Below are 230686 nucleotides of genomic sequence, written 5' to 3'. Positions count from 1 at the left end.
CTTGCACAAGATCGGCGCCAAGTATGGCCAGGAATACGCGACGCGCTTCGGCTTTGACGCAGACAAGAACCCGCCGTACCTGACCCTGGCCCTGGGCGCCGGCAACGTGACGCCGCTGCAGATGGCAGGCGCCTACGCCGTGTTCGCCAATGGCGGCTACAAGATCAACCCGTACCTGATCGCCAAGGTGACCGATAGCGACGGCAATATCCTGTCGCAAGCCAAGCCGGACCTGGCGGGCGAGGAAGCCAACCGCGTCATCGACGAGCGCAATGCCTTCATGATGAACAGCATGCTCAACGACGTCGTGCGCTTCGGCACGGCAAATAAAGCCATGGCCTTGAAGCGCCCCGACCTGGCCGGCAAGACGGGGACCACCAACGATTCCATCGACGCATGGTTCGCCGGCTACCAGGCCAAGCTGGTGGGCATCGCCTGGATCGGCTACGACCAGCCGCGCAACCTGGGCAACCGGGAAACAGGCGGCGGCCTGGCCCTGCCGATCTGGATCAGCTACATGGCGAAAGCCCTGAAAAGCATCCCCGTCGAGGAACGCGCCGTGCCGGAAGGCCTGATCCACGTGGGCGACGAGTATTACTATGCGGAAAATCCGCCGGGCACAGGGGTCGGCAGCCTGGAAGGCGCGGCACGCGGCACGCCGGAGGAAGAAAAGGCGAAAGAGGCTGTGAAGAACGAGCTATTTTAAACACGTAGGCCGGGTAGGTCGGATTAGCGCGCAAGCGCATAATCCGACAACATCGTTGGCGCCGGTGGTGGTGTCGGGTTACGGCCTGCGGCCTAACCCGACCTACCCGACATTGGACCAAAAAAATGGGCAGCCCGCAAAGGCTGCCCATTTTTCATGCATCACTTCAAACACTTACTTCAATACGACTGGCGCGCCCGCCTGCTCGCTGGCCATGGCCGACAGGGCCGCAAACAGCTCGGAGTCGTCGCGCGTGTTGCGCCACTCGTCACCCACGCGCTTGTAATGAAAACCGCCCGAGCGGGCCGCCACCCACATCTCGCGCATGGGAGCCTGGCTGTTGACGATGATTTTCGTGCCGTTATCGATGAACTCGATCTCCAGCACATTGCCGCTGCGGCTGCATTCGACGTCGAGCACGTCTTCATCGTTCAGCCGGTCCAGCGCCGCCTCGATCTGGGTCAGGGTGGCTTCGGCCAAGGCCAGGAATTCCGATTCGCTCATGCTACACTCCAAAGATCTTAATCAAACCGTGATTCTAATCGTGAAGTCATCCTCAGCGTTTTATATCGGCATCGCCATTGTGGTTTCTAGCGTCCTGGCCGGCTGCGGCCAGCCCGGTCCCCTGTACCTGCCCAAGCCGCCCGCGGCCAAAGGCGCACCGGCCAAAGGCCCCGTCGAACCGGCCCCCGTGCCGCCACCGCCCGTCATCGTGCCCGCCACCTAAACGGAACGCGCAGGGGTGGCGGCATTCGCCGCCCTGGCGCTTTTTACGCGCTTGCTCCAGGCGAAATACACGCGCGTTGCCAGCAGTAGCGCGACGATGGAGCCGAACAGGATAGGTTGCGCGAAATTGTGCTTGCCCGCCTTCATCCACCAGAAATGCAGGATACCCAGCGGCGCGATGATGTAGATCAGCCGGTGCAGCCACTGCCAGCGCTTGCCCCCCAGGCGCTTGACCATGCCGTTCGTGCTTGTCACGGCCAGCGGGATCAGCAGTACGAAAGCGATGAAACCCACCGTGATGAACGGCCGCTTGAGCACATCCTTCCACATTTCCTGCACATCAAAAAAGTGATCGAACCATAAAAAGGTGGTGAAGTGCAGTGCCGCGTAGAAAAACGCGAACAGGCCCAGCATGCGCCGCAGCTTGATCAGCCAATTCCATTGCGTGATGCGCCGCAAGGGCGTGACGGCCAGGCTGATACAGAGAAAATACAGGGTCCAGTCGCCCGTGCCCCGCGTGATGAATTCCAGCGGTTCCACCAGTTGCCCCGTGTACGTCAGCCAGACCATGCGCACGAATGGTATCAGCGCCAGCAGAAAGATCAGGCTTTTCAGCAGCGACAGCTGTTTGCCCGTGGGGTTGATGGCCATGGTATTTCCTTAAAAGAATTTCTTCAGATCCATGCCCGCGTACAGCGAGGCCACATCGTTATAGCCGTTGAACATCAGGGTCTTGCGCTTGCGCGTGAGGAAACCGTCTTCGCCGATGCGACGCTCGGAAGCCTGCGACCAGCGCGGATGATCGACGTTCGGGTTCACGTTCGAGTAAAAACCGTATTCGGACGGCGCCGACAGGTTCCAGGACGTGCGCGGCTGTTCTTTGACGAAACGGATCTTGACGATGGATTTGGCTGACTTGAAACCATATTTCCACGGCAACACCATGCGTACGGGCGCGCCATTCTGGTTCGGCAAGGTTTCCCCATACATGCCCAGGGTCAGCAGTGCCAGCGGATGGTTCGCTTCGTCGATGCGCAAGCCTTCCGTATACGGCCACTGCAGCACGCGGCTGCCCACGCCCGGCATCTGTTTCTTGTCCGCCAGGGTGATGAATTCCACATACTTGGCATTGCCCGTCGGCTCGACCTTCTTGATAATTTCCGAGAAGGAATAACCGACCCACGGGATCACCATCGACCAGCCTTCCACGCAGCGCAGCCGGTACACGCGCTCTTCCAGCGGCGCCAGCTTCAGCAGCGCATCGAGGTCCAGGGTCATGGGTTTCTTGACTTCGCCTTCGATGCTGACCGTCCACGGGCGCGTGCGCAGGGTGCCCGCGTTTTGCGCAGGCTCGCTCTTGTCCGTGCCGAACTCGTAGAAATTATTGTAGGTGGTGGCGTCTTTATAGGCCGTTTGCTTTTCCAGCGCCGAATAGGCGGGATTGAGCTTGGCAGCCAGCTTGGGATTGGTGCCCTGCGCGAACGCTTCGCGGCTGGCCATTTCCAGCAAGGCCGCGCTGGACATCGAACCCAGCGCCACTTGCTTGATGAAACTGCGACGCGACTCGAACACGGCGCGCGGCGTAATTTCGGAAGAATACGGCAACTCAATGCCGTTGGGACTGCGCTTGATCAACATGGCGGCTCCGGGAAAAGGTGATTGTTTGTACCTTACACCAGTTTTCCCGGGCCGTTCATGACGCTTCTGTCATGCAAAAAAACGTTACTAAAGTGCCCGAAAAAAGTTCAGGGCAAGGCGCCTTGCCGCAGGCAGTACGCATAGTACGACAAGGCAAGGCAACGCCGCCATGGGCTTTTTCTCGGGTACTTTTACAGTTTTCCGTAAGAATGGAGGCCGGAGAGGAACATATTCACGCCCAAAAACGCGAACGTCGTCACCAGCAAGCCCACCAGCGCCCACCACGAGGCGACGCGGCCGCGCAAGCCCGTCATCAGGCGCATGTGCAGCCAGGCTGCATAATTGAGCCAAACGATCAGCGCCCACGTTTCTTTCGGGTCCCACGACCAGTAGCCGCCCCATGCTTCGGCCGCCCACAGGGCGCCCAGGATGGTCGCTACCGTGAAGAAAGCAAAGCCCACGGAAATGGCCTTGTACATGACGTCGTCGAGCACTTCCAGCGACGGCAGGCGGTCGACCAGGTAACCGCTGGATTTGAGCAAATATGCCGCCGCCACCATGGCCGACAGGGCGAAGGTACCGTAGCCGATGAAGTTGGCCGGTACGTGGATCTTCATCCACCAGCTTTGCAGGGCCGGCACCAGCGGCTGGATTTCGGCCGCGTCGCGCGTGACCGTGTACCACATCAGGAACACGACGGCCGCCGAAATGACCAGCATGACGAAGGCGCCCAGCTGGCGCGTCGCATAATGCTGCTCGTAATACAGGTAGAACATGGCCGTGATCAACGAGAACAGGATGAACACTTCATACAGGTTCGACACGGGGATGTGGCCCACGTCGGCGCCGATCAGGTAAGACTCGTACCAGCGCACCAGCATGCCCGTCAGGCCCAGCACCACGCCAGCCCAGCACAGCAGGGAGCCGACGGACGAGCCGAATTCCGAGCGCGCCACCAGGCCGATCCAGTAGAACAGGGTCGACAGCACGAACAACGTGCCCATCCACAGGATGGCGGATTGGCTGGACAAGATATATTTCAGGAAGAATTTCTGGTTCGCCATCTCCAGATGGCCCGCATACAGCTCGATGGCAAACAGCGACAGCACGGCGGCCACGGGGATCAGCCAGCGCACGGGCTTCCAGTACCAGCCCAGCCACGCGAACGTGGGCGCCGCGGCCAGCAGGATGGCTTTTTCATAGATATCCATGAAGGCGCCAAAGCGCACCAGGCCGAACAGGGAGGCCGCCAGCAAGCCGGCGCCGTACAGCCAATCGATCAGGCTCAGGCGCTTGAAAAATCCTGGTTCCTGCGTATATATTTGCTTGTTTGCCAATTCCATCATTTTCTCCATTCCCGGCGACGCGCAAGCGTCCCAGACACAGCGCAGCTTACGCCGATTGCGGCAGCTTTGCCTTCAAAGTCTCAAATTCTTTTTCAAAATCCAGCGTCTTGCGCTGCGTGCTCATGGCCATCAGGGCTTCGCTGCCGCCCTCGCCATCCTTGATCCACACCCACAGGCGGCGCTCGCGGATATAAAACATGGAAAATACGCCGATCACGAGGAACAGGCAACCGAGGTACACGACGCTCTTGCCCGGCGAACGCGTCACTTGCAGCACGGACGCCTTGATTTCCGTGAAGTCATCGAGTTGCAGATACACGGGCGCGCCATAGAAGAAGCTGTCGGACAGCGCATTCGTGGCCAGTTGCAGGAAGCGGCCGTGCTTGTCATCGGCCTCGATGGCTTTCAAGCCATCCTGGGCGCGCGCCGCCTGCCACAAGTCCCACAGGCTGCCATTGAGAATCTTCATGAAAATATCGGCCGCTTTTTCTTGCTCGGCAGCAGGGATTTTCTCCAGGAAACGCGAAATGGCCAGGAAACCGCCCTCTTGCCCATTGCCGGCAAAGATGCCCAGGCTTTTCGCCGCCGATTCCTGCAGCTGGCCCCGCAAGGCTTCCGCCCCCGCCTGCGGCATGGCGCGCGCCGCATAGCGCGCGGCAGCCTGCTGGCGCAGCGCAGGATCTTGCAGCGCGGCACGCAGACGCATCCACTCGTTCACGCTGTAATTATCGTCGGCGGGAATGCGCAGATAGCTGAACGGGTCGCTGGGGTTGACGCGCATGCCGGCCAGGAACACCGTCGTGCCATCCACGGTCACGGGCTGCATGTAGTTCTGGTACTCGCGCGCCTGGCCCGTCTTGTCGCGCAATTTGTATTGCACCGAGGGGCCCACGTTCTTAAGATCCTTGTTATGCGCGTTCTTCGCGGCCGAACCGAGGCGCTTGTCCAGGCCCACGGCAAATTTATCGTTGAAGCTTTCCGCCTTGTTGACGGCACGCACATCCTGGCCGGCGCTGAGGTTTTCCACGTTGAAGGGACGGAAACCCGACCATTCCACCGTGTAGGAATTGCCATCGCTGCGTTCGAGCGGCGTGCTACCGCCCACTTCGCCGCCGATATCGAAGCGTTTCGTCGTCTTGCCCGTCATGGGATAACCCGTCAACTTGAGCTTGCTGCCGCCATCTTCAAAGCTGGACTGGTACAGGGCCAGTCCCTTGTACAGCAGCGGCTGGTTGACTTTGATGGTCGCTGGGAAACTTTCCCCCGTCGCATGGTCGGTGACGACCACGTCGCTGGCAAACAGCTTGGGCATGCCCGTGCTGTAGAAATCGATATGGAATTTCTTCAACAAGATCGTGATGGGCAGATCCTGGATCAGCACGCCATCGGCCTGGGGAATGATGGCCGTGTTGCTCGACGAGCCTTCCGGGATCATGGTGTTACCGCGGAACGTAGGATTCGACAGGCTCAGGCGGTGCTGGGCGGGAATGTCGGCGATCACGCCGCTGCCGGCAAACGGCGTCTTGCCAAAGAACCATTGCTGCACGCGAATCGGCATTTCCGAATCGAGCAAGCCGCCCACGCAGATGATGACGATGGCGCCGTGGGCAAAGATATAGCCCCATTTATTGGCGGCGCCCCGCTTGGCCGCCACCAGGGTGGCGTTGTCCTTCTCGACCACCTTGGCCCCGTAGCCGGCGTCTTTCAGGCGCATCACCATCTGCTGCGCCAGCACGGCGCGCGGCAGCGGCGCCGCCCATTCCAGCTTGTGGTGGAAGTTGCGCAAGGATTGCTCGCGCACATTGTCGCGCCAGCTGCGCATGTCCTTGAGCATCTTCGGCGCATTGCGCACGATGCACAGCGAGGTCGAAGCGACGAGGAAACCCATGATCACCAGGAACCACCAGGCCGAATACACGGAATACAGGCTCAGCTTGTCAAAGACGGCAAACCAGAACGGCCCGAACTGGTTCACATAATTGGGCATGGGCTCGTTCTGCTTGAGCACGGTGCCGATGATGGAGGCGACGGCGATCAGGGTCAGCAGGCTGATGGCAAAGCGCATCGACGAGACCAGCTCGACGAATTCAGCCAGGCTGCGGCGTTGGGTCTTTAACTCGATTCCGGTCGTGCCTGTGCTCATACGTTGATACTCATACGGGATATGCAATCTTCAAGAAAATGTGGCATGGAGCAAAGATAGTCTCTCCGCGCAAGGCGGCAGCATACTCCTGTTTGGCCCCTGCTATAAAAAAGGGCAGCCCGTCGAAACGGCCGCCCTTGTTCATGTGCGTTGAAACGCGTGGCAATCTCTTGCCACTATGAAAACTTACTTCAGGCCGGCGATGTAATCGGCAACGGCGGCGATTTCGTCATCCGACATGCGGGCGGCGATGGTGTGCATTTGCGCGCTGTTCTTGCGGGCGTCGGCCTTGGTGCTGCGGAACATGGCCAGCTGGGCCACCGTGTAATCCTGGTGCTGGCCGGCAATGCGCGGGTACTGGACGGGAATGCCATTGCCCGTCGCGCCATGACAGCTGGCGCAGGCGGCTACTTGCTTGGAAGCAATGCCACCACGGTAGATCTTCTTGCCCAGGTCGATGGTGTCCTTGTTTTTCGCGGCGCCCGGCTTGGACAGCTGCGCGCCCAGGTAGGCGGCGATATTCTTCTTGTCGGCGTCGCTGAGCATCTTGGCATAGGTCGTCATGACGGGCTGGTTGCGCTCCGGCGTCGTGAAATCGACCAGTTGCTTGTAGATATAGCTTTCATGCTGGCCGGCCAGCTTCGGGTTGACCGTGATGGTCGAATTGCCGGCCGCGCCATGGCAGGAGACGCAGGCAGGCAAGCCGCGTGCCGCATCGCCATCGGCGTACAGGGTAGCGCCCTTGGCAGCGTCGGCCTTGACGGCGACGGCTGGCGCATGGGCCGGTTTCGGTTCTTCGACCGCGGAAGCAGTTGCCGATACAGCCAGCAAAGCGAGCAGCATGGATTGGACAAACGGTGAAAACGCACGATTCATTCAGGCACCCTGAGACAGTGAGAAATTAGTGGTGGACATTGCCGCGCCCTGGGGATTTTTGCTTTATTTTCAGGGCCGCAAGCCGCATCGCTGCTACGCCGGCAACAATAAACAACCCCTTATTGTACAATAGCTTCTTGGCGTTATCGCTCCCTTATCGCTCCCTTTTGTTGCTTTACTATTCCCATGTCAAAACTCTGGCAAGCCCGTTTCTTTACGACCGTCAACCAATTGCGTGACCTGCCCGATACCACGGTGCCGGAAATCGCTTTTGCCGGCCGCTCCAATGCCGGTAAATCGACCGCCATCAACATCTTGTGTAATCAGAAAGGCTTGGCGTTCGCCTCCAAGACACCTGGCCGTACCCAGCACATCAATTACTTCTCCATCGGCGGCGCCCACGTGGCGCAGCACCGCAAGGATGCCACCATCGTCGAAGAGATCGAATGCCTGCTGGTCGACTTGCCGGGCTACGGCTATGCGGAAGTCTCGGGTTCGGCGAAATTGCACTGGCAGCGCCTGCTGGGCGACTATGTGCAGCGCCGCGAGCAATTGGCCGGTTTGATCCTGATCATGGATTCGCGCCGCCCGTTCACCGACCTGGACATTCAAATGCTGGAATGGTTCGCCCCGACGGGCAAGCCGATCCACTGCATCCTGACGAAAGTCGATAAGCTCAACCGCAATGAATCGGTCAACGCGCTGCGCCAGGCAAAAGCCAAGCTCGACAGCTATGTGGATGAAGACGGCATCGGCTTCCCGTTCACCGTGCAACTGTTCTCCGCACTCAAGCGCGTCGGCATCGAAGAAGCCAACGACAAGATCATGGAACTGGCCGGCATCAGCGAAGACGGCGCCGCCCAGATGGTCGAGCTGATCGAGATGGAAGACGACGTCGAGCCGGAAGCAGGAACCGACAAGCCCGCCTGATCCGCCTCAGCGCGCTGACAAAAAAGGCTGCCCGTTCACACGGTGCAGCCTTTTTTATTGCACGGGGGCCGGTTGCCTAGCGCCTTCCCGGTCCCGGACGCTTCTCGGAAAAGAATTCCTGGCGCAGGAAGGCCATCAGTTCGGCCGTGTCTTCCACGCGGGCGCTGAGGTTGACGTTGCGGCCCAAGCGCCGCGATTCCCACACGAAGTCGCCTGGCTTCTCGGCACGGATCAGCTGGATCATCTTCTTCAGGATGGCCGTTTCGATGTCGGGCTCGTTGCCCAGTTCCACTTTTTCCTGCTTCAGCCAATTGCGCTTGAAGTTGCCATTCCAGCCCTTGAACTTGACTTCGGCACTGAACGAGGTCTGATTGACGATGGAAAACACGCCGCCCGAATCTTCGCGGTCGCTGCCGGAATTGCGACCTTGCGCACCGGCGATATTCGCCTTGGCCACGCGCATGGCGCGGTCGTTTTCGCTTTCCTCGGCCGGCGGCGCGGGATTCTGCGCCTCGCGCTGCTTGCGGCGCTGTTCGATCATCGAACTCATGTCTTCGGCCGGCGGCGGCGGCAACGGCACTTTCGACACCAGCGGCGGCGTGAACGTTTCCAGCTTCGGCTTGTCGCGCGGCACATCCTTCGTCACCACGCGCTTGCTGGGCGCCGGCGGCGGTTTCACCTTGGCAACTTTCGTGTCTTTCGGTTTCGGCGTGGGTTTTGGCTGCGGCTTCGGTTGCGGCTTGTCCTTCAGCGGCGCGATATACACCATCGCGCTTTCCTTCTTCGGCGGCGGAATCTTTTCGATCTTGTCACTGCGAAACAGGGCATACGCGGCCAGCAGCACGTGCAACAAGACGGACACGCCCAGCGCAACCTTGCGCGTGGTGCTGGTCTTGGACCCGTAGGCCGGTGGTGGCTGGATCAATTGACCGCACGTGGGGCAATAATCGGAGTCTGCAGCCATCAAATGGGTCGTGTCATGCAAAATGAATCGTGCTTTCTGTGTAGCGACAAAAGTAATCTTACAGGGCAGCCATAGTGCCAGAGTCCCTTGCTTTTGGGAACACTTCCTGTACATTTCCAACCCGAAGCGTACAGGATAGCGGCATTCCTTGCAGCCCAAGCTAGGGTACCCGAGCCGCCTCTTGACGGTTGTTACCGTATGTATCACTCCCCATACAAAACCGGCGCCGCATTCACGCAGGAATGGGGCGCCGGTCACGGGTCAGCCAGGTGTTCAAGCCTTGCCGTCGAGTGCAACCAGTTGTTCGTCCGTCAATGGCCCCGTACCGCTGTACTTGTCCAGGAATAAATAGATGACGGGCGTGATAAACAGGGTAATCACTTGCGAAAACAACAGTCCGCCCACCACGGCCAGGCCCAGCGGCTGGCGCAGCTCGGCGCCGGCGCCCAGGCCCAGGGCGATCGGCAAGGCGCCCATCAGGGCCGCCGCCGACGTCATCATGATGGGACGGAAACGCAGGATACACGCCTGGCGGATGGCCTCGGGCGGGCTCATGCCTTCATTGCGCTGCGCATGCAGGGCAAAGTCGATCATCATGATGGCGTTTTTCTTGACGATACCGATCAACATCAAAATACCGATGATGGCAATCATCGTCAGGTCCATGCCGAACAGGCGCAAGGTCAATAGCGCCCCCACGGCCGCCGACGGCAAGCCGGCCAGGATGGTCAGCGGGTGGATATAGCTTTCATACAGGACACCGAGCAGCACATAGATCACGGCCAGCGCGGCGATGATGAGGATGATCTGGCTCGACTGCGAATCCTGGAACACGGCCGCATCGCCGCCGTAGCGCGTGATGATGGAAGCCGGCAAGCTCATTTCCTTGCCCATCACGTCGATCTTGCCCGTGGCGATGCCCAGCGGCACGTCCGGCGCCAGGTTGAAGGCGATCGTGACGGCCTGCAGCTGCCCCTGGTGGTTGACGGCCGTGGGACCGATCGTGCGTTCCACGTAGGCAATGCTCGACAGTTTCACCAGTTCGCCCGACTTGCTGCGCACGGACACGCGCGTGAGCGCATCGTCATACTGGCGGTCCGGCGTGGCCGCTTCCAGGATCACGTAATAACTGGCTGCCGAGGAATAGATGGTCGATACTTGCCGCTCGCCAAAGGCGCTGTACAGGGCCGTGCGGATATCGGACATCTGCACGCCCAGCAAATTGGCCTTGTCGCGGTCGATCCGGAGCGATGCCTGCAAGCCCTTGATCTGCGAATCGCTGGTGACGTCGCGGAAGGCGGGGTCGGCACGCATACCGGCAATAAACTTTTCTGCCCAGTCATTCAAGGCATCGGGACTGACGCTTTGCAAGGTGTACTGGTAACGGCTCTTGCTCTGGCGCCCGCCCAGCTGCAAGTTTTGCACGGGACGGAAATACACGGCCATGCCGGGCACGGCGCTCGTTGCACGGCGCAGGTTTTCCAGCACCACGGGCATTTTCGGCCGTTCGCTGCGCGGTTTCAGCACCATGAACATGCGGCCCGTGTTGCCGCCGCCGACGAACGAGGTCACATCCTGCACGCTGGGGTCCGCCTTGAGCACGGCCGCCACGCGGGCTTGCAAATCCTGCAATGCCGCCGAGGAGATATCTTCCGACGCTTCCGTATTCACCTGGATCTGGCCCAGGTCTTCCTCGGGGAAGAAGCCTTTCGGTATCGTCGCGTACAGCAACACCGTCAGCGCGAAAGTACACACGGCGATGAACAGCACCACGTTGCGGTGCGCCAGGGCCTTATCGAGCAAATGCACGTAGCCGTTGCGCAATTTCGTGAAACCCGCCTCGAAGTGGCGGCCGATGAAGGACTTTTCGCCATGCGTGGGGTCGTTGTCATTGTGCTCGCGCGAATCGGCCGGCAGGAAGCGGCTGGCCAGCATCGGCACCAGGGTCAGCGACACGATGGCCGACACCAGGATAGAGAGCGAGACGACGACGGCAAATTCGTGGAACAGCAAGCCGATCACGCCCGGCATGAAGAAGATGGGGATGAACACGGCCACCAGCGAGACGGAAATCGAGATGATGGTAAAGCCCATTTCCTTGGCCCCCACCAGGGCCGCCTGGATCGGCTTCTTGCCCATTTCGATATGCCGCACGATGTTTTCCAGCACCACGATGGCATCGTCGACCACCAGGCCCACGGCCAGGGTGATGCCCAGCAGGGAAACGTTGTCGAGGCTATAGCCGAGCCAGTACAGCAGGGCCAGCGCGCCGAGCAGGGAAATGGGCATGGTGACGGCCGGAATGAAGGTGGCCGCCGCGCGGTGCAGGAACAGGAAGATCACCAGCACCACGAGAATCACGGTCAGGGCCAGGGTCAGGTTGACGTCGTGAATGGCTTCGCGGATCGAGACGGAACGGTCGTTGACCAGGCTGATCTGGATGGAAGCAGGCAATTGCGCCTTGAAACCGGGCAAGAGTTTGCGCACGGCGTCGACCACTTGCACCGTGTTCGCATCCGGTTGGCGCTGCACCAGCAAGGTGATCGAGCGCTCGCCATTGAAACTGCCGGCCGTCTTGGTCGACTGGAAACTGTCTTCCACCTGGGCCACTTCCTTCAGGCGCACGGGCTGGCCATTGCGCGTGGCGACGATGAGCTCGGCAAAATCGGCCGCCTTCATCATTTGCGGGTTGCCCTGGATGGTCAGAGTCTGGCTGGGGCCGTCGAGGATGCCCAGCGGCGAATTCGTGTTCGACGCGCGCAGCGCGGTGGCCAGTTCGTCCATGGTCAGGTTGCGCGCGTTCATCAGGTCGGCACGGGCACGCACGCGCACGGCGAAGCGTTTCTGGCCATTCACGCTGACCTGGGCCACGCCAGGCAAGGTCGACAGGCTGGGCGCAATCAGGTTTTCCGCATAATCATTCAGATCCGACAAGTTCAGCGATGGCGAAGTCATCTGGATGAACAGCACGGGCGCATCGGCCGGATTGACTTTGCGGTAGGACGGCAAGTCCGTCATTTCCGTGGGCAACTGGCGCTGCGCACGCAGCAGCGCCGCCTGCACGTCGACGGCTGCCTCGTTGACATTGATGCTGGCGTCAAACTCCAGGGTCAGCGAAGTATTGCCCAGCGTACTCGTGGAGGTGATCAGGCTCAGGCCAGCGATGGTGGAAAACTGCTTTTCCAGCGGCAAGGCAACGGAGGACGCCATGGTATCGGGGCTGGCGCCGGCCAGGTCGGCGCTGACGTTGATGACGGGCGTGTTATAGCTCGGCAAGGCTGCCACGGGAATGTGGCCATACGCCAGCACGCCGGCCAGGATGATGCTCAAGGACAACAGCACCACCATGACGGGGCGGCGAATGCTCAGTTCGGACAGGTTCATGCTGGCTTGCCTTGCGGTGCGACGGCGCCATCGGCAGCCTTGTGTTTGTCCGCCAGGCGCACCTTGCCGCCCGGACGCAGGTTCTGCTTGCCATCGACGATGACTTTTTCATCGCCGTTCAAACCCGTGACGACGGCATTCGGACCGAACGCATACACGCGGGCAATCTTGCGCACCTTGGCCGTGTTGTCGGATTCCATCGAATACACGAAGATGCCCGTGGTATTGGTGATAATGGCGTTTTGCGGGATGACCAGCGCATCCTTGAGCGTGCGCACGGTCAGCTGCGTATTCACATACTGGCCGGGCCACAGGTCGGTGCTGCCGTTATTGAAACGGGCTTTGACCTTGATCACGCCCGTGGCGGGATCGACGGCATTGTCGATGAAGTTCAGTTTGCCATCGAGCTGCTTGCCGCCCGCATCGGACAGCAAGGCCGTGACGGGCACGTCGCCCGCCTTTTGCGCCGCCAGCAAGCCTGACAGACTGCTTTCAGGCAAGGTGAACGACACGTCGATGGGATCGAGCTGGGTAATGCTGGTCAGGGACGTGGTCGGCTGCACCAGGCTGCCCGCGTAGACATTGATGGCGCCCACGCGGCCGCCCTGGGGGGCGCGCAGGACCGTGTAGCTGGAGTCGACCTGGGCGGCGCGCAAGGCGGCCTGATCGGCGGCCAGCAAGGCGCGTGCCGCGTCGAGCTGGCTTTGCAGGGTATCGACGGCGCCCTGGGCGATGAAATTCTTGCTCAGCAAATCTTGGCTGCGCTTGAGCTGGCGCTCGAAGTCCTGCACCGAGGCACGGTCGCGCAAGACCTGCGCCTGCGCCTTGTCCACATTCGCGTGCTCGCTGCGCGCATCGAGCGTAAACATCAGCTCGCCCTGCTTGACGAACTGGCCTTCGCGGATATGCACCTTGGTAATCGTGCTGGTCGTCTGCGGATGCAGGTCGACGCTGCTGATCGGCATCACGCTGCCGTTGGCTTGCAGCACCATCGGCACATCCTGGCGTAGCGGCGCAACCACGCTCACCGTGGTCGGCGCCTGTCCGCCCTTGCCCCCTTTGCCGTCCTGGCCGCCGGCAGCTGCGCCGGACTGATGGTTGAAATACCAGATGCCGCCACCGATACACAGGGCCGCACCCACGAGGATTGCCAGACTAGTCTTTTTCATTGTTCTGTCACGCTGTTGCAGCGCAGGGCTGCAGGTTGAATGTAGTTGCCAGGGGGCATAAAAGCACAATATTGTCGCACGGAAATGCTCACTTTCCAGCGTAATACTCTGGCACGATGAGGGTGACTTCCAGTCCGCCGTCGGCATGATTGGCCAGCAAGACCGTGGCGCCATGCTGCTCGGCAATATTGCGCGCGATGGTCAGGCCCAGGCCCGTGCCGCCCGATTCGCGCGAACGCGATGTCTCGATGCGGTAAAACGGTTCAAACACTTTCGCCAGTTGATCCGGCGCAATACCCGGCCCGCCATCGCGGATGCGGATGCGTGCCGCGCCCGCGATGCGCTCGACCGTCACCTGCGCATACAGGCCATATTTGACGGCATTGTCGATCAGGTTCACGAGGCAACGCCGCATGGCGATGGGACGGGCCATCAAGGCCATGCTCGCCTGCCCGCCCAGGGTAACTTTCTGGCCGGCATCGGCCGCGTCGGAGCAGACGCTGTCGAGCAGGGAATCGAGATCGAGCGCCTGCATCGCCTCCGTGCTATCCATCGAACGGGCCAGATCCAGTCCTTCCTTGACCATGCTCTGCATGGCCGACAAATCGCCCACCAGGCGGTCATACAATTCCGTGTCAGCCACTTTTTCCAGGCGCAAGCGCAAACGCGTCAGCGGCGTTTGCAGGTCGTGCGTGATGGCGGCCAGCATTTGCGTGCGCTGGGAAATATGCTGGCGGATGCGCGCCTGCATGGCATTGAAGGCGGCGCTGGCCTGGCGGATCTCGCTGGCCCCGGACAGGGTCAGCGGCGGATGGTTGATGTCATTGCCCAGGTCTTTCGCCGCCTGCGCCAGCTGCTTGAGCGGGCGCATGGTCATGCGCGTGACCAGGTAGGCGAGGATGGCAATGCTGATCAGGAAAGGCAGCAGGGTCATCCAGTCGTTGTGTTCGTTGAACGGGGGCTGCTGGCGTGGCGGCAAGACCATCAGGCGCAGCACGTGGCCGTCCTGCATGCGCACGTCGAGGTTTTCGCACGTACCGCCCCATGGCTTGGCGGCAAACATGCCCGGCGACTGGCGCGGCTTGACGCAGGCGGCGGGACGCTCGGCCACCGCGCTGACCTTGAAACCTTCGCCCAGCTTGGCTTGCAGGGCCGTGGAAAACTCCGTCGGTGCGCCGGGCGTATGTTCCGTCTCGGGACGCAGCTCCAGGCGCACGCTGCCCTTGTTGGCCACTTTCAAGTAGGCGGCGCGCGAGGCCAGCGGCACCACGTCGGCCGCCATCACCAGCTGCTCGGCCCGCTCTACGGCATGGTAGTCGCGGTATTGCTCGATGGCGCGCTGGCGTTCGCCCACGGCCAGCCACTGCGTCAGCGCTGCCGAAGCAACGATGCCAATCAGCAAAAACATGAACACGCGGCCCGTCATCGACCCCAGGAAGGCCTTCACGCGTGGGGCTCCACATTGACCTGGCCGGCCAGCACGTAGCCGCCGTTGCGCACGGTCTTGATGATTTGCGGCAAGCGCGCATCTTCACCGAGCTTTTGCCGCAGGCGGCTGATCTGGATATCGATCGAGCGGTCGAACGGGTCGGCGTCGCGCCCCTGCGTCAGGTTCAGCAGCTGGTCGCGGTTGAGCACGCGGTTCGGGTGTTCCAGGAACACGCGCAGCAAGCGGAATTCCGCCCCCGACAGCATGATCACCAGGCCGCTGGGATTGAGCAGATGGCGCGCCGTCAAGTCCAGGGTCCAGCCGGAAAAGCGGATTTGCTGCGCCTTGTCCGACGGCACGTTCGATGGCATGGCATGGCTGCGGCGCAAGACACTGCGTATGCGCGCCAGCAATTCGCGGGGCTCGAACGGTTTCGGCAAATAATCGTCGGCGCCCATTTCCAGGCCCAGGATGCGGTCCAGCGGCTCATTGCGCGCCGTCAGCATGATCACGGGCACCGTCGATTGGGCGCGCAGCTTGCGGCACAAGGTCAGGCCGTCGTCGCCAGGCAGGTTCAAATCGAGCACGATCAGGTCGGGCCGCGTTTCATCGAGGATTTTCCACATGGCCGTGCCATCTGCCGCGCCCAGGGTGCGGTAGGCGTTCGTTTCCAGGTAATCCGCCAGCAAGCTGCGGATATCGCGGTCATCGTCGACGATGAGAATTGTAGAAGTGGGTTCCATGGTACGAATTATCCCCACTTCCCCCGCCCTTGCACAACGCATTTGTATCGTCTTGTATATAGGAGACCCGAAGAAACATATAGATACAAACTGTCTGGCAGCGGACACTTCGGGGAAACATGGCGCGTCCAACATGGATTCATGTGCAGCAACATGTACATCCCTCATCTTTTACAAAGGAATCCAGATGAACGCCTCAATGACAACCTTGCGCAAGAATTTGATCATCGCCATGAGCGTACTCGGCATGGGTGCGGCATCGCTGACCGTCCACGCCCAGGAAGCGGCCGCCAGCGCGCCTGCCGCCAGTACCAAGATGCAACACGATGGCCAGCACCGCGGCGGCACCCCTGCCGAACGCATGGCCAAGTACCAGGCCCGCCTGCACGACAAGCTGAAGCTGACCGCCGCACAGGAACCGGCCTGGGCCACGTTCACGGCCGCCAACGCGCCGAAAAAGCCCATGGGCGACTGGAAAGCCAAGCGCGAAGCGTTTGCCAAGCTGTCGGCGCCGGAACGCATGGAACAATGGATCGCCATGTCGAAGGAACGTATTGCCAGCCAGGAAAGCCGTCTGGCCTCGCTGAAAACGTTCTATGCCGTGCTGACGCCGGAGCAAAAGAAAGTGTTTGACGACAGCGTTCCTGGCGGCAAACACGGCGGTATGCGCGGCCACCACGGCGGCCACCACGGCATGCAGCAGCAGCCGAAAGCCGGCTAAGTTGTCGCTGGCGTAGAAACAGAAAAAGCCTGCAATGCAGGCTTTTTCTTATTGACGAGACAAGTGACCGCTTACTGCCCGTCGAGCTTGTGCAAGGAGGCCAGGAACGTCGCGGCATTCTGGAAGCCGATCACGCGCGACTGGGGGATTTCCTGCCCTTGCTGGTTGAACATGATGATGCCCGGCGGGCCGAACAGCTGAAAACGTTTCAGCATGGCCTTGTCGTCCGCGTCATTGGCCGTCACGTCCACTTGCAGCAGCACGGCTTGCCCCATCTTCTCGCGCACGGCAGGGTCGACAAAGGTCAGCTTTTCCATTTCGATGCAGGACACGCACCAGTCCGCGTAAAAGTCCAGCAAGGCGGGCTTGCCATTGAGCTGCGCCAGCGCCACATCAAGCTGCGCCACGGTCTTGATGCGCGTAAACGCTTGCGCATGCACCTGGCCACCGCCCAGGTGCGCCAGCGGCGCCAGCGGGTCGCGACCACCGCTGGCCACGCCGACCAGCTGCAGCACGCCCAGCACGGCAAACACGAGGCCGAAGGCCTTGGCGACCCAGGCGCTCTTCGCGCCGCTCTTGCCCACCAGCAGATACATGCCGTAGCCGACGAACAGGACCGTCCAGCCCAGCATCTGCACGGCGCCCGGCAGCACGGGCGAGACCAGCCACCAGGCCACGCCCAGCAGCAGCACGCCGAAGAAGCGCTTGACGGCATCCATCCAGGCGCCCGCGCGCGGCAGCAAGGTGCCGGCCGACACGCCCACCAGGATCAGGGGCACGCTCATGCCCACGGCCATGGCGAACAGGGCGCTGCCGCCGATGACGACGTCGCGCGTCTGGCTGATGTACAGCAAGGCGCCGGCCAGTGGCGCGGCCACGCACGGTCCCACGATCAGGGCGGAAATGGCGCCCATGACGAACACGCCCGCCAGGCGGCCCGACGATTGCTGGTTCGACACGGACGTCAGCTTGCCTTGCAGGAAGGCCGGCACTTGCAGCTCATAAAAGCCGAACATCGACAGCGACAGGCCCGCCATCAGCAGGGCAAAGAAACCCAGCACCCACGGATTTTGCAGCTTGGCCGCCAGGCCTTCGCCCGCCAGGCCGGCCGCCACGCCCAGCGCCGTGTAGACGATGGCCATGCCCAGCGCATACGTCAGCGACAGCAGCAAGCCGCGCGAGCGGCTGACCTTGGCGCCATCGCCGACGATGATCGACGACAGGATAGGCACCATCGGCAGCACGCACGGCGTGAATGCCAGCCCCAGGCCCAGCAGCATGAACAGGGGCACGATGACGAGCAGCTTGCCGCCTTTCAGCGCCGATTCGATCTTGCCCATCTCGTTTTGCGCCGGCGCCGGCTTGGCCGCCACGGGGGCCGCGGCGACAGGATCGGGCGTACTGGTGATATCGGCACTGGCAATGCTCATCACGGACACGCCAGGCGATGCCTGCGCCTGCGGGCCGTTGACGGCCGCCGTGTCGACTGCCGGCGCAGCCGGCAAGGCGAACTTCGATGGCAGGCCGGCACCGGGCGCCACGCTCTGGCCGCCGCCACCGCCCACCAGCTGGGCCGTGGCATCCTGCGGCGCATAGCACAGGCCCTTGTCGGAACAGCCCTGGCCCGTCGCCTTCAGGGTAAAGGCGCCGGCCGCCTCCACGGGAATCGTGATGGTCAGGGTCTTGCGGAACGTTTCCACATTCTTCTGGAAGGTGTCGTCGAACTTGACCTTGCCAGCCGGATATACGGGGGTGCCCAGCCTGGCGCCCACGGCCTCGAACTTGAAGCGCTCGTGGTACATATAGTAGCCATCGGCGATCACATAGGTGACGGCGATGGTGGACGGGTCCTGCATGCGGGCGGAAAATTTAAAAGCCAGCTCGGGATCGAGGAATTCATCGTCGGCGCGGGCATGGCCGGCGCCAAAAATGGCAATCAACAGGAAGCAGCAGGCAGCAAACCAGGTGAGCAAGGGATGGCGTGGCGCGGCGCGCGCGGTGGCGCTGGAGGGGAAACGGGACATGAACTACCTTTTCGACCATTCGACAGAGGACGCGCGGAGCAGGCAGCGCTTGTGCCGGGCCGGCGCGAAAGGAGAATAGTACACTGCAGTAAGAATAGCTGCAGCAGAAAACAAAAAAGCCAGGCTAGGCCTGGCTTTCCTTGATACGGATGCCGCTACTGGGATTACTCGCCAGCAACTTCAACTGCTTCGGTCGTATCTGGACGATCCATCAGTTCAACGAACGCCATAGGAGCGTTATCGCCGACGCGGAAACCCATTTTCAGGATACGCACATAACCACCGTTACGGTTGGCGAAACGTGGGCCCAGTTCAGCGAACAGTTTGACGACCATTTCACGGTCGCGCAGGCGGTTGAAGGCCAGACGCTTGTTTGCCAGGGAGTCGGTTTTGCCCAGGGTCAGAATTGGCTCGACAACGCGGCGCAGTTCTTTTGCTTTTGGCAGGGTGGTTTTGATCGCTTCGTGACGCAGCAGCGATACTGTCATGTTGCGCAGCATTGCCAGACGGTGGGACGAGGTACGATTCAGTTTACGGAGGCCGTGACCGTGACGCATGATAAATCCTTTCGGTGAGTGTTTAAATTCCAGTTCTTCGATCAGCTGATCGGGAAACCCCTGACAGCCGCGGACCGGTTTGGTACGACAAAATAAAAGCCTGGGACACCTGTCCCAGGCAGTTTGCTACAACTACGAATTACTTTTCCAGGCCGGCAGGCGGCCAGTTTTCCAGCTTCATGCCCAAGGTCAAGCCGCGCGATGCCAGCACTTCCTTGATTTCGTTCAGGGACTTGCGGCCCAGGTTTGGCGTTTTCAGCAGTTCGTTTTCCGAACGTTGGATCAGGTCGCCGATGTAGTAGATGTTTTCCGCTTTCAGGCAGTTCGCCGAACGCACGGTCAACTCCAGGTCGTCGACTGGACGCAACAGGATAGGATCGACCAGCGGAGCGCGCGATGGCGCTTCGGCGGCAGCTTCCGTGCCTTCCAGAGCAGCGAACACATTCAACTGGTCCACCAGGACGCGGGCCGACTGGCGGATCGCTTCTTCCGGCGAGATCACGCCGTTGGTTTCGATGTTGATGATCAGCTTGTCCAGGTCGGTACGTTGTTCGACGCGGGCCGATTCAACGAAGTACGATACACGGCGCACTGGCGAGAACGACGCATCCAGGATGATGCGGCCGATGGTCTTGTTCGTGTCTTCCGACAGGCGACGCACGTTACCAGGAACGTAGCCGCGGCCTTTTTCAACCTTGATCTGCATGTCCAGCTTGCCACCAGCGGTCAGGTGGGCGATCACGTGGTCAGGGTTGATCAGTTCGACGTCATGCGGCAGGTCGATGTCGGAGGCCAGGATCGCGCCTTCGCCTTCTTTTTTCAGGGTCAGGGTTACCGAATCGCGGTTGTGGACTTTGAAAACCACACCCTTCAAGTTCAGCAACAGATCGACGACGTCTTCTTGCACGCCATCGAGGGAGGAATATTCGTGGACGACGCCAGCGATCGTCACTTCGGTCGGCGCGTAGCCCACCATCGACGACAGCAGAACGCGGCGCAACGCGTTACCCAATGTGTGGCCATAGCCGCGCTCGAACGGTTCCATCACGACCTTGGCGTGACCTGCACCGAGAGCTTCAACATCGATAATACGTGGCTTCAACAAACTGTTTTGCATGAAATGTCCTTTTCAATACCCTCGGCTCATTACACCGATAAGGCTGATGGCATTAGTAAAACGCCCACCCGAAAGAAAACGAGTGGGCGGTGATGGTGCTAACTGCTATTAACGCGAGTACAGCTCGACGATCAGCGATTCGTTGACGTCGTTAGCGATTTCGTTACGCTCTGGCAGGGACTTGAAGGTACCTTCCATTTTCTTGGCATCAACCGAAACCCAGCTAGGCATACCAACTTGTTCAGCCAGCGACAGTGCTTCAACGATACGCACTTGCTTTTTCGATTTTTCACGAACAGCGATGATGTCACCAACTTTAACTGCGTACGAAGCGATGTTCACAACGATACCGTTCACGGTGAACGCTTTGTGGCTGACCAGTTGACGCGCTTCAGCGCGGGTCGAGCCAAAGCCCATGCGGTAGCAAACGTTGTCCAGACGCGTTTCCAGCAACTTCAACAGCGTTTCGCCGGTGTTGCCTTTACGACGGTCTGCTTCAGCGAAGTAGCGGCGGAATTGACGTTCCAGCACGCCGTACATGCGCTTGACTTTTTGCTTTTCGCGCAGTTGGTTACCGTAGTCCGAGGTGCGGGCGCCGGATTTGACACCGTGCTGGCCTGGTTTGACGTCCAGTTTGCACTTGCTGTCCAGCGAGCGACGTGCGCTCTTCAGGAACAGGTCTGTACCTTCACGGCGGGAAAGTTTTGCTTTAGGTCCGATATAACGTGCCACGATACTTCCTTTTTTTAAATGATAACGCCCCAGCCACATGCATGATCAAACACACAGATGCGGTTAGGCGCTAGTCTGATTTGGTTTCAATCAGACGGTGGCTGAAAACGAAAAACCCGTCAAACAGGATTTGACAGGCAAGAACAGCCGGGCAGTATAACCGTTTCCGGCTCCCTGCTCCAGCGTTTTCACACAACTGTACTGAGTTACAACAGACAGCAAAGCAGCTGGCGCCGAAGCGCCCTCTGCAACACTATCTTAGATACGACGACGTTTCGGTGGACGGCAACCGTTGTGCGGTACCGGCGTCACGTCCTGGATCTCGGTGATCTTGATGCCCAGGTTGTTCAGCGCGCGAACGGCGGATTCACGACCAGGACCTGGGCCCTTGATACGTACTTCCAGGTTCTTTACGCCACACTCAACAGCCACTTTACCAGCGGCTTCCGCGGCGACCTGCGCTGCGAATGGGGTCGATTTACGCGAACCCTTGAAGCCTGCACCGCCGGAGGTAGCCCACGACAAGGCATTGCCTTGACGATCGGTGATGGTAATGATGGTGTTATTGAACGAAGCGTGGACATGTGCGATGCCTTCAGCGACGTTCTTTTTAACTTTTTTACGCACGCGTGCTGATGCGGCGTTATTTTGCGACTTAGCCATAATTATTCCCTAGCGGATTATTTTTTCAGCGATTGAGCGGCTTTACGCGGTCCCTTGCGGGTACGTGCGTTCGTACGCGTACGCTGGCCACGGCAAGGCAGACCCTTACGATGACGCATGCCGCGGTAGCAACCCAGATCCATCAAACGCTTGATGTTCATGGACAGTTCACGACGCAGATCGCCTTCGACGATGAATTTACCTACTTCATCGCGCAGCTTTTCCAGTTCGCTGTCATCCAGATCTTTGATCTTTTTGTTGGTTGCTACACCGGTCGATGCACAGATTTTCTCTGCGCGTGGACGGCCCACACCGTAGATGGCTGTCAGGCCGATAACGGTATGCTGATGATTTGGGATATTAACCCCTGCAATACGTGCCATTTGTTATTCCTCGATTAACCTTGACGCTGCTTGTGACGTGGTTCCACGCAGATTACGCGGACTACGCCTTTGCGCTTGATGATCTTGCAGTTGCGGCAGATCCGCTTGACTGATGCGAGAACTTTCATTTTGGGGCTCTTTCTTTCGCTTCTTTGGTTTGATTCACTGTGTTACTTGGTACGGAACACAATGCGGGCTCGGCTCAGGTCGTACGGCGTTAACTCCACCGTCACCTTGTCTCCAGGGAGAATGCGAATATAGTTCATCCGCATTTTACCTGAAATATGCCCGAGCACCACGTGTCCGTTCTCCAGCTTCACTCGAAATGTTGCATTTGGGAGATTCTCAAGAATCTCGCCCTGCATCTGTATGACGTCGTCTTTTGCCATTCGGTATGTTTACCGCGCTTAACGCGTCGGAATTCCGCCCTTGAAATTTGCTTTGCGCAGCAGCGAATCATATTGCTGCGACATCACGTAGTTCTGTACTTGCGCCATGAAATCCATGGTGACAACTACAATAATCAATAAAGAAGTACCGCCGAAATAGAATGGTACTTTCCACTGGGCTTGCATAAATTCCGGCAATAAACACACCAGGGTGATGTAGACTGCGCCGGCAAGTGTCAAGCGTGTCAGGATCTTGTCGATGTAACGGGCTGTCTGTTCGCCTGGACGGATCCCGGGAATGAACGCACCGCTTTTCTTCAAGTTATCCGCTGTTTCCTTGCTGTTAAATACCAGCGCTGTATAGAAGAAACAGAAAAACACGATCGCCACTGCGTACAACAGCGCATGGATAGGCTCACCAGGCCCCATCGATGCTGCCAAATCTTTCAAGAACCGCACCGCAGGGTTAGCGTTGTCGGCGCCCTTTGAAAACCAGTCCACGATAGTGGCCGGGAACAAGATGATCGAAGAAGCAAAGATCGGCGGGATCACGCCGGCCATGTTCAGCTTCAACGGCAAATGGCTGGTTTGACCGCCATAAATCTTGTTGCCTACCTGGCGCTTCGCGTAGTTGACCAATATTTTGCGCTGACCACGTTCGACGAATACGACGAAGTACGTTACCAGTGCTACCAGGATCACGATGAAAATCGCGCTGAAGCTGCCGATCGAACCATTCGACACCTGAGTGAACAAACCACCCAACGCCGACGGCAGACCTGCTGCAATCCCGGCAAAAATGATGATCGAGATGCCATTACCCAAACCACGCTCGGTAATTTGCTCACCCAACCACATCAAAAACATTGTTCCGGTCAACAAAGTGACGACCGTCACGAAGCGGAATGCAAGACCAGGTTCCAACACCAGACCAGCTTGCGACTCCAGTGCGACTGCAATGCCTAACGCTTGGAACAGTGCCAGGGCAACCGTGAAATACCGGGTGTACTGGGTGATCTTGCGACGACCTGCTTCGCCTTCTTTTTTCAACGCTTCCATCTGCGGTGACACGATCGACAGCAATTGCATGATGATCGAGGCCGAGATATAAGGCATGATACCCAGCGCAAACACTGTAAAACGAGACAAGGCACCGCCCGAGAACATGTTGAACATGCCCAGGACGCCGCCTTCGTGCTCCTTGAACAGCGAGGCTAATTGTGTCGGGTCAATCCCGGGAACCGGGACGTGAGCACCGATACGATAAACCACCAATGCGCCAAGCAAAAACCAGAGCCGTCCCCAAGGGAAACCGGCCGCTGCACTTTTAGCAAGTTGTGGATTAGTCGCCAATTTTCGCTCCGATCAAGCTGTTAGCGGTCAACTCAGGCTACCGAGCCGCCGGCTGCTTCGATGGCTGCTTTCGCGCCAGCGGACACTTTCAAGCCCTTCAAATTCACCGCTTTGGTGATTTCGCCGGACAAGATCACGCGCACGTCACGGGCCAACACGCCCAGAACGCCAGCTTGCTTCAAGACCAGAATGTCGACATCGCCAACAGCCAGGTTGTTCAGATCGGACAGGCGCACTTCAGCTTTGAAGGTTGCGTGCATCGATTTGAAACCGCGCTTAGGCAGACGGCGTTGCAGAGGCATCTGACCGCCTTCGAAACCGACTTTATGAAAGCCGCCCGAACGCGATTTCTGACCTTTGTGACCACGACCCGAGGTTTTACCCAGGCCGGAGCCGATACCGCGACCGACGCGACGCTTGTAGTGCTTAGCGCCTTCGGCTGGTGCAATAGTATTCAATTCCATGATTTGCTCCGTTCGTGTAAGCCCGAAGGCTTACCCGACAACTTTAACGAGATACGATACTTTATTGATCATGCCGCGTACGGATGGGGTGTCTTGCAATTCGGAAACCGAATTTACACGACGCAGACCCAGACCGCGCACGGTAGCGCGATGCGATTCGCGCGTACCGATCAAGCCCTTGACCAATTGCACTTTGACTGTGTTTGTCATTTTGTCCACCTTAAGCCAGAATGTCTTCGACCGACTTGCCGCGCTTGGCAGCGATATCGGAAGCAGTGCTCATTTTCGACAGGCCGTCCAGCGTAGCGCGTACCAGGTTGTATGGGTTGTTCGAACCGGTGGATTTCGCCACCACGTCCGTCACGCCCATCACTTCGAAGATAGCGCGCATTGCGCCACCAGCGATAACGCCAGTACCAGGCTTAGCTGGGTTCATCAGGACCTTGGAGGCGCCGTGACGACCAACAACCGTGTGATGCAAGGTACCGTTTTTGAGCGGTACTTTGATCAGGTTGCGACGGGCTTCTTCCATTGCCTTCTGCACGCCAACTGGCACTTCTTTCGATTTGCCCTTGCCCATGCCGACGCGGCCATCGCCATCACCAACTACGGTCAGCGCGGCGAAACCCATGATACGACCACCCTTGACCACTTTGGTCACGCGGTTGATCGCGATCATTTTTTCGCGCATGCCATCATCCGGCTTGTCGCTTTGCATTTTTGCTTGCATTTTTGCCATGATTGATCCTTAGAACTTCAGACCGGCTTCGCGTGCGGCTTCTGCCAACGCTTTCACACGGCCGTGGTAACGGAAACCGGAGCGGTCGAACGCAACTTCGGTAATCCCTGCTTTCAACGCTTTTTCAGCGACGCGCTTGCCGATCAAGGCTGCAGCAGCGGCATTGCCGCCTTTGCCGGATTGGCCTGCCAGTTCAGCGCGAACTTCCGCTTCAGCCGTCGAGGCCGAAACCAGGACTTTAGCGTCCGGGCTGATCAGGTTGGCGTAAATGTGCAGGTTGGTGCGATGCACCGACAAGCGATTTACTTTCAATTCCGCAATCTTGATGCGGGTTTGGCGTCCGCGGCGAAGCCGTGATTCTTTCTTATCCATCGTCAGCCCCTAATTACTTCTTCTTGGTTTCTTTAAGCTTAACCACTTCGTCCGCATAGCGAACGCCCTTGCCTTTATAAGGCTCAGGAGCGCGGTAAGCACGAACTTCAGCGGCTACCTGGCCAACCTGTTGACGGTCGATACCTTTAATCAGGATCTCGGTCGGGGTTGGTGTTGCGCAGGTAACGCCGGCTGGCATGTCATGCACTACAGGGTGCGAGAAACCCAGGGACAGATTCAGCTTGTCGCCTTGAGCTTGCGCCTTGTAACCCACGCCTACCAGGTTCAGCTTTTTCTCGAAACCCTTGGTGACGCCAACAACCATGTTGTTGACCAGTGCGCGCAGCGTGCCGGACATGGCATTGGCTTCGCGGCTGTCGTTCGCCACGTCGAAACTCAGGGTTCCTGCATTGTTTTCTACTTTGACCAGGCCGGTGAGGGCTTGGGAAAGCACGCCCAGCGGGCCTTTTACGGTGATCGCTTGTGCGGAGATGGCGACTTCGGCGCCAGCTGGCACTACGATAGGCATTTTAGCTACTCGAGACATGTGTAACTCCTTAAGCCACGTAGCAAATAACTTCGCCGCCGACACCGGTAGCGCGTGCTTTGCGGTCAGTCATGACGCCTTGCGGAGTCGACACGATCGCCACACCCAAGCCATTCATCACAACAGGGATCTCGTCTTTACCCTTGTAGACGCGCAGACCCGGACGGGACACGCGCTCCAAGCGCTCAATAACGGGACGGCCAACATAATACTTCAAACCGATCTTCAGTTCCGCCTTGCCACCAGCTTCGGCAACAGCGAAATCTTCAATGTAACCCTCGTCCTTCAGGACGCTGGCAATCGCAATTTTGACTTTCGACGATGGCATGGCCACGGTCGTCTTTTGCACGCCTTGTGCATTGCGAATGCGGGTCAGCATATCGGCGATAGGATCGCTCATACTCATTGCATATTCTCCTATTACCAGCTTGCTTTTGTCATACCCGGAATTTCACCACGCATGGCGAATTCACGGAGCTTGATACGACCCAGACCGAATTTACGGAATGTGCCGCGCGGACGACCGGTGATTGCGCAACGGTTACGTTGACGCGTCGGATTCGAGTTACGTGGCAGCGCTTGCAGTTTCAAGCGCGCTTCGTAACGCTCTTCTTCCGATTTCGACTGGTCATCAACGATGGCCTTCAGCGCAGCGCGTTTGACGGCGAATTTCGCAGCCAGGTCTACACGCTTTTGCTCACGGTTAATCAGTGCCAATTTTGCCATGATCTCAGTTTCTGAACGGGAATTTAAAGGCGGCGAGGAGCGCTTTGGCTTCATCGTCGGTCTTAGCGGTTGTCGTGATGCTGATATTCATACCGCGCAACGCGTCAATCTTGTCGTACTCGATCTCAGGGAAGATGATCTGTTCCTTGACACCGATGTTGTAGTTACCACGACCATCAAATGCACGGCCGTTCACACCACGGAAATCGCGTACGCGCGGCAGAGCCACGGTAATGAAGCGATCCAGGAACTCGTACATGCGAGCGCCGCGCAGGGTGACCATCGTACCGATCGGATAACCTTCACGGATTTTGAAGCCTGCGATAGCTTTGCGGGACTTGGTGGTCACTGGCTTCTGGCCGGCGATCTTGGTCAAGTCAGCAACAGCGTGCTCGAGAACTTTTTTATCCGCGATAGCCTCACCAACACCCATGTTCAGGGTGATCTTGGTCAGGCGTGGAACTTCCATTACCGACTTGTAACCAAACTTGCTGGTCAGGTCGGCAACGACTTTTTCTTTATAGAATTCTTGGAGACGTGCCATGATTTCTTAAGCCTTCACTACTTCGCCGGAGGATTTAAAGATGCGGACTTTTTTGCCGTCCACTTCTTTGAAACCCACGCGATCTGCCTTGCCAGTCGCTGCATTAAACAATGCAACGTTGGACACGTGAATTGGCATGGTCTTATCGACGATACCACCAGTTACGCCAGTCATCGGGTTTGGCTTAGTCGCTTTTTTAGCGATGTTAATGCCGTCAACCACGATATGTTCAGCATCGATACGCTGCTGTACCACACCACGTTTGCCCTTGTCTTTCCCGGTCAGAACGATGACTTCGTCGTTTTTACGAATCTTATCCATTACGACTCCTTACAGGACTTCCGGTGCCAGGGACACGATTTTCATGAACTTCTCAGTGCGCAGTTCGCGCGTGACAGGTCCAAAAATACGGGTACCGATCGGTTCCAGCTTGGCGTTCAACAGAACGGCGGCGTTGCCGTCGAACTTCACCAGGGAACCGTCTTGGCGGCGAACACCTTTAGCGGTGCGCACAACCACGGCGTTATAAATTTCACCTTTTTTGACACGGCCACGTGGCGCAGCAACCTTAACGGTTACCTTGATCACATCGCCAATGCCAGCATAACGGCGCTTGGAGCCGCCCAATACCTTGATGCACATTACTTCTTTGGCACCGGTATTGTCAGCCACTTCGAGCCGGCTTTCAGTTTGAATCATAGTATTCTCTTTCCCAACTTAAGCCGAAGAATCCACACAATGTAGACCCACGGTCAGTCTTGGTCCCGCCAGAGCCGCCCTGCTGGGCTTCACTGTTTGGGTGCATGACCTTCATACATCAACTGACCGCGAATGCTACTGTCTGTGGCCAGACACTTTGCGGCGTTACATGAACGAAGCCCGCAAGTATTACATACAATTTGCGGGCCTGCAAGTACTAATTAAAACCCACCGCCGAAACGGTGGTTTTTATTTAAACGGTTGGTGCGGCTTGAACCACACGTGTCACCGTCCATGCCTTCGTTTTGGAGATCGGGCGACCTTCCTGGATCTCGACCGTGTCACCGGCCTTGACTTGGTTGGTCTCGTCATGCGCGTGATACTTGTTCGAACGCATGATGATCTTGCCATACAAAGGATGTTTTACGTGGCGCTCGATCAGAACGGTAACGGTCTTGTCCATCTTGTCCGAAACCACTTTACCGATCAGCGTGCGCTTGAGCGACTGTTTCACTGGTTCGTTCATTTGGCTTCCTTCAGATTCATTACCGTCTTCACACGCGCGATATCGCGGCGTACCTTCTTGAGCTGCGAAGTGTTGCTCAGCTGCTGCGTAGCGATTTGCATGCGCAGGCCGAACTGTGCCTTCAACAGGTCATTCAGCTCTTTTTGCAGAGCTGGCTGGTCCTTGCCGCGGAGTTCAGATGCTTTCATATACAACTCCAATTATTGGCCGACTTGACGTACGACAAACGTCGTAGCCAGTGGCAGTTTAGCGGCGGCAAGACGGAATGCTTCCCGTGCCAGCGCTTCATCAACGCCATCCATTTCGTACAGTACTTTGCCTGGCTGAATTTCAGCGACGTAGTACTCAGGATTACCTTTACCGTTACCCATACGGACTTCAGCCGGTTTGTTCGAAATCGGTTTGTCCGGGAAAATACGGATCCAGATACGGCCACCGCGCTTGATGTGACGCGTCATTGCACGACGCGCCGCTTCAATTTGACGCGCAGTGATACGACCGCGCGCAACTGCCTTCAGACCGAATTCGCCAAACGACACGGCGGTGCCGCGGCTGTGCGAAATACCGGTATTACGGCCTTTCTGCTCTTTACGATACTTTCTGCGTGCTGGTTGCAGCATGATTATTCTCCTGCTTTCTCAGCTGGTGCTGCTGCGGCGGCCGGTTTAGCGGCGGTACGCACACGTGCACCTGGTGCTGTGGATGGTTTCGCACCGGCACCGGCTGGACGTGGACGGCCAGCTGGCTTGCCATCGTCACGGCGTGGGCCGCGGCTTTTCTTCTCGTCAGCTGGGGTATCGATGACTGGTGCATCGCCGTTAGGCGCGCGGTCACCTTTGTATACCCACACCTTGACACCGATGATGCCGTAGGTGGTCGACGCTTCGCTGGTACCGTAGTCGATATCGGCGCGCAGGGTATGCAGAGGCACGCGGCCTTCGCGGTACCACTCTTTACGTGCGATTTCGATACCGTTCAGACGGCCGGACGACATGATCTTGATACCGAGAGCACCCAGGCGCATTGCATTTTGCATTGCGCGCTTCATGGCGCGGCGGAACATGATCCGTTTTTCCAGCTGCTGAGCGATCGAATCGGCGATCAGTTGCGAGTCGATTTCTGGCTTGCGAATTTCTTCGATGTTCACGTGAACAGGTACGCCCATGATCTTGGTCAGCGCCGACTTCAGTACTTCGATGTCTTCGCCTTTTTTACCAATGACCACGCCTGGACGCGAGCTGTAGATCGTGAAGCGCGCGTTCTTGGCTGGGCGCTCGATAACGATGCGGCCAACGGAAGCGTTCTTCAGTTTCTTTTTCAGGTAAGCACGTGCTTTCAAGTCTTCGTTCAGCATGGCAGCGAAATTACCGTTGCCTGCATACCAGCGCGAAGCCCAGTTACGGGTGACCGCCAGACGGAAACCGGTTGGATGAATTTTCTGACCCATCGTGGCTCCTTAGTTACCGACAGTCACGTAAACGTGACAGGATTGTTTCGAAATACGGTCGCCACGGCCTTTTGCACGCGCGGTGAAGCGCTTCAGGACGGGGCCCTTTTCGACGTAGATCGTTTTCACGAACAATTCGTCGATGTCCGCGCCATCATTGTGCTCGGCATTCGCAATAGCGGATTCCAGAACGCGTTTGATGATCGCAGCACCTTTTTTCGGGCTGAATTGCAAGATGTTGAGTGCAGCGTCAACTTTCTTGCCACGGATCAGGTCAGCAACCAGGCGGCCCTTTTGGTCCGACAGGCGCACACCTTTGAGGATAGCTTTAGTTTCCATTATTTCTTAGCCTTTTTGTCAGCTGCATGGCCCTTGAACGTACGGGTCAGTGCGAATTCGCCGAGCTTGTGACCAACCATGTTTTCGGAAACATAAACCGGCACGTGCAGCTTGCCGTTATGCACCGCGATCGTCAGGCCGATGAAGTCAGGCATGATTGTCGAACGACGCGACCAGGTTTTGATTGGCTTTTTGTCTTTGGCAGCTTGCGCGGCTTCAACTTTTTTCACCAGGTGGGCGTCACAGAACGGCCCTTTTTTCAATGAACGTGTCATGTGCTACCCCTTATTTCTTGCCGCGGCGCGAGACGATCATGGAAGTAGTACGCTTGTTGCTGCGTGTCTTCTTACCCTTAGTCTGTTGGCCCCAAGGCGAAACTGGATGACGACCAGCTGCTGTTTTACCTTCACCACCACCGTGCGGGTGATCGACCGGGTTCATGACCACACCGCGAACGGTAGGACGAACACCGCGCCAGCGCATCGCGCCAGCTTTACCGATTTTACGCAGGCTGTGCTCGGCATTGCCGACTTCACCAACCGTTGCACGGCACTCGATGTGCACGCGACGTACTTCACCCGAGCGCAGACGCACTTGAGCGTAGGTACCTTCACGTGCCATCAGCACGACGCCAGCGCCGGCGGTACGTGCCATTTGGGCACCTTTACCTGGCAGCATTTCGACGCAATGCATCACGGTACCGACTGGGATGTTACGGATTGGCAAGCAGTTACCCGATTTGATCGGTGCTTCCGAACCGTTCATCACGCTGTCGCCAACGGCCATGCCTTTGGTTGCGATGATGTAGTGACGTTCGCCGTCGGCGTAGCACAACAGAGCGATATTCGCGGTGCGGTTTGGATCGTATTCGATACGTTCCACTTTCGCTGGAATACCATCTTTGGTGCGCTTGAAGTCGATCAAGCGATAGTGTTGCTTATGACCACCACCGATATGACGGGTGGTGATGTGACCGTTGTTGTTACGACCAGCGGTCTTGGATTTCTTTTCAACCAGGGCAGCGAACGGACGACCTTTGTACAGGTCGGCATTCACCACCTTCACCATGCCGCGACGGCCTGGCGAGGTTGGTTTCATCTTAACGAGTGCCATTATGCAGCCTCCTCGGAGAAGTTGATTTCCTGGCCAGGCTTCAGGCACACGAAAGCACGCTTGGTATGGTTACGACGACCGTTGAACTTGCCGGTGCGTTTTTGCTTACCTTCGCGGTTTGCAGTTTGCACGGACAGAACTTCAACCTTGAACAGCAGTTCGACCGCTGCCTTGATTTCAGGCTTGGTTGCATCCGGCAGTACGCGGAATACAATTTGCTCGTTCTTTTCCGCGACCATGGTGGCCTTTTCGGAAATCACGGGCGCCAACAGCACCTTCATCAAGCGTTCTTCGCTATGTTTCAAAATCGCGCTCATGCCAGCATCTCCTCAATCTTGGCCAATGCAGCTTTGGTGACCAGGATCTTCTTGTAGAACACCAGGGACATCGGGTCTGCGTGACGTGGCTCAACGACGAGTACGTTAGGCAGGTTGCGCGATGCCAGTTCCAGGTTTTCGTTCAGAACGTCGGTGATGATCAGAACCGAATCAAAGCCCAGGCCGTTCAATTTTTGCGACAGCAGCTTGGTTTTTGGCGCGTCGATCGTCAGATCGTCGATGACGATCAGGCGCTCTTCGCGAGCCAGCTGCGACAGGATCGAGCAGATACCTGCGCGATACATTTTTTTGTTCACTTTGTGGGTGAAGTTTTCGTCAGGCGAGTTCGGGAAAATCCGACCACCGCCGCGCCACAGTGGCGACGACGACATACCAGCACGAGCGCGGCCGGTACCTTTTTGGCGCCATGGCTTTTTCGTCGTGTGGTGAACTTCTTCACGGTCTTTTTGCTTGCGGTTACCACTACGTGCATTCGCTTGATAAGCGATGACGACTTGGTGGATCAGCGCTTCATTGTAGTCACGGCCGAAAATCGTATCGGCTGCAGCAACGTTCGAGGCGGCTTGACCTTGCGCATTCAGAAGCTTGAGTTCCATCGTTTAAGCTCCCTTCTTGGCTTTGGTTTTGATGGCTGGCGAGACAACTACCTGGCCATTTTTCGCACCTGGAATCGCGCCTTTGACCAGCAACAGCTGACGGTCGGCATCGATACGGGCGATCACGAGGTTCTGGATCGTACGGTTAACGTCACCCAGATGACCGGTCATGCGCTTACCAGGGAAAACGCGACCTGGATCTTGCGCCATACCGATGGAGCCTGGAACGTTATGCGAACGCGAGTTACCGTGCGTTTGACGGCCGGAAGCGAAGTGGTAACGTTTGATAACGCCTGCATAGCCTTTACCGATGGTAACGCCTTGCACGTCGATCTTTTGACCGACTTCGAACAGGGAAGCAGCGACAACATCGCCAGCTTTCAGTTCAGCGGCTTTAGCAGCGTCAACGCGGAACTCTTTCAACAGAGTACCGGCTTCAACACCAGCTTTAGCGTGATGACCAGCAACAGCTTTGGTCACGCGGGATGCGCGACGTTGACCGAATGCGACCTGAACAGCGGAGTAGCCATCTGTTTCAGGGGTTTTGATTTGCGCAACACGGTTGTTCGATACGTCCAACACGGTGACCGGGATCGAATCCCCTTCATCCGTGAAAATGCGCATCATACCAACCTTGCGACCGAGAAGGCCTAGGCTCATTTTTTCTCCATTCCCACCTGCGATTGGGCGGGGCTTGTTTAACTACAAAGTAACGTAGGACTCAAAAAAGACGAATCCATACCGAAGCCGGCTAGTATATAGCACAAAAACCCTTGACGCAACAAGTTAACACGAGGTATGTCAAAGTGTTGCGCGACGCCCCTGCGGGAGTTGTCGGACACCCCGAAAAATACCCCCTTCTCCAGCGCAAAGCGGCCATCCATGCGCCCTGGCGCCCCAAAAAAAGAAAGGCGCGGACCGGACTTGTCGCCCGGCTCGCGCCCAATGCTTTCACGCCGTCATGCCCCGCCCGCGTACCGGACGGGCATGCCGCCTTAACCGCCGTGCGTGCGGTCGCAGTTGGCGGTGCAGGTGTCGAGGATCATTTGGCAGATGGGGCTGCTGCCAGCCAGGCCGCCACCGCCCGTGCAGCTGGCGACCTTTTGCCAGCAACCGGAATAGCATTGCTGCAATTCAATGCTCGTGGCATAGGCATAGCTGCCGCTCAGGCTGCAGGCGAAAAGGAAAAAAGCCAGTTTCTTGATCATGGTGCTGTCTCCAGGTTGTTATGAGTGAGGATGAAAGGCACTGCCTGGCGGCACCAGGCCATCCTGCCTGACGCCGCCCTACTGCTCCGGTACGCTGCGCACGTCGTTGCGCGCGCTGCAAAGATCAATACCAAAGAGTACCGTAAACAATACCAACTTAACACCACTTATTTACCAAATCAGCAATGCTTATATCGCATCGCCGGACAGCTCCTGGCGCTATTGCCCGCCCTTGCCTACCTGGTACCAGTCCACCTTGCGCGTGGCCACCATGATGGCTGCCAGCACGGCAAACAACAGGATGCTGCCCATTACCAGCGCATTGTTTTCCGAGCTCAGCAAACCGTACAGCGCGCCGTACAGCACCGTCAGCGCCACGCCGAAGCCGATGGCGCGCCACGCGTTATGCAGTACGTGCACCAGATAAAAGCTGGTCAGCACGATGCAGGCGGCGCTGGCGATCAGGTAGGCGGCCAGGAAGGCGATGTGCTCGGCCAGGCCCACCAGCAGCAGGAAGAAGATCACCAGCGACAAGCCCACCAGCAAATACTGCACCGGATGGATGGGCAGGCTTTTCAGGATCTCGAAGATGAAGAAGGCGGCAAAGGTCAGCGCCACGAACAGCAAGCCGTACTTGGTAGCGCGGTCCGATTGCGAATACACGTTGATCGGCTCGATGAAGCCCACGTTGAAGCGGTCCACCTGGCCCAGCGGGGCGCTGTCGGGCACCTTGAACTCGCCCTCGATCGTGCTCAGCTGGGTTTGCGCATTGGTGGCCAGCGAAGAGATGTTCCACTCGACCTGGAAGCCATCGGCGTTGATCTGGCGGTGTTTCGGCGACGGCAGGAAGCGCCCGCCAAATTGCGGATGGGGCCAGTTCGACTTGATGGTGACCTGGTTGTTTTTCGCCACCGGCACGACATGCAGGCGTTCGATGCCGTCCAGGCCCAGGTCGAACGCAAAGGGCACCTGCTGCGGCGCGGCCAGGGGCATGGCGCCGAGGGGCGCATGCAGGCCGCTGCGGAAGGCAAACAGGTCCGTTCCCTGCTCGAATTCGATCCCCCGTCCGCCCCAGTTGATTTTCGGAATATTGCGGATGCCGCGCACGTCCTCGATCGACAGGGCCACGAAAGGCTCGCCCAGGGTCACGCGCGAGTCGGGCGACTTGCGCGGCAGCTGCGTGCTGGCCGGTACCGTAAAGTCGCCCTTGAACGCATGCTGGCCACTATAGACGAGCACCTGGTGGATGCCGCGGTAGCGGCGGTCCGCCTCGATGTTGCCACTGATTAACAGACTGTTCGGATAGACGAGCAGACGGCGCTGCACCGTGCGGCGCAACAACTCCGTGCGCACAGGCAACTTCACTTCCTGTGACTTGTCATCGCCCTTGGCCACTTCCACGCGCTCTTCATACTGCTCCGTGTAGGGGACCACCAGGATGGGGCCGATGATGGTTTGTTCGCGCACGGAATCGGCGGCGATGCTGTTGACGGCTTCCTGGCGGAATTCCATCCGCTCCTTGATCGTTTCCTGGATCATCAGCAGAGGCAGGCCGATCAGCAGCATCAGGCCGAACACGATCAGCGCTTTGACGAGTAAAGTTTTTTGCATGGCGCATCCTTGAAGTAAGGCGGCCAGTGTAAAAAAGCTGTATGCGCTGACGATGCAGTCCGTGTGAAGCCGGCAAATAAAGGGCGCTCACGCCAGCGGCAGGCACAGGCGCGCGCAGGCGCCGCCCTCCGCATGATTGATGACCTCGACCGTGCCGCCATGCAGGGACGCCACTTCACGCACGAAGGGCAGGCCCAGCCCGGTGCTCTTGCCGGCGCTGGGGCGCGGCAAGGAATAAAAGCGCTCGAAGACGCGCTCGAGCGCATACGCGGGTATGCCCGCACCCCGGTCGCGCACGGTAATTTCCACCTGCATGCCCTCGCGCCGCGCCGTCAGGTCGATGCAACTGCCGGGCGGCGCAAAGCCGGCCGCGTTGTCGAGCAGATTGCCCAGCGCCTGGCGCAGCAGCAGGGGGTCGCCCGCCACGCTGCCCTCCTCCGCCTGCACCTGCAGGCGCACGCCGCGCGCCGCCAGGGCGGCGGCGCCATCCTGCGCCACTTGCGCCAGCAGCGGCCCCAGCGCGATGCGCTCGGGATGCTCCAGGCGCTGCTGCTTTTCCACGCGCACCAGGGCCAGCAGCTTGTCGATCAATTGGCGCTGGCGCGCATTCTGTTCCAGGATGCTAGCGAGGAACTGGCGCCGCTCGGCCGGCGGCATGTCTTCCTGCAGCAGTTCGGCCGACGCCTGGATGGCGGCGATCGGGCTTTTCAATTCATGCGCCAGCGTGTGCATCAGCTGCTCCACATATTCCTTGCCTTCCAGGCGCGTGCGCATCGCCTCCAGCGCCCGCCCCAAGGTGCCGATCTCGTTCCGACCCAGCGCCGGCAGCGCCACCTTGCGCCCCGCTTCCACGTCGCCGATGTAATGCATCAGCTTGCCCAAGGCATGGTGCAGCCACCAGGCAAATGCCAGGCCGATCAGCAGCGACAGCAGCAACAGCACGGCGCCGCGCTGCAGGATCTTGCGCTGGCTGCGCTCGACAAACGCCTGCACGCTGGCATTCGGCTTGGCCACTGTCAGCACGCCGATCACCTCGTTGCCATCGCGGATCGGGGCAGCCACGTGCATGACGGTCGACATCTCGTCATCGGGCCGGCTGCGCGTGCTGCGCGCGCCATACTTGCCCTGCAAGGTGAGATACACATCATTCCAGCGCGAATAGTCGCGGCCCACGTCGCGCCCGCTGGAATCGAACAGCACGATGCCGCGCCGGTCCGTGATGGTGATGCGGTAATCGAGCGTACGCTTGCGCACGCCATTGATATTGATGTCCACGCCATGGCGCGCGTAATCCTGCATGCGTTCGGTCAAGGCCGACTGCGCCAGCTTGCCCTCCTTCAGGTCCGGCGCCACCAGGCTGGCCAGCAGCTGCGAGGTATCGACCAGCGTGTCCTCGAGGGTGGAACGCACGCCCGGCTTGACCTGTTCCATGAAGACATTCAGCAGGAACCACGCAGCCAGGCCCACGATCAGGAAGTAGCCGAGCAGAATGCGTAGGCCGATCTTCATGCGCCGGCCAGGCTGTAGCCGAGGCCACGGTGGGTGTGGATGGGGTCGGCTTGCGCATCGACGGCACGCAGCTTGGCGCGCAGCGATTTGACGTGCGCATCGACGGTACGGTCGAGCGTGTCGGGCGCGCCGCTCCACACGCGCTCCATCAGCTGCGCGCGCGACAGGACGTGGCCCGGATGCTCGAGCAAGGCCTTCAGCAGCAGATATTCGTAGCGGGTCAGCTCCAGCGGCTGGCCCTGGAACAGCACGCGCGCCTCGAGCGCGCGCAGCTCGAAGCGCGCCGGCGCCGGCACCGCTGGCGCGACACCAGCAGCTATCGTCATGCCAGTCTCGCGCGGGGCTGGCGCGGCGCCGGCGCGGCGCAAAATGACGCGGATGCGGGCCACCAGTTCGCGCGGCGAAAACGGTTTCGTGACGTAGTCGTCGGCGCCGATTTCCAGGCCGACGATGCGGTCGATCTCATCGCTGCGGGCCGTCAGGAAGATCACCGGCACGTCGGAAAACTGGCGCAGCCGGCGGCACACTTCCAGCCCGTTCATGTCGGGCAGCCCCACGTCGAGCACCACGAGCACGGGCATGCATGCGGCTTCCGCGGGCACCGGACGCAGCGCGGCCAGCGCTTGCTCGCCCAACATCACATGGCGCGGCGTAAAGCCATCCGTGCGCAAGGCATAGGCGATGCTGTCGGCAATCGCCTGTTCATCTTCCACGATCAGGACAGTCTTGGACATGGCGGCGGCACGCAGTAATGGACAAGCCCGGAGTATCCCTGAAGCGGGCAAGCGGCGTCAATCGCGCGCCTTGCCGTGCGCCGGCGAAAAGCCGCCCATGCCAAAAAAACTTATAGTATATTTATCACAGCATGACTCCACCGATACACCGTGTCCAACACCCGTCCGAGGAGACTATGAAGACCCATACCATCAGCCTGCTATGCGCTGTCAGCCTGCTGGCCGCCTGCGCGGCGCCCGCGACACTCGCCACCTCCAACGCACAACACGACGCCTGCAACGCGGCCGAGCTCAAAGGCCAGCTGGGCGAAGCAGAACTGGCCTGCGTACAGGCGCTGCGCAGCGCCGAGCAGGCCGGGGCCAGCGCGGACATCCTCTCGCAGCGCCAGTACAACCTGGGCCGCATCAAGCGCTTGCAGGGCAAGAATACGGAAGCGGAGCAGCTGTTCCGGCAGGCGCTGGCCACGGAAGAAGCGGCGCAGCCGCGCAGCGATGCGCGCGTCGGCCGCCGCATGGTGGAGCTGGCGTCGGCGCTGGCGGCGCAAGGCAAGTGGCAGGAAGGCACGGGCTACCTGGAACGCGTGCTGCCGCTGCTGCCGAAACTGTCGCCAGCCTCGCGCACCTATTCGGCAGAGGTGCTGCGCCAGTACGCCAGGCAGCTGCAGGGCGGCCCGCAAGCGGGACTGGGCGCGCGCTTCGACGCCGTGGCGGCCAGCCTGCAATAAGGCGTGCCGGCGCCCGGCCTATGGCTGGGCGACGTGGATGCTGGCCTTGATGTGCTTGAGGTGGGCCACGATGGTGAACGTCATCACCACCAGCAGCGACCACGAGCTCCATTTGCTGACATGCACGGCCGACCAGGCGCCAAGCTGGTTCGGATAGCGCCACACGCCCCAGAAGGTGCTGATGTTTTCGGCCAGCCAGATAAAGAAGCCGACCAGCACGAAACCGAGCAGCAAGGGCATGCTGCGGTCGCGGTCGAGCGGACGGAACACCACGGTGGTGCGCGCGTACAGGCCCAGCGCGCAGGCGGCCAGGTACCAGCGATAGTCGCCGATGTAGTGGTGGGTGAAGAAGTTGGCGTAGATCAGCACTGCGATCAGCACCGCCATCCAGTACGGCGGATGGTGGCGTATCCGCATATCGAGCAGGCGCCAGGTCTGGATGATGTAGCTGCCGACGGCCGCGTACATGAAGCCGGAAAACAGGGGGACGCCAAGCACCTTGCTGTAGGCGAAGTCGGGATAGCTCCACGACTGGATCGTCCCCGATACCTTGAACACTTCCAGCGCGAAACCCACCGCATGAAACAGGCAGATGGCCTTCAGCTCATCCCACGTTTCCAGTCCGCTCCAGACCATCGCGGCCTGGATCGCCAGCGCCACCAGCAGCAGCACGTCATAGCGCGGCAAGCCGAACAGGCCGGCGCGGGGCACCAGGAACACGGCGGCAAAAAACAGCCCCACGAACAGGCACGACCTCGCCTCCTTGATGCCGAAATACAGGAATTCGGTCAGGAAGCGGGGCCAGCCGCGCAAGCGCTGGCGTGGAGTCGCATTTAACAGGTGGGTATCGAGGGCATTGAGCATGCAGCAACTTTATCGGCGGGCTGCCGCACTGTAAAGCGGTTTTGCACGCGCACGCCCGTGTCGGCCATGCGCCAATGGCAATGGGGCCGGGCGCACTCACGATCGTGAGCAGGCCCGGCCCCATCATCAGGCAGCGGGACACCCCGCCAGCCTGGAACAGCTGTCAACGCCCGGTACTACGGCGCGGACAACTGCCCTGGAAACTCTTATTGCAGTTTGATTTCGACATCAACACCAGCTGGCAGGTCCAGCTTCATCAGCGCGTCAACGGTTTTGTCCGTTGGGTCAACGATGTCCATCAGGCGTTGGTGCGTACGGATCTCGAACTGATCGCGCGAAGTTTTGTTGACGTGCGGGGAACGCAGCACATCGAAACGTTGAATACGGGTAGGCAGTGGTACTGGGCCTTTGACGACAGCGCCGGTGCGCTTCGCGGTTTCAACGATTTCCAGAGCGGACTGGTCGATCAGTTTGTAATCGAAAGCCTTCAGGCGGATACGGATTTTTTGGTTTGGTGCCGACATGATATTTCCTTAAAAGAACGAACCGCGCGGTGTGCACGGCAATGAGGTCATACGGGGAATTTCTGACGCAACAACCGTCAGGGTCGACATGATAGCACCAAAATGCTTGCCAACCCCGGCAGTTGAATAAAAAGAAGGGCGCCGGGCGACGACGCGTCTTCTTTTCAAGTCGCTTGGTAATTAAGCGATGATTTTTGCAACAACACCAGCGCCGACGGTACGGCCGCCTTCGCGGATAGCGAAGCGCAGACCTTCTTCCATCGCGATCGGGTTGATCAGCTTGACGGTGATCGACACGTTATCGCCTGGCATAACCATTTCTTTGTCTGCTGGCAACTCGATCGAACCGGTTACGTCCGTCGTACGGAAGTAGAACTGTGGACGATAGTTGTTGAAGAATGGCGTATGACGGCCGCCTTCGTCTTTCGACAGAACATAGATCTCGCCGGTGAAGTGGGCGTGTGGCTTGATCGAGCCTGGTTTTGCCAGAACTTGACCACGTTGCACGTCTTCACGCTTGGTGCCGCGCAGCAGCAGACCAACGTTGTCGCCTGCTTGACCCTGGTCCAGCAATTTGCGGAACATTTCCACGCCGGTGCAAGTCGTTTTGACGGTATCGGTGATACCAACGATTTCGATCTCTTCGCCGACTTTAACAATGCCGCGCTCGATACGACCGGTCACAACGGTACCGCGACCCGAGATCGAGAACACGTCTTCTACTGGCATCAGGAATGCACCGTCAACAGCGCGCTCTGGCGTTGGGATGTAGGCATCCAGCGCATCGGCCAGACGCAGCACTGCGTCAACGCCCATTTCGCCTTCTTTGCCTTCCAGCGCCATACGTGCCGAACCTTTGATGATTGGCAGGTCGTCGCCTGGGAATTCGTACTTCGACAACAGCTCGCGCACTTCCATTTCAACCAGTTCCAGCAGCTCTGCGTCGTCGACCAGGTCGCACTTGTTCAGGAACACGATGATGTATGGAACGCCAACTTGGCGGGCCAGCAGGATGTGTTCGCGGGTCTGTGGCATTGGGCCGTCAGCTGCGGAGCACACCAGAATCGCGCCGTCCATCTGGGCAGCACCGGTAATCATGTTTTTGATGTAATCGGCGTGGCCTGGGCAGTCAACGTGCGCGTAGTGACGCGTTTCCGTTTCGTACTCGACGTGGGCGGTGTTAATCGTGATACCGCGCGCTTTTTCTTCTGGAGCCGCATCGATCTGGTCGTATGCTTTAGCTTCGCCGCCGAATTTCTTCGACAGAACCGTTGCGATTGCAGCGGTCAGCGTGGTTTTACCGTGGTCGACGTGGCCGATGGTGCCGACGTTGACGTGCGGCTTGGTCCGTTCGAATTTACCTTTTGCCATTTTATTCTTCCTTAGAACAATGATTTAAATGTAGGGACCGGCATTCTCGTGAAAGCCGGCCCGGAACTTCTATTACTTAGCTTTCGAGCTTACGATTGCTTCAGTCACATGCTTAGGTGCTTCAGCATAGTGCTTGAATTCCATCGTGTAAGTCGCACGACCTTGGGTCGACGAACGCAACGACGTGGCGTAACCGAACATTTCCGACAGAGGTACTTCGGCCTTGATGATCTTGCCGCCACCGCCAGCAATTTCATCCATACCTTGCACCATGCCGCGACGCGACGACAGATCGCCCATCACGGTACCGGCGTAATCTTCCGGCGTTTCCACTTCCACGGCCATCATCGGCTCCAGGATGACTGGCGATGCTTTGCGGCAGCCATCTTTGAATGCCATCGAAGCGGCCATGCGGAATGCATTTTCGTTCGAGTCAACATCATGGTACGAACCGAAGAACAGCGTGACTTTAACGTCAACGACTGGGTAGCCAGCCATCACGCCCGAAGTCAGCGTGTCGCGCACACCTTTTTCAACTGCAGGGATGTATTCGCGAGGAACGGTACCGCCCTTGATCGCGTCAACGAATTCGAAGCCCTTGCCCGGTTCTTGCGGTTCGATCTTCAGAACCACGTGACCGTATTGACCACGACCACCCGATTGCTTGACGAATTTGCCTTCCGACTCTTCGCACACTTTACGGATCGTTTCGCGGTAAGCCACTTGTGGCTTGCCGACGGTCGCTTCAACGTTGAATTCGCGCTTCATGCGGTCAACGATGATGTCCAGATGCAACTCGCCCATACCGGCGATGATGGTCTGGCCCGATTCTTCATCGGTACGCACGCGGAACGATGGATCTTCTGCTGCCAGACGGTTCAGCGCCAAGCCCATTTTTTCCTGGTCGGCCTTGGTTTTTGGCTCAACTGCCTGGGAAATCACTGGCTCAGGGAAGACCATGCGCTCCAGAACAACGCTTGCCTTTTCGTCGCAAAGCGTATCGCCGGTGGTGGTGTCTTTCAGACCCACAACGGCGGCGATGTCGCCAGCGCGCATTTCCTTGATTTCTTCGCGTTCGTTCGCTTGCATCTGCACGATACGGCCGATACGCTCTTTCTTCTGCTTCACGGAGTTCAACACCGAGTCGCCCGAATTCAGGGTACCCGAGTAGCAACGGATGAAGCACAGCTGACCCACGAACGGATCGGTTGCGATCTTGAACGCCAATGCCGAGAACTTCTCATTGTCGTCGGCTGCGCGCTCGACTGGCTGCTCGTCGTCATCCAGACCTGGAACAGGTGGAATGTCGATAGGCGATGGCAGGTACTCGATGACCGCGTCCAACATCGCTTGTACGCCCTTGTTTTTAAAGGCGGTACCGCACAACATTGGAACGATTTCGCTGGCGATCGTACGCTGACGCAAGGCAGCCTTGATCTCGGCTTCCGACAGGTCGCCTTCTTCCAGGTACTTGTTCATCAGCTCTTCCGATGCTTCAGCAGCGGCTTCGACCATGTTCTCGCGCCACTTGGCAGCATCAGCGGCCAGGTGGGCAGGAATGTCGCCGTATTCAAACTTCATGCCTTGCGAAGCGTCGTCCCAAATGACGGCCTTCATCTTGACCAGATCGATAACACCGGTGAAGACATCTTCAGCGCCGATAGGCATCTGAATTGGCACTGGGTTTGCTTTCAGACGCGAACGCATCTGATCGTAGACCTTGAAGAAGTTGGCGCCGGTACGGTCCATCTTGTTCACGAAGGCCAGACGTGGCACTTTGTACTTGTTAGCCTGACGCCATACCGTTTCCGATTGTGGCTGCACGCCGCCGACTGCACAGTAAACCATGCAGGCGCCATCCAGCACGCGCATCGAACGTTCCACTTCAATGGTGAAGTCAACGTGGCCTGGGGTGTCGATGATGTTGATGTGGTGAGCTGGGAAGTTGTTAGCCATGCCTTTCCAGAAGCACGTAACAGCAGCCGAGGTAATCGTGATACCGCGCTCTTGCTCTTGTGCCATCCAGTCGGTGGTGGCAGCGCCATCATGGACTTCGCCCAGCTTGTGGTTCACGCCTGTGTAGAACAGGACGCGCTCGGTCGTGGTCGTCTTACCTGCATCGATGTGAGCGGAGATACCGATATTACGATAGCGCTCAATGGGGGTCTTGCGGGCCATAATTAATCCTAAATGAATGGACAAAACCGAGCAGCATTTTTTTGCAAAAATGAGCCCGGCCTCGAACAACAGATGCTTGACAGCCGCCTTGCGGTAGCTGGCTTTATATTAGAAGCGGAAATGCGAGAACGCTTTGTTCGCTTCAGCCATACGATGGACTTCGTCGCGTTTTTTCATCGCGCCGCCGCGGCTTTCAGCCGCTTCCATCAGCTCACCGCCGAGGCGTTGTGGCATCGATTTTTCGCTGCGCTTGTTAGCAGCTTCACGCAACCAACGCATGGAAAGAGCCATACGACGGACTGGGCGAACTTCGACCGGCACCTGGTAGTTTGCACCACCGACGCGACGGGATTTCACCTCAACCAACGGCTTGGCGTTGTTGATTGCGGTAGCAAAAACTTCGAGCGGATCTTTGCCCGATTTTGCTGCGATGTGCTCGAAAGCACCGTAGATGATGTTTTCTGCAACCGATTTCTTACCGGACAGCATCAGCACGTTTACAAATTTAGCGACATCAGTGTTGCCGAATTTTGGATCTGGCAAAATTTCGCGCTTGGGTACTTCACGACGACGTGGCATATCAATTCCTTTCAATCTTCAGTTGAGCGCGCGTTCTTCGCACACTCGCGGACGACCATCATAGTCTTCCACTTACTCGACCAGATGCGGTCGACTACATTCACTTAGCTAGTTGCCACTGAGCGAAACTTGGGTTTGCTGCGTACAACTTATTACTTCTTGCCTGCTTTAGCGCGCTTGGTACCGTACTTCGAACGCGATTGCTTACGGTCTTTAACGCCTTGGGTATCCAGGGCACCGCGAACCATGTGGTAACGCACACCCGGCAAATCCTTAACGCGACCGCCGCGCAGCAGCACAACACTATGCTCTTGCAGGTTATGGCCTTCACCGCCAATGTACGAAATCACTTCGAAACCATTGGTCAGACGAACTTTAGCGACTTTACGCAGAGCCGAGTTAGGCTTCTTTGGAGTCGTGGTGTAAACACGTGTGCAGACGCCACGTTTTTGCGGGCTGTTTTCCAGCGCCGGCGATTTGCTCTTCACGGTCAAAGCGACGCGTGGATTGCGAATCAATTGATTGATGGTTGGCATCGTTATAAATCCAACAAAAAACTACGATTAATAACCCGGGCAAGATGCCCGGCGACTAAAACCTCGTCCCGCTTTCATCTACTGCGCACCGGAGGCGCCCGCAGCCACTCGATAAGGAGCGGCCATGAAATGCCAAGCAATACGTAAACGATGAGCAGAATAAAATCGAGAACTCGCTAGTTTAGACCTTGTGTTACAGGGGGTCAATCAGTTTACCGCTTTTTGCTATAAAAAAAGGCAAAAAAGCCGCTTGTTTGTGGCATTTTGACTAATCTTTGGCGCCCGGGCGCGCACGCCGGCACCGCGCGGCAATTGATGATTTGACATTCTTTCTCTGCAGCAAAGCCTCGCACGGACGCATTCTTGTATGACCGCAACACAACAAAAGGATTGATAATAGCGGACATTTTTCGCTGCGTTCCCGCCCCCTTTATGCACCCCTTGCTTCGCCCCGCCAATCTGTTCCTGCTCCTGACCTATGCCTTGCTGACGGCCGTGCCCTTCATCCCCGCGCTGCTGGGACGTCCGCTCGAGCATCCCTGGCAGATGCTCACGTTCGAGCTGCTGGCCTGGCTGGCCGTCTGGAGCATCTTCAAGCGTCCCGCGTACTTCCACTGGCTGCTGGTGCCCGCCTTCCTCGCCCTGCCGACGGAAATCTACCTGTTCATCTTCTATGGCCAGGGCATTTCCACGCACCACCTGGGCATCATCTTTGAAACCAGCCCCAAGGAAGCGATGGAATTCCTGGGACAAAAAGTGTGGCTGATGGGCGCCGTCATGCTGGGCGTGATCGCCTGGTGCGCTGCCAGCTGGCTGGCGGCCGCGCGCACGCGCGCGCTCGACTGGCGCGGCAAGACGCGCCCGGCCGCCTTCGTGCTGCTGGTCCTGCTGGGCGGCTTCTGGTGGTATGGCTACGAATTCGGTTTTGAGGCCAAGGTCCTGCATAGCGCTGCCGCGTCCGCCAAAGCCGGCAAGCCGTCGGCGAGCGGCAAGGCGGGCGCCTCCGGTTTCGGCGACGCCAGCTCGGCCGACGACGAGGCGGCCGAGGAAGACGAGGAAAGCAGCAAGCCGGAGAACGCCAGCGTCGCCGGCGCCGATGAAACGGGACTGGGCTGGCCCAGCCTGCCCCACTGGGCGCGCCTGCCCTACGCCTTCGACACCGTCAGCAATTCCTGGCCCTTCGGCCTGGCCGCACGCGGCTTCGATTTCTACAAGGAGCGCAAATACCTGGCCGAACTGGGTCAGAAAAGCAGCAGCTTCCGTTTCGGCGCGCACCAGCAAAATCCCGATCCCCATCCGGAAGTGGTGGTCATGGTGATCGGCGAATCGTCGCGCTACGACCGCTGGAGCCTGAATGGCTACGAACGCGACACCAATCCCCTGCTGAAACAGGAAAGCAACCTGGTGCCGCTGGCCGACGTCATCACGGCCGTCTCCGCCACGCGCCTGTCCGTGCCCGTCATCATCTCGCGCAAGCCGGCCACGCAAAGCCTGAAGGATGGCTTCTCGGAAAAATCCTTCCTCACCGCCTACAAGGAAGCCGGCTTCAAGACCTACTGGCTGTCGAACCAGATCTCGTTCGGCCAGTTCGATACGCCCGTCTCCGTGTTTGCCAAGGAAGCGGACGTGGTGCAATTCCTGAACCTGGGCGGCTTCACCAACAATTCGAACTTCGACCAGATCCTGTTCGATCCGTTCAAGAATGCGCTGGCCGATCCGGCGCCGAAAAAACTCATCGTGCTGCATACCCTGGGCAGCCACTGGAACTACAGCCAGCGCTATCCGAAGTCCTTCGACAAGTGGCAGCCGTCGCTGTTCGGCGTCGACAAGCCCGTCTACACGGACACGGCCATCAAGCCCCAGCTGAACAACAGCTACGACAGCTCCATCCTGTACACGGACTGGTTCCTGTCGAACGTGATCGGCATGCTGAAGGACGATGGCCAGCGCACTGCCCTGCGCAGCTCGCTCGTCTACGTGGCCGACCATGGCCAGACCCTGTACGACGGCACGTGCCGCCTGGCCTTCCACGGGCATAACACGCAGTTCGAATTCCACGTGCCCGCCTTCGTCTGGTATTCGCCGCAGTTCCAGCAGCACTATCCGGACAAGGTGACGCAGCTGCAGCGCCACCAGAAGGCGCGCCTGTCGACGGAAAACATGTTCCACACCCTGCTCGACCTGGGCGATATCCGCTTTGCCGGCGAACAGCCCGAGTGGAGCATCGCCAGCCCCCGCTTCAAGCAGCACAAGCGCTACGTCGACAGCTACGGCTGGACCAACTACGACAACGCCATCATCCGCGGGGATTGCCGCGAAGTGATCGACAAGAGCACGCCGGAGCAGCAGGACAAGTAAGGACGGCCATCAGGCCCGTTCGAGCACGCCGCCGCAATCGGCCGGTTGCGCCATGTGCGTGCTGAGCCAGTCGAAGACGCGGCCCGCCTTGTCCGCGATGCGGGCGTCGAAGCCGCGCTGCGCCAGCAGGGCAATGCCATTCGTGGCTTGCAGCACGCCGGGCGCCAGCTGCAGCGCGCCCTTGTCATCGCGGCGCACGCACCACGGCGCCAGGCAGTCTTCCAGCAGCGGCCCCAGCACCAGGTTGTGCGACGAGACGATCACCAGGTGCTGCGCCGCCAGGCTGTGCAGCACGGCGGCGGCGGCCGCCACCGATTCGAGGTGGTTCGTGCCGCGGAAAATCTCGTCGATCAGGAACAGCGCCGGCGCGCCTTCCTCGGCCAGCGCCAGCAGTTCGCGCGCGCGCCGCAATTCGGCGATATAGAGACTTTCGCCGCCGTCGAGCGAGTCCTCGTTCTGCATGCTCGAATACAGGGGCAGCAGCGGCACCCGGGCCGCCTGCGCATAGCAAAAGCCGAAGGCGCGCGCGCTGACCAGATTGAGCCCCACACCGCGCAGCAAGGTACTTTTTCCCACCGCATTCTGGCCCGAAATAAAGGCGCCGCGGCCATCGAGGCGCAGCGACAACGGCTTGGCGCCATCGAGCAGCGGATGCACCATGGCGTCGAGCGACAGCTGCCGCGCATCGCTTTCCTGCGCCCAGCAGAACTGCGCGCGGCCGCGCAGGTGGCGCGCCAGGGCCAGGTCCGCCTCCAGGTCGGCCAGCAGCAGGAAACTCTGGCGCAGGAAGGCGCGTTCTCGCCGCACCACGCGCAGGCTGTGAAAGTAGCGCCGGATATTGCCCAGCATGAGCCAGTCGTCGTATTCGCTCAGCAGGGGAATCATCTTGATCCAGCGCACCGGCGTGATCTGCCGGTTGATCACGCCGGCAGCCCGCCCGCCTTCCCGCAGGTCCGCCGTGAACGCCGTGTCGAGCGCCCCCAGTCGGCCATGCACCAGCAGTATCTGCTGTAACGTCAAGACGCTGCGCTCCCACGGTTTGCAACGGTCGTGAAAACGCATCTGCAACGCCATCAGCAAGAACCAGACGGGTACCGCGACGGCCCATGCCAGCGGCGCAAACAGCCACGCGGCCAGCAGCAACGCCAGCAGCGCCAGTGTCGGCAGCAGCAACCAGCGGCTCCACCACGGCGGTGCCGGCGGCGGGGCGCCGCACAGCAAGGCGGCCACTTCCATGTCGGCCGTACGCAGCGGCAGCATGGCTTGCTCGAGCGCCGCCTGCTGGGCCGGCGCCGCCAGCAGGGCAGCGATGCGCGCGCGCGAGGCGGCGTCCGCCGTACCGCTCGCCAGGCGCTGATGCAATCGCTGCTGGCCGAGAATGCTGGCCTGCGTGGCAAGCTGCGCATGGTAGGCGTCCAGCAGCATTTCATCCCACGTCTGGTCGTCGAGCTGGGGCAAACCACCCTCGATCCTTTGCAACATGGCGATGTCGCTGGCGACAAATGGATAATCGAGTTCCGCCGGTTCGGGCAGGCTGGCAAACTGACGCAGCCAGGGGCGCAGGCGGGCAAAAAGGGAGGGCGAAGGCGACATCATGCTCCAAAGAAAGGGGCCAGCATGGCGCCGCGCGCCATCACTGCCTGGGCAGCAGTTCAGGTCGATTGCCAGAATATCAAGATCCATGCGCAAACGCCGCGGCGGTGCGCCGCACGCGGACACCGCCTGGACGGCGCGGACACGGCGGACAGCCGGACGCCGGAATTTTTTCCATCCAAATCAACGACTTAACAACTGGCACGGATCGTGCAGTGGAAAAGGCATCCTTCACGAGACCCGACCATGATCCGCGATACCTCTTCCCAAGACGCCGTACTGTCCACCCCGCCGGGCCAGCGCCACAAGAAACGCGCCCTGCTGCTGGCCGGCGCCGCCGTCATCATCGGCGCCGCCATCGCTGCCGTTGCCGGCTGGCGCAACAGCGAGCATTCCGTCAATGCCGACCGCCTGCGCATCGCCGACGTCACGCGCGGCACCCTGATCCGCGACGCCGCCGTGAACGGACGCGTGGTGGCCGCCATCAGCCCCACGCTGTATTCGACCACGGTGGCCACCGTCACGCTGAAGGCGAAGGCCGGCGACACCGTCAGGAAGGGCGACATCCTGGCCGTGCTGGAATCGCCCGACCTGTCGGACGCGCTCAAGCGCGAACAGTCGAGCGTGCAGCAGCTGGAAGCGGAAGTGGCGCGCCAGCAGATCCTGGCCAAGAAACAGAAACTGCTGGCCCGGCGCGAAGCCGATACGGCGGAAATCGAGCGCCTGTCCGCCCAGCGCACGCTGGAGCGCTATGAAAGCGTGGCGCAGGTGGGCATCATTGCCAAGATCGATTACCAGAAGGCCAAGGATGCCTTGAATTCCGCCGAGATCCGCAGCAAGCACGCTTCGCAGGCGGCGGGCCTGGAAGGCGAGGACGTGACCCTGGCGCTGAAGACCCGGGTCAACGAACTGGAACGCCAGCGCCTGAGCCGCGACAACGCCCAGCGCAGGGTCGACGAGCTGACCGTGCGCGCGCCCGTCAATGGCTTCATCGGCACGCTGTCGGTGGCCAACCGCAGCGTGGTGCAAGCCAACACGGCCCTGATGACCCTGGTCGACCTGTCGCAGCTGGAGGTGGAGCTGGAAGTGCCGGAAACGTATGTGGCCGACATCGGCCTGGGCATGAGCGCCGAGATCGAGACGGGCGCCATCCGCGCCTCCGGCAAGCTGTCGGCGCTGTCGCCCGAAGTGGTCAAGAACCAGGTGCTGGCGCGCGTGCGCTTCAACGGCGAACAGCCGGCCGGCCTGCGCCAGAACCAGCGCGTCTCGGCACGCCTGCTGATCGATGAGCGGCCCAATGTGCTGATGCTGGCGCGCGGGTCCTTCGTCGAAGCCGAAGGCGGACGCTTTGCCTACGTGGTGCGCGATGGCGTGGCGATCCGCACGCCCATCAAACTGGGCGCCACCAGCATCTCTGCCGTCGAGATTCTCGGCGGCCTGAAACTGGGCGACAAGGTGGTGGTCGCCGGCACGGAAAATTTCGCGAACGCTGCCCGCGTCGCACTCAATTAATTTCAGTCAACGAGGAGGCTTCCCATGCTGCGCATGCAAAACCTGAGCAAGATCTACCGCACCCACATGATCGAAACGCACGCGCTGCGCGGCTTCGAGATCCACGTCCGCCAGGGCGAATTCGTCACCGTCACGGGACCGTCCGGCTCCGGCAAGACGAGCTTCCTGAACATCGCCGGCCTGCTCGAGGAGTTCACCGATGGCGAATACATCCTCGACGGCGTCAACGTCAAGGGCATGGACGACAATGCCCGCTCGCGCCTGCGCAATGAAAAACTGGGCTTCATCTTCCAGGGTTTCAACCTGATTCCCGACCTGTCGCTGTTCGACAACGTCGACGTGCCGCTGCGCTACCGGGGCTTCAACAGCGCCGAGCGCCGCGAACGCATCGAGGATGCGCTGGCCAAAGTGGGACTGGCCTCGCGCATGAAGCATTATCCGGCCGAACTGTCGGGCGGGCAGCAACAGCGCGTGGCGATCGCGCGCGCGCTGGCCGGCTCGCCGAAACTGCTGCTGGCCGATGAACCGACGGGCAACCTGGACACGCAGATGGCGCGCGGCGTGATGGAACTGCTGGAGGACATCAACGCGCAAGGCACGACCATCCTGATGGTGACGCACGATCCCGAACTGGCGCTGCGTTCGCAACGCAACGTGCACATCATCGACGGCCAGGTGTCGGACCTGGTGCAGCATGGCGCCACGCTGTCGGCCAGGCCACAGCACGCGACCGCCTAGGAGCCGCCATGTTCCACTACTATTTCAAGCTGGGCCTGCGCAACCTGCGCCGCAATCCCGCCCTGACGGCATTGATGGTGCTGACCCTGGCTGTCGGCGTGGCCGCCAGCGTGGCCACCGTGACCATCCTGCACGCCATGTCGGGCGACCCCTTGCCGCACAAGAGCGACCGCCTGTTCGTGCCGATGATCGATGTGGTTCCCTTGAAAGGCTATACGCCGGGCACCAAGCCCAGCTTCGGCCAGGCGCAGCTTGCCTATACCGATGCGAAGAACTTCATGGCCAGCAAGATGGGCATCCGCCGCAGCGTCATGTACGGCGTGGCCGGCCCCGTGGAACCGGCGCGCAGGGACCTCGGCGCCTTCCGGGCCCAGGGCCTGGCGCCCACGCGCGATTTCTTCGCCATGTTTGAAGTGCCCTTCCTGTACGGCCAGCCATGGAGCGAGGCCGACGACGCCAGCGGCGCCGACGTCATCGTCCTGAGCCGCGCCCTGGCGGAAAAGCTGCTGGGCACAGTCAATCCCGTGGGCCAGCGCGTGACGGTGCTGGGACGTCCCTATCTGGTCAGCGGCGTGCTCGATCGCTGGGATCCCGTGCCGCGCGTGCACCGCATCATCGGCAGCAAGGGCGCCTTCGGCACGGAAGATGAATTCTTCATTCCGTTTGCCAGCGCCATCCGCCACGAAACGGGGCATGACGGCGGCATGGCCTGCAGCGGCGTCGAGCGCGGCCCCGGTTTCCAGGGCACCCTGGCATCGGACTGCACCTGGCTGCAATTCTGGTTCGAAATGGCCAGCGCCGGCGAACGCAGCGAGCTGCAGGCTTATCTCGACAGCTATGCGGCCGAACAGCGCAAGCTGGGCCGCATGCCGCGCCATGCGCCCAACATGCTGTACGACGTCAGGCAGTGGCTCGATTTCCTGAACGTGGTCGACAACGACAACAAGCTGGCCGCCTGGCTGGCCTTCGGCTTCCTGCTGCTCTGCCTGGTCAACACCATCGGCCTGCTGCTGGCCAAGTTCTCCGTGCGGGCGGCGGAAGTCGGCATCCGCCGCGCACTGGGCGCCACGCAGCGCGACATCTTCCGCCAGTTCCTGATCGAGACCGGCGTCATCGGCCTGGCCGGCGGCGTGCTGGGCCTGTTGCTGGCCTATGCCGCCCTGGCCGTGGTGAGTTCGCAGTCGAAAGAGCTGGGCACCGTGGCGCACCTCGATGTCCCGATGCTGCTGCTGACGTTTGCCGTTTCCGTACTGGCGGCCTTGCTCGCAGGGCTGCTGCCCACCTGGCGCGCCTGCCAGGTCACGCCGGCCATGCAGCTCAAATCCCAATGACACCCACCTTTTCACAATGAGGCCCCACATGGAAATCCGCCCCATCCTGTCGGCGCTGATGCGCAACAAGACCGGCGCCGTGCTCGTCGCCGTGCAAGTGGCCATCAGCCTGGCCATCCTGGCCAACGCCTTGTACATCGTCAACCTGCGCCAGGCCATCGCCGCCCGTCCCACCGGCGTGGCGGCCGAAAACGACATCTTCTATGTCAAAGTCCAGAGCATGGAGAAAGGCAGCCCGCAGCGCCAGATAGCCGAGCAGAAGCGTCAGGCCGCGATACTGCGCGCCGTGCCGGGCGTGCTCTCCGTGGCGCAAACCACGCAGGCGGTGCTGTCGCGTTCCGGCAGCAGCACCAACGTCGCGGCCAAACGGGGACAGGCCGCAGCCAGCGCCGGCACCTCGATGTACGTCACGCCCGATTCGCTGGTCACAACGTATGGCCTGAAGCTGGTGGAAGGCCGCGATTTCCATCCCGACGAAGTCCTGGAAATCAATGAAGACGTCGATCAAAGCTTCCCCAAGGTGGTGATCGTGACGCGCGCTGCGGCGCAAAAGATCTGGCCCGGCGAAACCAGCTTTGTCGGCAAGCCCCTGTTCAATGGCACCGGCGACAACGATGACGAGATGCGCGTGATCGGCGTGGTGGAACGGCTGCAGACGCAAACCGGCCAGGTCAGCGCCCAGGGCGAGTATTCGATCATCCTGCCGGCGCGCCTGACGGGCGGACGCGATTCGCTGCTGTTTGCCGTGCGGGCGGAGCCAGGCCAGCGCGACCGCCTGATGAAGGAGGCGGAACAGGCGATCCGCACGTCCAGCAGCGAGCGCCTGCTGGTGCGCACGGATACCCTGGAGCAGCACCGCAAGACACGCTATCTGGCCGACCAGGGCTTGTCCTGGATGCTCATCGCCGTCAGCACCCTGCTGCTGCTGGTGACGGCCAGCGGCATCGTCGGCATCGCCAGCCTGTGGGTCTCGCAGCGGCGCAAGCAGATCGGCGTGCGGCGCGCGCTCGGTGCCCGCCGCATCGACATCCTGCGCTACTTCCTGACGGAGAATTTCATGATCACCAGCGTCGGCGTGGCGGCTGGCGTGCTGCTGGCCCTGGGCCTGAATCAGCTGCTGGTAAGCCAGCTGGAAATGGCGCGCCTGCCGCCCGGCTACCTGCTGGCCGGCGCGCTGGTGTTCTGGCTGCTGGGCGTGGGCGCCGTGTACGGCCCGGCGTGGCGCGCGGCCAGTATTTCGCCGGCCACGGCCACCCGCAGTACCTGAGCCGGCACCTGAGTGATATGCTGCACGCATGCCTACCGTACTGATTATTGACGACAATGCCGCCGTGGCCATCGCGCTCGACGTGCTGTTTTCGCTGCACGAGATCGATGCGCTGCGCGCCGCCTCGCCCGAGGAGGGCCTGCAGCTGCTCGAGCGCCACGCCATCGACCTGGTGGTGCAGGACATGAACTTCACGGCCGACACCACCTCGGGCGAGGAAGGCAGCGCGCTGTTCCACGCCATCCGCGCGCGCTACCCGGACCTGCCCGTGGTCCTGCTGACGGCCTGGACGCAGCTCGACGCGGCCGTCGACCTGATCAAGTCCGGCGCGGCCGACTACCTGGCCAAGCCATGGGACGACCGGCGCCTGATCGCCAGCGTGCAGAACCTGCTGGAGCTGGGGCAGGCCAGCCGCGCGCTGCGCCAGCGCGTGGTGGCCGAGCAGCGCCAGCGCCATGCTCTGGAACACGACTTCGACCTGCGCGGCATGGTGTGGCAAGACCCGGCCACCGAACGCGTGGTGCACCTGGCGTGCCAGGTGGCGCGCGCCGACGTGCCCGTGCTCATTTCGGGGCCGAACGGCAGCGGCAAGGAACGCATCGCCGCCATCGTGCAAGCCAATTCCCAGGTCGCCAGCGGTCCTTTCGTGGTGCTCAATTGCGGCGCCGTGCCGGTGGACCTGATCGAGGCGGAACTGTTCGGCGCCGAGGCCGGCGCGTACACGGGCATCACCCGCGCGCGCGACGGCAAGTTCGATGCGGCCGACGGCGGCACCCTGTTTCTCGACGAGATAGGCAACCTGCCGCTGGCCGGGCAAATGAAGCTGCTGCGCGTGCTGGAAACGGGACGCTTCGAGCGCCTCGGCTCGAACCGCGAGCGGCAGGTGAAAGTGCGCGTCATCAGCGCCAGCAACGCCGACCTGCCGGCGATGATCAAGGCCGGCACGTTTCGCGAAGACCTGTTTTACCGCCTGAACGTGATCGAACTGCGCCTGCCGCCGCTGGCCCAGCGCCCGCTCGACATCCTGGTACTGGCGCGGCATTTCCTGGGCAGCGAGAAAACGCTCGATGCGCAGGCGCAAACGACCCTGCTGGCGCATGGCTGGCCGGGCAATGTGCGCGAACTGAAAAACGTCATGCAGCGCGCCAGCCTGCTGACGGCAGGTCCCGTGATCCGCGCGCAGGAAACGGGCTTGCCGCTGGCAGGCGTGCCTGCGCCGCGCACGCCGCAGGATGGCGCCGCGACGGAACCGGACCGCGACAGCGTCACCGCCGCCCTGGCGCGCGCGCAGGGCGTGGTGGCGCAGGCGGCGCAGGAACTGGGACTGTCGCGCCAGGCGCTGTACCGGCGCATGGAACGCCTGGGCATCGCGCGCGGCTGATGGCAAACCGCCCCATACGCCTCTCCCTGCTCACGCGCTGGACGGCGCTGATCGTCACCTTGCTGGTGCTGGGCATCGTCATCGCCCTGCTGCTCGCGCATTTTCTACCAGGCCAGCCGCTGCTGGTGCTGGCGGGCACCCTGCTGTGCGTGCTGCCGGTGGCCATCATTACCATCCGCGCGCAGCTGCAGGCGATGCTGTCGCTGTTCCGCGCCCTGAGCGGCACGGTCGCCAGCTACCAGGACGGCGACTTCGGCTTCAGCTTGCGCTGGCAGCAGAACGATGAACTGGCCGACCTGGTGGCGGCCCACAATGCGCTGGGCGACGTGCTGCGCAAGCAGCGGCTGGACCTGGTGCAGCGCGAACTGCTGCTCGACACCATGGTGCAAAACACGCCGGTGGCCATGCTGCTGGTAGCCGAGGGCAGCGCCATCGTCTACGCCAACCTGGCCGCGCGCCAGCTGCTGCATCACGGCCGCCGGCTCGAAGGGCGCCACCTGGCGGACATCGTGCGCGAAGCGGCGCCGGCCCTGGCCGAGGCGCTGGCGCGCCGCAACGACGGCCTGTTCACCAGCGGCGAAGGGGAACAGGAAGAGGTGTACCACCTGGCGCGGCGCAGCTTCAGCTTGAACGGGCGCAAGCATGAACTGCTGCTGCTGCGCCAGCTGACCCTGGAACTGCGGCGCCAGGAAGTGCAGACGTGGAAAAAAGTCATCCGCGTCATCAGCCATGAGCTCAACAACTCGCTGGCGCCGCTGGCCTCGCTGGCCCATTCGGGCGCCGAGCTGGTGCGCCGCGGCCAGACCGAACGCCTGCCGCAAATCCTCGCCACGATCGAGGAGCGCACGCGTCACCTGGAAACCTTCATCCTCGGCTATGCGCGCTTTGCCAAGCTGCCCGCGCCGCGCCTGGCGCCATGCGAGTGGCAACCGTTTCTCGACAGCCTGGCCTCGCAAGCGGCCTTCACGCTCGACGGCACGCCGCCCGCCCAGGCCGCCGTGTTCGACGCGGCGCAGATGCAGCAGGCGCTGCTCAACCTGCTCAAGAATGCGCTGGAATCGGGCTCGCGGGAAGAGCATATCGGCCTGCAGGTCAGCGAGGCGCAAGGGCAGCTGCGCATCGAAGTGCGCGACCGCGGGCCGGGCATGAACGGCGCCGTGCTGGAAAACGCGCTGGTGCCGTTTTATTCCACCAAGCGCAGCGGCACGGGCCTCGGCCTGGCCCTGGCGCGCGAAATCGCCGAAGCCCATGGCGGGCGCATCACGCTGGCCAACCGCGAGGGCGGCGGCCTGGCGGTGACATTGATTCTTCCTTTGCCGGACAGAAACTAGTTACCACCGTAACGATTTTTCCAATCACCGTCTGTGCGATTATTTTTCAATATTATATTGACAATTAGAGTTTTAAATATTGCAACAGTTCGAGCGCCATGCCCGTATGTTAGAAATAAGCTATTTAAGTTTGCATAATGATATAAAAATAGCTCATTGACAATGAAATGTCTTGGCGATAATTTATCTGAGCGGCACGGTTTTTTTGAAACATCAATCGTTTTTTCGCGGGGATAAATATGAAACTGAAATCACTCATCGCAGTAGCGCTCCTGAGCGCAGCTTCCATCGGTGCAGCGCAGGCGACAGCGTACAACGTGGACCTGAGCAACACTACGGGCAACCTGTGGACAGGCGGCTTCAACGCCACGCCCAGCCCGCTCGGCGCCTTTACCGATACCTTCACCTTCACTCCCGACGCAACTTTCGGTTCGACCGCGCAAGCCTTCCTGGCCAACCTGTCGGTCACAGGCAGCGACGCTTCGTCCATCAACTTCAGCGGTGCCAACCTGAACGGCATCGCCCTGACTGGCTTTGGCGGTCCCACCGTCTTCGGCTATGCCCAGGGCGAGGTGCTGGCGCAAACCAGCCTGCTATTCAACGGCCCCATGGTCCTCACCGTCATGGGCAACAGCAATGGCGGCAGCTATGGCGGCACCTTCAACCTGAACCTGGCCCCGGTCCCCGAACCGGAAACGTATGGCATGCTGCTGGCCGGCCTCGGCGTACTGGGCTTCCTGGCGCGACGCCGCAAGCAATCTTGAGCTCCCCACCCAAAAGACGCTGCGGCGTCTTTTTTGCGTCCGGCTGCTAAACTGCCGCCATGACGACCGACTTTACCTCCACCAGCCATACCGCTTTCAGCCACCCGGGCCATCCGCCTGCCACCACCACCGAACACCGCGGCATCCGCTACCTGCACCTGGGGACCAAGTGGGTGCAGGGCGCCATGCGCCTGGACAAACCCGACGCCATCGAGCTCGAATACGTGCAGATGATGATGATGTGGATGCTGTTCAAGACGCAGCCCAAACGCATCGTGCAGCTGGGCCTGGGCAGCGCCGCGCTGACCAAATTCAGCTACCGCCGCTTTCCCGACGCCGCGGTCACGGCCATCGAACTCAATCCGAACGTGATCGCCATCTGCGGCGCCCAGTTCGCGCTGCCGCCGAACGACGCGCGCCTCGACGTGCGCGAAATGAATGCGCTCGACTTCGTGCTCGACCCTGCCAACCATGGCACCGTCGACGCGCTGCAAGTGGACCTGTACGACGAAGAGGCGCGCGGTCCCGTGCTCGACACGCCCGAGTTCTACCAGGCCTGCTTCGACTGCCTGACGGACGACGGCATCATGTGCACGAATGTCTTCGGCGACTTCCCCAACTACGACAAGAATTTGCAGGCGATGGAACTGGTCTTCGACGCCGTCGTCTGGGTGCCGGAAATGGAAGATGAAAACATCGTCGTGCTGGCCTTCAAAAAATCGCCATCGCTCGACTTCAGCGACTTGTACGAGCGCGCCGCCGCCATCAAGAAGCAGTTCAACCTGCCTGCCAAGAACTGGGTCAACGGCTTGAAGCAGTGGATGCTGGACCAGCAGTAAGGCGCCAGCCTCACGCCGGCAGCAGCGCACCCAAACGGCGCGCCAGGCCATCCATGTTCTCGGCCGGCACCTGCGCATACCCGAGCAGGAAACCGTTCCAGCCTGCGCCCTCGTCCATCCTGTTGCCCGTGCCATGCGCGGACAGCGCCAGCGCCACGATGCCATCCTGCGCAGCGCGGCGGCTCAGGGCCAGGTCATCCCACGCCGCATCGTGAAAACGCAGCGCCAGGTGCATGCCGGCCGTGCCGCCATGGATGGCCGCGCCCGCGCACGCATGGCGCTGTAGCGCCTCGCTCAAGGCATCGCGACGCTGGCGGTACAGGCGGCGCATGCGCCGCACATGGCGCGCAAACAGGCCGCTGCGCAGGAACTCGGCCAGCGCCAGCTGTTCCGCCACCCGCCCCCGGGCGGCGCCCTGCGCCTGCATCTGCGCAAAGGCTCCGGCCAGCGGGGCCGGCACGACGATAAAGGCCAGGCGCAAGGCGGGAAACATGGTCTTGCTGAACGTGCCCAGATACACGACGGGCGCATCGGCCACCAGTCCCTGCATGGCCGCCAGGGGCGGGCCGCCATGGCGAAACTCGCTGTCGTAATCGTCCTCGATGATCAGGGCGCCAGCGGCACGGGCGCGCTCCAGCAGCGCCATGCGGCGCGCGGGACTGAGCACGCTACCCGTCGGGTACTGGTGCGACGGCGTCGTGTAGATCAGGCGCGGCGGCGCCGCGTGCCAGTCCTCGTCCGTGGGCGCGATGCCATCCATGTCGACGGCAATGCCCGTCACCTGCAGGCCGGCGCCGCGGCCTGCCGCCAGCGCGCCGCCATAAGCGGGATGCTCGATCCACAGGGTGTCGCCCTGGTCGGCAAAGGCGCGCAGGCACACATCGAGGCTGCTCTGCGTGCCGTCCGTGATGAACACCTGGCCCGCATCGCACACGACGCCGCGCGCGGCGCGCAAATGGTCGGCAATGGCCATGCGCAACTGCGGCTCGCCGGCAGGATCGCCGTAATTGAGCTGGCGCGGCGTCAGCGCGCGCCACGCGCGGTCCAGCATGCGCCGCCATTGCGCCAGCGGGAATTCATCAAGCGCCGGCACGCCGGGGGCAAACGCGCCCATCGCGTCGGCGGGAAACACCACCGACGCATTCACATCCTGTCCCGCCACGCCGCGCAAATGCTGCACGCGGCGCGACAAGCCACCGTTGCCACCGGCCGCAGGCGCAGCCGCCGGCACGCCAGCGCTGCCGGCGACCACGGTGCCGCGCCGGTCCGGCAAGACAAAGCCCTCGCTGGCCAGTTGCTCGTAGGCGTACAGCACGGTATTGCGCGCCAGTCCCAGTTCGGCCGCCAGCACGCGCGTGGCGGCCAGACGCGTGCCCGGCGCCAGCTGGCCGCCGCGGATCGCCGCGCGCAGGCATTCATGCAGCAGGCGCTGGCGCGACCAGCCCCGCCCGCGGTGCGTGCGCTCGAACGCGTTCAGCAGCAAAGCGAAGTCCATGCGCCCCCTTCATTGTGGCTCTAAATTATTTGTCGGTTCTGGATCTTTTTTCAGGGCCAGATGCCGATTATAGTGCGGCCTGCTTCTTCAACCAACGGGACTTCCACCATGACCGCTACCGCCCTGCCCCCCAGCCTCCGTACCCGCGTGCGCCGCGTCGCCGAACTGGCCAGCTATGAACAGGCCGCCCTGCACGCCATCCTCGATGCCGCCTACCTGTGCCATATCGCCTTCCGCGACGACAAGGGCAGCCATTGCATCCCGACCGCCTGCTGGCGCATCGGTGACCACCTGTACATCCATGGTTCGAACGGCAGCCGCATGCTCAAGCAGCTCCTGCTCGACGGCGACGCGTGCGTGACGGTCAGCCATCTCGACGGCCTGGTGCTGGCGCGCTCCGCCTTCAATCACACCATGAACTACCGCTCGGCGATGGTATACGGGCAGTTTGAAAAAGTCAGCGACATCGGCCAGCAGCATGCGGCCATGGACGCGCTGATGGAGAAGCTGGCGCCGGGCCGCCTGGCACAGGTGCGCGGCGGCAGCGCCAAGGAATACGCGGCCACCACCGTGCTGCGCATCGCGCTCGACGAATGCGCCGTCAAGCAGCGCACGGGCGGGCCGCTCGACGATGCGGGCGACATGGCGCATGCCGTCTGGACGGGCGAACTGCCCTTTACGCACGGCCGTGGCGCGGCCATCGCCGATGCGCTCAACACCTGCGAATTGCCCCCGTATGCCGCCGCCTGGGGGACGGAATCCGCTTGACCGGCCAGCGTGCTTGCCCGATGATCGGCATTGATGGCGATCGCCACCAATTTACCAACCGATCCAATCACGCATGGAGCATATGATGATGAAGCGAGTATCCCTGGCTGCGGCCTTGACGGTCATGCTGGCCTGTGGCGGCAGCGGCGCGGCACTGGCCGCCGATGCGGGTGACACGGCCCTGAAGGCGGCCATCGCCGGCAGTGCGCGCACGCCGGCCAACGCGCTGCGCGACAGCGCCCGCCACCCGTATGAAACGCTGACGTTCTTCGGCATCAAGCCGAACATGACGGTGGTGGAACTGGCGCCCGGGGGCGGCTGGTACACGGAGATCCTGGCGCCCTACCTGCGCGACAACGGCAAGCTGATCGCCGCCGGCAACGACCCGCAGTCCGCCAGCGAAGGCGCACGCCGCGGCGCGGCGCGCTTCCAGCAAAAACTCGACGCCAACCCGGCCGCTTTCGGCAAGGTAGCCATCGGCGCCTTCGCGCCGCCCACCACCTACCGCATCGCCCCCAAGGGCACGGCCGACATGGTGCTCACCTTCCGCAATATCCACAACTGGATACCGATCGGCGACGAGGGCATGAAAACCCTGTTCAAGGAGGTGTATGACAGCCTCAAACCGGGCGGCGTGTTCGGCGTCGTCGAACACCGCCTGCCGGCGAACAAGGCGCAGGACGCCACGGCCAGCAGCGGCTACATGCACGAGGCGTATGTGATCAAGCTGGCCGAGAACGCCGGTTTCAAACTGGCGGCCAAGTCGGAAATCAACGCCAATCCCAAGGATACGGCGGACCATGAAGGCGGCGTCTGGGCACTGCCGCCCACCTACGCCAACAAGGACGTGGAACGGGCCAAATACATGGCCATCGGCGAGAGCGACCGCATGACCCTGAAGTTCGTCAAGCCGTAAAAAAATGGCGGCGCGCCGTCCTGGCGCGCCGCCTGTGCTGCTTCAAACGCTACCCTAGATATACATGCCATATACCGCGCAATAGCGCGATACGAATGTGCACTGGTTTGCATTCGCGTCCACGGTGCACTCAATCAACGCTTTCGAGCACTCACGGAATGTCGGTTGCGCGTACGCAGTGTTCAAGACACCAGCGAGGCCACAGGCGGCACCGAAGAGAAAGACGGCTTTTTTTACATTGATCATGTTTATCTCGTTCCCAAAGAATTGAGCCAAAAACAACTGGTGGCGCACGCATGTTCTGGCGCGTGCCACCGCATGCTTACAGGTAGATGCCGTACACGCCGCACAGGCGCTTGACCAGCGTGCAGGCGCTGGCATCGCCGTCCGTCACGCACGCGGTATAGGCTTCCTCGCAGGTTTCGCGCGTTGGCAGCGCATACGCGGAAGAGCTGATGGCGCCGGCAAAACCGACGGCGGCGCAAAAGACAAAGACGGCTTTTTTCACATTGATCATTTTTATCCCATTCCCAAGAGTTGAGTCGTTATAAAAACCACTGAAGACACAGGCTTCAGCCGCCGGAAACCGCCTGTCGGCAGACGAATTTCGTGGCGCATGGAAATAATAGCACCCTAAAAAGTTAATAAATACGCAAACAAGAAAACAAGATAACGTTTCTTTTTCTGCCTGTTTCATGAAATAAAAACCGGCCTGCTACCATTCTGCCGCGCACTTGCATGGAAACAGGCGAAAAAAAACCGCAGGCGACGCTGCGGTTTTTGTATCGACACCTTATTTCTTCGCTTCCTTCGGTTTCACCGGCACCAGGCTCAGGTCCTGGAAGTCATAGCTGAAATCCGTCTCGGCCGACACGGGCGCCATCTTCACCCTGTCGATGCTGCCATCGGGATTGAGCGAGAACGTCACGTAGGCGTCGGCGTTGAAGTTGCGCTCTTTCCAGCGCACGATGAAGGTATCGTGCTGCCAGTGTTCCAGCTCGCCCGTCAGGTCCGGCGTGCGCGTAAAACTGAGGATGTGCTTCTTGCCCTCGGGCTTGATCACGACCTTGCCATACCAGGCATCCTCGTACTCGCCATCATACGCCGCCAGCGGCAGCGACGGCTGCGATTTGGCCGCGCGCGCGCTCGACGCCTTGCCCTGCTTCTTGACTTCCTCCGCATGCTGGTCCTGCTCCACCTTGGCCACCAGCGCGAGCCAGTCCGACGGCGCCGCCTGCAGGTAATGGTCGAGAATGCGCCATTGCAGCGCCGTCATGGAACCGCCGTTTTCCGCATTGGTCAGAATGGCCACGCCCAGTTTTGCTTCCGGCACCATCACCACGCGCGAATAAAATCCCTGCAGCGCGCCGCCGTGCATGGCCACCTTCATGCCCTTGTAGTCGCGCAGCTGGAAGCCCAGGCCATACGCGCTGAAATTCGGCTTGGTCGCCGCCAGCGCCGGTTTCGGTTCGGGAATCTTGATCGGCGTTTGCGCCGTCCACATTTCGCGGCCCTGCTTTTCGCTGAACAGGCGCGCTTCCTTGCCGTCCTTGTCCTTCACGCCGGCGATCTTGCCGCCGTCGAGCAGCACCATCATCCACTTGGCGATATCTTCCGCATTCGTGTTGATGCCGACGGCGCCCACGGCGTTCGGCACGGGCATCGACTTGACGGCGGCGATCTTGCCGTCGATCTTGCTGTGCGCATTGGCGACATCGGGATTGCCCGCGTTTTCAAGCAGGCTCGTAGTCGTGCCCGTCATGCCCAGCGGCGCCAGGATGCGCTCATGCATGGCCTCGCCCCAGCTCTTGCCCGCCTTGTCGGCGATGATCTTGCCGGCCACGATGTACAGCAGGTTATCGTAGGCATAGCTGTTGCGAAAACTCGTGGCGGGACGGATGTAGCGCAGCTTCTCGATGATCTCGTCCGTGCTGAACGTGGTGGTGGGCCACCACAGCAAGTCGCCCGCGCCCAGGCCCAGGCCACTGCGGTGCGTCAGCAAATCGCGGATGGTCATGGCGCCCGTCACGTAGGAATCGTGCATCTGGAAGCCGGGCAAGTGCTTGGTGACGGGATCGTCCCAGGCCAGCTTGCCTTCGTCGACCAGCATGGCCAGCGCGGCGGCCGTGAAGCCCTTCGAGTTCGATGCCACTTCGAACAGCGTCTTCGCATCGACGGCCGCCGGCTCGCCCAGCTTGCGCACGCCAAAGCCCCTGGCGGTGACGACCTTGCCATCCTTGACGATGGCGATCGCCATGCCGGGCACGTCGAACACTTTCAGGGCGGTGGCGACGTCGCGGTCAAGATCGAAGGCCGGCGCAGGCGCGGATGCGGCGGCTGCGACGGGTGCGGCGTCAAGAGCCAACGCCGGCACGGCGATGCTGGAAAACGCCAGCACGATGGCGGCGGCAAGACGGTTCATGGAATGCATGGTCAGGATGTCCAAAAAAGGTTTAATGCGCTTGCGCGGCCATCAATTTGTCGACGCTTTCCTGCGTCACCGGGTGGTAGCGTTCGCGCGCCTGCGCATACACGTCCTTGGCCCAGGCATGGCCTTGCGGCGTCTTCATCAAGGCGCCGTACAGGGGCACGACGAACTTCTGGCGGCCCACGCTCATCAGGAACGCTTGCAGCGGCTGGCGCACATCGTAGCCGGCGTTCACGGAGGCCAGGTAGAAGCGGTACGCCACTTCATTGTTGCCGCTCTTGCCCACGCCGTAGACCTGGTCCAGCTCACGCAATTGCGCCGCGCTGGTCTTGTTGTTGATATCGTTCAGGAAGTGCATCGATTCGATGGCGATCCACTTGTCCATGCCCAGGTCCTTCGTCGCCAGCTCGCCTTTCAGCCAGGCGTCGCGGTGCTGGTCCAGCAGCGCCAGGCGCGGCGACACGACGCGCTGCGCGCTGGCCGGCACGCCCGTGCCATACAGCCACTCCTGGAGTTCCGCTTCCGGCATCACGTCCGGATGCTGCGCCAGCAGGTTCTTGCGCAGGTAGGCAACGAACTGGTCCGTCGTCACGCTCTGGAACGCATGCTGGTCGAACCAGCCGCGCAGGAAAGGATCGAACACGGCACGGCCCGCGCGGCGTTCCATGGTGGCCAGGAACCAGGCGCCCTTCGGATAGATGATGCCGTCGTCCGTGTACGTTTCCGCGGGATTGGCGTCCGCATCGCGCGTGACCAGCGCCGTTTTCGCCGCCGGCAGTTCCTTGATCGAGGCGGCCAGTTCTTCCTGGTCGACCTGCACGCCCATCTGCGCCACTTCGCTGCCATACAGCTGCTCGACGATGCGCGTGGTGACGTAGGTGGTAAAGCCTTCGTTGAGCCACATGTGCTTCCACGACGCGTTGGTGACCAGGTTGCCCGACCACGAGTGGGCCAGTTCATGCGCGATCAGGTCGACCAGGCTGCGGTCGCCCGCGATCATGGTCGGCGTGAGGAAGGTCAGGCGCGGGTTTTCCATGCCGCCGTAGGGGAACGATGGCGGCAGCACGATCATGTCGTAGCGGCCCCAGCCATACGGGCCATACAGGGCCTCGGCGGCCTGGATCATCTTTTCCGTGTCGGCCAGCTCGTATTCGGCGGCCTTGATGCGCGGCGGTTCCGCATACACGGCGGAGCGGGGGCCGAGTTTACGCACTTCCAGTTCGCCGATGGCGATGGCCAGCAGGTAGGAAGGAATCGGCTGCGGCATCCTGAATTTCCAGCCGCCCTTGCCCGTCGCCTTTTCGTCGTTCTCGGCACTCATCACGACGCGCATGCCGCTCGGCGCCTCGATGCGCGCGCCATAGGTAAAGCGCACGGCCGGCGTATCCTGCGACGGCACCCACGAGCGGGCGTTGATGCTTTGCGACTGGCTGAACATGAAAGGCAGCTTGCCCGACATGGTCTGCTGCGGCGTGAGCCACTGCAGCGCGATGGCGTTGGGCGCCGTGTGATAGTAGACGCGCACCTTGCCCGGCTGGCCCGTGGTCGTGATGCGCAGCGCCTGGCCCTTTTCCGGGTCGGCCTTGTCCAGCTGGTACGGCGCCATCTGCCATGCGCCGCGCTTGTCCTGTACCTGCACTTTCGCAATCGACAGGTCGCGCGTATCGAGCACCAGGGTGCGCGCCGCCGGGTCGATCCAGTTCAACGACAGCTCGGCATAGCCGCTCAAGGTCTTTTGCTTGAAGTCGGCTTTCAGGTCCAGCTGCAGGTCGCGCGTGCGCACCTGGTCGTAACGCGCGTAGCTGAGGGGATCGGCGTGCGCGGCCAGGGTTACCTGGCAGAGTAGCGCACAGCCCAGCGCGCGCAGGAAGGTCAAAGTTTGCATGGTCGTCTTTTGAATGATTTGCGAAAGCCCCGGTCCGTGTGCGCCGGGGCGTCGCGCAGAATAGCACTTCCGGCGCAGGCCGGCAGAAAAAAAGCGCCGGAGCGGCCGGCGCCCCCGGCCTATTTCGCCTCGGGCCTGGCCTCGGCCTTGAGCTCCGGCGCCTTGAGCGGCGTATTCAAATCCTTCATCAGGTTATTCTTGTCGCGATCCAGCTTGAACAGCTCCAGGCGCGATGGCGTGATTTTTCTCGGCCAGGCGTTATTGCTGGTATCGATATCGGCCGTCTCCCAATACGGGTCCTGCACCAGCCCCACCATCGGCTCGTCCGTGATGATGACCTTGCTGATCTTGTGCGGAGAGTAACGCCACACTTCGGCCGGCACGCGCTCGACGATCTTCTTTCCGCTTTTCAGTTCGATTTCCAGGATCAGCGGCATCACCAGGCCGCCGAGATTCGAAAAATCGACCAGGTACAGATGCTTGCCCATGTTGTGCTGTTCCAGCAGCTTTCTCTCCCATGGCTCCAGCGTTTCCTGCTCCTCCGCATAGCTGTTGCGGTCCTTGTTGGTGACCGTGAATTCATCGTGCTGGTTATAGAAATCCTTGAGCGCGGGATCGAGGTCGACCTTCTTCGGCAGCGCCTTGTTGCGCTGGTCCGAGATCGAGATCGGTTGCGCGGCCTTCTGCGCCTTCTTCCACGCTTTCTCGACTTCGGGATTCTTCGTGCTCACGCCATATTCGCTGATGCCGTCGATGCTGATGTCGACCGCGTCGGTGGTATAGAACCAGCCGCGCCAGAACCAGTCCAGGTCGGTGCCGGACGCATCTTCCATGGTGCGGAAAAAGTCGGCGGGCGTCGGGCGTTTGAATTTCCAGCGCAAGGCGTACTGCTTGAAGGCGAAGTCGAACAGCTCGCGCCCTAAAATGGTTTCGCGCAGGATGTTGAGGGCGGTGGCCGGCTTGTCGTAGGCATTCGCCGTGAACTGCAGCAGGGACTCGGAATTGGTCATGATGGGCACCTGGTTCTGGCTGCGCATGTAGTCGACGATCTTGCGCGGCTCGCCATTCCAGGAGGGGAAATGCTCTTCCCACGCCTGTTCGGCCAGGTACTGCAGGAAGGAATTGAGGCCCTCGTCCATCCACGTCCACTGGCGCTCGTCCGAGTTGACGATCATGGGAAAATAATTGTGTCCCACTTCATGGATGATCACGCCAATCAGGTCATATTTCGCCGTCTTCGAATAGGTCAGCGCGCCCGTCTTCTTGTCCTTCACGGGGCGTCCGCCATTGAACGAGATCATCGGATACTCCATGCCGCCCACGGCGCCATTGACGGACAGCGCATTCGGATACGGATAGTCGAAACTGTACTTGTTGTACTGCTCGATTGCATGCACGATGGCGCGCGTGCTGTACTGCTGCCACAGCGGATTGCCCTCGTTCGGATAGTAGGACATGGCCATCACCCGCTTGCCGCCGCTATTCAAGCCCTGTGCGTCCCAGATGAACTTGCGGCTCGATGCCCACGCCACGTCGCGCACATTGGCCGCCTTGAAGTGCCAGGTTTTCATGCCTGTGGCTTTCCCCTTTTCCGCCGCCAGCGCTTCGGCGGGCGTGATCACCAGCAGCGGCGTATCGCTGTTCTTCGCCCGCGCCAGGCGCTCGCGCTGCACCGCGCTCAGGACGGCGGCAGGATTCTGCAGTTCGCCCGTGGCGGCCACCACATGGTCGCCCGGCACCGTCAGGTACAGCTCGTAGTCGCCAAATTCCAGCGTGAATTCGCCCGAGCCGAGGAACTGCTTGTGCTGCCAGCCGACGGCGTCGTAATACGCGGCCATGCGCGGAAACCACTGCGCGACCTGGAAGATCGCGTTCTTGTCGTCTTCAAAATATTCATAGCCGGAGCGCTCGACCAGCACCTTCTGGTCATTGATACTGTAGGACCAGTCGATGCCGAAGCTGATGCTCTGGCCGGGCGCCAGCGGCACCGGCAAATCGATGCGCAGCATGGTCTGGTTGACGACATACGGCAGCGGCTTGCCGTTGGCCGCTTTCACGGCGGTGAGCTTGAAGCCGCCGTCGAATTCGCGGCCCGCATGGATGGCGCGCAAGTCCTCGAATTTCAGCGCTTCCTCTTCGCTGCCACCGAGCCAGGCCTGGCGCGACGGCGCGCTCAGGACGCGGCGCTGGTCGGCATCCTTGCGCAAGCCATTCTGGTCCAGCTGCAGCCACAGATACGCGAGGCTGTCGGGCGAGCGGTTATGGTAGGTGATCTGTTCGCTGGCCGTGATTTCGCGGCGCGCTTCGTCCAGGGTGGCGCGGATCACGTAGTCGGCGCGCTGCTGCCAGTAGGCGTGGCCCGGCGCGCCGGACGCGGTGCGGTAGGCATTCGGCGTGGGCAGCAATTCTTCGAGCTGGCGGAACTTGTCGTCGAAGGCCGCCGCGGCGCACAGGCCGGGCAAGGGAGACAACAACGTCAAACACAGGGCAAGCAAGCGGACAAGGACCGGCATGGCGCATTCCATCTGGGAGTCGTGGACAGACTGCATTCTAAGTCGAGTCTGTTTGCAAAACGGTCATTGTTGTCGAAGTCCCACACACCAGGCCGCAGCATCCCCCGGCGGCACTGGCGCGGACGCGGGCATTGGCGTATGATGCGCCTCGAACATTGGGGAGTAGTCGTCCTGCGGTCCTGCCGCGGGAACCTGTATCAACATAATTGGCCCGCAGGCCATGGTGCAGGTGGTTGCAGAACTTGACGAGACCATTGATCCAGGGCGGCCGCATGGGCCGGAGTCGCCCGTGGATCATTGGTTAATTCGTCCGGCCCGCGTACCTCTTGCAATCTCATGGAAGCATTCCTCATCTCCACCGGCATCGTCGGTCTCGCTGAAATCGGCGACAAAACCCAACTCCTGGCCTTTTTGCTGGCCGCCAAATTCCGCAAGCCCTTGCCCATCGTGCTGGCCATTTTCGTCGCCACCATCGCCAACCACGCGTTTGCCGCTGCCGTCGGCGCCTGGATCACCAGCATGCTGGGGCCGGACGTGCTGCGCTGGGTACTGGGCGTGTCCTTCCTGGCGATGGCTGCCTGGACCCTGATCCCCGACAAGCTCGATGAAGACGAAACCAGATTGGCCAAGTATGGCGTCTTCCTGACCACCCTGATCGCCTTCTTCATGGCGGAAATGGGAGACAAGACGCAGGTGGCCACGGTGGCGCTGGCGGCGCGCTACCACGACATCTACTCCGTCGTGCTGGGCACCACTTTCGGCATGATGCTGGCCAACGTGCCGGCCGTATACCTGGGCGACAGGATCGCCAACCGCGTCTCGCTGCGCCTCGTGCACGGCATCGCGGCGCTGGTCTTTGCCATATTGGGCGTGGCGACCCTGCTGGGCGCGGGCGCGGCGCTGGGCTTCTGACGCGCAGCTTTAAATAATTTCTCATTTACAATGTTCATGTTCATAATTACAATGTCGGCGACATGAACACCGGCGCGCTGGCCCCGAACGGCCAGCGCGCTTTCTTGAGGAATATATGCATTGGAATGGAAAAATGGCGGCGCTGTGCCTGGCCGCCTGCGCCTGCCAGCTCCCCGCCGCCACGGCGGCGCCGGCGAACCGCCAGACGGCAGCGCCGTCCGTGCCCGAAGTGCGCACGCGCGACCTGCTGTTGCTGGGCGCGGGCCTGATCCTGCTGCTGGGACTGCGCCGGCCCGAGCACGATACGTGGCAAGACTAAAGCAGCAGTAGCACCGCATACTCGCGGCTCTCGTCGCGCAGGGCGATGCTGTTGCCCTCCTGCGCCACGCCGTCGAGCGACAATCCTGCAGGCCGTCCCTGCGCCTGTTCCACCGTGATCGCGTAGCTGCTGGCGCCAAAGCGGTAATGCAGCTTGAAGGTGCGCCAATCGGCCGGCATGTTCGGCGCCAGGCGCAGCACGTTCGCTTCGCGCGTCAAGCCGAGCAGCGATTCGACGATCAGCCGGTACAGCCAGCCCGACGACCCCGTGTACCAGCTCCAGCCGCCGCGTCCCACGTGCGGCGCCACGGCATACACGTCGGCCGTCACCACGTAAGGCTCCACCTTGTAGCGCGCCACCGCCTGCGCATCGACACCGTGGCGCACGGGGTTGATCATGCGCAGCAGTTCCCACGCCTTTTCACCATCGCCCAGGCGGGCAAACGCCATCGCCGTCCAGATGGCCGCATGCGTGTACTGGCCGCCGTTCTCGCGCACGCCCGGCACATAGCCGCGGATATAACCGGGGTTGAGGCTGGATTTGTCGAACGGCGGATCGAGCAGCTGGATCACGCCGAGGTCTGTGCCCGGCCAGCGCCGCACCAAGCGCGCATCGACCTGGCGCATGGCGCCGGCGACCCGCTCCTTGTTGGCCGCGCCCGACAGCACGCCCCAGCTTTGCGAAATCGAATCGATCTGGCATTCCTCGTTCGTATGCGATCCCAATGGCGTGCCGTCGTCGAAATATGCGCGCCGGTACCACTCGCCATCCCACGCATGTTCCTCGACATTGGCCGCCAGCTTGACGGCTTCGTCGCGGCAGAACTGGGCAAACGCCGCGTCGCCGCGCAGCACGGCCACTTCCGCGAAGCGCTGCAGCACCTCGTACAGGAAGAAGGCCAGCCACACGCTCTCGCCCTTGCCATGCTCGCCCACCTTGTCCATGCCGTCGTTCCAGTCGCAGGAACCCATCAGGGGCAAGCCGTGCACGCCCAGGCGCAGGCCGTGGCGGATGGCGCGCACGCAGTGCTCGTACAGGTCGGCCGATTCGCCCGAACGCACGGGCAGGTCGTAATACGAATCCTCTTCCGGCTTGACGGCGCGCCCCTCGATGAACGGCGCCACTTCCGACAGCACGTTGACGTCGCCCGTGGCGATCACGTAGCGGCAGGCGGCCAGCGGCAGCCACAGGTAGTCGTCGGAGCAGTGCGTGCGCACGCCCCGGTCCGACGGCGGATGCCACCAGTGCTGCACGTCGCCTTCGACAAACTGGTGCGCCGCGCACAGCAGCAAATGGCCGCGCAGCAGCTGCGGCGCCGTGTGGATCATGGCCATCGCATCCTGCAGCTGGTCGCGGAAACCGTAGGCGCCGCCCGACTGGTAATAGCCGCTGCGCGCCCACAGGCGGCAGGCGATGGTCTGGTACATCAGCCAGCCATTGGCGATCACGTCCAGCGACGGATCGGGCGTCTCGATGCGCACGGCGCCCAGGGTGCTGTCCCAGTGCGCGCGCACCGCGTCGAGCGCACTGCGGGCCGCCTCCTTGCCCGCATGGCGCTGCACCATGGTGCTGGCATCCGCATTGCGGCGCCCGCCCACGCCGAGCAGGAAGACGATTTCGCGTTCCTGCCCCGGCTGCAGCTCGAACGGCACCTGGATGGCCGCGCACGGGTCCAGCCCCGTGCCCGCCTTGCCCGACAAACGCACGCGGCGCAGCGCCGCCGGCTGCGCCAGGCTGCCGTTGCGGCCGATGAATTCATTGCGGTCGCAAGTGATGGAGCGGATGCTGGCGTCCGTATTGAAAAAGCCCACGCGGCCTGAAAACTCCGTGTTGTAGTTATTGCGCGCAAACAGGGCGCCGCTGATGGTGTCCACTTCGGTGGCCACGTGCATGCCGGACTTGGCGCGCAGGTCGGCCATCACCCATTCCACATAGCCCGTGACGGACAGGCGGCGCGGCACGCCGCTGTCGTTGCGCACCTTGATGACGGAGTATTTGACGGCCGCGTCCAGCGCCACATAGGTGCACAATTCGGTGGCGATGCCCCCTTCGCTGTGCTCGAACACGCTGTAGCCGAAACCGTGGCGCGTGACGTAGTCGCCGCTGCCGCGCGCGGGCAACGATGACGGCGACCAGAACTGGCCGCTCTGCTCGTCGCGCACATAGAACGCTTCGCCGGACAGGTCGGACACGGGGTCGTTCTGCCATGGGGTGAGGCGGAATTCATGCGCATTCTCGCTCCAGGTATACGCCTGGCCGCCTTCGGACACCACGGTGCCAAATTGCGCATTGGCCAGCACGTTCGACCAGGGCGCCGGCGTCTGTTTATCCTCGCCCGTGGTGATCACGTATTCGCGGCCATCGGGCGTGAAGCCGCCCAGGCCATTTTCCAGTATCAGCTCGCGCTGTGGCGCCCGGTGCGGCACGCCGCCATGCTCGCGCGCGGGCTCTTGCAGCAGCGGCGGCATGCGCAGCACGGGACTGGCCGGGCGCTTGACCTGCTCGGCCAGGGTGCCGCGCAGGTCGCTGATGATGGCGCGCGCCACCGACTGCAGCAGGATGCGGTCTTCATTGGCGATCTGCTCGGCCAGGCGCACGAAGATGCCGCCCGGGCGGTCGATCGCCTGCGCATCGATGCCCGAGGCGATCAGGCCCATGATCTGGTCGTGCAGCAGCTGGCGGTAGCCCGACTGTTCCTCGTACCAGATCACCAGGTCCACCACCAGCCCTTTCAGGCGCCAATAGGCATGCGCCTGCACCATCTGGCGCGCCAGTTCGATATTGGCCGAATCGCGTATCTGCAGCAGCACGATGGGCAGGTCGCCCGAGATGGCATATGCCCACAGGCCGGACTGGCCGCGCTGGTTCTTGATCAGGATGCTGGCCTCGGCACGCAAGGCCGCATTCGGATAGATCACGGCATTGGCCAGGCGCGCATACAGCTGCGCATCGGCTTCGCTGGCATTCAGCTGGCGCAGCACCACTTGGCTGTGCGTCCAGGCCAGTTCGAACACGCGGTCGGCCAGATGGCGGTCCTGGTATTTGTCGATCAGGTGCAGCGCCGCCTCGCGCTGCTCCACCATGCCGGTCACGCTGTCGACCGTCACGGCCTGGTCGGGGGCCAGCGTGATGACGTAGCGGATCGCCACGATGGGGTCAAGCACGGAGCCGTGGCCGCCGCTCAAGGGGCCGCTTTCCTGCAGCGCCAGCGGTAATTGCGCCGTGTTGCCGCGGCCGATGAAGCGCGCGCGGTCCGTCTCGAACGAGACCTCGTAGCGCTCCGCGTCATGCACCGTCATCACGTGCAGCAGCCACGGCATCTGCTCGTCTTTCGAGCGGGGACGGCGCGTGCACAAAATCGCATTTTCCTGCGCCAGGATTTCCGTCTGCACGAACAGCTTGCTGAACGCGGGATGGGCCGCGTCGGCCGCCGCCGGCGCCATCACCACTTCGGCAAAGCTGGTGATCTCGATGCGCCGCTGGCGGTTCGAATTGTTGCTGATGCGGGTGCGGCGGATTTCGATGTCGTCCTCGGGCGAGACGACGATTTCCGTGTACAGATCCAGGCCGTGGTCGGCGCGGCGGAACTCCGCGCGTCCCTCGGAAAAGATCACCTCGTATTTCTTCGGCTCGGCCAGGGTGGGCTGGTACATGGTGGACCAGACGGTACCGTCGTCGAGGTCGCGCAGGTAGCAGAAATTGCCCCAGTTGTCGCGCGTGCTGTCCTCGCGCCAGCGCGTCACGGACAAGTCTTTCCAGCGGCTGTAGCTGCCGCCCGCATTGCTCACCATGACGTGGTAGCGGCCATTCGACAGCAGCTGCGTTTCGGGCACGGCGCTGTTGGCCTGCGTGAGGATACGCATCGGCATGGCCTGCTCGGGCGCGCCGCTGCGCAGCACCGCCAGTTCAGCCGTGTTCGAGTAAAAGGCGCCCGCCTGCGGCGTGCGCTCCTGCAGCACCAGCAAGGCCGATTGCAGCAGCGGATCGGATTCGAAACGGCGCTGCATGGGGCGGTCGTGCAGCAGGTAGCTGAGGGCCAGGAAACCCATGCCCTGGTGGTGCACCATGAAGGAACGGATGACGGCGCTGCCCTGCCCGCGCGGCAGGCGCGCCGTGGTAAAGTCGATCGCCTCGAAGAAGCCGTAGCGGCCCATGTAGCCGGCCGCCTGCATGCGCTGCAGGTTCTGGCACGCCGCTTCCGGCTGCACCATCAGACCCATCATGCTGGCGTACGGCGCCACCACCAGGTCGTCGGCCAGGCCCCGCTTCAAGCCCAGTCCCGGCACGCCGAAGGCGCGGTACTGGTAGTTCAGGCTGGCGTCGACCGTGTTGTAGCCGGACTCGGAAACGCCCCACGGCACATCGCGCTGGCGGCCATAGTCGATCTGCGCCTCGATGACGGAGTGATACGTCTGGTCGAGCAGGGTGTTCGGATAATTCGGCATCACCAGCAGTGGCATCAGGTATTCGAACATCGAGCCGCTCCACGACAGCAGCACGGGCTGGCCAGCCACCATGCACAGCTGGCGCCCCAGCGCGAACCAGTGCTCCTGCGGCAGCTGTCCCTGGGCGATGGCGATGAAGCTGGCCAGGCGCACTTCGGAAGCGAGCAAATCGTAGTAGCTGGGGTCGAGGCGCCGCTCGCTCACGTTGTAGCCGATGGCCAGCAGTTTTGTCGACGGGTTGTACAGGAATGCGTATTCGACCTGCGCAAAGTCGCGCGCCTGGCCCGCCGCATGGGCGATGTCGCGCATGTGGCGGCCCGCCTGTTCGCTGCCCTGGACCAGCAGCGCCGCCAGCTCGGGCGGCGTGCCTTCCATGAGCGTCAGGTTGGCCAGTTCGCGCAGGGTCGGCACCCGCTGCCACGCCGCATCGAGGTCCGCTTGCGCCGCCCACGGCGCCAGTTGCAGCAGCTCGGCCAGCGCCGCGCGGCACTGGCGCGCCAGCGCGCCGCTCCACATGGACAGCTCGCCATCCTCGCTTTGCAGGGTCAGCGACAGCAGCGCGTCGGCCGCGCCATTCGCCGCATGCAGGTAGGCATGCCATTCGGGCAGGCTGGCCGGCGCGGCCGGCGCCTGCAGCAGCGCCAGCGACGCGCGCATTTCCTTGCCTTCGCCTTCGGCGGCGATGAACTCCTGCAGCACCTGCGCCGTCGTGCGGATGCCCTGTACCACCTGCGCGCCGATGATGGGCGCGTCGTACAGTTCCACCAGTCCCGGCTGCAAGGTCAGCAGATGGCCGGCCAGGTTGCCGCTGTCGACCGTCGAGATATACATGGGCTGCAAGGCCTTCAGCGTTTGCGTATCGTACCAGTTGTAGAAATGGCCCTGGAAGCGCTCCAGCTCACCCATGCTGCGCAAGGTGGCGCGGCTGCGCTCGATCAGCTGGCCCATGGTGAGGTAGCCGAAATCATAGGCCGTCAGGTTGGCCAGCAGCGCCAGGCCGATATTCGTCGGCGAAGTGCGGTGCGCCACCACCAGGTTCGGATGCTCCTGCATGTTATCGGGCGGCAGCCAGTGATCATCGGGGCCGACAAACGTATCGAAATATGCCCAGGTCTTGCGCGCCACGCCATGCAGGAAGCGTCCCTGCTCGGCCGACAGGCGCGCCACGGCCCGTTCGATGGGACGGCTGATCCACCAGGCGATGGCGGGAGCGGCCAGCCATAGCAGCAGCACCACGGCCGCTGCCGGCAAGGCGGCGGGGCGCCAGGCCAGCAAGGCAGCAAAGGTGGCCAGCGCCAGCGCGGGCGAACACCACATGGCGCGCCAGCTATCGGCCTGCGAGCCGGAAGAGCTGTGCAGGTTCGAGGCGCGCCAGTCGAGCAAATGTTTGTGCGACACGCCCAGGCGCCACAAGGTGCGGGCGATGGCGTCCAGGCTGATCCAGGCTTCGTACGGCAGGAAGACGAGCGTCAGCATGGCGTGCGAAAACTGCACGCCGCAGCGCCGCTCGAACGCGGCCAGGTGCTGGCGCCACAGGGTGTCGCGCGGTTTGCGCAGCAGGTCGTACAGGGCCGAAAACACGGGCGGCAGGAAGATGATGGCCAGCACGGCCGCGCTCCAGAACGCCACGTGCGGCAAAAAGCCCCACACCAGCAGCAGCGACAATGTCGTGGCGGGCGCCACGACGCTGCGGCGCAGGTTGTCGAATAGCTTCCAGCGCGACAGCATCGACAGGGGATTGCGTTCGCGCTTGCCCGCGCGGCCCGGCACGCGGCCCAGCAGCCAGCCGACCAGCTGCCAGTCGCCGCGTATCCAGCGCTGGCGCCGGCTCACGTCGGCGTCATAGCGGGCCGGGTATTCTTCATACAGCTGCGAATCGCTGAGCAGGCCGGCGCGCAGGTAGCAGCCTTCGAGCAGATCGTGGCTGAGGATTTTATTGTCGGGCAGACGCTGGCCCAGCACGCGCTCGAACATGTCGAGGTCATAGATGCCTTTGCCGATGAAGGAGCCTTCATAGAACACGTCCTGGTACAGGTCGGAGACGGTGCGCGTGTACGGGTCGATGCCCGGTTCGCCGCCGCACAGCAGCTCGTAGCGCGACGCGTTCGCGCTGGGCAGCGCGACGGCCACGCGCGGCTGCAGGATGCCGTAGCCGGCCACCACGCGCGTGCCGGCCGCATCCAGCACGGGGCGGTTCAGCGGGTGCATCATGGTGGCGATGAATTCGCGCGCCGCGTCGCGCGGCAGCTGCGTATCCGTGTCGAGCGTGATCACGTATTTGATCGTGCGCAGGCCGCGCAACTCGCCTTCCACCAGCGCGAATCTGTCGCGCGCGCCGCCGCGCAGGAACGCGTGCAGGTCGGACAATTTTCCCCGCTTGCGCTCCTGCCCCATCCACGCATTCTGCTGCGAATTCCACAGGCGCGGACGGTGCAGCAGCAGGAACGGTCCCACGTGGCCCAGCTCTTCGCGTTCGGCCGGGTCGCCATTGTCCTTGAACTCGATGCCTTCCACGCGGTATTTGTCGTTCAGGCCACGGATGGTGTCCTGCGCCTGGCGCAGCAAGGCCTCGTCACCGGGCAGCGTTTGCGCCTCCGCATCGACAAAGTCCGTCAGCAGGCAAAAGCGCAGGTTCGGATCGCGGTTGGCCAGATAGCGCACTTCCAGCGCCTCGCACAGGGCCGCCACGTTGTCCTGGCTGTAGATCAGGGTCGGCACCACCACGATGCCGCGCGCGTCCGACGGAATGCCGGCCTGGTAATCCATGCGCGGCAGCGGGTGCGGCGACGTCATCAGGGTCGCCAGCCAGTTCACCACGGCCACGGCCAGCTGGCTGCTGCCCAGCAGCGCCAGCACGCCCAGCGCCGCCAGGGACCAGCCCTGCACGCCATGGCGCACGGCACGCTCGAGCAGCAAGGCGCTCGTCGCCAGGCTCAGGAAACAGATGGCCCCAAGGTAGACGGCCAGCGGCGCGGCGCGCGCCGTCTGCTGCAGCGCCTCGACAAACGGCAGCCTGGCGCCAGCCTGCTTTTCCAGCACCAGCACGCCGCGTCCCACCAGGTAAAAGCCGATGTGGCCGCGGCGCGCATCGTTGCCGTTGCCATGCGTGTGCGCCAGCTGCACCACCATCTCGGCCACCTCCACCTCGCTGCGCGCGCTGCGCCTGGCGATGCGCTCGATGGCGTGGCGGTAGCTGTCGCGCGTGGCGAAATCCATCAAGCCGTACGTGCCGGCCGGGTCCAGGCGCAGGGTCTGCTCGACGACGCTCATGGTCTCGACGAATTCCTGCCAATCCATGGTGCCCAGAAAACGCAGGCTGCCGATGCTGTTGGCGATCGACACCTGATCGGCCGCCTGCTGCCCGATCTCGGACTGGATCTGCTGCTCGATGGTGAGGCCCGATTCGGCCAGCTTGTGCGTCAGCCACGACAGCGCCAGGGTCAGCGACGAACTTTGCCCCTGCAGGCGGCGCGACAGCTCCGCCACGAAGGCGCTGGTCATCGGCGGATTCGAGCGCGCCATGTCGGCCACCAGCAGGATCAAGCCGCTGGGATTGCGCTCGGCGATCTCCGTCATCTGGTCGGCCCAGGTATTGGCCAGGTCGCGCTGCATGCGGTCATCGGCCACGCGCACGGCGACGCGCCGCAGGTTTTCGATCAGGGCCAGGCGCAGCATGATGGGCACGGCCCACAGTTCGCCCAGGGTCAGGGTGGCCACATCCTGATAGGCCTCGATGAAGTGGCACAGGTTTTCCAGGTCGACCCGGCCGTCGCCATGCGAGATGATTTCCAGCGCGATCTTGTACACGCGCGGACAGCCCGCATCCACGCCGGCAGTCAGCCGTGGCAGCTCCTTGCTGTAGTTCTTCGGCAAATGGCGCCGCGTGGTGCGGATCTGCTCTTCGATCAGATAAAAATTATCGAGCAGCCATTCCGACGCGGGCGTGACCTGGCGCCCGCTTTTCACCGTGGCCGTCAGCTCGTTGACGGTGGCCGTGATCAGGGCCGCATTGTCGGCCAGGCGCGCCAACAGGCGGTCACGGCCATGGTGCCGTCCCACCGCATGGCCGGCAGCCACGTGCTTGCCGTGGGCCGCCATCTGCATGGCGCTGAACAGCTCGGAACGCAGGGGCAAGGCATCGTCGCGCGCGGCGTCGAAACTGTCCGGTGCGAGGGCATGGTCGCGGAAGATTTCTTTAAACTTGGAAATCTGTTGCTGGATCTGCTGCGTGACTACTGCGGTGTACTCTTTCAACTTGGCCTCGCTAGGTGCGCGCAGGCAGCCAGCGGCCACCGTCACGCTGGCCCAGTCTGGAAGAACACGATCGGACACTGGCGAAGACGGAAAGCGAAGCGCCGGAGCGTTGCGACGAATCTCAGGGTATAGGGAGATTTTCTGAACTTCATCGTAGGTGCGCCCTGCACGCAAGACCGTGCGCTAGCGTACATACCCGCAGTTTTAGGGACGTGCCGGCAAAGAAATCAGCCAGTTGTAAGGAGGAAAAATGCCAGGAGGAAATTAACAGGGGAAATGCGCCAGCGGCACCGTGCCAATGATGGCACGGTGCAATATTTCAACTAGGAAACTTCAACCTCGTCAGGCCGCGATGGCCAGCGGGTGGCGCGTCGCTTCCGCCATCGCCATGCCGCCGTTGAGCTGCCACGCCGCGCCATGGCCCAGGCGGCGCAGGCAGGCGGCGGCGCGCGCGCTGCGGTTGCCGCTGCGGCAGAAAAAGACCAGCGGGCGCTGCGGCTGCTGCAGCCAGGCAGCCACCTGTCCGGCCAGGCGGCTCAGCGGGACGCTATGCACGGCACAGCCCTCGAACACCGTGCCGGCGCAGGCCGCGTGTTCATATGCTTCGCGCACATCGACGAGGATGGCGTCGGGGTGCTGGCGCAGGAAAGCGGGCAAGCCGGCCGCATCGAGCTGCAGTTCGCTCGTGGACGCTTCGCCTTCGCCTGCGGCGCGCACGGTGCTGCAGAGGCGGCCGTCATCGCTTGAGCTGCACAGCACGGTGTCCGGCGTCACCAGCCCCGCCTCAAGCAAGGGTGCCAGCGCCTCGGGCGCCAGGGCGCCGGTGAAGGCGAAGCGCTGTCCCAGCAGGTACACATGCGTTTCGCCGCACTCGATCCGGCGCAGGCGCTGCTGGCCCAGTGCCAGCTCACCGTCGATATCGACGCGGCCCACCTGTTCGATGGCGAGCTCCTGCAGCAGCGCCAGGCGCGCCGCGCCGTGGTCGGACGGCGCCGTCGTGTGCACGATGGCGCGCAAGGCCAGGTGCTGGCAGCGGATGAAAGCGGCCAGGCGCGGCACGAGCGCGGCGGCGGGATCGATGACGACGCAACTGGCGCTGGCCGCATCGCTGAGCAGCCAGGTGCACTGGCCATCGACGCCCAGCTGGATTATGCCCTCCTGCGCGCCGTCCTGCGACGATGGCGCCAGCACGGACGGCAGCAAACAGCTGCTGCGCAGTGCTTCGCCGCAGCGCTCGATGCGCGCGCAGGCAGCCGCGATGGTTGCCGCATCGATCAGGGGGCCGAACGACAGGCGGATGGCCGAACTGGCGCGCCATTGCGGCACGTGCATCGCTTCCAGCACGTAGCTGGGCAAGGCCTTGGCGGCGGAACAGGCGCTGCCCGAGCTGACGCGCACGCGCGCCGCATCGAACAGGTCCAGCAATTCCTTCGAAGACAGGCCCGGCACGGAAAAATTGAGCGTCGTCGGCAGGGACAGCTCGAACGGCATATTGAAGACGATGCCGGGGAACGCGTGCTCCAGGCTGGCCACCAGGCTGTCGCGGAAAGCGGCCAGGTCGGCGTGGCTGCGGAAAGTCTTGCCATCTTCCAGGGCAGCCAACACGGCGCCCAGCGCGGCGATGCCGGCCATGTTTTCCGTGCCGGAGCGCAGGCCCGCTTCCTGGCCGCCGCCCATCATCAGGGGCGTAAACGGCGCGCCGGCGCGCACGTACAGCATGCCGATGCCCTTGGGCGCATACAGCTTGTGGCCGGAAAACGGCGCGTAATCGATGCGCGTGGCGGCCAGGTTCAGCTTCAGCTTGCCCAGCGCCTGCACGCAATCGACCATCCAGTAGGCATCGGCGCCCCGTTCCTGCAGAAGCTGCGCGATGGCGGACAGGTCGCTGACGACGCCCGTTTCATTGTTGGCCGCCATCGTGCACAGCATGGCCGCATCGCCGATCAGCGCATCGAGCGCCTGCAGATCGTGGCGCCCCTGCGCATCGACGGGCAGCTTGCGCACTTCCAGGTTCAGGCCCAGCAAGCGGTTCCAGTGGGCCAGGCTTTCCGGCACGGCCTTGTGCTCGGTCGCGCCATACAGCAGCAGGCTGCCGATGCGCTTGCCCGCGTCGCGCCGTTCGCGCAGCGCGCACAGGGCCGACAGCACGGCCGTCTGGATGCCTTCGGTGGCGCCGCTGTTGAACATCAGGCGGCCGTCGCCCACGCCCAGCAAGCGGCTGGCGCGCTGGCGTACGCCATCCATCATGGCCTTGGCCTGCAATCCCGTGGCGTGGGTACTGCTGGGATTGCCATAGCCGTGTTCCATCGCCTGCCTGGCGGCGGCAACGGCGGCGGGCAGCACGCAAGTGGTGGCATTGCTGTCGAGGTAGATTTCTTTCATGATGGCAGTCCGAGTATTCGATGAAAAGGGCGCAGCGCAAGCGGCTGGAACGTCTCGATAGTCTACCGGCAGCCCCCCGTGAAGATATGCCAAAAGTCACTGCACATGGCGTAATATGTAGCATGCTCATGCTACAAAACAGAGAATCACAAAATGAATTCACCAAACACATCGCTCGACAAATTCGACTGCGCCATCCTGGCCGCCCTGCAGCAGGATGGCACCCTGTCGATCGCCGCCCTCAGCGAGAAGATCGGCCTGTCCAGCACGCCATGCTGGAAGCGCGTCAAGCGCCTGGAGGAGGACGGCTACATCGAGAGCCGCGTGGCCATCGTCAACCGGCAAAAAGTGGGCTTGCCCGTGACCGTGTTTGTCAGCGTGCGCACGGGACAGCACGATGAAAAATGGCTGCGCCGCTTTGCCGCCGCCGTCATCGTCTTGCCCGAAGTACAGGAATTTCACCGCATGAGCGGCGACATCGACTACCTGCTGAAAGTCGTCACCACCGACATCAAGGGCTACGACACCTTCTATAAAAAGCTCATCAAGGCCGTGCAGCTGACGGGTGTGTCGTCCGCCTTCTCCATGGAGCAAATCAAGTGCAGCACGGAATTGCCGCTGGAATTGATCGCCCACGGCTTGCCTGCCTGACCCATTTTCCCCGCATGGCGAACAAGCATGAAAAATCGGCATGATTGCGTGGCCTTGCGTTGCTGCATCGCAACATAAATAGCCTGAAAGCAGCAATGGCGCAGTGAAATGCGGGGCCTGCCCGGTATACTGGCGGCTCGCCTGCCCGCTTTTCTGCCGATTGTGCAGGCCATCACTCAAGGTTTCCATGTCTCTGCTCCGCCGCCTCTCCATCCAGAAAAAACTGCTGTTCAGCATGGGCCTGTGCCTGCTGCTCTTCATGGCGATTTCCTCGTTCCTCAGCGTGCGCATGAGCAGCGATTACGTGCGCGAGCGCGTCGTCGGCCAGGAATTGCCGGCGCAGGTGGGCGAGATCCGCAACGATGTGCTGCGCCAGATCAGCCAGCCCCTGTCCGTGGTGCAAACCATGGCCAACGATGTCTATCTGCAGGATTGGGAAGATGCGGGCTTGCCCGACAGCGGCATCGCCACCTTCCAGCGCTATGCCGCCGTGGTCAAGGACAAGAACAAGGCTGCCTCGATCAACTGGGCTTCCGCCAGCACGGGCAAATATTTCACCACGGAGGGCTTGCTGCGCACCCTGGACAAGAACCTGGCGGCCGACCAGTGGTTTTATCGCTTGCTGGCCGGCGACAAGGCTTACACGCTCGACATCGACAAGGCGGAAAACTCCAGCGACCTGATGCTGTATCTGAATGCGCGCGGCCAGACGGCGGGCGGCAAGCAGATCGCCGCCGGACTGGGCCTGTCCATCAATGCGCTGGCCGACACCATCCGCAGCTACAAAATCGGCCAGACGGGCCATGTCTACCTGGCGCGCGCCAATGGCATCGTGCTGGTGCACCGCGACACGGCCCTGGCCGACGGCAAGCACCAGCTCAAGGATTTGCCCGGCTTTAGCGATGCCTTGAGCAAGCGTCTTCTCACCGGCAACAAGTACGCGTACGCCATCTATGACGCGCCTGCCGGACGCCAGTTCGTGGCCGCTTCCTTCGTGCCGGAACTCAATCTGTATGTGATGGCGGAAGTGCCGGAAACGGAAGTGCTGGGCAATGTCACGCGTTCGGCCCTGATCGCCGCGCTGATCGCCGGCCTCGTCGGTGGCGGCATCGCCCTACTGATCATTTATGTGATTAGCCGCGCCATCGCCGCCCCCGTCGCGCGGGCGGCCGACATGCTCAGCGAGATCGCCAGCGGGAATGGCGACCTGAGCCGCCGCATGCCCGTCGAATCGGAAGACGAGGTGGGTGCGCTGGCTGCCGCCTTCAACCGCTTCGTCGCATCGCTGAACGTGACGATACGCGAAGTTCGCGACAGTACCGGGGCCATTTCCAGCGCATCGAGCCAGATCGCGTCGGGCAACCTGGACCTGTCGGCGCGCACGGAAGCCCAGGCGTCGAGCCTGGAAGAAACGGCTGCCGCCATGGAAGAGCTGACGTCGACCGTGAAACAGAATGCGGATAATGCGCGCCAGGCCAACCAGCTGGTGGTGTCGGCCTCGGGCCACGCCGTCAAGGGCGGTGACGTGGTGGGGCAAGTCGTGCAGACGATGGGCGCGATTACGGAAAGTTCACGCAAGATCGCAGACATTATCGGCGTGATCGACGGCATTGCCTTCCAAACCAATATCCTCGCCCTGAATGCGGCGGTCGAGGCGGCCCGTGCGGGCGAACAGGGCCGCGGCTTTGCCGTAGTGGCAACGGAAGTGCGCAACCTGGCGCAACGCTCGGCGGCGGCGGCCAAGGAAATCAAGGACTTGATCGTCGACTCGGGCAGCAAGGTGGAAGCGGGCAGCAAGCTGGTCGATTCCGCTGGCGCCACCATGCAGGACATCGTCGTATCCGTCCAGAGAGTCGCCGACCTGATGGGGGAAATCGCGTCGGCCAGCCAGGAACAAAGCCAGGGCATCGCGCAAGTCAATGCCACGGTCACGCAGATGGATGACGCCACCCAGCAAAATGCGGCATTGGTGGAAGAAGCGGCCGCGGCGGCCCAGTCCTTGCAGGATCAGGCCGGCCGGCTGGCGCAGGTGGTCAGCGTGTTCAAGCTCGAGGAAACGGGGCAGGCACCGCAGCAGGCTATCGCCCGGCCCGCGCTACCCAAGGCTGTGCGCCCGGCAATCGCCGCAGCACCGGCCGCGCGCCCGAAAGCGCCAGCCAGCGATGCGTGGGAAGAGTTTTAAGGCAATTATTTCACCATCATCACAGCGCCGGCGTCTTCACGCCGGCCGCTTGCTTGAAGAAATCATAAATGCCGCTTTCGCTCATGCGGCGCGCATTCGCCAGTTCACCGCCCTTGGTGGCGTACAGCACCTGGTTGTTGTCGCTGGAGACGAGCACGGCAGCGGGAATCCCCTTTTTGAGGGGATTGCCATAGGTTTGCGCCACATCGAGGTTATGGTCGAAGTTCCCCACGTCGACCTTGACGACCTTGAACTGCTGTTGCATCAGCTCTGCATTCTTGCCTTCCTTCAAGGCCTTGTCGAGCGCACGGCAATCCTCGCACCAGTTGGCGCCAAAGATCAGCAGTACGGGCACATGCGCCGCCTTGGCCTCGGCCAAGGCGCGGGCCACGTCGGCCTTGGCGTCGGCTGCCGCGTTGTACGGCAGGTGCGGCGTGGCGACGGGGTTGCTCGGCGTCGGGGCGGCGGCAACGGCGGTGCCGGCAAGCAGCAGGCTGGCAAGAAGAAGGGAAAGGCGCATGCGGGGCTCCTGAGAAAAATCGTAAGGCCAGCTGAACGGATGCCAGCGGACGTGATTGTCTAGAATATGCCTGCTTGTGGGAAATATCCACCATTTAATTGCACTGTGCTTATGCGAAAAACGTATAAGCAGCCCCAAGGAGTAACCGCTTGAGCATGCAAGATGTCCTGCCTCCCGCCCTGTCCGGCGCCGCGCGCATGCTGCGCAGCGCCTATCCCGGCGGCATGCCCGACACGGCGTACCGGGCGGTATTGGCCCTGCTGTATGAACACTTTTCCGACCGCAACCTGACGGCAGTGATAGCGGCCGTCACGGGCAGGGATGCAGCGACGATTCTCAACGACATCCATGCCTGCGCCAGCAGCAAGCAGGAGCCATCCGCCACCGGGGCCGTCCGGCGCCTGCTGGAGCAGCACGGCTTGCAGGCGGTCCGTGCCGAAGACTAGCGCCCGCGGGCAGCGAAATCCCACGCATGGGATAATATCGGGCTCACACTGAGCAACGCGGCCTGAACGCGCCCTCCCCATGACGACTTCTTTCCTGGCACGCTGGCTGCCGCAACCGAACAACGGCAGCCGCCGCGAACAATTGCGCGCCTGCGCAGGCGCCATCTGCGGCTTGCTGCTCACCGGTCTCATCTGCCATTTCCTGCTGGCCCCCGACAGCGCCAGCGTGTACCTGATCGCCCCCATGGGCGCCTCGGCCGTGTTGCTGTTCTGCCTGCCCGCCAGCCCGCTGGCGCAACCGTGGTCCGTGGTGGGCGGCAATGTCGTCTCGGGTCTGGTGGGCATGGCCTGCGTGAAATGGCTGGGGCCCAGCGTGGGCGTGGCGGCGCTGGCCGCCTGCCTGGCCATCGGCGCCATGTTTGCCCTGCGCTGCCTGCATCCGCCTGGCGGGGCCGTCGCGCTGACCACCGTGGTCGGCGGCGCCAGCGTGCATGCGGCCGGCTTTGAATTCGTCTTCATCACCGTGCTGTTCAATTCAGCCGTACTGGTCGCCTGCGCCGTGCTGTACAACAACCTGACGGGACGCCGCTACCCGCACATCCAGCAACTGGCCGCGCCCCATCCGCACGCCACGAGGGACGACGTGCCCAGCAACCGCCTGGGCTTTTCGCCGGACGACCTCGATGCCGTCCTGCGCCAGCACAGCGAAGTGCTCGATATCAGCCGCGACGATTTGCAAGCCATCTTCCTGCAAACGGAAATGCGCGCCTATCAGCGCCGCTTCGGCGTCGTCACCTGCGCCGACATCATGTCGAAGGATGTGCTCAGCGTGGAATTCGGCACGCCGCTCGATGTTGCCTGGCGCACCATGCGCGAACACGAGGTGGGCGCCTTGCCCGTCATCAACCGGGCGCGACGCGTCATCGGCATCATCACGCAGACGGATTTCCTGCGTCATGGCGGACTCGACGATTATCAGGGCGTGCGCCAGCGCCTGCGCAGCCTGCTGCAGCGCAGCGGCCTGTCCCACGGCGACAAGCCGGAAGTGGTGGGGCAGCTGATGACGCCGTCGCCGCACACGGCCCGCCTGGGCACGCCCATCATCGATCTGGTGCCCCTGATGGCGGACGCCGGCTATCACCATATTCCCATCCTCGACGATGCAGAACGCCTGGCCGGCATCATCAGCCAGTCCGACCTGATGGCGGCCCTGTACGAGAGCCGCTTTGCCGAGGCCGCCGCATGACGCCATTCCAGGCAGTGCTGACTGGCCCCGATGGCGGGCCGTCCGGCACGCCCGTCAGCGCGCATTTCTTCGGTGCCCAACTGGCCATCGACGCGCCCGGCCACAGCATCGACGTGGCGCAACTGGTCGTCAGCGTGGGCGGCATCGACGGGCCGGAACTGTTCCTGAACTGGCTCGATGCGCAAGGCCGGCAGGCCTCGCTCAAGCCGCAGACGGCTGCCGACATCGCCATCGTGTTGACGGAAGCGCCGGCGGCGCTGCAGCCGCAACTGCAGCGCCTGTGGAGCGAACGCCAGCGCAACCGACGCCAAGTGTCGGGCTGGCTGGCCAGTTTGACGGGCGCGGCCGTCGTTGCCTCTGCCCTGCTGTGGTGGCAGGGCGGCAATGCCATCGGCGCGCTGGCGGGCTTCATTCCCTTGTCGGCGGAAAAACAGCTGGGCGAACTGGCGCTGTCGCAAGTGCGCGCACAAGGCGGCATCGCCGACAGTGGCGCGGCGCAGCAAACGGTGCAGGATATCGGCCGCAAGCTGACGGCCGGCTCGCGCTATTCCTACCGCTGGCTGGTCAAGCAGGACGACAGCGTCAACGCCTTTGCCATGCCCGGCGGCATCATCGTCGTGCACACGGGATTGCTGCGGCAGGCGGCCGACCCGGGCGAACTGGCCGGCGTGCTCGCGCATGAAGTGCAGCATGTGGAGCAGCGCCATTCGCTGCGGCAAATAATCAGCAGCCTGGGATGGGGCGCCCTCGTCGGCGTGACCATCGGCGACATCAGCGCCGTGGCCGCCATGCTGGCGCACCAGGCCGGCACCCTGTATTTCAGCCGCGACATGGAAGAGGAAGCGGACCGCGGGGGTTTGCTTGCCTTGCAGCGCACACACATCCAGCCCGACGGCATGCTGCGCTTTTTCCAGAAACTGGGCAAGACGGATGACGCAACGCCGCCAGGCTGGCTGTCCTCGCACCCGCAAACGGCCGCGCGCGCCCAGCAGATCCGCAGCCTGATGGCGGTCACGCCCTGTCCCGCCTGCACCCCATTGACCAGCCAGCACTGGCAGGCGATGAAAGCCGCCCTGCCGCCTACGGCAAAATAGCAACATTCCCCCCGCACAATTTATCCAAACGCACGGGGCAATGGCGTATGCTTACGCCCCGGCCGTTCCATCTTGACCGGCCACCCCGACCTCGCTACGCCTCCGTTCATTCCCTTCCTTACAAAGGACATCGCGCATGAAGCATCGTTTTGCCGCCGGCACCCTCGGCACCCTGGCCATCTCCCTGTTGCTCGCCTACGCGCCCATGGCGCAAGCGGCCCAGCCCACCGCCAAAACCGTGGCCGTCAGCGCGCCCAAAGCGAAGCAGCAGCTGCAGGTGCTGGCCGACCAGTATTACGATGCGCTGGCCCGTTTCGAGCCGATCAATGCCACCGAGAGCGGCGACAACCGTTTTGACGACCAGCTCGGTTCTGCCATCGTGCCTGCCGCGCGCGCGAAACAGTTTGCCCTGTACCGCCAGTACCAGAAGACCTTGCGCAACATTGCCCGCGCACAGCTGTCGCACCAGGACCAGATCAACTACGATATCCTCGACTATGAACTGGCCACGGCACTGAGCTTCGAGCGCTTCCCCGAATACCTGCTGCCACTGAACCAGATGGACAGCATGCCCGTCACCCTGGCCAATTATGCGGGCGGCGAGGCATCGCAGCCTTTGACCACGGTCAAGGAGTACGACGCTTACCTGAGCCGTATCGGCCAATTGCCGGGCTGGATAGACCAGGCCATCGCCAACATGAAGGTCGGCATGCAAAAGGGCATCGTGCTGCCCAGGGCGCTGACGGAATCGGCCCTGCCGCAATTCAAGAAACTCGTCAGCGCCACGCCGCAGGACAGCGTCTATTACACGCCCGTCAAGAACCTGCCCGCCAGCTTTTCCGAGGCGGACAAGGCGCGCCTGACGCAAACCTACACCGTCGTCATCCAGGCCAAGCTGATGCCCGCGCTGCAGCGCCTGGCCACGTTCATGGAACAGGATTATCTGCCAGCCGGCCGTACGAGCAGCGGCTGGAGCGCGCTGCCCGACGGTGCAGCCTGGTACCAGGCGCGCGTGGCCAGCAGCACCACCACGGATTTGAAACCGGAGCAGATCCACGCCATCGGCTTGAAAGAAGTGGCGCGCATCCAGGAGCAATATGCGATCGTGGGCCCGAAGATGGGCTACAACGGTCCGGCCGCCGGCTTGCCCGTATGGGTGTCGGAACAGGCGAAATACCGCCCGTTCAAGACGGAGCAGGAAGTGCTCGACGTCTACCGCAAGCTGAACGTGCTGCTCGACAGCAAATTGCCGGCCCTGTTCACCCTGGTGCCGAAGGCGCCGCTGGACTTGCGCCTGGAGCCTGAACTGAGCCGCGACACGGCCGCCGACCACTACACGGCGCCGGCCGCCGACGGTTCGCGCCCTGGCGTGTTCTGGTCCGTCGTCACCGATCCGAAACTGTACGGCGATACGGGCATGACCACCTTGTTCCTGCACGAAGGCAAGCCTGGCCACCATTTCCACCTGGCGCTGGTACAGGAAATGGACTTGCCGAACTTCCGCCGTTTCGGCGGCAACAATGCCTTCACGGAAGGCTGGGCCCTGTACGCGGAAACCCTGGGCAAGGAAATGGGCCTGTTCGACGATCCGGCCCAGTACTTCGGCCATCTGAACGACGAGATGCTGCGCGCCGTGCGCCTGGTGGTCGATACGGGCTTGCACACCAAGGGCTGGACGCGCGAGCAGACGATCAAGTACATGCGCGACACCCTCGGTTACGATGCCGTGGCGAAAAGCGAAACGGAGCGCTACATGGCATGGCCGGGCCAGGCGCTGGGCTACAAGATCGGCTCGCTGAAGATCGTCGAACTGCGCCAGCGCGCGCAACTGGCGCTGGGCGACAAGTTCAGCCTGCCGAAATTCCACGAAGTCGTGCTCAGCGACGGCACCCTGCCCCTGAAACTGCTGGAAGCCAAGGTCGACCGGTGGATCGCGCAGCAGAAATAAGACGCAGCGCCTGAAAGCAAAACGGCAGCGCCTCCATGGCGCTGCCGTTTTTTTTGCCCGCAGCGTATTACCCTACACCAGCAGCGCAGCACTCATGGAACGCACTTCCTCGGCCGATTCGGCCAGGATGCTTTGCAGGGTCTCGTTGTCGATAATGAAATCGATGACGGAATCGGAGGGCGTGAGCATTTCCACGTATGTCACCTGCAAGGGCGACGGCACGGGCGACAATTGCTTGGCCAACAATAAGGTGTCGAGCAGGGAGTCGGGCGGAATCGACAGCAAGCCGTCGCGCAAGCCTTCGATGGCTTCGCTGACGGCCAGCGGGATCAGCAGCTTCTTCATGACTTCGCGGGAAATGATTTCTTCGGCGGACTCCATCCAGTGATCGGCATCGTCGTCGAGCAGGCCGGGGAATTCATCGGCACGCGACAGCAGGTAAAAGCCGCCCACTTCATGCACGATACCGGCGAACAGGGCCGTGTCCGCATCGACGTGCGTCACGCGGCGGGCCAACACGTGCGCCAGCGCCGCCACGTGCGCCGTGTGCTCCCACAGCTGGGTCGCCTTCTGGCGCAGGGCGGGGTCGATGATCTTGCTGCCGAACTGGCGCACCACCATGGCCGCCACCAGCGCATACAGATTGCGGTATCCCATGCGCATGACGGCGGCGCGCACGCTGGTCACGGGCGCTCCCTCGCCACGGCTGTACACGGCCGAATTGGCCAGCGCGACCGTGCGCGCCGCCAGCAAGGGCTCGGCCAGCACCAGCTTGATCGCATGATCGATATGGCAATCCGGTTCGGCCAGGGCCAGTTGCAATTGCAAAGCGGAATTAACACTGGTGGGGAAAGTTAATTCTCCGCGTACCGCTTGGGAAACAATTAAACCGAAAGCCTGTAATTTATTCATCATACGTTCAATCCGCCTTAAATATTTTTCCAGCATCAATTTCATGCAGTAGAAATTAAATGCCAGACCCGGCCTTTAGAATATAGATGGCACGTCATTCGCTTGCAAGTGGGAATCTGGCAATGCCAGCGCATGCAATAGCGATTCATCGCCGATGACAAACAATTTCGGCTGCTGCAATACCTGCAGCAGGAATGGCTGGCCTTCACGCAGACGTCGGCGATAATCGGCCAGCGTATATAAGTTGGGATTGATTTTACGCCTCAAGGTTCGCTCGGCCGGGGCCAATCCCGTCAACAGATCGCCATAATTGGCTTCTTCGCCCACCAGCAGCAAATCGATGGCGCTGCCGGGCATGTCCTGTCCCTTCGCCGTGGCGCCCGACACGAAGGCCAGGTGCAACTGGGCACGCAAGGGCGCCAGGGTTGCGCTGAGCACGCCGACGATGCCGAAGGTTTTCTGCACCAGCCCGCTCAACTCGGGATACACGAGGCTTTCCTTGTTGGGCCAGAAGCGCCGCACATTGCCGATCCGCTCCGACGTGATCAGGCCGGAATCATGCAGGCGGCGCAGTTCCCGCTGCGCCGATGCGCTGCCCAGGCCCGTCAAGCGCATGATCTCGTTCAAGTGAAAGCCTTCATTCACGCGGACAAAGAGCAAACCCAGCAGTTTCTGCTGGGCGGGAGTAAACAGGGCTTGGGCAATCATGCGCCAAATCTTAGCATGAATGAACTGGAAACTAGCGTGGCGGGGGCAATAGTGCGTGATGGCGCAACAACGCGGCGATGCGCCGCCATGAGCCCGTTGCGCGCCCGGATGCAGCGAAGCGGCGATGCCCGGGCAAGCGACAGCCGGCAATCAGCCCTCCTTGTGAGCGCTCACTTCCCACTCCTTTGCGCAATGAGCAGATGGCCTGCCGTATCCGCCAACTGTCTGCCCACGGCAGCGTCGCTTATGCAATCCGTCCATTCCAGCTTGCCCCATATCGCACTCATTCACTGGGGCATATTGATTCACAGGCTAGCCAGAGAAAATACCAGCGCACCGGTTTGATTATGCATTCCCGCCATGAATAACAGCATGGCGGACTGGACTTTCAATCCATGTTTCATTTATCCATGCTGTCTCTATAAACACCATGCGCGCATGGGCAATTCCCGGAAAGGAGAGATTCTTTTAATGCGCTGCATACGCCTGGCAATAGCGGTGCTGCCGCATAAATACGGAGCGCCACGCTATACCGTATTGCGCGCTGTTTCTCCGCCAGTCCTGGAAAAAGCACGCAGGCATAAAAAAACGGCACCCGAAGGTGCCGTTCTTGTCAGCTAGCAGCGTCGATTACGCTTCGTCGCCGTGGTGTTGCTGGGTCTCGATATCCTGCAGCGCTTCGGCAGCTTCGCCGGCCATCGAGGCTTTCTCGGCCAGCAGCAGTGCTTGACGCTCTTCCACTTCCCACGCTTCTTTCTCTTTGCGTGCGCGGTGGAAGGCCAGGCCCGTACCGCCAGGAATCAGACGGCCGACGATGACGTTCTCTTTCAGGCCGCGCAGACCATCGCGCTTGCCCATGATCGCCGCTTCGGTCAGCACGCGGGTGGTTTCCTGGAACGATGCGGCCGAGATGAACGAATCGGTCGACAGCGATGCCTTGGTAATACCCAACAAGACGTTTTCGTAGGTCGCTGGAATCTTGTTCTCAACGGCCATGCGATCGTTCTCGTCCAGCAGTTCCGAACGCTCTACCTGCTCGCCAACGATGTAGTTGGTGTCGCCGGCATTGACGATCTGAACGCGACGCAGCATCTGACGCACGATCACTTCGATGTGCTTGTCATTGATCTTCACGCCTTGCAGACGGTACACGTCTTGCACTTCGTCAACGATGTAACGTGCCAGCGCTTCGATACCCAGCAGACGCAGGATGTCTTGCGGATCGGCCGGGCCGTCCACGATCATCTCGCCCTTGTTCACGACTTGGCCGTCATGCACCAGCACTTGTTTGTCCTTGGTGATCAAGAACTCATGCTTGTTGCCGTCCATGTCCGTGATTTCCAGACGCTGCTTGCCCTTGGTTTCTTTACCGAACGCAACCGTACCCGTGACTTCCGCCAGCATACCGGCATCTTTCGGCGAGCGCGCTTCGAACAGTTCCGCAACGCGTGGCAGACCACCGGTAATATCGCGCGTTTTTTGCGATTCGGTAGGAATACGTGCCAGCACTTCACCCACCGATACCTGTTGACCGTCCTTGACCATGATCAGCGCGCCGACCTGGAAGCCGATCGCCACCGAGTGTTCGGTGCCGGCGATCTTGACTTCTTCGTTCGCGTCGTTGATCAGCTTGACTTGCGGACGCAGGGTCTTGGTCAGCGAACCGCGACGTTTCGCATCGATCGCCACCAGGGTGGACAGACCGGTCACTTCGTCGACCTGACGGGCTACGGTGACGCCTTCTTCGACGTTCTCGAAACGCACTTGACCGGCGTATTCGGTAATGATCGGACGGGTCAGCGGATCCCACGTTGCCAGGGCCGTACCGGCCTTGATGACCATGCCGTCCTTGACGATCAGGGTCGCACCGTACGGCACTTTATGACGCTCACGCTCACGGCCATGGTCGTCGGTAATCAGCACTTCGCCGGAACGGGAAATGACGATTTGCGCGCCCTTGCCGTTCGTCACGTAACGCATGGTTGCCGTGAAGCGGATGGTACCGTTCGACTTGGCTTCCACCGACGATGCCACTGCTGCACGCGATGCCGCACCACCAATGTGGAACGTACGCATGGTCAGCTGGGTACCCGGCTCACCAATCGACTGCGCTGCCACCACACCGACGGCTTCGCCGGCGTTGACCAGCATGCCGCGGCCCAGGTCGCGGCCATAGCACTTGGCGCACAGGCCGAAGCGCGTGTCGCAAGTCAGTGGCGTGCGAACCTTGACTTCATCGATGGACAGACGCTCGATCTCTTCGACCATGTCTTCGTCCATCAAGGTGCCGGCTTCATACAGCGTTTCCTGGGTTTCAGGATTGACGACGTCATGCACCACCACGCGGCCGAGGATACGGTCACGCAACGGTTCGATGACTTCACCACCTTCGACCAGTGCCTTCATGACGGCGCCGTTCATGGTGCCGCAATCGTCCTCGATCACCACCAGATCTTGCGTCACGTCAACCAGACGACGCGTCAGGTAACCGGAGTTAGCCGTTTTCAGCGCCGTATCGGCCAGACCTTTACGCGCACCGTGGGTCGAAATGAAGTACTGCAAAACGTTCAGACCTTCGCGGAAGTTCGCGGTAATCGGCGTTTCGATAATCGAGCCATCCGGTTTGGCCATCAGACCACGCATACCGGCCAACTGGCGAATCTGGGCTGCGGAACCGCGCGCGCCGGAGTCGGCCATCATGTAAATGGCGTTGAACGATTCTTGCGTCGACTTGGTGCCGTCGCGGCGGATCACGTCTTCGACTTTGAGCTGGTCCATCATGGCCTTGCCGACTTCATCCGAGGTTTTGCCCCAGATATCGACGACCTTGTTGTAACGCTCGCCGGCGGTCACGAGACCCGAGGCGTATTGCTGTTCGATCTGCTTGACTTCCGATTCGGCCGTCGCGATCAGGGTGACTTTTTGAGGCGGTACCAGCATGTCGTCGACGCAGATCGAGATACCGGCGCGTGTCGCCAGGCGGAAACCCGATTGCATCAGTTTGTCTGCGAACACCACGGTGGCGCGCAGGCCGCACTTGCGGAACGACGTGTTGATCAGCTTGGAAATTTCTTTCTTTTTCAGCGCGCGGTTCAGGACGGAGAACGGCAGGCCTTTAGGCAGAATTTCCGACAGGATCGCACGGCCGATCGTCGTTTCGTAGCGGGTAACCGTTTTCTCGAATTCGCCCGTTTCGGCGTTTTTCGGGTATTCGGTAATACGCACGGTCACGCGGGTCGTCAGTTCGACTTCCTTGTTGTCGTAGGCGCGGATCACTTCCGACACGTCAGGGAACATCATCCCTTCGTTCTTCGCATTGATCGCTTCGCGGGTCGCGTAGTACAGACCCAACACGATATCCTGGGAAGGAACGATCGATGGTTCGCCGTTCGATGGGAACAGGATGTTGTTCGATGCCAGCATCAAAGTGCGTGCTTCCATCTGCGCTTCGATCGACAGAGGAACGTGGACCGCCATTTGGTCACCGTCAAAGTCGGCGTTGAATGCGGCGCAGACGAGCGGGTGCAACTGGATGGCCTTGCCTTCAATCAGGACTGGCTCGAACGCCTGGATACCCAGACGGTGCAACGTTGGTGCACGGTTCAACATGATCGGATGTTCACGGATCACGTCTTCCAGGATGTCCCACACGACCGGTTCTTGAATCTCGACCAGTTTTTTCGCGGCCTTGATCGTGGTCGCCAGACCCATCAGTTCCAGTTTATTGAAAATGAATGGCTTGAACAGTTCCAGCGCCATCAGTTTCGGCAAGCCGCACTGATGCAGTTTCAATTGCGGGCCCACGACGATGACCGAACGACCGGAGTAATCGACGCGTTTGCCCAGCAAGTTTTGACGGAAACGGCCGCCCTTGCCCTTGATCATCTCTGCCAGCGATTTCAGCGGACGCTTGTTGGCGCCGGTCATCGCTTTGCCGCGACGGCCGTTGTCCAGCAGCGAATCGACCGCTTCTTGCAGCATGCGCTTTTCGTTGCGCGTGATGATCTCTGGAGCGCGCAGCTCCATCAGGCGTTTCAGACGGTTGTTACGGTTGATGACGCGGCGATACAGATCGTTCAGATCCGAGGTCGCGAAACGGCCGCCATCCAGCGGTACCAGCGGACGCAGTTCCGGCGGCAGCACTGGCAGCACTTCCATGATCATCCAGTCCGGCTTGATGCCCGAACGTTGGAACGCTTCCAGCACTTTCAGGCGCTTCGCGTATTTCTTGATCTTGGCTTCGGATTTCGATTCCTTCAGTTCCACGCGCAGGGTTTCGGCATCGCGGTGGATGTCGATCGAGCGCAGCAGTTCACGGATACCTTCGGCGCCCATGAAGGCGGTGAAGTCGTCGCCGTATTCTTCGTACTTGGCGGCGTAGTCGTCTTCCGACATGATCTGGCACTTCTTCAGCGGGGTCATGCCTGGATCGGTCACGACGTATGCTTCAAAGTACAGCACGCGTTCGATGTCCCGCAGGGTCATGTCCAGGACCATGCCCAGACGCGACGGCAGCGACTTCAGGAACCAGATGTGCGCGGTTGGCGACGCCAGCTCGATGTGGCCCATGCGCTCGCGGCGCACTTTGGCCAGCGTAACTTCGACGCCGCACTTTTCGCAGATCACGCCGCGGTGTTTCAGGCGCTTGTACTTGCCGCACAGGCATTCGTAATCCTTGATCGGGCCAAAGATCTTGGCGCAGAACAGGCCGTCGCGCTCAGGCTTGAAGGTACGGTAGTTGATGGTTTCCGGCTTCTTGACTTCGCCGTAGGACCACGAACGGATTTTCTCAGGCGAAGCGAGACCGATCTTGATTGCATCGAAGGTCTCGTTGGTCTGTACTTGCTTGAATAGATCGAGCAGTGCTTTCATGTATCACTCCAGAGGTGATTAAATTTCTATATTCCTGAGACTACATTGCCCGGCGTGGTTTCCCAGCCGGGCTTTGTGTTTCCCAAACCAAATGACAGGTGGCTGTCTTTTAGTTGCGTTCGAGGTCGATATCGATACCCAGCGAACGGATTTCCTTGACCAGCACGTTGAACGATTCCGGCATGCCGGCGTCGATCACGTGGTCGCCCTTGACGAGGTTCTCGTACACTTTGGTACGGCCATTCACGTCATCGGACTTGACGGTCAACATCTCTTGCAAGACATACGACGCGCCATACGCTTCCAGTGCCCAGACTTCCATCTCACCGAAACGCTGACCACCGAACTGGGCTTTACCACCCAGCGGCTGCTGCGTTACCAGCGAGTAAGGACCGGTCGAACGCGCATGCATCTTGTCATCGACCAAGTGATGCAGTTTCAGCATGTGCATGACGCCGACAGTAACCTTGCGCTCGAACGCTTCACCGGTGCGACCGTCATACATGGTCACCTGGTTTTTCGAAGCGGTCATGCCCAGGTTCTTGGCGATGTCGTCCGGATACGCCAGGTCCAGCATGCGGCGGATCTCTTCTTCATTGGCGCCGTCGAACACTGGCGTGGCGAATGGAACACCTTTTTTCAGGTTTTCCGCCAGCTTCATGATCTCTTCGTCGTCGAAGTCGTTCAACTCTTCGGCACGGCCGTTGTCGTTGTAGATCGTCGTCAGGTACTTGCGCACTTGCTCGACCTTGGTTTGCGCCTTCAGCATTTCGCCGATGCGGATACCCAGACCCTTGGCAGCCCAGCCCAAGTGAGTCTCGAGAATCTGACCAACGTTCATCCGCGAAGGAACGCCCAGCGGGTTCAGCACAACGTCGGCTGGCGTGCCGTCGGCCATGTATGGCATATCTTCCACAGGAACAATACGGGAAACCACACCCTTGTTACCGTGGCGACCTGCCATCTTGTCGCCCGACTGCAGGCGGCGTTTCACGGCCAGGTACACCTTGACCATTTTTTGCACGCCTGGCTGCAGCTCATCGCCTTGCGTCAGTTTCTTGCGCTTCTCTTCGAAGGCCAGATCGAACTGGTGACGCTTCTCGTTGATCGATTCCTTGATCGCTTCCAGCGCTACCGCGGCATCGTCGTCCGCAGGGCGGATGTCGAACCAGTGGTATTTGTCCAGATCGGCCAGGTATTCCTTGGTGATCTTGGCGCCTTTGGCCAGCTTTTTCGGGCCGCCGTTGACAACTTTGCCGATCAGCATCTTTTCCAGACGCTGGAAGGCATCGCCTTCCACGATACGCATCTGGTCGTTCAAGTCCAGACGGAAACGCTTCAGCTCGTCATCGATAATTTGCTGGGCACGCTTGTCGCGCACGATGCCTTCACGGGTGAAGACTTGCACGTCGATCACGGTACCGATCATGCCCGAAGGCACGCGCAGCGAGGTATCTTTCACGTCCGAGGCTTTTTCGCCGAAAATCGCGCGCAGCAGCTTCTCTTCCGGGGTCAGCTGGGTTTCGCCTTTAGGCGTTACCTTACCGACCAGGGTGTCACCGGCTTGTACTTCCGCGCCGATGTAGACGATACCGGATTCATCCAGACGAGCCAGCTGGTTTTCAGCCAGGTTCGAGATGTCGCGCGTAATTTCTTCCGCGCCCAGTTTCGTGTCACGGGCCACCACCGACAACTCTTCGATATGAATCGAGGTGTAGCGGTCGTCCTTGACGACGTTTTCCGAGATCAGGATCGAATCTTCGAAGTTCAGACCATTCCATGGCATGAAGGCCACGGTCATGTTCTGGCCCAGCGCCAATTCACCCAGGTCGGTCGATGCGCCGTCGGCGATCACGTCGCGCTTGGCAACACGATCGCCCACTTGCACGATAGGACGCTGGTTGATGTTGGTGTTCTGGTTCGAACGGGTGTACTTGATCAGGTTGTAGATGTCGACGCCCACTTCACCAGCTTGCGCTTCGTCATCGTTCACGCGAATCACGACACGGCCCGCATCGATGTAATCGACGATACCGCCACGCAGCGCTTGCACGGTGGTGCCCGAGTCGACCGCAACGGTGCGTTCGATACCGGTACCGACCAGCGCTTTTTCCGGACGCAAGCAAGGCACAGCCTGGCGTTGCATGTTGGCGCCCATCAATGCACGGTTCGCATCATCGTGTTCGAGGAACGGAATCAGCGAGGCAGCGACGGAAACGATCTGGCCTGGCGCCACGTCCATGTACTGGATGCGCTCCGGGGAGACCAGGATGGTTTCGCCAGCTTCACGGGCCGAGACCAGTTCATCGGACAGCATGCCTTCGTCGTTGATGGTCGCATTCGCCTGAGCGATGATGTAGCGGCCTTCTTCGATGGCGGACAGGTAGTCGATCTGATCGGTAATCTTGGAGCCTTCGACCTTGCGGTATGGGGTTTCCAGGAAGCCGTATTCATTCAGGCGGGCATACAGAGCCAGCGAGTTGATCAGACCAATGTTCGGACCTTCCGGTGTCTCGATCGGGCAGACGCGGCCGTAGTGGGTCGGATGCACGTCGCGCACTTCAAAGCCGGCGCGTTCGCGTGTCAGACCGCCGGGTCCCAGAGCCGATACGCGGCGCTTGTGGGTAATTTCCGACAGAGGATTGGTTTGGTCCATGAACTGCGACAGCTGGGATGAACCGAAGAACTCGCGAATCGCGGCCGAAATCGGCTTCGAGTTGATCAGGTCGTGCGGCATCAGGTTGTCCGCTTCGGCTTGGCCGAGGCGTTCCTTGACGGCGCGCTCAACACGCACCAGGCCGGCGCGGAATTGATTCTCGGCCAGTTCGCCCACGCAACGTACGCGACGGTTGCCCAGGTGATCGATATCGTCGACTTCGCCGCGGCCATTGCGCAGTTCCACCAGGATCTTGATCACGGCCAGCACGTCTTCGTTCGACAGGGTCATGGCGCCCGTCAGTTCATCGCGGCCAATGCGGCGGTTGAACTTCATGCGGCCCACGGCCGACAGGTCGTAGCGGTCCGAGTTGTAGAACAGGCCGTTGAACAGCGCTTCAACGGAATCTTCCGTTGGCGGTTCGCCTGGACGCATCATGCGGTAGATCGCCACTTTCGCAGCCATCTGGTCGGCGGTGTCGTCGATACGCAGGGTTTGCGAGATGTAGGCGCCCTGATCCAGATCGTTGGTGTACAAGGTCTGGATTTCGGAAATGTTGGCATCGCGCAGGCGGCCCAGCAGGTCTTCCGTCAGCTCATCGTTCGCGGACGCGACGACTTCGCCGGTGTCGCCATCGACGATGTTCTTCGCCAATACGCGGCCCAGCAGGTAGTCTTCCGGTACGGAAATGTGCTTGATGCCGGCAGCTTCGATATCACGCACGTGCTTGGCGTTGATACGCTTGTCTTTCAGCACCAGGGTCTTGCCCGACTTGTCGACGATGTCAAAGCGCGCCACTTCGCCGCGCAGACGCTCGGAGACGAATTCCATTTCCGCGCCTTCGGAGCGCAGGTTGAAATTGTCGAAGACGAAGAAGTTCGCAAGGATTTGCTCGTGCGACATGCCGATGGCTTTGAGCAGGATCGTGACGGGCATCTTGCGGCGGCGGTCGACGCGGAAGAACAGGATGTCTTTCGGGTCGAACTCGAAGTCCAGCCACGAACCGCGGTAAGGAATGATACGCGCAGAGAACAGCAGTTTACCGGACGAGTGGGTCTTGCCGCGGTCGTGCTCGAAGAACACGCCAGGCGAACGGTGCAGCTGGGAAACGATCACCCGCTCCGTGCCGTTGATGACGAACGAACCGGTGGTCGTCATGAGCGGCAATTCGCCCATGTAGACTTCCTGTTCTTTCATTTCCTTGACGACAGGCTTGGTTGGCGATTCCTTGTCCAGGATCACCAGGCGCACTTTCGCGCGCAGCGGCGACGCGAACGTCAGGCCACGTTGTTGACATTCTTTGACGTCAAAGGCAGGATCGCCCAGAACGTACGACAAGAATTCGAGACGCGCAAAACCATTGTGCGAAACGATAGGGAAAATCGAAGTGAAAGCCGACTGCAGGCCATCATTCTTGCGGCCGGACGGTGCTATGTCCTCTTGCAAGAAACTATGATAAGACTCGAGCTGGGTCGCCAGCAGGAACGGAACGTGGTGAACGTTGGCGCGCTTCGCGAATGATTTGCGAATGCGTTTCTTCTCAGTAAATGAGTAGTGCATGGACACTCCGTGAGTGACAGAAAGGATAGAAAATTCAGGTTTTGCAAGTGTTCGTTTGCACCGCTGCGTGTGACACAGACGAAACCTCAAGGCTCTGCTTTCCGGCTTGAATCGAACAAAACTGCTGCTACAAATACGATACAGACGACAAAGGAGCCAAAGTCGGATTTCCCCCCTTGCGAGGGGAAACCTCAGACTTTGACTCGGGCGCTAACTGACGCCGGTACAGATATTACTTCATCGAAGCGGTTGCGCCGGCTTCTACCAGTTTCTTAACTGCTGCTTCTGCATCAGCTTTCGATACTGCTTCTTTCACAGTTTTTGGTGCGCCATCGACCAGGTCTTTAGCTTCTTTCAAGCCCAGGCCGGTGATTTCGCGAACTGCTTTAATGACGCCAACTTTGTTTGCGCCGAAGGTGTCCAGAACAACGTTGAACTCGGTTTGCTCTTCAGCAGCTGCTGCTGGGCCTGCTGCAGGACCGGCCGAAGCCATTGCTGCTGCGGACACGCCGAATTTTTCTTCGAATGCTTTAACCAGGTCGTTCAGGTCCATTACGGACATGGCGCTAACTGCTTCCAGGATATCGTCTTTGCTAATTGCCATTTTGAAACTCCTAAATTTATTACGTTAGTTACATCAGATTGGTACTGAGAGAAAAAAGCGCGCGCAATTAAGCGGCTGCTGGGGCTTCTTCTGCTGCTGCTTCTGCAGGAGCTTCGGCGCCTTCGCCTTTTTTCGCTGCCAGGGCAGCCAGACCACGTGCAAAGCCCGAAACCGGAGCCAGCATAACGCCCAACAACTGCGAAATGAGAACTTCACGGCTAGGAATGCTCGCCAACGCGGTGACAGCAGCTGTATCCAGCGGCTTGCCTGCGTAGTTACCTGCTTTGATGACCAGTTTGTCGTTGGTTTTAGCGAAGTCAGCGATGACTTTAGCTGCTGCAACGGCATCGGCCGAGATCGAGTAGATCAACGGGCCGGTCATGGCATCTGCCAGGCTGGCGAATGCGGTACCTTCAACGGAGCGACGAGCCAGAGTGTTTTTCAACACACGCAGGTACACGCCTTGGGCACGCGCTTTAGCACGCAGTTGCGTCAAGTGACCAACCTGGATGCCACGATATTCGGCCACGACGATCGTTTGCGCAGCTGCTACTTGTGCGGAAACTTCGGCGACGACGGCCTTTTTGTCATTCAGATTGAGACTCACGGTCAACCTCCTTAAATGATGTTCGGCAATCACAACCGAGTGGTTGAGCGCCTTGCATCGGTTCGAACACGGCGTCCGAAGTCAAGAAGTACTAAACTGAGCGGATGGATTCACGCAGCATGAGGACTACAAAACTTGTTCGGGTACACCATCTGCGTTGGGCACTTGCCGTTGCCGGCAAGCCTATTAACCTTCTGCATGTGCAATCGCAGTCGGCCCAACGGTCTTTGATTGTCTGCCTGCCTGGTGCGAACACCGGGCAGACAGCCCAAAGATGCGCCCGCAGCGCCCGAAGGCGCTACAGGACTTGATTCTGTTACTTAAGCTGCCAGGCTAGCCTGGTCAACACGGACGCCAGCGCCCATGGTCGACGACAGCGAAACTTTGCGCAGGTACACGCCTTTGCTCGATGCTGGCTTGGCTTTGTTCAGTGCGTCGATCAGTGCGACCAGATTCGATTTCAGATCTGCGTCAGCGAACGATTTACGGCCGATGGTAGCGTGGATGATACCGGATTTGTCGGTACGGTACTGAACTTGACCGGCTTTCGCGTTTTTCACGGCGGTAGCGACGTCAGGAGTAACAGTGCCAACTTTCGGGTTAGGCATCATGCCGCGTGGGCCCAGGATCTGACCCAGGGTACCAACGATACGCATGGTATCTGGCGAAGCGATAACGATATCGAAAGGCATGTCGCCGGCTTTGATCTGCTCAGCCAGGTCTTCCATACCAACGATGTCGGCGCCAGCTGCTTTGGCAGCTTCAGCTTTTTCGCCCGACGCGAATACTGCCACGCGTACGGTTTTGCCGGTACCAGCTGGCAGCACGACGGAGCCGCGCACCACTTGGTCGGATTTCTTAGGATCAACACCCAGTTGTACCGATACGTCGATCGATTCATTGAACTTGGCCGTTGCGCACTCTTTGATCAGAGCGACAGCGTTGTCGAAAGCGTACACTTTGGTACGGTCGACTTTGGCTTTCAAAGCCTTGATACGTTTGGATAACTTAGCCATTATACAACACCTTCCACCGTGATACCAATCGAACGAGCGGAACCAGCGATGGTGCGTACAGCAGCATCCATGTCGGCAGCGGTCAGATCAGGGGTTTTCAATTTAGCGATTTCTTCAGCTTGTGCGCGGGTCAGCGTACCGACTTTGTCGGTATGTGGCTTCGGCGAACCTTTGGTGATCGCAGCAGCTTTTTTGATCAGGTAGGTTGCTGGAGGCGTCTTCATCACGAACGTGAAGGACTTGTCCGCAAACGCGGTGATCACGACTGGGATCGGCATGCCTGGTTCCATACCTTGGGTCTGCGCGTTGAACGCTTTGCAGAATTCCATGATGTTCAGACCGCGTTGACCCAGAGCTGGACCGATTGGTGGGGATGGGTTTGCTTTACCAGCTGGCACTTGCAGCTTGATAAAACCAATGATTTTCTTTGCCATGATGGCTCCTATCTTGGATTGAGTAGTAGCGCCCCGCCGATCCTACCTTGGCGGGGCTCCTCTGACCGGATTTCGCTGAGACTGCCGCGGCGCTCCTGGTGGCGCTGATACAACTTAAACTTTTTCGACCTGGCCGAATTCGAGCTCTACCGGGGTAGCGCGGCCGAAGATGGTGACCGAGACGCGTACTTTGGATTTCTCGTAATTGACTTCTTCGACATTGCCGTTGAAATCGGTAAACGGACCATCCTTGATGCGGACTTGCTCGCCCACCTCGTACAAGGTTTTTGGACGGGGCTTCTCAACACCCTCTTGCATCTGCTTCATGATGCCGTCGATTTCGCGCGCGGAGATCGGCGTCGGCTTGTTCGACTTGCCACCAATGAAACCGGTAACCTTGCTGGTGTTCTTCACCAAGTGCCAGCTCTCGTCCGTCATTTCCATTTCAACCAGCACATAGCCAGGATAGAAACGACGTTCGGTGACGGACTTGACGCCATTCTTGACTTCGACCACTTCTTCGATCGGCACCAGGATCTGGCCGAACTGGTCTTGCATGCCCGCGCGCTCGATGCGCTCGGTCAGTGCGCGCATGACGCTTTTTTCCATGCCGGAATAAGCATGCACGACATACCAGCGCTTGCTGCTCACTGGCACGCTCAGCGCTGCACCAGTGTCCGCTACCGGAGCGTCGCCCGGAACGGACTCGTCCGCCGCTTCATCATGCACATTTTCGCTCATTATTTTTTCCAACCCAGAATTACGTCATACAACAAAAACTCGAGCAATTTATCCGTGCCCCACAGGAAAATCGCCATGACCAGCACAAAGGCAAACACGATCGCAGTAATCTGCGTGGCTTCTTTGCGGGTAGGCCAAACGACTTTCTTGGTTTCGCGCACAGCTTCTTTGGCGAAATTGAGAAATTCACGGCCGGTCGTCGAGACATACAAGAGCGCAACAGCAATAACCAAACCAGCCACAAGCGCGCTTGCACGCACCAGAGCTGGTTGGCCTGCCAGGTAATAAAACCCGACTACTCCTGCAATCGCAGCCACTATTGCCAGCGCGACTTTTATCTTGTCACTCGACGTGCTAACGGTTTGCACGGATTGATTTGACATTTTTCTACTTTCGGTGCCCTGCACCTTGACGGTGGCAGGGACGGAGGGCATCGAACCCCCAACCTTCGGTTTTGGAGACCGACGCTCTGCCAATTGAGCTACGTCCCTACGTAAAACTTTCGAGGAGTGCTATTCTACCACCCAGGACGCCCCGGGTGGAAGCATAACATTTCCTTATGCGATGATTTTTGCAACCACGCCGGCGCCGACGGTACGGCCGCCTTCGCGGATAGCGAAGCGCAGACCTTCTTCCATCGCGATCGGGTTGATCAGCTTGACGGTGATCGACACGTTATCGCCTGGCATAACCATTTCTTTGTCTGCTGGCAACTCGATCGAACCGGTTACGTCCGTCGTACGGAAGTAGAACTGTGGACGATAGTTGTTGAAGAATGGCGTATGACGGCCGCCTTCGTCTTTCGACAGAACATAGATCTCGCCGGTGAAGTGGGCGTGTGGCTTGATCGAGCCTGGTTTTGCCAGAACTTGACCACGTTGCACGTCTTCACGCTTGGTGCCGCGCAGCAGCAGACCAACGTTGTCGCCTGCTTGACCTTGGTCCAGCAGTTTGCGGAACATTTCCACGCCGGTGCAAGTCGTTTTGACGGTATCGGTGATACCAACGATTTCGATCTCTTCGCCGACTTTAACAATGCCGCGCTCGATACGACCGGTCACAACGGTACCGCGACCCGAGATCGAGAACACGTCTTCCACTGGCATCAGGAATGCACCGTCAACAGCGCGCTCTGGCGTTGGGATGTAGGCATCCAGCGCATCGGCCAGACGCAGCACTGCGTCAACGCCCATTTCGCCTTCTTTGCCTTCCAGCGCCATACGTGCCGAACCTTTGATGATTGGCAGGTCGTCGCCTGGGAATTCGTACTTCGACAACAGCTCGCGCACTTCCATTTCAACCAGTTCCAGCAGCTCTGCGTCATCGACCAGGTCGCACTTATTCAGGAACACGATGATATATGGAACGCCAACTTGGCGGGCCAGCAGGATGTGTTCGCGGGTCTGTGGCATTGGGCCGTCAGCTGCGGAGCACACCAGGATCGCACCGTCCATCTGGGCAGCACCGGTAATCATGTTTTTGATGTAATCGGCGTGGCCTGGGCAGTCAACGTGCGCGTAGTGACGCGTTTCCGTTTCGTACTCGACGTGGGCGGTGTTAATCGTGATACCGCGCGCTTTTTCTTCTGGAGCCGCATCGATCTGGTCGTATGCTTTAGCTTCGCCGCCGAATTTCTTCGACAGAACCGTTGCGATTGCAGCGGTCAGCGTGGTTTTACCGTGGTCGACGTGGCCGATGGTGCCGACGTTGACGTGCGGCTTGGTCCGTTCGAATTTACCTTTTGCCATTTTGAACTCCTAATGATTTGATTAGATTGCTCAGGCACACGCCCGACGGTCTGGTTTGAATTGCTTCTGTGCTGCCTGCTGCGAATTCTGGTGCCCTTGACGTGGATCGAACACGTGGCCTCTCCCTTACCAAGGGAGTGCTCTACCACTGAGCTACAAGGGCTGTAATTTGTTGCATGCGATGCATCAAGCATCTGAACGGAAACTGGAGCGGGTGAAGGGAATCGAACCCTCGTCGTAAGCTTGGAAGGCTTCTGCTCTACCATTGAGCTACACCCGCGAGGTATCGTTCACTTTATCTTCACTTACTTTTGCTACTACCCAGTTTTCCTTGCAAAAACTTGGTGGAGGGGGCTGGATTCGAACCAGCGTACTCATAGAGAACAGATTTACAGTCTGTCGCCTTTAACCACTCGGCCACCCCTCCGCGGGAACCGCAGAGTATGAAGCATCTACTCACAACTGTCAACCTTATTTGCTGATGCCTGACTGCTGCATTTGCGTATAAAGAAGAAGTTGGCTGCTTCGGGGCGTGATTATAAGCTCCCGATTTGAGAAAGTGCAAGGGTTGGCGAGAAAAAGTCGTCTTTTTTCGCATTTTTTTTATCCCCCCTGCCGGCAAGCCGCATTTTCCCGTCATTTTTCCCTTTTACCGGGCGTCAGGCGGATGCATCCAGGTGTTGCCATGGGGCTTATATTTACGCAATAACTGCTGATGCAGGCCGGACAGCACGGGCAATTTGGGGTTGCGCGGGTCAAGGCGGCGCACGCCGGCAATAAACGTCAGCGCCTGCTGCCCCATGCGCTCATCCCAGCCTTCGTGCTCCAGGCATTTGAGCACGGCCACGGCCGCATTGAACACCACTTGCGGATTGTCGGGCAGGCGCGTGACGGCTTCGCCCATCAGATCGACGGCGCCGCGGAAATCGCCCTCGCCCGCCCTGGCGGCGCCGGCCGCCACCATGTCGGCCACTTCCTGGCGGCTTTGCCGCGCCAGCGCCTTGGCCAGCTCTTCGCGCCCCGCCTGCTCGAACACGGCCATGGCGCGCGTCATGGCCGCGCTGTCGGGCGCATTGCGCATGACTTCGCGCATCACCTCGGCTGCGCCGTCTTCGCGCCCATGGGCCAGGCAGTGGCGCGCCAGCTCCGTTTTCAGCATGTTCGAACTTCCCACGCTGTGGCGGTTGGCGGCCAGCGCCGCATCGAGCGATTGCTGCAGGCGCTCCTCGTTGCCCGTATGCGCGTGCAGCATGGCGCTGCACAGGGCGCTGCACAGCTCCGTATTCTTTTGCCCGCCCATCGACTTGTCGAGATCGCGGATCACGGCCCCCACCTGCAGCGGATCGCCCTTGCGCACCAGGGTCTGCACGAGGCGCACATGGTCTTCCGGGTCGCGGAATTCCGAATACTTGGCCTTGCTGACCACCAGCTTCAGGGATTTTTCCGCCATGTCGATATCGTCGGCCGCCAGCGCCGCCTCGCCCAGGCGGCGCAAGCGGCGCACGGCGTGCGGCGACAGGGCCACGGCCTCGCTCAGGGCCGCCTGCGCCAGTTCCGGCTTGCCTTGCGCCAAATGCGTGCGCGCCAGCCAGTCATACGCGTCGAGGAAACGCTTGTTGTTTTCCAGCAGCCCTTCCAGCATGCCCTGCGCCGCTTCGTACTCGCCCAGCAGAAATTGCGTCTTGGCCTGCCCCAGGCGCGCCCAGCCGATGGCCTTGGCGTCATACAAGGCTGCGTAGATCGGTTCGGCGTCGGCCGCCTCGCCCAGCAGCAGATGCAGCTCCGCGCGCAGGCGCAGGAAATCCGTGGCGTAGCGGGGATACAGGCTGGCGCCCTCGGCGCAGGCGGCAATCGCCGCGCGCTCGTTGCCCACGTCGATCAGCTCGTACACGGGCACGAAGGCATTGCGCTTGTCCAGCGCGCGGCCGATGCGCTCCAGCATGTTGTCAGCGGTAAATGGCTTGAGGATGTAATCGGTGGGCAGCAGCTCGACGGCACTGACCACCTTGGCGAAACTGCCTTCGCCCGTGACCATGAAAAACATGGTCGACGCGTGCATCAGTTTGTGGTGGCGTAAGTCTTCCAGCATCTGCTGGCCATCCTGCCCGCCGTCGAGATCGTATTCACACAGGATCAGGTCGTACGATTTACTGCCCAGCATGCGGATCGCCTGGCCCGAGCTGGCCGCGTCATCGATCTTCGCCAGGCCGCACAGGTTGAGCATATTGTGCAGGCTGGCGCGCATGCCCGGATGCGGCTCGATGATCAGTGCGCTAAGGCCCTTGAGTTCTTTCATGTCGTGATGTCCGAAAACTCCGCGGCGCGCCACACTGGTGCGTGGCGCCAGCCAGCATGAGGCTGCCGAGTATATGACGGCGCCGCGCGCAAGGGAATGGCGGCGTGTCGAAAAACGCGAACTCAGGCGATGGCGCGCTCCGGATGCCACAGTTGCGGCTCATGGTCGATCAGGTCCAGCAGCGCCGCCACCACTTCCGGGTCGAACTGGCTGCCGCGGCGCTGGTCGATGTATTCGCGCACCTGCGGATACGGCCACGGCTCCTTGTAAGGCCGCTCGTGCAGCAAGGCATCGAAGACGTCGACCACGGCAACGATGCGCGCGGCGAGGGGAATGTCGCGCCCCTTCAGGCCGTTCGGATAGCCGGCGCCATCGAAATGCTCGTGGTGGCCGCCGGCAATCTGCGCGCCATACGTGAGGTAGCTGACGCCGTCGACCATGTTGGCGGCCCGTTCGAGAATGGTGCGCCCGACGCTGGCATGCAGCTGCATCTGCGCCCGTTCCTCATCCGTATGCTTGCCCGGCTTGAGCAGCACGGCGTCCGGCGTGGCCACCTTGCCCACGTCGTGCAGGATGCTGGCCAGGCCGATCATGTCGAGCAGCTGCGGCGTGAGCTCGTCCGCATACACGCCGCGCTGCTGCATGCGGCGGGCGATGGCGTCGGACAATTGCTGCACGCGCCGCACGTGGCCGCCCGTGTCGCTGTCGCGGAACTCGGCCAGGTCGGCCAGCGCCACGACGGTGGCTTCCTGCGCCTTGCGCAGCTGGCCGAACATATACAGGTTGTCGAAGGCGGCAGCGATGCGCTGGCAAAACACTTCCAGCAAGTCGCGCTGGATCTGCGCCAGCGGCCACGGCGGCGTGACGGAAATGGCCAGCTCGCGGTTGCCTTCCGTATGGATGAACAGCACGTTGGCCGGATGCTCGAACTGGCTGCGCTTTTCCGCAAACGCCTTGTCGATGGTGGGCGTGAGCGCATGGTCGCTTGGCATGGCTTCGGACTCGGCCAGCACGGCATAGGTACCCGTGGCGGCCACCACTTCGGGCCGCCCCGCACCGCCCTGCATCAGGCACAGCACGCCGTCGGCGCCCACGTCGAGGATGGCGCTGACCTGGTTGAGCACGCCGGAAGCAAATTCACGCAGGGAATGGATCTGGTACAGATTGGTGGCGCCGGCCAGGATCTTGCCCAGGCCGATGCGGCTGCGCTCGAGCATCATCAGGCTCTCGTAGGCGCGCAGGGCCGAGATGACGGTCGTAAACAGCTTCTGCGTCGTCAGCTCCGTCTTGGCCTTGTAATCGTTGATGTCGTATTCGATGATGACGCGCTGCTCGGGCGCCTGGCCCGGCTGGCCCGTGCGCAGCACGACGCGCACGATAGAATTGTTCAGTTCGGCACGGATGCGCTTGGCCAGGATCAGTCCCGCATCGTCCGTCTCCATCACCACATCGAGCAGGACCAGGGCGATATCGGGCGTGTCGCGCAGGATCTCGAATGCCTCGCGGCCGCTGTAGGCGGAGAACAGTTCCAGTTCGCGGCCCTTGAAACTGACATTGCGCAGCGCCAGCCGCGTTACCGCATGCACATCCACGTCATCGTCGACGATCAGCACGCGCCACAGGCGCTGGTCGGGCGCGGCCAGCCCGGCAGGACTGGCCACCGGCTCATCCTCGTCGAGCAGCCAGTTATCATCTGCATCGGCTTTGAGGTCGGTCATGAATACTCCTAAGGGATAAGTTCGATGTGGACGCTGCGTTGACGCCTATCAAGCATAATCAGATTAGATGCTGCTTACAACAGGATTCTTCGCGCCATCGTCGCCAGCGGCTGGTGCCGACGTGGCGGCCGATGCACCGCTGCGCGTGCTGCTGCCGCAACTGTCCTGGCCGGGCCCCACGGCCTGGTAGCGCACTTCATACTTGCCCGCGCTGAGCTGCTCCACCAGCAGCTTGTCGTAAGCGAGGATGTACAGGTAGCGCACGTTCGAGCGCCGCTCCGTGTCATACAGTTTGACGAACACGGGCGCGGCATTGCTGCCGTTGTCAATGCTCACGGCCAGCTCATCGCCCTTGTTACCGATCGGGAAGCCATCGACATAGCCGGAATGCACGGGCCACGGTTCGCCATTCGGCGCCACCAGCGATGCCGACTCTGCCTTGCTTGCGCCATCGCAGGCGGGCTGGATGGCTTTCAGGCTCAGCTGGGACACGGCCAGCACGCGGATCTCGGGCGTCTTCGCTTGCTGGGGTTCCGGCGCATACGGCTTGCCTACCGCCCAGCTATCGACGGCCACGGGCTCGCCTTTCGATGGCGGCGCAGAGCTGGACGCTGGCGTGGCCGCCGGCGCATGGGGCTTGGCGCCATCGCGGGCCAGCCCGCTCCAGGCCGAGGCCAGCGCGGCAGGCATGGGCTGGGACGTGTCGAGCATCAGCAAGGCGCCCAGCCAGCCCAGCAACAGGCAGACCAGCAAACTCAGCCACCAGCGCCAGTTGCGCCAGACGGGCTGCATGCCGCGCCGCGGCTTGCCCGCCGGCGGCGGCACATCCTGCGCCCAGGCATGTTCATGCGGCTGGGCATGGCCTTTCGCGCGGCCATCGCGGCTCTTGCCCTCTTCCTGGTGGGTGCTTTCCAGCCATTCGATTTCCCACTCCTCGGCAGCGATCCACTCGTCGTGTTCCTTGCGCCGTTGCGGATCGGACAAGGTGCCATAGGCGCTGTTGAGGATCGCCATGATGCGGGCGGCCTTTTCATCGCCGGGATTCTTGTCCGGGTGGTACTTCTGGCTGAGGGCTTTGTACGCGGCACGTATGACTTCCTGCGGCGCCAGGCGCGCCACTTTCAGGTTGTCATAGTGTGTATGTATCTTTCCCATCGTTCTATCTTGAAATCGGTGCGCGGCGACGGGTTCTTGCAGGATGGAACCGTGCTGTGTCGGTCATCATATACGATATGACAAGATAATAACCACCAGCAAACAGGAAATTGCAGGGCGGGACTGCCCTGCCTTGATATTGCAGGCGCTTACAGGCGATGGCTGCGGTCAGCGGACAACAGCGCTTCCGGCAACTCCACGCGGTGGCCCACGGCCAGCACCTTGAACAATTCCCCCATCTCGGCTGGCGAGACCAGCTTTTGCACGGCGCTCGCCTGCGGCAAATAGGTCTTGACTTGCTGGGGATCGGTGCGCAGCAGCAAATCGCCGAGCCCCGAGCCCAGCAGGAAGGAAGCCTGGTTCATGTAGGCGAGCACATCGAGACCCGCATCCTGCGCCGCCACGGCCATGGCCGTGAAGTCGACGTGGGCCGTGATGTCCTGCAAGCCGGGCAGATAAAACGGTTCCGCATGCGCGTGGTGGCGGTAATGGCACATCAGGGTGCCCGTGGCGCGCAGGTCCAGGTAATACTCGTGCGCCGGGAAACCGTAGTCGAACAGCACGGCCGCACCGCCCTTGCCATTGATCAGCATGCGCGCCAGCGAGCGCATGAAGCCGCAAGCCACGCCGTGGATCTCCGTGACGTAGCCGACGGGCAAGGCGTCGGCCTCGGGCACCTGGGCGGCAATCTGCACGGCCACGTCGGCGCCGGCAGGACGCTCGACGAAGACGAATTGGCCATCGGCAATGCTGACATCGAGTTCGCACCAGCCGGCGGGCGTCTTGCTGATCAGGTTGACGGGCATGGCGTCCAGCACTTCATTGCCGAACACGGCGCCGTCGAAACTGTCGGGAAAGCCGTCAAGCCACACCACTTGCGGGAAGGCGGCCAGCGCCAGCTCCTGGCGCGCGCGCAATTCGCCGGACAATTCGACGATCGCATACTGTTCTATATGGATGCCGGCGCTGGCCGCCTCCGTCAGGATATCGAAAGCCAGCTTGCCCGTGCCGGCGCCGAATTCGAGGATGCGCGGAGCCGTTTGCGCCATAATAGCGGCTGCCACATGGGCCAGGGTGGCGCCGAACAGGGGAGAAATCTCCGGCGCGGTTGTAAAATCGCCATCTTTGCCCAGCTTGGCGGCGCCGCCGCTGTAATAGCCGAGGTCAGGCGCGTACAGCGCCAGCTCCATGAAGCGGACAAAGGGAATGGCGCCGTCATTGCGCGCGATTTCGGCGGCAATCTGGTGCTGCAAAGCATGGGACGCGGCCAGCGCGTCGCTATCGGGTGCGGGAAGAGACATTCCCGCATTGTAGCGAATCGGCGGGCCACGGCGCCAGTAGCAGCCATGGCACCGGCCGAGGCGGCCATGCGCACTTCACATACAAGCACAGTAAATAAAGACATGACTCCAGCATCGACACTGCCACACAGCACTCCCCGCGTTGCCCTCGTCACGGGCGCGGCGCGCCGCATCGGCCGCGCCATCGCGCTGGGCCTGGCGCGCGACGGCTGGGATATCGCCGTCCATTACCGCGACTCGCGCGACGAGGCGCTCAGCCTGGTGGCGGAAATCGCCGCACTGGGCCGCCGCGCCCACGCCCTGCCCTGCGACCTAGCCCAGGAAGACACCGTACGCCAGCTGCTGCCGCAGGCGCAGGCGGCGCTGGGACCGGTAACTTGCATCGTCAACAACGCATCGTTGTTTGAATACGACAATGCGGGCGATTTTTCCGTCGCCGCGCTGGACGCCCACATGCACGCCAACCTGGCCGCCCCCATCCTGCTGGCGCAAGCGCTGTACCAGGCCACGCCGCCGGGAGAACAAGCCGTGGTCATCAACTTGCTGGACCAAAAACTGTACAATCTCAATCCTGATTTTTTGTCGTACACCCTGTCCAAGGCGGCGCTGCTGTCGGCGACCACCATGCTGGCCCAGGCGCTGGCGCCGAAAGTGCGCGTGGTGGGCATTGCCCCCGGCATCACCCTGGTCTCCGGCGAGCAAACGGAAGCGAACTTTACCAAGGCACATGAAAACACGCCGCTGGGACGGTCCAGCACGCCCGAGGATGTGGCCGACAGCGTCTGTTACGTGGCCCGCGCGCGCGCGCTGACGGGCACCACCCTGCTGGTCGATGGCGGCCAGCATTTGATCGGGCTGCCGCGCGACGTCATGTTTTTGACCAAATAATCAGCAGCCCTACCGCATACGCAACAAAAACGAGTATTCCAGCATTCCCTAAAAGGTAAAACTATGTCGTCCGCCCTGTCCCACCCTCGCCTGGCCGATTGCCGCCGCCTGTTCCTGCGCAATTACGAAGTCCTCATCAACATCGGTGTCTACGACTTCGAGAAAAAGGGCGAGCAGCGCGTCCTCATCAACGTCGACCTGTACATTCCCCTGGCCCTGTCGACGCCCAAGGATGACCAGCTGGAAGAAGTGGTCGATTACGACTTCATGCGCGAAACCATCGCCAAGCGCATGGCGCAAGGCCACGTGCAGCTGCAGGAAAGCCTGGTCGACGACGTGCTGGCCGCCATGCTGGCCCACCCGCGCGTGCGCGCCGCGCGCGTGTCGTCCATGAAACCGGACGTGTATCCCGACTGCGAAGGCGTGGGCGTGGAAGTATTCAAGATCAAGGATGAAGCATGAGCAACATGAACAATGCCGCGGTGATGGAACCGATGACGGCCGCCGTGGAAATCCCGGCCAATGTGGAAGCGCAGAAACTGGCGCGCAAGAAGGCGGAAAAGATCGCCCTGGAAAACAACAAGCTGCACAAGCGCCTGTGCCGCCTGGTGGGCCAGGCCATCAGCGACTTCAATATGATCGAAGACGGCGACAAGGTGATGGTGTGCCTGTCGGGCGGCAAGGACAGCTACGCGCTGCTGGACATCCTGATGACCTTGCGCGAGCGCGCGCCGATTCACTTCGATATCGTCGCCGTCAACCTGGACCAGAAGCAGCCTAACTTCCCGCCGGAAATCCTGCCCGCCTACCTGACGGAACTGGGCGTGGCTTTCCACATCGAAAACCAGGATACCTACAGCATCGTCAAGCGCCTGATTCCAGAAGGCAAGACGACCTGCTCGCTGTGCTCGCGCCTGCGCCGCGGCATCCTGTACCGCGTGGCCGACGAGCTGGGCGCCAACAAGATCGCCCTGGGCCACCACCGCGATGACATTCTTGAAACTTTCTTCCTGAATATGTTCTTCGGCGGCAAACTGAAAGGCATGCCGGCCAAGCTGCAATCGGACGACGGCAAGCACATCGTCATCCGCCCGATGGCCTACGTGAAGGAAGAAGACACGCAGCGCTATGCGGAAGTCAAGGGCTTCCCCATCATTCCATGCGACCTGTGCGGTTCGCAGGAAAACCTGCAGCGCAAGCAGATCAAGGGCCTTATGCGAGAATGGGACAAGAAATTCCCCGGCCGCGTGGAAAGCATCTTCTCGGCCCTGTCGAACGTGGCGCCATCGCACCTGATGGACCCGAAACTGTTCGGTTTCAAGGATTTGAAGGCGGACGGCGTGGCCAACCCCATGGGCGACATCGCGTTCGACGAAGAACCGTGCTCGACGCCCACCACCTTCGGCACGATCCCGCTGCAACCGCTGTAATCGGCTGATCTCAGCCCCTGTTGTTTCGCCGCCACCGCCCAGGTGGCGGCGCCCCGCCTCTTTCCCCCTCCCCTCATTTGCTGTACCGTAGGCAACTCTGCCGGTACGCGGTGTGTCACGCGCACGTCCCTGCCCGGCGGTCAGCACGCATTCTTCCGACAACCTCACTGGAATGAACCATGACGCCATCCGCGCTCAAGCGCCCCCTGCTGTTTTCCCTGCTGGCCCTCAGCCTCGCCACCGCCTTTGCCGCTCCTGCGCCCGCCCAGACCGACAGGCAGGCCGACCGCTGGGATCTGACGGCGCTGTATCCGAACGAGGCCGCGTTCGACGCGGATGCGAAAAAGCTGTCGGCCCAGCTGCAGCAGCTGGGCGCCTGCAAGGGGCAGCTGGCATCGCCGCCCCGCCTGAAAAGCTGCCTGGACCTGTACGCCGATGCGCGCAAGCGCGTCAACATGCTGTACACGTATGCGGCGCAGTATTACGACCAGGATACGGGCGACAGCAAGGGCAACCAGCTGAACCAGCGCGCCGCCCTGCTGGGCAACGAATTCACCCAGGCAAGCACCTTCCTGCAACCGGAAATCCTCGCCCTGGGCGCCAGGCGCATCGATGCCATGCTGGCCAAGGACAAGGGTTTGCAACTGTACCGCTTTCAATTGAGCAACATGTTGCGCAGCGCACCCCATACGCTGGACGCGGCGGGCGAACAGCTGGTGGCGCAATTCGGCCTGGCGACCAGCTCGGCCGCCAGCGTCTACCGCACCCTGGCCAATGCGGAAATCCCGTGGCCGACCGTCAAATTGTCGGACGGTAAAGAGGTGCGTCTCGACCAGGCGGCCTACACCAAGTATCGCGGCGACGACCAGCGCGCCGACCGCAAGCTGGTGTTCGACGCCTTTTTCGGCAAGTGGAAAGAATATGAACGCACGTTCGGCGAAACCCTGTACGGCCAGCTGAAAACGGATGCCGCGTATGCGAAGGTGCGCCGCTATGCCGACTCGCAAAGCGCCGCGCTCGACGCCGACAATTTGCCGCCGGCCGTCTACCAGACCCTGATCGCGCAAACCAATGCCAACCTGCCCACCCTGCACCGCTACTTCAAGCTGCGCGCGCGCATGCTGGGCATCCAGGACCTCGCGTATTACGACATCTATGCGCCGCTGCTGAAAAGCGACCGCAGCTTCCCGCTGGCCGACGGCAAGCGGATGATGCTCGATTCCGTCGCGCCGCTGGGTCCCGACTACGTCAAGGCCCTTGCGTCGGCCGTGGAGGCGCGCTGGATGGATGTGTATCCGCGCCCGCGCAAGGTGGCGGGCGCCTACATGAATGGCGATGCGTACGACGTGCATCCGTTCGTGCTGCTCAACTACACGGACAATTACGAAGCCGTCAGCACCCTGACGCACGAATGGGGCCACGCCATGCACTCGGTGCTGGCCAACAAGGCGCAGTCGTCGATCTATGCGCCGTACAGCATCTTTGTCGCGGAAATCGCCTCGACGACGAACGAGGCGCTGCTGCTCGACGCGCGCCTGAAGCAGGCCAAGGATGACGACGAGCGCCTGCTGTACCTGGGCGCGGCGCTGGAAAACCTGCGCGGTACCTTCTTCCGCCAGGCCATGTTCGCCGAATTCGAAGCGGCCATCCACGGCAAGGTGGACAAGGGCGAGTCGCTGACGGGCGAAGAGATCACGGCCATCTATGCCGGCATCCTCCAGCGCTACCACGGCGCAGCGCAGGGCGTCATGACCATCGATCCCGCCTACGCGCTGGAATGGGCCTACGTGCCGCATTTCTATCACGGCTTCTATGTGTTCCAGTACGCCACCTCGATCGCGGCGGCGCAGGATTTCGCGCAGCGCATCCTCGACAAGGAACCGGGCGCCCTGGCCGCCTACCTGAAGATGCTCAGCGCGGGCGGCTCAGCCTACCCGTATGAGCTGGTGAAGGCGGCAGGCGTCGACCTGGCCTCGCCGAAACCGTATCAGGCGCTGGTGGCGCGCATGAACGGCATCATGGACCAGATCGAGGCGATTGAAACGAAGCGGGGGAAGTAAGCTTTAGCAAACCCCAAGCGAAGGCTGGGGTCAGACCCCCTCGACTGTTAGCGCAAGCCTCTGTGTTAGCGGTGTTGAGGGTCTGACCCCGAAGTTTCAGCCGCCGCAAACGCGGCCGCATCGCTCTCGAACATGTCTTCCAGCTCCTCGCGCGCCTGGCGCGTGAGCGACATGACTTTTTGCTGGTCCTGGAAGTGCGGCGCCACTTCCAGCAGGGTTTTCAGGTTATGCCGGCCAAAGATGCCGGCCGCGCGCTGCGCCCGCTCCGCGCTGTAGCCCACCTGCTGCAAGGTCTGCTCGCCCAGCAGCAAGGCGGCGGCGAAGGTCTCGCGTTCGATCAGGGTCACGCCCCGCTTCATCAATTCATAGTAATGCGTGACGTTGCGCGCGCGCGCCAGGATCGTCAGTTCGGGCAGGCGCAGGCGCACGGCGTCGACCAGGGCCAGGCTGTCGTCCACATTGTCGATGGCGATCACCAGCGCCTTCGCTTTCTCGATGCCGGCCGCCACCAGCAGATCCACGCGCGTGGCGTCGCCATAAAACACCTTGAAGCCGAACTTGCGCAGCAGGTCGATCTGGTCCGGGTCGTGGTCCAGCACCGTCACGCCGATCTTGTTCGCCGCCAGCAGGCGGCCGATGATCTGGCCGAAGCGGCCAAAGCCGGCGATGACGATGGGATTGTCCTGCGCCTCGATATGGTCGTCGGGGCGGCGCTTCTTGTCGCCTTGCAGGCGCGGCGCGACGAATTTATCGTGCAACAGCAGCAGCAAGGGCGTGGCCACCATCGACAGGGTCACCACCACGACCAGCAGCGCGGCCGTTTCCGGCGCAAACACATGCGCGGCTTCGGCGGCGGCAAACACGACGAAGGCGAACTCCCCGCCTTGCGACAGCAACAGCGCGAAGAACAGCTGCTGGCCGCGGGGAATGTCGAAAAACTTCGACAGCACATACAGCAAGGCGATCTTGACCGCCAGCAGGCCCGCCACCAGGGCCAGGATCAGCAGCGGCTGGGCGCGCAGCACGCCGAAATCGACGGACATGCCCACGGCGATGAAAAACAGGCCCAGCAACAGTCCCTTGAACGGTTCCAGGTCGCTGATCAGCTCATGCCGGTATTCGGAATCGGCCAGCAGCACGCCCGCCATGAAGGTGCCCAGCGCCATCGACAGGCCCACCGACTCCATCAGCACGCAGATGGCGATCACCAGCAGCAGGGCAAAAGCCGTGAAGATTTCGCGCAAGTCCGTCTTCGCGATGAAGCGCAGGATGGGGTTGACGAGAAAGCGTCCGCCCACCACGAGGGCGGCCAGCACGGCGGCCAGCTTGGCCACGCGCAGCCAGCCCGGCTCGCCGCTATGCGTGACCAGGCCGCCCAGCAGCGGCACCAGCGCGATCATGGGAATGGCGGCGATATCCTGGAACAGCAAGATGGAAAAGCCGGCGGAACCGGCCGGAGTACTCATCAGCTTGCGTTCGCCCAGGGTGGCCAGCACGATGGCCGTCGACGACAGCGACAGCCCCAATGCGCCCACCAGCGCCGTGCGCCAGTCCACGCCAAACGCCATGGCCACGGCGCACAGTCCCGCGCTGACGACGCCCACCTGCGCCCCGCCCCAGCCGAAAATGGGGCGGCGCAGCAGCCACAAGCGCTTCGGCTCCAGCTCCAGGCCAATCAGAAACAGCAGCAGCACCACGCCGAATTCGGAAAAGCTGAGGATCACCTCGACATTCTTGATCAGGCCCAGGCCCCAGGGACCGATGACGACGCCGGCCACCAGGTAACCCAGCACGGCCCCCATGCCCAGGCGCTTGGCCAGCGGCACCATGATGATGGCGGCCACCAGGTAAAACAGTATGTTGATGAGAAAGCTGTGGTGTTCCATGCGGATTCCGGAAAAACGTGATTGGAATCGCAATCATGCCTGAAGTGGCGCGCTGGCGGGGTATCAGGGTTGTGGCGCATCGATACGCGTGCGTAGTTCGTCGACATTCACGCGCTGGAGGTAGCTTTCGATATTCTTCCACACGGCGTGGTAGCCGTAGCCGCCATTTTTCAGCTCGTCGATCGCCTTCTCGCGCGGCCAGCCCTGGTACAGCATGCGGTACATGGCGGCCATCATGCCCGTGCGGTCGGCGCCGTGCAGGCAATGCAGCAGCACGGGGCCCTGCTGTCCGGCGGCGCGGATGGCACGCATGGTGTCGATCACATGGCGGTCGCGGATGGCCCAGGTATTGATGGGGATGCGGACGGCGCGGATGCCGCTGCCTTCCAGCACCTGCGTATCGGAGTGGAAGGAGCGCAGGCTGATCACCGTCTTCACGCCCAACGCCTGCAACTGGGCCACGTCGGCGCTATCCAGCCTGGCGCTGCGGTACAGGACGGGCGTGACCTGGTGCAGGTTCGACACCTGCGGCAGCGGCGTGGCCCAGTCCGGATGGCGTGGCGGCGAAGGTTGCGCCCCGGCCGGCGCGGCGGCCAGCCCCAGGGCGAGGGTCAACAGTATGACATGCAGCATCATGGTTTCCTGGTTATTGAAGAACGGCGCCGGCGCGCAGCACCTGCGCCAGCACGTCCAGGGCGGCGCGCGGGCGGCCCAGGGCCAGCGCCTTTGCGCGCATCGATTGCAACTGCTCGGGATGCTCGAGCAACAGGCGCACCCGGTATTCCAGGGTGACGGCATCGAATGCCTTCAGGGCCACGCCCTGCTCCAGCAGATAGTCGGCATTGCGCTCTTCCTGCCCGGGAATCGGCGAGTTGACGATCATCGGTAAGCCCAGCGCCAGGCATTCCGACGTGGTCAGCCCGCCCGGCTTGGTGATCACCAGGTCGGCGCACGCCATCAGACGCTCGACTTCGCCGGTAAAGCCTTGCGCCAGCAGGCGGCCCGGATACTGGTCGGCCAGTGCCTGCAGCGCCGCCAGCGCGGCCGCGTTTTTCCCCGCCAGCGCGATCAGCTGGAAGTCGCCCGGCAACGCCAGCAGGCGCGCGGCGACCGTTTCAAGGCTGCCGAGGCCAGCCCCGCCGCCCATCAGCAGGATCGTCGTGCGCCGCGGGTCCAGGCCACACGCCTGCGCGCACTGCACGCGGTCGGGCGCCTGCGCGAACGCGGGCATGACGGGGATGCCCGTCACGTGGATGCGGTCGGCTGGGATGCCTTCATGGCGCATGCGGAACGCCACTTCGTCGGTGGCGGCGAAATAGCCCTGCATCTGCTCGTGCACCCACATGCGGTGCAAGTCGAAATCGGTGACCTGCACCCACACGGGGCAAGCCAGCTGTTGCTGGCGCAGGGCGCGCGACAGCAGTTCGGCCGGCAGGAAATGCGTGCAGATGATGGCGTCGGGCTGGAAGGCGGCGATCCGCGCCATCAGCGCGCGCGTGTTGAGGCGCTCGACGGCGCGGCGCAGGCGCTGCATCGAGCTGTCGCGCGGCGCATCGTGGGTGGCGTGATACAGATAGCCCCACAGCGCGGGCGCCTTGTTGACCAGCTTGATATACAAATCCGTGTACAGCTTGCGGAAAGCGGGCGTAACGAACTCCATCACGTCGAGATGCAGGGCCAGCGCCGCTGGGCCGCCGCCATCGCGCGCCGCATACGCCTCGATGGCTTGCGCCGCACGCATGTGGCCGGCGCCGGCCGAGACACTCAGGAGAAGAATTTTTTGTGTCATGAAAAACCGATGCGTGAACAGGTTGCGCGCGGACGCGGAAGATGCATTGGCAGGATAACATCGCTGCAAGCTGGCCGGTTTGATCTGGCCACGTGCGCGCTAGCCAATGACGGGGACGGGCAAGGCAGACACTTTCCAGCTGCCTTTGAGCTTGCGTTCCATCAAGGCCGGCAAGGCACTGGCGTCAGGCGCGCCTTTTTTCGTGAACTTCACCGGCACCAGCAGATAGATGGTGACCTTGTCATCGTCGGCAATGTCCTCCTCCGGCTCCAGATTCCAGCGCTTGTCGATGGCCAGCAGCGCGTCGACGCCATCCGGCCAGGCCAGGTCCGCCAGGTGCGGGTCGTCGCGCCGCAACAGCTCGCCCGCCGCCAGGCTGGCCTGGTCGAGCGTGCGCCGTCCCAGGCGTGCCAGCAGCGCCACCGGAAAGCGCCAGGGGCTGTGCTGCGCGAAGCCGTGGACCGTCAGCGGCCAGCGGCCAGGCAGGCAGATGGCCAGTTCGGTCATCGGGGATTGCTGGAACAGGCCAGCCGTAAACAACAACTTGAAATCGCTCTTGCCGCCGATGCAGCTGGTCCCCAGCGAAAAGCGCGCGTCGCCGCTGTCCGGGCTGAACACGGCCGGCAATACCCAGCCGGCGCTGTTGTGCATGAAGGTGCGGATCGATTCCTGCGGCGAGGCGGCCGCCTGCTGCGGCACGTCGAGTATGCTGACGCCGCCGGCGGCAGCGAGCAATTGGGCGATCGCGGGAAAACCCCAGCCGGTGGCGATATCGACCGGCGCCTGGTTCCAGCGCGTATGCAGGCGGTTCGGATTGGCGCCCCACTGCAGCAGCATTGCCACCACGTCCTGGTGGCCGCCCACGCAGGCGCTGTCCAGCGGCGACAGTATATTGTCCGGCAAGCCGTCGACGGCAGCACCCTGCTCGAGCAGCCAGCGGCAGGTATCCAGATGGCCATGGCTTGCCGCCGCGTCCAGCGGCGTATGGTTGCGGTAGCCGGGCAAGGGCAGGTCGATGTCCAGGCCCAGCGACACTAGCAGGACGCAGACGTCGCGGCTGCCGCCGGCCGCGGCCAGATGCAGCAGCGATTCGCCGTCATCCATGTTGTAGCGGCGCAAGGTCAACAGCAGCGGTGTGGCCTCGAGCAGGCTGCGCACCTGTTCCACCTGATTTTCGCCGACGGCGTCGCAGAGGCGAAAAAACGTCTCGCGGTGCTGGTTATACAGTGTCTTGTTGCCCATCGCTGGTCTCTGCTCGTGGTGGCGGCGCCATCATCGAGCGGAGAATAACATTTTCTTTCAATTAATCTGCCTGTTTTGGCAACTCCGGTGCGCGCGCCCGCGGTGCGGCAAGAGCGGCCGGCGCGACGTCCGTGCGCAACACCGGATACAGGTTCAGGCGCTCATCCCACGAAGCGTGGCGGCGGGCGAAGAATTCCAGGCGCGCGGCCGGGCTGGCGGCAAACGCGGGATCGCTGGCCAGCTTCTGGTGAAACTGCGCGGCCAGCGCCGGGTCGGCCGCCAGCTGCGCGCGCGCCACGTCTTCGGCCACATATTCCTCCATGTATTCCTTGCGCTCGAAGGCCGTATTGAAACTGCCCCAGGCCAGCAGGGAATCGGGCGCGCGCGGCTCCAGCATGGCCACGACCAGGCGTGCCTTGGCCTGGTTGACGGGCACGTACAGCGCGCCTGCGCCGACCTCGCGTTCCTCGTGCTGCCACTCGCCCTGCACGCTTGCCGTCTGGCGCCCTTCGAACGACTGCGCGCCGAATTTCACCGTCGTGGCGCGGAAGGCTTCGACCGGCAGCTTGCCGGATGCGCCAGCCAGTACTTGGTACGCCACGCCATGCTGGCGCAGCTTGGCCGCCACCATCTGCGCCTGCGCGGCGGGCACCAGGTAGCCGGCCTTCGGCGCGGCCAGCTGCAGGTCGGGCACGATCTCGTCGCGCAGGGGCACGTTCCAGATCTGCGGCGTGGTTTCATCGTAGCGCGTCATCAGCGCGCCCGACACCTCGGATGGCGTGCGCGTGTAGGCGTAGCCGCGAAACGCGATCATGCGGCTCTTGTCCGTCGTCTTGTAGGTCAGCGGCAAGGTGGTGCCGGCCAGCTGCGTTGCGCGCTGGTCCGCCTCGAGCGCCGTCTGCCGCCACTGCGCGCCATGCTGCGCCACTTGCGACAGCAGCGAGACGATGGTGTTGCGGGTGATGCGCACGCGGGTCGGATAGTCTTTCCACGAATGGGTTTCCACCAGCATGCCGAAGCGGTTGCGCAGCTGGAAATAGCCGTGCGAAAAGCGCGGGTTCGGCGCCGAATCGACAAAGCCCGATTGCGGATTGTCGTTTTCGGCAAACGACATGTAGAACGGCTTCGGGTCCGATCCCTGGCTGGCCAGGTCGGCCAGCACCTGGTCGCGCAAGGCCGTGCCGGCCACGCGCAGGGCCGCGTCGCCCGCATGCACAGGTTCGACCTGGATCGAGATGTCCGGTTCGAACTGGGCGCCGTCGGTGACGTGCAGGTCGACATACACCAGCGGATCCCAGGCATTGACCAGCGCCAGCATGTGCTGCATCTCGGGCGTATCGGCCTTCATGTATTCGCGGTTCAGGTTGTAGTTTTGCGCCGTGCTGCGCCATCCCATCTCCACGGGACCGCGCTGGTTCGGACGGTTCCACCGGCCGAAGCGTTCATGGCCATCGACGTTGAAGACGGGGACGAACAGCAGCACCTGCTTGTCCAGCGCGCCGGGCGCCGCCTTGCCTTCCAGTGCTTCGCGCAAGGCCAGGAAGCCCGCATCCTTGCCATCGATCTCGCCCGCATGGATACCGCCCTGCACCAGCAGCACGGGCAGCTTGCGGCGCGCCGCTTCGGCCGGCGTCAGCGCGCCCGTATTCGTCACGGCCAGCGCCAGCATGGGGCGGTTTTCCGGCGTGCGGCCGAACTCCACGCAGCGCACCTGCTTCGGATAGCGCGCCTGGAACTGCCGGCACAAGGCTTCCACTTCCGCGTAGCGGCCCGTCTGCAGGAAAGCGGAGCGCTCGGCCACCGTCGTCAGGGCGGGTGCGGCTTGCGCGCTGGCGGCAAACACGGTGAACAGGGCGGTGGACAGCAGGGCGTGGCGTAGCATGGGTCAGACTCCATCGAGAGAGGACAAGCGGGCAATTATAGAGGGGCGGTCCGATAAAGAACGCGCCGGAAAATAAAAAAGCCGGAACAGCAGATGCTGTTCCGGCTGGATGCGGCCAGTACGAATTACGAACCAAAGTGGTAGTTAAACTCGATCCATCCCTGGCGGCCTTGCGGGCTGTAATTGCCGATCGGGTAGTACGGCCAGCCGTTGCTGGTGTCGCGCTTGATCTTGTCGAACACGTTGTTGACGATCAGCGAGACGGTGGCGCGGTCGTTGATGCGGTAGACGCTGCTGATATTGGCCAGCGCCGTCGGCGTCAGGTAGGCCTTGCCGGCGGCATTCGGCACCTTGCCGTAGCGGCTCACCAGCAAGGTATTCGACCAGGCGCCCGCGCCCCAGTTGACGCTCAGGTTCAGCTTGTCCGGCCAATCCATGTTCGTCATCGACTTGGTTTCATCGGTCTCTGCGTCACCGGCGAATTGCTGCGATTTCTTGCTCAGCACCCGGGCGTAGTTGGCCTTGAAGGCAAAGCGGCCATAGTCCGTCGTGCGCAGCAAATACTTCAGGCTGATATCGATGCCGCTGCTGCTTTGCTTGGCCGCGTTGATCGGATTGACGGTGATGGTCTTGATCTCGCCGGCCTTGTTCAAGGCATTGGCCGCGTAGCGCTCGATGCGGCCCAAGGTGTCGATACAGGTCGGCGAGCCGATGTCGGCCTTGCCCAGGCGGCAATCGGATTCATCGCGCAGCAGCTTGTCGGCGCTCAGGTTCGTCACCAGGTCGTCGATCTTGATGTTCCAGTAATCGACCGACACGTCGAAATTGGAACTCGGCGACCAGACGGCGCCCACGCCGAACGACTTGCCCTTCTCCGACTGCAGGTCCTTGCTGCCGTTCTGCACGTAATCGGCGCCCGGCGCCTTGTTGGCGAATTCGCAGCCGTCGATGGCCTTGCCCGCGGCGTCGCAACGGTAATAGTCGGTGGTGCTCGAATAATAGCCCTTGCCGCGTGCCTGGTAGATGTAGTTCATGTCCGGCGCGCGGAAGCTGGTGGCGTAGTTGGCGCGGAACAGCAGATCCGGCGCCGGGCGCAATTCCAGGCCGCCGTTGTAAGTGAACTTGCCTTCCTTGCGGCCGGCAAAGCTGTAGCGGTCATAGCGGCCAGCGACGGTGCCGGTCAGCTTTTCATGCAGCGGCAAGTTCAATTCCGCTCCCAGCGCATAGCGCGAACGGGTGCCGGCGGTGGTGCCCGAACCGGTGGCGAGGTTGAAATAGCCTGCGTCGATGCGCGCGTCGGGTTCGTTGCTGAAGCCCTGCTTGCTCGCTTCGGCTATCGTGGCGATCTTCGCCGTGCCGGCAGGCAGCTGGAACAGGTCGCCATTCGTGGCCAGGCTCAGCGTATTCGTCCACGCCTTGTCCTTGCTGACACTGTAGCCGCTGATGCTGTCGAATTCGGCCGGCGTCAGGCGCTGCGCCAGGCGCGCGGGGTCCGGCGCGTAGATGGCCACGCCATTTGCGTCCGTGCCCAGCTTCGGTCCCAGGAAGAAGCTGTCGATGTTCGAGCGCAGCTGCGGCCTGCGCCCTTCGCTCTTGTAGACCGACGCGTTGTAGTTGGCCTCGTACTGCCAGGCGCTGCCCGGAATGCGGCCCTTGGCGCCCAGCGAGATGGCGGTCGCCAGGTCGTCCCAGCTGCGGTTGTAGCGCTGCACGCCGCCGATTTCCTCGGGCGAGATAAAGCGCGTCCACTCTTCGTAGGCGCCGCTGTTCTGGTTCAGGAAGGAATTGCCGCTCAGCGAGGCCGAGGTCCACGACGGGCCGCGCGTATTGTTGACGGTCTTGTTTTTGCCGATCAGGACGTCGGCAAACAGCGTGGTGTCGGCATCGAGCTCGTAATTGGCGCTGCCGAACACGTTCTGGCTCTGGTTCTTGGTCTGCGTGGTCCAGAAGGTGGGACGGGCTTTCGGACTGGCGCAATAGCTGCCATTCGACGCCGTGTACTTGCTCACGCTGCCGCCGAACATGTCGCCGAACTGGTTGCAGGTATCGCCCAGGTCGACATAGCTGCCGGCCTTGCCCTTCATCAGGGTGCGGCGCGCGGCCACCGTGGTCGGCACGCCGGAGCGGCTGGTCATGAAGTCGCGCTCCATGCTCCACAACGGGTCGCGCTGGCTCAGTTCCACGCTGAACAGGGTGTGCAGCTTGTCGAAATTGCCGCCGCCCGTCAGCTGCACGCGCTGGTTGCCGGCGCCGCCGCGCGAAGTGCCGCCGACCTTGACGTTGATGTCGAAGCCTTCCGTCTGTTTTTTCAGGATCACGTTGACCACGCCGGCGATCGCGTCCGAGCCGTAGATGGCCGAGGCGCCGCCGTTGAGGATCTCGATGCGCTCGACGATGCTCGACGGGATGTTCGCCAGGTTGGTGAAGTTGACGGCGCCATCATAGGCAATGGGGAAGTCGGCCAGGCGGCGGCCGTTCAGCAGGATCAGCGTATGGTTCGGCCCCAGGCCGCGCAGGCTGATGGTATTGGCCGACGGCGTAAAGGTGTTGCCGTAGTCTTCGCCCTGCGTGAAGCCGCTGTTCTGCACCTGGTTGGTCAGCGCGTCGAAGACGTTCTTGTAGCCCTGCTTGGTGATTTCATCGCCGGTCAGGATGGTGACGGAAGACGGGCCTTCCAGGCTGGCGCGGGGAATGCGCGAACCGGTGACCACGACGGCTGGCGGGATGGCCGCTGCCTGCTGATCCGCTGCGGGCGCTTGCGTTTGCGCGTGCGCCTGCCATGCGGTGCCGCCCAGGATGGCCAGTACGCCAAGGCTGAGCGGTGTTAACTTGAACTGTTTCGACATCGTTGCGCGTTTCGAGGTGGAGAAAGGCCGCAAGATAGCAAAATGCCAGTCGTTCCAGAACGAATGGATTCATCTTTCTATATATCAAAATTGTTATATAGAAAGATTTGTGGGCAGAAAAACGTCAACCGCCATGGAGTAGCCATGGCAGAAGCATGCGCTTTAAGGCCGCATGATGGCAATTTCCTTGTAGGCTGGACGCAGCAGGCGCATGGCCGTGTCGGCCGGACTCTCCGACGAACTCAGCAGCCGGGTCGCGCCCATGGCCGGGGCACAGCTGCCGCTGCTGCGGTAGCGCAGCGCCGCCGCCAGCATGCCTTCTGCCGCGTCGCCCAGCTGATGCTGGTAATCATCGGCCACGTCGCACGTGGGCGCCATGCCATCGGCAAAGTCGCCAAAGCCCTTGGCATTGACGCCCTGGAACTGCACGGCGAAATAGGTGGTCCCGCAATTGGGCGCAGGATAAAAGCCGTAAGGCTTGCCGCACGTCGTGCCGCCGATCAGGTTGACCTGCACATCGACGCCGCGCAAGCCGTTGATGATGGCTTCGCTGGCCGAACAGGTATTGCCCGTTGTCAGCAAGGTCACGCGCTTGAGGCCCAGCGATGGCAGCGGCGTGCCCTTGGCCAGGGGATTGGGCGCGGGAAAGCCCTGGCTTTGCGCATGGAAGGGCACGGGCGCTTCCGGCTTGGTCTTGTCATTGAAGACCACCTGCTCGAAGGTCTTGCCGGTGGTCACTTGCGGACCGGCGATCATGTAGGCCAGCTCGCTGGCGACATCGAGGTAACCGCCGCCGTTGTAGCGCACGTCGAGCACCAGGTCGCTGATGCCCGCCGCCTGGAAGCGGCGCATGGTCTCGACCAGCTGGCGTTCGGCCACGTTGTTGTGCGTATTGAAGGTCAGATAGCCCACCTTGCCCGTGGGCGTATCGATGATGCGCTCGTTCTGCACGGCGCTGGTGTTCACGCTGACTGCCGTCAGGCTCACCGACATGGGCGCCCCACCGCGGCTGAATACCAGCGAGTGCGTGCCCTGCGCCTGCGGGAACAGGCCCGCGTTGAGGATGGCCACGCTGGACGCGTCGGGGGCATTGACGAAATCGACGCCATCGACGGTTAGCAGCACGTCGCCCCGCTGCAAGCCCGCCAGCGCCGCCGGCGAACCCGGTTCCACTATCGAGATCACCGCCCTGCGCGGCGGCGTGTTGCGCGTCATGGCCAGCAGCATGCCGTAACCGAGTTCCACGCCGTTGAGCGAAGCTTCCCATTCGGCCGTCGTATACGTGAAATGGAACTGGTCCTTGGGCTTGCCGGACGCCGTCGTGGCCGTCGTCTTCAGCACGTTGAAATACGCGATGGGCGTGGCAAAGCTTTGCGGCAGATACGTGGTCGGCACTTCGCGGTACCACAGATACGTTTCATCGATCCAGCTGCGCACCCACATCTGCTCATTGAGCAGGGTACCGGGCTTGTCGATGCTGCTGCCGCTGCGCGGCGCCTCGCACCGGTTCGCGACCGTGGAGGATGCGACCAGCGCCGTAGAATCGGGCGGCGTGACAGGCGGGACGACGGGCGCACTGTCGCTGCCGCCTCCGCCGCAGGCACTCAACAGCAAGATCAAAGGAAGGGCAAGGGGAACCGCCAGGGTGGAAAAGCGCAGGGAACGCATGGCAAACTTTCCGAAAAGAAATTATCGAAAAATTATAATGCGTTTTGCCATCAGGCGTTGTTTTCTTTGACACAATGGCGCCCGCAGGCGCCATTGTGTCAAGCTCATACCGTCACGCCATCACGCCACGGTGGCCGCCACCGGTGCTGCCACGACGGGCGGCAGCGGCGTCGGCGCGTTGAAGGCGATCAGCAAGCTCGCTTCCTTCTCTTTCGCCGCCTTCAGATGACGCTCCTTCACGTGGCCATAGCCGCGGATGTCTTCCGGGATGCTGGCGATGGCCACGGCTTGCGCCAGTTTGGCCGTCGTCAGTTTCGGCAGCAAGCCGCCCACCGTCGAGCGGTATTCGAGTATCAGCGCGCGTTCCATCTTGCGCTCGGCCGTATGGCCGAAGATGTCGAACGCCGTGCCGCGCAAGCCCTTGAACTTGGCCAGCACGCCAAACGCCTTCATCATCCATGGGCCGAATTCCTTTTTGACCAGGTGGCCCTGGGCGTCGGTTTTCGCCATGATCGGCGGCGCCAGGTGGAACTTGAGCTTGATGTCGCCTTCGAACATGGACGCGATCTTCGCCTGGAAGGCGCCATCCGTGTACAGGCGCGCCACTTCGTACTCGTCCTTGTAGGCCATCAGCTTGTAGAAGTAGCGGGCCACGGCTTCCGTCAGGCGCAGGTGCGGGCCATTCAGGGCGCTTTCGGCGGCGCGTACCTGGCCGACGAAGTCCAGGTATTGCTGCGCATACGCGCGGTCCTGGTAAGCCGTCAACAGGGCCACGCGCTTTTCGATCAGGTCGTCGAGCGTTTCGATGCGCTTGAATTCCACCACCTTGGCTGGCGTCGTCATGCGCACCAGGCTGGCCGCATCGTGGGCACCGGCGCGGCCCCAGTTGAAGGCCGCCTTGTTGAACGCCACCGAGACGTTGTTCAAGTCGATGGCCTTCATGATGGCAGCTTCCGACAGCGGCACTTTGCCCTTTTGCCAGGCATAGCCGAGCATGAACATATTCGTCGCGATGGAGTCGCCCATCAGCGCCGTGGCGATCTGGCCCGCGTCGATGAAGTCCACGTGGTCGCTGCCGCACGCCTTTTCGATTTCCATGCGCGCCGAAGCGCCGGGGAATTGCCAGTCCGGGTTCTTCACGAACGCGGCCGTCGACGAGCTGGTCGAGTTGATCATGGCCCAGCTGCGGCCCTCTCCCATGCGCGACAGGGCGTCGCGGCTGGCCGTGACGATCAGGTCGCAGCCGATCACGAGGTCCGCCGCACCGGTGCCGACGCGCGTCGAATGGATATCGTCCTGGCGGTCTGCCAGGCGCACGTGCGACATCACGGGGCCGCCCTTCTGCGCCAGGCCGCTCATGTCGAGCACGGAACAGCCCTTGCCTTCCACGTGGGCCGCCATGGCGAGGATCTGGCCCACGGTGACCACGCCCGTGCCGCCGATGCCGGTGACGAGAATGCCGAACGGCTCGGCCGTCGAAGGAATCGTCGGCGTCGGCAAGGCCGGCGCCGCTGGCGCGTCCTTGTCGGCGGCAGCCGCCTTCTTCGGCTTTTTCAAGCCGCCGCCTTCCACCGTCACGAAGCTGGGGCAGAAACCCGTCGTGCACGAGAAATCCTTGTTGCAGGACGACTGGTTGATCTGGCGCTTGCGCCCCAGCTCCGTTTCCAGCGGTTCCACAGACAGGCAGTTCGACTGCACGGAACAGTCGCCGCAGCCTTCGCAGACGGCTTCGTTGATGACGGCGCGCTTGGCCGGGTCCGGGTATTCATTGCGTTTCCGGCGGCGGCGTTTTTCCGAGGCACAGGTCTGGTCGTAGATCATGGCCGATACGCCGGGCATGTCGCGCAGTTCGCGCTGCACGTCCATCAGTTCCGAACGGTGGCGCACGGTGACGCCTGGGGCCCAGGCGTAATCGTCCGGGTATTTTTCCGGTTCATCGGTGACGACGATGATGGGTCCCACGCCTTCGGCGGCGATCTGGCGCGAAATGATGGCCGGAGATAATGGCCCGTCGAATTCCTGGCCGCCCGTCATGGCCACCGCATCGTTGAACAGAATCTTGTAGGTGATGTTTACCTTGGCCGAGACGGCCGCGCGGATGGCCAGGATGCCCGAGTGGAAATACGTGCCGTCGCCGAGGTTGGTAAACACGTGCTTTTCATTCGTGAACGGCGCCTGCCCCACCCAGGTGACGCCTTCGGCACCCATGTGGGTAAACGTCGACGTTTCGCGGTCCATCCACAGCACCATGTAGTGGCAGCCGATGCCGGCCAGCGCGCGCGAGCCTTCCGGCACCTTGGTGGAACTGTTGTGCGGGCAGCCCGAGCAGAAGAACGGCGTGCGGTCCTTTTGCGGATCGGGTTTCACGCTGATCGCTTTCAGCACATTCTCTTTGGCTTCCAGGTAGGCGATGCGCTCCTTCACGCGCTGCTCCACCGGATGACCGGCGTAATAGCGCGAGATGCGGCTGGCAATGGCCCGCGCGATCATGGCCGGGTTCAGTTCATAGGTGGCCGGCAGCAGCCAGTCGCCGTGGCCCGTGCCCTTCTGGTTGCTCCATTCGCCCGTGTCGTCGAACTTGCCGACCACGCGCGGACGCTCGCCGTCCTTCAGGTTGTACAGCTCTTCCTTGAGCGCGTATTCGAGAATCTGGCGCTTTTCTTCCACCACGAGGATTTCGTCGAGGCCCTTGGCAAATTCGTGCACGCCGTCCGCTTCCAGCGGCCAGGTCATGCCGATCTTGTACAGGCGGATGCCGATGTCGGACGCCGTCTGTTCGTCGATGCCGAGATCCGCCAGCGCCTGGCGCGTATCGAGGTAGGATTTGCCGGCCGTGATGATGCCGATGCGCGCCTTCGGGCTGTCCCAGATGATCTTATTGAGCTTGTTGGCACGCGCATACGCCAGCGCCGCGTACCACTTGTAGCTGTTCATGCGCACTTCTTGTTCCAGCACCGTGTCGGGCCAGCGGATGTTCAGGCCACCGGCCGGCATCTCGAAGTCCGTCGGCAGCGTGATCTGCACGCGGTCCGGGTCGAAATCGACGGCGGCGCCCGACTCGATGATGTCGGTCACGCATTTCATCGACACCCACAGGCCCGTGTAGCGGCTCATGGCCCAGGCGTGCAAGCCGTAGTCGATGTATTCCTGCACCGACGACGGGTACAGCACGGGGATGCCGCAAGCGTTCAGGATATGGTCGGACTGGTGCGCCGTGGACGAGGATTTGGCCGCATGGTCGTCGCCGGCCAGCACCAGCACGCCGCCATGCTTGGCGGAACCGGCGTTATTGGCGTGCTTGAACACGTCGCCGCAACGGTCGACGCCGGGACCCTTGCCGTACCACATGCCGAACACGCCGTCGTATTTGGCGTCTTCGAACAGATTCGTTTGCTGCGTGCCCCAAACGGCGGTGGCGGCCAAGTCTTCGTTCAGGCCCGGGTGGAATTTGACGTGGTGCTCATCGAGGTATTTCTTGGCCTTGATCGCCGTCATGTCGACGGACGTCACAGGCGAACCGCGGTAACCGGTGATGTAGCCGGCCGTATTCAGGCCAGCCTTCAGATCGCGCTCGCGCTGCAGCATGGGCAGGCGGATCAGCGCCTGCGTGCCCGTCATGAAGGCGCGGCCGCGCTCCAAGGTGTATTTGTCGTTCAGGGAAATTTCAGACGCGTGCGCGCCCGGCTCAAGACTCGAGCCCTTGATTGGTGCATTCATTACTTGTCTCCATTATTCTCTGTGCTACGCGTGCAAAGTCGGTTGAACTCACACGTACCGGCTGCGCTTTGTGAGCATGCCGGTGCGGAAAAATGACTTGTTTGTCGTAGACTACCACAGGAAGGCGCGCAGTTCTTTGCTGCGCTGCACTCCCGGGCCGGTGCTCTTTTTACTACTATTTGTTACAAAGCAACATTACGCCGCGTTCGTATCTTTCAGCACGCCGCGCTTGATCTGGTCCAGCTCGATCGATTCGAACAGGGCGCGGAAATTGCCTTCGCCGAAGCCCTGGTCGCCCTTGCGCTGGATGATCTCGAAGAAGATCGGACCGATCACCGTCTGCGTGAAAATCTGCAGCAACAGTTCGCGTTCGTTTTCCGTGCTGTGGCCATCGATGAGGATACGCAGGCGACGCAGTTCTTCCAGCTGCTCGCCGTGGTTCGGCAGGCGGCGGTTGACCAGCTCATAGTAAGTTTCAATCGTGTCCTGGAAATCGATACCCGTATCGCGCATGCCTTGCACGGACGCGTAGATATTGTCCGTACCCAGCGCGATGTGCTGGATGCCTTCGCCATGGTACTGGTCCAGGTATTCGGCGATCTGCGACTTGTCGTCCGACGATTCGTTGATGGGAATGCGGATCTTGCCGCACGGCGAAGTCATGGCCTTGGATTTCAGACCCGTCAGCTTGCCTTCGATGTCGAAATAGCGCACTTCGCGGAAGTTGAACAGGCTTTCATAGAACGTCGCCCATTCCTTCATGCGGCCACGGTGCACATTGTGCGTCAGGTGGTCGATATACGTCAGGCCGTGACCGACAGGGTTGGCGACGGCGCCGGGAATGGCAACGAAATCGACGTCATAGATGCTGATGTCGCCGATGCCGCCCGGGGCGGCCGCGTCCGGCTTGTCCGCGCCCTTGCCGCGCCAGCGGTCGACGAAGTACAGCAGGGAATCGCCCACGCCCTTGATGGCGGGGATATTCAGCTCCATCGGGCCCGTTTTATTGTCGAAGCCCCAGGCGCCCAGTTCCAGCGCGCGGCGGTACACAAAGGCCGCGTCGTCGACGCGGATGGCGATGGCGCACACAGACGGGCCGTGATGGCGGGCAAAACGCTGCGCGAACGAATCTTGTTCGGCATTGATGATGAAATTGATGTCGCCCTGGCGGTACAGGGTCACATCCTTGTGGCGGTGGCGCGCGATGGCCGTGAAGCCCATGTTCTCGAACAGCTTGCCCAATGCTTTTGGGTCTGGTGCTGCATACTCGACGAACTCGAAACCATCGGTACCCATCGGGTTATCCCAAGGCTGAAATTGCATGATGTCTCCTCCAAGAAGTAGCGCACAGTATAGGCGCGGTCTGTGGGCATTAAATGCCAAAGATCTCCCGAACAATCATGATTTGCGCAATAATATTGCGTGAAAGTCGAACCACCGGAGGAAGCATGAGCAAAATTACGCTGGATAAAACGGATCGCAAGATCCTCGCCGTCCTGCAGGCCGATGGCCGCCTGTCAAATCAGGACGTGGCCGAACAGGTCAGCCTGTCGCCGTCGCCATGCTTGCGCCGCGTCAAACGGCTGGAAGAAGCGGGCGTGATCCGCCAGTACGTGGCCCTGCTGGACCCGGAAAAGATCGGCCTGGGCTTGCTGGCCTACGTCAACGTACGGCTGGAAAAGCACAGCGACGCCACCGCCCACAGCACGGCGCGCGTGCTGGCGCCCAACCTGGTGACGAATACCTCGCCGCGCGCCGACTTCGCCGTGGCCGTGGCGCAATGGCCGGAAGTGGTGGCGTGCTATGCGATGACGGGTGAAATGGACTATCTGTTGCGCGTGCACGTGGAAGACATGGAGCACTTTTCGCGCTTCATGATGGCGACCCTGCTGCGCCACCCGGCCGTGCTGGACGTGAAATCGAGCTTCGCCCTGCAGCGCATCAAGGATACGACGGCCTTGCCGCTGCTGTAATTACTCTGCTGGCGGTGGGGGGAGCACCGGCTTCTTGCGCCCCGGCAAGCGCTCGAACAGTTTATAGGCGGCGCGCGCATTGGCCTTGAACGTATAGTCGAACATGGCAAACTGTTCCTGCACGGCTTCCTGCAGCATGCTGCTGGGGTTCGGCGGCAATAGTTTCAAATAAGCATCGGCTTCGCCATAGTCGCGCTGGATTTCCATGCCCGCCTTCTTGGCGATATGCATCATCGTCTTGTTCGACGACAAACAATGCATGTACAGGGTATCGACGTCATTGTTACGGCAGTGGATCGCCGCCCGCTCGAACAGTTTCGAGCCCACGCCCATGCCGCGCATGGATTTCGACACGGACACGCCGAACTCGGCCACCTGCTCCTTGTCCGTCACCACGCTTTTCGCCGGCGACTTGTCCTTCGGCGCAAACGCCAGATGTCCCACGCCCACCAGCTTGAACAGGCTGTTGTAGACGCCGTAGACCATGTCGCGCGAGAAATCCATCTTTTGTACGTACTGGGCCACCAGTTCATCGGGCAAGGCGCTGCCAAAACGCAGCAGGCGGTCGCTTTTTTCCAGGGTCAGGAAATGCTTCATCATGCGGCGCCGGTCGCGCTCATGCAACTGCTTGACCAGCACGGTCGGACGCCCGCCGCCGCTACGGCTGAGCCAGCGGCGAAACGGGTTTTGAAATAGCTTGGGTAAGGTCACGTCGACTCCTGGAAGCGGTGCTGCGGCACGTCAGGCCGGCATTGTGCAGTGCAGCATTGTAACGTAGTTCCGCCGTTCAAGCCTGTGCCAAGAACTCCTGCACGGCCGCCACCCGCGCCGCATGGATGACTTCGGGGATGCGTTTCGGCTCCGCGCAACCTTGCGCCAGCGCACCCGCATTCACGGCGCGCGCCGCGTCCAGCCCGCCCTGCAGCCGCACCGCCGGCGCAAAGGCGCCGCTGACCAGCCCATCGCACGCCACCGCTTGCAGCATCTGCGCAAAGCGCTGCGGCTTGCGCAAACCGTCGCAGCGTTCGCACAGAGCAACGACAGCTTCGGCGCTCAGCGCCAGCGCGCCATTGATCTGCTCGCGCTCGCGGGCCGCCATGACGGCCAGCTCGCGGCACTCATTGGGCACGCGCAGGCGCTCGCTCAGTTGTTCGATGGCATCCCTGCTCATGCGCAGCATCAGGGCCGCAAAACGCACGGGCAACTCGAGGCCTTGCGCAGCCGCATGGTCGATCACCTGCAGCAGGCGCTCGCTCAGCGCAATTTCCCCCATGATGCGCGCCAAGGCGCCGCATTCGTGCAGCACCGTCAGCATGCGCGACGGGCGGCTTTCCATCAGCCCCTTGGCCACTTCCTGCCACACGCGCTCGGCCACGAGGGCGTCCACTTCGCCATCGGCCACCATCTGCCGCATCAGCGCCAGGGTGGCGGGCGCCACCGTAAAAGCGTCGAAACGGGCGGCAAAGCGGGCCAGGCGCAGGATGCGCACGGGGTCTTCGCCAAAGGCGTCGGACACGTGGCGGAAGATCTTGTTGCGGATATCGGCGATGCCGCCGAACGGGTCCGTCAGGCTGCCATCCTCGGCCTGGGCGATGGCGTTGATGGTCAGATCGCGCCGCACCAGGTCGTCTTCCAGCGTGACGTCGGGCGCCGTGTGGAAGACAAAGCCCCGGTAGCCGGGCGCCGTCTTGCGCTCCGTGCGGGCCAAGGCGTATTCTTCCTGCGTCTTCGGGTGCAGGAAGACGGGAAAATCCTTGCCCACGGGACGGAAGCCCTGGCGCAGCATGTCTTCGGGCGTAGCGCCCACGACAACATGGTCGTGGTCTTTCACGGGCAAGCCCAGCAGTTGGTCGCGCACCGCGCCACCGACCGTGTATATCTTCATCGTCAACGTCTCTTTAATCGGGCAATTCCGCGTCGTGCTTGGCAGCGACTTCCGTTTCCGCCAACGCTTCCGCGATCCAGCGGGCCACGGCCGGGTGGGCCTGCACGCGTTCGCAATACGCGTTCAGGGCCGGCGCCAGGCTCACGCCATACGTGCGGAAACGCATGACGACGGGGGCGAAATACGCATCGGCAATGGAAAAGTCGCCAAACAGGAACTGGTGGTGGCCAAAGCGCGACAGACACTCTTCCCAGATTTCGCTGATGCGGCCGATGTCGGCCTGGGCGGCGGCCGTGCGGCCCCGGCCCGGCAATTTTGCCTTGATATTCATCGACATATCCGTGCGCAAGCCAGCAAAGCCCGAGTGCATTTCCGCGCAGACACAGCGTGCCATGGCGCGCGCAGCCACGTCCTGCGGCCACAGGTGCTTATCGGGAAACTGCTCGGCCAGGTATTCGCAGATGGCCAGGCTGTCCCAGATCGTCATCTCGCCCGCCAGCAGCACGGGCACGCGGCCGCAGGCCGAATATTCGGCGATTTTCGTCGCCGTGTCGCTCTGGTCGAGCAAGACGCGCACCTCATGAAACGGGATGCCGAAGGCCGTCATGGCCACCCACGGGCGCATCGACCAAGACGAGTAATTCTTGTTGCCGATGATGAGGGTCAGGCCCGGCTCGCGCGCGGCGGCCAGGGTTTGCGTCAGGCTGGGATCGAGAATGGTCGTTTGCATGGTCGGCGGGTTTTAGTTGGATGATGGCAAATCGGCGGAAACAGCGCTGTTTTTCGGTCCCACGGTGCCCAGGCGCGCTTTCAGCGACTGCGGGCTCTTCTCGAACAGGGCCGCGTAATAGGTGGCGTTGGCCATCACGTTTTTCACGTAGCCGCGCGTTTCCGTGTACGGGATCGTTTCGGCGAAGACGGCGCCTTCCAGCGGACGCGTCATGGTGGCGCGCCAGATGCGCAGGCGCCCCGGTCCTGCGTTGTAGGCGGCGCTGGCCAGCACTTGCGAACCGTCGAGGCCACCGAGCACCATGTTCAGGTAGTTGGTGCCCAGCAAGACGTTGGTGCGCACATCGCTCAGGGTTTCTGTGACGAAATCGGTGAGCCCGATCTTCTTGGCGACATAGCGGGCCGTCGACGGCATCACCTGCATCAGGCCCGAGGCACCCACATGCGACTGCGCATCCATGATGAAGCGCGATTCCTGGCGGATCAAGCCATACACCCAGGCCTTATCCAGGCCCAGCGTCTGCGTGGCCGGGTGCATGACGTCGTCGTGCGGCGTCGGATAGCGCTGCGTGTAATCCACTTCCAGACGCGTGCGGTCCGAGGTGTTGACCATGCGGTCGAGCACATTGTTCTGGCGCGCAAATTCCGCGGCCGCCAGGTGCTGGCGGTCCGTCATCGAACGCAATTCCCAGTTCCACTCGCGCGTGCCTTCGAAGCGCAAACGCATATTGAAAAATTTCAAGGCCCGCTGCAAGCCCGGATTGGCCGCCATGACGGCAATTTCCGCCGGCGTCACGGGCTGGCCCGGCGGCGGCAACACCAGATGGTTGCCCAGCTCTTCATTGGCCAGCAAGCCGTAGAAATTCGATTGCTCGCTGATCGTGCGGTACAGGGCATCGGCCTGCGCATTCGGGCGGCCCGGCGTTTCCGCCTGCTGCGCCCGCGCCAGCCAGTACACCCAGGTGGGGTCCGTGCGCAGGGACGCCGGCATGGCCTGGATGGCGGCCTTCACCAGCGGCCAATTCCCTTCCCGCAGGGCAATGCGCGCCTTCCACTGCATCTGCTCCTGGGTCAGGGGCGCACCATTGGTTTTTTGCCAATATTCAAACGCTTCCGGCGCCAGCGCATACGACGCTTGCAGGGCCAGGCTGGCCCATCCGATGGCCTGCTCCTGCGCCGTCAACTGCGAACTCGCCTTTTGCAGGGCCACCACGCCCAGTTTCAAGGTGCTTTTCGCCATGCGGCCCACGGCCACCAGGTACATTTCATGGTCGGCGCGGCTGGCGCCCGGGCCCTTGGCCAGCACCAGCGCGGGCAAGTCGATCGCTTGCGCCATCTTCGCGTCGGAGGCGCCCAGCAGCAGCGCGATGCGGCGCGCGGGACCCGTGGCGTTGGTCTGGCCCGCCAGGCGGATCTGCGCCCACAGGTCGTTCGTGTCGAACTGGCCGTTTTGCGCCAACACCGCGATCAGGCTGCCGCACGCTTCGCCATAGCCGGGCGGCGACACGAGCAGGTTGCGCGCCTCGGGCGCCACGTTCTGTCCCTTGGCGGCGCGCGACATCAGCGCATAGCACTTGAGCTGGGTGTCGTCGTCGAGCGCGAATTGCGGGTATTGCTCGTCAAACACAACCCAGTCGCGCTTGCGGCCCAGCTCCAGCAGCCAGTCGTTGCGGAAACGGTCGGCGATGGCGCTGCCCTTGTAGCGGTTCAGGTAATCGCGAAATTGCGCCTCGGTCAACTGTTTGATGCGCGGTTTCAGCCGATAATAGTCAACATACGATGGAATCTGGTAATTCGTCAGGCGCCCCGCATAAAAGTCGGCTTTCTCGATGTCATCCTTGCGCGCGGCGTCGCGCAGCAGCAGGAAGGCATCGTCCTCGCTGCGCGTGTCGGGTGCGGCAGGCGTTACGGTGGCGGACACCTGGGCCAGGGCGGCCAGGGGAGACAAGGCCGATGCAACACACAGCATCGTGCCGGCAATCCATTTCAGTGGGGAAATCAATGTACGACTCTCAATCTTAACTTGATGGTGATATGAATAGCGACCCTAGAATAACATGCGATCCGGCTACACGGCCACCCATTGCGCCACAGGAAAAAGCCGGCTTGCGCAAAGCCTTGCTGGCGGCCCGCCGCGCCCTGCCCGAGGCCACGCGCACGCAGTGGGATGCGGCCATCGCGCAGCGCCTGCTGGACTGGTGCGCGCAGGAAAACGTCGGGGAACTGGGCGTCTACTGGCCCCTGCATGGCGAGCCGGACCTGCACGGCGCGTATGCGCAGCTGGCCACGCGCGGCGTGCAGTTAAGCTTGCCGGTGGTGCTGGAAAAGCACGCGCCGCTGGCGTTTTCTGCCTGGACGCCGGGCGAAGCGATGGTCAAGGATGGCATGGGCGTGGCCGTACCGGCCCAATTGCGCCTGTGCCCGGCACCCGCCACCCTGCTGGTGCCATGCCTGGGGTTTAATGAGCAACGTTTCCGGCTCGGCTATGGCGGCGGCTATTACGACCGCACCCTGGCGCAATTGCCCCGTCCCCGCACCGTGGGCATCGCCTATGCCTGCCTGGCGGCAAGCTTTGCCAGCGGCACATACGACATCGCCCTCGATCACATCGTGACCGAGGGCGATCTGCTCTGACGGATCAGATGGGGATTACTTGACCAGGCGCTGCCACAAGGCGGTCGTGGGCGCCGCCTGGTTCATGCTATAGAAATGCAAGCCTGGCGCGCCGCCTTCCAGCAGGCGTTCGCACAAGCCCGTCACCACGTCCAGGCCGAAAGCCTTGATGGACGCGCTGTCGTCGCCAAAGCTGGCCAGTTTCAGACGCACCCAGCGTGGAATTTCCGCGCCGCACATGTCCGAAAAGCGCATCAGCTGCGTGTAGTTCGTGATCGGCATGATGCCGGCCACGATGGGCACGTTGATGCCCATCTTCTGCGTCTGCTCGACAAACTGGAAATACGCGTCGGCATTGTAGAAGTACTGGGTGATGGCGGCATCGGCGCCGGCCTGCACCTTGCGCGCGAACGCGTTCAGGTCGTCCTGCGGCGAACGGGCTTGCGGGTGCACTTCCGGATAGGCGGCCACTTCGATATGAAAATGGTCGCCCGTCTCGGCGCGGATGAATTCCACCAGCTCGTTGGCATAGCGGAACTCGCCCGAGGCGCCATAGCCGCTCGGCAAGTCGCCGCGCAAGGCGACGATGCGGTTCACGCCAGCCGCCTTGAAGTCGGCCAGCACGGCGCGGATCGATTCGCGCGAACCGCCCACGCAAGACAGATGGGGCGCGGCTTCTTCGCCGGCCGCCAGGATCTCGCGCACGGTGTCGAGCGTGCCCTGCTGCGTGGTGCCGCCCGCGCCAAACGTCACCGAGAAATACTTCGGATGCAATTCGGACAACTTGACCCGCGTGGCACGCAGCTTTTCCGCCCCTTCCGGGGTTTTCGGCGGGAAAAACTCAATACTGAAGTTATGGTTTGCCATCGTCATTACTCAAAAGTAAGGTCGACAGGGCCCAGGAAATGACGCTGTACAGCAATGCACCACCCACGGCCGACCAGAAACTGGCGACATGGAAACCAGCGATCACCTGCGCCACCAGCCAGAACATGAAACCGTTGATGATCAAAATGAACAGGCCCAGCGACAAGAACGTCACGGGCAGGGTCAGCAGGATCAGCAGGGGGCGGATCAGCGCATTGACCAGCCCCAGCACGGCGGCGGCCAGCAGCGCAGTCCAGCCGCTGCTCATCGTCACCGAGTGCATCAGGTAAGGGACGGCAAACAGGGCTGCCGCATTGATAAACCAAATCAGTAGCAAGCGCATTTCTCTAGCCTGTCAAAAGTGAGGTCAGGCCGGCGGCGGACGCCGGCCCTCGGAGGATGAGTTACAGCCCCGGACTACCGATTAGTAGCGGTAGTGGTCTGGCTTGTATGGACCTTCCGTGCGCACGCCAATGTAGTCGGCTTGCTCTTGCGTCAGTTCCGTCAGCTGCGCATTCAACTTTTTGAGTTGCAGGCGGGCGACTTTTTCATCGAGGTGTTTCGGCAAGGTGTACACGCCGACCGGATAGTTGGCCGTGTTGGCGTACAGTTCGATCTGCGCGATCGTCTGGTTGGCAAACGACGAGCTCATCACGTACGACGGGTGGCCCGTGCCGCAACCGAGGTTGACCAGGCGGCCTTCGGCCAGCAGGATGATGCGGCGGCCCGACGGGAAGATGATGTGGTCGACTTGCGGCTTGATGTTTTCCCACTCGTATTGCTTCAACGAAGCGACGTCGATTTCATTGTCAAAGTGACCAATGTTGCAGACGATGGCCTGGTCTTTCATGCGCGTCAGGTGATCGTGCGTGAGGATATGGTAGTTGCCCGTGCAGGTAACAAAGATGTCGCCGTGTTCGCATGCGTAATCCATCGTGACCACGCGGTAGCCTTCCATTGCCGCCTGCAGTGCGCAGATCGGGTCGACTTCCGTCACCCACACTTGCGCCGACAGGGCGCGCATGGCTTGGGCCGAACCTTTGCCCACGTCGCCGTAACCGGCGATGACGGCGACCTTACCGGCGATCATCACGTCGGTGGCGCGCTTGATGCCATCGACCAGCGACTCGCGGCAGCCGTACAGGTTGTCGAACTTCGATTTCGTCACGGAATCGTTCACGTTGATCGCAGGGAAAGCCAGCTTGCCTTCCTTGTGCATCTGGTACAAACGGTGCACGCCGGTGGTGGTTTCTTCCGTCACGCCGAGGATTTCCGGCAGGCGCTTCGAGTACCAGGTCGGATCGGCCAGCAAGTGCTTCTTGATCGAGTTGAACAGGCAGATTTCTTCTTCCGAACCAGGGTTGGCCAGCACCGACAGGTCGGTTTCCGCGCGCACGCCCAGGTGCAGCAGCAGGGTGGCATCGCCGCCATCGTCGAGGATCATGTTCGAGTAGACGGCCTTGCCGTCCACGTTCGGCCATTCGAAGATGCGGTGCGTGTATTCCCAGTAGTCGTCCAGCGATTCGCCCTTGACTGCGAACACAGGGGTGCCGGCAGCAGCGATGGCGGCGGCGGCGTGGTCCTGTGTGGAGTAAATGTTGCACGATGCCCAACGCACTTGCGCGCCCAGTGCTTCCAGGGTCTGGATCAGCACGGCGGTCTGGATGGTCATGTGGATGGAACCGGTGATGCGCGCGCCTTTCAAAGGCTGCGCTGCCGCGAATTCTTCGCGGATGGCCATCAGGCCAGGCATTTCCGTTTCAGCAATCTTGATTTCTTTGTCGCCCCATGCGGCCAAGGTGATATCGGCGATGGTGTAGTCGTGTTGCGATTTGAGTACGGCGTTCATCACGCCCTCCTTTCAGTTGTTGAAAAAGGTACGTGAGCGCGGTTGCAGGATATTCCGAGCCTGGCGAATTTCTTCGTCGCAACGCTCCTCGGACACGGGATTTTAACATTGTCAAGGCCGCCGCGCCAGCCTGTTTGCACGGCATTGCCACGTAACAACACATAAAAAAAGCGCCCGCGGCCAGCAGGCCGGGGCGCTCATCAGCAAGCGGACTGGATTACTTCAGGCCGGCGGCGTCGCGCAGCAGGGCAACCTTGTCCGTGCGTTCCCACGTGAATTCCGGCTCTTCGCGGCCGAAGTGGCCGTAGGCGGCACTCTTCTGGTAGATCGGACGCAGCAGGTCCAGCATTTGCACGATGCCTTTTGGACGCAGGTCGAAGTGCGCCAGCACCAGCTTGGCGATTTCCGCGTCAGGAATCACGCCCGTGCCTTCCGTGTAGACGGTGATGTTGATCGGCTTGGCCACGCCGATGGCGTAGCTGACCTGCACCTGGCATTGGCGCGCCAGGCCGGCCGCGACGATGTTTTTCGCCACGTAGCGGGCCGCATATGCTGCCGAACGGTCGACTTTCGACGGGTCCTTGCCCGAGAACGCGCCGCCGCCGTGCGGGGCTGCGCCACCGTAGGTGTCGACGATGATCTTGCGGCCGGTCAAGCCGCAATCGCCTTGCGGACCGCCGATGACGAAACGGCCCGTCGGGTTGACGAGGAATTTCGTGTCCGTCAGCCATTCGCGCGGCAGGATGGGCTTGATGATTTCTTCGATGACGGCTTCTTCGATCTGCGAGTGCGAGATTTCCGGCGCATGCTGGGTCGACAGCACGACCGTGTGCACGCCGACAGGGCGGCCATCGACGTAGCGCAAGGTCACTTGCGATTTCGCGTCCGGACGCAGCCATGGCAAACGGCCATCCTTGCGCAGCTGCGACTGGCGTTCGACCAGGCGGTGCGCGTAGTGGATGGCGGCAGGCATCAGCTCGGCCGTTTCATCGCAGGCATAACCGAACATCAAGCCCTGATCGCCAGCGCCTTGATCCAGGTCAATCCCCGCACCTTCATCGACACCTTGGGCGATGTCCGGCGACTGCTTGTCGTAGGCCACCAGCACGGCGCAACCCTTGTAGTCGATGCCGTATTCCGTGTTGTCGTAACCGATGCGTTTGATGGTTTCGCGCGCAACTTGAATATAATCCACATTGGCGTGAGTGGTAATCTCGCCAGCCAGCACCACCAGGCCCGTGTTGCACAAGGTTTCGGCAGCCACGCGGGCAGCTGGATCCTGGGCCAGGATGGCGTCAAGGATGGCGTCGGAAATTTGATCTGCAACCTTGTCGGGATGGCCTTCCGAGACGGATTCGGAAGTGAAGAGATAGTCGTTTGACATTGCAAGCTCCTGTTTACTATGTGAATGTTCTGTCGCAGTAAAGAGGATTTTGCCTGCGACGCTTTAGCGAGATTTATATTCCGCATCGCAAGTTGTCTATTAACTCAGCGGTTACTGCATACGTGGTATTTTACGCTTCTTAAAAAATTTTGGCACAGCAACACGCCATTCCTGGAAACCGCTTATACATGTTAGTCCCAATTTTCCGCTTCTTATCCATCTTTCCCCTGCCCGTCCTGCATGGCCTGGGCGCTGCGCTGGGCTGGGTGATTTACGCCATTTCACCGTCCTATCGGCGCCGCATGCGCGAGAACATGCAGGGTGCGGGGTTTTCGCAACACTTGCACACGGCCGTGGCCGAAGCGGGCAAGAGCGTACTGGAATTGCCCTTCATCTGGTGCGCGCCGGCCGAGCGCGTGGCGCGCCATGCGACGGTGGAAAACTGGGAGCTGGTGGAAAAAGCCCTGCAGCACGGCCGCGGCATCGTCTTCCTGACGCCGCACCTGGGCTGCTTTGAAATCGTCGCCCAGCAGATCGCCCTGCGCACGCCGCTCACCGTGATGTACCGTCCGCCCAAGCGCGCTGCATTGAAGCCGCTGATCGAAGGGGCCCGCGCGCGCGAAAACCTGATGCTGGCGCCCGCCAATATGTCGGGCGTGCGCATCTTTGCCAAATGCCTCAAAAAAGGCCAGCCCATCGGCCTGCTGCCCGACCAGGTGCCGCAGGAGGGCGAAGGCGTGTGGGCCGATTTCTTCGGCCGCCCCGCCTACACCATGACCCTGCCGGCCAAGCTGGCGCAGATGGGCGGCGCCGAAGTGATCATCACCTACGCCGAGCGCCTGCCGGGCGGACGCGGCTACGTCGTGCACTTCGTGCCGTTTACCGACTCGCTCGACAGTACCTCGGCGGAACAGGCGCGCACCATCAATGCGGCCATGGAACAGTTGATCGCGCGCAGCCCGGCGCAATATCTGTGGAGCTACAACCGCTACAAGGTGCCGCGCGGCGCGCCGCCGCCCGCGCCAGCGGCGCCCGAGGCAGCCAAGGAGCAGGCATGAGACTGCTGATCGCCTTCATGTGGCTGCTGCACTGGCTGCCCTTGCCCATCCTGGGCCGCTTCGGCGTGGCCGTCGGGAGCCTGCTGTTCATCGCCATGCCCACGCGGCGCAAGATTGCCCTGACGAATCTGCGCCTGTGCATGCCGCAATTGTCGGAAGCCGAGCGCGTGGCCCTGGCGCGCCAGCATTTCCAGGCGTATTCGCGCAGCGTGTGGGAGCGCAGCATCCTGTGGTGGTCGTCGGAAGAACGGCTGAACCGCCTGATCAAGAAGGTGCCCGCCTTCCCGGGCCAGCAGATCGCGGCCAAGCCCACCATCCTGCTGTGTCCCCACTTCGTCTGCCTCGACGTGGCCGGCGCCGCCACGGCCATGGAAATTTCTGCCTCGTCCATGTATGTGCAGCAAAAGAACGCGGCCTTCGACCAGGCCCTGCGCAACGGCCGTTCGCGCTTCAAGCCGCCCAAGCTGTTTACGCGCCAGGACGGCATCAAGACGATTTTGCGCGCCCTGCGCGACGGCCTGCCCTATTTCATGCTGCCGGACATGGATTTCGGCGAAAAGGATGCGGAATTCGTGCCTTTCTTCGGCGTGCCCGCCGCCACCCTGACGGCCACGGCGCGCCTGGCGCTGGCCGCCAAGGCGCAGGTCATTCCCGTCATCGCCACCTTCCTGCCCAATTACCAGGGCTGGAAAGTGACTTATTACCCGGCGTGGGACGATTACCCGGGCGACGACATCACGGCCGCCACGCGCCGCATGAACGAATTCATCGAAGAGCGCGTGCGCGAGGCGCCGGCCGAATACTTCTGGACGCACAAGCGCTTCAAGACGCGTCCCGAAGGCGAAGCGTCGTTCTATAACCAGCACAAGTGATACGGCAGACCATGAAACTCCACTTTACAAAAATGCATGGCGCCGGCAATGACTTCATCGTCATCGACGCCATCAACCAGGACATCGATTTCACGCCGGCCCAGTGGCAGCGCCTGGCCGACCGCCGTTTCGGCATCGGCGCCGACCAGATCCTCGTGGTGGAAAAGCCGCGCCTGCCCGGCTGCGACTTCCGCTACCGCATCTACAACAACGACGGGGGCGAAGTGGAGCAATGCGGCAACGGCGCGCGCGCCTTCGTCAAGTTCGTCAGCGAAAAAGGCTTGTCCGACAAGACCAGCATCCGCGTGGAAACCATGGCCGGCATCATTGCGCCCCGCCTGGAGATCGACGGCAGCATCACGGTCGACATGGGTGCGCCCGTGCTGGAACCCGCACTGGTGCCGTTCGATGCAAACGGCCTGGAGGGTGTAACGGAAGGCAACGACACCGTGTGGCCGCTGGACCTGGCACTGCCGGGACTGACGGCCCCCGTGCTGGTGTCGGTCGTGTCGATGGGCAACCCGCATGCCGTGCAAGTGGTCGACGATGTCGACGCGCAAGACCTGGAACAATCGGGCCCGCTGATCGAACACCACCCGCGCTTTCCCCGCCGGGTCAATGCGGGCTACATGCAGATCGTCGACCGCCAGCACGTGAAACTGCGCGTGTACGAGCGGGGCGCGGGCGAAACCCTGGCGTGCGGCACGGGCGCCTGCGCCGCTGCCGTGGCCGGCATCATGCGGGGCCGGCTCGACTCACCCGTACGCATCAGCGCGCGCGGCGGCGAACTGTCGATCGCCTGGCAAGGCCCGGGCCATCCCGTGCTGATGACGGGTCCGGCCGTCACCGTGTTCGAAGGCGCGATCGAGCTGTAGGCAGCGCGGCAAGCCGTTCTACATCATGCCGCCAGGAACTGCTGTTCCTGCGCGACATCCAGCTCGGCCAGGTAGCACTTCAGCCGGTACAGGCGCTGCCGGTAATTGCCTTCCGGCCCCGTCACGCCGCAATCGACGCGCTCGAACAGGCGCACCACCTGATCGAGCAGCTGGCGCTCCTGCGCCGTGCGGATCAGCACCAGGCGCCGCTTGCCGCGCCCATGCGTGGCGCTGATATCGATCAGCAGACAATGTCCCTGGTCGGCCGCATGGATATCGAGCAGCAACGCCTCGGCACGCGACAAATGAAAACGGCGCGCCAGCTCCAGCCGCGCCGCCAGCAGCGGGTGGCTTTGGCCCAGCTGGCGCAAGTGCCCATCGGCATGCAGCGCGGCGCACTGGCCCCAGTCGCCGGGCTCGCCCTGCGGCGCAATCTTCGCCAGCGCCGCCTCCGCTTCACTGCTGCCCTGCGCCTGTGCCTGCAGCAGCCAATACGCGGCCCGCACATCGCTGTTGACGCCGTCGCGGCGATTGCGCCAGGCATGCATGCCGCACTCGAGCTGGGCCGGGCCATGTCCCAGGTCGGCAGCGCGCTCCAGGCAGGAATGGGCTTCGACCACATTGCGCTGGGAAAATTCCGGTTTCGTATAAATACGCGACAGCACGAACCAGGCTTCGGCCAGTCCCTGCTCGCCCGCCTGCGTCAGCCAGCGCACGGCCCGCTTGAAATTGGCGGCGCCATGGCGCGTAGCCAGCCGCTGGCCATGCGCATCCATGCGCGCATAGCCGAGTCCCAGCTCCAGCTGCGCCGTGCGGTCGCCGCCATGCGCGGCCAGCTCGCAGCACTGCCAGCCTTCCGCATCGCCGCCAGGCGCCAATGCCTGGGCGCAGCGCGACAGCAGCAGCACCTGCTGCGCGTCGAGGGCGATCGTGCGCGCACCGGCCGCCGCCTGCCGCTGCAGCAGCTCGCGCGCCAGCGGCAAGGCTTGCGCCAGGAATCCCGCATGGTCGCCCTGGCTCCAGGCCTGCTCCAGCCCCGCATACAGCGGCGTGTCGCCATTGAAGGCTTGCTCGCCAGCCAGGCCGGCATCCGGCAGCGCGGCTGCGGACGCGCCTTCCTGCATGGACAACAGCCATTGCGCATCGGGCAAGCCGGCCCGCACGGCAGCGTCCAGCGCCAGGCGCGCCTTGGCGCGCAAGGTTTCGCAACTGCTGGCGGCATTACCCAGCACCAGTTGCGCCAGCACCAGCCCGGCCTGCACCAGGCCCGCATCGAACGCCTGCGCGTAATACGGGATCAGCGCCTTGGCTGCCGGCTGCGCCACTTCGAAAGGCACGTGCGTGCCAATCAGCATGCACGCTTCCTCGCTATCCTCCTGGGCCGCCCGCGCCAGCCAGTGCAAGGCGGTCGGCAAGCTTTGCGGCACGCCCTGGCCGAACAGATACACGCGTCCCAGCGCCAGCTGGCACGCCACATCGCCAGCACGTGCGCCCTTGATCAATCCTAATGTTTCGCGATTTGCCATCGATTCTCGATATTGAGTCAATGATTCTAATAATAGTGAGCCATCTCCAGGCCCCTGCATGCGGGCCGTCCCTTAGTGTAACGTCCTTGTGTCATAAATCCCCCAAAGCCGGCTGAAGAACTTGATTCAACGCAACAATGTCCTGGCCCGGATACGCCAAGATGACAGGGCGCGGCGGCCGCGACGATGGGAAGGCGCTTGCCATCGGCGCAGGATCGCGCAGAAACCGCGCGTTACAAAAATACAACAGGGCTGTGGATTTATGACGCTTTTCACCAATCTTTTCACGCATATTTGACCAATCCCGCACGTCTTGCGCGCCGACGAATTAAGGTTCATTCATCGAAACGCGACAGTTCGCGCATTTCAATCTGCTCGGATCTCGGACGGAACTCACTTTTAATAGGGAATAAGACATGAAAAAATCACTCGTTGCCCTCGCACTCTTCGGCGCCTTTGCCGCAACAGCACAAGCGCAGTCGTCCGTCCAAATCTACGGCACGATCGATGCAGGCCTGGCCAAAGCGACTGGTTCGAGCACCGCCGTCACCAAACGCGACAACAACAAATTGGGCTTCAAGGGCACGGAAGATCTGGGCAATGGCTTGAAAGCTATTTTCCAACTGGAAATTCGCTATGAATCCGATACCGGCACCATCGAAAACACGTCGGGCACCAATTCGCGTCCGCTGTTCCAGGGTCAAAGCCGCGTCGGCCTGCAAGGCGACTTCGGTACCGTACGCCTGGGCCGTGGCCTGACCGCCTTCCAGGAATCGAGCACCGCGTTCGAACCATGGTCGGGCATGCCTACGCCAGCCGGTTTCCAGACCGACCTGACCGTCGCCGGCTACACCAGCGATCCACTGAGCGCAGATGGCAACTCGCGTAACCGCTTCTCGAACGCCGTGTTCTACAACTCGCCAGTGATCGAAGGCTTCCAGCTGAACGCCACCGTAGCCGCCAAGGAAGCAAACAACAACAGCCTCGTTCCAGCGCGTGCGCCGGGCAACGCAGTAACATTTGCCTCGGGTAACTATGCACTGCCAGCCAACGTGGTGCCAGCATCGAATCCGTACTCGATGTCCGTAACCTATACGTCGCCTGGCTTTGCCGCCATGGCCGCCTACGAGCGCAATGGCGTGCAAGCCAAGCTGTGGTCGGTTGCCGCCTCGGTCAATCCGATTCCTGAGCTGAAAGTCATGTTGTCGATCCAGCACCAGAAAGATGACGACTTCAAAATCGTCAATACCGGCACCAAATCGTGGGTACTGGGCGCCAACTACGACGTCGGCCCAGGCAAGATCCGCGCTGGCTACGGTCAAAAAACGCCAGATGGCGTAGTCAAATCCAAGCAGGCATCGATTGGCTATGACTACAACCTGTCGAAACGTACCTACCTGTACGCAGACATTTCGAACAAAAAAGCAGCCGTTGCCAATAGCATCAACTACAACGTTGCGAAAAGCATCAACTACTTCGGTCTGGGCGTACATCACAACTTCTAATGCCCCGCATGTCTCCCGCCACGGGTGATTGCTGAGCAAGGAATGCAAGGCGGCATGGGCAACCATGCCGCTTTTTTCATGGGTGCACGGAAAATGCACGGGCGCCCCGCCCTTTGCGCCTATGCCGCCGCACTCTCGGTTAAAATGAAGCGTTCACCTTTCACTGACAGATATTCTCAATGACCGCCACACTCGATTCCAGCACCGTCGCCCAGTACCTGAGCGAGCATCCGACTTTCTTCGAAGAGCATACCGCGCTGCTCGGCGAGGTCAAGCTGAGCAGCCCGCTGACGGGACGCACCATCTCGCTGCAGGAACGGCAGATGGAAGTGATGCGCGACAAGTACAAGGCGCTGGAACTGCGCATGTCCAAGCTGAGCCGCCTGGCCGAGGAAAATGGCGACATCGCCAGCAAGTTCCACGGCTGGAACCAGGCCATGCTGCAAGTACGCAACGATGCCGACATGCCGCGCGTGCTGGTCGATGCCTTGCAAAGCAATTTCGACGTGCCCTACGTCAGCCTGCGCCTGTGGCAAGTGCTGCCGGAACACGCGAACGGCTGGTTCACGGACGATGTCACGGCCGACGTGCGCATGTTCGCCAACAGCCTGCAAGCGCCGTACTGCGGCAGCAACCGCGATTTCGAAGCCGTGCACTGGCTGCAGGCCGATAAAGTCGAATCGACCGTCATGATCGCCCTGCGCGCGCCCGGCACCACGGGCACCTTCGGCTTGCTGGTGCTCGGCTCGCCCGACAGCGAACGTTTCACGTCCAGCATGGGCACCGACTTCCTCGTGCATATCGGCGCCACGGCCAGCGCCGCCCTGGCTGCGCTGCGCGCCGGCGCGCCCGCTTAACAAGCATGGGCGACGCGCGCAGCAAGGCTGAATGGCTCGACGCCTACCTGGCGCAGCTGGCCACGCAGCGCAAGCTGTCGCCGCACACGCTGGACGCCTACGGGCGCGACTTGCGCACCTTGCTGGAACTGAGCGGCGACACGCCCTGGACGGCCCTGGCGCACAATGAAGTGCGCCGCTACACGGCCAAGCTGCATGCCGGCGGCCTCGACCCGCGCTCGATCGCCCGCAAGCTGTCGTCCTGGCGGGGCTTTTTCAACTGGCTCAGCGGCGAGACCCAGCTCGACGCCAACCCCGTCGACGGCATCCGCGCGCCCAAGCGGGCCAAGACCCTGCCCAAGGCCCTGTCCGTGGACGATGCCGTGCGCCTCGTGGCGCCCGCGCAACACCAGCAAGGCGCCGCCGCACCGGAACAACTGTGCAACCGCGCCATGTTCGAGCTGCTGTATTCGAGCGGCTTGCGCGTCTCCGAACTGACCAGCCTGGACACCCATTACTGCAAGGCCGAGAACGGCCAGGACGCTTCGCTGGGCTGGCTGGACCTGGCCAGCTTCGAAGTCATCGTCACGGGCAAGGGCAGCAAGATGCGCAAGGTGCCCGTCGGCAAGGCGGCCCTCGTGGCCTTGACCGCCTGGCTGGCCGTGCGCCCGCCGGCAGCCGATGGCAGCGCCGCCCTGTTCCTCAGCACGCGCGGCACGCGCATCTCGCCCCGCGTACTGCAGCTGCGCCTGAAGGCGCATGCGCTGGCCACGGAGATTCCCGCAAATGTGCACCCGCACGTGCTGCGCCACTCGTTCGCGTCGCACGTGCTGCAATCGTCGGGGGACTTGCGCGCCGTGCAGGAAATGCTCGGCCATTCCAGCATCACCTCGACCCAGGTCTACACGGCCCTCGACTTCCAGCATCTGGCGCACGTGTATGACCAGGCGCACCCGCGCGCCAAGCTCAAGTAAGCGCCCCTGGCCCCTTGCCGACCTGATCCATATCAAGCGACTCGGCGCCCATTTGCAAGCTTTTGCAAAATTCCGGCATAATCGTCGGCATTCGTCCGCTTGCGCGGGGGCACCACCGATTACAGCATAGGCATCCTTCATGGCACTGATTCCCACCACCATCCTCACCGGCTTCCTGGGCGCAGGCAAAACCACCTTGCTCAACCGCATACTGCAGGAAGACCACGGCATGCGCATCGCCGTGATCGAGAACGAGTTTGGCCAGGAAAACATCGACAATGAAATCCTGGTGCAGGATAGCAATGAGCACATCATCGAGATGAACAACGGCTGCATCTGCTGCACCGTGCGCGGCGACCTGATCGTGGGCTTGACGGAACTGGCGCGCAAGCGCGACGCCGGCTTGCTGGCGTTCGACCGCGTCGTCATCGAAACGACGGGCCTGGCCAATCCCGGTCCCGTGGCGCAAACCTTCTTTGTCGACGAAGAAGTGGGCAGCCACTACATGCTCGACGCCATCCTCACGGTGGTCGATGCACGCCATGCAATGAAGCAACTCGATGAATACGAAGAAGCCCAGCGGCAAGTGGGCTTTGCCGACAAGCTGCTGCTGTCGAAAACCGACCTCGTCAGTGAAGACGACGTGGCCGCGCTGACGCGCCGCCTGAAGCGCATCAACCCGCGCGCACCCATCGCCAAGGTCGATTTCGGCCGCGCGCCGCTGGCCGAAGTGCTCGACATCCGCGGCTTCAACCTGAACGAAAAGCTGGAACTGGACCCGGATTTCCTGGCCACGGAAACGGCCCACGTCCACGATCATGACCATGCGCACGAACACGCCCATGAGCATGCGCATGCCGGCGAGAACGCACATCATCACGAGCACAGCGATGCCTGCGCCACCGATTGCGGCCATGCCGACCACCACCACGCGCAGCACAGCGACGATATCGCCGCCTTTGTATTCAAGAGCACGCAACCGTTTGACAGCGCCAAACTCGACGAGTTCCTCGGCGGCCTGGTGCAGGTATACGGCCCGCGCATGCTGCGCTACAAGGGCGTGCTGCTGATGCAGGGTGCGGAACGCAAGGTGGTCTTCCAGGGCGTGCACCAGCTGATGGGCAGCGACCTGGGCGCCAAATGGGGCGAGAATGAAGTGCGTGGCAGCAAAATGGTGTTTATTGGCAAAAATCTACCAAAAGACATTTTTATTCGCGGACTCGAACAATGTTTGGTATAAACTAGCCGGGTTTTGCAAAGTATCCGTTGCAAAGCAGAAACAAAAGGGAAAGTTAAGCACGCTTTCCCGCTGTCTGACACGCATCTTGCTGGTATAAACCAACAGGTGGCCGTCTCTGATCGGCAAGTCAACAAATCGGGATGGCAATATAAAGCAAAGCGTGCCAAAATCAGCGACGAAAACGGCCCATGTCGTTCGCCTGTCATGAAATGCTGGCAAACTGCCGCTGGCCGCATGCCAGGCATGCAACCGATCCACCCAACACGCCCGTTGACGCGCGCATAGCGCGACTGGCATAGAGCGGTAAAAAGTTATCAACATGGCAAATATAGCCGGCCGGTAGTCCTGGCCGCCGCCGGCAAGCCAAGGTCGCAAGCAGTACATCCGGACAGCAATGCCCAGCGGAACCTGTACAGTTGCTCGGCATCGCCGCATCAACTGATCAATTTGAAAACTCTGTCGTATCGAAGGTAAGCGAAGTTATGACCAAAACTAATAAATCGACCCCGGCCGCCAACCAAGACATCCCTCTCATCAGCGAAGACCAAATTCGCGCCATGAGCGAAGATGACTACATGAATCCGGCACAACTGGCATTCTTCAAGGCACGCCTGCAGCAGCTCGAAAAAGACTTGCTGAAAAACGCCGGCGAAACCACGGAACACTTGCGTGAAACCGTGCTGGTTCCGGACCCTGCCGACCGCGCCACCATCGAGGAAGAGCATGCGCTGGAACTGCGCACGCGCGACCGCGAACGCAAATTGCTGAAGAAAGTGCAGCAATCGATCGCCAGCATCGACGCCGGCGACTACGGCTGGTGCGAAGAAACGGGCGAGCCTATCGGCATCCCCCGCCTGATCGCCCGTCCGACCGCCACCCTGTCGCTGGAAGCCCAGCAACGGCGCGAACTGAAGCAAAAACTGTACGGCGACTGATCGCCCTTCCCTCGCGAGCCGCCCCGGCGGCCCCGCGCTGGCGAGTCAAAAAAGCACACAACCTGCGTTGCGTGCTTTTTTTTCGTCCCGCGCCGACTACACTGAAGCAGGCACGGCAGCGGCAAGTGCCGCTTGCAATTGCCTTTTCCATCCCCATTTTTGAACCATGGGCGCGCAGGCGCATGACGCTGCACGCATCGGCACGAATCTTTTGAGGTCACTATGGAACAATTTCACGGCACCACCATCCTCTGCGTCCGGCGCGGCAAGCAAGTCGCGCTGGGCGGCGACGGCCAGGTAACGTTGGGCAACATTGTCATGAAGGGCACGGCCCGCAAGGTGCGCAAGTTGTACCAGGGCAAGGTCCTGGTCGGCTTTGCCGGCGGCACCGCCGACGCCTTCACCCTGCTCGACCGTTTTGAAGGCAAGCTGGAAAAGCACCAGGGCAACCTGCTGCGCGCCTCCGTCGAACTGGCCAAGGACTGGCGCACGGACCGCGTGCTGCGCCGCCTGGAAGCGATGCTGCTGGTGGCCGACAGCGAGTCGACCCTGGTCATCACGGGCAATGGCGACGTGCTGGAGCCGGAAGACGGCATCGGCGCCATCGGCTCGGGCGGCACCTATGCCCAGTCGGCCGCCAAGGCGCTGCAGGAAAACACGGACTTGTCACCGGCCGAAGTGGTCAGGAAATCGCTGACCATTGCCGCGGAACTCTGCATCTACACGAATATGTCCCACATCATCGAGACCCTGGACTAAGAGTCCCCGAGAAAACGCCCATGGCTGCGTTGCCTGGCCTGGGCGTTTTTCGGGCACTCTACGCAAAAGAAAGATAGAAAGCCAACTATGATCATGAACATGACCCCATCGGAAATCGTCACCGAACTCGACAAGCACGTGGTGGGCCAGGCCAAGGCCAAGCGCGCCGTCGCCATCGCCCTGCGCAACCGCTGGCGCCGCCAGCAGGTGGCCGAGCCCCTGCGCCATGAAATCACGCCCAAGAACATCCTCATGATCGGCCCCACGGGCGTCGGCAAGACGGAAATCGCGCGCCGTCTGGCCAAGCTGGCCGAGGCGCCGTTCATCAAGATCGAAGCGACCAAGTTCACGGAAGTGGGCTATGTGGGGCGCGACGTCGACACCATCATCCGCGACCTGATCGACATCGGCATCAAGCAGACGCGTGCGCTGGAAATGAAGAAAGTGCGCGCCCGCGCCGAAGACGCGGCGGAAGACCGCATCATCGACATCCTCGTGCCGCCGGCACGCGACTTCGGCTTCACGCCGAATACGGCAGCGGCCGTGGACAGCGGCAGCGGCGACAGCACGCGCCAGACCTTCCGCAAGCGCCTGCGCCAGGGCGAGCTCGATGACAAGGAAATCGAGATCGAGCTGGCCGAAGCGGGCCCGCAGATGGAAATCATGGCGCCGCCGGGCATGGAAGAAATGACGGAGCAGATCAAGTCCATGTTCTCGGGCGTGGGCGGACAGCGCAAGAAGGCGCGCAAGGTCAAGATCCGCGAAGCCTTGAAACTGCTGGTCGAGGAAGAAGCGGCCAAGCTGGTCAACGAGGATGAGCTGAAACAGAAGGCCATCCAGAACGTCGAGCAGAACGGCATCGTCTTCCTCGATGAAATCGACAAGATCGCCTCGCGCTCGGAATCGGGCGGCGCCGACGTCTCGCGCGCCGGCGTGCAGCGCGATCTGCTGCCGCTGGTCGAGGGCACGACCGTCAACACCAAGTACGGCATGATCCGCACGGACCACATCCTGTTCATCGCCTCGGGCGCCTTCCACCTGTCGAAACCGTCGGACCTGATCCCGGAACTGCAGGGGCGCTTCCCCATCCGCGTGGAACTGGAATCGCTGTCGATTTCGGACTTCGAGCGCATCCTGACGAGCACCGACGCTTGCCTGACGATGCAGTACGAAGCCTTGCTGGCGACGGAAAACCTCAAATTGCAATTTGCGCCGGAAGGCATCACGCGCCTGGCGGAAATCGCCTACTCGGTAAACGAGCGCACGGAAAACATCGGCGCGCGCCGCCTGCATACGGTGATGGAAAAACTGCTGGAAGAAGTGTCGTTTACGGCCAGCGAAGGCAGCAGCAGCACGGAAAACGTGCTGGTGATCGATGCGGCCTACGTCAACGAACGCCTGGAAGCGCTGTCGGTCAACGAAGACCTGTCGCGCTACGTGCTGTAATCAGGGAGGGGACCGATGGCAAACAAGGCATTGGCGACGCGGCAGAAAATGCAGTTCCGCGTCGAACCCTCGCAAAAACCGCGCAACCCCGTCGCCACTGCCGCCCTGCAGCGCGCCGCCGGGGCGCATGTGAAGACCGTGTCAGGCCAGCGCCAGCAGGAAAAACGGCTGCTGGCGAAATTGCTGTTGAAAGTAGAAACAGATAAATAGGCCGCCCGCGGACACCCCGTTTCCGGGGCGTCCGCCATCAGGCCACTCTCTGCCGCAGCAGCATCCCCTTAGAAACGGTAGGACGCGCCCAGCGAAAACATGTCGACCTTGGTCGTTTGCTTGTTGCTGTACTTGACGGGCACGCGATCCCAGTCGAGGTGCAGCGACCAGTTCTGGTTCAGCGCATACGCCGCGCCGATGCCGTAGGTCAGGCCGATCTTGCTCTTCTTGTCCGAACCGCCGCCCAGATAATCGACCTTGCCCTGCGTGTAAGCCGCACCGGCGCGGCCGCTCAGGGTAAACGCGTCAAACTGGTAGCCAAGCACGCCCTGCATGCCGAGGCCCGTGAACTTGCCGCGCCCGGCCGTCTTGCCGGCGCCCGTGTCGAAGCCGGACTTCACTTCGCCCCCCATATACCCCACCAGCTCAATCGAAGGCAGGGCCACGCCGCCCTGAAACGGCAGCGCGTCGAAACTGTAACCCACGTAGGCCTTGCCGTTGCGCTTGCTGCTTTTGTCGCAGTCGCTTTGTCCCGGCACGCAGTCGAGGCCGGTACTGGCGCGAAAGCCGTAGCTGGCGCCCATGTAGATGGGGCCCGGCGTAGGATCGGCAGCCGAAGCATGCAAGGGAGCGATGGCGGCCAGCGCCAGCAGCGCTGCGGGGAAACGTAATTTGAAGGACATGAATAACCTCTACAAGTGGATGAGTTGCCTGGTTGTAGCGCGCTGCGCGAGCCACAAGCGAGAGTGTCATCTCTTTTGCCGTAAAGTACTATCACCTTGTGCAAAGTGTCATTAAGGGCTACATTCGGTACCGTCACCCGCTACCAAACTTGTAAAAAAGGATATCTCGTGAGTTCACCCGAACTGGTTTTACGCGTGCTGCGCACGCAACTGCGCGCCGCCGGCATCACGTACAAGGTATTGGCCGAGCGCATCGCCATGAGCGAATCGAGCGTCAAGCGCATGTTTGGCCAGCACGACATGTCGCTGTCGCGCCTGGCCCTGATCTGCAAGGCCTCGGGCATCGCCATGGAAGACGTGCTGCGCGGCGCGGCCGACATCACGCCGCATGCCGACACGCTCACCCTGGTGCAGGAAAAGTCGCTGGTCGCGCATCCGCGCCTGCTGCTGGTGGCGATCTGCTGCCTGGGCCACTGGAGCCTGGAGCAGGTGGTGGAAACGTATGCGCTGACGCAGGCCGAATGCATCGGCTGCCTGGCCGAGCTGGACCGGCTGGGCTTGATCGAGCTCAAGCCGCTGAACCGCTACAGCCTGCGCGTCTCGAACGCCTTCCACTGGCTGGCCGACGGTCCCGTGCAGCAGTACTTCCGCGAACACGTGGTGGCTGATTATTTCAGCGGGCATTTCGACGGCGCCGGCGAAACCCTGATGTGCATCCCGGCGCGCCTGTCGCTGTCGAGCGCGCAGGAGCTGGTGCAGAAAATCCGCCAGCTGGCCGAGGAACTGGCGCGCCTGCACCAGAACGACCGCCGCCTGGCGCCCGCCGAGCGCGATGGCTTTACCCTGCTGCTGGGCTTTCGCTCATGGGAATTTGCCGCCTTCACGGCCCTGCGCCGCAGCACGGCGGCCGCCTCGCCCGCCACGCCGGGCGCCGCTTACCAGACCGGTCCCAGGAACAGATAAAGCGTGCTCTCGCCGCCCTTCGAGGCGCCCGATGCCACGTACACGGGACCGAAGCGCGTATCGACGGAAATGAAGGCGCTGCTGGCCTGCGTGAATTTGGTGGATTTCCAGTGCTCGCTCTGATCGAAGCCGCCACCCATCTCCAGCGAAAAGCCGGCCCGCACGGCGCCGCCGAGGGTACTTGGCAGGGAGCCGATGCGGCGCGCCATCACGAAGCGCGCCAGGGCCACGCTGCGCCCCGTCACCGACTCGAACTGCGTGCCGGACAGGCGCAGGAAGCCGCCCAGGCTGAGCGGCGCCTCGCCCCGCTGCGCGCGCGCCCATTCGCCATACACATGGCCGGCCCAGTTGCCGCTGCCGAAGGCCTTCAGGCCCGTGATGGCGGAACGCCCCAGCCCCGACTCGCCCGTACCGGTGGTCGAGGCGCGCGTCCAGGTAGCGTCGAACAGCACGCCGCGCGTGGGGAAGCCGGGCGAATCGAGCGTGTCGACGCGGAACTGGACGAACTGGTTGGTGCCCAGCGCCCGCTCCTCGGGGTAGGCCGGATCGGCAGGGATACTGACACCGGCCTTGACTTCGCTGCGCGAGACGCCGAACTGCAGATCGCCCCAGAAGCCGAACTGGCGTCCCAGCACCAGGCTGGCGCCCTGGCCGCTGTAGGCGACACGCGCGCTGCGCCGTCCCTTGTCGAACAGGTCGACCGCCTGCGAGCTGTACTGGATCGACGGTGCGATATACCACGGGTTGCCGGCGCCCAGCGGCTGCCAGTACTGCACGCCGAAATTGCGCGTGGTGCCGATCTGCGCCATGCTGCGCAATTCACCGCCCCAGCTGTTCAGGTTCGAGCGCACATGCAGCAGCTTCAGGGCAAAGGTATTGCTGTCCCTGAAATCGCTGGCCATTTCCAGGCCCACGCGCAGGCGGCTGCTGGCCCACGGCGCTTCGACCGCCTTGATGGTCACGGCGCGCTGGTCGCCGGCGTCGACCACGTCCGTCTCCACGCGCGCCACGTCGCCCCGGCCATACAGCCTGGCCGCCGCCTTGAGTACATCGTCCTGGCTGACGCTCTGTCCTTCCACCAGGCCCGATTGCGCCTGCAGGATGCGCGGATTGATCGCGCCTTCGCTCTCCACGGTCAGGCGCGCGAGAGGCAGTGCCACATCCAGCAGGGCGGGCGCCGCCAGGCGCAGCTGCTCGCGCGCCGCATACTGTTCCGGCGGCAGGGACAGCGGCGCCAGGCGGGCGGCCAGCGCCTGCGCCGCCTGTTCGCCGGCGCGCATGGCGCGCGCATAGTTTTCAAAGTCGAGGAAACTGACGCCGGTCAGGTCCGGCGCCACCAGGATATCCTGCGGGCGCAATTCCTTGAGCGAGCGCTGCACGTTCTGCTCCGTCAGGATCTGCAGCATCTGCTGCGCCACGCCGATGGCGCTGCCCAGCTCTTTTTCCGGCGCCAGCGGCGTGCCCACGTTGACGGCGATGATGATGTCGGCACCCATGGCGCGCGCCATGTCGACGGGCAGGTTGCGCACCAGGCCCCCATCGACCACCAGCCGGTTGTTGACACGCACGGGGGCAAACACGCCCGGCACGGCCAGCGACGCGCGCATCGACAGGAACAGCGGCGTGTCGACCAGCTCCACCAGCTCGCCGTTGACGAGGTCGGAGGCCACCGAGCGGAAAGGCAGCGGCAGCTGGCTGGCGGGACGGTCGCGCATGCCGGCCGGCAGCAGCCGGTTCAGCGCCATTTCCAGCGCCGCATTGCTGGCCGCGGCGGGCGGCGTGGAAATGCCGTTGCGGCTGGTGCCGAACTCGATGCGCGACGGAAGCAGCAAGTCTTCCTCGCGGCGGCGAAACGCCAGCTCGTCGCGCGGCGGCCGGTCCGCCACCACGCGCGCCCAGTTGGTCTCGCGCGCCATGTTTTCCAGGTCCGCCACGGAAGCGCCGGCCGCATACGCGCCGCCCACCACGCCGCCCATGCTGGTGCCCACCACCATGTCGATCGGCACGTGCAGCTCCTTGAGCACTTTCAGCACGCCGATGTGCGCCAGGCCGCGCGCGCCGCCGCCCGACAGCACCAGGGCGATGCGCGGGCGCTGCGGCACGGGTGCGGGAACGGCCAGGGCGGGAGCGGAAGGAACGGAGACAGCGGGGACGTCAGCGGCGGCGCCAGCTTGCGGCAACGCGCACAGCGCCGCCACGCAGCCTGCTGCCAGGACGGCACGGATCGAAAACATGAGGACTCCTGTCGCGATGGCGGCACGGCGCCATCAGCATGATGGTAATGGGGTAACTCCGAAAATCAGCTCAATTCGACGGCGGCGGCAGGCTGCTGGTCACTTGCGGCGCCGGCATCATGGTGGCCGGACGCTGCTGCTCCATCGGCAGCGGCGGCGGCACCAGGTTCGTGGCCGGCGCAGGGGCCGGCACAGGAGCCGGCGTGGCGGACACTTGCGCCGGCAAGGCCAGCGCCTTGTCGTCGGCCACCAGGTCGATGCGCTTGCTCACGCCGCCATCGCGCAGCAGCACGTGGCGCGCATGCACTTCCTGCACCGTCACGCCGGGCACCACCTCGGCGCCTTCCGGCAGGGCCACGGACGGCTTGCCATCGGTCGAGATGATGGCCACGCTGCCGCGGCCATTGCTGGCGGCCACCACGCCCTTGAGCTGGTAGTTGCTGGCCGTGGCCACGCTGACCTGGCCGCCGAACAGCGAGGCGCCCGCCTCCACGCTGGCATCCTGCACCACCGGTACGGCCGGTGGATTGATGGGGCGCTGCGGCGCCTTGAACAGCTGCATGGCCCAGTAGGCCAGCGACACCGACAGCGCCACGACGGCGAGCAGACTTGTAATTTGGGGCAAACGCTTCATGGCTTCCTTGGATTCTTATCTTACGAGCTGATTGATTTCGATAATCGGCATCAGCACGGCCAGCACGATCAGCAGCACCACCACGCCCATCGCCAGGATCAGGGCCGGCTCCAGCAGGCCGGCGATGGTGAGCGTGCGGCGCTCCAGGTCCTGCTCCTGCGCGCTGGCGGCGCGTTCCAGCATGGCCGGCAGCTCGCCCGTGATTTCGCCGGCGCGTATCATGTGGATCAGCATGGGCGGAAAATGCTTTTGCGCCGACAGCGCGCGCGCCAGGCTGACGCCCTCGCGCACGGCGCCGCTGGCTTCCTGCACCAGTTCCTGCATCGCCACGTTGGTCAATGTATCGCGGCTGGTGTCGAGCGCGCGCAGGATCGGCACGCCGGACCCCGTGGTGATAGCCAGGGTGCTGGCAAAGCGGGCCGTATTCAGGCTGCGCTCGAACTTCCCATACAGGGGCGCCGTCAGCAGCCAGGTATGCCAGCGCCGCTTCAGGGCCGGCTGCTGCAGCGCGCGGCGCCAGGCAAACCAGGCGCCGGCCAGGAGCACGGCCACGATGAGGCCATAGTTGCGCACGAAGTCCGACAGCGCCAGCATGATCACGGTCAGCATGGGCAGCTTTTGCTTGGTATTGGCGAATACGGAAACGATCTGCGGCACCACGTAGGTGAGCAGGAAGATCACGATGGAAAACGCCACCACCGTGACGATGGCCGGATAGGTAAAGGCCAGCTTGACCTTCTGTACCAGCGCATTGCGCCGCTCGATGTAGTCGGCCAGGCGCGACAGCACGCGCGACAAATGGCCGATCTGTTCGCCCGACGCCACCAGCGCCCGGTAAATTTCCGCGAAATCGCGCGGGTGGCGCGCCAGCACGTCGGAAAATGCGGCGCCGCCGATCACTTCCGAACGGATCGAGGCGATCAGGTCGCGCAGGTAGGGCCGCTCGGCCTGCTCCAGCAGCGCGGAAAACGCCTGCTCCAGCGGCAGGCCCGCTTCCAGCAGGCTGGCCAGCTGGCGCGTAAACAGGGCCAGTTCGGTGCTGGACAGGCGCTCGCCGAAGCCGCGCCGCTTGGTCACGCCGGCGGCGTCGACCTGCGCGGCGATCGGCTCGACAGCCAGCGGCACCAAGCCCTGCACGCGCAGCTCGGCGCGCGCGGAACGGGGACTGTCGGCATTGAGCACACCCTTGCGGGTGGCGCCTTGCGCGTCGACGGCTTCATAACGGAATGCGGGCATGGTGGCGGGCCTAGTCTTTGGTCACGCGCAGCAATTCTGCCTGCGTGGTGGTGCCGTCGCGCAGCCAGCGTTCGCCGTCCTCGCGCATGCCCGTCATGCCGTCCTGCAGGGCGACGGCGCGCACGTCCGCTTCCGAGGCGCGGTTGTGGATCTGCGCGCGGATCTGTTCCGTCGTGCGCAGCAGCTCGTACACGCCCACGCGGCCCTGGTAGCCCGTCTGGCCGCAATGCTCGCAGCCGACGGCCTGCCAGTACTGGCCATCGAAGGTCTTGCAGGAGCCGCACAATTTGCGCACCAGGCGCTGCGCCAGCACGCCCAGCAGCGACGACGACAGCAGGAAGGGCTCGATGCCCATGTCCAGCAGGCGCGTGACGGCCGCCGAAGCGTCGTTCGTGTGCAGGGTCGCCAGCACCAGATGGCCCGTCAACGACGCCTGCACGGCGATCTGCGCCGTTTCCAGGTCGCGGATCTCGCCGATCATGATCACATCGGGATCCTGCCGCAGAATCGCCCGCAGCGCCTTGGCAAAGGTCATGTCGATGCGCGGGTTGACTTGCGTCTGGCCCACGCCTGCCAGGTCGTACTCGATCGGGTCTTCCACCGTCAGGATGTTCGTGGTCGTCGCGTTGAGCATCGACAGCGCCGCATACAGGGTGGTGGTCTTGCCCGAGCCGGTAGGGCCCGTGACGAGCACGATGCCGTGCGGCTGCGTGATCAAGCCATCGAACTGCTGCAGCATGGGCGCGCTCATGCCCAGGTGCTGCAGGTCGAGGCGGCCTGCTTCCTTGTCCAGCAAACGCAATACGGCCCGTTCGCCATGCCCGGTGGGCAGGGTCGAGACGCGCACGTCGACGGGCTTGCCGCCCACGCGCAGAGTGATGCGGCCGTCCTGCGGCAAGCGTTTTTCGGCGATGTCGAGCTGCGCCATGATCTTGATGCGCGAAATCAGCGAACCGTGGATGGCCTTCCTTGGGCGCACGACGTCGCGCAGGCTGCCGTCGATGCGGAAGCGCACGACGGACGTCTGCTCGAACGGTTCGATGTGGATATCGGACGCGCCTTCGCGCAGCGCCTGCGTCAGCAGCGCGTTGATCATGCGGATCACGGGCGCATCGTCGGACGACTCGAGCAAGTCCTCGATGGCCGGCACGTCCTGCAGCAGCTTGGTCAAGTCCAGGTCGGCGTCGAATTCATCGGCCATCTGCGACGCGTCGCCGCCGCCGCCCGCGTAGGCGCCGGCAATCGCCGCATCGAGGTCGCCGCGCGGCAGCACCGTCAGCTGGATCTGGCCGAAACGGCGCGACACTTCGGCAATGGCCGCCGGCGCCGTCGATGCCGCCACCAGCACCTCGACGGGAGCGCCGTCCTGCGCGCCGGGCCGGGCCAGCAGGCCGAAATCGCGCGCGTAGGCGTAGGGAAGCAGATTGCTCATGACTGTCCCATCACTTCTGCGGCTGCGGCAATTGCTGCTGCTGGTATTGCTGCAGCAGCGGCTGCGGCGGCGTGGCCGCATTGGCCGGCGCGCCTGGCGGCGGCGTCGGCGCCGGCGGCACGGGACGCGTCACCATGCTGCCGCCCACGGGCTGACCATCCTGCAGGGCCGGCAGCACGGGCGTGCCCAGGTCCTTCAGCATCAGGTTGCCCGTGGCCGGCACGGCGGCCGTCTCGGCCGAACGCATGTAGTCGTAGCGGTCGGCCGCCAGGCTGCCGCTCTGCTCCTTGTTGCGCACGATGACGGGGCGCAGGAAGATCATCAGATTGGTTTTCTTGCGCTCGCGCGTCTGGTACTTGAACAGGTTGCCGATCAGGGGGATATCGCCCAGGCCGCGCACTTTTTCCGCATTGTCGCCCGTGCTGTCCTCGATCAGGCCGCCCAGGACGATGATCTGGCCATCGTCGGCCAGCACATTGTTTTCGATCACGCGGTTGTTGATGGTGATGCCGCTGACTGCCGACGCCGTGGATTTGTCCACGCTCGACGTCTCGTGATAGATGCCCAGCTTGATCGTGCCGCCTTCGGAAATCTGCGGACGCACCTTCAGGGTCAGGCCCACTTCCTTGCGGTCGATGGTCTGGAACGGATTCGTGTTGGTACCGGCCGTGCTCGTGTACTGGCCCGTCAGGATAGGCACGTTCTGGCCCACCTTGATGGTCGCCAGTTCATTGTCCAGGGTGATCAGGTTCGGCGTCGACAGGATGTTGGCGTTGCCGTCCGATTCCAGCGCATGCGCCACGGCGCCCAGGCCCAGCGCGCCGTTGATCTGCTTGAAGATGCCGACCGTCAGGCCGCCCGTCGGCAAGACCTTGCCGCCGCCCGTGGCGATGGCGCCGATGTTGTTGGTGGTGCCCGAGGCGAACGACTGCAGCGCGCCCACGCGGTAGTTGCTGGAGCTGTCGCCCGACAGGCCCAGCCACTGCACGCCGAATTCGGACGCCTTGGACGACGTCACTTCGACGATCAGCGCCTCGATGTAGACCTGGGCGCGGCGCACGTCGAGCTGGTCGATCACGGCGCGCAGGTTGCGGTAGACGGCTTCGTTGCAGGTCAGGATCAGGGTGTTGGTGGACGCGTCGGCCTGGATGAAACCGGCCGCGCCGCCCGACGACAGCTGCTGCGGCCCGTTGTTCAGCGACGCGCCGCCCGTGCCGCCGCTTTGCGTATTGCCGCCCAGGCCAGTGCTGTTCATGCCGCTGTTGGTCTGGCTGATCTGGTTGTTCGTGCTCTGGTTGCTGCTGCCCTGCTGCGCCGAAGCAGCCGTGCCGTCCGACGTCACGACCGAGCGCAAGGTCTGCGCCAGCTTGGTGGCGTCCGCATTTTTCAGGTACACCACGTGCACGTTGCCCAGCTGCGTGGTGGGCTGGTCCAGCTTGGAAATGAGCGACTTGGCCAGGTTGGCGCGCGCCGCCGACGGGGCGCGCAGCACCAGCGAATTGGTGCGCGGGTCGGCCAGCACGGACACCTTGCCCGCGTCGCCCGTCGCGCCGGCGCCCGCATTCCCGCCCTCCATCAGCTTGTTGACCATCGAGGCCAGGTCGGAAGCGATCGCATAGCGCACGGGAATCACGTCCAGGTCCGTCGAGGCGGGGACGTCGAGCGCGGCGATGATCTTCGCCAGGCGCTTGAGGTTATCCGCGTAATCGGTGATCACCAGCGAGTTGTTGCCCGGGTTGGCGTTGATCGTATTGTTCGGCGAGATCAGCGGGCGCAGCACGGCCAGCAGGTTGGCCGACGATTCGTAGTTCAGGTAAAACACCTGGGTGGCGATCTGGTCGCCCTTCACCTGGCTGCTGCCATTGCCCACCTGGGTGGGCACGGATTGCAGTTTGGCGTCCGCTTCCGGCACCACCTTCGCGTAGCCGTCGCCGGACACCACCGCGTAGCCCTGCAGGCGCAAGGCGGAAGCGAGCAGTCCGAAAGCCTGCGTCTTGCTGATCGATTTTTCCGACACGAGGGTGATCGTGCCCTTGACGCGGGGGTCGATGACGAAATTGATGTTGGTGTAATGGCCCACCGCCTTGATCACCGATTCGATGTCGGCGCCGACGAAATTGAGCGCCGCTTCATCGCCGGGCGCGGCCCAGACGGATGCCGGCATGCCGGCCACGGAACAGCACAGCAAGGCGGCGGCCGACAGGCGGCGCAGCGAGAAGGAGAAAGTATGGGGGCTCACGGATGGTTTTTTCATTGTCTGAACTCTAAGGCGATGATGTTTTTTTCGCTATTGCTACGGCGCTGTCCCAGCAAATTCAACAAACTCGCCAAGGTCTCTTCATATCCTGCTGCGGCCTGGGCCTGGCCGGAAAACTGCATGCGCCCCTGTTGCAGGCTGCCGCTGCCGTCGAGCAGCAGCGGTCCCTTGATGGAGCGCAAGGTCAACGTCGCCTGCTGCCCCTGCCAATCGAAATCGAGCTCGTAGCTGCCCAGCGGACGCAAGGACGACAGGCGCGACGCCATGTCCGTCATCTGCAAGGTGGTGCGGCCGACGGCGGAAAACTGCCGCTGCTCCAGGGCCAGCTCCAGGGTGCTCCACGACAGGCGCATGCTGCCCGTCGGCGCCACGGTATTCAAGGGCGCGCCCAGGCCGCCCAGGCCATCGGCCGGCAGCAGCAGGGCCGCCGGGCTGACTTGCCAGTGCGACCACGACCCGCGCAAGTTCACCGTCTGCGACAGCGCCTGCGGGTTCTGCAATTCCACGTCCGCCGATCCCCACAGCACCGAGGGCGAAATGCGCCAGCTGAAACGCCCCGGCAGCAGGGGCGTCACGGCGCCGTTCGCGCTGGCGGCCCCGCCGATAAAGGCCGAGCCGCGCCACAGGGTACCTTGCGCGTCGCCCAAGGTCAAACGTCCGCCCGTCTGCTTTTCCACGATGCCCGCAACCCAGCCGGCCGGAAAAAATACCAGCAGGGTGATGCAGACGCTGGCGACGATGGCCAGCAGCCAGCCAAGCAGGCGCATCATCGCGCCGCGCCCGGGCTCTGGTGCAGGGTCAGGCTGGCGTCGACCAGCCCCGCCTTGCTCTGCGCCGTGATCTTCGCTTCCTGCACCGCCACGCGGCCTTCGCGGCGCAAGCCGTCCAGCCACAGCATGACGCTGGCGAACGGCACGCCGTTCAGCTGCACGCGCGCATATTCCCCCGTCAGCGACAGCGATTGCGGGCTCAGGCCGCGCGCTTTCAGCGAGGCGTCGAGGCTTTCACGGCTCATGGGGGCCACCTGCACCGGCGCCTGGCGCGCCAGGTCACCCGCTTCGCGCGCCAGCGCCTGCAGCTGGGCCGCGTTCTGGCGCAGCTCGGGCAAGCTCTTTTGCAGGGAGATGCGCCCCGTCCAGGCCGGCTCGAAAAACACGGCATAGACGAGGGCCAGCCCCGCCACCACGCCGCCGATGGCCAGCAGCTTGCGTTCCTGCTGCGTGCGCTCCGTCCAGAACGCCTGCAGGTTCTGTTCCTGGCCCGTCAGCGCGGCGCGGATCTTGTTTACTGCTGCACTCATGCTTTTGCTCCCGTGGCCGGCGTGATCTTCCACACGCCCGGCGCCGTTTCATTCAGGGCCAGCTTGCGCGCGGCCAGGCCGTCGCGCACCTGCGCCTGGGCGCTGGCGTCGACCATGTCCGGTTTCAGCCTGACGATCAGGGCCCGCTCGCGGTATTCCAGCGACGCCACCACGCCGCGCCCGGCCAAGCCGCCCAGCGCCTCGCCCAGGGCCGCGCTCATGCTGGTGAAGTCATCCATGCTGGCTTGCCCGCCCTGCAGGCGGGCAGCGGCGATATTGCGCCGCATCTGCTCCGCTTCCAGGCCAAACACGGGCGCTTCGTTCGGATACGCGGCCTTGAAGGTTTGCTGCATCGAGGTGCGCACGGTGGCGGCCTCGCGCTTCAAACGCATCCATTCGATATTCATGCCGGCCAGGTTGACGATCACGGCCAGCAGTGCCAGGCGCAGCGGCCAGCGCCAGCGGCGCCAGTCGGCGGCCGCGCCTGTCGCCGTGCCCAGCGCAGGGGCCAGGTCCAGCGCCGCGCCCCTGGCGCCGGCAATCCAGTGCGCCCAGTGGTCAGGCTCGACCGTCACGCCCTCCATGCCGGCCGCGAGCTGTTGATATTGCGCCAGCTCCGCCTGCGCCACGTAGACCGTCAGGGGCACGTCGCCGGCAAACGCGCGCGTCGCCAGCAGCGCCTGCTGCGGCTGGGCCGGCAATACCAGGCCCAGGCCCTCTTGCGGCGCCTGGCGCAAGGCCAGTTCCAAACCGTCGCCGCTGGCCTGCAGGGCAGCCGTCACGCTGCCCGGCTGCAGGGGCAGGCACAGCTGCGACGGCAGCAGCGCCACCTTGCGCGCGCCCTGCGCCAGCAAAGCTTTTACCAACACCTCGGCCCAGGCGCGCTGCGCCACGGCCACCGTGCGCATGCCAGCAGCGTCGGGCGCACCGGCGGCCAGCAGGCAATCCTGGGCGTCGCCGAGAATATGTTCTTCCACCAGGCCCGGCAAGGCCGCGCGCAAACGGGCGCCGGCCAGCGGCGGCGTTTTCAGGCGCAGCAGGGTCACGTCGGCGGCCGCCAGCAACAGCACCACCTGCTTCGCGCCGGCGATCAACTGGCCCAGGCTGCCCAGCGGCGCGCTGCCCTGCTGCAACAGGGCGCCGCCGTCGCCGGCCAGCACGAAGGAGCAGGCAGGCGCGCTGTCGGTGGACGCCTTGGCCGGGTGACGGATATACAGTATTGTCAAAGTGACTCGCTTTCAGCTGTTAATTTTCCCGCAGCCAGACCAGGCTGGTGGTGCGCGCAGGATTCGGCTCGCGCCACACCAGTGCCTGCGCATCGAGCGCGGCGCGGTCCAGGCGCACGCGGATCACGGTGAGGAAGTACTGACTTTTCACATCGATCTCCACGCCATTGATCGGCAACTTGCCGTTGATATTATTCTGGAAATTTGCTCTATCGACAAACTTTTTACGCGGATTGCTCAAGGTTAGTGCGCTGGCCTCGGAGACCGACATGTCGGTAATGGCCGACAGCACCTCGGCCGACGCCGTATTCACGTTCACCGCCGTCGGTTTCGGCAGCACGATGATGTAATCGCGCAGCTTCTCGATGGCTTGCGGCGTATAGCCTGGCACGGCCAGCAAGTCCTCGACCTGCGTGAAGGCCACCGGCTCGCTGCTGCCGCCCGTGGCGGCGGGGGCGGCGGGCGTCTTGCCGTCGGTGCCGCTGTCGGCGGCACGCGGTTTCGGCCGCGCGCGCAGCACGGCATCGGCCGTGGCCTGCGCCAGCGAACTATCGAGCTGCAAGTTGGACAGCAAGCGCTGGTAGGCCTGCACGTAGGGCTGGCTGACGATGCCCGTGGCGGTGGCCAGGTTGGTGATATTGAAACGCGCCTGCGCATCGAGCGCGCGGCCCGAGACGGTGGCGTCGAATTTTTCCGTGTCGACCTTCTCGCGGTCCACATAATCGTCGAGCCGCGCTTCCTCGATGGGCGTGGCCCATACGCCATCGAGCGCCGTCAGCGAAGGATTGTCCTGGCGCAGCCAGAAGCGGGCGAAGTCGACCATGCCGCGCATGGCCCATTGCGTCTGCAGGCGCAAACGCTGGTTTTCCATCGAGCGCACCTGCACCTGCTGCTGCCAGAACAGGCTGGCGACGACGGTGATGGCCAGCGCCGTCAGCAGCAAGGCCGTGATGACGGCCACGCCGCGCTGGCGTGCTGGGCGGGAAAAACTCTTCATCCCGGCCCCAATAAAAAGACTTTGGACAGGCCCGCGTCCTGGCCCGGCATCTGCAGGGTCACTTCCAGGCCCGGCACTTGCGTGGAAATGGCGGCGCCCGCCGTCAGCACGTTCCAGGCGCCATTGCTCCAGCCCCGCATGACCATGCTGTCGACGCCATGCATCAGGGCCACGTCGGCGCTGGAGGTATCGGTATCGTCGCGCGCCGCCTGCCACAGGGTGTCGAGCACGGCCAGGTCGCGCGTACCGTTCGACTCGCGCCGCGTCAGCACGCCGCCGCGCAGGCGGTAAGTGACCACTTGCAACTGCTGCGCTTCCTGTTCCGATGCGGCCAGGCGCACCAGGGTCAGGCGGTCATTTTCCGCCGACAAGTTGGTGCGGCCATTCAGCAGGCTGGTGCTTAGGCCGGCGCCAGCCAGGTGGTCGCAATCGCTTTGCATCTGGGCAAACGCCAGCTGCATGCCGCGTGCCTGCTCCAGCTGGCTGGTCAGCACTTCGCGCGAACGCATGATGCTGTCCAGGCCGCGCCAGCCCAGCACGGCGACCATGGCCAGGATGCCGATCGCCACGAGCAGCTCGATCAGCGTGAAACCGGCGGTGGAGAGCGTGCGGCGCGCCATCAGTCGTTAAAGGAAAGCAAGACCAGGCGCACGATGCGCCGGGCCGGGTATTGCACGTCATACACGTTGACGCGCACTTGCCGGATGCGGGGATTCGGCGTGGCCACCACTTCCTCTTCGCAGATGAGTTTTAAATCGCCCTGCGGGCAGTCGACCGTGCGCTTGCCCGTCTGCGGGAAGGTTTTTGCCAGGCGCAGCCGCACCAGGTGGTTTTCCGCCGACCAGGTGGCCATCATGGCGCTGCGCAAGCCGTCGCTGTTTTGCGTCAGGCTGCCCACGGCGCGCAAGGAGGCGCCCAGCGCCGTGCCGACGATGACGAGGGCGACGAGGACTTCGAGCAGAGTAAAACCGCGCGGGCGGCGGTGAGCTGAGGGCCGCATCATTGCTCGACCGTGAAATGGCCGATGCCGTCGGCGCGGATGGCCACGCTGCGTTCGCCGCTGGCCAGGGTCAGCACGAAGGGCTTGTCGACGGGTTCGCGGCCGAAGATGATGCGCAGGGGCTGGGCCACGCTGCTCGACGGCTGCACGCTGAGCAGCATGGGCGTATTGTTGAAGCTGCGCTCGCGCAGCAAATCGTCCTGCGTCACGGGCTGCCACAGCTTTTCATTGAGGACCAGGAAACGGTATTGATTTTCGTCCGCCTCGAAAGCCACCTGCCGGCTGCGCACGATGGCTTCATCGCGCGCCAGCTGCAGCAGCAGGGCGATGCGCTCGGCTTCCTTTTGCAGCGCCTGCTGGCCGTTCGGCATGGCGTTCAGCGAGACCAGGCCCAGGGTGACGCCGATAATGACCATCACCACCAGCAATTCGATCAGCGTGAAGCCGCGCTGGCGCAGCTGGCGGCCGGTGGTCATGGCAGGCATGCAATGGGAAACTTACAGTTCCCAGGAACCGATATCGGCATCGTCGCCGCTACCGCCGGGCTGGCCGTCGGCACCCAGCGAAATCAGATCGACTTCGCCTTTCACGCCTGGCGACAGGTATTGGTATGGGTTGCCCCATGGATCCTTCGGCATCTTTTCCAGGTAGCCGCCCGCCTTCCAGCCGTTCGCGGCCGGTCCCGTCGTCGGTTTTTCGATCAGCGCCTGCAAGCCCTGTTCCGTCGTCGGGTAGCGCTGGTTATCCAGGCGGTACAGTTTCAAGGCTTGCATCACGGTGGCGATGTCGACTTTCGCCGCCGCCACTTTCGACTCGCCCGTGCGGGCGATCAGCTTGGGCACCACGAGCGAGGCGAGGATGCCCATGATCACCACCACAACCATGATTTCGATCAAAGTGAAGCCGCGCGCGCGGCGCTGGCGATTCGGATGGTTTGCTGCGTTTTGCATAAGAAAGAGAGAAGAAGGTGAGTAATGAATGCAGAGTATAAAGCGGAAATATGACAAAGCCTGTCATATGGGGAAAAATTTGTGCGGCGCCTGTCAGCCCGGCAAGACCACTTCGCCGCAAACGGCGCAGCCCGGGTCGCGCGCGACGCGCATGCTGCTCCATTCCATGTGCAAGCCGTCGAGCAGCAGCAGGCGCCCGGCCAGGGATTCCCCCGTGCCCATCACCAGTTTCAGCGCCTCGGCCGCCTGCATGGCGCCCACCACGCCCACCAGCGGCGCGAACACGCCCATGGTCGAGCACGCCTCATCCGTGAACTGCTGTTCCTGCGGAAACAGGCAGGAGTAGCAGGGCTGGGTGCCCGTGCGCGGGTCGAACACGCTCACTTGCCCGTCGAAGCGGATCACGGCGCCCGACACCAGCGGCACCTTGGCCGCCACGCAGGCGCGGTTGACGGCATGGCGCGTGGCGAAGTTATCGGTGCAGTCGAGCACCACCGTGCTGGAGCAGACCAGTTCGGCCAGGCGCGCGCCGCCGAGACGTTCCTGCAGCGCCACAATTTCAATATCCGGATTGATTCCGGTCAAGGTTTCACGCGCCGACAGCACTTTCGGCTGGCCCACGCGCTGCGTGGTGTGGGCGATCTGGCGCTGCAGATTGGTCAGGTCGACCGTATCGTCATCGACCAGGGTCAGCTTGCCGACACCGCTGGCGGCCAGATACATGGCCGCGGGCGAACCGAGCCCGCCCGCGCCGATCACCAGCACATGCGCGTCGAGCAAGGCTTGCTGGCCTTCGATGCCGATCTCGTCCAGCAGGATATGGCGCGAATAGCGCAGCAGCTGATTGTCGTTCATGGCGGCGACTACGGTTTCTGCACAGGAATTTTCTTGTCGTCCGCCTTGATGTCGGAAGCAATTTCCGGCTTGGCGCCGATCTTGTCCGTCTTCGGGTCCACCTTGGCCAGCTGCACCGGCAAGCCCTGGAAGTGGTTCAGCGCCTGCTGCAGCTGGAAATCGTCCTTGGCGCCATACTCGAGCGGCTTGCGCTTTTTCGCCGTGGCAATCAGGCGCTGCTCTTCTTCCAGCTGTTCGTGCACGCCTTCCATGGTCGGCTTGGCCGCTTCCGGCTTGCCATCGTTGCTGCTCAAGTGTTTTTCCAGGTCCGCCTCGCGGATGCGCAGGCTGTTCCAGCCATCGCCTTCGGCCGTTTCATCGACCAGCAAGTCGGGCACGATGCCGCGCGCCTGGATGGCCCGGCCTTTCGGCGTGTAGTAGCGGGCCGTGGTCAGCTTGACAGCCGTGTCGGCCGTGATCTGGCGCAAGGTTTGCACGGAACCCTTGCCAAACGTCTGCGTGCCGATGACGGTGGCGCGCTGGTAATCCTGCAGGGCGCCGGCAACGATTTCCGACGCGGATGCGGAACCGGCATTGACCAGCACCACCAGCGGCACGGTTTTCAGCGCGGCCGGCAGCTTGGCCAGCGGGTCCGCCTTGGCGCCCGGCGCCGCATAGAACTCGCGGCGGCCATAGAACACCTGTTTCGATTCCGGCAACTGGCCCTTGGTGGACACGATCACGGAATTACCCGGAAGAAATGCTGTCGCCACGCCGATGGCGCCCGGCACGACGCCACCGGGATCGTTGCGCAAGTCCAGCACCAGGCCCTTGAGCTTGGGGTCTTGCGCATACAGGGCGTTGATCTTTTTGACCATGTCCTCGACGGTCGGTTCCTGGAACTGGGCGATGCGCAGCCAGGCATAGCCGGGCGCGACCATCTTGGCCTTCACGCTTTGCACGCGGATTTCCTCGCGCACGATGGGGAAGACGAGCGGCTTGCTTTCGCCCTTGCGCGACATCGTCAGCACCAGCTTGGTGCCAGGCTGGCCGCGCATCTTCTTGATGACTTCTTCCAGCTGCAAGCCTTTCAGCGGAATGTTGTCGAGACGGGTGATCAGGTCGCCCGCCAGGATGCCCGCCTTGGCGGCAGGGCTGTCCTCGATGGGCGAGACAACTTTCACGTAGCCGTCTTCCATGCTCACTTCGATGCCGATGCCGACAAACTTGCCCTGCACGCTTTCGCGCATTTCCTTGAAGGCATTTTTATCCAGGTAGACGGAGTGCGGGTCCAGGGACGAGACCATGCCGGAAATGGCTTCCGTCAGAAGTTTCTTGTCTTCTACCTTCTCGACGTAATCGGACTTGATCAGGCCGAAGACGTCGGACAGCTGGCGCAGCTCGTCGAGCGGCAGCGGGGCATTCGTGATTTTCTGCGCCACGGCAGGGAACTGCAGCGACATGCCGATGCCGGCCAGTACGCCCAGACCGATCAGGCCGATACTTTTGACTTTGATACCCATGTATTCTTCGCAATCTACAAATTCGCTGCCGCAGCAATGGTGGGGACTTAAAACTTCACCCAGGTGGCGGGGTCGAAGGCGCGGCCCTGATGACGCAGCTCAAAGTATAGCCCTGATTCCTCGTTGCCGCCGCTGTTGCCCGCGCTGGCAATGGCGTCGCCCCCCTTCACGGCGTCGCCCACGCGTTTCAGCAAGGATTGGTTATTGCCATAAATACTCATGTACTGGCCGCCATGGTCGACGATGATCAGATTGCCGAAACCACGCAGCCAGTCGGAAAACACCACCCTGCCGCCGGCGATGGCGTGGATTTCGCTGCCTTCGCCCGTGCGGATGAACACGCCCTTCCAGCTGGGGCCGTCGCCGCGCTTGCTGCCGAAGCGGGCGGCGATCTTGCCCGCCACGGGCGCGCGCAGCTGCCCCTTCATGCTGGCAAAGGCGCCGGCCGGCGCGGCCGGGCCCAGGCTTGGACGTTCCGGCTCCGGTTCCGGCTTGGGTTCCGGTTTCGGCGTCACCTTGGCCACTTGCGGCGGCTCGTCGTCATCGATCGGTTCCAGTTTCACGGGCGGCGGTGGCGGCGTCTGCGGCTTGATCTTGCCCGATTTATTTTGTTGCTCTTTCGCAAGACGTTCCCGTTCGGCCTGCGCCTGGGCCGCCTTGGCGCGCGCGGCCAGCAGGCGTTCGTGTTTTTCCGCCGCGATCTTGGCGTCGGCGGCCGCTTTCGCGGCGGCGCGCTGTTCGGCCAGCAATTGCTGGCGTTTCTTTTCGGCCGCGGCCGCGGCGGCCTGCTCTTCGATCAGTTTTGCCAGCTTGTCGACCAGGTTGCCCATGCGCTGTTCGTCGCGCTCGACATTGCCCACTTCCTTGCGCTGCGCCACCAGGCGCTGCGACAAGCTCGTCAGCAAGGCGGCGCGGCGCGCCTTCTCCTGCACCAGCAGGGCTTTCTGGTCGCGCTCTTCCTGCGCGATTTCTTCCAGTTCATCCTTGGCGTTCTGCACGTCCGCCTGGTTTTTCTCCACCGCCAGCAAGTTGGCGCGCAAGGCCTCTAGCAGGCGCGCCTGCGCCTGCGACACATAGGCCATCAATTGCAAGTCGCGGTTGATGCGGTTGGGGTTGTCGCCCGACAAAAGCAGCTTGATGCGGTCTTCATTGCCGGCAACATATTGTTCACGCAGCAATTTCGACAGCTGCGTCTTTTGTTTTTCGACGGTGGCCGTCAGCTGCTGGTGTTCTTGCCCCAGCGCATTGAGTTTCACGCCCGTCTCGCTTTGCTCCTGCGCCAGGTCGCGCAAGGCGCGGTTGGCGTTGGAAATGGCCTCTTCCGACTCGGCCAGGGTATCGGCCGCGTCATCCTTGGCGCTTTCCGTCCGGCTGATGTCGCGCTTGAGCGCCGTCAGCTTTTGTTGCAATCCAGCACGTTGCGCTTCCGCGGCCGCCTTCTGCTTGCTGCGTTCGGTGGGCTTGGCACCGTGTGCCGCACCGCTCGACATCAGCAGCGCTGCGCACAGCATGGCACCGGCGCGCCACGCCGGCAGGGGTCGTTCAGCAGAGGGGGCGATTGCTGTGCCGCGGAAGAAAGACAACAAGTTACTTGGCCTTCCCTTGGTTCGCCACGGCCGCTTGCGCTGCCGCAATCGCTGCCGGGTCGCCCAGGTAGTAATGACGAATCGGTTTCAAATCGGCGTCCAGTTCATACACGAGCGGCTGGCCGTTCGGAATGTTCAGGCCCACGATGTCGCTGTCGCTGATGCCGTCGAGCATCTTGATCAGCGCGCGCAAGCTGTTGCCGTGGGCCGAAATGATGATCTTCTTGCCAGCACGGATGGCCGGGGCGATTTCGTCGTCCCAGGCCGGCATCACGCGCGCCACGGTATCTTTCAGGCATTCCGTCAATGGAATCGACGCTTGCGGCAAGCCGGCATAGCGCGGATCGTTGAACGAGGCGCGGTCATCGTCCGCTTCCAGCGGCGGCGGCGGCGTGTCGTAGCTGCGGCGCCAGACCAGCACTTGCTCGTCGCCATACTTGGCGGCCGTCTCGCCCTTGTCCAGGCCTTGCAGGGCGCCGTAGTGGCGTTCGTTCAAGCGCCAGTCGTTCTTGATTGGCAGATACATCATGTCCATCTCGTCGAGCGCCAGCCACAGGGTGCGGATGGCGCGCTTCAGGACCGAAGTGTAGGCCACGTCGAACGTAAAACCTTCCTGCTTGAGGATCTGGCCGGCGGCCTTGGCTTCGTTGACGCCCTTTTCCGTCAGGTCGACGTCGGTCCAGCCGGTGAAGCGGTTATCGAGGTTCCAGGTGGACTCGCCGTGACGCATGAAAACGATTTTGTACATAGTTCTATCTTCTCAAGGGGTTCAAATCAAAAAAGCAAAACGTAAAAAGACCTCGTCCAGCTTCTATTTTATAATGCGCGGATTGACTTAAACCATTGGACCCTACGTGAAATTCATTATCGACCACATTTTTCTGTTTGCCATCGTCATTATTTCCGGCGGCGCCCTCCTCTGGCCACTGCTGTCGATGCGCGGCAAGCGCGCGACCGTGCTGGAAGTCACGCAACTGATCAACCGTGGCAAGACCATCATCGTCGACGTGCGCAGCGCAGAAGAATTCGCCACGGGCCACTTGCCTGACGCAAAAAATATTCCGCTGCCGGAACTGGCAAAACGCCTGGGCGAGCTGGAAAAATTCAAAACGCGCCCCATTGTAGTGGTTTGCCAGAAAGGTTCGCGTTCGGCAACCGCCGTCGGCCTGCTGGGCAAAGCCGGTTTCGCTGAGGCAACGAGCCTGGAAGGCGGCCTCGACGAATGGAAAAAGCAAGGTTTGCCATTGAAAACCTTGTCGCTGGCAAAATAAGCCAGCCTTAACTGAAGGAATCATCATGACCGTACCCGTTATTGTTTACAGCACCGCCGTGTGCCCGTATTGCGTGCGCGCCGAGCGCCTGTTGGAAGCCAAGGGCGTGACCGTGCAAAAGATCCGTGTCGACCTCGACCCGGAAGAGCGCATCAAGATGATGGAACGCACGGGCCGCCGCACGGTACCGCAAATCTATGTGGGCGAAACCCACGTGGGCGGATTCGACGATTTGTATGCGCTCGATCAAGCCGGCAAGCTGGACCCCTTGTTAAATGGCACGGCAGCCTGATATAAAGCGGGTTCGAGAAATTGCTTGGTTTTTTGTCGTATTGTTTTGATACAATTGCCCTCGCACCTGATCTGGCCGCGCCTACCCGGCGCGGTTTGAATACCGCAAGCACCATATTTGAACGGTGTGCCGTTCTTGTCCTTTACAACGAAAGCGTTCCATGTCTGACGAAAATCTGCAACCAGTCTTCCAAATCCAACGCGTCTACCTGAAAGACATGTCGCTGGAACAACCAAATTCCCCAGCTATTTTCCTGGAACAAGAAGCACCAGCGATCGAAGTGGCTCTGGACGTGGGCGCTGCGCCTCTGGCCGACGGCATCTTCGAAGCCACCGTGACCATCACCGTGACCGCCAAGGTCGGCGAAAAAGTCGCTTTCCTGGTTGAAGGCAAGCAAGCTGGTATCTTCGAAGCACGCAACATTCCTGCCGATCAACTCGATCCGCTGCTGGGAATCGGCTGCCCGAACATCATCTACCCTTACCTGCGCGCCAACATCGCCGACGTGATCACCCGTGCCGGCTTCCCGCCAGTGCACCTGGCCGAGATCAACTTCGAAGTGTTCTACCAACAACGTCTGCAAGCTATTGCTGACGCCGCTGCCGCAGCTCCAGCAGCCAGCGAAACGCACTAAGAACATCTCACCAAACCTGCTGCGCGGCGCGCCTTGCGGCCTGCGAGGCTCGCTGTGCTCTGGCACAGCTGCGCTTCTGGGCCACAATGCACTGCCGCTCGCGACGGTTTTGTGAGTGTTCTATACTGCAGGTAAGAAACGGCGGCCTGGCCGCCGTGTTTCGTTAAGGTTCAAAAATATCATGTTGAAAAGTGCGCTCTTGAGCAAGTTCCGCTGGATGGCCGGCGCCGCGCTGCTGCTGGCGACCGCCGCCAGCCACGCCGTCGATTTCAAAACGGTGGGCGCCGCTCCCGTGATCCTGTACGACGCACCGTCCGCCAAGGGCGGCAAGCTGTACGTGGCGCCACGCGGCATGCCGCTGGAAGTCGTGCTCAGCTACGGCGAATGGGTCAAGGTCCGCGACGCCAGCGGCGAAATGGCCTGGACCGAAGCCAAGGGCCTGTCCGCCAAGCGCAACGTCGTGGCGCGCGCCGCAAACCTCAAGGTTCGCGCCAGCCCCGACGACAACGCCTCCCCCATCCTCCTCGTCGACAAGGGCGTACTGCTGGAAATGAGCGAGCAACCGAACTCCGGCTGGGTCAAGGTACGCCACAAGGATGGCCAGAGCGGCTACGTCAAGACCAGCGAAGTGTGGGGCTTGTAAGTACCAGCACCGCCAGATTCATCCGGGCAGCGGCCAGCCGCGCCGCGCCCCTCCCCTGCCAGACTGAGGTCGCATGCAAGTTCCCCCTGAAAATACTCCCGATACCGCCGCCAAGGCTGGTCCGCGCCCGATTACCGTGCTGGGCGCCGGCGCCTGGGGCACGGCCGTGGCCATGGCCCTGGCCGGCCGCCACGACGTGCTGCTGTGGGGCCGCAACGGCGACGCCATGGCCGCCATGGCCGCCAGCGGCGAAAACAGCTATCTGCCAGGTTTTGCCTTGCCGCCGCAATTGCGCATCAGCGCCGATTTCGACGCGGCCGTCGCGCATGCCGGCGGCGAACACGGCCTCTTGATCGCCGCCTGCCCCGTGGCGGGCCTGCGGCCCATGCTGCAGCAACTGAAAGACAAGACCGTCGGCAACTTGGTGTGGCTCTGTAAAGGATTTGAGGGCGGCACGGGCATGCTGCCGCACCAGATCGTGCAGGAAGTGCTGGGCGACACGGTCGCCGGCGGCGCCCTGTCCGGCCCCTCGTTCGCACAGGAAGTGGCGCGCGGCTTGCCGTGCGCGCTGACCATCGCCTCGCACAATGCCGCCTTGCGCGGCGCCGTCGTCTCGGCCTTGCATGGCGGCACCATCCGCGTGTATGCGAGCGAGGATCTGGTGGGCGTGGAAGTGGGCGGCGCCGTCAAGAATGTGCTGGCGATCGCCACGGGCGTGGCCGACGGCCTGGGCCTGGGCCTGAATGCACGCGCCGCGCTGATCACGCGGGGCCTGGCGGAAATCACGCGCCTGGGCACGGCCCTGGGTGGCCAGACGGAAACGTTCATGGGCTTGACGGGCATCGGCGATCTGATTCTGACCTGCACGGGCGACCTGTCGCGCAACCGCCGCGTCGGCCTGGGCCTGGCGCAAGGCAAGGCGCTGGCCACCATCGTGGCCGAACTCGGTCATGTGGCTGAAGGCGTGCCGTGCGCCAAGGCCGTGCGCGAACTGGCGCGCCGCATGGGCGTCGACATGCCGATCACCAATGCGGTGGCCGGCGTGCTGTTCGATGGCGATTTGCCGCAGGTGATGGTGCAGCAACTGCTGTCGCGCGATCCGCGCGATGAAGCCACCTGAAAGCGTGGCAAGGCGGGGCTTAGCGGCCCGCCTTGTGCATGAGTATGGTCAGCAGCAATAAACTGTCTTCGCGCGCGGCCAAAGCATGCGCCTGGCCGCCGTGCAGATACAGCATCTGCCCCGGCCCCAGCAGCTGCTCGCGGCCATGCGCATCGACCGCCACCTGCCCTTGCAAACACAGCAAGGTGATCTCGCCGAGCACGTGATGCTCGGGCATGGTCTTGCCCTTGGGCATGCACATGCGGATCAATTCCAGTTCGTCCGTCTTGGCCAGCGCGATGGCGGAAAACTGCGACAGGTCGTCGCCGTCCCTGCGCCGCACGTCGATCACCTGTCCTGAACTTGCGTGTTCCAGTGCCATCATGTGCTCCTTCCGCAATTACTCGGTGACTTCCTCCGGCTCTTTCGCGCCGCGCATCCACTCGACCAGCGGCCACGCATCCTTCAAGCCTTCCGCCAGCGTCGGCAGCAGTTTCTCGGGTTCGTTCACGGGCAGCGGTATTTCGGTCCAGACAAAAAAGCTCTTCAGCTTGATGAATTCGATGTGTTCGGCATCCGCCTCGAAGCCCTTGGGCGGACGCTGCAGCTTGCCCTCGTTCTGGATGGTGCCGAAACGGGCTTTCAAGCGCTTATTTTTCAGCACTTTGGAAAAACCTGGCGCGTCGTTGACCATGTGGTCGCGCAGCGCCTTCAGGCGGCCCGGCGGCGGCATGTATTCGCCGGCGCCGAACAGCAAATTACCCTGGCCATCGATCTGCAGATAATACGTGGGGCCGCCCGCCTTGCTGGGACGGCGCATGTCGTTCGGCGCGATGGCGGCGGAAAAACGCGTTTTATACGGGCTCTTGTCGTGGGCAAAGCGCACGTCGCGGTTGATGCGGAACATGGCCTTCTTCGGATTGCAGTATTTCACGGCTGGATCGAACTTGCCCAGCTCGCCGATCAGCGACGTCACCAGGGCCAGGAATTCCTCGCGCAGGATGTCGTAGCGGGGCTTGTTCATGACAAACCAGGGACGGTTGTTGTTATCGCTCAGTTCACGTAAAAATTGGGTCAAATCACGCACATGCATGTGTCAGCTTCCGATCAACAACTATTTGGAAAGCTCTTTCGGGAGGGGGCGTTTGCCCACCACCACGTCGAGCGCCGCTTCGCGATTCTTGCGCAGCACCGTCATTTTAGCTTTTCCGCCGGGCGGCAGTTGGGCGATCAGGTTCAGCATTTCCGTCGTGTCGCCGACGGGCTTGCCTTCCACCGTCAGCAGGATGTCGCCAGGCACGATGCCCGCCTTGTCCGCCGGGCCGTTGCGCACCACGCCGGCGATGATGGCGCCGCTGCTGCGCTGCAAGCCAAAGCTTTGCGCCAGCTCGGGCGTGATGTCCTGCGTTTCCACGCCGATCCAGCCGCGCACCACGTGGCCATCCTTGATGATGGCTTCCATCACGGTTTTCGCCGTCGAGACGGGAATGGCAAAGCCGATGCCGACGGAGCCGCCGCTTTGCGAATAAATTGCCGTATTGATGCCGATCAAGTTGCCGCGCGTATCGACGAGTGCGCCGCCCGAATTGCCGAAGTTGATGGCCGCATCCGTCTGGATGAAATTTTCAAAACTGTTGATGTGCAGGTTGTTGCGGCCCAATGCGGAAATGATGCCCATGGTCACCGTCTGGCCCACGCCGAACGGGTTGCCGATGGCCAGCACCACATCGCCCACGCGCGCCAGTTCCGACTGGCCCAGCACGATGACGGGCAGCTTGTCGAGATTGATCTTGATCACGGCCAGGTCCGTTTCCGGATCCAGGCCCACCACCTTGGCGGGCGCCTTGCGGCCATCGGTGAGCACCACTTCGATTTCGTCGGCGCCTTCGACCACGTGGTTGTTGGTCAGTACATAGCCTTCATGGCTGACGATGACGCCCGAACCGAGGCTGTTTTTCAAGTCGTCGTCATCGTCGGCGTCCGGGTCGCGGTCGCCGAAGAAACGTTTGAAGAAGGGATCGCGCGCCAGCGGATGGGCGCCGCGCTTGGGGACTTGCAGGGTGAGGATGTTGACGACGGCGGGCATGGCGCGCGCCGCCGCGTCGCGGTAGGAGCCGGGCGCCAGGCTGCTCGACGCCGTTTCCACCACGGGCACCGGTTTCGCGGGAGAGCCCAGTTGCTGTACCCGGCTGGCCGGGCGCAGCGCGCCGTACACAAAGTACAGCGCCAACGCGATCGTCACGGTTTGCGCAAACAATAACCAGAATCGTCGCATAGCACTCCACCCAGGTCAGCCGGCCGGTGCCGGAACGACTTATTTTGCCAGATCGTTGCTATTCTGTCCGTTCTTCTGCAGAGAGTCGCGGATTTCACGCAGCAGGACGATGTCTTCCGGCGTGGCCGGTGGGGCTGCCGGCGCGACCGGTTCGCTGCGGCGGGCCTTGTTCATCAGGCGCACCATCTGGAAGATGATGAAAGCCAGAATGACGAAGTTGAGCAAAATGGTGAGGAAATTACCATAGGCCAGCACGGCGCCCGCCTTTTTCGCTTCCACCAGGGTCAGGGTGGTGGCCTGGCCATTCAGGGGCAGATAGTAATTGGCGAAATCGAGGCCGCCGAAAATGCGGCCGATGGGCGGCATGATCACGTCTTGCACCAGAGAATCGACAATCTTGCCGAAGGCGCCACCGATAATGACACCGACCGCCAGATCGACGACGTTACCCTTCATTGCAAATTCTTTAAATTCTTGCATCATTGCCATGAATTTCTCCTTCGGATATGTATAAAAAACATGCCGATCATACTATTGATTCCCGGTGCCACCAACTTGTGGTTGTCAGCAGGACCAATTCCGGCACAGCCGCGCGCATCTAGTTCGAAAGAACTAGCCACCTCCTGCAAAAGTATATAAATTATGGTACAAGCAACGTTTTTGTTTTATTCGTTGTTTGCTTCACTTATAATTTGCGGTTGCCAGTAGCGGCTTTTTCGCTGCCGGATAATCAACAAGAAACTGGCACGGGCTGCGCCATTGGCCGAAGTTCCGCAGGGATGTTGTCACTTTACCGTACAAAGATGCGGGTTGCGGCAATCAGTGGGAAAGAGCTTCGGCGACGGTTTTTTCGCGGCCGCCACTCATAATAAAGATTCGCATTTTGACTGATTGGGGTTTGCATGAGTAACGAAAAGCAGGTCGATTCAGGCCGTCGCGGCTTGCTCGTCGCCACGTGCGCGGCGGGCAGTGTAGTTGGATTGGCAACCGCGGGAGCCTTGGTAAGCACCTTCCAGCCGTCGGAGCGCGCAAAAGCGGCCGGCGCGCCCGTCGAAGTAGACATCACCACCTTGCAACCCGGCGAAATGCGCACCGTCGAATGGCGCGGCAAGCCGGTCTGGATTCTGAAGCGCACGCCGGAAATGATCGAGTCCCTGAAAAAGACCGACGGCAAAGTCGCCGATGCCAATTCCCAACGCAATCCCGCCGAATTCACGCCGCCGTACTGCATGAACGAAGCACGCTCGATCAAGCCTGAAATTCTCGTCGCCGTCGGCATCTGCACCCACCTGGGCTGCTCCCCTTCCTCGAAATTTACCCCCGGCCCGCAACCGTCGCTGCCCGATGACTGGGAAGGCGGCTTCCTGTGCCCTTGCCACGGCTCCACCTTCGACATGGCAGGCCGCGTGTTCAAGAACAAGCCGGCGCCGGACAACCTGCAAGTGCCGCGCCATATGTACCTGAGCGACACCAAATTGCTGATAGGTAAAGACGAGAAAGGCGAGGCTTGATCATGGCTGCTTTCAAAGAAACGAAATTCCCGGCGGATGCTCCCGCCGCCGAAAAAGCGCTGGGCTGGGTCGATGACCGCTTTCCCCTGACCAAGCTGTGGAACGATCAATGGGGCAAGTACTACGCCCCGAAAAACTTCAATTTCTGGTACATCTTCGGCTCGCTGGCCATGCTGGTGCTGGTGCTGCAGATCGTCACCGGCATCTTCCTGACCATGCACTACAAACCGGATGCGGCCCTGGCCTTCAATTCCGTCGAGTACATCATGCGCGAAGTGCCGTGGGGCTGGCTGGTGCGCTACATGCACTCGACGGGCGCCTCCGCCTTCTTCATCATCGTCTACCTGCACATGACGCGCGGCCTGCTGTACGGCTCGTACCGCAAGCCACGTGAACTGATCTGGCTGTTCGGTTTCGCCATCTTCCTGTGCCTGATGGCCGAAGCGTTCTTCGGCTACCTGCTGCCATGGGGCCAGATGTCGTACTGGGGCGCGCAAGTGATCGTCAACCTGTTTGGCGCCATCCCCCTGATCGGACCGGACCTGTCGCTGTGGATCCGCGGCGACTACGTCGTCTCCGACGCCACCCTGAACCGCTTCTTCGCCTTCCACGTGATCGCCATCCCGCTGGTACTGCTGGGCTTGGTTGCAGCGCACTTGATCGCCCTGCATGAAGTCGGCTCGAGCAATCCGGACGGCATCGAAGTGAAGGAAAACCTGGGCGCCGATGGCCACCCGCTCGATTCGATTCCTTCGCATCCGTACTACACCGTGCATGACCTGTTCGGCGTGTCGATCTTCCTCGTCATCTTCAGCGCCGTCGTCTTCTTCGCGCCGGAAATGGGCGGTTATTTCCTGGAATACAACAACTTCCTGCCAGGCGACTCGCTGAAGACCCCGCTGCACATCGCGCCTACCTGGTATTTCACGCCGTTCTACTCGGTGCTGCGCGCCACCACGGCCGACTTCATGTACGTGCTGATGGGTGTCGTGGCTGCCTACGTGGTGTTCATCTGGCTCAAGTCGCGCCTGTCGACGAAGGTCAAGTCCGCCATCGCCGTGATCTCGCTCGTCGCCATCGTCGGCATGCTGCCGCAGGTGCTGGACGCGAAATTCTGGGGCGTGGTGTTCTTCGGCGGTTCCGTCGTGATCCTGGCCTTCCTGCCATGGCTCGACCACTCGCCCGTGAAATCGATCCGCTACCGTCCGACCTGGCACAAATACATCTATGCCATCTTCGGCCTGTCGTTCCTGATCCTCGGCTACCTCGGTACCCAGGCGCCAACGGATACGAAAACCATCGTGTCGCAAGTGTGCACCCTGATTTACTTCAGCTTTTTCCTGCTGATGCCATGGTGGAGTGCAATGGGCAAGTTCAAGACCGTGCCGTCGCGTGTGACGTTTCACCCGCACTAAGCCGCTCTCACGCCACGCTCAAAGGACATACATCATATGAAGATTGCAAAAAAACTGCTCGCCATCCTGGCCCTCGTGCCCGCCATGGCCCTCGCCAGCGAAGGCGGCTTTCCGCTGGACAAGGCACCTGACCGCCAGACCAACATGGCAGCGCTGCAACATGGCGCCAAATTGTTCGTCAATTATTGCTTGAATTGCCACGCCGCCGTGTCGATGCGCTACAACCGCCTGCGCGACCTGGGCTTGACGGAAGACCAGATCAAGCAGAATCTGTTGTTCTCAGGCGATAAAGTCGGCGACTTGATGACGACCAGCCTGGCACCGCAGGACGCCAAGGCTTTCTTTGGCGTCGTACCGCCGGATTTGTCGGTAATTTCGCGCGCGAAATCATCTTCCGCTGGCACAGGCGGCGACTACCTGTATACTTACCTGCGTACGTTCTATAAAGACGACACTCGTCCGACCGGCTGGAACAACATGGTCGTGCCGAATGTTGCCATGCCGCATGTATTATGGGAATTGCAAGGTGTCCAGACTGCCAAGTTCGTGGAAGAGAATGATCCCCACGAAGCTGGCAAGAAGATCCACAAATTTGCCGGCTTCGAGCAGGTCAAGCCAGGTACGTTGAACAAGATCGAGTATGACAATGCGGTAGCCGACCTGGTCGGCTACATGGAGTGGATGGCCGAACCGGCACAGCAAACACGCAAGCGCCTGGGCGTTTGGGTGCTGCTGTTCCTGTCGGTATTTGCTCTGCTGGCATGGCGCCTTAACGCGTCGTTCTGGAAGGAAGTCAAATAAGTGAGGCGCCGGCCGCAGGCCGGCTGGTGCCTGTTTCTGCGTTGTCCGCATGAGTGGACAAGCGACCTGGGGTGAGCCGTTCGCGGCTTCACCCCCTTTGTTTCTAAGGAACTATAAAAAATGATGGTTCTCTATTCGGGTACAACCTGCCCATTTTCGCAACGCTGCCGCCTGGTCCTGTTTGAAAAAGGCATGGACTTCGAAGTGCGCGACGTCGACCTGTTCAACAAACCGGAAGATATTTCGACCATGAACCCGTATGGCCAGGTGCCTATCCTGGTCGAACGCGAACTGATCCTGTATGAATCGAACATCATCAACGAGTACATCGATGAGCGCTTCCCGCATCCGCAACTGATGCCGGCCGATCCGCTGATGCGTGCCCGCGCGCGCCTGATGCTGTTCAACTTCGAAAAAGAACTGTTCGTGCACGTGCACGTGCTGGAAAGCGAACGCGCCAAGAGCAACGACAAGGCCCACGACAAGGCACGCGCGGAAATCCGCGACCGCCTGACGACCCTGGCGCCGCTGTTCCTGAAAAACAAGTACATGCTGGGCGACGAATTCTCGATGCTCGACGTGGCTGTCGCGCCGCTGCTGTGGCGCCTGGACCACTACGGCATCGAACTGTCGAAGACGGCTGCACCGCTGATGAAATACGCCGAACGCATCTTCTCGCGTCCTGCGTACATCGAAGCACTGACGCCTTCGGAAAAGGTCATGCGCCGCTAAAGATATCCCCATAAAGCTACTGCGCAGCCCGCTCTCGACTTGGCGTTACTCGCCGTACTCAAGTACGGCTGCGTTACTGAAGCCGATATCGGGCTTGCTCGCTACGCTTTCTGGGGCATCTTGGGCCAGCTGTCATTCTTGGTTCTTGTATTGATAGTTGTCCCATCGTTTCATTGAACTACCGGTGCGCCCGCCTCATGCTGACGGGGGCGCTCCCGCCTCACCGTGCCTACCATGTCTGAAATCTCAACCAAACCTTATATGCTGCGCGCCATCTACGAGTGGTGCACCGACAGCGGCTACACGCCATATCTCGCGGTCAAAGTCGATTCGCGCACCACGGTACCGATGGAATACGTGAAAAAGGGCGAAATCGTGCTCAACATCAGCTTCGGCGCCACCAGCGGCCTGAAGATGGACAACGACGCCATCCGCTTCCACGCCCGTTTTGGCGGCGTCTCGCGCGAAATCTACGTACCGGTCGATAACGTGATGGCCATCTACGCCAACGAAAACGGCCAGGGCATGGCCTTCGAGCCCGTGCTGGGCAACGATGACCCGGACGCGCAACCGACGGACAGCCCCGCATCCGCCGACGTCCCGCCGCCAGTGCTCGCGCCCGCCGCCAGCGGTCCCACCCTGTCGTCCGTGCCCACCGGTTCCCCCGAACAACGCGATGCCGCCACGCCAGGCGACGACGAGCCACCAAAAAAAGGCGGCCGCCCGACCCTGACACGCATTAAATAGCGTATAATTCGCAACGCGCAGTTTTTGCCGACTTAGCTCATTTGGTAGAGCAGTTGATTTGTAATCATCAGGTGGCCAGTTCGAAACCGGCAGTCGGCACCAGAATTCAGCAGTAAATCAAAGGGTTACCCGCTTCGGCTGGTAGCCCTTTTTTCTTGTCAGCCGCTCGAATGGTCGTCACGTAACCGCTGTGTAACCCGATTTGCCAAATCCGCTCTGTTCGTGACCCATTTATAAAATATCGATTGGAAATTATGAGAGACTCCACAACGCAAGAGCGGATGAAGTGGTACGAAGCTGGGGCGACTTTTGTGGGCATGTGGGGCACGCTCGTGGGTGGTAGCGCTGCGGTTCTTCTCGGCTACGCGATAGACTTCGGCTTTCTCAACATCTCACCAAGCAAGGCATTTGTCATCGGCGCTTTTACTCTTTGGATTTCTATGCTTTGCTCGATGCTTGTAGCGATAGCTATTTCTTCGGCTGCGGCTAAAGAACAGTGAGTCACAGCTAGACGCTGAACAGGAAATACACCTCGCCAGACTGCATTAACTAATCAAATTAAAAATTGCTTTTGAAATAACCAAAAACATTGTAAATTGCAATATTTACTTCATAGACTGCGCTTGATCGCTGCAGCAAAAAAATAATGCCTACGCCGCGAGTTCAAAAACGAACCAAGCCTGCCTCACCTCTTGCGGTAGCCCCAAGCAAGGCGAGCACCTCCGAAAGAATTGCTTCTACTCATACCGAAGAACTCGTCATAGCCCTGTGCGGGCCAATCGGGTCACCATTGCACAGTGTTGCCGAAGAAATTCAGCGAATGATAAAAGGCACGTTCGGATATGACAAAGCCGAAATAATACGGCTCAGCGACTTCATCGGGCATCACGCGGACGTAGTCCAGGTCGAAATTCCAGCTAACGACTCATTCCAGCGAATCACAGCGCAGATTGATGCAGGCAACTTGCTGCGTGAAAAATTCGGCCCCAGCATTCTTGCCGAACTTGCTGTCGAAAAAATTCGGTTCGAACGCGAAGAATTTAAAATTGAAAACGGCTCGTTAAACTATGCGCCTCGCAGGATATGTCACATCATAGACTCTGTAAAAAACAAAGAGGAGCTTGCTTTACTCAAACTTGTTTATAGAGATATGCTCTACGTGGTCGGCGTTTTTTCGCCCTTATCGGTTCGTGAAAATAATATAGCTCAGCGACATCGCCTTGGTGGAGGCGACGTACATACCTTAATTGATAGGGACTCCGGGGAAGAGTCGAAGGCAGGCCAAACGGTCTCAGATACATTCCCGCAGAGTGATTTCTTTCTTCGCATAGACAAGGCCACAGATTCAGAAACCATTAAGCGCGTGGAGCGCTTTTTGCACTTAATTCTTGGAACTAAGGTAATTACGCCCACCTCCGCGGAGTCCGCGATGTACGCCGCTGCAATGGCAAGTGCAAATTCTGGGTGCCTATCCCGGCAAGTAGGTGCAGCCGTCACTGATGCGAATGAGCACGTCCTAAGCATCGGCTGGAATGATGTCCCTAAGTTTGGTGGCGGCCTGTATCTGGAAGGAAACGACGATAGCCGTTGCTGGAATCACGGGGGAGGCAAGTGTTTCAACGACGATGAAAAGCAACTATTTGCCAATGAGTTGGTCGATGCTCTTAAAGAAATTATTCCTCCAGACGCTAGAGAGAACGCAAGGAATCTGCTTCGAAAGAGCGGTAAACTTGGTGGACTCATAGAATTTTCTAGGGCAATCCACGCGGAGATGCATGCGATTTTGGGAGCTGGACGCATCGCGGGAGACAAGCTTGTGGGCGGAAAAATTTTTGTAACGACCTACCCATGTCATTCCTGCGCGCGTCACATCATCGCGGCAGGCATTACCGAAGTCTATTACATTGAACCCTATCGTAAGAGTTTAGCTATCAAACTGCATGGCGACGCGATTTCTGAACTTGAGCTAGACTCAAAAAAAGTTCGAGTTTTAGCGTATGATGGTGTTGCTCCAACGAAATTTCTTTCGCTGTTTAGAGTTGCCGCTAACTCCAGAAAAGCAAGTGGACGACTGATTAAGGTACCGCTAAATGAAGCTATGCCTCGCATCGAAAAAAGCTTAGAATCACTGCCCTCGCGCGAGGCAATCGTAGTAGCATCGTTAATGGAAAAAAACCTTCTCCCTCAGGATGGGCAAAATGAACAAACTCCCTCCACAGCAACTTAGTCTCGACTTCGACGCCGTCCTAGAGGCACCCCGCCCAACGTTACGACCGTTTGCGGACGATGCATGCGTATTGACTACGCATCGCACGTTGACACGCTTCGCGCCGTCACCAGTGTCAGAGAAAAAGTCGGTCGTAAGTCTGTGTGACTTCCGAGGTGTGAAGGAGCAAAAGAAGGTGTCGAGCATCTATCAAAGTATTATTCGTTCGATAAGTCATATCGCCTAGCGCCTATGCCGAGTGAAGAGGTCCGCTTGACTCGTTCCTGCCGACTTATTTCGCTGAAAGCCCGCTGAACCTCGCCACGAAGACCGCCAACTTCCCCGAAGACCAGCACAATATTTAGTTGCGGTCTTCGGAAAAATCCATTGACATCCATCTTTCATGCCGGACTTCGCCGCCTCGATGTCTAGGTCGCGTTTCGCGCGCTCGATGGTCCGCCATGCATCCCCCTGCGCCGGTGGCATCAGCCTTGACCTACTTTGTCAATACTGGCCCGTCCTCCAGTAGGACGTGCAGAAACTGATCGGTGTCCAGATACTCGCCACCGCCCTAGCTATCGACGTGTTCAACGTCACCAAATGTCTCCCGCACGGACTCGATTTCGGCATTGCCCTTCCTCTGAAATGCGGGAGTCTCCTCCCGCAGCAACTCCCCACCAGTTTGTCCCCATCACTGTTATCATATATTTTTAATAACCGGAGTGAAGCCATGCCGTACAGCAATCCATTTGAATATTGCGGCCTCAAATTATCCGCGTATGTTTTTGAGGTGCCTGCTGATGAAGGTCAATCAAGCACTTGGCATGGCACCGGCGTAATCGAGAGCGCCGATGGTAACCGACACAGCTGCGTCAACCGAGCGCACTTCGAGAGCGAAAAAGAGGCTGAACAGCAGGCTCTGGCTTTAGCACTACGAATCACCCAGGGTGATATTCCCTCAGCAGACTTGCCTTTTCGGCCGCGGCGTAATGAAGACGATTACCTGCTGGAATTGAACCGGCGATTGCGGCAGCATGCTCTGTACGAAGAAGGAATGGACTTTTTAGCCCATCCGCCTGGTGCAGTTGACCATCAAGTAATGGGGGTAGTGCGCGCGGGAGCAAACCCTGCACATCCTGCGTATGTCTTAACTGCTCAAGCCCTTGAGTCCGAGTGTGACCTGGTGGCAACTCAACGACCTGGGTAGGCGTTACCATCCCGAAGAGAGCACGAAGGGAGTCCAGAGAAACAGTGCTCCCTTCGCTCCTTTCATGTCGTGGCACCCTGCCCAAGCGCTCGAAGACACCATGAAGAAACCGAAGAAACCATATAAATAAGTGTGATTTCTTCGGTTTCTTCGGCGCTTTCTTTAGGGTGCTGCGCCGGGTAGGAATCAGGTGCAGCCGCCCTTGATTGTTCCTTTTTCTTCGGCTGACTCGATGCCTACCGTCTCTTTGGCCCAGTTGGCGGCCCTTAAGGAATAGCCAGCGTCGCTTACTTCCGCTTTAAATTGTTTGGCTTGCATCTTGCCCCCCTCCTCCCGTTCTCGCTCAGCAGGTCGGCCAGCAGCCGCTCCCTGCTGTTGCCCAGCGTAACGCCGCGAATGGAATTCGTGGAAGTGATGCATTGTTGGATTGTGAGAGGGAGGAGGCACATACTGCAGCGGATAACAAATGCTCAGGTGCGAGCTTGCGTGGGTGAAAAGTGAAAGCACCGTCGGGCTCTCCACCACTCTGAAAGGCCTCAGCTATGAAATACCTCTGTCGCTTTATCAAACGCTTTGCTCCACTACTGACGCTGGTGTTGTTAGCAGTACGGACTTATCACGACTTAAAAAAGTAGCCGGAATATTTCCAGCGCTGGCGCTTCTCGTTACCAGAAAATCCCGAAGATGCTCACTTTTCCGGAAGATGCTCACGTAATTTACTTGAGCATCTTCCATGCTTTGTGAGCACCTTCAGGTACTAGCAGCCGGGAGCATCCATGCCCAGTCAGCTTTCATTCCGCCTTTTGTTGCGACAATTTCAAGGGCTTTCTGTGCGCGCCGCACGGTTGCCCAAGCATAGCCTGCGCCGTCCGCATCCGCCTTAATCTGACGAGTGGCGAGCGGCCCATCCGCCAGAAGGTCGCGCAAGAACTGTTCCGCATCGACTTTTTCGCCTCCACCATCGCTGTCGTCGTGCTCGACCTCGCCAAAAATCTCCCGCGCCGGGCCCTCAATAACGCCTTCCCAAACCGCATGCGTCGCCTCAATGCCCCCCGACAATTATTACCAGCTCGAGCGAGTAGGCCACGCCGCCATCGTCTGGCGCGATGTTTGACTTCCCCCTGGCCATCACACGGCGGTTGCAGCCTTCCTCCTTCGCTGTCACCAGTACCATACGCGCCAGGGAGCCGAATGCATGGGAGCCAATAACCCGATCCTGTGGCGCCTTGCCAGCGCCGCCCTTGGCAAAGTGCGTGATACGATGACTGCGTAGCCGTGCGCCTCGGCGAAGTCAACCACCGCTTGCAGGCTGCGGCGCACGTCGTTGGCCCGGTTCATATCGCCGGCGACAGCCAATACAATCGGCGCTATCAGCAGCAGGCTCACACCCCCGATGGCGTCGACCGCGCGGCGCAGGTCTGCAATGTCCTGTGATTGATACCATTGAAACGCGTCGCCATCCACTAACCCGCTTGCGTGACCCATTGCTGCGCCGCGCCATGACGTCCAGCACATTTAGGCGCAAGATGAGCATGTGCTTGCGTAAAGCAGGCTCCCGATGTCTGGCTTGCCTACCTGGGGGAACATCATGTCCGCACACACTTACAAGCTGATCGAGCTGGTTGGCACGTCGACGGAGAGCAGCGATCAGGCGATACGCGATGCCATTGCCAAGGCGGCGCTCACGGTCAAGCACATGGACTGGTATGAAGTGACCGATTCGCGCGGGCATATCGTCGATGGCAAGGTGGCGCACTTCCAGGTCACGCTCAAGGTCGGCTTCCGGCTCGAATAAAGCCATGCGGCATGGGCGTCAGCGGCGTGCCAGCTGCGCGCCTTGCCCAACCTTGCCCTCTCATTACCGCCTGGCGGCTGACCTGCCCTCCAGCCACTCCCGACCGCCGTTGTCCAGCGCGGTCTCAATGACCTTGTCCGGCAAGCTGTAGACGGTCGCCCAGCTGGCGCGGCCATCCTGCGTGTTGGCGGGAAAACTGTGCGTCTCGATCGGCCAGTGGTATTTGCGTTTCAAGGCCTTGACGATGGCGGCCAGGGAGACGCGGCCTTGCAGCGGTTCGGCGCCGGACTGGTCGCGGTTCGACAGCAGCACGGCCAGGACCTGGCCGCGGCCCGTGCGCGCGCCGGGGAAGGTGGGGGTTTTGTTTGCCATGGCCTATTTTACCGGGCAATGATCGGGCGAGAGGCGATGTGCCGCACCTTTGATATGCCGCAAACGCCGCACCGGCGTTGCGGCCACCATGAGCATTTCGCCAGGCGTGCCAGCGCCCCTCTGGCTGCCTGGGCCGATTATCATGGGGCGCAGGAGCCTATCATGCACAGCCTGAACATCCACGCCATGCAATGGCAGCCCGTAGCCGATATTTCCGCCGTCAATCCACTGCTGCCCGACGATCTGGCCTGCTTTCGCGAATTGCGCGACGTGCTGCAACGCTATGGTGCACTCGACCGTTTCGGCATTTCCCTGATCCACCGCCATTTCGACATCGCCGACGACGAAGAGCTGATGGAATACACGGATGTGGAAGCGCGCACCTTGACGGTGAAACCTGTCAAGAAAAGCGACATCGACTGGAATCACACGACGATTACCAACTGGAAATTGACGGAAGACGAGGAAGTGGCGCGCATCGGTTGCGGTTGCGCACGCAATTCCGGCGGGCACCTGGGCTATCACCGCGGCACCTGAGGCTGGCCGCCGCTGCCCGCAAAGCGGCGTCGGCCTTTCTTACACTTCGCCCTATCCAGCTCAGTTCGCTTTGCGCAAGTGTTTGATTCAATGTAGTTTTTTTGTGTGGCATGCAAGCTGCTTATCTGTGTCTACGAGATGAATCCAGGCAAGTCATTCTGGATTCTTTGTCCCCCGGATTTTCCGAGACTGACCACGATAAGAGGCTGCGATGAACGTCGATCACACACGAAACAAGACCCTGGGCTGGCTGGGCGCACTGGCGGCGGCCAGCCTGCTGGCCAGCGGCCAGGCGCAGGCCGGCGCGTACGGCCTGGCCGTCAATGAGTTGAACAATTTCCGCATCACCACCAGCGCCGGCGCGCTGTCGCTGGCCGGCGCCAACCGCAATGCCAGCGACAGCGCCTTTTTCGAAGGCGGCGTGGCCGTCAATCCCCGCGCCGTCAATACGGGCCCGGCCGCCAACGCGGATGTGCTGCAAGTGTGTTCGGGCGGCGGCTGCAACGGCTTGCCGCAGAACCACTACGCGCCCACCACCGCGCTGGAATTCGCGCGCGGCGATGCGCATGCCTTCGGCAACATGCTCAATGGCGGCGCCAGCGTGAGCGCCGTGGCGGAAGCCCAGCGCAACACCATTGGCGCCGCCACGGCCACGGCCGGCGACACGCTGACCGGTTCCGTCAACCTGACCCTGTCGAGCGCCGGCTTCATCACCTTCAGCTTCATGGGACGGCGCGACCTGCGCACCAGCGTGACGACCATGGGCGACAAGTCGAATGTGTCGATCATGGATATCTTCAATATCTCGTGCAACAGTTCCAGTCCCGTCGGCTGCCTGTCGCACGCGAATGCCGATGGCGTGATCTTCCAGTTCGCCCCCGATGGCGACCCGAACAATGGCAGCGACATCAACGGCAACCATGGCGCAGGCAGCCTGGACCCGTTCAGCTTGAACATGACGGCCGGCACCAACGATCCCGCCACCGGACGCGCGTTCACGAACGGCTTCGCGATGTTTTCCCTGACCTCGAATTTCGCCCTGCCCGCCGGCAGCTACACCTTGAACTTTTCCAAGTCCACGCGCACCGACATCGTCGTCATCGACCCGCCGCTGGCCGTACCGGAGCCGGGCACCTTGTTCCTGCTGGGCACGGGACTGGCGGCCCTGGCTGTGACGCGGCGGCGCCGGCCGCAGTAATCGGCGGCATGAAAAAGCGCGGCGCCTCATGGGCGCCGTTTTTTTTGCCTCAGTCGAGGCGTTTTACCCCAGCCGCGCCAGCGCCTGGCGCGCCAGCTGCAATTGCTGCACATAGTAACGGTGCAGCATGGCGGGGTCGCTCAAGTCGCGCCCCAGTATCAGGCGCAGCTCGCTGGCAGGACAGTCTGCAGCCAGGGTCTGCACCTGGGTACCCAGCTGGCGGGCCAGCCGGCGCGCCGCCTGCTCCTGCGCGGGCCGGTATTCGACGCGCGTGCGCGCCACCTGGTAGCTGCTTTCATTGGCCAGGCGCACCACCTGCACGGCATTGCCGGCCAGGCTGCGCGCCACCGCGGCGGCCAGGCCAGGCACGCCGTTGCCATTCACAATTTCCAGGCGCGGCTGCTGCACGCCGGCGGCCGCCACCAGCTGTTGCCGCGCGGCGACAGGCAAGCTGCGCACCGCCGCCGGCACGCGCCGCAGCAGGGCCGTGCCATCGCCCTGCGTGATCTCCACGCGCGCCATGGGGGGCGCATCCGGCAAGACCTCGGCTGGCTGGGGCGGCGCCTCGGGCGGCGCGGCGCGCAGCAAGGCCAGGTCGCGCCGCAAGTCGTGCTCCTGCAGGCTGGCCGCCTGGCGCCGCATGACGGCGGCCCGCTCGTGCTGCCCCAGCCGTTCCAGCACTTGCGCCAGGTGCAGCCAGGCCAAGGCATTGAGCGGGTCGAGCAGACAAGCCTGTTCCAGCGCCGTCAACGCTTGCGCATCGCGCCCGCTCAGATAATAGGCGCGGCCGAGATTGCTGAACAGATAGGCCTGCTGCGGCCGCGCCATGCCCGCCTCCTGCGTCAGCGCCTGCCACTGGGCAATGGCCGCGTCGTGTTCGCCCCGCTGCGCGTGCAGCACGGCCAGGCCGTTGCGCGCGTTCACGTGACGCGGCGCATGGCGCAGGGCTTGCTCATAGGCCGCCTGCGCGGCGGCCAGGTCGCCCGCGTCAAAATACTGGCGCCCCGCCACATAGGCGGCATCGGCGTCCAGCAACGGCGGCAGCGGCGCATGGGCTGGCGGTGCGGTACAGGCGGCCAGGCCAAGGCAGGCACAGGCGGCGGCCAGGCGGGAGAGCGTCAAGCGCATGGTGACTCCTTTCAGCGGCTGGCCATGGCCGGCACGAGCACGCGATAGACTTCGATCACGGCCGGCCCCATGAGCACCAGCATCAGGGTGGGAAAGACGCAAAAAATCAGGGGAAACAGCAGTTTCAGGGCGATCTTCGCTGCCGCCTCTTCGGCCAGCAGGCTGCGCTTGCTGCGCAGGTTTTCCGAATGCACGCGCAGCGAATCGCCCATGCTCGTGCCGAAGCGTTCCGACTGGATCAGCATGGCGACGAGGGTGTCGACGTCTTCCACGCCGCTGCGCAGGGCCAGGTTGCGCAGCGCCTTTTCCTTGGAAAAGCCGGCGCGCATTTCCATCAGCACCAGCTGCAATTCCTGCGCCAGCACCACGCTTTTGATGTGGATTTCACCCGATACCTTCACCAGCGCGCGCTCCAGGCTCAGGCCCGCTTCCACGCACACTGTCAGCAGGTCGAGCGCGTCGGGGATGTTTTCAAAGATGTCGCGCTGGCGCCGCTTGGCCGTGCTGGCCAGCACCAGGTTCGGCAGGTAATAGCCGACGGTGGCGCTCACGCACAGCAGCAACAGCAGCACGCTGCGCAGCTGCGCCGCCATGGCGCTGGCCGCGTACAGCCCCAGCACGGTGGGAAACAGCAGGGCCAGCACGGTTTTCGCCGCAAAGTACAGGGCCGGCGCGCTGGCTTGCCGCCAGCCCGCGTTCATGAAGCGCGTGCGCAGCGGCGAGCGTTCCCAGCCCTCTTCTGGCAGCGACAGCTTGCTGAACGGCTGCGCCACGCGCGCCACGCGCTCCACCCAGCCCGTGTCGGCCACCGCATCGCTGGCCACCGGCGCCGTGGCGCCGAACAGGCGCTGGCGCAAGGTGCCGGGAAAGAAGATCAGCCACGCCAGCAGGGCCAGCGCCACCACCACGGCAAAGACGATCAGCAGGAACAGCAGTTGCGGGCCAGTCATGGCGTTTCTCCCTTGGATCGACTGACAAAACATGCAGGGCCAGGCGTGTCGCCGAAGGCAGTACGAAAGTACGACGAGGCGGCGCAACAACGCCATGGAGGTTTTTCAGACGATTCCCTAAATACGGATGCGGATGACCTTGCGCATCCAGACGACACCCAAAGCCACCATGCCGGCCGCGTACCACAGCAGTTTGATGCCGCTGGGGTCCGTCCACAGCAGGCGGATGTATTGCGGATTGACCAGCGCCATGACGCCGATCATCACCACCGGCATCAGTCCCAGCACCCAGGCCGACATGCGCCCCTCGGCCGACAGCACGCGCACCTGCCCCAGCAGTTTCAAGCGGGCGCGGATGATGCGCGCGATGCTGACCAGCACTTCGGCCAGGTTCCCCCCGGATTCGCGCTGCACCAGCACGGCGATGACGAGGTAGCGCAGATCCGTCAGCGGAATGCGCGCGGCCAGGTTTTGCAGCGCTTCGTTCATCGGCACGCCGTAATTGATCTCTTCGTGCGCCATCTTGAATTCACCGCTGATCGGCTCATTGAGTTCATCGCCCACCATTTGCAGCACGTTGGAAAACGAGTGGCCGGCGCGCAGCGCGCGGGCCAGGAAATCGGCCGCTTCCGGCAGTTGCGCCTCGATTTTTTTCAGCCGCGCGGCGCGCGCGCGCAGCACGCACAGGCACGGTCCGCTCGCGGCGGTGGACAACAGCAGCAAGGCGCCGGGCAAGGGCATGGACCACGCCGCCAGCAGCAGCAAGGCCGCCAGCAGCAAGGCGCCCGTGCCGCCCAGGAATTGCGCCACCGACCAGGACAAGCCCGACTGCAGCAACAGGTGGTCGAGCTTTGCCGCCTGCGGCGCGCGCCGCAGCAAGCGCTCCAGGCCGGGCGAGCGCGCATAGCGGCGCTGCTTGAGGATGGAAACCCGCTCGCCGCCCGCCTCGCCGCGCGCCGCCATCAGCCGCAAGCGCCGGTTGATGCGCCGCGCCGCGCTGCCGTGCGTGCCCGACCACCACAGCCAGGCGCCCTCCACCATCAGGATGCAGGCAGCGAACAGCAGCACGGCAAAGCCGTAGAACACCAGGTCCATGATGCGCTCCTTACACAGCGAATACATCCGTCGCGGGCGGGCGTGACGCGTGGCCGCCAAGCGCGTCGCGCCGTCGGTTTTTCATTCGTAGATGCGGTCGGGGTCGAACACGCTGTCGGGCACGGGCGCGCCGAACATGCGCAGGCGCTCCGTGAAGCGGGGCCGCACGCCCGTGGCGCAAAAGTGGCCCTGCACCTTGCCCCCCGCATCGACGCCCGTCTGCTCGAAGCGGAAGATTTCATGCATGGCGATGATGTCGCCTTCCATGCCCGTCACTTCCTGCAGGCTGACCAGCTTGCGCGCGCCGTCCGTCAGGCGCGACACCTGCATCACCACCGTCACGGCCGAACAGATCTGCTGGCGCGTGGCGCGCGGCGTCAGGTTCACGCTGGCCATGCCGACCATGTTTTCCAGCCGCGCCAGCGCGTCGCGCGCCGTGTTCGAGTGGATGGTCGCCAGCGACCCTTCATGGCCCGTGTTCATCGCCTGCAGCATGTCGAGCGCCTCGGCGCCGCGTACCTCGCCCAGGATGATGCGGTCGGGCCGCATGCGCAGCGCATTGCGCACCAGCGCGCGCTGGCTCACTTCGCCCTTGCCCTCGATATTCGGCGGACGCGTTTCCAGGCGCACCACATGCGGCTGGCGCAGTGCCAGTTCGGCCGCATCCTCGATGGTGACGATGCGCTCGCTGCCGGGAATGAAGCCGGACAGCACGTTGAGCAGGGTCGTCTTGCCGCTGCCCGTGCCGCCCGAGATCAGGATGTTGACCTTGGCCTGGCCCAGCGCCTGCAGCACCTGCACCATGGGCGGCGTCAGGCTCTTGTAGTCGAGCAGGTTGGCGATGCTCAAAGGCTGCACGGCAAAGCGCCGGATCGACAGGATCGGACCGTCGACGGCCAGCGGCGGAATGATGGCGTTCACGCGCGAGCCGTCCGGCAGGCGCGCGTCGACCATCGGGCTCGATTCATCGACGCGCCGTCCCACGCGCGAAACGATCTTTTCGATGATCTTCATCAGGTGCGCATTGTCGTGGAAGGTCACGTCCGTCAGCTGCAGCCGCCCGCCCCGTTCCACATACACCTTGTCGCAGGTATTGACGAGGATATCGGACACGCTGGCGTCGGCCAGCAAGGGCTCCAACGGGCCAAAGCCCAGCATCTCGTGCTGGATGTCGAGCACCAGGCTATGCCGCTCGTGCTGGTTCAGCACGATGCGCTCTTCCTCGATCACGCGCTGCACCAGCAGCGCCAGCTCGTGCTTGAACTGCTCCGCCGTCAGGCGCTTCAAGCGCTCCAGGTCGATACGGTCGAGTATCGTCTGGTGCATGGTTTTTTTCAGTTCCTGGTAGGCATGCAGCGCCAGCGCACCTTGTCCATTGCTGGCGGGGCGCACCGTTTCATTTGCCGCCAGGCGTTCGCGTAAAGTCATCTCGGCTCCCATGATGGCCCCCGGCGGGAGCCTTGTCGTACTCCACCTGCCGCCCCGTCACGCCTCGCTGCGGCTGAACAGGCGGTCGAACAGGCCGCGGCTTTCCGTCACGCGGCGCGCCGTCACCAGTTCCACCAGTTCGGCCAGGCTGCGCGCCACGGCGCTGGTGCGCGACAGCTGCAGCAGCGGGATGCCCTGGTTGACGGAATCGGTGGCGGCCGTGTAATCGTTGGGCACCGTGTGCACCACTTCCGCGCCCAGCGCCTGTTCCAGGTCCGCCAGGCGCAGCCGCCCGCCCTTTTCATAGCGGTTGACGATCAGGCGCAGGCGCTCGCCCGGATAGCCGAGCGAACGGAAGATGTCGAGCAGGCGGCGCCCGTCGCGGATGTCGGGCAGGGCCAGCTGCAGCACCGGGTAGATGGCGTCGGCGTTGTCGAGCGCGCGCAGCGACAGCGCATCGATCTGGCGCCCCACGTCGAGCACGATGTAGTCGTAGTGCTGGCGCGCCACGGCCAGGATGCGGTCCATGTGCTCGGGCTGCATGTCGACCTTGTGCGCGGGATCGTCGGCAGCCGCCAGCACGCCGAAATTCGGCGTGATGTGCACCAGGCACGAGGCGAGGAAGGCGCCGTCCATGCGCGCGATCTGGGCGCAGATATCGGACAGCGTCATGGCCGGCTTCTGGTCCGAGACATACAGGGTGGCGTCGCCGAACTGGCCGTGCAGGTCGATCAGCAGCACCTTGCAGCCGGCCAGGCTGGCCAGCGCATACGAAAAATTCGTCGACAAAAAGGTGGCGCCGCTGCCGCCCTTGCACGAGATGAAGGCGAGCACCTTGCCGTCGCGCATCTGCGTCACGCCGGCCTGGATATCGACCCGGTCCATCGCCTCGTGAAAAGCCTTGTGCACGAGCGGCAGCTGCAGCACTTCGCGCATGCCGGCGCGCATGGCGCGGATCAGCACATCCTGCTGCTGGCCGCGCGTGAGCAGCATCAGCACGGCCAGCGGATACTGGCGCGCCAGCCGCTCGAACAGGTCGGCTTCCTCCGCATCGATGCCGCTGGCATCGACGATCACCAGCTCGGGCAACTTGGGCAGCATGCGCTCGACGGCGTCGCGCAGGCCGCTGCGCCGCTCCAGCAGGCGCAGCACGGGCATGCGGGCCGCGCCCTGCGCCGCGATTTCATCGTGCAGGCCGGCGTCGCGGGTAATCATCAAGGCTTTCATCACCGCTCCTTCATTCTATGCAAGACATTCGGCTGCGCCAGCGGATCGGCGCTCATGGACAAAAACCGGGATTGTCCGGATAGCCCAGCGACTCGGCCACGGCCATCGTGGCTCCGTTGGGCAAACGCACGGCCCGTGCGCCGGAGGGAAACATCACGCCCAGCAGGGGCAGGATGGGCCGGTACGGCACGCTCTCGCAGCGCGCGCCTTCGCTGGGCACGCACAGGCGCGCGCGCACGAAGCGGATGCAGCTGGCGCCATGCGGATCGTCCAGGCAATTGATGCGGTTGCGTTGCGGGCAGCCCGGCATCGCCGTCACGGGCACGGCCGCCAGCACGGCGCCGCCGGCCTGCGACAGATAATCGATGCGCACGTACGCATCGCTGATGCCGCCGCCCAGCGGCAGCGTGCCCGGTGCCGTGCGCAGCACCGCTTGCGTGCGCACGGCCTGCAGGGCGCCGGCATTGCTGAAATCGGTGACGGCGGCGGCGCGCGCGGCGCGCCGGGTGATCTCGTGCACCAGGTTCCACATGTACACGGCGCGCGCCACTTCCAGCATGGCAAACAGGAAGAGGAAGAACAGCAGCGCCAGCATGGCAAACTCGACAGCGAAGACGCCGCCCTGGCGCTGCCGGCGGGGACGCAGGTTAATTGACATAGCGCAATGTCGCGTTGGCACGCAACGGAATCGGTTCCAGCTGCGGCAGCCACTTGCGCGTCAGCTCGGGCAGGAAATCCACGGGCATGTCCACGGTCACCTTGATGCGCACCTGCAGCGGCGCCGTCGGATAGCTGCCGCAGCTGAAGGACTCGTCGACATACACGCAATCCACGCTGACCCGGGCAGCCTCCATTTGCGGCCAGCTTTCCGCCATCGCATCGACCACCATCTGCCGGGAAAACACGGCTCCCTCGGTGGCCGTGGCGATGCTGCCCATCTGCGGCAGCGGCATGGTCGCCATGTAGCGCGCCGCGTCATGCGCGCTTTTTTGCAGGGCCGTGTACACCAGCAGCGCGCGGCCGAACAGCAGCACGAAGGGCAGCAGTCCCATGAAAAACAGCAGGATCAGCGCCAGCTCGATGGCGGCGACACCGCCCTGGCGGCGCGGCGCGCGGCGCGGCGCCTTCATCGCAGCAGCTCCGCCGGGCCGGCCAGCGATCCCTCGCTGGCCAGGCCCGCGAATTCGGCGCTCAGCACGCCATTGCTGGCGGGCGCCGTCATGAAGAAGCGGCCGATGCCGCGCACCCGGGCCAGCACGTCGCTGCCGGCCGGCAAGGGACAGGCCAGCAGCGCAATGTGCAGCAGGCGCCGCTGCGCCACGCCCGTGTTGCCCGTCGGTGCCGTCTGGTAGGCCAGCGTCAGGTAGGGCGACTTGTCGGTGGGATAGCTGGACTTGGCGGCCGGCGCGGCCGGCGCAGCGGGATACAACTTGGTCCAGTCGCTGGTGGCAAACGGCAGGTAGCCCCCGGCCGGCCTCGGGTTGCTGTACCTGGCCGCGCGGGAAAACGACCACAGCGGCCCATAACTGCCGACGCCGGGCGGCGTCGCGTTCGCTTCCGGATCGGCCACGGACAGCAGCGGGTTGCCGGTGCTCAGCGCGCTGGGCGCATCGGGCGTATTCGTCATCCACCAGTTCGCCGCCGCATTCGGATACGCGCGGATGTTCGTGTCGGGCGGCGCCGTGACGGGATGGCAGCCGCTGCCCCCATGCTGGTTGAAGCGCGCATTGAAGGCGGTCCACAGCGCGGCGGGAAAGGGCCGGTGCACATGCACCTGGGCGCTGCCGATGTGCGGGTACTGCACCGTGCCGCTGCAGACAAACGGCAGCACGCTGGGCTCGCTGACCTGCAGCGGCGAGCCCAGCATGCCGGGCCGGCCCAGGGGATTGAGCACGAAATGTTCGGCTGCCGGGCCGTGCGGATTGAGCTTCAACAGGTTATAGGCCACGCCGCGGCGAAAGCCATATTCCAGCAGCTCGACGGCCGGCAGCAGCGCCGCATTCGTGCGCGGGCTGGCTGCACTGGCCGACAGCGCGCAGATGGCCAGCGGCGTCAGGTGCAGGCTGGTCCGCCCCGCCACGGCGCGCGCGCCCGTGTCCAGGGTGCGCAGCGCCGGCGACCAGGCGCCCAGGAACGCCGTCGCCACCCGCCCCAGCGCCGGATCGTTGGCCTGCGTATCGACGCGCACGAACAGCGCCGTGGCAGGATCGGGCACGGCGCCCGCCGCATGCCAGTCGCCGGCGGGCGCGTCGGGCGCGCTGGCGAAGCGGATGCTGGCATCCGACAGGATGGCGCCCTCCATGCGGCGGCGCCATACGCTGCGGTCGGCTGCACTGCTCTTGGCTTTCGCCACGGCCGCCGCCAGGCCGTCGGGCGTGCCCACCAGCTCCGCGGCCGCCGCCAGCGCCGCGTTGTCGGCCAGGTTCTGCAGTTCCGTCTTGCGGCCGATGACCTGCCCCACGTCCAGCGCCAGGCCGATAAAGCCCAGCACCACGATGAGCAGGATGGAAAAGGCGATCAGCATCGCCCCCCGCTGGCGCCGGCGTCTATTTGCCATTGCCGCCTCCCAGCATGAATTGCACGGGCTGGGGCGCCTGGCCGTTCGGTTCGGCAAACGAGGCGCGGTAGCGCTGCATGACGGCGTGCGCGCTGGGGCCGTCGAGGCCGTCGGCCGGGGTGCGGTTGGCGGCGCCGGCCGGATCGCGCACCTGCTGCGCCATGGCCACGCGCACGGCATCGCCGAAGCGCCCGTCCAGCTGCGGCGTGCTGCTGCCGTGCGCGCAGGCGGCCAGCTGCAGCGCCAGCATCGGCGCCGCCAGGCGCCGCAGCCATATCAGGAGCAAATTCGGCATGGCGTATCTCCCCGTTTCATTTCAGCTCGAAACCGTTGGCCGCGCGCGGCGGCGGCACGGACGGCGCCGCCGGCCTGCCTTCCATCTTGCCGCCCAACATCAACTCCGTGCGCGACGGGGGCGCCAGCTGCGCCGTCGGCAGCACGGCGTCGGCCGGCAAGGGTTTCACCAGGTGCGCGGTAATAACGAACAGCAATTCCGTGCGGTCATGCTGGAAATCCGTGCTGCGAAACAGCGCGCCGAGGATGGGCACTTCGCTGAGCCAGGGCACGCCCGTGATGTTGCTCACCTGGTTGTTCTTGATCAAGCCGCCGATGGCGTAGCTCTGGCCGTCGTACAGCTGCACCGTGGTCGAGGCGCGCCGCGTGGTAATCACGGGCAGGATCGAACGGGCGCTGACGCCGGCAGCGGAAATGCCCACCCCCTCGCGCGACAGTTCCGACACTTCCGGCGCCACCTTCAGGTTGATGCGCCCGCCCGACAGCACGGTGGGCGTGAAACGCAGGCCGACGCCGTACTCGCGCTCTTCCAGGGTGATCTTGTTGTTGTCCTGGCCGACGGGGATGAAAATCTTGCCGCCGGCCAGAAAACTGCCCTCCTGTCCGCTGATCGCCATCACCGTCGGCTCGGCCAGGATGCGCACCAGGCCATCCTGCTTCTGCGCCTCGATGGTCAGCTGCTGGCCATTCGACTTGCGCACGTCGAGCAAGCCGTTGGCCGTGCCGCTGAGGAAATTCGACAGCAAGGTGGTGGCCCAGCTGCCGGACGCGAAGCGCAGGGTGGCGCCCACTTCCAGGCGCTCCAGCAGCGACTTCGACACTTCGGCGATCTGCACGGCCAGCATCACTTGCTGCGGCGCGCTGACGTCGAGCATATTGATGATGCGGCTGTTCGCGCTGTTTGCGCTGTTTGCGCCGCCTGCGCCGCCAGCGGGCGCCGCGGCCGCCGCCGGCACGGCAGCGCCATCGGCGGGCTTGGGCAGCGCCAGCGGCGGCGTTGCGCGGCGCACATAGGCGTGCGCCAGTTCGACGGCGCGCAGCACGGCGCCCGCATCCTGCACCGTGCCCGACAGCACCAGGGTATCGGCCACGGCCGTCACGCGGATGGCTTTTTCTTCCGGCATCAGGGCCGCCAGGGTGGCCTGCAAGCCGGCCGGGTCCATGCTGACGCTGACGTTCACCACGCTGCACGTGCCGCTGCGTCCCTGGATGATCATGTTCGTGCTGCCCACGTCGACGCCCACCACATACAGGGTGTCGGGCGCCACCAGCATGGCTTGCAGCACGGCCGGATTGCCCACGCTGCGGGCCAGCACGGCCTCGGGCAGGCGCAGCATGCTCGACTTGCCCACCTGCAGCTGCAAGTTGCCGGGCGAGGCCGCTTCGCCGCCGCAGCGCGGGCCAGGATCGGCGGCCGCGCCGGCAAGCGGCAACAGCAGGCAGCACAGTGTCAGCAGGGCGCGGTTCATGAGCGTGTCCATGGTTGGTCGAGGCAGCTAAAAACATTCGCGCGACTGGCGCGTCCCGTCGATGACGCCGCTGCACTGGCGCAGCGCTTCCAGCGGCGCCTTCGCCACGCGCACGGGGCGCGGCGCCGGGGCAGGCACGGGTGCCGCAGGCGCTGGCGCGGACTCGGCATCGTGCGGTCCGCCCAGCAGGGTCAGCTTGGTGGCGCCCGCCGTCACGCCCGGCTGCGGGTCGACCTGGTTGCGCAGCACCAGCGACAGGCTGCCCACGCTGCGCGCCAGGTCCAGGTTTTCCGCCTGTTCCGGCGTCACTTCCAGGGTCACGGCATTGACCACGCGGGGCTTGGTTTCGTCGCGTCCCACTTCCTGCGCCACGGCCAGCACCAGGATGCGTTCGAGGACGATCTTGGAAATGTTGCGGCTTTGGGGAAACGCGCGGTCGCCCGCATCCTGCTGCGTGCTCACGATGATGTCGACATAGTTGCCCGGCAAGGCGAAGCCGGCCACGCCGATCACATCGTTGACGCGCACGGTGATGGCGCGCCGCCCTTCCGTGATCAGGGCCGACAGGCCGCCCAGGGTGCCGGCGGGCGCCAGCTTGGCTTCGCTCAGCGGTTCGCCGCGCAGCACGCTGGTTTTCAGCACCCGTCCCGCCAGTTTGGCCGGATCTTGCAGCGCGCCCTGCGGCAGGCTTTCCGCCGGCCATTCGGCCAGGCGCAGCATCTCGGGCGTCAGGCGCTGGCCCAGGTTGACGTCGCTGGCGGCCACGACGATCTTGCCCTTGCCGGCCGGCGTCTGGCGCAGCAGCCAGTGCGAGGCCAGCAGCACGGCCAGCAGGCCCAGCACGACCGCCAGGCCCATCATCAGCAGGGCGCGCCGGTTCTTCATGCGATACGCTCGCTGAGGCTGGCGGCCGGCATGTCGCAGCTGGCAAACAGGCTGCCCCAGGCCTGCTCCAGGGCGGCCACCGTCAGGCGCGCTTCGCTGCCGGCAAAGCCGGCAAAGTCGCCTATGCGCGCCAGCAATTCCTGCGGATAGCTGGCCAGCAAGGGTCGCCCCTGCGCGCCATGCAGCTGCAGCAGATGGTTCAGGGCTGGCTCGTCGATAGCCATGCCGGCCAGGCGGCATTGCTGGCGGAACAGGGCGCGGTACGCGCTCTCGGCCAGCGGCCCCACCTGCACCTTGTAGCCGATGCGGCGCAGCAAGGCAGGATCGAACAGCTCGCCCGGCGACACATTCGTGACCAGCACGAGGGCGTTGTCGAACGGCACGCTGACCTGCACGCCGCCGGGCAGGCCCAGCTGGTCGCTGCCGCGCGCCAGCGGCTGCATCAGCCGCGTCAGCAAGTCTTGCGCGCCCAGGCGCTGGCGCCCCAGGTCGTCGATGATCAGCATGCCGTTGTTCGCCCGCACATGGGGCGGCGCCTGGTAGCAGCCGCCGCTGGCGTCATGGCGCAGCTCCAGCATGCCGGCGTCGAGCTCGGCGCCCACATGGATCACGGGACGCTGGCACAGCACCCAGCGGATGTCCGTGCTGCGCCGCTCCAGCGCCTGGCGCGCATGGCTGACGTGCTGGGGCGCGGGCGGCAGGTGCTGCGCCGGATCGTACAATTGGATGATGTCGTGGCCGACCACGATGGCGTACGGCACGGCAACCAATCCGTGCAGCAATTGTCCCAGTTGCAGCGCCAGGGTCGACTTGCCGCTGCCGGGCGGACCGTACAGCAGCAGCGAGCGCCCCGAATGCAGGGCCGCGCCCACCACGTCGAGCATGCCCGGCCCCGCATGGGCGCTGCCCAGCACGGCGGCCAGGTCGTCGCTGCCCACGCGCTGTTCCTGCACCAGCCACGACTGGCGCGCCACCATGGCGCGGTACGCTTCCAGGGTGACGGGCGCGGCGCCGATATACGCGCAGCGTTCGAGGAAGGCGCCGGCGCGCTGCTTGCCCGCGCTCGTCAGCTGGTACTGCACGTCGATCTCGGATTCGCCGCGCCAGGCCACTTCGGCCATCTGCTCGGCCACCATGAAATCGAGCACTTCACGCAAGACATTGATCGACAGGCGCAGGCGCGTCGTCAGTGCGGACAGGTGCGTCTTGCCCCCCACAAACATCAGCTTGGCGATCAGTTCGACCACCAGGGGCCGCTCCAGCCCCGTTTCACGCAAGCTCTTCGGTTGCGGCGGCAAGGGCGGCATCAGGTTCGCGTCGGCGGGGCGCGGCGCGCTCTCGGTGCTCAGGGAATAATCGACCTCCGTCATGCTGCGTCTCCAAGCCGGTTAAGACTGCATTGAACAGAATTCATTCTAGCGAGCGGGGATTGGCGCCCCTTGATCAAGAGCAATGAATACCAATCAGAAATAGTGCCGCCCTTGCACCGCCAGGCAGCCCAGGGCAATGGCCAGTCCGTACGGCATGTTGCCCACGCTGGCCTGGCTGCCCAGTGCGGCGGGCGCCAGGGGAATACCCGCCATGCGCGCGATCATCGGCCATAGCAGCTGGCGCAGATTGCCCAGGCAGGCGCGCCACTTGCCCTGCCAGGTGATCATCAGCACGGCCATCAGGCCGCCCAGCACGAAGGTGGCAAAACAGATCAGGAGCACGGGCCACGGTCCCGCAAACGCGCCCGCCATGGCGATCAGCTTGACGTCGCCGGCGGCCATGCCGCGCAGCACGTATAGAGGCAGGAACAGGAAGAAGCCCGTCGCCATGCCGCCCAGCCATACCGGCAGCACGTTGTGCGGCCACAGCCACAGATGCAGGACGAGGGCGGCTAGGATGCCCGACAACACCAAACCATTTGGAATCTTGCGGCGGATCAAATCACTGACGGCGGCCCCCGTCACAAAGCACAACAACAGCAGGTCGCACAAGGCATACGCTGGCATGGCACACCTCCCGAAAAAAAACCCGCCGCTGGCCGGCCAGCGACGGGCACCCGCTTAGGGCGTCAACACCAGGTTCGACGAAATGTCGGTGAGGACGGCCAGCAAGTTGGTCTTGATCAGCAAGAAACCGGCCGTGATGGCGGTAGCCATCAATGCCGCAATCAAGCCGTATTCGATTGCCGTAATGCCATCCTCATCCTTGACAAACTGCTGTACTGCCGACAGGAAGGTATGCATGACAAGCTCCCAAAAGTGAATCACAAGTCCCTGGCGCAATCGGGTGTGAAACATTGCCCATTCCTGCTAATATGTTTCCTGCCGTAAATTTCTGCGCCATTGCATTGACTATAAAGCGCCCACGTTTTGGCAAATTGACGCGCCACAAGTTTCCGCATGGAAATTATCAAACCTTGTTGAAATGACGGCTGGCGCAAACAAATGTTGCGATCAGGATTGAAAGTCTTCGTCAGGGCAAGTTTTTTGCAACGCGGTGCCTGAATCTCATGTATTTACATGAAATATTGCATACGTTAATTGCCTATTAGGCAAAAAGACATTATCCTGCTTAGCTCTTCTTTGGAAAGGCCTCTCGCCCGGCGGTAAAGAGCGTCATGCCACCAAATAAATCTTGGCTTCTTGTAGACGGACGCGAACATGCTCTTGCTTGATGCAATGCTGCTATGACGACACTTGTGTGACTACTTTCCAGAGAACGACAATGGATTCCCTACTGAAACACATGGTGGACATGACCGGGCACCGCGACCACACGATGCTCGACATTTCCGTGATCTCGGCGGTCCAGGAACTCGCTGCCGCGTCGCAGACCCGTGTGCTGGCCCTGACCACCGTGCGGGGCCAGGTGTTCGTGCGGTCGCGGGCCATCATCGTGGCGGGCAGCGTGGCCCGCATGGAAGAGCATACCGATCCTACCCTGCCGGGCGAACCGCTGTCGGACTACCCGGCGCTGGCCGCCTGCATCGCGCGCCATGAGGCGAGCGCCGACACCCTGTGCGCCGACGGCCGCCACCTGCTGTGGCTGCCCATCTGGATCGGCGACCAGGTCACCACCTGCCTGGAAATCACCAATCCCACGCCATACACGGGCGCCACCATCCAGGTGATCGGCGGCATCGTCAGCGTGTACCGCAATTTCCAGAACCTGCTCGACTACAGCGAACGCGATTCGCTCACCGGCTTGTTGAACCGCAAGACCTTCGACGACCAGCTGGCGAAAATCCTGCAAAGCCGCGGCGAACCGGAAGCGGACAAGCCGCGTCCCGTCGATGAAGAACGGCGCCACCATACGGACACGGAGCGGCAATGGCTGGCCGTGATCGACGTCGATCATTTCAAGTTGGTCAACGACAAGTTTGGCCACCTGTATGGCGATGAAGTGCTGATCCTGATCGCCAACCAGCTGCAATCGTCGTTCCGCTCGCAAGACCGCATCTTCCGTTTCGGCGGCGAGGAATTCGTCGTGCTGCTGCGCTCGATCACCCTGGAAAATGCGCAGAAAATCATCGACCGCTTCCGCACCAATGTCGAAGCGCACGACTTCCCGCAAGTGGGCAGGGTCACCGTCAGCGTGGGCTTCGTCAGCATCAACGCCTACGAAGCGCCCGTGATCATCCTGGGCCGCGCCGACCAGGCGCTGTACTACGCGAAAAGCCATGGCCGCAACCTGGCTTGCCACTACGACGAGCTGGTGGCCAAGGGCTTGCTCACCACCATCACCTCGAACGATACGGCGGAGTTCTTCTAAGCATCCGCGAGGGAGAGAAAACGCATGGGATCGACCTGCCACTTGGCAGCGGACTCATGGCCGACGATCTTGTCCGCGCCGCCGAAGCCGAAACCGCGCGACAGGTCGACTGTTTCCGGCTTGATGTAGGTCTTGCTCTTCGTACTGAAAAACACATTCACTTTCGGCGCCAGCAGATTGCTCTCGTGCGCTTCGATGACGACGGCCAGGCGGCCCGATTCCAGCATCACCATGGTGCCTACCGGATAGATACCCACGCAGCGCATGAAATCCTGCGCAAACACGGGATTGAAGTGGAATTTGCTCCACTCGTAGATCTTGCGCAAGGCTTCGGCTGCGGGAATGCCCTTGTGATAGCTGCGGTCCGACGTCAGCGCGTCGTACACATCGACGATGGCGGCCATCTGCGCCAGTTCGCTGATGGCGTCGCCCGCCAGCTGGTCCGGGTAGCCGCTGCCGTCGCGCCGTTCGTGGTGGTGCAGGGCGATGTCGAGCGGAATGGCGCCCACCTCGGGCGAGCGGCGCAGGATGTCGTAGCCATCGCGCGGATGGCACTTGATCAGGGCAAACTCTTCCGGCGTCAAAGGTCCGGGTTTGTTCAGCACGCTATCGGGCACCAGCGCCTTGCCCGTGTCGTGCAGCAAGCCGCCCAGGCCCGCCTGGTGCGTGGTGGCCGCATCGATGCCCCGCGAGCGGCAAAACGCCACCAGCAGCGCGCACACGCTGACGGAATGCAAAAAGGTGTAGTCATCCTTGCTCTTGATGCGCAACAAGCCGACGAGGGCACCGGGATTGCGCAGGATCGATTCGGTGATATCTTGCACCGTGTGCTGCACGCGGTCGATCTCGACCGCCTTGCCCAGGCGCACGTCGGCCATCACCGTGCGCACCAGGCTCGACGCCTGCCGCCGCACCTGCGTGGCGCGCGCCAGCTCCATGCCCAGCGACACGCGCGTGACCACTGGCGGCGCCGTGACGATCTGCACCAGTTCGCGCTCGGTGGCGGCCTGCGCCTGCGCCACGGTGGGCGCGTCCTGCACGTCAAGGCCCCTGCCGCTGTCGATCACCACGTCATGGATGCCGGCCTGCACGATCTTGCGGATTTCATCATCGCTGCGCAACAGGAAACGGTTGCGCACGAACGGATGCGTCATCCAGTCGCAACTGAGGTCATGGATGTACATGCCCACTTTTAATTGAGACGAATCAACTTTCTTGAGCATGCTGTCATCCCACAAATACCCGGCTGGAGCACCGAAGGCGCTAGAATGAGTATAACAAAATTGTTATTCTGCTGGCCGCGTTCGGCGCTGCGGCGCAACACCCTGTTTTTTCCGCTCACCGCGCTGTTGCCGGCCCCGTGCCTGGCAACGGCGCACGCACCGCATCCGGGATCCATGGAACTACGCCAATTACGCTACTTTGTTGCCATCGTCGACCACGGCTCGCTGTCGCGCGCGGCCCTGGTCCTGCACGTGGCGCAGCCGGCCCTGACGCAGCAGCTGCGCCAGCTGGAAGAGGAACTGGGCGTGCAGCTGCTGCACCGCTCGGCCCAGGGCGTGCTCAGCACCGATGCGGGCAAGGTGTTTTACGAACACGCGCAAGCGATCCTGAAACAGGTGGCCGACGCCCGCTCGGCCGTCACGCAAAGCGCCACGCGGCCGTCCGGCAATGTCACCCTGGGTTTGCCGCACAGCATCTCCGGCGCCCTGGCCCTGCCCCTGCTGCTGGCCGCGCGCGAACGCTTTCCTGAAATCACCCTGCAGCTGACGGAAGAAATCACGGGCAACCTGAACGAACAATTGAAATCGGGCCGCATCAACCTGGCCGTGCTGTTCGACGATGGCCAGCTCACGCCGTTTGCCTGCAGCCCCCTGGTGGAAGAGGAGATGCGCTTTATCTGCCGCAGCGATTCGCCATTCGCGCCCCTGGGCGCCGCACTGTCGTTCCCGCAGGCATTGAGCGCCACCCTGATCCTGCCGGGCCTGCAGCACGGCGTGCGCCCGCGCATCGACAGCCGCGCCCGCGAACTGGGCCTGGAGACGGCCAACGTGATCGAGATCAACTCGATTGCCATCCTGAAATCGGCCATCCTGGCCGGCATGGGCGCCACCATCCTGCCGGCCGCCCCCCTGCTGGCGGAGCTGGACAGCGGCGCCATGCGCAGCTATGCCATCCACAGCCCCGTGCTGTCGCGCACGGTAGCCCTGTGCGCCTCGAAAAACATTCCCCTGACAAACGCGGGCAACGCCGTGAAAAACCTCGTGCTGCAAGTAGCCGCCGAGCTGTGCGGCAGCGGGCGCTGGGTGGGGGCGCATGTGCTGTCCGCATAGTATCGTCCGCGCATCGCCATGCTAAAAATACTATCAATTATTTCCATAAGGAAATATCATACTGCATTATCTATTTCACAATAATGCCTTATGCCATATTTTCGCCCTCTCTTGTCTTTCCTGTTTGTCTGCACGGGCGCCCTTGGCGCATGGCATGGCGCCATGGCCGGCGTGCCAGAAAAATCCATGCCCGCCTTCGAATTACTGCTGCGCGACGTCACGCACCCCATCAAGAGTGAGGATATCGACGTCATCGTCTTCATGTCGCAGGAAGAATGCACGCCAGCCACCACCAAGAATCTGTTCGGTACAGTCTTAGCAAAAGACAATACGTCCATGCTGCATAGCTGGACTTGCCGCGCACTGATGGAAGCGGCCGCCGATCCCGCGCAAAAGCTGGCGTTCATCCCCACGCTGTCGAGCGCGAAACAGCCTTCCGCCCTGGCTACCGCGCAGGCGTTGCCAGCAAGCCCGACGGGACGCCGCTATGCCGCCCTCGTCGACTGGCATATCGAGAACGTCACTTCTACGTCGAGCTGCAGCTTCATCGCCTGCGTTTTTTCCTTCACCATGAGCAGCGAAATCGCCGTCGTTGACCGCCTCGACAACAAGTTGATCTGGCACTCGATCCAGAATATCCCCAATTCCATCTTCTCCGACCACTATGACGAAAAGACCGGCCCGGGCATGGGCGCGCAGGCGATCTCCAGGGCGCTCAGCCCCGTGCTGGCGGAAAACTGGGCGCAGCTCGCCGACGCCGCAGGCGTGCTCCGCAGCACGGCGCTGGAAACGGACCCCGCCATCGCCCCTCCCGGCACGGCCCTGGGCACGAAAGCCAACCTGATCATCTTCAACGACTACAACAACAGCAGCAAGCACAGCAGCGACGCGTACGAGGGGCGCTTTTACAGTCTGAAGGGGGCGCACTTGCCGAAAAAAGCCAATTTCACCTCTTACAATGCCGCCTACAGAAGCTACGTTGCCTTGCAATTAGTACCCGGGAAGTACGACATCTCGTTCACAACAGAACCGTATAGCGTGGAGATCCAGGCCGGCGGCGCGCCCGTGTATCTGCGTTTATCCAGGGGGATGTTCAACAAGACGAATGTGGACAGAATCGATGCAGGAGAAGCCTTGGCACTGGCCCTGAAATCGACCAATATGCTCTTGCCGGAAGCGACGCCCGCCTCCCACCCGCAGCGGGCCCGTCCCGTTTTCTGGACACAGCCCTGAGTCCTCGCAGCTCCCCCAATGGCGGCTGGTCCGCCATATCATTTTTTCTTATACCCCCATCGGCAAAGCGTATTTGCCCACGCTCCTGACTCGTTCTACACTGACCACATTAACTATTTTAAATTTAAAATAGTTATGTGCCGCCCACACGCGGCCGTCCCGTCTGCACAGCGCGCGCCTTACCGGGCGCGCCCCTTGTACAGCCGTCATCTGAAACACCCTTTTGGAGACAGCCATGTCCGTGACCACGGAAAACGGCTCCGCAGCGTTCGCTAGAAACGCCGGTGCCGCGCCATCTACACCGCTTGAACCTTCCCGTTTGACCACCGTCAGCCTCGACGACAAATACACGGCCACTTCCGGCGCCATCTTCCTGTCCGGCATCCAGGCCCTCGTGCGCCTGCCCATGATGCAGCGCTTGCGCGACCAGGCAGCCGGACTGAACACGGCCGGCTTCATTTCCGGCTACCGCGGTTCGCCCCTGGGCGGCCTCGATGAAAACCTGTGGAAAGCCAAGAAACAGCTGGAAGCGCACCACGTGCAGTTCGTGCCCGGCGTCAACGAAGACTTGGCCGCCACGGCCGTCTGGGGTTCGCAACAGGTAGACCTGATCGGCCCGGCCAAGTACGACGGCGTGTTCGCCATGTGGTACGGCAAGGGCCCGGGCGTGGACCGCTGTGGCGATGTCTTCAAGCACATGAACCATGCGGGCACGGCCAAGCTGGGCGGCGTGCTGCTGGTGGCCGGCGACGACCATGGCGCGTATTCGTCGACCCTGCCGCACCAGTCCGACCACCTGTTCTCCGCCTCGATGATCCCCGTCCTGTATCCGTGCAATGTGCAGGAATACCTGGACCTGGGCATCCACGGCTGGGCCATGTCGCGTTTTTCCGGCTGCACGGTGGCCTTCAAGGCCCTGGCTGACACGGTCGAATCGTCGGCCTCCATCGATGCGGACCCGTTCCGCGTGGAAGTGAAGATTCCGCAGGACTTCGTCATGCCCGAAGGCGGCCTGAACGCGCGCCTGTCGAGCATCCCGCTGGGCCAGCAGGCGCGCAACCAGGAAGCGCTGATGCAGGACTACAAGATCTATGCGGCCCTGGCCTACGCGCGCGAAAACAAGCTCAACCACACGACCATCGACAGCCCGAACGCCAAGCTGGGCATCATCGCCTCCGGCAAGTCCTACCTCGATGTGCTCGAAGCGCTGGAAGAACTGGGCATCGACGAACAGATGGCGGCCGACGTGGGCATGCGCCTGTTCAAGGTGGCCATGCCGTGGCCGCTGGAACCGGACAGCGTGCGCGAATTCGCGCAAGGCCTCGATGAAATCCTCGTGGTGGAAGAAAAACGGCAAATCGTCGAATACCAGCTCAAGGAGCAGCTGTACAACTGGCGCGACGACGTGCGCCCCCGTGTCATCGGCAAATTCGATGAAAAAGGCGAATGGGTGGCGCCGCGCGGCGAATGGCTGCTCACGTCCAAGGCGGATTTTTCCGTCTCGCAAGTAGCGCGCGTCATCGCCAGCCGCATTGCGCGCCTGATTTCCGATCCCGTCACCTGCGACCTGATCAAGGCACGATTGAGTTTTCTCGACGCCAAGGATGCGGTCCTGAAAAAGGCCGTGAACACGCCGTTCCGCCCCGCCTTCTACTGCTCCGGCTGCCCGCACAACACGTCGACCAAGGTACCGGACGGCAGCCTGGCCCTGGCCGGCATCGGCTGCCACGTGATGGCCACGTCGATCTACCCGGAAATGAACAAGCTGACCACGCACATGGGCGGTGAAGGCGCGCCGTGGATCGGCCAAGCGGCGTTCTCGGAACTGCCGCACGTATTCCAGAACCTGGGCGACGGCACGTATTTCCATTCGGGCTACCTGGCCATCCGCGCCGCGCAGGCCGCCAAGGTCAACATCACCTACAAGATCCTCTACAACGACGCCGTCGCCATGACGGGCGGCCAGCCCGTGGACGGCCTCATCACCGTGCCCATGATGGCGCAGCAGGTGGCGGCCGAAGGCATTGCCCGCATCGCGCTGGTGACGGAAGATTTATCGCGCTACAGCGACCGCTCGAACCTGCCCGCCCACCTGACCTTGCACGACCGCAAGGACATGGATGCCGTGCAGCGCGAATTGCGCGAGGTGCCGGGCGTGTCCGTGCTGATCTACGACCAGACCTGTGCGGCCGAGAAGCGCCGGCGCCGGAAAAAAGGCGAGTATCCGGACGTCGCCAAACGCATGGTCATTAACGACGCCGTCTGCGAAGGCTGCGGCGACTGCGGCGTGCAATCAAACTGCGTGTCGATCTTGCCGAAGGAAACGGAATTTGGCCGCAAGCGCACCATCGACCAATCCTCGTGCAACAAGGATTATTCGTGCGCCAAGGGCTTTTGCCCCAGCTTCGTCACCGTCGAAGGCGGCAACCTGAAGAAAACCAAGACGGGCGCAAGCAAAGCGGGCGAGACGGACAACTTCGGCCCCCTGCCGGAACCGGTCCTGCCCGGCTGCGAGGCGCCGTACAACATCCTGATCAACGGCATCGGCGGCACGGGCGTCATCACCGTGGGCGCGCTGATGGGCATGGCGGCCCACCTGGAAGGCAAGGGCGCGTCCGTGCTGGACATGACGGGCATGTCGCAAAAGAACGGTTCCGTCACCTCGCACGTGAAGATCGCCCGCTCCCCCGCACACATCCGCGCCCAGCGCATCGCCACGGGCGAAGCGGACCTGATCCTGGGCTGCGACATGCTGACGGCCGGCGCGCAGGATGCCGTGTCGAAAATGCGTCCAGGCCGCAGCCTGGCCGTCGTCAACCTGCACGAACAGCCGCCAGGCACGTTCGCGCAAAATGCCGACTGGCAATATCCAACGGCGGAAGTGCGCCAGCTGATCGAGGAATCCGTGGGCGGCGCGGACGCGGCCGACTTCATCGACGCGACCAAACTGGCCACGGCGCTGATGGGCGACTCGATTGCCGCCAACCTGTTCATGCTCGGTTACGCGTGGCAAAAAGGCCGCATCCCGTTGACGGAAGCGGCCTTGCTGCGCGCCATCGAACTCAATGGCGTAGGCATCGAGTCGAACAAGAAAAGCTTCCTGTGGGGCCGCCGCGCCGCCGTCGACGTACGCCGCGTCACGCAGATCGCCACGCCGTCGCAAGCCATCATCGTGCAGATGCCGCAAAGCCTCGACAGCGTCATCAAGAAGCGCGTGGAGTTCCTCACCGCGTATCAAAATGCCGCGTATGCGGATGGTTACTTGACCCTGGTCAAACAGGTACGCGACCGCGAAAATACCCTGGGACTGGGGCAGAAACTGTCGACGGCCGTGGCGAAGAACTACTTCAAGTTGCTGGCCTACAAGGACGAATACGAAGTGGCGCGCCTGTACACGGATGGCCGTTTCGTGGAACAGTTGCAGCAGCAGTTCGAAGGCAATTTTTCCGTCAAATTCAACCTGGCGCCGCCGCTGTTCGCGAAAAAAGATGCCAAGGGCCATCTCGTGAAAGCGGAGTTCGGTTCGTGGATGTGGCACGCCTTCAAGCTGCTGGCGAAAGCCAAGGGGCTCAGGGGCGGCACCTTCGACGTCTTCGGCTATACGGCCGAGCGCAAGATGGAGCGCGCGCTGATCGTCGAATACCGCGAATTGGTGGCGGGAATGCTGGTCAATCTGACGGCGGACAACCTCGGCACCTGCGTGGAACTGGCAGCGTTGCCCGAGAAAATCCGCGGCTTCGGCCACGTCAAGGAAGCGGCCGTTGCCACGTATCGCCAGGACAAGGCGAGATTGCTGGCCAAGCTGGCGGACGGCAGCAAGCACGCGGCGTAAGCCAGCGGCGCTTGAATGAAAAACGCAGAGCCTTGGCTCTGCGTTTTTTTTATGCGTCCGGGCAGCGCCCCACGGTTGCCCCCGGCAACAGCACCGGTTGCCAGATTTCCTGCAAGCGTTCCGGTGGCGTGCCGGCCAGCAAGGATTGCAGCATCTCGACCATCTTCGCGCCCGCGCGGCGCAGGTCGGGCTGGTCGATGGTGGTGACGTTGATGCCGATCAAGGTGTCTTCCACATTGCCCCAGACGATGACGGAGATTTCCTTGCCGATTTCAATGCCCGCATCCATCAGCGCGCGCACCACGCCCACGCCGGACAGATGGTTGTCGACGATGACGGCCGTGGGACGGGGCGAGCAAGCCAGCAATTGCTGCATGGCCTGGTAGCCGCTGCGGCGATCGAAGGTATTGTCGAGCAGATAGCGGGGGTCGAGCTGCAAGCCCGCCTGGGCCATGCAGCGGATAAAGCTTTCCTTGCGCTCGAAGGCAAAGTGCAGATCCAGCGGCGCGCTCAGCAGCGCGATGCGCTGGTGGCCATGGGCCGCCAGGAACGACACGGCCAGGTCGATGCCCGTGTCATTGTCGTAGTCAAAATACGCATACGGCGCGTCGATGCGCGTGCGGCCATTCGCAACAAAGGGAAACTCCACCTTCGTCAGGTAGGCGATGCGCTCGTCGACCACCTTGGTGCGGCCCACCACCAGGCCATCGACCTGGCGCCCGCGCACCATGGTTTCATACGACGGCTGTTCGTTCTGCGGCGACACGGGAGCGATGATCAGGCTCATCTTCGACGCTTCGACGGCATCGGACATGCCATTCACCACGGAAAGAAAGACGCTGTCGCCCAGGTCGCTGGGCAGCAGCGGGTAGATCATGCCCAGCACATTGGTGCGGCCGACGGCCAGGCTGCGCGCCAGCGGGTTGGGCCGGTAGCCGACTTTCTTGGCGGCGGCCAGGACGATTTCACGGGTGCGGGAATTGACTTCCGGATAGCCGTTCAACGCCCTGCTGACTGTCGTTTTCGACATGCCGAGGGCAATTGCGAGGCTCTTGAGATTCATGTTCACTACCTGTCTGTATGGCAAAAGAAACCAACTCTGACCGTCAATTATAGCCCAGAGCGCCATACAGGCCCCGCATTCGCGTGCGCCGCCATGGTAGAAAAACAACAACACATTGACTATTTAGAAAGCAATGTTTTTAATGCATCCATATGTGCCGCCTCTGCAGCGTGGCATGGTCCATGGCAGACAGACAAGGACAAGCAAGCGAAGCGTGTACTCACTTTGACAATGATGCCGCCAGGCTCGGCATGCCAGTTCGGCAACACGGGGCGCGCACGATAAGATTATCAAGAAAGCATAATTAGCTGGAACTGTGCGAGAATTTGTCCTACTCTTGATTCAGGTAAAGATTACCGACTGGCATGTTGCGCCAGACACAACACATCAACCCGGGCCTCTCCCGTTACGCGCGCGCTGGGCATACTTTCAAAGGTGAACAATGTGGTCTCGCTAACGTCCGTCAACAATCTGCAAGCCTCGCTGGCCACGGCGCAACGCAGGGTCGAACAAGGCCAGAACCAGGTGCAACGCGACAGCGAACAACTGGCGCAAAGCCGCCAGCTGCTGGCGCGGGAACAGGAATCGCTGAGCCAGACGCAGCGCAGCAGCCAGCAAGCCCAGGCCGATGCCCCCGCCGCCGTACAGGCGCCGCAGCTGGACCAGGCGATCAAGGTGGCCGTGCCGCAACAAGCCCTCCCCGCCGCACCGAAAAACACGCCCCAGCTGAACAGCTATGGCCAGACTGTGGGACGCCTGATCGACGTGACGGCGTAGCGCAAGCTTACTTCGCCATTTCCTCTTCCAGCATCGCCAGCCACCACTTCTCGCCCTTCTTCGGCTGCGTCAGGTCCACCGTCTCGCCCATCTGCGGCGTGGCCAGGTTGACGCCCTGCTTTGCCGCCAGCCCCGCGATGCGGTCGAACGGTTCATGCCACGCGTGCAGCCCCAGGTCGAACGTGCCGTTATGCACGGGCATCAGCCACTTGCCGCGCAAGTCCAGGTGGGCTTGCAGGGTTTCTTCCGGCTGCATGTGCACGTCGGGCCACAGCTTGTCGTAGGCGCCCGTCTCGATCATGGTCACGTCGAACGGGCCGTACTTGTCGCCGATCTGCTTGAAGCCGCCGAAATAGCCGGAGTCGCCGCTGAAAAACACGCGCACGTCCGGCGCATCGATGACCCACGACGCCCACAGGGTCTGATTGCCATCAAACAAGCCGCGTCCCGAGAAATGCTGCGAGGGCGTGGCCACCAGTTTCACACCGGCGATCGTCGCGCCCTGCCACCAGTCGAATTGCTGCACCTTGTCCTTGGGTACGCCCCATTCAACCAGGGTATCGCCCACGCCCAGCGGCGTCACGAAGTGCTCCGTCTTGGCGGCCAGCTGCAGCACGGCGGCATGGTCGAGGTGGTCGTAATGGTCGTGCGACAGGATGACGGCCTTGATCGGCGGCAAGTCAGCGATGCTGATGGGCGGCTGGTGGAAACGCTTCGGCCCTGCCCACTGCACGGGCGAGGCGCGCTCGGAAAACACGGGGTCCGTCAGGAAGAATTCGTTGTTGAGTTTCAACAGCAGGGTCGAATGGCCAAGGCGGAACAGGCTGTTGTCGGGTGCGGCCAGCAGTTGCGCCCGGGTCAGCGCCTGCACGGGCACGGCTGCGGCCGGCACCGTGCTGTCCGGCTTGTCAAAGAAGAATGTCCACATCAGCTTGAGCGTTGCTGCCGTGCCCAGCTTGTGCATTTGCACGGGATTGCGGAACTTGCCGTCGTGGCGTTGTGGTGATTCAGCTAGCGCCGCAGGCTCGGCGCGCAAGGTGCAAGAACTCATGATGATCAGGACTCCCAGGAAGAAGAGACGACGTGCGACTCGGTGCAAGTGCATATGCGGCCCGGCAAAGAATTAACAAGGGTTAAATTACACTACACAGTGTAGTTCCTATTTCTGGCAAAGTAAACCAAGAGGTGTAAAATATTGTTTTCAAAGGAGATTTCCCGCCATGGCCGCACCGCAACGCCTCACCGACCGCAAGCGCGTCGCCATCGTCGATGCCGCCATCGCCGAGTTCCGCGAGCACGGTTTTGATGCGACCAGCATGGACAAGATCGCCGCCACGGCTGCCGTATCCAAGCGCACCGTGTACAACCATTTCCCCAGCAAGGACGAGCTGTTTGCGGAAATCCTGCAGCGCATGTGGGAAAGCAGCATGGCCCAGCCTGCCGTGCCCTATGTTGCCGACCAGCCCTTGCGGCCCCAGGTGCTGGCCCTGGTCGAGCAGAAGATGGACTTGCTGTGCGATCCGGCCTTCATCGACCTGGCGCGCGTGATCTTTGGCGAAACCATCCACTCGCCCGAGCGCGCGCAAGCGATGGTGACGCGCCTGAATGAAAAGGAAACGGGCCTGAATATCTGGATCCGCGCGGCGCAGCAGGACGGGCGCATCAAGGCGGGCGAGACAGTGGAAGTGGCGCACCTGCTGATGTCGCCGTTAAAAACCTTTGCCTTCTGGCCGCAGATCACCCTGGGCGAGCCCCTGCTGGGTCCGGCACGCCGGCGCGAAGTGACGGCACTGGCCGTCGATATCTTCCTGTGCTACTACGGCGTGACAAAACAGACGGCATAAACGGGCGGCAAGTGGGCAGACAAGGTCTGCCAATGTTCGCCCCCATCGCCCGAATACCAGGCGCCGCCCGTCGTCGACGCCATCACCAAACTGCGCCCATCGTCGGCCAGCGCCAGCCCATGGCGGTACACGAGGTCGTAGCAATGCTGCTGCGGCAAGCCCTCGCGCAAGACCTCGAAACTCTTCCCCCCGTCGCGCGTGCGCGTCACGGCCAGCGCGCCGTCTATGGGGATGCGCAGCACGTCCGCCTGCGCGGGCACGAACCAGGCCGTATCGCCATCGCGCGGGTGCACGGCCACGGCAAAGCCGAAATGCGACAGGGGCGCCGTCGTCACTTCCTGCCAGTGCCAGCCTGCATCTTCCGAATGCCAGATGCCGTTATGGTGCTGGCACCACAGCGCGTCCGGCGTGCCGGCGCTGCGCACGATGCGGTGCGGGTCTTGCACGGCTTCGTTTTCATCGAGCTCGGGCGGCATGTAGTCGGCGCGCATGCCCGTCGCGCTCAAGGCCCAGCTGGCGCCGCCGTCCAGCGTTTGCCAGACGCCGCCGCAGGACACGCCCACCAGCACCTTGTTGCTGTCGCGCGGATCGACGCAGATGCTGTGGATGCCGGGCACGTCATAGCCGCCGCCAAACCACTGCGCCCGCTGCGGCACGTTCCACAGGGACTCGACCAGCTGCCAGCTGTCGCCGCGGTCGCCGGAGCGGAACAGGCCGCCCGGCAGGGTACCCGCCCACAGCACGCCGGGCTGGTCCTCGCCGCCGACCGCCAGCGACCAGATCTGCCGCAAGGTCCAGTCCACCGCATCGCTGCTGTCTTCGGGCTTGGCGGGATAGGCGGGCACGGCGACTTCCTGCCACGCGCTGGCGCCCCCGTCGAGCCGGTGCAGCTTGGCGCCGAAGTGGCCCAGGTTCAGGGCCGCGTACAAGGTGCCGTCGCGGCCGTCGTGCAGCAGCATGGACACGGGATCGCCGGCAAACTGCACCAGCGCCAGCTGCCAGGCGCCGGCCGCATCGACATCGAACTGGAACAGCCCCTTGCGGGTGCCGAGATACGCGCGCTGCGGGGCTGCTGTCATGGCGTCAACCTCCTGAAAGGGCCTGCAAGATATACACCTGGCTGTCGGGCCGCAAGGCGTCGTCGAGCACGCGCCGCTCGCGGCAGCGCGCGCCATCGATGAAGATCACCACATTGGGGCGCAGCGCGCCCTGTTCGTCAAGCACGTAGCCGCGCAGGCGCGGCTGCCGGGCAAACGCGGCATCGAGGGCGGCGCGCAGGCGTGGCGCGTCCACGGCCACCACAGGGACGTCGAGGAAACGTGCCAGTTGCTGCGTAAAGTGCAAGTGCGCCATGCTGCCTTCGACGTCATCGGCCTGGTCCTCATTCTAGTCCCCTTTGCGGCCAATACAATTAAAATAGAGGCAAGCACACATGGAGGCCAGGCATGACGATTACCCCGGAAGAACTAGCGGTGCTGATGCAGGAAGTGGAAGTGGCCGACCCCATCGATTTTGCCGACCTGCCCTTCGACGAGCAGGAATTGCGCGGACTGATCGCCAACCACCTGTGCGAGATGGCCGACGCGATGGAAAGTTTCAGCCCGGAAGACCGCAACCTGGCGCTGCTGGCCGTGGCGGCCAAGCTGGTGCTGGAAAACCTGGTATTGCACGTGCAACTGCTGCGCCGCCACGGCCTGCCCGTCAGCGACAGCGTGGACGCGCTGCTGCAGCGCCTCAAGGGCGGCAAGCCCACCTGAGTCAGGTGCCGTGCAAGCGGCAGGCGGCTACTGCAGGTTGATGGCCGTCAAGACCATGCTGCCGCCAGGTAGATCCGTGCCCTGGCGGATGTACAGCACGCCATGGCGCGACAACGCCAGGCTGCCCCCCATGCGGTAAGTCCAGACGGTCTTGTGGCTGGCCAGGTCGATCGCATAGGTATTGTTGCGCCCGCCAACAAACAGCAGATTGCCGGTGACGATCAGGTCGCCGCCGAAGTACGCGTCGAAGGCCGTATCCAGGGGCCAGCTCCACAGGACCGCGCCGTCGCCGAGCCGGCGCGCTTCGAGCGCCTGGCTGGCCTGGTTGCCCACATACACGACGCCCTGCGCCACCACCGGCTGCGTGCTGAACTGTCCCTGCACCGTCCAGCGCACGGCGCGGCTATGCACGTCAACCAGACTCAGGCTGTTATTCGCCGCCTCGCCGGCCAGCGGCCGCTGATTGAGCAGCAGCACGCTGTCCGCATCGGCCAGCACGGGCGCCTGGCGCAGGCTGCTCTTGTTCAGCCCGCCCAGCACCTGCCCCGGCACCGCCACGCTGAAGCGGGCCTTGCCATCTGCGATATTGAACGCCGTCAATGTCCCTGCCGCATGGCTGTACACCGTGTCCCCATTGACGGCGGGCGTCCAGTCATTGACGTTGCCCAGCTTGGACAAGCCAAGGCTGGCAGACCAGCGTGTCTGCCCCGCCGCCGCATCGATGCCGCTGATATCGTTATTGCCCCCCACGTAGACATTGCCGCCAAAAAAGGTGGGCGCCGTCGCCAGGGAAACCCCCAGCAGCGTGCCATTCGTATTCGGCGGACGCACGCCGAGCGGCACACCGCCGGCATGCGCATCGAAGACATGCACGGTATCGTAGCCAGCCATGGCCAGCTTGCCGCCCGAAACGGCCGGCGCGCCCAGATAGCCATCGGACGTGAGCGACTGCGTCCAGCGCGCCTGGCTGTCGCTCTCGTTGAGCGCCGTCACGGTCGAGGTGGTGACGTATTTGGTGCTGCTGCCTTCCACCGGCGCGGCCGATTGCTGGCTGACATACACGAGGCCATTGGCAGCCACCACGGGACTGCCGACGACCGCGCGCGGGGAACTGGGGCCCAGCCAGGTCCAGCGCCGCGTGAAGCGGCGGCTGTCGAAGGTGGCCGGCACCAGGCCCGTATGCGCGGCATTGCCATTCACGCCTTCCCAGTCGCCCACGCCGGGCAAGGCTTGCAGTGCGCCCATGCTGCCGGCGAGCGGCGCGACGGTGACCTGGTAATCCATGCTTTCCGTCTTGTACACCCCCACCGTGAGCGGCAAGGATAGCTCGATCTTGCCCGCGTACACCCCGGGAGCCAGGCCAGGCACCGCCTTGAACGTCAGCAGCCAGCTGCCGTCTGCCTGCTTCTGGCGGTCGGCCTGCTGCAGCACGCCGACCGTGCCGCTGGCCGGTTTTTCATGCGACTGGGGACGCGTATCGGTCACGCCATCGGCCAGGCGCACTGTTACGTGGATGTCATCGCAGATGGCGCCAGGCTGGGCCGTGCAGCTGCTGCTGACTGCCGACAAGGTCATGCCGGGTTTTTCCTGCAAGCCAGGCGGTACGCCAACAGCACCGCCGGAACCGCCGCCACAGGCGGACAAGGTCGTCGTGATAGCCAGCGGCAATGCGGCGGCCCGCCACAACAAAGGGAATAATGTACGCATGCGATATCCATGTTGAGGTTTCATTTCCTCCCCAATGGAGGTGTGCTGGAAACCTGAATCGAATGTTATAGCATGGGAAACATTGCCAAAATCTAACAAATACTCACGCCGGTGCTTTACTTGCGCACGGCCCGCGCCTGGATGGTGATATCGCTTTCGGCCACGGCCACGCAGGGCAGGATGTAGCCATCCAGCCGTTCATCGGGACTGATGCCGGGCCAGTCCACCGTGTAGCGTATCGTTCCTTCGGGCATGTGGCAGATGCACGTGCGGCAGGTGCCATTGCGGCAGGAACTGAACAGGCGGATGCCGGCCAGTTCGGCGGCGGCCAGCAGCGTGGTGCCGGCCTCGGCCGGAAATTGCCAGCCTTGGGGAAGGATAGTGATGGTAAAGGGCGCGTGCATGCGCCAGTGTAACAGTCAGCTTGCCAAGGTCGTCCAGCTAGCGCCATCCCCATGGCTGCGCAGCACGGCTTCCGCAAAGGCCAGGCCCGCCACGCCATCGACCACCGTCGGCAGCCAGCGCGCCGCCTCCGGCACCGGTTCCCCCGCTTGCAGGGCGCGGATGCGCAAGGCCGCATCCAGGTACAGCTGGGCGAATGCTTCCAGATACCCCTCCGGATGGCCGGCCGGCACGCGCGTGGCATGGCGCGCCGCCGCGCTGTCGACCCGGCCCGGGCGCAGCAGCTGGCGGTTGCCGCCCTGCGGCGTGAACCATAATTCGTTCGGCTGTTCCTGGTCGAAATCGAGCTGCGCCTTGCTGCCGAACAGGCGCAGGCGCACCGTGTTTTCGCAACCGGTCGCCACCTGGCTGGCCCACAGGGTGCCCTTCGCGCCGTTCGCATAGCGCAGCATCACCTGCACGTGGTCATCCAGGGTGCGGTGCGGAACAAAGGTCGACAATTCCGCCAGCACGGCATGCGGCGTCAATCCGCTGACGAATTGCGCCAGGTGATACGCGTGCAAGCCCACGTCGAGCAGGACGCCGCCGGGCCCCGCCTTGCGCGGGTCGTTATGCCAGTTGCCTTCGCTCATGCCACCCGCCCCAATCGCATCGGCCAGCCAATCCTGCGAATACTCCACTTGCACGAGGCGCAGCTCGCCGATGTCGCCTGCCTCGACCATGGCTTTCGCGTGGCGCAGCAGCGGATAGCCGCTGTAGGTATGCGTGAGCGCAAACAGCAGATTTTTCTGCCTGGCCAGCGCCGCCAGCGCCTGGCCTTCCGCCAGAGATATTCCCAGCGGCTTGTCGCAGATCACGTGGATGCCCGCTTCCAGGAATGCCGTGGCGACGGGCGCATGCAAGTGATTGGGCGTGACGATGGCCACCGCTTCGATGCCGTCCGCGCGCGCACTTTCCGCCTGCGCCATGGCGCAGTAATCGCTGTAGCAGCGGTCCGGTGACAGGTGCAGCGCGGCGCCGCTTGCCTGCGCGCGCGCCGGGTCGGACGACAGGGCGCCCGCCACCAGTTCATACTGGTCATCGATGCGCGCCGCGATGCGGTGCACGGCGCCGATGAACGCGCCCTGCCCGCCCCCTACCATGCCCAAGCGTATCCGTCGCTGCATGTCGTCTCCTTAATTCAAGCCAAGCAAGTGATGAATTTGATCCTGGTCAACCGCGCTGCCCGCGAAATCGTCGAATGCGTGTTCGGCCACGTGGATGATGTGTTCGCGGATGAAGCGCGCCCCTTCGGCCGCCCCATCCTCCGGATGCTTCAGGCAGCATTCCCATTCCAGCACGGCCCAGCCTGGAAAGTCGTACTGCGCCATCTTGGAAAAAATCGCCTTGAAGTCGATCTGCCCGTCGCCCAGCGAGCGGAAGCGCCCGGCCCGGTCTTGCCAGTCGCCATAGCCGCCGTACACGCCCTGGCGCCCGTTGGGCCGGAATTCCGCATCCTTGACGTGGAAAGCCTTGATGCGCGCATGATAGATGTCGATGAAGGCCAGGTAGTCGAGCTGCTGCAGCACGAAGTGGCTGGGATCGTACAGGATGGACGCGCGCGGGTGGTCGTCGACGGCGGCCAGGAAGCGCTCGAACGTCACGCCGTCGTGCAAGTCCTCGCCCGGATGCAGTTCATAGCACAGGTCCACGCCCGCCGCGTCAAACGCGTCGAGGATGGGCAGCCAGCGTTTCGCCAGTTCCGCGAACGCCGTCTCCACCAGGCCGGCCGGGCGCTGCGGCCATGGATACAGATAGGGCCAGGCCAGCGCGCCGGAAAACGTCACGTGCGCTCGCAAGCCCAGGCGCTGCGAAGCGGTGGCCGCCCACAGCAGCTGCTGCGTGGCCCAGGCCGTGCGGGCAGCGCTGTCGCCGCGTACGTGCTCGGGCGCAAAGCCGTCGAACAGCGCGTCATAGGCGGGATGCACGGCGATCAGCTGGCCCTGCAAATGCGTGGACAATTCCGTCACCTGCAAGCCATGGCGCGCCAGCAGGGCGACGACGTCATCGCAATACTGCTGGCTGCTGGCCGCCTGCTCCAGATCGAACAGGCGCGGCGCCGTGGGCAGCTGCAAGCCCTTGTAGCCCAGGCCGGCCGCCCATTGCGCCAGGTGCTCGAGCGAGTCGAACGGCGGCGCGTCGCCGAGAAACTGGGCCAGGAAGATGGCCGGGCCCTGGATGGTTTTCATATCGATGTCCTGTTAGATAAAGCCGGGGGCAGACCCTCAATGCCGCTAACGCAAAGGTCATTGCTAGCGGGCGAGGGGGTCTGACCCCAGATTTTAAAAAGGCGAGTTCGGAAAGTAGAACTGCTTGGCATTCTCGCGCGTGATCAGCACCGAGGGGATGATCGTATTGGCCGGCAATTTATCACCTTTCAGGCGCGCTTCCGTCGTCAGCTTGATGGCGTCGTACATGAACTTGGGCGAGTACGACACGTCGGCCACGATCAGCGGGTCGGAACCATCCATGATCTTCTTCACGGCGCCCTTCGCGCCCGCGCCGCCGAACACTTGCTTGATGTCCGTGCGCTTGGCTTGCGCGATGGCCTTTTGCACGCCGATGGCCATGTCGTCATCGGCGGCCCAGACGGCGTCGATGTGCTTGAAGCGGGTCAGGTAATCCTGCATGACCTTGAAGGCATCGTCGCGGTTCCAGTTGCCGTACTTGGCGTCGAGCACCTTGATGTCGGGATGGCCCTTCATGACGGCGGAAAACGCGTCGTAGCGCTCGTTGTCCAGGGTGGTCGGCATGCCGCGCAGCGCGACGATATTGCCCTTGCCATTCAGGCTTTTCGCCAGATATTCGGCCGGCAGCTTGCCGAAGGCCGTGTTGTCGCCCGCGATATACGCATCCTGCGACTGCGTGTTCGTCAAGCCACGGTCCACCACCGTCACGTACACGCCCTTGTTTTTCACCTGCGCCACGGGCTGCGTCAGCGAGGCCGACTCGATGGGGAAAATCACCAGGGTGTTGATCTTGTTCACCGTCAACATGTCCTGCAACTGGTTCGCCTGCTCGGGCGCCGTGGCGGCCGTCTTGACGATGATCTTCAGCCCCGGATGGGCCTTTTCCAGCTCCGCCTTGGCCTGGTTGGCCCACCAGACAATGCCCGAGGTAAAACTGTGCGTGGCCGTGGGGATGGCCACGCCGACGACCAGCTTTTCTGCGGCCTGCGCACTCGGCAGCGCCCACGCCTGCATCACCAGCACTGCCATCCCTGCTACCCGTATAAAGCTCTTCATGCTGCTCTCCTCCAAGGTTGTGGGCGCCCGGTGGCCGCCCTTTCAGAACGCCGCTCTTGTTTTATTTGCGGCCTCGCTGCAGGAAGGCGACGGCGATGATCACCACGCCTTGCACTGCGGCATTCAGGTAGACACTGATGATGCTGGTCAAATTCAGGATATTGCTGATCACGGACAAGAGGATGGCGCCGATCACGGTACCGACGATGCGCCCTTCTCCCCCCTTGAGGGCCGTGCCGCCCACGACGACGGCGGCGATCGCTTCCAGTTCCCACAGCAAGCCCGTCGTGGGCGTGGCCGAGCCCAGGCGCGGCACGTACAGCACGGTGGCGATGCCCACGCACACGCCCAGCAGCATGTAGGTGGCGATCTTCACCTTGTCGACATTGATGGCCGCATAGCGCGCCACTTGCTCGTTGGAACCAATCGCCTGCACATGGCGGCCAAAGGTCGTGCGGTTGAGGATGATGGCGCCCCCCGCCGCGACGAAGAGGAAGATCCAGATGGGGATGGGCGCGCCCAGCACGCTCGTGTAGTAGACGGGGCTGTACAGCTCGGACAGGGTGGCATCCAGGGTCAGCGCGCCGCCGTCGGCCAGGTACGTCAAGACGGCGCGGAAGATGCCCAGGGTACCCAGGGTGACGATGAACGGTTCGATATTGCCCTTGCTGATCAACAGGCCATGCATGAGGCCAAAGCCGGCGCCCAGGACCAGGGCCATGGCGATGCCCAGCACCAGCATGGTGATCGGCGCCAGGTTGCCGCCCGCCCCTTGCGCCAGCGCATTCATGAAATAGATCATGCAGCCCGCAATCAGGGCTGCCATCGAGCCCACCGACAAATCGATGCCGCCCGAGATGATGACGAAGGTCATGCCGACGGCGATGATGCCGATGAAGGCCGTGCGCGTGAGCACGTTCATCAGGTTGTCCAGGGTGGCGAAGTCGCCATTGAGCAAGGTGCCCGCGATGCACAGGGCAAGCAGACCCAGCACGGGGCCAAAGCCCTTGATGCGCGCGCCCAGTCTGGCGATGCTGGCACCGGTGGCGCCGGTGGATACGGTGGTGTCAGTGCGTGCCGGTTGCATGGGCAATCAACTCCTCTTCGGTCAGGTGGTCAGCAGACAGGGTGGCTTGCAAGGTGCCGGCGCGCATCACGGCGACCCGGTGGCACAGGCCGATCAATTCGATCAGTTCGGATGAAATCACGATCACGGCGCGCCCTTCGGCAGCCAGGCGGTGGATCAGAAAATAAATGTCGCGCTTGGCGCCCACGTCCACGCCACGGCTCGGTTCATCGAGCACGACGACACGGGGGTCCGAATGCAGGTATTTCGCCAGCGCCAGCTTTTGCTGGTTGCCGCCCGACAGCATGCGCGCACGGCTATCGAGGTCGCCCGTGCGGATATTGAAATCCTCGACGGCCTTGGCCAGCGCCGCCTTTTCCGCTGTCACGTCCAGCCACGGCCGCGCATAGCGCTCCATCGTCATCAGGGTGAGGTTTTCGCGCAAGCCCAGGTTCACGTGCAAGCCCTTGCCCTTGCGGTCTTCGCTCAAGTACGTCATGCCGTGCTGCATCGCTTGCCTGGGCGTGCGGATATTCACGGGCTGGCCGTTCAGATGAATCACGCCCGCGCTGCGCGGACGCAAGCCCAGCAAGGCTTCGAACGATTCCGTGCGCCCTGCCCCCACGAGGCCTGCAAAGCCCAGCACTTCGCCCGCGCGCACCTCGAAGGACAAGTCCCTGGACCAACCCGGCACCGTCAGCCCCTCGACTTTCAGCAACACAGGAGCTTCTTTCGCCAGCGCCACTTTCGCGGGGAACATGTCCGACAGTTCGCGCCCCACCATCAGGTTCGCCATCTGCTGGCGCGTGAGGCTGGCCGTCGGCTCGCGCGTGACGAAACGCCCGTCGCGCATGACGATGACCTCGTCCGTGTTGCGCTCCACTTCGTCGAGCTTGTGCGAGATATACAGGATGGTGACGCCATCGCTTTTCAGCTGCGCCATCACGGCAAACAAACGCTGGGTTTCCGATGACGTCAGGGTGGCAGTGGGCTCATCCATGATCAGGAAGCGGGCGCGGCGCGACAGGGCCTTGGCGATTTCCACCAGCTGTTTCTCGGCCACGATGAGGTCGCGGATTTTCGTGTCGGGCGACACGTCCAGGCCCACCTGTTTCAGATAGCGCGACGCTTCCTCGCGCATGGCGGCCTCGTCCAGCAGCCATCCGCGCGTCTTTTCGTGGCCGAGGAACATGTTTTGCGCCACCGTCAGGTGCTCGGCCAGGTTGAATTCCTGGTGGATCAGCACGATGCCGGCGCTTTCCGCCGCGCGCGAGCTGCTGAAACGCCGGGGCTGGCCATCGATCAGCAACTGCCCTTCGCTCACGCCTTCATAGCCGGCGAGGATTTTCATCAGGGTCGACTTGCCGGCGCCATTTTCGCCCAGCAAGCCATACACGCGCCCCGGCGCCAGGGTAAAACTGACGCCATGCAAGACGCGCACGGGGCCGAAATCCTTGCAGACCCCCTCGAAACCGACGGCAACGCTCACTATGCACTCCCTCGCAACACCAAATGATGGTTCAGCAGCACGCCCGGCACCTGCGCCGCCGGGTCCGCCAAGCGCTGCAGCAGCAATCGGGCCGCCGTCTCGCCCAGCTCGCGCATCGGTTGCGCGATGGTGGTGAGGCCGGGGTCGATCTGCGCGGCGATGGCGATATCGTCGAAGCCGATCACGGCCACGTCTTCGGGCACGCGCCTGTTCAGCTGGCGCAGCGCGCTCAGCACGCCGATGGCCAGGGTGTCGGAGACGGCAAAGATGGCCGTGGGCGCATCGGCTCCCGCCATCATCTGCAACGCGGCGGCCGTGCCCGCTTCATAATCGAGGCTTTGCACCGTGTGCACCCACTGCGGCTGCACGGGCAAGCCGGCGGCCGCCAGGGTGTCCAGATAGCCTTGCTGGCGTTGCCGCGCGTACAGATAGCGTTCATCCGAGTTGATCAGGCCAATGCGCGTATGGCCGCGCGCCAGCAAATGCGCGACGGCGTCGGACGCGGCCCGGTGGTTGTCGATGCCGACATAGGGCACGGCCACGGCGGGGTCGAATTCGCAGCAGGCCACCCAGGGCAGGCTGACGGATTCATGCGACAGGGCATGCTGCACCGTATCCGGGTCCAGGCAGATGGCGCCATCGGCGCGGTGCATGCGCAGCAAGTCGAAATACGAGCGCTCGCGGCCCGCATCGGCACCCGTGTCGCACAGCAAGACGAAATAGCCATGTTCGCGCGCCACCGTGTCGATGCCGCGCACGATCTGCGCGTAGAACGGGTTGCCCACGTCGGGCACCATGGTCAGCAGCATGCGGCTCTCGGCCGTGCGCAGGCTGCGCGCCAGATGGTTCATGCGGTAGCCCAGCGCCGCCACGGAAGCGAGCACCTTGTCGCGCGTGGGCGCCCGCACCCCCGCCTGCTCGTTCATCACGCGCGAGACGGTGGCCACCGACACGCCCGCATGCGCGGCGACGGCGCTGATGGAGACGGTTTCTGCGGGCAAGGATGATGGGACGGCTGGCGACATGGGACTTTTCAATAAAATGTAATCGATTACATTTATAGGCCAGTCAGGCGTGCGATGCAAACATTATCGATGCTGCAATGCGCAAAAAACAGGCAGGAAATCGGCAGGAAAAGAGAAAAATACGGCCCTGCGCGGGCCGCCTACAGCAGCTATTTCTGGGCTTGCCAAGCGTTCTGCTGCACGGCAAAACCGGCACGCACGGCGGCGAGGGCCGCCACCCACAGGATCAGGCCGGCACCGAGGCAGCCGACGGGATGCAAGGGGCCGTGGCGCACGGTCAGCGGATAGCCGATCGCCCACACGCACAGCGCCATGCCGATCGCCACGTGGCGGCGCGCCTTGAACAGCCAGGCCAGTGGAAAGAAATGCAGGCCCACGATGAAAATGACGGCGGGTATGAACCACGCCTGCAAGCCCAGGTTTTTCAGGACGTTGCCGACGATGAAGATGGCGATCCATTGCCCCGCGTTCACGATATTGAACAGCCGGCCCACGCGTTTGGCCTGCGGCGTTTGTTCCGCCGCCGCATGCGCGGCCCGGTGGCGGCGGAACTGGCGCCACGCCAGCATGAACAGCAAGACGGTGATGCCGGCCACCGGCAGCAAGCGCAAGGGATGCGCGCCATACGTCTGCACGCACCAGGCGGCCACCCACAGGCCGCCAAACAGGGAAAAAAACATGGCGCCGATGGCGCTACGGGCAAGCGCGGCGGCAGGGTCGGGTTGCGGCAAGGTCATGGCGTGTTCTCGCAGTGAAAGAGCTTACTTCATCATCGCACAAAACGTTTCGGGATTGCCGTCAAGAATGACGCCGCTGGGCAAGCGGTGGCTGCGCTGCTGGGCCCGCAGTAGGGACGCGGCCAGGGCCGAGTCCCCATCGACGGCATACACGAAAACGGGCATGTTCAGGCTGGCGGCATCGGCCAGCAAGGCCGGATTGGCGTCCAGGCTGCGGGCATCCACGTGCACGCCCGCCGGCATGCCGATCTGCTGCTGCACGCGCTGCAGCCACGGCTTGTCCAGCTTGGGCGGGCGGGCATTTTTCGCGATATAGCGGCTGACCCGGTTGGCGCCGGCCGCCTGCGCATTGCGCGCGTCAAACACGAGCAAGCCCAGGTAGCCCTGCGGGTCGGCGCGGCGCGCGCACGCGAGGTTGTTCGGCACGCCCGAGGTCAAAAACCAGTTGCCGTGCTTGATATTCGTACGCAACTGCCCCACCAGGGCCGCGATGGGTGCGCACGACGCCACCACATCCTTGATTTCCGCATTCAGGGTCTTGGCCGGGAATGCCGTCGCCAGGTCGGCGACATCGCTGACGAACGGCGGCGTTTCCGGCGTGGCCACGCCGCGGTTCTTCATGCTGGCAGCGCGCCAGTCGTCGGCCGTCAATTGTTTCACGGTGCGGGGCGAGCCCGTGTCGACCACTCTGCCCGTCAGCAGGTCGTGGTGCACCACCCAGCTGCCGTCGCCCAGCAGCTGCAAATCCGTCTCGACGCCGTCCCAGGTGCCGAAATACGTGTTGCGCAGCGCGCTCAGCGAGTTTTCCGGCGCATTGCCCGCGCCCCGGTGCGCATGCACCTTCATGCCCAGGCAATCGGCCTGTACAAACGTGCTGGCCATGCTGAGCAGCAAGGCCAGTGCGGCCGCCTTATTTTTGTTGCGGGTGATAGCCATAGTGAATTCCCTGCAAAACGTGGATGCGGATCGCTTCGTTGACGGGGTAGCTGTAGCCCTGCCCCACCGCCACGACGTGCGTGATATTGGCCAGCAAGCCCTTGCCGGCGATTTGCCAGCGCGTGCTGTCGCCGTCGGCCTGGCGGTTCCAGTCCAGCATCTGGCGGAACAGCTCGCTTTTCGTGACATTATTGTCCGACAGGGTAAAAATGCCCCAGGTTCCCAGGAAGGCGCCGGCCAGCACGCCCGTGGCGATCCAGGCGGAGCGTCGGCTCAGCTGGCCGTCGGCGCCCGCCTGCTCGCCCCGGCGCGCCGCCAGCACCAGCAAGCCCACGGTGGCGACCAGATACAGCAGCTTCGAGAAGTGGCCGATGGCACCCAGCAAGGAAAAGAACAGGGCCACGGGCGGCACGATGGCCGCGCGCGCCGCTTCCTTGCCCTCTGCATAGTACTTGCCGCCCACTTCGAAGTCGTTGCGGCTGGCGCGGTACTCCACCAGCTTTTCCGCTGTCTGGCGCGCGGCGAACTGGTCGAACAGACGGCTGAACTCGGCTGGGCTCGCATACGCATCCTGCACCACGGCGCCCTTGGGCAAGCGCAAGCCCTTGCTCGCCTCGCTGCCATCGCCGCCGTCGGGCCCGTCGCGCAGCAAGGCCTGGATGCCGGGGCGCGCCACGAAGGCGGGGAAGGACAAGCCAGACGGAATGCGGTCGCCCTTGACGTGCAAGCCCTTGCCGGCCGCTTCCGACGCATAGCGGCGCTTGACGGCCAGACGGAACGATAACTGGTCGGCAGGATGCCAGTTGGCCGAGACGGGCACTTTCTTGCGCACATTGCTGACCACGGCCGCCTTGCGCCGTGCCGGCACGGAATGGGGCTGCCAGCCGTGGCGCGACAGGCTTTGCCGGTAATCGTTCCAGGCCGATTCCTGCTGCTGGCGCAAGCCCGCGTCGTCGTCGGGAATGATGCCCGAATACAGTTTCCACTTATCGCGCACTTCGCCGATCGCCTGCTGGTACTTGTCATAGTAGCCGGCCGCGCCGCCCGCGATCTTGCGGACATTGAAATTGATCAACTGCTCCTTGGCCGGCTCCATGCGTTCATCGAGGTGGCCGACCGATACAGCCAGGAACGGGAACAGCGCGAGAAAAGCCTTTCCCTCGGGCTTGGCGAACAGGGTGGGATCGTCGACCAGGCCCTGCAATTGCAGGCTGCCGCCCACCAGCGAGCGCTGCATCAGGGTGGTGTTGAAGGCCAGGCGGCGAAATTGTGCATCGCGTGTTTCGACCAGCACCGTGACCGTGGTCTTCAAAATGCCGAACACGACCGCCGCCGTGGCGACGCAGCAAAAGATGATTTTTTTCCAGCTGGGGCCGCTGCCATTGTTCTTCAGCCGCCGGCGCCACATCAGTTGCAGCACCACGAGCGCGGCGGCGATGCCCGACAGGCTGCGGCCATAGAATTCCACGCCCTCCACGTCCTGCGGCTTGACGTCGCCGCCCACCACGTCGAGCAGACGGGCATTGAAGCCCAGCTCGAAGCACAGGTACATGATCGTCAGGACGATCAGGATCAGGGTCTGCCGGATCTGCAGACTGCGCAAACTCGCGGCCATCTTATTTCCTCAGATCGATGACGACGGGCTTGATCTCTTCAGCCTGGAAAACCATGGGCGCCGCCGGCGCGGCAGCGGCGGCACGCGGCGCGGGCAGGCTGATGGCGGCGGGCGCCGCCTTGGCCGCGC

General features: G+C 62.4%; 215 protein-coding genes, 5 tRNA genes and 2 riboswitches (1 of these 222 cut by a window edge). Of the genes, 67 read left to right on the top strand and 153 right to left on the bottom strand.

All coding sequences use genetic code 11. The features are described from left to right. Positions 1-706, top strand: partial view of a penicillin-binding protein 1A gene (locus GCN75_RS07840; protein ID WP_152282056.1) — the final stretch only. It extends 1640 nt beyond the left edge of the window; only the last 706 of its 2346 coding nucleotides appear in the window; the start codon falls outside the window, past its left edge; the stop codon is at positions 704-706. 174 nt (positions 707-880) lie between these two features. Here the strand turns inward: GCN75_RS07840 and cyaY are convergent, their stop codons facing one another. Further along, on the bottom strand, positions 881-1210 hold the full coding sequence (gene cyaY / locus GCN75_RS07835; RefSeq protein ID WP_152256844.1) for an iron donor protein CyaY: 330 nt from the start codon (positions 1208-1210) through the stop codon (positions 881-883). A gap of 40 nt (positions 1211-1250) precedes the next feature. Here cyaY and lptM point away from each other — a divergent pair, with 40 nt between their 5' ends. Continuing rightward, positions 1251-1433, top strand: a complete 183-nt coding sequence (gene lptM / locus GCN75_RS07830) for an LPS translocon maturation chaperone LptM (protein WP_070221692.1) — start codon at positions 1251-1253, stop codon at positions 1431-1433. On the opposite strand, the gene GCN75_RS07825 is transcribed toward lptM, so the two are convergent. The 5 genes from GCN75_RS07825 to GCN75_RS07805 all read right to left on the bottom strand — a co-directional run bounded on the left by GCN75_RS07825 (position 1430) and on the right by GCN75_RS07805 (position 7435). Continuing rightward, a complete protein-coding gene (locus tag GCN75_RS07825; protein ID WP_152282055.1) occupies positions 1430-2083 on the bottom strand; it encodes a protein-methionine-sulfoxide reductase heme-binding subunit MsrQ in 654 nt (217 codons plus the stop codon). The two genes, lptM and GCN75_RS07825, sit on opposite strands and share 4 nt — an antisense overlap. A 9-nt stretch (positions 2084-2092) precedes the next feature. Further along, positions 2093-3070 carry a protein-methionine-sulfoxide reductase catalytic subunit MsrP gene (msrP, locus tag GCN75_RS07820; protein WP_152282054.1) on the bottom strand — a complete coding sequence of 326 codons (978 nt, stop codon included), beginning with the start codon at positions 3068-3070 and terminating at the stop codon, positions 2093-2095. A 191-nt stretch (positions 3071-3261) separates the two neighbouring features. Next, entirely contained in the window at positions 3262-4413 is a 1152-nt protein-coding gene (gene ccsB, locus GCN75_RS07815) for a c-type cytochrome biogenesis protein CcsB (protein WP_034778299.1), read from the bottom strand. A gap of 49 nt (positions 4414-4462) precedes the next feature. Next, positions 4463-6559 (bottom strand): cytochrome c biogenesis protein ResB, encoded by a 2097-nt coding sequence (locus tag GCN75_RS07810; protein WP_152282053.1) that lies wholly within the window; start codon positions 6557-6559, stop codon positions 4463-4465. Positions 6560-6745: 186 nt separating this feature from the next. Further along, complete coding sequence (locus tag GCN75_RS07805) at positions 6746-7435, bottom strand: c-type cytochrome (RefSeq protein ID WP_152282052.1); 690 nt, start codon at positions 7433-7435, stop codon at positions 6746-6748. A gap of 186 nt (positions 7436-7621) precedes the next feature. Between GCN75_RS07805 and yihA the strand changes: the two genes are divergently transcribed. Then, entirely contained in the window at positions 7622-8365 is a 744-nt protein-coding gene (gene yihA, locus GCN75_RS07800) for a ribosome biogenesis GTP-binding protein YihA/YsxC (protein ID WP_071325653.1), read from the top strand. 76 nt (positions 8366-8441) lie between these two features. On the opposite strand, the gene GCN75_RS07795 is transcribed toward yihA, so the two are convergent. The 5 genes from GCN75_RS07795 to GCN75_RS07775 form a co-directional block, all read right to left on the bottom strand. Next, positions 8442-9329, bottom strand: a complete 888-nt coding sequence (locus GCN75_RS07795) for a hypothetical protein (protein WP_226941188.1) — start codon at positions 9327-9329, stop codon at positions 8442-8444. Between the two features lie 273 nt (positions 9330-9602). Beyond that, positions 9603-12713: an efflux RND transporter permease subunit gene (locus GCN75_RS07790; protein WP_152255392.1), complete on the bottom strand. Its 3111-nt coding sequence runs from the start codon at positions 12711-12713 to the stop codon at positions 9603-9605. After that, positions 12710-13882 carry an efflux RND transporter periplasmic adaptor subunit gene (locus GCN75_RS07785; RefSeq protein WP_152282051.1) on the bottom strand — a complete coding sequence of 391 codons (1173 nt, stop codon included), beginning with the start codon at positions 13880-13882 and terminating at the stop codon, positions 12710-12712. Before GCN75_RS07785 ends, GCN75_RS07790 begins: the two co-directional genes overlap by 4 nt. Positions 13883-13970: 88 nt before the next feature. Then, positions 13971-15329 carry an ATP-binding protein gene (locus GCN75_RS07780; RefSeq protein ID WP_152282050.1) on the bottom strand — a complete coding sequence of 453 codons (1359 nt, stop codon included), beginning with the start codon at positions 15327-15329 and terminating at the stop codon, positions 13971-13973. Further along, a complete protein-coding gene (locus GCN75_RS07775; protein ID WP_034753223.1) occupies positions 15326-16054 on the bottom strand; it encodes a response regulator in 729 nt (242 codons plus the stop codon). Before GCN75_RS07775 ends, GCN75_RS07780 begins: the two co-directional genes overlap by 4 nt. 187 nt (positions 16055-16241) lie before the next feature. Here GCN75_RS07775 and GCN75_RS07770 point away from each other — a divergent pair, with 187 nt between their 5' ends. After that, positions 16242-16775 (top strand): Spy/CpxP family protein refolding chaperone, encoded by a 534-nt coding sequence (locus GCN75_RS07770; protein ID WP_226941186.1) that lies wholly within the window; start codon positions 16242-16244, stop codon positions 16773-16775. 71 nt (positions 16776-16846) lie between these two features. Here GCN75_RS07770 and dsbD read toward each other — a convergent pair whose 3' ends face one another. The 33 genes from dsbD to creB all read right to left on the bottom strand — a co-directional run bounded on the left by dsbD (position 16847) and on the right by creB (position 37505). Continuing rightward, entirely contained in the window at positions 16847-18799 is a 1953-nt protein-coding gene (gene dsbD / locus GCN75_RS07765; RefSeq protein WP_152282049.1) for a protein-disulfide reductase DsbD, read from the bottom strand. Between the two features lie 164 nt (positions 18800-18963). Further along, the gene (gene rplQ, locus GCN75_RS07760) at positions 18964-19356 is read right to left on the bottom strand and encodes a 50S ribosomal protein L17 (RefSeq protein ID WP_034753219.1); all 393 of its coding nucleotides are present in this window, start codon (positions 19354-19356) and stop codon (positions 18964-18966) included. Between the two features lie 139 nt (positions 19357-19495). Beyond that, on the bottom strand, positions 19496-20473 hold the full coding sequence (locus GCN75_RS07755) for a DNA-directed RNA polymerase subunit alpha (protein WP_008444343.1): 978 nt from the start codon (positions 20471-20473) through the stop codon (positions 19496-19498). Between the two features lie 108 nt (positions 20474-20581). Continuing rightward, entirely contained in the window at positions 20582-21205 is a 624-nt protein-coding gene (gene rpsD / locus GCN75_RS07750) for a 30S ribosomal protein S4 (RefSeq protein WP_071325659.1), read from the bottom strand. Between the two features lie 258 nt (positions 21206-21463). Then, complete coding sequence (gene rpsK / locus GCN75_RS07745) at positions 21464-21868, bottom strand: 30S ribosomal protein S11 (RefSeq protein ID WP_010394475.1); 405 nt, start codon at positions 21866-21868, stop codon at positions 21464-21466. A 17-nt stretch (positions 21869-21885) separates the two neighbouring features. Next, positions 21886-22251 (bottom strand): 30S ribosomal protein S13, encoded by a 366-nt coding sequence (gene rpsM, locus GCN75_RS07740; protein WP_046681666.1) that lies wholly within the window; start codon positions 22249-22251, stop codon positions 21886-21888. A 14-nt stretch (positions 22252-22265) separates the two neighbouring features. Beyond that, positions 22266-22379, bottom strand: coding sequence for a 50S ribosomal protein L36 (gene rpmJ / locus GCN75_RS07735; protein ID WP_010394471.1), 114 nt, complete (start codon positions 22377-22379; stop codon positions 22266-22268). Positions 22380-22421: 42 nt separating this feature from the next. After that, positions 22422-22640 carry a translation initiation factor IF-1 gene (gene infA / locus GCN75_RS07730; protein WP_005663428.1) on the bottom strand — a complete coding sequence of 73 codons (219 nt, stop codon included), beginning with the start codon at positions 22638-22640 and terminating at the stop codon, positions 22422-22424. Positions 22641-22658: 18 nt separating this feature from the next. Continuing rightward, positions 22659-23993 (bottom strand): preprotein translocase subunit SecY, encoded by a 1335-nt coding sequence (gene secY / locus GCN75_RS07725; RefSeq protein ID WP_010394438.1) that lies wholly within the window; start codon positions 23991-23993, stop codon positions 22659-22661. A gap of 32 nt (positions 23994-24025) precedes the next feature. Then, positions 24026-24457: a 50S ribosomal protein L15 gene (gene rplO / locus GCN75_RS07720; protein ID WP_034753211.1), complete on the bottom strand. Its 432-nt coding sequence runs from the start codon at positions 24455-24457 to the stop codon at positions 24026-24028. Positions 24458-24487: 30 nt separating this feature from the next. Beyond that, a complete protein-coding gene (rpmD, locus tag GCN75_RS07715) occupies positions 24488-24667 on the bottom strand; it encodes a 50S ribosomal protein L30 (RefSeq protein ID WP_010394435.1) in 180 nt (59 codons plus the stop codon). 10 nt (positions 24668-24677) lie between these two features. Beyond that, positions 24678-25196: a 30S ribosomal protein S5 gene (rpsE, locus tag GCN75_RS07710; RefSeq protein ID WP_010394433.1), complete on the bottom strand. Its 519-nt coding sequence runs from the start codon at positions 25194-25196 to the stop codon at positions 24678-24680. A 9-nt stretch (positions 25197-25205) separates the two neighbouring features. Continuing rightward, positions 25206-25568, bottom strand: a complete 363-nt coding sequence (gene rplR, locus GCN75_RS07705; protein WP_010394431.1) for a 50S ribosomal protein L18 — start codon at positions 25566-25568, stop codon at positions 25206-25208. A 13-nt stretch (positions 25569-25581) separates the two neighbouring features. Next, entirely contained in the window at positions 25582-26115 is a 534-nt protein-coding gene (gene rplF, locus GCN75_RS07700) for a 50S ribosomal protein L6 (protein WP_071325661.1), read from the bottom strand. Between the two features lie 10 nt (positions 26116-26125). Next, the gene (rpsH, locus tag GCN75_RS07695) at positions 26126-26521 is read right to left on the bottom strand and encodes a 30S ribosomal protein S8 (RefSeq protein WP_034753208.1); all 396 of its coding nucleotides are present in this window, start codon (positions 26519-26521) and stop codon (positions 26126-26128) included. Positions 26522-26535: 14 nt separating this feature from the next. Next, entirely contained in the window at positions 26536-26841 is a 306-nt protein-coding gene (gene rpsN, locus GCN75_RS07690; protein WP_038497021.1) for a 30S ribosomal protein S14, read from the bottom strand. Positions 26842-26845: 4 nt separating this feature from the next. Continuing rightward, on the bottom strand, positions 26846-27385 hold the full coding sequence (gene rplE / locus GCN75_RS07685; RefSeq protein WP_010394421.1) for a 50S ribosomal protein L5: 540 nt from the start codon (positions 27383-27385) through the stop codon (positions 26846-26848). 6 nt (positions 27386-27391) lie between these two features. After that, positions 27392-27706 carry a 50S ribosomal protein L24 gene (gene rplX / locus GCN75_RS07680; protein WP_034753204.1) on the bottom strand — a complete coding sequence of 105 codons (315 nt, stop codon included), beginning with the start codon at positions 27704-27706 and terminating at the stop codon, positions 27392-27394. Positions 27707-27715: 9 nt separating this feature from the next. Then, the gene (gene rplN / locus GCN75_RS07675; RefSeq protein WP_008444317.1) at positions 27716-28084 is read right to left on the bottom strand and encodes a 50S ribosomal protein L14; all 369 of its coding nucleotides are present in this window, start codon (positions 28082-28084) and stop codon (positions 27716-27718) included. 253 nt (positions 28085-28337) lie between these two features. Next, the gene (gene rpsQ, locus GCN75_RS07670; RefSeq protein ID WP_010394415.1) at positions 28338-28610 is read right to left on the bottom strand and encodes a 30S ribosomal protein S17; all 273 of its coding nucleotides are present in this window, start codon (positions 28608-28610) and stop codon (positions 28338-28340) included. Then, positions 28607-28798, bottom strand: coding sequence for a 50S ribosomal protein L29 (gene rpmC, locus GCN75_RS07665; RefSeq protein ID WP_010394412.1), 192 nt, complete (start codon positions 28796-28798; stop codon positions 28607-28609). The genes rpsQ and rpmC overlap by 4 nt, the downstream gene beginning before the upstream one ends. A gap of 12 nt (positions 28799-28810) precedes the next feature. Next, positions 28811-29230 carry a 50S ribosomal protein L16 gene (gene rplP / locus GCN75_RS07660; protein ID WP_038497037.1) on the bottom strand — a complete coding sequence of 140 codons (420 nt, stop codon included), beginning with the start codon at positions 29228-29230 and terminating at the stop codon, positions 28811-28813. Between the two features lie 2 nt (positions 29231-29232). Continuing rightward, on the bottom strand, positions 29233-30057 hold the full coding sequence (rpsC, locus tag GCN75_RS07655) for a 30S ribosomal protein S3 (protein WP_034753199.1): 825 nt from the start codon (positions 30055-30057) through the stop codon (positions 29233-29235). Positions 30058-30066: 9 nt separating this feature from the next. Beyond that, a complete protein-coding gene (rplV, locus tag GCN75_RS07650) occupies positions 30067-30399 on the bottom strand; it encodes a 50S ribosomal protein L22 (protein ID WP_170840583.1) in 333 nt (110 codons plus the stop codon). Next, positions 30396-30671 carry a 30S ribosomal protein S19 gene (rpsS, locus tag GCN75_RS07645; protein ID WP_008444295.1) on the bottom strand — a complete coding sequence of 92 codons (276 nt, stop codon included), beginning with the start codon at positions 30669-30671 and terminating at the stop codon, positions 30396-30398. Before rpsS ends, rplV begins: the two co-directional genes overlap by 4 nt. Before the next feature lie 10 nt (positions 30672-30681). Continuing rightward, positions 30682-31509, bottom strand: coding sequence for a 50S ribosomal protein L2 (gene rplB, locus GCN75_RS07640; RefSeq protein ID WP_034753198.1), 828 nt, complete (start codon positions 31507-31509; stop codon positions 30682-30684). After that, positions 31509-31826 (bottom strand): 50S ribosomal protein L23, encoded by a 318-nt coding sequence (gene rplW, locus GCN75_RS07635; protein ID WP_010394398.1) that lies wholly within the window; start codon positions 31824-31826, stop codon positions 31509-31511. Before rplW ends, rplB begins: the two co-directional genes overlap by 1 nt. Further along, positions 31823-32443: a 50S ribosomal protein L4 gene (gene rplD, locus GCN75_RS07630; RefSeq protein WP_034753197.1), complete on the bottom strand. Its 621-nt coding sequence runs from the start codon at positions 32441-32443 to the stop codon at positions 31823-31825. Before rplD ends, rplW begins: the two co-directional genes overlap by 4 nt. A gap of 3 nt (positions 32444-32446) precedes the next feature. Beyond that, positions 32447-33103, bottom strand: a complete 657-nt coding sequence (rplC, locus tag GCN75_RS07625) for a 50S ribosomal protein L3 (protein WP_076565200.1) — start codon at positions 33101-33103, stop codon at positions 32447-32449. A gap of 335 nt (positions 33104-33438) precedes the next feature. After that, on the bottom strand, positions 33439-33651 hold the full coding sequence (locus tag GCN75_RS07620) for a hypothetical protein (protein ID WP_152255396.1): 213 nt from the start codon (positions 33649-33651) through the stop codon (positions 33439-33441). A 219-nt stretch (positions 33652-33870) separates the two neighbouring features. Continuing rightward, positions 33871-35262, bottom strand: a complete 1392-nt coding sequence (creD, locus tag GCN75_RS07615; RefSeq protein WP_152282048.1) for a cell envelope integrity protein CreD — start codon at positions 35260-35262, stop codon at positions 33871-33873. An 87-nt stretch (positions 35263-35349) separates the two neighbouring features. Beyond that, positions 35350-36771 (bottom strand): two-component system sensor histidine kinase CreC, encoded by a 1422-nt coding sequence (gene creC / locus GCN75_RS07610; RefSeq protein ID WP_152282047.1) that lies wholly within the window; start codon positions 36769-36771, stop codon positions 35350-35352. Next, entirely contained in the window at positions 36768-37505 is a 738-nt protein-coding gene (gene creB / locus GCN75_RS07605; RefSeq protein WP_152282046.1) for a two-component system response regulator CreB, read from the bottom strand. Before creB ends, creC begins: the two co-directional genes overlap by 4 nt. A gap of 176 nt (positions 37506-37681) precedes the next feature. On the opposite strand from creB, the gene GCN75_RS07600 reads away from it, so the two are divergent. Continuing rightward, positions 37682-38230 (top strand): tetratricopeptide repeat protein, encoded by a 549-nt coding sequence (locus GCN75_RS07600; protein WP_193317409.1) that lies wholly within the window; start codon positions 37682-37684, stop codon positions 38228-38230. Positions 38231-38248: 18 nt separating this feature from the next. On the opposite strand, the gene GCN75_RS07595 is transcribed toward GCN75_RS07600, so the two are convergent. From GCN75_RS07595 to rpsL, 6 genes are all read right to left on the bottom strand, one after another. After that, positions 38249-39094: a DUF817 domain-containing protein gene (locus GCN75_RS07595; protein ID WP_152282044.1), complete on the bottom strand. Its 846-nt coding sequence runs from the start codon at positions 39092-39094 to the stop codon at positions 38249-38251. A gap of 206 nt (positions 39095-39300) precedes the next feature. Next, a complete protein-coding gene (gene rpsJ, locus GCN75_RS07590; RefSeq protein ID WP_010394389.1) occupies positions 39301-39618 on the bottom strand; it encodes a 30S ribosomal protein S10 in 318 nt (105 codons plus the stop codon). Positions 39619-39798: 180 nt separating this feature from the next. Next, positions 39799-40989 carry an elongation factor Tu gene (gene tuf, locus GCN75_RS07585; RefSeq protein WP_077398776.1) on the bottom strand — a complete coding sequence of 397 codons (1191 nt, stop codon included), beginning with the start codon at positions 40987-40989 and terminating at the stop codon, positions 39799-39801. 72 nt (positions 40990-41061) lie between these two features. Continuing rightward, a complete protein-coding gene (gene fusA, locus GCN75_RS07580) occupies positions 41062-43167 on the bottom strand; it encodes an elongation factor G (RefSeq protein ID WP_152282043.1) in 2106 nt (701 codons plus the stop codon). A gap of 108 nt (positions 43168-43275) precedes the next feature. Beyond that, positions 43276-43746 carry a 30S ribosomal protein S7 gene (gene rpsG / locus GCN75_RS07575; RefSeq protein ID WP_010394377.1) on the bottom strand — a complete coding sequence of 157 codons (471 nt, stop codon included), beginning with the start codon at positions 43744-43746 and terminating at the stop codon, positions 43276-43278. A gap of 152 nt (positions 43747-43898) precedes the next feature. Further along, positions 43899-44282 carry a 30S ribosomal protein S12 gene (rpsL, locus tag GCN75_RS07570; RefSeq protein WP_010394376.1) on the bottom strand — a complete coding sequence of 128 codons (384 nt, stop codon included), beginning with the start codon at positions 44280-44282 and terminating at the stop codon, positions 43899-43901. Positions 44283-44714: 432 nt separating this feature from the next. Here rpsL and GCN75_RS07565 point away from each other — a divergent pair, with 432 nt between their 5' ends. Next, on the top strand, positions 44715-46640 hold the full coding sequence (locus GCN75_RS07565; protein ID WP_152282042.1) for a phosphoethanolamine transferase: 1926 nt from the start codon (positions 44715-44717) through the stop codon (positions 46638-46640). Between the two features lie 9 nt (positions 46641-46649). Here the strand turns inward: GCN75_RS07565 and GCN75_RS07560 are convergent, their stop codons facing one another. Then, positions 46650-48233, bottom strand: a complete 1584-nt coding sequence (locus GCN75_RS07560) for a MutS-related protein (RefSeq protein ID WP_152282041.1) — start codon at positions 48231-48233, stop codon at positions 46650-46652. 246 nt (positions 48234-48479) lie between these two features. Here GCN75_RS07560 and GCN75_RS07555 point away from each other — a divergent pair, with 246 nt between their 5' ends. The 8 genes from GCN75_RS07555 (at position 48480) to GCN75_RS07520 (ending at position 57396) form a co-directional block, all read left to right on the top strand. Further along, entirely contained in the window at positions 48480-49745 is a 1266-nt protein-coding gene (locus GCN75_RS07555; protein WP_152282040.1) for an efflux RND transporter periplasmic adaptor subunit, read from the top strand. 24 nt (positions 49746-49769) lie between these two features. Then, a complete protein-coding gene (locus GCN75_RS07550; protein ID WP_099665745.1) occupies positions 49770-50483 on the top strand; it encodes an ABC transporter ATP-binding protein in 714 nt (237 codons plus the stop codon). Between the two features lie 8 nt (positions 50484-50491). Then, a complete protein-coding gene (locus tag GCN75_RS07545; RefSeq protein ID WP_152282039.1) occupies positions 50492-51814 on the top strand; it encodes an ABC transporter permease in 1323 nt (440 codons plus the stop codon). Positions 51815-51842: 28 nt separating this feature from the next. After that, entirely contained in the window at positions 51843-53081 is a 1239-nt protein-coding gene (locus GCN75_RS07540) for an ABC transporter permease (RefSeq protein ID WP_152282038.1), read from the top strand. 28 nt (positions 53082-53109) lie between these two features. Continuing rightward, entirely contained in the window at positions 53110-54462 is a 1353-nt protein-coding gene (locus GCN75_RS07535; protein WP_152282037.1) for a sigma-54-dependent transcriptional regulator, read from the top strand. Next, entirely contained in the window at positions 54462-55793 is a 1332-nt protein-coding gene (locus GCN75_RS07530) for a sensor histidine kinase (RefSeq protein ID WP_152282036.1), read from the top strand. The genes GCN75_RS07535 and GCN75_RS07530 overlap by 1 nt, the downstream gene beginning before the upstream one ends. A gap of 239 nt (positions 55794-56032) precedes the next feature. Then, a complete protein-coding gene (locus tag GCN75_RS07525; RefSeq protein WP_152282035.1) occupies positions 56033-56557 on the top strand; it encodes an FxDxF family PEP-CTERM protein in 525 nt (174 codons plus the stop codon). A gap of 59 nt (positions 56558-56616) precedes the next feature. After that, complete coding sequence (locus GCN75_RS07520; RefSeq protein ID WP_152282034.1) at positions 56617-57396, top strand: spermine/spermidine synthase domain-containing protein; 780 nt, start codon at positions 56617-56619, stop codon at positions 57394-57396. A 10-nt stretch (positions 57397-57406) separates the two neighbouring features. On the opposite strand, the gene pdxR is transcribed toward GCN75_RS07520, so the two are convergent. Further along, entirely contained in the window at positions 57407-58891 is a 1485-nt protein-coding gene (gene pdxR, locus GCN75_RS07515; RefSeq protein ID WP_152282033.1) for a MocR-like pyridoxine biosynthesis transcription factor PdxR, read from the bottom strand. A gap of 108 nt (positions 58892-58999) precedes the next feature. Between pdxR and GCN75_RS07510 the strand changes: the two genes are divergently transcribed. Both GCN75_RS07510 and GCN75_RS07505 read left to right on the top strand, forming a co-directional pair. Continuing rightward, positions 59000-59659 (top strand): pyridoxamine 5'-phosphate oxidase family protein, encoded by a 660-nt coding sequence (locus GCN75_RS07510; RefSeq protein WP_152282032.1) that lies wholly within the window; start codon positions 59000-59002, stop codon positions 59657-59659. An 88-nt stretch (positions 59660-59747) separates the two neighbouring features. After that, entirely contained in the window at positions 59748-60575 is an 828-nt protein-coding gene (locus GCN75_RS07505; RefSeq protein ID WP_193317408.1) for a class I SAM-dependent methyltransferase, read from the top strand. Positions 60576-60897: 322 nt separating this feature from the next. Here the strand turns inward: GCN75_RS07505 and GCN75_RS07500 are convergent, their stop codons facing one another. From GCN75_RS07500 to GCN75_RS07485, 4 genes are all read right to left on the bottom strand, one after another. Continuing rightward, the gene (locus tag GCN75_RS07500) at positions 60898-61092 is read right to left on the bottom strand and encodes a hypothetical protein (protein ID WP_152282030.1); all 195 of its coding nucleotides are present in this window, start codon (positions 61090-61092) and stop codon (positions 60898-60900) included. A 276-nt stretch (positions 61093-61368) separates the two neighbouring features. Beyond that, positions 61369-63006: a serine hydrolase gene (locus GCN75_RS07495; protein ID WP_152282029.1), complete on the bottom strand. Its 1638-nt coding sequence runs from the start codon at positions 63004-63006 to the stop codon at positions 61369-61371. 22 nt (positions 63007-63028) lie between these two features. After that, positions 63029-64888, bottom strand: coding sequence for a M1 family metallopeptidase (locus GCN75_RS07490; RefSeq protein ID WP_152282028.1), 1860 nt, complete (start codon positions 64886-64888; stop codon positions 63029-63031). Positions 64889-65007: 119 nt separating this feature from the next. Continuing rightward, on the bottom strand, positions 65008-67401 hold the full coding sequence (locus GCN75_RS07485) for a M1 family metallopeptidase (protein WP_152282027.1): 2394 nt from the start codon (positions 67399-67401) through the stop codon (positions 65008-65010). A 145-nt stretch (positions 67402-67546) separates the two neighbouring features. Further along, positions 67547-67716, top strand: a riboswitch (yybP-ykoY riboswitch). A 21-nt stretch (positions 67717-67737) separates the two neighbouring features. Here GCN75_RS07485 and GCN75_RS07480 point away from each other — a divergent pair. Both GCN75_RS07480 and GCN75_RS07475 read left to right on the top strand, forming a co-directional pair. Next, positions 67738-68313 (top strand): TMEM165/GDT1 family protein, encoded by a 576-nt coding sequence (locus tag GCN75_RS07480; RefSeq protein ID WP_152282026.1) that lies wholly within the window; start codon positions 67738-67740, stop codon positions 68311-68313. 133 nt (positions 68314-68446) lie between these two features. Continuing rightward, positions 68447-68632, top strand: a complete 186-nt coding sequence (locus GCN75_RS07475; RefSeq protein ID WP_152282025.1) for a hypothetical protein — start codon at positions 68447-68449, stop codon at positions 68630-68632. Here the strand turns inward: GCN75_RS07475 and GCN75_RS07470 are convergent. After that, positions 68629-77181, bottom strand: coding sequence for a GH36-type glycosyl hydrolase domain-containing protein (locus GCN75_RS07470; protein WP_405002790.1), 8553 nt, complete (start codon positions 77179-77181; stop codon positions 68629-68631). The genes GCN75_RS07475 and GCN75_RS07470 overlap by 4 nt on opposite strands. Before the next feature lie 492 nt (positions 77182-77673). Further along, positions 77674-79713, bottom strand: coding sequence for an aminotransferase class V-fold PLP-dependent enzyme (locus GCN75_RS07465; protein ID WP_152282024.1), 2040 nt, complete (start codon positions 79711-79713; stop codon positions 77674-77676). 153 nt (positions 79714-79866) lie between these two features. On the opposite strand from GCN75_RS07465, the gene GCN75_RS07460 reads away from it, so the two are divergent. Both GCN75_RS07460 and GCN75_RS07455 read left to right on the top strand, forming a co-directional pair. Further along, entirely contained in the window at positions 79867-80364 is a 498-nt protein-coding gene (locus GCN75_RS07460; RefSeq protein ID WP_152255419.1) for an Lrp/AsnC family transcriptional regulator, read from the top strand. A gap of 187 nt (positions 80365-80551) precedes the next feature. Beyond that, on the top strand, positions 80552-82546 hold the full coding sequence (locus GCN75_RS07455; protein WP_152282023.1) for a methyl-accepting chemotaxis protein: 1995 nt from the start codon (positions 80552-80554) through the stop codon (positions 82544-82546). Between the two features lie 19 nt (positions 82547-82565). Here the strand turns inward: GCN75_RS07455 and GCN75_RS07450 are convergent, their stop codons facing one another. Further along, the gene (locus tag GCN75_RS07450; protein WP_152282022.1) at positions 82566-83066 is read right to left on the bottom strand and encodes a thioredoxin family protein; all 501 of its coding nucleotides are present in this window, start codon (positions 83064-83066) and stop codon (positions 82566-82568) included. A 155-nt stretch (positions 83067-83221) separates the two neighbouring features. Here GCN75_RS07450 and GCN75_RS07445 point away from each other — a divergent pair, with 155 nt between their 5' ends. From GCN75_RS07445 to GCN75_RS07430, 4 genes are all read left to right on the top strand, one after another. After that, positions 83222-83512 (top strand): DUF3349 domain-containing protein, encoded by a 291-nt coding sequence (locus tag GCN75_RS07445; protein ID WP_226941191.1) that lies wholly within the window; start codon positions 83222-83224, stop codon positions 83510-83512. A gap of 79 nt (positions 83513-83591) precedes the next feature. After that, positions 83592-84758, top strand: coding sequence for an HPP family protein (locus GCN75_RS07440; protein ID WP_152282020.1), 1167 nt, complete (start codon positions 83592-83594; stop codon positions 84756-84758). Continuing rightward, complete coding sequence (locus GCN75_RS07435) at positions 84755-85852, top strand: M48 family metallopeptidase (RefSeq protein WP_152282019.1); 1098 nt, start codon at positions 84755-84757, stop codon at positions 85850-85852. Before GCN75_RS07440 ends, GCN75_RS07435 begins: the two co-directional genes overlap by 4 nt. A 136-nt stretch (positions 85853-85988) precedes the next feature. Further along, on the top strand, positions 85989-87800 hold the full coding sequence (locus tag GCN75_RS07430) for a DUF885 domain-containing protein (protein WP_152282018.1): 1812 nt from the start codon (positions 85989-85991) through the stop codon (positions 87798-87800). Positions 87801-87872: 72 nt separating this feature from the next. Here the strand turns inward: GCN75_RS07430 and GCN75_RS07425 are convergent, their stop codons facing one another. Together GCN75_RS07425 and GCN75_RS07420 are read right to left on the bottom strand one after the other, a co-directional pair. Further along, positions 87873-88712, bottom strand: a complete 840-nt coding sequence (locus tag GCN75_RS07425; RefSeq protein WP_152282068.1) for an HDOD domain-containing protein — start codon at positions 88710-88712, stop codon at positions 87873-87875. Positions 88713-88787: 75 nt separating this feature from the next. After that, positions 88788-89420: an ArsR family transcriptional regulator gene (locus GCN75_RS07420; RefSeq protein WP_152282017.1), complete on the bottom strand. Its 633-nt coding sequence runs from the start codon at positions 89418-89420 to the stop codon at positions 88788-88790. Positions 89421-89780: 360 nt separating this feature from the next. Between GCN75_RS07420 and GCN75_RS07415 the strand changes: the two genes are divergently transcribed. Beyond that, entirely contained in the window at positions 89781-90041 is a 261-nt protein-coding gene (locus GCN75_RS07415) for a hypothetical protein (RefSeq protein WP_152282016.1), read from the top strand. A gap of 9 nt (positions 90042-90050) precedes the next feature. Here GCN75_RS07415 and rpoC read toward each other — a convergent pair whose 3' ends face one another. From rpoC to GCN75_RS07330, 17 genes are all read right to left on the bottom strand, one after another. Then, the gene (gene rpoC / locus GCN75_RS07410) at positions 90051-94292 is read right to left on the bottom strand and encodes a DNA-directed RNA polymerase subunit beta' (RefSeq protein ID WP_034753138.1); all 4242 of its coding nucleotides are present in this window, start codon (positions 94290-94292) and stop codon (positions 90051-90053) included. A gap of 109 nt (positions 94293-94401) precedes the next feature. After that, positions 94402-98508, bottom strand: a complete 4107-nt coding sequence (rpoB, locus tag GCN75_RS07405) for a DNA-directed RNA polymerase subunit beta (protein ID WP_152282015.1) — start codon at positions 98506-98508, stop codon at positions 94402-94404. A gap of 232 nt (positions 98509-98740) precedes the next feature. After that, entirely contained in the window at positions 98741-99112 is a 372-nt protein-coding gene (gene rplL / locus GCN75_RS07400) for a 50S ribosomal protein L7/L12 (protein WP_070223390.1), read from the bottom strand. A gap of 67 nt (positions 99113-99179) precedes the next feature. After that, positions 99180-99719, bottom strand: a complete 540-nt coding sequence (gene rplJ, locus GCN75_RS07395) for a 50S ribosomal protein L10 (RefSeq protein ID WP_071326751.1) — start codon at positions 99717-99719, stop codon at positions 99180-99182. A gap of 320 nt (positions 99720-100039) precedes the next feature. Then, complete coding sequence (gene rplA, locus GCN75_RS07390; protein WP_034753134.1) at positions 100040-100735, bottom strand: 50S ribosomal protein L1; 696 nt, start codon at positions 100733-100735, stop codon at positions 100040-100042. Further along, positions 100735-101169 (bottom strand): 50S ribosomal protein L11, encoded by a 435-nt coding sequence (gene rplK / locus GCN75_RS07385; protein ID WP_034783246.1) that lies wholly within the window; start codon positions 101167-101169, stop codon positions 100735-100737. The genes rplA and rplK overlap by 1 nt, the downstream gene beginning before the upstream one ends. 114 nt (positions 101170-101283) lie before the next feature. Further along, entirely contained in the window at positions 101284-101910 is a 627-nt protein-coding gene (gene nusG, locus GCN75_RS07380) for a transcription termination/antitermination protein NusG (protein WP_034753130.1), read from the bottom strand. Further along, positions 101910-102293: a preprotein translocase subunit SecE gene (gene secE / locus GCN75_RS07375; RefSeq protein WP_010394308.1), complete on the bottom strand. Its 384-nt coding sequence runs from the start codon at positions 102291-102293 to the stop codon at positions 101910-101912. The genes nusG and secE overlap by 1 nt, the downstream gene beginning before the upstream one ends. A gap of 32 nt (positions 102294-102325) precedes the next feature. Next, positions 102326-102401 (bottom strand) — tRNA-Trp (locus GCN75_RS07370). 66 nt (positions 102402-102467) lie between these two features. Beyond that, positions 102468-103658 carry an elongation factor Tu gene (gene tuf, locus GCN75_RS07365; RefSeq protein WP_077398776.1) on the bottom strand — a complete coding sequence of 397 codons (1191 nt, stop codon included), beginning with the start codon at positions 103656-103658 and terminating at the stop codon, positions 102468-102470. A gap of 88 nt (positions 103659-103746) precedes the next feature. After that, positions 103747-103821, bottom strand: a tRNA-Thr gene (locus GCN75_RS07360). A 43-nt stretch (positions 103822-103864) separates the two neighbouring features. Beyond that, a tRNA-Gly gene (locus GCN75_RS07355) sits at positions 103865-103938 on the bottom strand. A 62-nt stretch (positions 103939-104000) separates the two neighbouring features. Beyond that, positions 104001-104085, bottom strand: a tRNA-Tyr gene (locus tag GCN75_RS07350). 222 nt (positions 104086-104307) lie between these two features. After that, positions 104308-105954 carry a tetratricopeptide repeat-containing response regulator gene (locus GCN75_RS07345; protein WP_152282014.1) on the bottom strand — a complete coding sequence of 549 codons (1647 nt, stop codon included), beginning with the start codon at positions 105952-105954 and terminating at the stop codon, positions 104308-104310. Positions 105955-106076: 122 nt separating this feature from the next. Beyond that, a complete protein-coding gene (locus GCN75_RS07340) occupies positions 106077-107672 on the bottom strand; it encodes a DUF3369 domain-containing protein (protein ID WP_152282013.1) in 1596 nt (531 codons plus the stop codon). Positions 107673-107735: 63 nt separating this feature from the next. After that, positions 107736-108827 carry a J domain-containing protein gene (locus tag GCN75_RS07335; protein ID WP_152282012.1) on the bottom strand — a complete coding sequence of 364 codons (1092 nt, stop codon included), beginning with the start codon at positions 108825-108827 and terminating at the stop codon, positions 107736-107738. A 149-nt stretch (positions 108828-108976) separates the two neighbouring features. Next, positions 108977-110128 carry a class I SAM-dependent methyltransferase gene (locus GCN75_RS07330; protein WP_152282011.1) on the bottom strand — a complete coding sequence of 384 codons (1152 nt, stop codon included), beginning with the start codon at positions 110126-110128 and terminating at the stop codon, positions 108977-108979. Between the two features lie 102 nt (positions 110129-110230). Between GCN75_RS07330 and GCN75_RS07325 the strand changes: the two genes are divergently transcribed. From GCN75_RS07325 to pepF, 4 genes are all read left to right on the top strand, one after another. Beyond that, entirely contained in the window at positions 110231-111016 is a 786-nt protein-coding gene (locus GCN75_RS07325; RefSeq protein ID WP_152282010.1) for an SDR family oxidoreductase, read from the top strand. 63 nt (positions 111017-111079) lie between these two features. Then, positions 111080-111478, top strand: coding sequence for a dihydroneopterin aldolase (locus GCN75_RS07320; protein ID WP_046682033.1), 399 nt, complete (start codon positions 111080-111082; stop codon positions 111476-111478). Between the two features lie 32 nt (positions 111479-111510). Continuing rightward, a complete protein-coding gene (gene ttcA / locus GCN75_RS07315; protein WP_152282067.1) occupies positions 111511-112446 on the top strand; it encodes a tRNA 2-thiocytidine(32) synthetase TtcA in 936 nt (311 codons plus the stop codon). Positions 112447-112625: 179 nt separating this feature from the next. Next, positions 112626-114506, top strand: a complete 1881-nt coding sequence (pepF, locus tag GCN75_RS07310; RefSeq protein WP_152282009.1) for an oligoendopeptidase F — start codon at positions 112626-112628, stop codon at positions 114504-114506. A 65-nt stretch (positions 114507-114571) separates the two neighbouring features. Here the strand turns inward: pepF and kefC are convergent, their stop codons facing one another. The 9 genes from kefC to hppD form a co-directional block, all read right to left on the bottom strand. Continuing rightward, positions 114572-116392, bottom strand: coding sequence for a glutathione-regulated potassium-efflux system protein KefC (gene kefC, locus GCN75_RS07305; protein ID WP_152282008.1), 1821 nt, complete (start codon positions 116390-116392; stop codon positions 114572-114574). Positions 116393-116455: 63 nt separating this feature from the next. After that, complete coding sequence (locus GCN75_RS07300; RefSeq protein ID WP_152282007.1) at positions 116456-117028, bottom strand: dual specificity protein phosphatase family protein; 573 nt, start codon at positions 117026-117028, stop codon at positions 116456-116458. A 10-nt stretch (positions 117029-117038) separates the two neighbouring features. Next, entirely contained in the window at positions 117039-118181 is a 1143-nt protein-coding gene (locus GCN75_RS07295) for an MGDG synthase family glycosyltransferase (protein WP_226941181.1), read from the bottom strand. A gap of 99 nt (positions 118182-118280) precedes the next feature. Next, complete coding sequence (locus GCN75_RS07290) at positions 118281-119423, bottom strand: ankyrin repeat domain-containing protein (RefSeq protein WP_152282006.1); 1143 nt, start codon at positions 119421-119423, stop codon at positions 118281-118283. Between the two features lie 61 nt (positions 119424-119484). Beyond that, entirely contained in the window at positions 119485-121305 is a 1821-nt protein-coding gene (locus GCN75_RS07285) for a M14 family metallopeptidase (protein ID WP_152282005.1), read from the bottom strand. Between the two features lie 125 nt (positions 121306-121430). Continuing rightward, positions 121431-124151 carry a TonB-dependent receptor plug domain-containing protein gene (locus tag GCN75_RS07280; protein ID WP_152282004.1) on the bottom strand — a complete coding sequence of 907 codons (2721 nt, stop codon included), beginning with the start codon at positions 124149-124151 and terminating at the stop codon, positions 121431-121433. A 162-nt stretch (positions 124152-124313) separates the two neighbouring features. Beyond that, positions 124314-125819 carry a S41 family peptidase gene (locus tag GCN75_RS07275; protein ID WP_152282003.1) on the bottom strand — a complete coding sequence of 502 codons (1506 nt, stop codon included), beginning with the start codon at positions 125817-125819 and terminating at the stop codon, positions 124314-124316. Between the two features lie 120 nt (positions 125820-125939). Then, positions 125940-129536: an indolepyruvate ferredoxin oxidoreductase family protein gene (locus GCN75_RS07270; RefSeq protein WP_152282002.1), complete on the bottom strand. Its 3597-nt coding sequence runs from the start codon at positions 129534-129536 to the stop codon at positions 125940-125942. Positions 129537-129731: 195 nt separating this feature from the next. After that, a complete protein-coding gene (gene hppD / locus GCN75_RS07265) occupies positions 129732-130859 on the bottom strand; it encodes a 4-hydroxyphenylpyruvate dioxygenase (protein ID WP_099665780.1) in 1128 nt (375 codons plus the stop codon). 125 nt (positions 130860-130984) lie between these two features. On the opposite strand from hppD, the gene GCN75_RS07260 reads away from it, so the two are divergent. After that, a complete protein-coding gene (locus tag GCN75_RS07260) occupies positions 130985-131509 on the top strand; it encodes an Lrp/AsnC family transcriptional regulator (RefSeq protein WP_034753092.1) in 525 nt (174 codons plus the stop codon). On the opposite strand, the gene GCN75_RS07255 is transcribed toward GCN75_RS07260, so the two are convergent. The 4 genes from GCN75_RS07255 to GCN75_RS07240 form a co-directional block, all read right to left on the bottom strand. Beyond that, positions 131510-132220 carry a GNAT family N-acetyltransferase gene (locus GCN75_RS07255; protein WP_152282001.1) on the bottom strand — a complete coding sequence of 237 codons (711 nt, stop codon included), beginning with the start codon at positions 132218-132220 and terminating at the stop codon, positions 131510-131512. Positions 132221-132296: 76 nt separating this feature from the next. Beyond that, the gene (locus tag GCN75_RS07250) at positions 132297-133394 is read right to left on the bottom strand and encodes a multifunctional CCA tRNA nucleotidyl transferase/2'3'-cyclic phosphodiesterase/2'nucleotidase/phosphatase (protein WP_152282000.1); all 1098 of its coding nucleotides are present in this window, start codon (positions 133392-133394) and stop codon (positions 132297-132299) included. A 13-nt stretch (positions 133395-133407) separates the two neighbouring features. Continuing rightward, positions 133408-134124: a glutathione S-transferase family protein gene (locus GCN75_RS07245; protein WP_152255443.1), complete on the bottom strand. Its 717-nt coding sequence runs from the start codon at positions 134122-134124 to the stop codon at positions 133408-133410. A 12-nt stretch (positions 134125-134136) separates the two neighbouring features. Next, complete coding sequence (locus GCN75_RS07240; protein ID WP_152281999.1) at positions 134137-136125, bottom strand: lytic transglycosylase domain-containing protein; 1989 nt, start codon at positions 136123-136125, stop codon at positions 134137-134139. 104 nt (positions 136126-136229) lie between these two features. Between GCN75_RS07240 and GCN75_RS07235 the strand changes: the two genes are divergently transcribed. After that, positions 136230-136757, top strand: coding sequence for a 5-formyltetrahydrofolate cyclo-ligase (locus GCN75_RS07235; protein WP_152281998.1), 528 nt, complete (start codon positions 136230-136232; stop codon positions 136755-136757). Positions 136758-136772: 15 nt separating this feature from the next. Here the strand turns inward: GCN75_RS07235 and metF are convergent, their stop codons facing one another. The 4 genes from metF to metK form a co-directional block, all read right to left on the bottom strand. Beyond that, entirely contained in the window at positions 136773-137603 is an 831-nt protein-coding gene (metF, locus tag GCN75_RS07230) for a methylenetetrahydrofolate reductase [NAD(P)H] (RefSeq protein WP_152255446.1), read from the bottom strand. Further along, the gene (locus tag GCN75_RS07225; protein WP_152281997.1) at positions 137590-137946 is read right to left on the bottom strand and encodes a phage holin family protein; all 357 of its coding nucleotides are present in this window, start codon (positions 137944-137946) and stop codon (positions 137590-137592) included. The genes metF and GCN75_RS07225 overlap by 14 nt, the downstream gene beginning before the upstream one ends. An 81-nt stretch (positions 137947-138027) precedes the next feature. After that, positions 138028-139452, bottom strand: a complete 1425-nt coding sequence (gene ahcY / locus GCN75_RS07220; RefSeq protein WP_034783536.1) for an adenosylhomocysteinase — start codon at positions 139450-139452, stop codon at positions 138028-138030. A gap of 27 nt (positions 139453-139479) precedes the next feature. Further along, a riboswitch (S-adenosyl-L-homocysteine riboswitch) is annotated at positions 139480-139548 on the bottom strand. Positions 139549-139669: 121 nt separating this feature from the next. Then, on the bottom strand, positions 139670-140836 hold the full coding sequence (gene metK / locus GCN75_RS07215) for a methionine adenosyltransferase (RefSeq protein ID WP_152255449.1): 1167 nt from the start codon (positions 140834-140836) through the stop codon (positions 139670-139672). A 188-nt stretch (positions 140837-141024) separates the two neighbouring features. Between metK and GCN75_RS07210 the strand changes: the two genes are divergently transcribed. From GCN75_RS07210 to dapF, 3 genes are read left to right on the top strand one after another with little or no spacing between them, the layout of a single operon-like run. Then, the gene (locus GCN75_RS07210; RefSeq protein WP_152281996.1) at positions 141025-141894 is read left to right on the top strand and encodes a lysophospholipid acyltransferase family protein; all 870 of its coding nucleotides are present in this window, start codon (positions 141025-141027) and stop codon (positions 141892-141894) included. Beyond that, positions 141891-142766 carry an LpxL/LpxP family acyltransferase gene (locus tag GCN75_RS07205; protein ID WP_152255451.1) on the top strand — a complete coding sequence of 292 codons (876 nt, stop codon included), beginning with the start codon at positions 141891-141893 and terminating at the stop codon, positions 142764-142766. Before GCN75_RS07210 ends, GCN75_RS07205 begins: the two co-directional genes overlap by 4 nt. An 11-nt stretch (positions 142767-142777) precedes the next feature. Then, entirely contained in the window at positions 142778-143641 is an 864-nt protein-coding gene (dapF, locus tag GCN75_RS07200) for a diaminopimelate epimerase (protein ID WP_152281995.1), read from the top strand. Positions 143642-143664: 23 nt separating this feature from the next. On the opposite strand, the gene GCN75_RS07195 is transcribed toward dapF, so the two are convergent. Both GCN75_RS07195 and GCN75_RS07190 read right to left on the bottom strand, forming a co-directional pair. Beyond that, positions 143665-145167 (bottom strand): tetratricopeptide repeat protein, encoded by a 1503-nt coding sequence (locus tag GCN75_RS07195; RefSeq protein ID WP_152281994.1) that lies wholly within the window; start codon positions 145165-145167, stop codon positions 143665-143667. A gap of 91 nt (positions 145168-145258) precedes the next feature. After that, entirely contained in the window at positions 145259-145459 is a 201-nt protein-coding gene (locus GCN75_RS07190; RefSeq protein WP_152281993.1) for a hypothetical protein, read from the bottom strand. Positions 145460-145583: 124 nt separating this feature from the next. Here GCN75_RS07190 and GCN75_RS07185 point away from each other — a divergent pair, with 124 nt between their 5' ends. The 8 genes from GCN75_RS07185 to GCN75_RS07150 all read left to right on the top strand — a co-directional run bounded on the left by GCN75_RS07185 (position 145584) and on the right by GCN75_RS07150 (position 153072). Beyond that, a complete protein-coding gene (locus GCN75_RS07185) occupies positions 145584-146672 on the top strand; it encodes a porin (RefSeq protein WP_152281992.1) in 1089 nt (362 codons plus the stop codon). 179 nt (positions 146673-146851) lie between these two features. Then, positions 146852-147529 (top strand): DUF484 family protein, encoded by a 678-nt coding sequence (locus GCN75_RS07180; RefSeq protein ID WP_152281991.1) that lies wholly within the window; start codon positions 146852-146854, stop codon positions 147527-147529. Between the two features lie 5 nt (positions 147530-147534). Next, positions 147535-148482 carry a tyrosine recombinase XerC gene (locus GCN75_RS07175; RefSeq protein ID WP_152281990.1) on the top strand — a complete coding sequence of 316 codons (948 nt, stop codon included), beginning with the start codon at positions 147535-147537 and terminating at the stop codon, positions 148480-148482. Between the two features lie 139 nt (positions 148483-148621). Next, positions 148622-149722: a CobW family GTP-binding protein gene (locus GCN75_RS07170; RefSeq protein ID WP_152281989.1), complete on the top strand. Its 1101-nt coding sequence runs from the start codon at positions 148622-148624 to the stop codon at positions 149720-149722. A gap of 482 nt (positions 149723-150204) precedes the next feature. Beyond that, positions 150205-150657 carry an RNA polymerase-binding protein DksA gene (gene dksA, locus GCN75_RS07165; protein WP_034753066.1) on the top strand — a complete coding sequence of 151 codons (453 nt, stop codon included), beginning with the start codon at positions 150205-150207 and terminating at the stop codon, positions 150655-150657. A 222-nt stretch (positions 150658-150879) separates the two neighbouring features. Further along, positions 150880-151416 carry an ATP-dependent protease subunit HslV gene (hslV, locus tag GCN75_RS07160; RefSeq protein ID WP_076565072.1) on the top strand — a complete coding sequence of 179 codons (537 nt, stop codon included), beginning with the start codon at positions 150880-150882 and terminating at the stop codon, positions 151414-151416. 93 nt (positions 151417-151509) lie between these two features. Beyond that, positions 151510-152862, top strand: coding sequence for an ATP-dependent protease ATPase subunit HslU (hslU, locus tag GCN75_RS07155; protein ID WP_152281988.1), 1353 nt, complete (start codon positions 151510-151512; stop codon positions 152860-152862). Between the two features lie 15 nt (positions 152863-152877). Then, entirely contained in the window at positions 152878-153072 is a 195-nt protein-coding gene (locus GCN75_RS07150) for a hypothetical protein (protein WP_034753063.1), read from the top strand. Between the two features lie 68 nt (positions 153073-153140). Here the strand turns inward: GCN75_RS07150 and GCN75_RS07145 are convergent, their stop codons facing one another. Then, entirely contained in the window at positions 153141-153755 is a 615-nt protein-coding gene (locus GCN75_RS07145; RefSeq protein ID WP_152281987.1) for an outer membrane protein, read from the bottom strand. Positions 153756-153923: 168 nt separating this feature from the next. Between GCN75_RS07145 and GCN75_RS07140 the strand changes: the two genes are divergently transcribed. Further along, positions 153924-154718 carry a helix-turn-helix domain-containing protein gene (locus GCN75_RS07140; protein WP_226941180.1) on the top strand — a complete coding sequence of 265 codons (795 nt, stop codon included), beginning with the start codon at positions 153924-153926 and terminating at the stop codon, positions 154716-154718. Here GCN75_RS07140 and GCN75_RS07135 read toward each other — a convergent pair. From GCN75_RS07135 to gpmA, 17 genes are all read right to left on the bottom strand, one after another. Continuing rightward, on the bottom strand, positions 154691-156952 hold the full coding sequence (locus GCN75_RS07135) for a patatin-like phospholipase family protein (RefSeq protein ID WP_152281986.1): 2262 nt from the start codon (positions 156950-156952) through the stop codon (positions 154691-154693). The two genes, GCN75_RS07140 and GCN75_RS07135, sit on opposite strands and share 28 nt — an antisense overlap. A 70-nt stretch (positions 156953-157022) precedes the next feature. Continuing rightward, on the bottom strand, positions 157023-157586 hold the full coding sequence (locus GCN75_RS07130) for a type II secretion system protein N (protein ID WP_152281985.1): 564 nt from the start codon (positions 157584-157586) through the stop codon (positions 157023-157025). Positions 157587-157601: 15 nt separating this feature from the next. Then, entirely contained in the window at positions 157602-158822 is a 1221-nt protein-coding gene (gene gspF, locus GCN75_RS07125; protein WP_152281984.1) for a type II secretion system inner membrane protein GspF, read from the bottom strand. 10 nt (positions 158823-158832) lie between these two features. Further along, entirely contained in the window at positions 158833-160254 is a 1422-nt protein-coding gene (gene gspE / locus GCN75_RS07120) for a type II secretion system ATPase GspE (RefSeq protein ID WP_152281983.1), read from the bottom strand. A gap of 10 nt (positions 160255-160264) precedes the next feature. Continuing rightward, positions 160265-162508: a type II secretion system secretin GspD gene (gene gspD / locus GCN75_RS07115; RefSeq protein WP_152281982.1), complete on the bottom strand. Its 2244-nt coding sequence runs from the start codon at positions 162506-162508 to the stop codon at positions 160265-160267. Beyond that, positions 162505-163281 (bottom strand): type II secretion system protein N, encoded by a 777-nt coding sequence (locus tag GCN75_RS07110; protein WP_152281981.1) that lies wholly within the window; start codon positions 163279-163281, stop codon positions 162505-162507. Before GCN75_RS07110 ends, gspD begins: the two co-directional genes overlap by 4 nt. Beyond that, on the bottom strand, positions 163278-163811 hold the full coding sequence (gene gspM, locus GCN75_RS07105; RefSeq protein WP_152281980.1) for a type II secretion system protein GspM: 534 nt from the start codon (positions 163809-163811) through the stop codon (positions 163278-163280). Before gspM ends, GCN75_RS07110 begins: the two co-directional genes overlap by 4 nt. After that, positions 163808-165037 carry a type II secretion system protein GspL gene (gene gspL, locus GCN75_RS07100; RefSeq protein ID WP_226941179.1) on the bottom strand — a complete coding sequence of 410 codons (1230 nt, stop codon included), beginning with the start codon at positions 165035-165037 and terminating at the stop codon, positions 163808-163810. The genes gspM and gspL overlap by 4 nt, the downstream gene beginning before the upstream one ends. Before the next feature lie 19 nt (positions 165038-165056). Beyond that, positions 165057-166034, bottom strand: a complete 978-nt coding sequence (gene gspK, locus GCN75_RS07095; protein WP_152281979.1) for a type II secretion system minor pseudopilin GspK — start codon at positions 166032-166034, stop codon at positions 165057-165059. Next, positions 166031-166654, bottom strand: coding sequence for a prepilin-type N-terminal cleavage/methylation domain-containing protein (locus GCN75_RS07090; RefSeq protein ID WP_152281978.1), 624 nt, complete (start codon positions 166652-166654; stop codon positions 166031-166033). The genes gspK and GCN75_RS07090 overlap by 4 nt, the downstream gene beginning before the upstream one ends. Continuing rightward, positions 166654-167037: a type II secretion system minor pseudopilin GspI gene (gspI, locus tag GCN75_RS07085; protein WP_405002789.1), complete on the bottom strand. Its 384-nt coding sequence runs from the start codon at positions 167035-167037 to the stop codon at positions 166654-166656. Before gspI ends, GCN75_RS07090 begins: the two co-directional genes overlap by 1 nt. Further along, positions 167034-167519 (bottom strand): type II secretion system minor pseudopilin GspH, encoded by a 486-nt coding sequence (gene gspH, locus GCN75_RS07080; protein ID WP_152281976.1) that lies wholly within the window; start codon positions 167517-167519, stop codon positions 167034-167036. The genes gspI and gspH overlap by 4 nt, the downstream gene beginning before the upstream one ends. A gap of 12 nt (positions 167520-167531) precedes the next feature. Further along, complete coding sequence (gspG, locus tag GCN75_RS07075; protein ID WP_152281975.1) at positions 167532-167984, bottom strand: type II secretion system major pseudopilin GspG; 453 nt, start codon at positions 167982-167984, stop codon at positions 167532-167534. 93 nt (positions 167985-168077) lie between these two features. After that, positions 168078-168839, bottom strand: coding sequence for a HesA/MoeB/ThiF family protein (locus GCN75_RS07070; RefSeq protein ID WP_152281974.1), 762 nt, complete (start codon positions 168837-168839; stop codon positions 168078-168080). An 8-nt stretch (positions 168840-168847) separates the two neighbouring features. After that, positions 168848-170341 (bottom strand): S41 family peptidase, encoded by a 1494-nt coding sequence (locus GCN75_RS07065; RefSeq protein WP_152281973.1) that lies wholly within the window; start codon positions 170339-170341, stop codon positions 168848-168850. Between the two features lie 47 nt (positions 170342-170388). After that, positions 170389-171852 carry a murein hydrolase activator EnvC family protein gene (locus GCN75_RS07060; protein ID WP_152281972.1) on the bottom strand — a complete coding sequence of 488 codons (1464 nt, stop codon included), beginning with the start codon at positions 171850-171852 and terminating at the stop codon, positions 170389-170391. A 76-nt stretch (positions 171853-171928) separates the two neighbouring features. Beyond that, positions 171929-172675, bottom strand: a complete 747-nt coding sequence (gene gpmA, locus GCN75_RS07055; protein WP_152281971.1) for a 2,3-diphosphoglycerate-dependent phosphoglycerate mutase — start codon at positions 172673-172675, stop codon at positions 171929-171931. Positions 172676-172781: 106 nt separating this feature from the next. On the opposite strand from gpmA, the gene GCN75_RS07050 reads away from it, so the two are divergent. From GCN75_RS07050 to GCN75_RS07030, 5 genes are all read left to right on the top strand, one after another. Then, positions 172782-173198: a rhodanese-like domain-containing protein gene (locus GCN75_RS07050; protein WP_046681994.1), complete on the top strand. Its 417-nt coding sequence runs from the start codon at positions 172782-172784 to the stop codon at positions 173196-173198. A 25-nt stretch (positions 173199-173223) separates the two neighbouring features. Then, a complete protein-coding gene (gene grxC, locus GCN75_RS07045; RefSeq protein WP_096233262.1) occupies positions 173224-173490 on the top strand; it encodes a glutaredoxin 3 in 267 nt (88 codons plus the stop codon). A 160-nt stretch (positions 173491-173650) separates the two neighbouring features. Next, on the top strand, positions 173651-174124 hold the full coding sequence (secB, locus tag GCN75_RS07040; protein WP_034783580.1) for a protein-export chaperone SecB: 474 nt from the start codon (positions 173651-173653) through the stop codon (positions 174122-174124). A 181-nt stretch (positions 174125-174305) separates the two neighbouring features. Continuing rightward, positions 174306-174767 (top strand): SH3 domain-containing protein, encoded by a 462-nt coding sequence (locus tag GCN75_RS07035; protein WP_152281970.1) that lies wholly within the window; start codon positions 174306-174308, stop codon positions 174765-174767. A gap of 73 nt (positions 174768-174840) precedes the next feature. Beyond that, positions 174841-175887, top strand: coding sequence for an NAD(P)H-dependent glycerol-3-phosphate dehydrogenase (locus GCN75_RS07030; protein ID WP_152281969.1), 1047 nt, complete (start codon positions 174841-174843; stop codon positions 175885-175887). Between the two features lie 19 nt (positions 175888-175906). Here the strand turns inward: GCN75_RS07030 and GCN75_RS07025 are convergent, their stop codons facing one another. From GCN75_RS07025 to mscL, 4 genes are read right to left on the bottom strand one after another with little or no spacing between them, the layout of a single operon-like run. Beyond that, positions 175907-176251, bottom strand: coding sequence for a cupin domain-containing protein (locus GCN75_RS07025; protein WP_226938858.1), 345 nt, complete (start codon positions 176249-176251; stop codon positions 175907-175909). 15 nt (positions 176252-176266) lie between these two features. Beyond that, positions 176267-176959, bottom strand: coding sequence for a DUF2461 domain-containing protein (locus tag GCN75_RS07020; protein ID WP_152281968.1), 693 nt, complete (start codon positions 176957-176959; stop codon positions 176267-176269). A gap of 21 nt (positions 176960-176980) precedes the next feature. After that, positions 176981-178141 (bottom strand): Do family serine endopeptidase, encoded by a 1161-nt coding sequence (locus tag GCN75_RS07015; RefSeq protein ID WP_193317405.1) that lies wholly within the window; start codon positions 178139-178141, stop codon positions 176981-176983. Positions 178142-178180: 39 nt separating this feature from the next. Beyond that, complete coding sequence (gene mscL, locus GCN75_RS07010; protein ID WP_152281967.1) at positions 178181-178630, bottom strand: large conductance mechanosensitive channel protein MscL; 450 nt, start codon at positions 178628-178630, stop codon at positions 178181-178183. A 413-nt stretch (positions 178631-179043) separates the two neighbouring features. Here mscL and petA point away from each other — a divergent pair, with 413 nt between their 5' ends. From petA to GCN75_RS06965, 9 genes are all read left to right on the top strand, one after another. Then, entirely contained in the window at positions 179044-179652 is a 609-nt protein-coding gene (gene petA / locus GCN75_RS07005; protein ID WP_152281966.1) for a ubiquinol-cytochrome c reductase iron-sulfur subunit, read from the top strand. 2 nt (positions 179653-179654) lie between these two features. Continuing rightward, positions 179655-181067 carry a cytochrome b gene (locus GCN75_RS07000; RefSeq protein WP_152281965.1) on the top strand — a complete coding sequence of 471 codons (1413 nt, stop codon included), beginning with the start codon at positions 179655-179657 and terminating at the stop codon, positions 181065-181067. Positions 181068-181103: 36 nt separating this feature from the next. After that, positions 181104-181868 (top strand): cytochrome c1, encoded by a 765-nt coding sequence (locus GCN75_RS06995; protein ID WP_152255482.1) that lies wholly within the window; start codon positions 181104-181106, stop codon positions 181866-181868. Between the two features lie 120 nt (positions 181869-181988). Then, positions 181989-182600, top strand: coding sequence for a glutathione S-transferase N-terminal domain-containing protein (locus tag GCN75_RS06990; protein ID WP_010394154.1), 612 nt, complete (start codon positions 181989-181991; stop codon positions 182598-182600). Positions 182601-182834: 234 nt separating this feature from the next. Continuing rightward, positions 182835-183347: a ClpXP protease specificity-enhancing factor gene (locus GCN75_RS06985; RefSeq protein WP_152255483.1), complete on the top strand. Its 513-nt coding sequence runs from the start codon at positions 182835-182837 to the stop codon at positions 183345-183347. A 26-nt stretch (positions 183348-183373) separates the two neighbouring features. After that, a tRNA-Thr gene (locus tag GCN75_RS06980) sits at positions 183374-183449 on the top strand. A gap of 152 nt (positions 183450-183601) precedes the next feature. Next, on the top strand, positions 183602-183847 hold the full coding sequence (locus GCN75_RS06975) for a hypothetical protein (RefSeq protein WP_152281964.1): 246 nt from the start codon (positions 183602-183604) through the stop codon (positions 183845-183847). Between the two features lie 146 nt (positions 183848-183993). Next, the gene (locus GCN75_RS06970) at positions 183994-185574 is read left to right on the top strand and encodes an anti-phage dCTP deaminase (RefSeq protein ID WP_152281963.1); all 1581 of its coding nucleotides are present in this window, start codon (positions 183994-183996) and stop codon (positions 185572-185574) included. Positions 185575-186085: 511 nt separating this feature from the next. Further along, a complete protein-coding gene (locus GCN75_RS06965; protein ID WP_152281962.1) occupies positions 186086-186760 on the top strand; it encodes a hypothetical protein in 675 nt (224 codons plus the stop codon). 186 nt (positions 186761-186946) lie between these two features. Here the strand turns inward: GCN75_RS06965 and GCN75_RS29825 are convergent, their stop codons facing one another. From GCN75_RS29825 to GCN75_RS06955, 3 genes are all read right to left on the bottom strand, one after another. Further along, on the bottom strand, positions 186947-187078 hold the full coding sequence (locus GCN75_RS29825; protein WP_264372539.1) for a hypothetical protein: 132 nt from the start codon (positions 187076-187078) through the stop codon (positions 186947-186949). Positions 187079-187510: 432 nt separating this feature from the next. Then, entirely contained in the window at positions 187511-187819 is a 309-nt protein-coding gene (locus GCN75_RS06960) for a hypothetical protein (protein WP_152281961.1), read from the bottom strand. A 102-nt stretch (positions 187820-187921) separates the two neighbouring features. Then, positions 187922-188245 (bottom strand): AAA family ATPase, encoded by a 324-nt coding sequence (locus tag GCN75_RS06955; protein WP_152281960.1) that lies wholly within the window; start codon positions 188243-188245, stop codon positions 187922-187924. A gap of 103 nt (positions 188246-188348) precedes the next feature. On the opposite strand from GCN75_RS06955, the gene GCN75_RS06950 reads away from it, so the two are divergent. Beyond that, positions 188349-188555, top strand: coding sequence for a dodecin (locus tag GCN75_RS06950; protein ID WP_071325761.1), 207 nt, complete (start codon positions 188349-188351; stop codon positions 188553-188555). Positions 188556-188618: 63 nt separating this feature from the next. Here GCN75_RS06950 and GCN75_RS06945 read toward each other — a convergent pair whose 3' ends face one another. After that, on the bottom strand, positions 188619-188927 hold the full coding sequence (locus GCN75_RS06945; protein WP_152281959.1) for a hypothetical protein: 309 nt from the start codon (positions 188925-188927) through the stop codon (positions 188619-188621). A 162-nt stretch (positions 188928-189089) separates the two neighbouring features. Here GCN75_RS06945 and GCN75_RS06940 point away from each other — a divergent pair, with 162 nt between their 5' ends. Then, positions 189090-189464, top strand: coding sequence for a hypothetical protein (locus tag GCN75_RS06940; protein WP_152281958.1), 375 nt, complete (start codon positions 189090-189092; stop codon positions 189462-189464). A 211-nt stretch (positions 189465-189675) separates the two neighbouring features. After that, entirely contained in the window at positions 189676-190662 is a 987-nt protein-coding gene (locus GCN75_RS06935) for an EDSAP-1 family PEP-CTERM protein (protein ID WP_152281957.1), read from the top strand. 63 nt (positions 190663-190725) lie between these two features. On the opposite strand, the gene GCN75_RS06930 is transcribed toward GCN75_RS06935, so the two are convergent. The 14 genes from GCN75_RS06930 to GCN75_RS06865 all read right to left on the bottom strand — a co-directional run bounded on the left by GCN75_RS06930 (position 190726) and on the right by GCN75_RS06865 (position 203929). After that, complete coding sequence (locus GCN75_RS06930) at positions 190726-191790, bottom strand: tetratricopeptide repeat protein (RefSeq protein ID WP_152281956.1); 1065 nt, start codon at positions 191788-191790, stop codon at positions 190726-190728. Between the two features lie 11 nt (positions 191791-191801). Continuing rightward, entirely contained in the window at positions 191802-192740 is a 939-nt protein-coding gene (locus GCN75_RS06925) for a type II secretion system F family protein (RefSeq protein WP_152281955.1), read from the bottom strand. Positions 192741-192857: 117 nt separating this feature from the next. Continuing rightward, a complete protein-coding gene (locus GCN75_RS06920) occupies positions 192858-193835 on the bottom strand; it encodes a type II secretion system F family protein (protein WP_152281954.1) in 978 nt (325 codons plus the stop codon). 81 nt (positions 193836-193916) lie between these two features. Beyond that, the gene (locus tag GCN75_RS06915) at positions 193917-195263 is read right to left on the bottom strand and encodes a CpaF family protein (RefSeq protein WP_152255490.1); all 1347 of its coding nucleotides are present in this window, start codon (positions 195261-195263) and stop codon (positions 193917-193919) included. Positions 195264-195320: 57 nt separating this feature from the next. Continuing rightward, entirely contained in the window at positions 195321-196490 is a 1170-nt protein-coding gene (locus GCN75_RS06910) for an AAA family ATPase (protein ID WP_152281953.1), read from the bottom strand. A gap of 52 nt (positions 196491-196542) precedes the next feature. Next, the gene (locus GCN75_RS06905) at positions 196543-197148 is read right to left on the bottom strand and encodes a TadE/TadG family type IV pilus assembly protein (protein WP_152281952.1); all 606 of its coding nucleotides are present in this window, start codon (positions 197146-197148) and stop codon (positions 196543-196545) included. Further along, entirely contained in the window at positions 197138-197620 is a 483-nt protein-coding gene (locus tag GCN75_RS06900; protein WP_152281951.1) for a TadE/TadG family type IV pilus assembly protein, read from the bottom strand. The genes GCN75_RS06905 and GCN75_RS06900 overlap by 11 nt, the downstream gene beginning before the upstream one ends. Then, on the bottom strand, positions 197617-199047 hold the full coding sequence (locus GCN75_RS06895; RefSeq protein WP_152281950.1) for a pilus assembly protein TadG-related protein: 1431 nt from the start codon (positions 199045-199047) through the stop codon (positions 197617-197619). Before GCN75_RS06895 ends, GCN75_RS06900 begins: the two co-directional genes overlap by 4 nt. Then, positions 199037-199342 (bottom strand): hypothetical protein, encoded by a 306-nt coding sequence (locus tag GCN75_RS06890; RefSeq protein ID WP_226941176.1) that lies wholly within the window; start codon positions 199340-199342, stop codon positions 199037-199039. Before GCN75_RS06890 ends, GCN75_RS06895 begins: the two co-directional genes overlap by 11 nt. 16 nt (positions 199343-199358) lie before the next feature. After that, on the bottom strand, positions 199359-200810 hold the full coding sequence (locus tag GCN75_RS06885) for a type II and III secretion system protein family protein (protein ID WP_152281949.1): 1452 nt from the start codon (positions 200808-200810) through the stop codon (positions 199359-199361). 27 nt (positions 200811-200837) lie between these two features. Beyond that, positions 200838-201695, bottom strand: a complete 858-nt coding sequence (gene cpaB / locus GCN75_RS06880; RefSeq protein WP_152281948.1) for a Flp pilus assembly protein CpaB — start codon at positions 201693-201695, stop codon at positions 200838-200840. Next, positions 201692-203065, bottom strand: a complete 1374-nt coding sequence (locus GCN75_RS06875) for an ATP-binding protein (protein ID WP_152281947.1) — start codon at positions 203063-203065, stop codon at positions 201692-201694. The genes cpaB and GCN75_RS06875 overlap by 4 nt, the downstream gene beginning before the upstream one ends. A 93-nt stretch (positions 203066-203158) precedes the next feature. Further along, positions 203159-203692 (bottom strand): A24 family peptidase, encoded by a 534-nt coding sequence (locus tag GCN75_RS06870; protein WP_152281946.1) that lies wholly within the window; start codon positions 203690-203692, stop codon positions 203159-203161. A gap of 54 nt (positions 203693-203746) precedes the next feature. Beyond that, positions 203747-203929 (bottom strand): Flp family type IVb pilin, encoded by a 183-nt coding sequence (locus tag GCN75_RS06865; RefSeq protein WP_034752975.1) that lies wholly within the window; start codon positions 203927-203929, stop codon positions 203747-203749. 481 nt (positions 203930-204410) lie between these two features. Here GCN75_RS06865 and GCN75_RS06860 point away from each other — a divergent pair, with 481 nt between their 5' ends. Further along, the gene (locus GCN75_RS06860) at positions 204411-205457 is read left to right on the top strand and encodes a GGDEF domain-containing protein (protein WP_152255499.1); all 1047 of its coding nucleotides are present in this window, start codon (positions 204411-204413) and stop codon (positions 205455-205457) included. Here GCN75_RS06860 and GCN75_RS06855 read toward each other — a convergent pair. Beyond that, on the bottom strand, positions 205454-206680 hold the full coding sequence (locus GCN75_RS06855) for an HD-GYP domain-containing protein (RefSeq protein WP_152281945.1): 1227 nt from the start codon (positions 206678-206680) through the stop codon (positions 205454-205456). The two genes, GCN75_RS06860 and GCN75_RS06855, sit on opposite strands and share 4 nt — an antisense overlap. A gap of 174 nt (positions 206681-206854) precedes the next feature. On the opposite strand from GCN75_RS06855, the gene GCN75_RS06850 reads away from it, so the two are divergent. The 3 genes from GCN75_RS06850 to GCN75_RS06840 all read left to right on the top strand — a co-directional run bounded on the left by GCN75_RS06850 (position 206855) and on the right by GCN75_RS06840 (position 212855). Next, on the top strand, positions 206855-207790 hold the full coding sequence (locus GCN75_RS06850; protein WP_152281944.1) for a LysR substrate-binding domain-containing protein: 936 nt from the start codon (positions 206855-206857) through the stop codon (positions 207788-207790). A 186-nt stretch (positions 207791-207976) separates the two neighbouring features. Then, positions 207977-209023, top strand: coding sequence for a hypothetical protein (locus GCN75_RS06845; RefSeq protein WP_152281943.1), 1047 nt, complete (start codon positions 207977-207979; stop codon positions 209021-209023). Between the two features lie 235 nt (positions 209024-209258). Next, positions 209259-212855: an indolepyruvate ferredoxin oxidoreductase family protein gene (locus GCN75_RS06840; protein ID WP_152281942.1), complete on the top strand. Its 3597-nt coding sequence runs from the start codon at positions 209259-209261 to the stop codon at positions 212853-212855. A 49-nt stretch (positions 212856-212904) separates the two neighbouring features. Here GCN75_RS06840 and GCN75_RS06835 read toward each other — a convergent pair whose 3' ends face one another. Continuing rightward, positions 212905-213918: a substrate-binding domain-containing protein gene (locus GCN75_RS06835; RefSeq protein ID WP_152255503.1), complete on the bottom strand. Its 1014-nt coding sequence runs from the start codon at positions 213916-213918 to the stop codon at positions 212905-212907. 444 nt (positions 213919-214362) lie between these two features. Between GCN75_RS06835 and GCN75_RS06830 the strand changes: the two genes are divergently transcribed. Then, a complete protein-coding gene (locus GCN75_RS06830) occupies positions 214363-214695 on the top strand; it encodes a hypothetical protein (RefSeq protein ID WP_152281941.1) in 333 nt (110 codons plus the stop codon). Positions 214696-214702: 7 nt separating this feature from the next. On the opposite strand, the gene GCN75_RS06825 is transcribed toward GCN75_RS06830, so the two are convergent. Further along, positions 214703-215746, bottom strand: a complete 1044-nt coding sequence (locus GCN75_RS06825; RefSeq protein ID WP_152281940.1) for an MBL fold metallo-hydrolase — start codon at positions 215744-215746, stop codon at positions 214703-214705. A gap of 169 nt (positions 215747-215915) precedes the next feature. Here GCN75_RS06825 and GCN75_RS06820 point away from each other — a divergent pair, with 169 nt between their 5' ends. Then, positions 215916-216539 (top strand): TetR/AcrR family transcriptional regulator, encoded by a 624-nt coding sequence (locus GCN75_RS06820; RefSeq protein WP_152281939.1) that lies wholly within the window; start codon positions 215916-215918, stop codon positions 216537-216539. Here the strand turns inward: GCN75_RS06820 and GCN75_RS06815 are convergent. Continuing rightward, a complete protein-coding gene (locus GCN75_RS06815) occupies positions 216512-217618 on the bottom strand; it encodes a WD40/YVTN/BNR-like repeat-containing protein (protein ID WP_152281938.1) in 1107 nt (368 codons plus the stop codon). The genes GCN75_RS06820 and GCN75_RS06815 overlap by 28 nt on opposite strands. A gap of 4 nt (positions 217619-217622) precedes the next feature. Then, a complete protein-coding gene (locus tag GCN75_RS06810) occupies positions 217623-217892 on the bottom strand; it encodes a MoaD/ThiS family protein (protein ID WP_152281937.1) in 270 nt (89 codons plus the stop codon). 92 nt (positions 217893-217984) lie between these two features. Here GCN75_RS06810 and GCN75_RS06805 point away from each other — a divergent pair, with 92 nt between their 5' ends. Next, on the top strand, positions 217985-218296 hold the full coding sequence (locus GCN75_RS06805) for a hypothetical protein (protein WP_034783657.1): 312 nt from the start codon (positions 217985-217987) through the stop codon (positions 218294-218296). 27 nt (positions 218297-218323) lie between these two features. On the opposite strand, the gene GCN75_RS06800 is transcribed toward GCN75_RS06805, so the two are convergent. From GCN75_RS06800 to GCN75_RS06750, 11 genes are all read right to left on the bottom strand, one after another. Continuing rightward, positions 218324-220003 carry an outer membrane protein assembly factor BamB family protein gene (locus tag GCN75_RS06800; RefSeq protein WP_193317404.1) on the bottom strand — a complete coding sequence of 560 codons (1680 nt, stop codon included), beginning with the start codon at positions 220001-220003 and terminating at the stop codon, positions 218324-218326. Between the two features lie 116 nt (positions 220004-220119). Further along, complete coding sequence (locus tag GCN75_RS06795; RefSeq protein WP_152281935.1) at positions 220120-220407, bottom strand: 2Fe-2S iron-sulfur cluster-binding protein; 288 nt, start codon at positions 220405-220407, stop codon at positions 220120-220122. Between the two features lie 15 nt (positions 220408-220422). Continuing rightward, positions 220423-221571: a Gfo/Idh/MocA family protein gene (locus GCN75_RS06790; RefSeq protein ID WP_226941174.1), complete on the bottom strand. Its 1149-nt coding sequence runs from the start codon at positions 221569-221571 to the stop codon at positions 220423-220425. A 9-nt stretch (positions 221572-221580) separates the two neighbouring features. Further along, positions 221581-222633, bottom strand: coding sequence for a sugar phosphate isomerase/epimerase family protein (locus GCN75_RS06785; protein WP_152281934.1), 1053 nt, complete (start codon positions 222631-222633; stop codon positions 221581-221583). Positions 222634-222726: 93 nt separating this feature from the next. Continuing rightward, positions 222727-223662, bottom strand: coding sequence for a substrate-binding domain-containing protein (locus tag GCN75_RS06780; protein ID WP_226941190.1), 936 nt, complete (start codon positions 223660-223662; stop codon positions 222727-222729). A gap of 88 nt (positions 223663-223750) precedes the next feature. After that, on the bottom strand, positions 223751-224776 hold the full coding sequence (locus GCN75_RS06775; protein WP_152281932.1) for an ABC transporter permease: 1026 nt from the start codon (positions 224774-224776) through the stop codon (positions 223751-223753). Next, complete coding sequence (locus GCN75_RS06770) at positions 224757-226244, bottom strand: sugar ABC transporter ATP-binding protein (protein WP_152281931.1); 1488 nt, start codon at positions 226242-226244, stop codon at positions 224757-224759. The genes GCN75_RS06775 and GCN75_RS06770 overlap by 20 nt, the downstream gene beginning before the upstream one ends. Next, positions 226244-227269, bottom strand: a complete 1026-nt coding sequence (locus GCN75_RS06765) for a LacI family DNA-binding transcriptional regulator (RefSeq protein WP_152281930.1) — start codon at positions 227267-227269, stop codon at positions 226244-226246. Before GCN75_RS06765 ends, GCN75_RS06770 begins: the two co-directional genes overlap by 1 nt. Before the next feature lie 149 nt (positions 227270-227418). Further along, the gene (locus GCN75_RS06760) at positions 227419-228006 is read right to left on the bottom strand and encodes a hypothetical protein (RefSeq protein ID WP_152281929.1); all 588 of its coding nucleotides are present in this window, start codon (positions 228004-228006) and stop codon (positions 227419-227421) included. A gap of 24 nt (positions 228007-228030) precedes the next feature. Beyond that, on the bottom strand, positions 228031-228942 hold the full coding sequence (locus tag GCN75_RS06755) for a glycerophosphodiester phosphodiesterase (RefSeq protein WP_152281928.1): 912 nt from the start codon (positions 228940-228942) through the stop codon (positions 228031-228033). Beyond that, positions 228917-230557 (bottom strand): hypothetical protein, encoded by a 1641-nt coding sequence (locus tag GCN75_RS06750; RefSeq protein ID WP_226941172.1) that lies wholly within the window; start codon positions 230555-230557, stop codon positions 228917-228919. The genes GCN75_RS06755 and GCN75_RS06750 overlap by 26 nt, the downstream gene beginning before the upstream one ends. Positions 230558-230686 lie beyond the last annotated feature (129 nt).

It is taken from the genome of Janthinobacterium violaceinigrum (assembly GCF_009208555.1).
Classification (GTDB): Bacteria; Pseudomonadota; Gammaproteobacteria; order Burkholderiales; family Burkholderiaceae_D; genus Janthinobacterium; species Janthinobacterium violaceinigrum.
The sequence above is the reverse complement of the archived record's forward strand: the minus strand, read 5'-3'. Positions and strand labels throughout refer to the sequence as shown.

Coding starts and splice junctions, on each gene's coding strand:
- GCN75_RS06855 (WP_152281945.1), bottom strand. CDS start 206,680: ATGCTCAAGAAAGTTGATTCGTCTCAATTAAAAGTGGGCATGTACATC.
- GCN75_RS07425 (WP_152282068.1), bottom strand. CDS start 88,712: ATGAATAAATTACAGGCTTTCGGTTTAATTGTTTCCCAAGCGGTACGC.
- GCN75_RS07195 (WP_152281994.1), bottom strand. CDS start 145,167: ATGGCAAATCGCGAAACATTAGGATTGATCAAGGGCGCACGTGCTGGC.
- GCN75_RS07320 (WP_046682033.1), top strand. CDS start 111,080: ATGTCGTCCGCCCTGTCCCACCCTCGCCTGGCCGATTGCCGCCGCCTG.
- rpmD (WP_010394435.1), bottom strand. CDS start 24,667: ATGACAAACACAGTCAAAGTGCAATTGGTCAAGGGCTTGATCGGTACG.
- GCN75_RS06970 (WP_152281963.1), top strand. CDS start 183,994: ATGCCTACGCCGCGAGTTCAAAAACGAACCAAGCCTGCCTCACCTCTT.
- rplN (WP_008444317.1), bottom strand. CDS start 28,084: ATGATTCAAACTGAAAGCCGGCTCGAAGTGGCTGACAATACCGGTGCC.
- GCN75_RS07330 (WP_152282011.1), bottom strand. CDS start 110,128: ATGTCTCTTCCCGCACCCGATAGCGACGCGCTGGCCGCGTCCCATGCT.
- GCN75_RS06900 (WP_152281951.1), bottom strand. CDS start 197,620: ATGAAGGCGCCGCGCCGCGCGCCGCGCCGCCAGGGCGGTGTCGCCGCC.
- GCN75_RS07540 (WP_152282038.1), top strand. CDS start 51,843: ATGGAAATCCGCCCCATCCTGTCGGCGCTGATGCGCAACAAGACCGGC.
- GCN75_RS07545 (WP_152282039.1), top strand. CDS start 50,492: ATGTTCCACTACTATTTCAAGCTGGGCCTGCGCAACCTGCGCCGCAAT.
- GCN75_RS06985 (WP_152255483.1), top strand. CDS start 182,835: ATGTCTGAAATCTCAACCAAACCTTATATGCTGCGCGCCATCTACGAG.
- GCN75_RS07270 (WP_152282002.1), bottom strand. CDS start 129,536: ATGAATGCACCAATCAAGGGCTCGAGTCTTGAGCCGGGCGCGCACGCG.
- GCN75_RS07490 (WP_152282028.1), bottom strand. CDS start 64,888: ATGCAAACTTTGACCTTCCTGCGCGCGCTGGGCTGTGCGCTACTCTGC.
- GCN75_RS07465 (WP_152282024.1), bottom strand. CDS start 79,713: ATGAAAGAAATCTACCTCGACAGCAATGCCACCACTTGCGTGCTGCCC.
- GCN75_RS06780 (WP_226941190.1), bottom strand. CDS start 223,662: ATGGCAGTGCTGGTGATGCAGGCGTGGGCGCTGCCGAGTGCGCAGGCC.
- GCN75_RS07420 (WP_152282017.1), bottom strand. CDS start 89,420: ATGATTGCCCAAGCCCTGTTTACTCCCGCCCAGCAGAAACTGCTGGGT.
- hslU (WP_152281988.1), top strand. CDS start 151,510: ATGAACATGACCCCATCGGAAATCGTCACCGAACTCGACAAGCACGTG.
- fusA (WP_152282043.1), bottom strand. CDS start 43,167: ATGGCCCGCAAGACCCCCATTGAGCGCTATCGTAATATCGGTATCTCC.
- GCN75_RS06925 (WP_152281955.1), bottom strand. CDS start 192,740: ATGACTGGCCCGCAACTGCTGTTCCTGCTGATCGTCTTTGCCGTGGTG.
- rplD (WP_034753197.1), bottom strand. CDS start 32,443: ATGGAACTCAAGCTTCTGAATGCGCAAGGTCAAGCCGCCTCGAACGTT.
- dksA (WP_034753066.1), top strand. CDS start 150,205: ATGACCAAAACTAATAAATCGACCCCGGCCGCCAACCAAGACATCCCT.
- GCN75_RS07415 (WP_152282016.1), top strand. CDS start 89,781: ATGAATAACAGCATGGCGGACTGGACTTTCAATCCATGTTTCATTTAT.
- infA (WP_005663428.1), bottom strand. CDS start 22,640: ATGGCAAAAGACGACGTCATACAGATGCAGGGCGAGATTCTTGAGAAT.
- GCN75_RS06775 (WP_152281932.1), bottom strand. CDS start 224,776: ATGCAACCGGCACGCACTGACACCACCGTATCCACCGGCGCCACCGGT.
- GCN75_RS07150 (WP_034753063.1), top strand. CDS start 152,878: ATGGCAAACAAGGCATTGGCGACGCGGCAGAAAATGCAGTTCCGCGTC.
- GCN75_RS07020 (WP_152281968.1), bottom strand. CDS start 176,959: ATGCATGTGCGTGATTTGACCCAATTTTTACGTGAACTGAGCGATAAC.
- GCN75_RS07000 (WP_152281965.1), top strand. CDS start 179,655: ATGGCTGCTTTCAAAGAAACGAAATTCCCGGCGGATGCTCCCGCCGCC.
- GCN75_RS07435 (WP_152282019.1), top strand. CDS start 84,755: ATGACGCCATTCCAGGCAGTGCTGACTGGCCCCGATGGCGGGCCGTCC.
- GCN75_RS07145 (WP_152281987.1), bottom strand. CDS start 153,755: ATGTCCTTCAAATTACGTTTCCCCGCAGCGCTGCTGGCGCTGGCCGCC.
- GCN75_RS06760 (WP_152281929.1), bottom strand. CDS start 228,006: ATGACCTTGCCGCAACCCGACCCTGCCGCCGCGCTTGCCCGTAGCGCC.
- GCN75_RS07505 (WP_193317408.1), top strand. CDS start 59,748: ATGAAGCGAGTATCCCTGGCTGCGGCCTTGACGGTCATGCTGGCCTGT.
- GCN75_RS07595 (WP_152282044.1), bottom strand. CDS start 39,094: ATGCTCAATGCCCTCGATACCCACCTGTTAAATGCGACTCCACGCCAG.
- GCN75_RS07180 (WP_152281991.1), top strand. CDS start 146,852: ATGACCGCCACACTCGATTCCAGCACCGTCGCCCAGTACCTGAGCGAG.
- GCN75_RS07430 (WP_152282018.1), top strand. CDS start 85,989: ATGAAGCATCGTTTTGCCGCCGGCACCCTCGGCACCCTGGCCATCTCC.
- rpmJ (WP_010394471.1), bottom strand. CDS start 22,379: ATGAAAGTTCTCGCATCAGTCAAGCGGATCTGCCGCAACTGCAAGATC.
- rpsJ (WP_010394389.1), bottom strand. CDS start 39,618: ATGTCGGCACCAAACCAAAAAATCCGTATCCGCCTGAAGGCTTTCGAT.
- GCN75_RS07250 (WP_152282000.1), bottom strand. CDS start 133,394: ATGAAGATATACACGGTCGGTGGCGCGGTGCGCGACCAACTGCTGGGC.
- GCN75_RS07025 (WP_226938858.1), bottom strand. CDS start 176,251: ATGATGGCACTGGAACACGCAAGTTCAGGACAGGTGATCGACGTGCGG.
- GCN75_RS07480 (WP_152282026.1), top strand. CDS start 67,738: ATGGAAGCATTCCTCATCTCCACCGGCATCGTCGGTCTCGCTGAAATC.
- dsbD (WP_152282049.1), bottom strand. CDS start 18,799: ATGTCCCGTTTCCCCTCCAGCGCCACCGCGCGCGCCGCGCCACGCCAT.
- rpsK (WP_010394475.1), bottom strand. CDS start 21,868: ATGGCTAAGTCGCAAAATAACGCCGCATCAGCACGCGTGCGTAAAAAA.
- GCN75_RS06955 (WP_152281960.1), bottom strand. CDS start 188,245: ATGGGTCACGCAAGCGGGTTAGTGGATGGCGACGCGTTTCAATGGTAT.
- GCN75_RS07275 (WP_152282003.1), bottom strand. CDS start 125,819: ATGCGTTCCCTGCGCTTTTCCACCCTGGCGGTTCCCCTTGCCCTTCCT.
- pdxR (WP_152282033.1), bottom strand. CDS start 58,891: ATGGACTTCGCTTTGCTGCTGAACGCGTTCGAGCGCACGCACCGCGGG.
- GCN75_RS07810 (WP_152282053.1), bottom strand. CDS start 6,559: ATGAGCACAGGCACGACCGGAATCGAGTTAAAGACCCAACGCCGCAGC.
- GCN75_RS06795 (WP_152281935.1), bottom strand. CDS start 220,407: ATGCACGCGCCCTTTACCATCACTATCCTTCCCCAAGGCTGGCAATTT.
- GCN75_RS07775 (WP_034753223.1), bottom strand. CDS start 16,054: ATGGAACCCACTTCTACAATTCTCATCGTCGACGATGACCGCGATATC.
- rpsG (WP_010394377.1), bottom strand. CDS start 43,746: ATGCCACGTCGTCGTGAAGTACCCAAGCGCGAAATTTTGCCAGATCCA.
- nusG (WP_034753130.1), bottom strand. CDS start 101,910: ATGAGCGAAAATGTGCATGATGAAGCGGCGGACGAGTCCGTTCCGGGC.
- GCN75_RS07460 (WP_152255419.1), top strand. CDS start 79,867: ATGAATTCACCAAACACATCGCTCGACAAATTCGACTGCGCCATCCTG.
- rplA (WP_034753134.1), bottom strand. CDS start 100,735: ATGGCTAAGTTATCCAAACGTATCAAGGCTTTGAAAGCCAAAGTCGAC.
- gspM (WP_152281980.1), bottom strand. CDS start 163,811: ATGAGTGCAGCAGTAAACAAGATCCGCGCCGCGCTGACGGGCCAGGAA.
- GCN75_RS06815 (WP_152281938.1), bottom strand. CDS start 217,618: ATGACAGCAGCCCCGCAGCGCGCGTATCTCGGCACCCGCAAGGGGCTG.
- GCN75_RS07485 (WP_152282027.1), bottom strand. CDS start 67,401: ATGCCGGTCCTTGTCCGCTTGCTTGCCCTGTGTTTGACGTTGTTGTCT.
- GCN75_RS06820 (WP_152281939.1), top strand. CDS start 215,916: ATGGCCGCACCGCAACGCCTCACCGACCGCAAGCGCGTCGCCATCGTC.
- GCN75_RS06865 (WP_034752975.1), bottom strand. CDS start 203,929: ATGCATACCTTCCTGTCGGCAGTACAGCAGTTTGTCAAGGATGAGGAT.
- GCN75_RS06995 (WP_152255482.1), top strand. CDS start 181,104: ATGAAGATTGCAAAAAAACTGCTCGCCATCCTGGCCCTCGTGCCCGCC.
- gspF (WP_152281984.1), bottom strand. CDS start 158,822: ATGCCCGCATTCCGTTATGAAGCCGTCGACGCGCAAGGCGCCACCCGC.
- GCN75_RS07755 (WP_008444343.1), bottom strand. CDS start 20,473: ATGCAAAACAGTTTGTTGAAGCCACGTATTATCGATGTTGAAGCTCTC.
- rplP (WP_038497037.1), bottom strand. CDS start 29,230: ATGCTGCAACCAGCACGCAGAAAGTATCGTAAAGAGCAGAAAGGCCGT.
- tuf (WP_077398776.1), bottom strand. CDS start 40,989: ATGGCAAAAGGTAAATTCGAACGGACCAAGCCGCACGTCAACGTCGGC.
- msrP (WP_152282054.1), bottom strand. CDS start 3,070: ATGTTGATCAAGCGCAGTCCCAACGGCATTGAGTTGCCGTATTCTTCC.
- GCN75_RS06850 (WP_152281944.1), top strand. CDS start 206,855: ATGGAACTACGCCAATTACGCTACTTTGTTGCCATCGTCGACCACGGC.
- GCN75_RS07065 (WP_152281973.1), bottom strand. CDS start 170,341: ATGGGTATCAAAGTCAAAAGTATCGGCCTGATCGGTCTGGGCGTACTG.
- GCN75_RS06800 (WP_193317404.1), bottom strand. CDS start 220,003: ATGCGTACATTATTCCCTTTGTTGTGGCGGGCCGCCGCATTGCCGCTG.
- kefC (WP_152282008.1), bottom strand. CDS start 116,392: ATGGAACACCACAGCTTTCTCATCAACATACTGTTTTACCTGGTGGCC.
- hslV (WP_076565072.1), top strand. CDS start 150,880: ATGGAACAATTTCACGGCACCACCATCCTCTGCGTCCGGCGCGGCAAG.
- gspD (WP_152281982.1), bottom strand. CDS start 162,508: ATGAAAAAACCATCCGTGAGCCCCCATACTTTCTCCTTCTCGCTGCGC.
- GCN75_RS06940 (WP_152281958.1), top strand. CDS start 189,090: ATGCACAGCCTGAACATCCACGCCATGCAATGGCAGCCCGTAGCCGAT.
- GCN75_RS07455 (WP_152282023.1), top strand. CDS start 80,552: ATGTCTCTGCTCCGCCGCCTCTCCATCCAGAAAAAACTGCTGTTCAGC.
- rpsN (WP_038497021.1), bottom strand. CDS start 26,841: ATGGCAAAATTGGCACTGATTAACCGTGAGCAAAAGCGTGTAGACCTG.
- GCN75_RS07205 (WP_152255451.1), top strand. CDS start 141,891: ATGAGACTGCTGATCGCCTTCATGTGGCTGCTGCACTGGCTGCCCTTG.
- GCN75_RS06950 (WP_071325761.1), top strand. CDS start 188,349: ATGTCCGCACACACTTACAAGCTGATCGAGCTGGTTGGCACGTCGACG.
- ccsB (WP_034778299.1), bottom strand. CDS start 4,413: ATGGAATTGGCAAACAAGCAAATATATACGCAGGAACCAGGATTTTTC.
- GCN75_RS07170 (WP_152281989.1), top strand. CDS start 148,622: ATGGCACTGATTCCCACCACCATCCTCACCGGCTTCCTGGGCGCAGGC.
- rpsM (WP_046681666.1), bottom strand. CDS start 22,251: ATGGCACGTATTGCAGGGGTTAATATCCCAAATCATCAGCATACCGTT.
- GCN75_RS07770 (WP_226941186.1), top strand. CDS start 16,242: ATGAACGCCTCAATGACAACCTTGCGCAAGAATTTGATCATCGCCATG.
- GCN75_RS07035 (WP_152281970.1), top strand. CDS start 174,306: ATGTTGAAAAGTGCGCTCTTGAGCAAGTTCCGCTGGATGGCCGGCGCC.
- GCN75_RS07470 (WP_405002790.1), bottom strand. CDS start 77,181: ATGCAGATGGCGGCCCACGGCAAGCACGTGGCTGCCGGCCATGCGGTG.
- GCN75_RS06905 (WP_152281952.1), bottom strand. CDS start 197,148: ATGTCAATTAACCTGCGTCCCCGCCGGCAGCGCCAGGGCGGCGTCTTC.
- secE (WP_010394308.1), bottom strand. CDS start 102,293: ATGTCAAATCAATCCGTGCAAACCGTTAGCACGTCGAGTGACAAGATA.
- GCN75_RS07285 (WP_152282005.1), bottom strand. CDS start 121,305: ATGCTACGCCACGCCCTGCTGTCCACCGCCCTGTTCACCGTGTTTGCC.
- rplK (WP_034783246.1), bottom strand. CDS start 101,169: ATGGCAAAGAAAATCATTGGTTTTATCAAGCTGCAAGTGCCAGCTGGT.
- GCN75_RS07345 (WP_152282014.1), bottom strand. CDS start 105,954: ATGAAAGAACTCAAGGGCCTTAGCGCACTGATCATCGAGCCGCATCCG.
- GCN75_RS06975 (WP_152281964.1), top strand. CDS start 183,602: ATGAGAGACTCCACAACGCAAGAGCGGATGAAGTGGTACGAAGCTGGG.
- GCN75_RS07555 (WP_152282040.1), top strand. CDS start 48,480: ATGATCCGCGATACCTCTTCCCAAGACGCCGTACTGTCCACCCCGCCG.
- GCN75_RS07030 (WP_152281969.1), top strand. CDS start 174,841: ATGCAAGTTCCCCCTGAAAATACTCCCGATACCGCCGCCAAGGCTGGT.
- GCN75_RS06990 (WP_010394154.1), top strand. CDS start 181,989: ATGATGGTTCTCTATTCGGGTACAACCTGCCCATTTTCGCAACGCTGC.
- rpsE (WP_010394433.1), bottom strand. CDS start 25,196: ATGGCAAAAATGCAAGCAAAAATGCAAAGCGACAAGCCGGATGATGGC.
- GCN75_RS07090 (WP_152281978.1), bottom strand. CDS start 166,654: ATGGCGCGCCGCACGCTCTCCACCGCCGGTTTCACGCTGATCGAGCTG.
- GCN75_RS07175 (WP_152281990.1), top strand. CDS start 147,535: ATGGGCGACGCGCGCAGCAAGGCTGAATGGCTCGACGCCTACCTGGCG.
- tuf (WP_077398776.1), bottom strand. CDS start 103,658: ATGGCAAAAGGTAAATTCGAACGGACCAAGCCGCACGTCAACGTCGGC.
- ahcY (WP_034783536.1), bottom strand. CDS start 139,452: ATGAACGCCGTACTCAAATCGCAACACGACTACACCATCGCCGATATC.
- GCN75_RS06920 (WP_152281954.1), bottom strand. CDS start 193,835: ATGGACCTGGTGTTCTACGGCTTTGCCGTGCTGCTGTTCGCTGCCTGC.
- GCN75_RS06890 (WP_226941176.1), bottom strand. CDS start 199,342: ATGCCGAATTTGCTCCTGATATGGCTGCGGCGCCTGGCGGCGCCGATG.
- rplX (WP_034753204.1), bottom strand. CDS start 27,706: ATGGATAAGATTCGTAAAAACGACGAAGTCATCGTTCTGACCGGGAAA.
- cpaB (WP_152281948.1), bottom strand. CDS start 201,695: ATGAAGAACCGGCGCGCCCTGCTGATGATGGGCCTGGCGGTCGTGCTG.
- rplO (WP_034753211.1), bottom strand. CDS start 24,457: ATGGAATTGAATACTATTGCACCAGCCGAAGGCGCTAAGCACTACAAG.
- yihA (WP_071325653.1), top strand. CDS start 7,622: ATGTCAAAACTCTGGCAAGCCCGTTTCTTTACGACCGTCAACCAATTG.
- petA (WP_152281966.1), top strand. CDS start 179,044: ATGAGTAACGAAAAGCAGGTCGATTCAGGCCGTCGCGGCTTGCTCGTC.
- dapF (WP_152281995.1), top strand. CDS start 142,778: ATGAAACTCCACTTTACAAAAATGCATGGCGCCGGCAATGACTTCATC.
- rpmC (WP_010394412.1), bottom strand. CDS start 28,798: ATGAAAGCATCTGAACTCCGCGGCAAGGACCAGCCAGCTCTGCAAAAA.
- creC (WP_152282047.1), bottom strand. CDS start 36,771: ATGAAGATCGGCCTACGCATTCTGCTCGGCTACTTCCTGATCGTGGGC.
- GCN75_RS07135 (WP_152281986.1), bottom strand. CDS start 156,952: ATGTTTTCGATCCGTGCCGTCCTGGCAGCAGGCTGCGTGGCGGCGCTG.
- rpsC (WP_034753199.1), bottom strand. CDS start 30,057: ATGGGTCAGAAAATTCATCCAACCGGTTTCCGTCTGGCGGTCACCCGT.
- GCN75_RS06860 (WP_152255499.1), top strand. CDS start 204,411: ATGGATTCCCTACTGAAACACATGGTGGACATGACCGGGCACCGCGAC.
- GCN75_RS06825 (WP_152281940.1), bottom strand. CDS start 215,746: ATGAGTTCTTGCACCTTGCGCGCCGAGCCTGCGGCGCTAGCTGAATCA.
- rpsS (WP_008444295.1), bottom strand. CDS start 30,671: ATGACACGTTCATTGAAAAAAGGGCCGTTCTGTGACGCCCACCTGGTG.
- rplR (WP_010394431.1), bottom strand. CDS start 25,568: ATGGATAAGAAAGAATCACGGCTTCGCCGCGGACGCCAAACCCGCATC.
- rpsQ (WP_010394415.1), bottom strand. CDS start 28,610: ATGAACGAACCAGTGAAACAGTCGCTCAAGCGCACGCTGATCGGTAAA.
- GCN75_RS07325 (WP_152282010.1), top strand. CDS start 110,231: ATGACTCCAGCATCGACACTGCCACACAGCACTCCCCGCGTTGCCCTC.
- GCN75_RS07525 (WP_152282035.1), top strand. CDS start 56,033: ATGAAACTGAAATCACTCATCGCAGTAGCGCTCCTGAGCGCAGCTTCC.
- GCN75_RS07300 (WP_152282007.1), bottom strand. CDS start 117,028: ATGATGCTGCATGTCATACTGTTGACCCTCGCCCTGGGGCTGGCCGCC.
- GCN75_RS06845 (WP_152281943.1), top strand. CDS start 207,977: ATGCCCGCCTTCGAATTACTGCTGCGCGACGTCACGCACCCCATCAAG.
- mscL (WP_152281967.1), bottom strand. CDS start 178,630: ATGGCAATGATGCAAGAATTTAAAGAATTTGCAATGAAGGGTAACGTC.
- gspH (WP_152281976.1), bottom strand. CDS start 167,519: ATGCCTGCCATGACCACCGGCCGCCAGCTGCGCCAGCGCGGCTTCACG.
- rplL (WP_070223390.1), bottom strand. CDS start 99,112: ATGGCAATTAGCAAAGACGATATCCTGGAAGCAGTTAGCGCCATGTCC.
- GCN75_RS07795 (WP_226941188.1), bottom strand. CDS start 9,329: ATGGCTGCAGACTCCGATTATTGCCCCACGTGCGGTCAATTGATCCAG.
- GCN75_RS06910 (WP_152281953.1), bottom strand. CDS start 196,490: ATGAAAGCCTTGATGATTACCCGCGACGCCGGCCTGCACGATGAAATC.
- GCN75_RS06875 (WP_152281947.1), bottom strand. CDS start 203,065: ATGACGGAGGTCGATTATTCCCTGAGCACCGAGAGCGCGCCGCGCCCC.
- rplB (WP_034753198.1), bottom strand. CDS start 31,509: ATGGCACTCGTTAAGATGAAACCAACCTCGCCAGGCCGTCGCGGCATG.
- rpoB (WP_152282015.1), bottom strand. CDS start 98,508: ATGCACTACTCATTTACTGAGAAGAAACGCATTCGCAAATCATTCGCG.
- gpmA (WP_152281971.1), bottom strand. CDS start 172,675: ATGTACAAAATCGTTTTCATGCGTCACGGCGAGTCCACCTGGAACCTC.
- GCN75_RS06915 (WP_152255490.1), bottom strand. CDS start 195,263: ATGACTTTACGCGAACGCCTGGCGGCAAATGAAACGGTGCGCCCCGCC.
- GCN75_RS06840 (WP_152281942.1), top strand. CDS start 209,259: ATGTCCGTGACCACGGAAAACGGCTCCGCAGCGTTCGCTAGAAACGCC.
- GCN75_RS07600 (WP_193317409.1), top strand. CDS start 37,682: ATGAAGACCCATACCATCAGCCTGCTATGCGCTGTCAGCCTGCTGGCC.
- GCN75_RS07550 (WP_099665745.1), top strand. CDS start 49,770: ATGCTGCGCATGCAAAACCTGAGCAAGATCTACCGCACCCACATGATC.
- GCN75_RS07210 (WP_152281996.1), top strand. CDS start 141,025: ATGTTAGTCCCAATTTTCCGCTTCTTATCCATCTTTCCCCTGCCCGTC.
- GCN75_RS07520 (WP_152282034.1), top strand. CDS start 56,617: ATGACGACCGACTTTACCTCCACCAGCCATACCGCTTTCAGCCACCCG.
- GCN75_RS06765 (WP_152281930.1), bottom strand. CDS start 227,269: ATGTCGCCAGCCGTCCCATCATCCTTGCCCGCAGAAACCGTCTCCATC.
- rplW (WP_010394398.1), bottom strand. CDS start 31,826: ATGAGCGCGATTTTGAAACATAGCGAAGAACGCTTGATGAAGGTGCTG.
- GCN75_RS07825 (WP_152282055.1), bottom strand. CDS start 2,083: ATGGCCATCAACCCCACGGGCAAACAGCTGTCGCTGCTGAAAAGCCTG.
- rpoC (WP_034753138.1), bottom strand. CDS start 94,292: ATGAAAGCACTGCTCGATCTATTCAAGCAAGTACAGACCAACGAGACC.
- GCN75_RS07445 (WP_226941191.1), top strand. CDS start 83,222: ATGCAAGATGTCCTGCCTCCCGCCCTGTCCGGCGCCGCGCGCATGCTG.
- rplQ (WP_034753219.1), bottom strand. CDS start 19,356: ATGCGTCACGGTCACGGCCTCCGTAAACTGAATCGTACCTCGTCCCAC.
- GCN75_RS07805 (WP_152282052.1), bottom strand. CDS start 7,435: ATGAATCGTGCGTTTTCACCGTTTGTCCAATCCATGCTGCTCGCTTTG.
- GCN75_RS07245 (WP_152255443.1), bottom strand. CDS start 134,124: ATGCAAACGACCATTCTCGATCCCAGCCTGACGCAAACCCTGGCCGCC.
- GCN75_RS07260 (WP_034753092.1), top strand. CDS start 130,985: ATGAGCAAAATTACGCTGGATAAAACGGATCGCAAGATCCTCGCCGTC.
- rplC (WP_076565200.1), bottom strand. CDS start 33,103: ATGAGCCTAGGCCTTCTCGGTCGCAAGGTTGGTATGATGCGCATTTTC.
- GCN75_RS07510 (WP_152282032.1), top strand. CDS start 59,000: ATGACCGCTACCGCCCTGCCCCCCAGCCTCCGTACCCGCGTGCGCCGC.
- GCN75_RS06810 (WP_152281937.1), bottom strand. CDS start 217,892: ATGGCGCACTTGCACTTTACGCAGCAACTGGCACGTTTCCTCGACGTC.
- GCN75_RS07340 (WP_152282013.1), bottom strand. CDS start 107,672: ATGACCGACCTCAAAGCCGATGCAGATGATAACTGGCTGCTCGACGAG.
- rplF (WP_071325661.1), bottom strand. CDS start 26,115: ATGTCTCGAGTAGCTAAAATGCCTATCGTAGTGCCAGCTGGCGCCGAA.
- GCN75_RS06790 (WP_226941174.1), bottom strand. CDS start 221,571: ATGCAGCGACGGATACGCTTGGGCATGGTAGGGGGCGGGCAGGGCGCG.
- GCN75_RS07130 (WP_152281985.1), bottom strand. CDS start 157,586: ATGAAGCGTTTGCCCCAAATTACAAGTCTGCTCGCCGTCGTGGCGCTG.
- GCN75_RS07280 (WP_152282004.1), bottom strand. CDS start 124,151: ATGTCGAAACAGTTCAAGTTAACACCGCTCAGCCTTGGCGTACTGGCC.
- GCN75_RS07565 (WP_152282042.1), top strand. CDS start 44,715: ATGCACCCCTTGCTTCGCCCCGCCAATCTGTTCCTGCTCCTGACCTAT.
- GCN75_RS07290 (WP_152282006.1), bottom strand. CDS start 119,423: ATGGGCAACAAGACACTGTATAACCAGCACCGCGAGACGTTTTTTCGC.
- GCN75_RS06885 (WP_152281949.1), bottom strand. CDS start 200,810: ATGAACCGCGCCCTGCTGACACTGTGCTGCCTGCTGTTGCCGCTTGCC.
- GCN75_RS06805 (WP_034783657.1), top strand. CDS start 217,985: ATGACGATTACCCCGGAAGAACTAGCGGTGCTGATGCAGGAAGTGGAA.
- hppD (WP_099665780.1), bottom strand. CDS start 130,859: ATGCAATTTCAGCCTTGGGATAACCCGATGGGTACCGATGGTTTCGAG.
- GCN75_RS29825 (WP_264372539.1), bottom strand. CDS start 187,078: ATGCAAGCCAAACAATTTAAAGCGGAAGTAAGCGACGCTGGCTATTCC.
- GCN75_RS06895 (WP_152281950.1), bottom strand. CDS start 199,047: ATGGCAAATAGACGCCGGCGCCAGCGGGGGGCGATGCTGATCGCCTTT.
- GCN75_RS06945 (WP_152281959.1), bottom strand. CDS start 188,927: ATGGCAAACAAAACCCCCACCTTCCCCGGCGCGCGCACGGGCCGCGGC.
- GCN75_RS07475 (WP_152282025.1), top strand. CDS start 68,447: ATGGCGGCGCTGTGCCTGGCCGCCTGCGCCTGCCAGCTCCCCGCCGCC.
- GCN75_RS07190 (WP_152281993.1), bottom strand. CDS start 145,459: ATGCGTGAAAAGATTGGTGAAAAGCGTCATAAATCCACAGCCCTGTTG.
- GCN75_RS07500 (WP_152282030.1), bottom strand. CDS start 61,092: ATGATCAATGTGAAAAAAGCCGTCTTTGTCTTTTGCGCCGCCGTCGGT.
- gspG (WP_152281975.1), bottom strand. CDS start 167,984: ATGCAAAACGCAGCAAACCATCCGAATCGCCAGCGCCGCGCGCGCGGC.
- GCN75_RS06835 (WP_152255503.1), bottom strand. CDS start 213,918: ATGAATCTCAAGAGCCTCGCAATTGCCCTCGGCATGTCGAAAACGACA.
- GCN75_RS07335 (WP_152282012.1), bottom strand. CDS start 108,827: ATGGGAAAGATACATACACACTATGACAACCTGAAAGTGGCGCGCCTG.
- GCN75_RS07535 (WP_152282037.1), top strand. CDS start 53,110: ATGCCTACCGTACTGATTATTGACGACAATGCCGCCGTGGCCATCGCG.
- cyaY (WP_152256844.1), bottom strand. CDS start 1,210: ATGAGCGAATCGGAATTCCTGGCCTTGGCCGAAGCCACCCTGACCCAG.
- GCN75_RS07015 (WP_193317405.1), bottom strand. CDS start 178,141: ATGCGACGATTCTGGTTATTGTTTGCGCAAACCGTGACGATCGCGTTG.
- GCN75_RS06935 (WP_152281957.1), top strand. CDS start 189,676: ATGAACGTCGATCACACACGAAACAAGACCCTGGGCTGGCTGGGCGCA.
- GCN75_RS07620 (WP_152255396.1), bottom strand. CDS start 33,651: ATGATCAAGAAACTGGCTTTTTTCCTTTTCGCCTGCAGCCTGAGCGGC.
- GCN75_RS06750 (WP_226941172.1), bottom strand. CDS start 230,557: ATGGCCGCGAGTTTGCGCAGTCTGCAGATCCGGCAGACCCTGATCCTG.
- GCN75_RS06870 (WP_152281946.1), bottom strand. CDS start 203,692: ATGCCAGCGTATGCCTTGTGCGACCTGCTGTTGTTGTGCTTTGTGACG.
- GCN75_RS07450 (WP_152282022.1), bottom strand. CDS start 83,066: ATGCGCCTTTCCCTTCTTCTTGCCAGCCTGCTGCTTGCCGGCACCGCC.
- gspI (WP_405002789.1), bottom strand. CDS start 167,037: ATGATGCGGCCCTCAGCTCACCGCCGCCCGCGCGGTTTTACTCTGCTC.
- GCN75_RS07225 (WP_152281997.1), bottom strand. CDS start 137,946: ATGCGCTTGCTACTGATTTGGTTTATCAATGCGGCAGCCCTGTTTGCC.
- GCN75_RS07790 (WP_152255392.1), bottom strand. CDS start 12,713: ATGAACCTGTCCGAACTGAGCATTCGCCGCCCCGTCATGGTGGTGCTG.
- GCN75_RS07295 (WP_226941181.1), bottom strand. CDS start 118,181: ATGACACAAAAAATTCTTCTCCTGAGTGTCTCGGCCGGCGCCGGCCAC.
- grxC (WP_096233262.1), top strand. CDS start 173,224: ATGACCGTACCCGTTATTGTTTACAGCACCGCCGTGTGCCCGTATTGC.
- gspE (WP_152281983.1), bottom strand. CDS start 160,254: ATGAGCAATCTGCTTCCCTACGCCTACGCGCGCGATTTCGGCCTGCTG.
- rplE (WP_010394421.1), bottom strand. CDS start 27,385: ATGGCACGTCTCCAAGAATTCTATAAAGAAAAAGTCGTTGCCGACCTG.
- GCN75_RS07560 (WP_152282041.1), bottom strand. CDS start 48,233: ATGTCGCCTTCGCCCTCCCTTTTTGCCCGCCTGCGCCCCTGGCTGCGT.
- creB (WP_152282046.1), bottom strand. CDS start 37,505: ATGTCCAAGACTGTCCTGATCGTGGAAGATGAACAGGCGATTGCCGAC.
- GCN75_RS06755 (WP_152281928.1), bottom strand. CDS start 228,942: ATGGCTATCACCCGCAACAAAAATAAGGCGGCCGCACTGGCCTTGCTG.
- pepF (WP_152282009.1), top strand. CDS start 112,626: ATGACGCCATCCGCGCTCAAGCGCCCCCTGCTGTTTTCCCTGCTGGCC.
- GCN75_RS07530 (WP_152282036.1), top strand. CDS start 54,462: ATGGCAAACCGCCCCATACGCCTCTCCCTGCTCACGCGCTGGACGGCG.
- GCN75_RS07060 (WP_152281972.1), bottom strand. CDS start 171,852: ATGCTGTGCGCAGCGCTGCTGATGTCGAGCGGTGCGGCACACGGTGCC.
- secB (WP_034783580.1), top strand. CDS start 173,651: ATGTCTGACGAAAATCTGCAACCAGTCTTCCAAATCCAACGCGTCTAC.
- GCN75_RS07440 (WP_152282020.1), top strand. CDS start 83,592: ATGACGACTTCTTTCCTGGCACGCTGGCTGCCGCAACCGAACAACGGC.
- rpsH (WP_034753208.1), bottom strand. CDS start 26,521: ATGAGTATGAGCGATCCTATCGCCGATATGCTGACCCGCATTCGCAAT.
- GCN75_RS07070 (WP_152281974.1), bottom strand. CDS start 168,839: ATGAACGACAATCAGCTGCTGCGCTATTCGCGCCATATCCTGCTGGAC.
- metF (WP_152255446.1), bottom strand. CDS start 137,603: ATGGCAAACCATAACTTCAGTATTGAGTTTTTCCCGCCGAAAACCCCG.
- GCN75_RS07495 (WP_152282029.1), bottom strand. CDS start 63,006: ATGCATTCCATGAACCGTCTTGCCGCCGCCATCGTGCTGGCGTTTTCC.
- ttcA (WP_152282067.1), top strand. CDS start 111,511: ATGACGGCCGCCGTGGAAATCCCGGCCAATGTGGAAGCGCAGAAACTG.
- rpsL (WP_010394376.1), bottom strand. CDS start 44,282: ATGCCAACCATCAATCAATTGATTCGCAATCCACGCGTCGCTTTGACC.
- GCN75_RS07185 (WP_152281992.1), top strand. CDS start 145,584: ATGAAAAAATCACTCGTTGCCCTCGCACTCTTCGGCGCCTTTGCCGCA.
- GCN75_RS07110 (WP_152281981.1), bottom strand. CDS start 163,281: ATGATGCGCCTGCTTGGCTGGCTGCTGGCCATCGTCGCCAGCGTCTGC.
- creD (WP_152282048.1), bottom strand. CDS start 35,262: ATGCAAAAAACTTTACTCGTCAAAGCGCTGATCGTGTTCGGCCTGATG.
- GCN75_RS06785 (WP_152281934.1), bottom strand. CDS start 222,633: ATGAAAACCATCCAGGGCCCGGCCATCTTCCTGGCCCAGTTTCTCGGC.
- GCN75_RS06930 (WP_152281956.1), bottom strand. CDS start 191,790: ATGCGCTTGACGCTCTCCCGCCTGGCCGCCGCCTGTGCCTGCCTTGGC.
- gspK (WP_152281979.1), bottom strand. CDS start 166,034: ATGAAGAGTTTTTCCCGCCCAGCACGCCAGCGCGGCGTGGCCGTCATC.
- GCN75_RS07785 (WP_152282051.1), bottom strand. CDS start 13,882: ATGAAAAAGACTAGTCTGGCAATCCTCGTGGGTGCGGCCCTGTGTATC.
- metK (WP_152255449.1), bottom strand. CDS start 140,836: ATGTCAAACGACTATCTCTTCACTTCCGAATCCGTCTCGGAAGGCCAT.